Genomic DNA, 230,686 nt, shown 5'->3' with positions numbered 1-230,686 from the left:
TCGTAACAAGCTGATGCCTTTCTTTTGGAATACCATTTCAAAACACGGGCAGCTTTACGGGAACCGCGACCTGGGTAACCTGATGAATGTTCGCAACAAATACTGGTTTTCCTATCCCGGCCGGAGCGAGACGCTTTGCGGGTATTACGACGAGAAGGTCAACAGCAACGATTACCCGAACAATCCGAACGAGAATGTGCTGGAATTTTTCAACCAGCAAAAAGGGATGGAGGGTAAAGTGGTCACATTTGCTTCGTGGGATGCGCTTTCCCGTATTCTCAACCGTGACCGCAATGGCATGCTCGTCAACATTCCCGGTGAAAAAGTGAAGGGGAATAACCTCACCGAAGCCCAGAAACTGGCCAACGAACTCCAAAATTACCTGCCGGAATATTTCGGCAAATCAGTTCGCTTCGACGCGCATACCTATGCCCTCACCCGCTCATACATCGAGGCGAACCACCCGCGCGTAGTGCATATCGATTTCGCGGATATGGACGAGTTTGGGCACCACGGTCAATATGATTCGTTCCTCGACGGCGCGCATTATGTCGATGGCATGGTAGCGAGCCTCTGGAACTACATGCAGGCCGATCCGTTCTATAAGGACAAAACCACCATGATCATTTATCCCGACCACGGCCGCGGCCTCGGCGACCGCTGGACGAGCCACGGTACCTCTGCGCCGGGCTCCAATGAAACCTGGATGGCAATCATAGGCCCGGATACCCCGGCGAGCGGCGAAATGAAAAGCCAGTCGCAGGTTTATCAAGACCAATTCGCCCAGACTGTTGCGCAACTGATGGGTTTGAAGTTTACGGCTAACCATCCGGTGGGGGACGTGGTGAGGAGCGTTTTTAAATAATATTAGCAGCTTGGGGCCGAACGGAATTAATACAAATTTCACAGCCCCAAGCGCTGTTTTTTTATTAGCTTGCCATCAGTTGATACCAAAAGGCTGATAAATGGCAGCCATCCGTAATGAAATCAGATTTTTCCAAGAAATTCTCCAAACCCGTTTTCAAAAGGGACGTTCCCGACGATACATTCAAGTACCAGCCTGCCCCGAAACCGTCCGGGAAATATCCTTATCATTTAAATCTTGAATCCATTGACCCGGTGCCCGACCAGAACAAGCTGGCCTTTCATATGGTGGGTGATACGGGCAGTATCCGTACCCCGGACTTTCAGAAACTGGTAGTAGGGGAGATGGTGAAGCAATTTGAGGCGACGGAGAAAACAGGGTATGAGCCGCAATTTCTGTTTCATCTGGGCGATGTGGTGTATAACTTCGGCGAGGCCGGCCAGTACCAGCGCCAGTTTTTTGAGCCATACCAGAAATATCCGGGACCCATTTTCGCGATACCCGGTAACCACGACAGCGATATCAATCCCGACAGCCGCGTGCGCTACAACAGCCTGGATGCATTCACGGCGGTTTTTTGCGATACGGAGCGACGGACGGTCCCATTCAGCGGTGATGCCGAACGCAAGAGCATGGTGCAGCCCAATGTGTACTGGACGCTGCTCACGCCATTGGCGAATATCATCGGGATGTATAGCAACGTGCCGAAATTCGGGGTGGTCACCAACGAGCAACGCGAATGGTTGGTTCAGGAACTCAAAAGGGCAGACAACGAGCGGCCCGATAAAGCGGTAATCCTTTGCCTGCACCACTCGCCTTACTCGGCGGATATCAACCACGGGTCGAGCATGCCGATGATCGAACTGCTGGAAGGAGTTTTTGAAGAAACAGGTATTTATCCGGATATCGTTTTCAGCGGCCACGTGCATAATTACCAGCGATTCAGCCGACATTATCGTAGCGGTCGTGTGTTGCCATTTATAGTCGCCGGCAGCGGTGGCTACGACGAGCTGCACCCTGTGGCTTACACCAGCGACTATCGTTTCACCAGCGACCTGCCGGAGTTTGAAGGCATTAACCTCGAAAACAGCTGCGACACCAAACACGGCTTCCTGAAAGTACTTCTGGAAAGAACTGCAGACGGCATCACGCTCACCGTCGAATTCTACACGCTCCCGCACGAGCGGCGCGCGGAGCCGGGCGTGAACGCGGCGCTCGAAGACCGGTTGGTGCTGAAAATTTAAATGCTTACTATCTGTTGTAGATATATTCCTGTTCGAGAAACTTTTGGTTGTTGGCCAAAACCTGGTACTTCTTCACCGGCCAGGGCCCGGTGTAATCGTACGCATACCGGATTTCGGAATTGACGGACTCTCCATTCCGCACAAGCGTTTTGATGAGGGTTACATTGCGTTGTGAACGAAACGCGGGTAGACCATCCCTGCCCGTCAAAGTATAATAGGGATTCGGATGTTCGTCGTACTCGAACTGCGTCTCTTCTTTTACCTGGTCGGTAACAGGATCTAGTACTTTGGTCCTGACAATGTTGCCTTGTTGAAGATAAAGGTAGGTGTGCTGGACCGCTTTTGTGAGCATATTCTGCTCGACAATCCGTACAATATTCTTTTCGGGATATGAATAAGTCCTTGTAAAATGCTGTGGCTTGGGGCTCGCGGCGGATTCTTTGTACTCCGCCGCAATCAGCGTGTCACCTTTATATTGATAGGTAAAACCGGCAATGTTGGGGTTGATGCCGATCTGTTGTTCAGCCAGCTGATAATTGAGGTATTTATATTTGCTCACTAATAGCGTGTCCCCGTTTTCCTTGTACTGAATCTCTTGTTCCATCAGGTTGTTGCTATTGCGGCGGTACTCGACTTTATAATGCGACTGATCGGTCAGGTAAAAGCGGGCAGCGATAATCACCGGTTCAGCGGGCGGGTCGATGATGATGAGCGGTTCTTCAGGTTGTTCCATACAGGCCGCACAGAACAGGGAGAGGAATAAGAATAGTCGAGTTTTTTTCATCTTTTTGACTGTTTTATTCTCCTGATGTCCTACGCGGCGTAAAGGTTGTAACCGTTTGTTTTATTTTCTAAAAAAGCATTGGACCGTTCGGCTATTTTCCCATCCACACCTTGAAATCTCCTACCTTTTCCCTGCTTACGAGCACCTCCTTGTTATGAGCGGGACGCAACGTGAGTGCGAGCCGGTTGCCAAAATAGGGGTCTATTTTGTCGACTGAGCGGTGGGTGACCATCATGCCGCGGTTGATACGGAAAAAACGGGCGGGATCGAGCGATTCGGCGAGTTCGTCGAGCGTGTAGTCGACGAGCATTTTCTGGTTGGAATCGGTCATGAAGAAACTGTAACGGTCGTCGGTAAAGAAATAGGCAATTTCTCCGACTTCAATGGAAAGCATTTTTTGTCCCTGCTTCACAAGGAAACGCTGCCGGTATTCAACAGCCGATGCCTTTTTGAAATCTTCCAGCAGCTTCCGGATGCCTGCCAGCGAATGGTCCGCGACGGGCTGGCTTTTCATTTTTTCATACTTCTGTAACGCCCGCTGCAAATCGTCGCGATGCACGGGTTTGAGGAGGTAATCGATGCTGTTGTGTTTGAACGCCTGCAATGCATATTCGTCGTACGATGTCGTGAAAATGATCGCACTCGTAACTTCGATCCGGTTGAAAATCTCGAAGCTCTGGCCGTCGGATAATTCGATATCGAGGAAGATCAGGTCGGGATCAGCCTTGCCTGCAGCGCGGTTTTCATGTACCCATTCAACGGTTTGCTCGATGCTGTCGGTAACACCCACCACGTCCAGCGTCGGCGCTACTTCTCCGATCATCTTTTTCAGGCGACGGACCGACAAATCTTCATCTTCAACGATAAGCGCATTCATACTTTCAGGAAATCAGTGGTAAAGTTACTGTAAAAAACTCGTGGTTACTTTCGATCACAGGCTGGGGCAGGCCCGGCCGGTATTCGCTTAGCAACTGGTATTTGGTTACGATATTGGTTAGCCCGACGTGCGTGGATTCGATGTTTTCGGCACCGGCCGTCAGGTTTTTTTTCTGCAAATTGTTCCGCACCATCAATTGCCCGTCCACGGTACTTAATATAAAGATCGTGAGTGGCCGGCTGGCGCGGATCACGTTATGCTTCACGGCATTTTCGACGAGCAGCTGTAAGGTCAGCGGCGGAATGCGGCTATCCATGAAGCACTCTTCCACGTGGATGTACAGCTTCATACCGTCGCCATACCGGGTTTTGAGCAAGTGGCCGTACGATTCAATAAACGATAGTTCTTTTTTTAACGTCGTTAATTGCCCGAAATCACCCTGGTCGACGGACGAATGATTGGTTTGCAGGAGGTACCGGTAAACGCGGGCCATTTCGTCCACAAATTCCTCGGCCTTGCCTGCGTCTTCACCGATCAATGCGGAAAGGGAATTTAATGTATTGAAAAGAAAGTGCGGGCTGATCTGTGCTTTCAGACTTTCGAGCTGCCCGTTGACATTCTCCTTCATCATCCGCTCGGTATTGATCTCATGCTGGCGCCAGCGTGCGAGGGCATTGAATGTCTCCCATAAGCCGGTGACCAGCACGATGGCGACCAGGTTCAGGATATAAATGATCACAAGTGTGTGGACGGTTAGCGTCGAGGCGAATAGCCGCTTGTCGATGTAAAGCCAGGCCGTCAGCAGCACGAAGCCGCCTGAAACCAATGCGTAGGAGGCAATGGATAATGCTACGCGAATGAGCGTTTTTTGCAAATCGCTGTAATGGGCGGTAATGTAGCCTGCCACGCGCGACTGCGCGATGTACGCGGCCGCCAGAATGCCCGCATTCAGCAAAGTTGCTTTCAGGAACAGGCCCGGATCGCCGAATACATGCGCACCGACGACGATGTAATCGAAAAGCAGCAGGAATACCAACGCAGCCGCGATGTAAGCTGTTACGCTTCCCGAGGGGATTTTGTCCGGAAGTTTTTCAAACAATGCTCTTTTCTTCATGGTTAGGCAACCGAGTGGCCCGTTATGGGCTTCCTGAATCTCACTGCGGCAGTTCCACTGCGGCAATCTCAAAAATAGCGTAATGCGTGTAACCGCAAGCACAGAAGTTGCATCAACTGTATTTTTATCGGCATGAATTGTCATCTCGCCGGAACCTGCACCGGCGACTCGGGCAGGAGCGGGATCGTCACGGAAAATGTGCCGCTGGTTTCGTCAACCGTTAGTCTTCGGGGTGTAAAGGTCAGCAGTTTTGCCGACAGCCCCCGCAATCCGGTACCGGTGGCGCTGAGGGTACGGTGGCGCATCTGCACATTGTTGGTAACCCGGATGGCACGATCGTCGGTCAGCATGATCGTGACCGTCAGCGGACGACTGGGCGATAGCACATTATATTGAATCGCGTTGTCAAGCAGTATTTGCAGCATCAGCGGCAGGATCATCAGGTCGGGCGGGCAGCGTTCGGGAAGGTGTACGACGAGCGCATCATGGTACCGCACTTTCAGCAATCTGACATACACTTCCAGAAAGCTGAGTTCGGATTGCAACGGTACGAGTTCGGTCCGGCCACCTTGCAACATGTAGCGGTAAATGCGCGCGAGGTCTTCTACAAAATCCTCGGCTTGCGCAGGATCGGCGCTGATGAGCGAAGAAAGCGTATTCAGGCTGTTGAACAGGAAATGCGGGTTAACCTGCCCTTTCAATGCATCAAATTCGACTTCCGCCGACTGCCGGGCCAGCTTCTCATCGTCGGCCTGGTCATTTTTCCATTGTTGTAATGCATAAAACAAGCCGAGGAGCGCGCAGATGAACGCATCGCACAGTAAGCCGACGAGTACCATGGGCCAGATTTTCGACCAGCTGAATTCGACGTCAAGGCCGGGTACCAGACTGTAAATCCAGATATCGAAAACCATGAGCAGTACCGTCGCTGCTGCGAGTTTCCAGAGCATTTCCAGCATTTGTTGGAGGATTTGACCTACCGCTGCGCAACCGGCCGTTTTCCGGATGACGGTCGTCAGGATCGCCACCGACGACCAGTAGACGACGAATGCCAGTGAAGAGGCTGCCAGGAAGCTGGGCCAATGTATAAAGTACCGTTCGCCAATCAGATAATAGTTGCCCAGTGCGAAGCAGACGGGCATCATCGCGAGATGGTACCACCATTCGTACTTCGAAAAAAAAGCTGGCTTCATATTTGGGGCGTCAGATAATTCGCTGAACAGCCGGCAAAATTAAAACAATTCCCGAAGCCGGTAGCCATCATGTTATGGCCGGCTACTATCCGGTACGCATTTGCTTTCCTATTTTTATTTTGAATGAAAATAATCAGGGTTGTCGGGTTTAATAATTTGTAATTAAACTAAATAGGGTATTTCTTTGCTGGAAAAGCGTTCAGGTACGTTTTTGTGCAATCAAAGCGCCTTTTCAGGTAGCTATCAACCCAAACTGCATTCATGTCTCAAAAAAAGACAGCCCTTGGCAAGCTTATCGGAACCTTACACCTCTGGTTGGGCCTGGCGTCCGGGATTGTGATTATCGTGCTTGGTCTTACAGGCGCTGTGTATGTTTTCACGGACGAGATCAAACCGCTGGTATACCGGGACCGCCTTTTTATCCAACCAGAAAACAGACCCAAGCTGCCACTGAGCCAGTTACAGGCCGCGGCGCAAAAAGCGGTGGGAGCAAAGCGACCGGTGACGCGCGTCGAAATATCCTCCCAGCCGAACAGAACCTATATTTTCAGGGCATTAAAGGTCGATAAAGAGGGCTTTTCGCATTGGGATTATTACAAATATTACGTGCGGGCGTACGTCAACCCGTACAATGGCCAGGTCGTAAAGCTGGAAGATTCGAAAAACGAATTTTTTACCCTCGTGCTCGGGTTGCATATGCGCATGTTGTTTGGTGAAAAGATCGGACATACCGTGGTAAGCTATTCGGTGCTCGCCTTTGTATTCATCCTGATTTCCGGACTCGTGCTTTGGTGGCCCGCAAAATGGAATAAATCGGGTAGGGATAAAAGCTTCAAAATCAAATGGAACGCCAAATGGAAGCGGGTTAATTACGATCTGCATAATGTACTGGGTTTCTATGCTTGCGTGATCCTTTTCGTGTGTGCCGTGACCGGGCTGGTCTGGGCTTTTGAGTGGTTCGAAAAAGGCGTGAAAACGCTCGCCGACGGCGGAAAGCTGGCGGAGGTTCCCGCGGTGTTCTCCGATACCACGCAAATTAAAGACGCAAAGGTTGTCGACCGCGTATTTGCGGCATTGCAAGCCGACCAACCCAAAGCGTACGGTTACCTGATCAATTTTCCCGCCAAGGGCAAGCTGCCCATCAATGCAGCCACCTACCTGACAGCAAGCAACCGTTACGACCGCATTCAGGGGCAATACGATCAGTTCACCGGAGCGAAACTACGTTCTTGTTCTTTTGATGAGCTGACCAACGGCGAGAAGGCATACGCTATGAATTTCGATCTCCATGTAGGTGCATGGGCGGGCTTGCCGAGCAAAATCCTTACTTTTTTTGCAGGATTAATCTGCGCCAGTTTGCCGGTTACCGGCTTCGTGATCTGGTGGGGCCGCCGTAAAAAGGAGGGAAAGGGAAGAAAGGGAATAAGGCGGGGGCAGGAAATGCGCTCACGTCGTCAATCGAGCACCCGGACCTTTCCAAAGCCAGCTTACGTATCGATGTCATCCCGCCTGTCCGAGGAAGAAAAATAGACCGATTACCGCGGAGCAGAATATCAGCCAACCCCAAAACAACCGGGCCGGCGGCATACTTCCGTGTGCCAGTACGCGCACGCCCAGGGGCACAAGCGCAATGCACAGGCAGGTCGTTGCGATCACCGACATGACGGTCCCGCCCTTCAACACCCCGATCATCAGCGCCGACATCATCGCCAATGCTACCACACCTACGGGCCGCAACGTTCCCGAAAGCCATGCACCGACGGCGAGTACCGCCCAGCCGAAAAGAATAGCCCCGGAAAGCGTCGATACAATGTGAAATGCGCCGTAGGATTGTGCTACTACTTCGGTGGCTTTGGGCAAACTCAGGATATTCACAAGCTGGAAGGCCAGGTGGTTGATCCCGGAATGGAAAGTTCGTGCAAAGAGCCCGAACAATACCAGGCTGCCGCCCCATACCGCCCACACCGGTTTCGTGCGCCCGATCAGGTTAGCGAGGGTAACAATGGCTGGCCATAGGAGGATATTTCCGGCGAGAAAGAAGCTGTAAGCCGTAAACATCAACATCGGGTGGCTCTGGTAGGCCCTGAGTTGTTCCGGAAAAAAGAAATCGAACCGGAATTTCAACAACTCGCCCGCGAGCAGCAATACGGGCGCGAACACGAGCGAAATACCGCCCAGCCAGCGCCCGGGAAATGGCAGGTGACCGAAGTCTTCTTCAAAAGTTTTCATGGCTAATAGTTTTCACAAAGCTATGTAATGTTAGGTACTATGTATTACATACTACATGATTGGTTTAATAAAAGTTTGTACGGCGGGTGGCGGTACCCCTACAAACAAAGCAACCGGTTCGGGCCGGTTTTACAAAATATTGTAGATCAGTAGCTCAAATAGTAGATGACTGCCTACTGCCGTCGTAGTCGGGCCATAAATCCGCCTCCGGGCGCCAGTTTAAGTTTCAGCGTGCTTCTGGAAGTTAGCACGGCCTTGGAAAGGTGATAATCGGCCGGGTAACGGTCGGCATTGACGCCGTCCTCGCAAATGGTAGCCTGATAGCTGCCCGCCGGAAGGAAATTCAGGGGAATATCGAGCTCCCGCTCCGTTGAATTGTTCAATGCGCCGATGTACCAGTCGGCGCCCTTTTTTCTGGCGGTAACGACGTACTCACCGAGCCGGGCATCGAGCATTCGGGTGGTATCCCAAACAGTGGGAATGCTGCCGAGCAGCTCCATGAATGCGGGTTCATTGAGCCCCTGCGACGGGTTGCCGGCGAAAAACTGGATCGGGCTTTCATAAACCACGAACATAGCGAGTTGCTGCGTCCGGGTAGTGAGCGACATTACGTTTTCCGGCATCGCGTGGAAACCTTTGGGCGTCGCATTGTTCAGCATTCCCGGCTCATAGTCCAGCGGGCCGGCAAGCATACGGATGAATGCCAGCAGTACATTGTGTTCCGGCGTCGCTTTGGCGCTCCACATATTGTATTCAGAGCCTAATACCGCCTCGCGGGCGACCGCATGCGGGAATGTCCGGTTGAAACCGGCAGGTTTGAATGCACCGTGAAACATCAGCATGATCTTGTGTCTAGCGCAGGCCTCTGCTATCTTGTAATAAAACTGCACGGCTTTCTGGTCGTCGCGGTTGATGAAATCGGTCATGATAAAATCCACGCCCCATTTGCTGAACTGTTCCAGGGCCGGCTCGAGCTGTTTATCAAGCGTGAGCGCGAGGGTCCACATGCTCACGCCAATGCCCTTGCTTTTGGCATAGGCCATGATTTCCTCCATGTTAATATCCGGATTGATCTTGAACAGGTCGTTATTGTCGCTCCAACCGGCGTCCATCATGATGCGTTCGAATCCAAACCGTTTCGCAAAATCGATATAGAATTTATAAGTCGCGGTATTAATGCCGCTTTTAAAGGGCACATTGAAAATATTGGAAGTAATAATCCATTCATCCGTGGCCTTGCCGGGCTTTACCCACGAAACATCCGTTACACGCGAAGGGCTTGCAAGTCTGTACACGAGGTCATTGCCCGGTAAATCCTTGTCTTCCGGCGCGATAATCAGCACCCGCCAGGGGAAAGCGCGTGTGCCCTTGGTTAGGGCAAGGAAATCGGCCCGTTTGGAAACATAGCGCGTCGAATACAGCTCCCTGGTTTCCGTTTCCTCGGCGGGGTAGGGGGCAAAGCGGCCGAACAGGGCCTTTTCCGCATTGCCGCTCAGGAACATGCCTGGGTAGTCTTCCAGGTCCGACTCGGTGATGCCGATTTTGGGCAAATCCTTCGGCGCGATCAAAATCGGTGAGAAAAACAGGGCCTTGGAATGGATCTGTTCCAGGGGTTTGGTTGTGTAGGGCTCTTCGAAGCTCGTATGATAAATGTCGACATTCGAAGACGCCGCTACTTCCGGAAAATACACCGGATGATTTTCCGGGAAACGGAAGGCAGCCGTTTCGGAGCGAACGGTGATGCTGCCGGGGAACGATGTGGCGATGCGGTAGGCGACCCCGTCATCATACACCCTGAAAATGACGGCGAAGGCATTGGAAAGGTTGATTTTTAGCTCCTTATAGCGATCGGGAATGCGGATACGCTTTTCGGGCACCGGTGAAATAATGGTTTCGCTGATGTTCCTTTCCGTAAACTGCGGCTTGGAAAGGCCGTCCGAAAGTTTTCTGCCGTCAGAAAGGACCATGTCTATTTCGGAAGGTGATACGATCAGCTGGTTTTTGAAATAGACGCTGTACCGCAGCAGGTTGTTAGCCTGGGCGACCAGCCGGATGTTGCCATTCGGGGATGAGATCTCCCGCGTGGCCTGTGCGCGTACACAAGAGAATGAGAGCAACAGGAAATTCAGGAAAAGCAGTTTTCGCATAGCAGCCGTGATTGAGGGTGGGGTAATTGCAATGTACGGGATTAATATGCTATGACGAAAGTTTAGAAAGGCTAAAAATCGCTGGCACGACATTTTTGCTTTGTAATAATAATTGTTACAAGTAACTGTTTAAGTACTTATTGTGACTGATCAAGCAAATTAAAAGGGGATTAAAATCGACTTTAATTATTTCCGTATTAGTCATTGAAGGAGAGTTAGTTTTCCAATTTAGCGACAATACAGTGCGGATTTTCAGCGACTGACTTTCTCTTATAACTTAAATCTTAGGTGAAAAAAATAGCGGCAAACTAGTTCTACGCTCTCCAATTGCACGAGTCGCTTAGGATGTAGTGGCGGCATTCAATTCGAAAAGAATATGTTTGGTGTTCTGCCTCAAAGAGGCCTGTCCAATCACCTGCGCCGCATATATCGGCTTGCCAAACGCAAATAAAGTTTTGTAACCGTATGAGACAAATTTGTTTGCAAACCGCGTTGTTAATACGATAGACAGATAGCCGATAAGCACGGGGTATAAAACTCGTCCTGACGTGTAGTCTATTCGGGGAGAACTATCGCATATTGGAAACGGATGGAAATTGATCCGATAGCATTAATGGTGTTAGTAAGGCTTCCAATTAAAATCAATTTTGAAATGGAAAGTAAAAAACGCTAAATAAAAATGGCACCGGAGGCACTGGCATAGCGATTTTTTTTCGGCAGTTTTGAGCAATTAATTATTACAAAAAGTATTTTAATAAAATGTTAACTTCATTACTTTTGCGAAAGTAATAATCCACCAGCAACCCGTAATTTATTTATGAAAGCAAGAGCAATTAAATTTTTTTCTCCCGAGGATAATGTTTCGGTAACGAAAAAACCTCAGGAGAAGCCAAAGCCTACCGGCTATGTTTCATCCTCGGGCAAGCTTGTTCTTCCTCCAAAAACTTTGGAAGAATTAGGTATCGAACCTGAAACAGCTCGCTTTAAAATCGGAGCGCAACAAGGTAAGAGAACCTTGAAGCATCTTTATCTGATCCCGAGCTCGGATGAAAACGGCACATTCGTCCTTAGCAGAAGCGGCCGCGGATATTCTATCCCGCTGGAACTGATTCTCCGTAAAGGCGGTGTGGATTTTGAAAATACAAAGTACATTTTTGAGGTAACCCTTTTTAATTATGAAGAAGGCGTTGTCGGTTTTGAACTCACTTTGGGAACGGAAGAACCCAAGCCGGCTTACACTGGCAAACCCAGGGGGCGCAAACCGAAGAATGCAGTGGTTGCTTAATGATATCTACAAAAAAGGGTCCGTTTTCCGGACCCTTTTTTGTTCAGTACTGATAAACAATGATCGTTTCAGCTGGTCAATGTATTCCGGACTGGCTCCGGGATTCCAAACAGATTCTTCCGGCTGTCGGCCGCGAAACGCCGCTCGGCAAACCCTGCGGTTACCAGCCAGTTAAGTGATTCATAAACAGTTGCGGGACTGATTTTAATCCCTCTACTGCGCATGTCGCGCCATAATGTATCACCATCAGTAAATTCGTCGGCGACCAGCAATTGATCGGCCACAATGACCCGCTTTTCGGCCAGCCTTATTTTGTGGCGGATGCAATAGGCACTGATTTGTTCGTACAGGGACATGCGAATGAATAAAGCTTTAAAAACTATTTCCCAACTTCCACCAGCAAAGTGGCGCTCCGCCAAAATGCTTTGTATTCCTTTCCATTCAAATTGCCGGTTTCTTTCCAGCTTTTGGATGCTTCGATGTAATAGGTGCCCGGCCAGAGCGGAACAAATTCGGCCAGCCCTTTTTCATCGGTGCTGATTTGCTTGCTCCATCCGGATGGCGATGCCACAGTGACGTAAAGCTTTTCATTTCCGTTATGTTTGAAAAGTCCGCGCAAATTGAGCGGGCTATTTACTTTATAGGTTTTCGCAGGGTCGGCAAAAACATTCAGTTCATTCGTATTTGCGGCCGGATTATTACCGGCGTCGGCCTTGCCGACGGTTACTAATGCGCTGGCATTGAACTGATAAACCGTTGTTCCACCCAAATCCTTTGATGTGTGACCTACCGATAAAGTGTATACGCCCTGCTGGTCGGGTGTGAATTCTGCCGTGAAATGATCGTCGGCGGCAACGGTGGCCAGTTTGGTGCGTTTTTGGTCCGGCGCGATGAGCCAGAGCTCGAAATCCTTCACATCCGAATACCATTCACCCAGCTTTTCGGGTTGATCGCCGGGCTCGGCATAGATAATTTTAACCGACTGTTTCTGACCGGCTTTTCCTTTCGGGGCTGTCTGGATCCATAATGCGTGGGCGAAGAGCTGTGCCGAGCAGCACAGCAGGAAGGCGGCGATTAGAAGTTGTTTTTTAAGCATGATTTGAGAAAAATGAGTAGTAAAAAGCGAAGGCTGAGCCCAGGGCACGCCTCACATGTGGACTTGCAAATATAGTTTATTTGTAATAAGTCCAAATAATATTTGAATTTAAATTGCCACAAAAAAAGCGCTGTATAAATGGCAGCGCTTTCGGATTGATTTAGTAGACGATTCCTAATCGCAAGGCCCGCAGGCCACTCAGCCCTTGTAAATCTTCCAGTTCGAGCTCCTCGGTAGCGGGTTCCAGTGCGTTTGTTTCCTGCAAATAATGAATGAAGGGCAGGTAATCTTCGATATCGCGTTGGTGCAGGTAAATAAGGGCGATTTTGTCGGGCTGGGTAAGCCGTTCCAATGAATTTTTGATCCGTACCTTGTCGATACGCTTCTTGATCATCTGGTAACGGATATTGTAAGCTCCCTCCACATCGAATTTCCGCTCGTCGCTGCGAAAACTGATGTCGATCATGTGGTTATGGACAAAAATCAGCTGCGTAGTGTGCAGCTCTTTCGGCATTTCGCCGAGCAATGCGCGGGTTAGCTTCGCCACTTCGATCATCGACGACAGCTGCCATAACCGCAGGTTTTTAAGGTGGAAATGGTTGAATGGCTTCTCCGGGGCAATCGATTGCCCGATGTAAATGTCGTACTCGATGCCGTCGGTCCTGAATTTCTCGAAATAGCATGGATAGGACTCCTGTAATATTTCTTTCTGGTCCTCGAAATACCCGTTTACGGCTACATTGATCAGTTCCATGGAGCGGTCGAGTTCCTGGCGGTGTCGGTGCACTTCGCCCTGGACAGGGTGGGTGATCCCGATGTACCCGTCGATGAGCGGTGCCGTGCGTGGGTCCTGCTGGGACAAGTGAACGAGGTAGTTTCTGGCTTCTTCATTCAGAAACGTGTTCAGGTTATTCTCCGAAGTACTATTCAGTTCGCCCTGGTCAACCGCCTTTTGCCATTTGGTACAATGAAAGCGCAACTCCTGCATGAGTGAAGACCGGTCGAAGGCCGCGAGCGCGTTCAGGAGGTCGTTCAACAAATCGAGATAATGGCCAAGATCAGCCCGGATGGAAGTATTACGTTCGTTAGTAGAATTGCGGATGTCGATCGCACCATACAACGGGTACACGTCGTAGAACGCGATGTTTTCATTCACTTCTGGAAGGCCCTTCTTTCTGCGATGCAGGTAATGCCAGGCGGCTTCATTGAATTTCCATTGCACCGCGGGCTGTATCGAGGTGAATTTTTCCTTGATAATGCTTTCCAATTCCAGATTGAACTCCTCAATATAAATGTCCAGCAGTTGCGCAACGGGCGCGAATGCCATTTCGAGCGAAGCGAGTTTTTTCTCGTCGAAGCGCTCATCCTCCCAGGTATGCATACAAAGGACGCCCACGAGTTTCTGATCCACGAAAAGAGGGACCAGTGCCAGTGAGCGCACATTCAGGTCGCGAAAGGGGGCTAACCAGCCGATTTGGCGCTCGTCCTCGCCCTGGATGTCGGGCGAAAAGAAGGAATTCGGTTTGGCGGCATAACCTTCCGCCTGGCGCCGGAACTCTTCGGGCGTCAGGCGGTTTTCGCCCCAGATTTGAAAAAGTACGCCCGTGCCTACCTGCCCGTACCCGTACACAGCCTGCCCGTTCACGCGTACGAAAGGAAAAAGGTCGAATTCAATGCGATTGTTCTGAACCAGCGTTTTCAACGACTGGATAATGCGCTGGTAGCGGTTCGGGCTGTCGCCCGGCACCCGGTTGAATTGTACCTTCCTGATATTTTCAACGGCCATTTTAGCCGTCACGTCCGACACGGTGATAACTGCGAAGCCCCGGAACCGGAACATATCCAGCGGCAGGACTTTCTGCAATTGCAAATGCCCGTCCTTTTCGCTGAAATGCGCATAGATTTCCACGAAGTTGAGGTCTGGCAGATCCCGCGTGGCACTCACTTCAACAAATTCGGGGCTTACCAGTACTTCGTAGAACCGGTACAGGCCGGTTTGGGTGTCCGTCCAGGCGTGGTACTGCTGTATTTTCACCGGGACCTGAAAATTGTAAAGTCTTTGCAGGATCAGGGTGTAGATCAAATGCAGACGCTCTCGCTGGTAATCTTCGGGATTCTTTTGCAGTTCGTATTGCGAATCGGCCGGCTTCATATTCAGCATTTCGAAAAGCAGGTCGGTACCGTAGAAAATGTGCGGGTACAACGGTTGGCACATGCCCCAGGCCAGCTTATGTTCCGACGCGAGCGGCGCCGAGAGGCTGCTGTAAACGTATTCGAAGAAATCGCCGTACCGGTGCGCTTCGTCGAGCGGAACGTCTCCCTCGGGGAGCTGGTGCTCGCGGAAGTACGTCAGTATGTTTTTATAAAACGTGGATTTGAGCGTTTTCTCTTCCGTAACCCGCTGTTCGAGGAAACGGATATACGGCATAAAGGAAATGGCGGAGTCGAGGTCGAGCGGGAGTGCCCTCATTCCGGAAACGTCGAGTACTTCGTTTTTCATGGTGCTATGGCTGGCAATGCGAGCCTAAATATACGACACGCCGTCCGAAAAAAGCGCGTCCGGGCATTACAGCCCAAACGCGCCCGTTGGTCCTGGCCGAAAGCCAGCACAGCAGCTAGGCGAGGTCTTCGCGGAAAAGCCCCGGTTCCATCCTTATGTTTAGCTTTTGCAGCATTTCGGCGCGGTTGAATCCGGTTCTGAGATTTTCGGCCTGCACCAGTTCCCTCGCATTATGTACGGCTTCCTCGTTGACCCACGTAGCGAGGGTGATATATTCGGTATCTCCGGTTTCCGTGACGCGCTCGTAGGCGTGGTCGCGTATGAAGCCCGGGAGCGTGTGGATGTACGCACGGGCAATATGCTGGCGTTCGAGGAATGTTTCTTTGGAGGCCGCGGGAATGAGGTATTTACTGATGAATGCGACCTGGTCGTGGTTTGGTTGTTGTTCCATGATTTTGAATTGAATGTAAACAGCATTTGGTTTTTTGCTGATACAAAATTCCCGCGCAGCAGCCTGCCATTCTTGTAAAAAATCATTGATTTACCAAAACACCGGAGATTTGAAAAACTCGGTAGGGGTGAGGCCCGTGAAGAGTTTGAAGTCCTTGTTGAAATGCGGCTGATCGAAGTAGCCTGCATCGAGCGCTATCTGCGCCAGCGTCTGGCCGGAGCGGCCCTTCTCCACGACGGATTTCATCCTCACAATATACGCGAATTGTTTTGCGGAAAGCCCGGCTACTCGTCGGAAACGCTTCTCGAACACATCCTGGCTCACGTGCAGCGAGGCTGCCAGCTCCCTGATGCGTAACTGGCCGCACGCGTTATGGATCTTTTGAATGGCAATCAATACCATGTTATCCGGCGTTCTGCCGCTCACGCGGCTGATCAGAAAGCGTTCGATCAACGCAATGCGCGCCGTGTGCGACGGCTGTTCCGCCAGTTGCTCTTCGAGCAGGCCGGTGTCCCTGAAACCGTCGAGGGCGTCCATCGGAATGCTGGTATCGCTCAATTCGTGCAGCGGCTCGCGGATGAACGGCGCAATGCCGCCTTCCCGAAAAACGACCAGGATGTTGATCGTACCCGAACCATATTGCATAGCCCGCCCGGATTTTCGCAAGCCCGAAACGACGATCGGTTCGAGCACATCGGTGCTGCCGTTGTGATTGACAGAAACCTGCCCGCTTAACCTGAACACCATCACCGGCGATGTTTCGGGCAGCACGTGGTTGACCACCTCCGACGGTGTTTCGATCACCTTGTAGGATTTGATAAACGGGCTGAGCTCCGGCGTCGGGAAATAGGTCTCGATAGTCATTATTCCCGGAACCTGAATGAGGCTTCAACGGTTCCCGCTGCCCGGGAAATCGTGTGAACGGTGCTTCGTAAAAGTGTATCGCATTTCCGGATTTTTGTATAAGTCGCCGGCGGAAGCGGCCCGGTAAATTTGTAGCATCAAAACACCAAAACAATTGTCAATCATGTCAAAAACAATTTTTATCACCGGCGCTTCCAAAGGATTCGGCCGTATATGGGCAGAGGCTTTTTTGAAAAGAGGGGACAAAGTGGCGGCTACCGCCCGCAATACTGAAACGCTGAAAGACCTTGCAGCGCAGTATCCCGACAGCCTGTTGACCATTCAACTGGATGTAAACGACCGCGCAGCCAGTTTCGCGGCTATCGAGCAAACCAACGCGCATTTCGGCAGCGTAGACGTCGTGATCAACAACGCAGGTTACGGTTTGTTCGGAGCGATCGAGGAAACCAGCGAAAAAGAAGCCCGCGACCAGATTGAAACCAATGTTTTCGGCTTGCTATGGGTTACCCAGGCTGCCATTCCGGTGATGCGTGCACAGGGCGGCGGTCACATTATCCAGGTTTCCAGCGTGCTGGGCGTGGCTACATTGCCGGTACTGGGCATTTACAATGCTTCGAAATGGGCGGTTGAAGGATTGAGCGAAACGCTCGCTTCGGAAGTGAAAGACTTTGGTATTAAAGTGACGATCGTAGAGCCAAACGGCTTCTCGACCGACTGGGGTGGAGCTTCGGCTTCCCATAGCGAGCCTATCGCATTGTACGACGGCATCAAGGAAGCACTTTACGCCGGGTTGACGCCCGATACCATCGGAGATCCACAGGCTACACCGGATGCGATCCTGAAAGTAGTAGATGAAGAAAATCCGCCATTGCGAATTTTCCTGGGCAAAGTAGGGTTCCCTTGGTTGAGCCAGGTGTACGCCGATCGCCTTGCCACATGGGAAGAATGGAAAGAGGTTGCGGACGCGGCTCATGGCGGTGCCGCTATCGGCCAGGTTACCGCCTGATTTTTAGATAAATTTGATTAAAACTTGTTGTCAGCCTGAGCGCACGGGGCCGCCCGGCGGTCGGTACAGCACCGACGTTTCGACCGCCGGGCGGCCCCGTGCGCTCAATGTGACAACATCATTGCGTTTGCTGCAATTTTTTAACCGTTTCAAATACCATGGACCATTACAAAAGTATCAGCGAGCTGCATCGCGCCAGTAATATGTCGGCGCCGCAGCACCCCATGATCAGCATGTTCACCTGCGATGAGCTGAAAAGTTGTACGCTGGGTCGCCGGGAGTTTACGACGGATTTTTACATGATCGCCTTCAAAAAGATCAAGGCCGGGCATATCCTTTACGGACGTACGAAATACGATCATGAAAACGGTTCGATGCTTTTCTCGAAGCCCCGCCAGGTAATCGAAATGAATAATATCGAGCTGGAAGAAAAGGGTTTTATACTTTATGTGCATGAAGATTTCCTGAACGGGCACCCCCTGCATTCGGAGATCCGTAAATACGGCTTTTTCGACTACGAAGCCAATGAAGCATTGCATTTGTCGGAGCGGGAGGAGCAGATTATCTGGGACCTTTTCAGCCGCATTCAAAGTGAGTATTTCAATAATACCGACGAATACAGCCGCGACATTATGCTGACCCACCTGGATTCGATGCTGAAATATTCACAGCGCTTTTACAAACGTCAGTTCATCAACCGCACGCAACTTTCGGGAACGACCGTTTCGCGCTTCAACGCGAGCCTGGCAACGTATTTTGAAGGTGGTAACTTCCAGGAAAAAGGCTTGCCGTCCGTCAAACTGATGGCCGATATGCTCAATACCTCGCCGCGTTACCTAAGCGATCTGCTGAAACAGGAAACCGGCAAAACCGCTATCGAGCTGATCCATATTTTTCTCGTTTCCGAAGCCAAGAATATGCTGCTCAGCACCGACAAAACCGTAGCGGAAACCGCTTATCTTCTGGGTTTTGAAAACCCGCCTTATTTTTCGAGGCTCTTCAAAAAGGAGACAGGGTTTAGTCCGAATGAATATAAAAAGCGGGTTGAATTTTCGGGGCAGGCTGGGGTGGCGTGACTATTCGAATGGTTTTGTTTTTGTTGTTGCATGCCTACGGCATTACCGATAGTCATTGAGGTGACGACATGCTACCAACGTTACATCGCTAACGCGATTGAACCAAGATCCCCACCTGGTTCGAGAAGAGTGCCGTTAGGCAGGTAATAATGGTAGCAAACGGTTCTTTTTTTCTTAGAGTCCCGTAGGGACGCAACATCGAAGCTCTGAATATTTTGACAAAAAAAATAGCAAATACCGCCCCAGCAACGTTCTAATAGCTGATTTGTGGATCAAATTCATTTATTTGGTCGGTTTATTAGACGTTACTCTGGAAAATACATGATTCAATTGAAACCCGGGAAATACCGGCGTCGCATTCTTTTCTTATGGCGTGGCTTCGGCATCGGGCTTGCCTTGCTGATACTCTACATCGCTGCCGTTAACCACAATTTTTTCTGGCTTTTTGGCGGAATGCCCGATCTGAAGGCGCTCGAAAATCCTAAAAGCGAGATCGCTTCGGAGCTGATTTCGCAGGACGGGAAGTCGCTTGGTAAGTACCTGATCGAGAACCGGTCGCCGGTGGAAATATCCGAAATTTCGCCCAACCTGATCAATGCGCTGCTGGCGACGGAGGATACCCGCTTCATCAGCCATTCGGGTATCGATCCGCGCAGCCTTTTGCGCGTTGCGAAGGGTATTCTGACCGGCAATTCCAGTTCGGGAGGGGGTAGCACGCTCACGCAGCAAGTGGCGAAAAACCTGTTCAATACGCGTTCGGAAGAGTTTGAGGGTACATTAAGTAAAATCCCCGGCGTGCGGATCGTGATTGCCAAAACGAAAGAATGGATCCTTTCGATCATCCTCGAACGCAAGTATACCAAGCAGGAGATCATGCAGATGTACCTGAACACCGTCTCGTTCGGGAACAATGCCTTTGGTGTCAAAGTGGCTGCCAAAACCTATTTCAACAAAGACGTTTCCGAGCTCGATATTCCCCAGTCGGCGTTGCTGGTGGGGATGCTTCAAAATCCTACGATTTATAATCCGGTGCGGTTTCCGCAGAATGCCCTCAACCGCCGTAATACTGTGCTCGCGCAAATGCGGAAGTACGACGATATTACCGACGACGATTTCAATGTGCTCAGCGCGAAGCCGCTCGGGCTGGAATTCGCGATGGAAACACATGCTAATGGCCCGGCACCCTATTTCTGGGAGTCGATGCGCGGCTATCTGAAAGCCTGGGTGAAAATGTATAACGAGGAAAACGGCACCGATCTGAACCTGTACACGAGCGGCTTGCGGATTTACACGACCATCGACTCGCGTATGCAGGAGTACATGGAAGATGCGCTTACGCATCATATGCAGGAGCAGCAAAAGATATTCAACGACCACTGGAAGGGCCGTAATCCCTGGATCGACGAGGACGGAAAGGAAATATCCGGTTTTATCAATACCGCCGTTCGTCGCCTGCCGTATTTCAATGTGCTGAAAAACAAGCTGGGTGAAGAGGAGGCGTGGAAAGTGATGAACAAGCCTTACAAGATGAAAGTATTTTCCTGGGATGGGGAAAAGGAAATGACCATGAGCCCGATCGACTCCATTAAATACTACAAACGCTTCCTGCGGGCGGGCATGATGGCCATGGACCCGCGCAACGGGCACGTGAAGGCGTGGGTAGGAGGGATCAATTTCAAGTATTTCCAGTACGACCATGTGAAGCAGGGTAAACGTCAGCCAGGATCTACTTTCAAGCCGTTTGTATACACCGCAGGTCTGGATAAAAACTTCATTACCCCTTGCGAAAAGATCATGGATTCGCCCGTCACATTCCAGGCGGGGATCGATGATGTAAACGAAGATTATACACCGAAAAACTCGAATGGTGTGTATTCCGAGCAGCCGCTTTCCCTGCGTCAGGCTTTGGGAAAATCGGTGAATTCGGTGACGGCCAACATTATGAAGATGGTGAAAGCGAACACCGTCGTCGACTACGCGCACAAGCTGGGTATTACCAGCGAATTGCCGGCCACTCCGGCGCTTTGCCTGGGAACCGGCGATGTGTCGGTCTATGAAATGGTATCGGCCTATTCGTCGTTCGCCAACGGAGGCTACAAAGTGCTGCCGATGACGATCCTGCGTATCGAGGACCGCCACGGCAAACTGCTGGCCGAGTTCCATGAGCAGCAAAGCCAGGAACTGAATGAAAATATGGCCTACAATATGCTGTACCTGATGCGCGGCGCGGTGGAAGACCCGGGCGGCACGGCAGGTCGGCTGCGGCAATATGGCGTGACCGAAGGCAATGAGATAGCCGCCAAAACAGGTACGTCGCAGAACCACTCCGACGGCTGGTTTATGGGTATGACGCATAACCTCGTGGCCGGCGTATGGGTGGGAGGCGAGGACCGCAGCATTCACTACCGCAGCCTCGCACTGGGGCAAGGTGGGCGCGTGGCGATGCCTGCATGGGGGGCGTTCATGCAAAAGGTTTACAACGACCAGACGCTCATTCAATACCGCAAAGGCCCGTTCCCGAGGCCCGAAGGTTACACCGGCGAATGCGCAACCGACTCGACGCAGAATTCCGAGGACGTTTACACGCCTCCCGCCAAATCGGATGATGAAGGGGTGTTGTTCTAAAAAACAGGCAGGTCCGCAAGGGCCTGCCTGTTTTTTTACGCCGGTTTGATATTCTGATTTACCCGGAACAGGTTACCCGGGTCATATTTGGCTTTGACCTGCCTGAGTTTCTCATAATTGCTTCCATAGGTCGCCTGCACGCGATCGGCGCCTTCGTCCATCATAAAATTGACATAGGCACCGCCGGCGCCGTGTGGGTGCAGTTCCTGCCAATAGTCGCGGGCAAAACTGGTTACCAGGTCCTTCTCGGAATGATCGGGGGAAATGCCTACGATCACCATTGACCACGTAGCGTCGCGGTAGTTCCATGCGGTGTCATCATTCTTCACCCGGCCGGCAGCTCCGTTGACCGGGTAGAGGTGCATGCCGGAGAAGAAATTCGGGATCCTGTGCGCATGTTTGATATGCACATCCATGACTTCCGGACTGAGATGTTTCACGAAATCGCCTTTCCAGTACCAGTATAATCCGGGGGCGAACAGGTCGTCGAACATGGTTTGGAGTGTCGGAACGGGCATTGGCCCCACGGCGTCGATCAGCGGCTTGCGGAATTTGCGTACCATTTCGAAAACTTCCGCTGCCTCTTCCTCATCGACGCAGCACCATACGATGCCGCACATCAATTGCAAGTGGAATTGTTCCGGAAATATAGGGGCAGGGGGAATCTTGTGAAAGTTGAAGAAGCCACTTACGCTGTCGGGCGCCTTCTTGATAAAGTCCTGATACCATGCCATCATGGCTTTGGCGTCGTTGATATCCCAGAACATGGGCCCGCCGTACACGGTGTGCACCTCGTGCGCGCGGAAAAGAAAAGAGGTTACCACGCCGAAATTTCCTCCACCGCCACGAATGGCCCAGAACAGGTCCGGGTTGTCGGTCGGAGAGGCCTTTACCCTTGTCCCGTTGGCCAACACTACTTCCGCTTCTAGCAGGTTGTCGATGGTCAGGCCGCCGAAGCGTGTCAAATGTCCCAACCCTCCTCCGAGCGTAAGCCCTCCGATGCCCGTTGTGGCATTGATACCAGTGGGCACGGCTAGTCCGTAAGGGTGGCCGGCCTTGTCCAGATCGCCCAGCAGGCAGCCTCCTTGCGCCCGGATGGTACGGGCCACCGGATCGACGGTCACATTCCGCATAGCCGACAAGTCAATGACTAACCCTTGGTCACATACGCCGAGGCCGGCGCCGTTATGGCCGCCGCCGCGTACGGCGACCAGCAGATCGTTTTTACGTGCAAACTGAACGGCTTTGACGACGTCCGTCTCGTCCGCGCAACGTACAATAAGCTCGGGGCATTTGTCCACCATGCCATTATGGACTTTCCTGGCAGTTTCGTAATCGGCGTCACCGGGGGTAATAACCCTGCCCCTGAAATGGGGGATTGTTTTAGAGGAACTGTTTGTTTCCATCTGAGAAGGGGTTTAAATAGAAAACAAAAAAACCTGCCGGTCCGGTCGGACCGAATTTCAGATGATTGTGGTGTAGCAAAGCGTTGGAATGCGTAAAAGGCCGTGGCTTCCGTGATGGGCAGCAAAGTACCGGCGGTTATAAATATACTAATTTTTGATTTGAGGCTCAAAAAGTTAGGCTTTTATAACAGGCAAAATGTGTAGGGAAGTGTTTGATAAATCGATCCCGCAAGCTTAGTTTTATATTTGGGAATGTAAATCGCGTTCCAAGCCCTAATCTGCCGGTATCAAGTTGAAAAATCCTTCGCAATGGAAATGGTTCCGTCCGCTCGTAATCCTCGTCTGGACATTGCTGCTGAACCTTTTTCTTGTTCAGAAATTTATCGGAAGCAACTGGAAAAGCCTCACGATCACGCTCGCGTGGTTGGGATGTACGCTCATTACCTGGCAACTCATGGCGCAATGGAGCGAGAAATGGCGGGCACGGTACCCTGACGTTACCCAAACCCGGCAGCGGATCCTCGGGACTTTTTCGGGCTATCTGGTCATCGAGGTGGTCAGTCAGGTTTTCTTTTTCCTGCTCATGTATTTCGCGCGGTGGGATTGGGAGGTTTTTACCTTAAAAGAATACAGCATTTACATTACCCTCTGCGTGGTGACGCTCTTCGCGGTAGGCGCCATTTATGAGCTGATCTACTCATTGAACCAATATGGGATCGCATTGCAGGAAGAGGAGGCGATCAAGAAAAAGGCCCTGCAAAACCAGTTTGACAACCTTAAAAATCAGGTTAATCCGCATTTTTTATTCAACAGCCTCAATTCCCTTTCGGCGCTGGTCGAGGAGGACCGCGTGCAGGCAGGTGCGTTTCTTGACGAACTTTCGAGTGTGTACCGTTACCTGCTCCATACCAGCGAAAATGGGCTGGCGTCGCTCAAAAGCGAGAGCGAGTTCATCCAGTCGTACCTCTTCCTGACCAGCACCCGCTACGGCTCGGCGATCGAGGTGGAAGTCAATATCGATGAAAGCTGCGCACATTGCATGGTGCCGATGCTCACCTTGCAAACGCTCGTCGACAATGCGATCCGGAATAATGTCGTGATGAAGCAAAAACCGCTGAAATTGTCGATCGCGACGCAGGGCAGACAGCTCGAGGTGCGGAATTCGATCCAGCCGAAGCACGTCAAAGCGGCCCGCGAAGGACTTGAAACGCTCATTTCCCGGTTTCGGGACCTGAACCTCGATGAGCCGATGCTCTTCGATGACGGGGAGACATTTACCGTAAGGATACCCGTCGGGGCGATCCGTAATCAATTCGAAACGACGTGAAGCTACTGGTAACATACACCAAACAGGACATATGGATCGCCCTTGCGTTGCTGCCGGCGTACATCTTACTGATGAATTACTTGTTGGTAGGCAGTGTTTATTTTTCGGACATTTGGGTATTTGCGAGGGCGACAACCGTATCCACCGTCGTTTTCGGGCTTGCCTATCAGCTGGTTCACGCCCGGATCGGTTTCTGGTTTCGCAAGCAGTTTTCGCATTTCAAGCAAACACCCAAACGGATGCTGCTCATGATCCCGGCGCATATCGTTTGCAATCTGGCCATTATCAGCGGCCTGTTCTTCCTCTATAAAGCGGCCGGTTTTAAGGGTTATGTTTACGACCTTACCAGTTTCGAATGGGCGCTTGCGTTGGGTGCGCTTATGAATATCGTCGTCACGTGCATACATGAGGGGGTGTACGCATTTGAGCTTTGGCAACAGAAACTACTCGAAACCGAGAAACTGCGCAAAGCCAACCTGCAAAGCCAGTTCGAAAGCTTGAAACAGCAGATTAACCCGCATTTCCTTTTCAATTGCCTCAATTCGCTTTCGTCGCTGATCGAGGAAGATGCCGAGCTCGCCACGCAGTTTATTGATGAGATGAGTAACGTATACCGCTACCTGCTGCGCAGTAATGAGTCGGAACTCACAACCCTGGAATCGGAGCTGAATTTTGCGACTTCCTACTTCCACCTGCTCAGCACGCGTTACGGCAGTAATTTGCGGTTGGAAGAGGAAATTGATCCGGCGTACCGGCGCTATATGCTGCCGCCGCTCACATTGCAGCTGCTGATGGAAAACGTGGTGAAGCATAATGTGATCATGCCCCAGCAACCGCTCTATATTCGCCTTAATACTACGGTCGATGGCAGGCTGGTGGTGTCCAATAACCTGCAAAGGCGTCCCATAAAAGTACCTTCGAGCCGCATCGGTCTTGCCAATATCGCCAGCAAGTACAGCTTACTGGGCCAGGGAGAGATCGACATCGACGAAAATCCACAGCGTTTCTCTGTAAGCCTGCCGTTGCTGGTTTCGGATTAGTGCTTACTGATCTGGCAGCTGCGCTAATTTTTCGCGTGCGCCAGCAGAGAGCCGCCCGGTATGCGCAAGCTCGTGCACGGCCGCCTGCACAGCCGCGGAAATAGCCGCCGGAGGAGTTTTGCCGTCATAATCCTCTGCATTGATCCGCTTGGTTTCCAAAAGACTTAACAGCTCCGGCATGCTGTAATGATTGGTCAGGATGGGCTGCGGGCCAAAAGTAGCGGCAGGAGCCTTGCGGTCCTGATTGATCGAGCAGGTCAGGAATTGCATTACCGGCGCGGCATGGGCCGGGATCCGGATGTTGATTTCTTTAACAATCAATCCATTAGGGGATTTTGTGTTTTCCGAAATGAAAACAGTCCCTGCCGGAATTGTCACAAATGCAGGTGTGCCCGTGTTGTTCGAAAGTTGCATGCAAAACCGAACTTCCCCGACTCCATGTCTGTCTGATTGACCGGCGCAGTTTCCGTCAGAATATGGTCGGTCAACGATTGTAATGCCGTTTGGCAAGCTTAGCAGCGGGCCTTCCGGGCTCCGGTCGGAGCTGCCGAAGCCGGGTGCCGATGATTTCACCTCGTCCGGCACCGGAGCAGAATGAATGCAGCCGCAAAGCGCGGCTGCCAGGATGGAAACATACAGGAATAACCTCGTCATATCTTTTTCAAGGTCATGACACTCTTGATTGCAGCTGATGTTCCGTCTTCGGGGAGCAGGTTAAACCGTACTTTTAAAGTGGTTTCAGTCAGCTCGAGCACTTCCCAATCGTCTTTTTCCAGGCCGCTGGGCACACTTTTCATTTTGATGATTTTTGCGGCTTCGTCGTAGGTCCAGTCGGCAGCGTAGCTTTCCTGTTCTTCGTTCGCATTGCATCGCTTACTGCCGGTATTGGTGATAAATTTACCATTCTTTTGAAATACAATAAAGTCGTCAAAGTCGCATTCGATGAGCAGCTGCATGAGGTCGGTTTCTTTATCGCCGTCCTCGTCGAGGTCGAGCGGCTTGACCAGGTCCCAGGTTTCGGTCTTCCATTTTTTGTCGGTAAAAGTGATTTTAACAGGCTCCGGCGCAATCTCTTTTTTGTCGTTGTCTTTACAGGCGGATGTCGCGATGGCGAGCAGGGAAAACAGGGTAACGTAAGTGTAAAGTTTCATTTTCATGGCTAACAGATTTGCATTTGATTGGGCCAAAATTAGAATGGTTTTGTAGCCCAGGCCGCGGGCATTGTGCACCAAATGGGACAAGGGGGGGATGAAGCGTACAAGGCGGTGTATGGAGTGTTCGATCGCCTTAAATGTCGGTTCAGGCTCGTATTTTGCTGCTACCAACCGATGTTATGACGCTTCATAGCCCATAAATACCGCTTCATAGGACGTTTGTGTGTTTCCGTTTCCCGCGGGTTTCGGGAATTGGTTATCTTGACCTAACTTTTGACCTTAAAACAGGAACAACAAAAACCAATTTATGAAGGTATTATTGATAGAAGACGAGGATCTGGCTGTGAGAAAACTCTCCAAACTACTGACTGAAATTGATAGTAAGATAGAAATCGTCGGAAAGGCGGCTAGCGTGCAGGAGTCGGTGGACTTCCTGAAAGAAAATGAAACCCCCGATCTTATTTTGATGGATATAGAGCTCGCCGATGGGCAGAGCTTTGAGATTTTCGATCAGGTGAAGGTGGAATCGCCTGTGATATTCACCACTTCCTATGATGAATACGCGCTCAGGGCGTTCAAAGTCAATAGTATCGATTACCTGCTTAAGCCGATCAAGCGCCAGGAACTGGAAGCAAGCCTGGCGAAATACAACCGCCTGACGCGAGGCCCGGAGAGCGACCCTGCCAAAAATGCCGCCAATCTGGACCGTGACGCGATCGATTCGCTCGTGAAGCAGCTCCGCCAGCAAATGCAACCTTCGGAATACCGGAAGCGGTTTCTGGTGAAGCACTTGCAGCAATGGGTGCCCGTGGAGGTGAGCGACATCGCCTATTTTTATTCGGAAGAGGGGACTAGCCTTTTCAAATCCAAGAATAATCAGAAATATCCGGTCGATTACACCCTCGACGAACTCGAAAAAATGCTCGACCCGGACTGCTTTTTCCGTGCTAACCGCCAATTTATCATCAGCGTGCATTGCGTGCAGCAGATTAACCCGTATTTCAATAACAAAATCAAGCTGGCGCTTACGCCCGCACCCGAGAGCGAGGTGATTATCAGCCGTGAAAAAGCGATGGATTTCAAAAAATGGCTTGGTAAATAGCATTACGCAATTCATGCAGCGATAATGACGCTTCAAGGGATTTGACAATGGGAATCGCCGGTGGGCGGGGCATTTTTGCAACGTCGGCCCTGCCGGCAGTTTTTCCAAACTGTTATTTCCAAAGCCATGTTAAAAAAAATCCTGAAATGGACCGGCCGCGTGCTGCTGGTCGTCGTATTGCTCGCGCTGGGTTATTACACCAAGGCGTACATCACCATTGATAACCGGAAAAGTAAAGTCTATCCGGTGAAACCCGTCAAACTCGACATCCCGACCGATTCAGCCACCATTGCCATGGGCCAGCGCCTTGTGACCACCAAGGGCTGCAACGACTGCCATGGCAAGGACCTGGGGGGCCGGGTTCTCTTCGAACAAAATGGGGTTGGGCGACTGGTAGCCCGGAACCTCACCAAAGGAAAAGGCGGCATATCCAAAGATTACGACACCGAAGATTGGGTACGTGCAATCCGTCACGGCGTGCAGCAAGATGGTACGCCGCTTATTTACATGCCGTCGGCCGGCTTTAACAAGCTCAGTGAAACTGACTTGAAAGCGGTGATCGCCTATTGTGCGCAGGTACCGCCCGTCGACCGCGTGAACCCACCCAGCGAGATCGGCGTCGGTGCGACGATTCTGGCTGACCTCGGAGAACTGGAACTGTTCGAAGCGGAGAAAATCGATCACAATGCAGCACCTCCGTTGGCGATCCGCGAAGGCATCACGGCCGACTTTGGTAAATATGTGTCGCAAATTTGCACCGGTTGCCATAAACCAGATATGAAAGGCACACCGGGAGAAGGCGGTACGCCGGACATTTCATCCACCGGAAAAAGCGCCCGCTGGACTGACGAACAGTTCTTTCAGACCCTTCGCACAGGTAAGCGCCCGGATGGCACCGAACTGAAAGCGCCCATGCCCTGGCAGATGACCGCCGCGTTTTCGGATACTGAAATGCGGGCACTGCGGGTGTATTTGAAAAGCATTTAATTCCATCTATTTGCAACAACGCCGGGATGGCGTTGGAGTTTTCCCGAATTATTTGGAAATTGGACGCCATCCTGCTCAACTCGTTTCTTCTCATTACTCAACCGGCCAATCTGTCGGATCTGCCTTTGGTTAGGCTTATGCCGCCCCTATGGGTTAGTTTCCATAATACAGTTATTTCACCGGATTATTTCTATGAGTAGAATCAAATGTTTGATCATCGATGAGCCGTACGTCGCGAGTGTTCTCGAATCCTACATCTCCGAGTTGGACACCCTGGAACACGTAGGGACATTTTACCACGCGATCGACGGGTTGATGTATCTCCAACGGAACAAAATCGACCTTCTTTTCCTGGACATTATGCTTCCCAAAGTAACGGGAGAAGCATTTTTGCGGCTGTTGCCTTGCCGGCCCAGGGTTGTTTTCCTGTCGGACAAGAAAAAGCGATGGACGCGTGGGGACGACGAGTACATACTCGATTGCCTGGTAAAGCCCGTCACGTTCGAAAGTTTCCTGGCGAGTATTGAACGTTACTATGCTACCGCACCGCCGGTAGTCGTGAAGCGGAGTTTCCCGACGCGGCGCAAGCGAACTGCGCCGGATAGGGGACCGTTCATTTACCTCTTTTCGGGTAAGTCGGTGGTGAAGATATTTTTGGACGAGGTGCTTTACATTGAGGGGTTCAAGAACTATGCGAAGATTACCACGAATGAGAAAGAGATCGTTGTGTATCAGGGCCTGGCGGCGATAGAAACACGTTTTGCGGGCAGGGGATTTATGAGGATACACCGCTCGCTGATCGTCGCGACCAGCAAAGTAACGGCATTCACTGAGCAGGCTATCGAGATCGGTACGCACATCCTCCCTGTGAGCGCTCCCTACCGCAAGCAGGTCGCGCGGCTGATATGCGCAGGCCTGAGAGACGTATAGCGTAATTTTCGGTGACGTATAATATTGCTTTAAGAAAAGATAATCGTACTTTGAAAGCCTAATCCAATCTTTTCAAATATGGGAAAATTCGTAATTACAAAAAGGGCTAACGGAGAATTTCAATTTAACCTGAAAGCCGGAAACGGTCAGGTGATCCTGGCAAGCGAGGGTTATACCACCAAAGCGGCTTGCGAGAATGGGATCGAGTCGGTGAAAAAGAATTCGCAGGACGATGCACGTTTCGACCGTCTTACTTCGAAGAACGACAAATTCTATTTCCTTTTGAAGGCCACGAACGGGCAGGCAATCGGAAGCAGTGAAATGTACGAGAGCGTAGCGAGCCGCGAGAACGGGATCGAATCCGTGAAAAAAAATGCACCAGAGGCTGAGGTTGATGATCAATCGGCGGCGTAGGCCGTTCAGATATATGGAAAAAGCGCAGGATGTTATTTGTCCTGCGCTTTTCTTTTGGTCTCCCCAGCGATATTGGCATAGTAATTGCATCGCGTATATTGATCCAAAACGGTATTTCATGGTTTCCGACTTCAACAACCGCATTCGTCAAATTGCCTTTCTGCTGATTGTCACCGCGTTGGCGGTAATCGTTTTCAAGCAGCTTTACATTTTCTTCCCCGGCTTTCTCGGTGCACTTACCATTTACATTCTTTGCCGGAGGTACTATTTCCATCTTACCGAGCAACGAAAGTGGAAGAAGGGCCTCACCGCCGTGTTGTTTATGTTTCTTTTTATGGCATGCATTGTGGCACCGGTGTATTTCGCAGGTCAGATGATATTTCAAAAAATCACCTTGATCCTGGAAAACCCTGACCAGATAAACCACGCCATCGACGCGATTTCCGCGCAGCTCCGCGAATGGACCGGCCAGGATTTGCTTACCAGAGAGGCGACAGCGGATATCCGTAAAAGAGCAGCGGGTTTTATTCCGGGAATACTGAATAGCTCGGCCACCATGCTGGGAAACCTGCTGATGATCCTTTTCCTGGCCTATTTTATGTTCAAAAACGGCAGGTTTATGGAGGAAAGGCTGGAACATTTCATCCCGCTCAAACATAAGAATATACAATCCCTGGCCGACGAAACCTGTGGCATGGTGCGTGCCAATGCATTGGGCATCCCGCTCATTTCGCTCATCCAGGGGCTGGTAGCGTTGCTGGGTTACTGGATATTCGGGATCGAAGATTTCGTGCTGCTCGGATTGATCACCGGCCTGTTTGCCTTCTTTCCCGTAATCGGCACGGCTATGATATGGTTGCCGCTGGTGATATTCCTGTTTTCCAAAGGCGAAACTGGAAAAGCGATCGGTCTGGCGGCGTACAGCGCGATCATCATCGGGAATATCGATTATGTAGCCCGCATTACTTTCTTACAAAAAGTCGGCAATGTGCACCCGGTCATCACGATCCTCGGATTGATCGCCGGTTTGAAACTGTTCGGTTTCTGGGGCTTCATTTTTGGCCCGTTGCTGATCAGCTATTTGTTGCTGCTGATCAGGATTTACCGCAGCGAGTTTGGCGGAGATGTCAAATCGCCGCATCCGCCTTCGACCTGATCTCGTAATTGTGGTAGCCATCGGGCGCGTCCGACCATTTATAGACGACTTTCTTAAACCGCAGGTCGTTCACGATCCCGTAAATATTCTTCATAAAATCCTCCTGCACCCGCTCAGGCTTGAATATCCGGCCTTCGAATGTGAGTATTTCCTGATGCTTGCCCGCCAGGCCAATGTGCACCTGTTGTTCGTTCAGTGCCTCTTTCTTGGATTCGACGTAGGCGCTGCGTAATTCCGGGAAGTCGCGTTGCTGTACTTGTACCATTTTCTTCTTAAGGGTTTCGCGTTGCGCTGCTATCTTCTCATCGGAGCTGGCCCGGGCTTCATTGTACAAGGCTGCATTCGACTTGTGCCACGAAAGCCGTGTTGCCAGGTCGGTGCTACTATCTCCGTTTTTGAGTTTCAGGTCAATATCGCTGACCGCGTTTTGCAGAAAGAGCAGGATATTTTCGTTGGCGGCTTTGTTGACCGGTTTCGGTGCATAGAAATAAATGGCTATGCCTGTGGCCACTGCTGCCAGCAGGAAGTACACGATGTATCTGCCAAGCGCGGCCCGTACCCTTGGGGCCGCATGTAATTCTGTTTGTTGATGATGATGGATTTCCATGTCTGTTGGTTTTTTTCCTTAACTAATGGGAGCATGGGGATCAAAAAACATGCCAAGGGGCTTTGGAATAGATTTTTCTCGCGAGCGGGGTATTTCAATCAATGCACTCTGATCATGAAAATTCAGCAATTTTATAACAAGGCTTACGGATGGATATTGGAAACGGGGCCTTCTGTTCTTATAGGTATAGCGGTGCTGGTGGCGGGCTTCTGGCTTATCCGCGTGTTGTCGCGCTGGCTCAATGCGCACATGTACAAGCGCAACATTGATCCTTCCCTCACACCATTTCTCCTCAGCCTTGCCGTTACCGCGCTGCGGGTATTACTTATTATATCGGTCATGCAGATCATCGGCATCCAAATGACCGTTTTTGCGGCCCTGATCGGCGCAATCGGCGTTGCGGCAGGTCTTGCGCTATCGGGCACCCTGCAGAATTTTACGAGTGGGGTCCTCATTCTGGTCCTCAAACCTTTCCACGTCGGCGACAACATTGTCGCGCAGGGGCAGGAGGGGACCGTGCAGGCTATCAAGATCTTTTATACGGTGGTGAAAACTTACGACAACCGCACGGTGGTCATACCAAACAGTAAATTGTCGAACGAAGTGATCATCAACATCAGCAGCTCGGGCAACAGGCGGCTCGATGTGGAAATGAAATTCACCAATGCAATAGATTTCACGGAGATTAAAAACATTGTCAACAATGTCCTCGATCATGCCCAAAGTGCCCTTAAAGTACCCGAAAGACGCATTGGAATATCGTCCATTGAGCCTGATGGCTACAAAGTGATGGTGAATGTGTGGCTCGATGCACATGGTTTTGTGGACACCAAAATGGAGATCCAGGAGAAACTAATGGAGGCTTTGAAGGGGGCCGGTCTCAAATTACCCGGATTGAGTTAAGTTTTTTTCAGCTCCGTGCAGCGCTTTTTGAGACAGGCGTGTCTTCTTGCATGTTCCGCCGGAAGGGGGATAATCAGAAAGGCATTTTCAATCAGACTATTAGCCATGAAAAAGATAGTCGGACAGGTTGGAAAAAACCGGATTTCAAAATAGCTTGGCTGACGGTATTCATAAAATGAATTTGAGATGGTAAAGAAGCATGGAAAAGCCGGTCGCGAACGGTGGACCAGGATATGCCTGATGAACAGCCTCCTGTTTGTGACGCTTTCGCTGTTGTGCTGCGGAACGGATAATGAGGTGAAACCGGAGTCGACCCCGGGACTTACGAAGGCCGAATTTCTCGGCAGGCTGATCGTGCAGGAAAGGTATTGGCGGATCGAGGAGATATCCCGCCAGGAGGAAGATCAGATTGCGACGTTGAACGTCAGGGAGAAAACCAATATGCTGAGCAATTATTATCTGAACGATGTGATTCCGCTCGTGGCCGTACAATTTGGCCGGGGTTACTATGGGAAAGGGGTAGTGACCGAATCCCAAATGACCGGGGCATACGGTAAAGTCCCTTTTGGTGAATTTCAATGCACGCTGATGCTCAAATCGACGAAGGAAAGCGGAGAATGGAGCTGGGACAATGAACGCAAAATGATGAAACTTCCCTTGCCGGAGAGCATACGGTCGCTCGCAGAGGCGCTGTCGGGTACTGATTGGCGACCCGATAGCGGATATGTAGCCAACGAACCGGCACCGCTGTTCAGGGGGGTGGAGGAAGCCCGCAGGGCGGCAAATCCGGAGCGGATCAGGATTCTGGTAGAGGAGGAAACGATGCAGGGAAAAATTACTTATGCATTTATCATGCGGGCAGCCTGGATGACGGATGTCGAAAAGCGGGATGCCGAGCACAAATTTGGAGTATCCTTATATTAATTACATAACTGGCACCCCGGCGATCAAAATCATTTGATGCTATGAATGAAAGAATGTTTACTGACAAATTACTTCTTCTGATTGTTTCGATCCTCTTTCTGAACGGATGCAGCAATTACAAAGATCAACAGGTGATCCCGCCGGAAATATTGCCGGAAGCCATTATCAGGGTAATGTCTAATGCGTATCCCGATGCTACGGACGCCACATTTCAGGCGATAGAAAAGGACAAGCTTTATGAAGTCTATTACAAATTGAAGGGGAATTCTTTTTATGCCGCGTTAAATACTAAAAAGATATTAAGTGTGTACCGGATGCATGGCGCGCTTCCCGATTCGATGAAGCATGCACTTCCTTCGAGGAACATGACCGGAGGAGTAGCCGAGGCTTACAAAGAACCTGAAATTCAGGGGAGTCCGGATAAAAAATATAGCGCCAGATATACCTGGAATAACCAGGCCTATTTGCTGACCTGGCTCCAATATGACCTTATTAATCCCAAAAAAATGTCGGTTACGTTGGAGCCCTACATCAAGTTTTCGTACGCGATCGGCAAAGATGAGCTGGTAGCCTTACCCGGGCCTGCGATTAGTTTTTTGGAAAGGGAAAAGCTGAGGTTTTCGGCTGCAACGGTTTATATTAATGATAAGAATGAAAAAATATATGAAGTAAATGCCTATACCGCGTCAAGTACCAATTATGACTTTACTTTCAATGCGGCGGGAAAGCTCACCAATACGGTTTATCGGGCCGAGGCATTTTATTACAATATTGATGAATACCCTGAAAAAATACAGAACTTTGTAAAGAACTCGTGGGTATTTTCTTCCATGAAAATACTGGAAGGCTATAAATTTTCAGACCCGATTGGGACAGGTTATGGGATGATTATGCAGGGAACGGATGAAAATTGCCGGTTCACTTTCGACCAGGATGGTAACTTCGTGAATATGGTGTACCAGACCGTAGTCGATCGGTGAGCGAGAAATAATTGTTTCAACGATACACTTCATAACCCTTCTGAATGACCTTTTTTCGCAGCAAGAAATACAGTTCGCTGGCCGATCTGGTTCGGGCTTGTCAAGCCGGGGACGCCAGGGCGCAGACTGCATTCTATGAACGGTATAAATCCAGATTGCTGGGGCTTTGCCTGCGTTATGCGAAAACAAAGGCGGAGGCTGAGGATATATTTCAGGATGGTTTTATCAAAGTTTTCAAAAATATCAACGAGTTGAGGAATGTGGAGGTGATTGACGCCTGGGTGAAATCGGTGGTGATCAGGACAGCGATTAATTACTATCACCGGACGACGAAGGAGCAGCAGCTGCATTCGAACCTCGATGACTTTCAGCGCGAGATCGATTCGGGAGATTATGGAAAGATTATCACTCAGATTGACATGAATGTACTGCTGAATGTAATCAACACACTACCGGACGGATACCGGATGATCATCAACCTGCATTTGATAGATGGTTATACCCACAGCGAAATCGGAGAGATGTTGTCCATTTCCGACAGCACGTCCCGGTCGCAATTTTTAAGAGGAAGAAATTTATTAATGAAGAAGTTACAGGAAAAAGGAATTACGCAATATGAAATCTTCTGACGAGCGTATCGACGAGGAGTTGCGTAAAGCTCTCCGTGAACGATTCGATAATTTTGAACGGCTGCCTGATCCGACTCTCAGGGAAAAGATATTCCAGGGGCTTGGTGGTGGAACCAGCATGGTGCAAACGAGCCTTGTTGCCTCCTTGCTGCTGTTGATTGCACTGACGGCCACTGTATATCTCGTGTCTTATTCGGTGGAGAAGAAAAATGAAATGGTCGCTGGCGCGAAGCACGTTACGCAGGAATTTTCCAATGCGCTGACTGCCAAGTCCGAAGCGCCGGTACGGCGAGAAGATCGGGAGGTGGCGGAAAGAGCTTCCGCCAAGCAGGAAATTGATGTGGTGAATACGGAGTTCGCGCCTTCCAGGTCGGAACTGGTCGAATCCAACGCTGTGCGCAAAGAAGGAGAAGTGGTAGCGGCCAGGACCTCACGTGCGAATCGCGTGGTCACACAATCCGATAGGTACAAACGCGCGGATATGCCTGGACGAACTGAGCTTACCCCGTCGAAAGACGCATTTGATCATTCAATTCGGGGCACCGGCAAAGACATTTCGTTGTCATACAGAGCTTCCCGGGAGTCGGAAGTGAAGAAAATTGATTTTGAAAACCTGTTGCCGGAGCGTGTGGTAACCGGAGAAAGCGATATCAAGGAACTGGAAGGGCCCTCTTTGGCCGATCAAGACATCGGGGTGCTGGATCACAGGCCAGTGGCCCTTCCAAAATATAACTGGCAGCCCGATAGCCTCGTAACACCCGGTAAGCCGCAAAAACGTTACGAATTCCTTTTCAAGGAGCATTGGAGTTTCATCGCAGGATTGACGCCTTTACGGACATTCCAGATCCTGACCGTGAGGCCGGGGAACGGGGTCGTTTATCAGAACTTTGTTTTACCCGCCAAAATCTCGGCGCAAACTGTCGGCTACAAGTTCTCGGCCGGCGTCGAGCGTAAAGGATTTCAATTTTTGCTGAATTACGGGCAATTCAAGCAGTCGTACCGGTATGAGATCGCTACCAGCGAGTTTGCCGTAGGGCCGGATCTCACCGGTAACTACGAAGTGATACGAAAAGGCATTCCGCAGGAAGAGAACAGCACGGTTCGCCTCGTAGGAATGGCCGTTAGAAAGCACACGGTACGCCGCTCGCATTTCCTGCGTAACTATTTCGGGGATTTCGGTACGGAATTCAGCCGCGACTTGTCTTCGAGAAAGAATATGGTTTGGGTTAATGCCGGTTTTGGAAAGGAGCTGTTTGCGGGCAATAATGCGGTCATGACTGTCGGGCCCTATTTTGAATATAGCCTTTCAAAACTGCGTAATCCTGATAATCCATTCAAAATACAGCCTTACCAGATCGGACTTTCCGTGGGTTTGCGGTATGCCAAAAAATAAGCCGGCGCACACTGCGCCGGCCTACATTTCCTGCACCATATTACGTTTTTACACTTCCGATTTCGGATATCCCCAGCAACGCCGCGATTTCGTTTCCGAGCCCGGGCGGTTTTCAGCGCCCCAGTCAGTCAGCACGTTGATCACCGGTTCGAGACTCTTGCCGAGGTCGGTGAGCTGATATTCCACGCGCGGCGGTACTTCGGGGTACACTTTCCGGCTAATGAGCCCATGGCCTTCCATTTCGCGTAGTTGGAGGATCAGGATGCGCTCCGATACGGCCGGAAGGCTGCGGCGAAGGTCGCTGTAACGCATCGTACCATTGGCCAGGCGCCACAGGATAGAGGGCTTCCAGCGGCCACCGATCAGGTCCAGGGTGTAGGCCATATCACAATTTCCATTGATCAACATTTCGTTTTCAAGGTTCGTGGAGCTCTGTTTTCGCATAACTTACATTTGTGTTAGTACTTGATAAGTATGTTAGTACCTGTAAAATTACGAGTGACGCGGTAGTTTTGCAATGAAATCAAAACCAATTCATCATCATGCAAAATTTGAAAGACAAAGTCGCATTCGTAACAGGCGGAAGCCGGGGCATCGGGGCAGCCATTGTGAAAAGGCTGGCGGCCGAAGGGGCGAAGGTGACTTTTACGTACGTCAACAGTAAAGATCAGGCGGATGCACTCGTGAGCGAGCTCGCACAGGAAGGCCTCAGTGCAGTAGCCGTTCAATCCGACAATAGCAAAGAAGGCGCCGTTTCAGCAGCCATAGACCAGACGATCGAACATTATGGAAAGCTCGATATCCTCGTGAACAGCGCAGGCGTGTACGTGGGCAAAGCATTTGAAGAGCACACCACGGCGGAATATGATTATGTAATGAATGTGAATGTAAAATCCGTTTTCGAGGCGTGCCTGACGGCCTCACGTAAAATGGAGAACGGCGGACGTATCGTTACGATCGGCAGTTGTATGGCCGATCGTGCGGCGGTGCCGCAGGCGACCTTGTATGCCGCCAGCAAATCGGCATTGTCGGGCTTTACGAGAGGGCTTTCGCGTGACCTTGGGCCCAAAGGCATTACGGTGAACCTCATCCAGCCCGGACCGGTAGATACTGATATGAACCCGGCAGATTCACAATTTTCCGATTTTCAGCGCGGCATGATGGCGATCCCGAAATACGGCCGTCCGGAGCACATTGCGGACGCGGTAGCGTTCCTTGCCAGCCCGACCAACAGCTATACGACGGGCTCGGTGATTACCATCGACGGGGGCACGTTGAGCTGATTTCGGACCGTGCCGGTAGGATCGCACCGATTAGTTTCCAATATTTGCCGCCGACACCAGGCCGTGAAAACCATTGGAAAAAGACCCCGCATTGCAAAGGATGATAATCGACCATGTTCTGCGCCGTATTGAACTCTCGGAGGCTGAACAGGCGCATTTTGTTTCGCTTCTGAAAATCCGCAAGCTGCTTCCCAGGCAATATCTCGTCCAGCAGGGCGACGTATGCCGCCACGAGAGCTATGTTTGCAAAGGTTTCCTCCGTTCCTTTTGTATGGACGAAAGGGGCAACGACCATACCCTGCATTTTGCGATGGAAGACTGGTGGATCTCCGATTCCACCAGTTTCCATTTACAGGTGCCTGCCACCCGGAACATCGTCGCGCTCGAAGCCTCGGTTTTACTGCAAATAGAAAAGGACGACCTGGAACAGCTATACAAAGACATTCCGGCGTTCGAACGCTTCTGGCGTATTCTCGAACAAAAAGGTGCCATCGCGCAGGACCAGCGCATTCTGAATGCGATTTCGATGACGGGTGCCGAGCGGTACGAGGCGCTCATTGCCAAATATCCCACCCTCGAACAGCGCATGCCCCAGCGGTACATTGCCTCGTACCTGGGCATTACGCCCGTATTTTTGAGCCAGATCCGCAAGCAGTTATCGAAGCGGTCTTAAAGAAGTTGAAGGGTTTTTATTAAAATAGTTATACGCCCTGCCGCTGACCGGCCCGGTACTTTTGTAGTCAAAAAACAAAGTATGGAAACGATCAGTAAAACGATATTCGACCCCCTTGAAATACGCGGCAGAAAACTGGCTAACCGCCTTGTGGTCGCGCCTATGACCCGCGTGAGTGCTACACATGCGGGCGTACCTACGCAGGAAATGGCAGATTACTATGAAGCATTTGCCGAAGGCGGCTTTGGCATGATCATCACCGAAGGTACTTATACCGACGAATTGTTCAGTAAAGCCAATCGCGACCAGCCGGGAATCGTGAATGCGGAGCATATGCATGGTTGGAAGCGTGTCGTGACGGCCGTGCACCGGCACAATGCGCTTATTATTAGTCAATTGATGCACGGTGGGGCATTGTCGGAAGTAACGGGGGCGACGATTGCACCTTCGGCTGTACAACCGGCCGGTTTGCGGTCCACTGATAACTCGGTATCGCCCAGCCCGTTCCCGATGCCACGCGCCATGCAAACGGAAGATTTGAATGCGGTGAAAGAGGGTTACGTTCGTGCCGCATTACTTGCACGGGAGGCGGGTTTCGACGGGGTAGAACTGCACGCGGCGAATGGTTACCTGTTCGACCAGTTTATCACGCCGCATACCAACCTCCGCACCGACGAATATGGCGGTAATGAGCGAAACCGCTTGCGTTTTTTGATGGAAGTGTACCAGGCCGTGAAGGCCGCATCACCCGGCGACTTTATTGTAGGCATTCGAATTTCCGAAAGCAAAGTCAACGATCTTACATACCGCTGGCCGGGCGGTTCCGAAACGGCACGGCGTATTTTTGAAGTGCTCGCCGAAATAGACCCTGACTATGTGCATATCGCAGCCGAAGGGGGCCGATGGGAGCGTGAATGCAAGTATCCCGATGGAAGCTCTTCGAATAGCATTGCCAAAAGCCTGCTCCGATCCCCTGTGATCGCGAATGGCGGAATGCATGATGTTGCACTGGCCGAAACATTGCTGAATAACCATGCGGCCGACCTCGTATCGATCGGCCGCGCAGCCATTGCATCGCCTGACTGGCCTAAGCGGGTAGCGGCGGGAGGGCCGGTGGTGCCTTTCTATAAAGAGCTGATCAAACCCAGCCTTACGCTCGCGCATACGCAACGCGTGAAGGAGCAATGCCATGAGTCGACCTTATGCTGAGCGGGCCGGGGTTTATCTGGAAGCGAAATCCGGCCGTTCGAAAACTTCGTTGACCGGTCGGGTTTCAATCCACCAGATTTCATTCAATGATGAATCGTAGTATTTTGCGAGTGGCCCTTTGAGTAGCATTACCCGCTTAATGTCCTGTTTTTCGGGCATCAGGTTGCTGCTTGCGCCGTAAACCTGGCGAAAGCCGTCGAGCAGATAGGGCTCGTCTTTGAGTCTGGCAGGCTCGAAGGATTGAGCGTCTTTAACTTCAACATTACCTTTTACCAGCGTGGCTGGTGGCGCATCGCGGTGAAGCGGGAAGGTGAGATAGACAATCTCCGTGCAGACATTAGGCCCGTAGTTTCGTCTTTCCTGGTCTCCGGTCAGCATATAGGGATAGTTCTTAAATGCCTCATTAATTTCGCGTGGTGTGGCTTCTTTCCCATTCAGGAACAGTTTTGTATCGCCGTCATAGCCTAACAGATTTTTTTTGCGATCGAAATAGCCGCCTTTGTAGAGCGTAATCACGTCTTTTGACCATCGGTGGGTTTGGATATAGTCCGTCCGCAGTTTCATTTCTTCTTTTAGCGGTTCTGCATTTTCAAGAAGGAAAGCTTTGAGCTCCGGGCGTATATCACGTAGATTGTATCGATCGTAGAATGGTTTTGAGGAAACGCCATACCATTTAGGCTGCAGTTCCGGCATAGTGCTTTTTTTTAGAAAGTGGTAGGGGAACGTTTCCCCGAAGGTGAATCCTCCATGGTAAACCTCGCCAGAGATGAATCCAAGGTACCCACCTTCACCGTTTAAAAGCTCATAATTGTACTCGTGGCTGACGCCTGCTTCGGGTTTGACGGGCAATTCTATGAAGTAAAAACCGTCTTTATCTGTTTTGATCGTTTCTATGTACACACCATCGTGTGTAATTTTTAAAGGTAAATTGGAAACTGGTTTGCGGGTCTCCGCATCGAGGAGCAAGCCGGATAAATGCAGGAGGTTTTGAGGCTTTCTTTTACTAACCTCGGTAGACGATCGATAGAAGTTTTTCACTTTCTTTCCTCGGGGTACGTCCCACCGGAATGCCGCCAACATCACCGCCAGCAACGGCAGAATAAACAGAAAACACGCCAGCAACGCCTTTGGGCTGGCATTTTTGTTCATCATTACAATCCGCTGTTTCAAGGAGTGGTAACCAAACTGGTTCACCAGCGAGAACTCCGGGCCGATGGCCGCTTTCAGAAGCAGGTATTGATACGCTTTTGTATCGGGGTGGTTTTCCAATACCTTCTGGTCGGCAATGTATTCCAGATTCTGACGGATGGCGCTGCGGATTAGCCACGCAAAAGGGTTGAACCAGTTGATAATGCACAGGATTTCCGACCAGATCACGTCCAGCGAATGCCACTGCTGCACATGGATGTATTCATGCAGGATCATGTCCTGCAACTCGTCGGGCTTATGCAGATGGGGGTTGTAGAAAATGGCTTTCCCGAACGAGAACGGGCTCATGTCGAGGTCGAAATGAAAGATTTTTACGCCGTCGTTTGAAGTGAGCCGGGACTGTGAGCGGATACGGAGATAGGAGCGGATGTGTGCTAATAGGCGTAAGGTCATGACGGCCACACCGGCAAGCCATATGTGCAGCATCCAGTCGGTAGCGCTCAGCGGCCACGAATCCGCAGCAGCCACCGGCTCGCCGGGAAGATCCATTGGGAAGGCTGCTGTTTCAGGTGCGGCTCTGTGCGTGAGGGCGGGTACGCTTTGCACAAACACCCGCGCAGGACTGGGCTCGGGCGAAACGAATTGGTTGATATTAATGAAGGGGATCGAGAGGCAAAGCATCGAGTACCAGCGGAGATAATATCGGTTGGCATCGTAAAACGTAAGCTTGCGCAGTATCCAATGGTAAAAAAGGGCGATCACTGCGAGACCGACCGACAGTTTGAGCAGGTAATCCGGAAATGCCGACATAGCTGAGAAATTTTGGATGAATTACTTCTTTCCTTCGATCAAGCCGATGATCTCCCTCAGTTCGTCGGCCGAAATTTTGTTCTTCTGCGCGAAAAAGCTCACGAGTTCCTTGTAGGAGTTCTCGAAGTAGTCTTTGACCACGCTTCCCATAAACTTTTGCTTGTAAGCCTCCTCGCTGATCGCCGGTGCATACAAATAGGCATTGCCAACCAGCCGGCTATGGAGGTACCCCTTCTTTTCGAGGTTTTTGATGGTCGATGCGACCGTCGTATAGGGTGGGACGGGAGGTGTCATAGCCTCCATGAATGACTTTACGTTTCCTTCGCCGGTTTTCCACACCGCGAGCATGGCGTCCTGCTCCTGAATTGTCAGTTTTTCCATAACTACGATCTTTTCGTAATTCTACGAATGTTTCGTAGTTATGTCAAATATTTCAACTAAAAAATTAATCGAAGGCGTGTAGCGGATTAGATACCAGGGTTCTGGCTTTTGTAAAACTGGACTTTCTTGAACATTTCTATCAATGTCGAAACTTTCAGCTTTTCGAAAATGCGTGCTTTGTAGGTGCTGACTGAACTTTCGGTAAGGTTGAGCTTGATGGCGATTTCTTTGGTCCAGTAACCTTCGATCAGCATGTCCATTACTTCCAGCTCCCGTTGCGAGAGGTGTTCGAGCGGGTTTTCCCCATTAGGTTTGTTTTCGAGGGTGTTGCGCAGCAGTTGCTGCTGAACGGCCGTGCTGATGTAGTTCCCGATTTCCAGCATGGACAATATCGCCTTTTTGATTTCTTCCTGAGAGGCATTTTTGGAAAGAAACCCATTGGCGCCCGCTTTGATATAATGCAAGGCATAGATCTCTTCTTCCAGGCTCGAAAAGATCATAATCAAAACTTTGGGCTGCACTTCCCGGATTTTCGGGATCATGTTGAAACCTTCGCCGTCGGGAATATTAATGTCGAGAATAACCAGGTCGATCTGATTACCGGCGAGTTGGGCGAGTGTCTCACTGAAAGAGCCAGCTTCATGAACGACCACCGGGTTCAGTAAATCGAGAATTAAGAACCGGGTAGCGAGCCTGACAATAGCATGGTCTTCAACCAGTAAGATTTTTTTCATTTTTTTAAGGAGGACTTGTATTCAGTTTCGGACCGGTTATAACTTTTTGGCATTCAATGGCTATCAAATAAATGCAGTAAATATTAAGTAAAACTCCTATTATTTAATGTAAAACTTATTCAGCGGTCTGTACAAGTTTACAGTTATTTAACCGGTTCGGCAAAAAAAGTTTTACTATGTATGCCAAAATTTCCGGGTTCAGAAGCGTTCAGGCTATGTTTAAACTGCATTTCCGGCTTATTTTAAGGCCTTGCTATTCATCGTGCTTCCCGCGGTCGTAAGTTTTGGTTAGAGTTTGTTTGAGTTATGTTAGAGAAATTTCTACATTTACGTGTAGCGACAGATGTGTAATATTTATTCTTAAATTCGCATCTTTGAATTGCGAACTAGTTCCAAATCTGGAATAAGTAGAATTATGACAGTTGCGACGGAGGCTAAATGCCCGGGTTCTGTCTGCCAATCAGCCAATTTATGAATATACTCATTATCGAGGACGAGCCGCTAACCGTGCTGGGATTAAAGCAGAAGATCGGTGAGATCAATCCCGCAACGACGGTCGACAATACATCGTCCGTCGAAACAGCCTATGACCTTGCAAGCCGTAACATTTACGAGCTGATCATTCTCGACATCGATATCAAGGGTAAAGCCGGCGCAGGCGTGGTGGAGCGGATGAAGGCACTGTATCCCGGTACCGCCATCCTGGTTATTACCGACCTGGAAGAAAGTATTTACGGCCTGCCGTATATGAAGGCAGGTGCGGACGGTTTCCTGTCGAAACTGGCGTCGTCGGCACAGTTCGATGAGGCGATCAGGGCAATGATGGTAATGGGCAAATATGCGAGTACACCTTTGCAGCAACAGATTATCCAGGAAAGCCAGATAAGCCGTTCGGTACGGTATGTGAACCCGTTGATGAGTATTTCGGACAGGGAGCGGCAGGTAATGAACCACCTCATTGCCGGGAAATCGACCGGAGAAATAGCGGCTATTCTGAATATCAACAAGACCACTGTCGGGACGCATAAAATGCGGATACTTAAAAAGATGCAAGTCAACAGCCTGATCAAGCTGATCGAGAAGGTGACCATGCTGAGTTGATCAATACATAAAGTGCTGTCGTTGAAACCTCGATATATTTCTACAAAATAACAAGAATCTCTTTTCTGATAATATTTCTAATATTGTACGAAATAATATTAAAACCCTGTCTGTATCGGTTAGCACTTCTATGAAATTTTTATGTATTGAAGATCACCCGCTCATTTTGCTGGGGCTCAAAATGGTATTTGCCGAATTCTACCCGCGAGCCGTTGTCAGCCATGCCGAGACTTTCCAGGGGGCACTCGCGACCGTCGAACAAGAGCGCTTCGATTTGGTCGTTCTGGACATCGACATCCCGGGCGGCGAGAACGTCAGGATGATGAAAATGCTGCGGGAGAAGCAAGCGGGCCTGCCGATCCTGATCCATTCCGCATTTGACGAAAAAGTATATGCATTGCCGTACCTGCAAGCCGGTGCCGATGGGTTTATATCCAAGCAGGCGCCGCAGGAGGAGTTTCTTAACGCCGTGCAAGCCATCCTCGATCACGGCCGTTACGTGAGCTACGACGTCCAGCAGATTTTCCTTTCGAGTTTTACCGACGTAAGCGGCCGCACCACGGGCGGTAATCCGATCGTCTCGCTCTCGCCCCGCGAGCGGCGCGTGATGCAGCTGATGACGGAAGGCAAATGGACCAAAGAGATCGCCGCGATCATGAATCTTAAAGAAAACACGATCAGCACCTACAAACGGCGTATCTACGACAAAATGGAGGTAAAGGACCCGATCGAATTGTCAAAAAAAATAGCGTTGTTCAGGTGAGCAACGCTATTGGGTAGGGGGCCGTTATGTGTTTTGACCGCCGAACGCGGTCAAGAATCCTATTTCGCCGGCTTCTTGAATATCGCCGGATCCACTGGTGTATTTACTGTTATTTTGTTGGTAATGAACGACATGGTGCCCATTTGCGGGTTGCTGATCTCCATCGTATTCTCAAATTTCACACCGTCTACCTCTTTGTAATCCGAAAGGTCGATTTCACCTTCATTGCCATTCATCGATACTTTTACTTTGGTCACCAGATAGGTGCCCGCATCCACAAATTCATCGATTACCTGGCCGTCGCTCGTGGTGAGTTTCAGGTGGAAAACGTCTTTCTTGTCAACGGATTCCTTGCCTACGAGTTCTACCTTATTGCCTTTTTCCTTATAATTGACGAGGCCGCCGAATGGATCGAGTGAGCTCAATTGTTGTTTCAATTGGTCGGCCGGCATGTCTTCCGGTTCCCCGGTACCGCCCATCATGGTCGGGCGGATCATCCATCCCTGGCCGTTATCCACTACCTGGACCATCGTATTGCCCATTACGGTAGATTCGTTGCGAACGGATTTGCCTACTACCAGCGTCGTTTTGTTCGGTATTTCCATGCCTTGTACGGCCAGCGAACGATCGGTGACCACCGTATTGACGGCCTTGATTTTGTCGAGCCCGCCGAGGGCGGCGACGTGTTTGTCCACGATTTCATCCACAGTCTGCGCGTAAGAGGCAGCGGAGACGAGTGTCACCGCCATTGTCCAAATTAGTTTGTTTGTTTTCATACCGAAGTTTGTATTTGAGTTTAAACAGGCTTGTGTAAGTTTCATTGAATCTGGCATGCGCCTGGCGGGGCGCGCCTAGCGGGGCGCGCCTAGCGGGGTGCGCCTAGCGGGGTGCGCCTAGCGGGGTGCGCCTAGCGGGGTGCGCCTAGCGGGGTGCATTTCCGCCACCTCCTTGTTGTCCTCCGCCTCCTTGTTGTCCGCCGCCATCGCTTTTCACGTCGTCGTTGTTGACAGACTTGGCCTTTCTTTTCGGCTGATCCATGGTCATTTTACCGATTTTATAGGTAAATGTCAGACGGAACCCACGGTTGTAAAGATATACATCATTGACCTGGTTGAACTGCAAGGAAGTCAATTCGGTATGCATTTTAAATCTTTTGCTCAGGAAGTTTTCAGCAGCAAGTCCGAGGCTGGCCTTTTTGTTGGCGAATTCCTTCTTCACCCCGATTGTGTAAAAGCCAAAGCCGCCCTGCTTTCCTTGCAACTGGATCTGCTGGCCCTGCATGAATCCGAATGCCTGCGCGCCCCAGCCGTTTCCGAAAGTGGCCTGTGAGAAGATACCACCGCTGACGTTCACACCGTCGTTGTCGATTTCCTGCGAAATACCATTTTGTCCGAGTGTCTGGCCGGTCAGTTTGGTATAGAACACGTTCGCGAAAACGCCGAAGTTGATCTTGGAAGTAGCGGCGATATTGGCGAAAATGTTGGCTCCGTATGCGTGCTGTTTACCAATGTTCTCGTACGTGGTCACAATCGCACCCGCGAGTGAATCCGAAGGCTGGCGCACCTGCGAGATCGCATTGTTGGTAAAACGGCCGAAGAACGTCGCATTCACGTAGGTTTTCTTGATATTCTTGCTCAGGCCGAGCTCGTAGTTGTTGGTCAGTTCTGGACGGAGTTCCGGGTTACCGACTGTGATATTCTGCGGGTTGGCCGAGTTGAAGTTCGGGTTCAATTGTTGAAGGCCCGGGCGCTGGATGCGTCGGTTGTAGCCCAGTTTCACGGTTGTTCCCTTAAATGTCTTTGAAGCATTCACGCTCGGTACAAGCACGCCGTAGTTACCCACACCCACGACACCCTCGTTGGTGCTCGCATCGATAAACGTGTGTTCGTACCGCAAACCACCTTTCAGTGTATAGCGCTTTTTAGTGGTATAGGTATAGGACGAGTACGCTGCGGCGATGTTCTGGTGGTAAGTCAAATCTCCGGCAGGCTGATCGGTTTCGGGGCGGTAATCGCCTGTCGGCTCGGCTGTCAGGAAGCTGTATTTGCTTTTTACTTCCCGGAAAATGCCTTTTCCGCCGAATTCGAGCATCTGGTTTTTCTTGATAGGCGTCTGGTAATCCGATTGAAGCGTAAATTCCTGGTTAACGCTCTTGTTGAGGTTGCGCTGCCGTGAAGTCAGTTCCTTTTCTTTAAAAATGTCCGCGTCGAAATCGTTGGTAAGGTCGTTGCGGCTGTACAGCGTCGAAACGCTCCATTCCTGCTGCGGTTTGAAGGTATGCAGGTAGTCGACATTCACATCCACTGTTCCCGAAAGGTTATCTGCCGCCACGTTACGCGCGGAAAGCGCGTCCGGGTTGCCGGTTTTCGTGAGTAGGGTAACAAGGTCCTGCTGGTTCGAGAAGTTCCGTACACCGTATTTCACGCCGGCCGTCAGGCTCTGGTTTTTGGCAATATCGTAGTCGAAGCCCAGGTTATAGTTTCCAAAAAGCCCGTGGCTTGAACCGTCGCCGGTCTGGCGTGTGGTGGTCGTGACGTTTTCTACGGTGCTGGTTTGTTCGAGCGATGTTTTGGTAACCGTGTTATACATGCCCCGTCCGAAGCCACCGATCGTGAAACCGGCCTTTCCTTTGCGGTAACCACCATTCAATGCGAGCATCGAGCCGCGATTTCCTACGCCGGCGTCGATATTCAGGTTGAGGCCTTGCAGCGAGTTCTTTTTGGTGATAATATTGATGATCCCGCCGGAACCTTCCGCGTCATATTTCGCGGACGGGCTCGTGATTACTTCCACGGATTTAATCTGGTCGGCCGGGATTTGCTTCAATGCGTCGGCCACGCTGTTGGCGATAATGGTACTGGGTTTGTTGTTGACCAGGACGCGGATGTTCTGGCTGCCACGAAGCGAAACGTTTCCGTCGAGGTCCACGGTAAGGAGCGGAACCTTGCGCAAAATGTCTGTCGCATCGCCACCTTTCGCCGTAATGTCTTTTTCTGCATTGTAAACGAGCCTGTCCACCTTTTCTTCGATCAGCGCGGCCTGGCCCGTAACGGTTACCTCGTTCAGGGTTTTGGTGTTGGAGCCCAGGCTGATCGTCCCGAGGTCTACATCCTGGCCTTTCGAAAGCTTGACATTGTCGATCGTCTTGTTGGCATAGCCAATGAACGAGATGAGCACTTTATAATCGCCGGCAGCGAGCTTATGGAGCGCAAACTTTCCTTTTTCGTCGGCTACTGTTCCGTCGACCGCCTTGTTGTTGGCTTTATCGTACAACGCAACACTCACAAATTCAATTGGTTTGGATGAAGCTGAATCTACAACGGAACCGGAAATCTTGGCCGATCCCTTTGGGCTTTGGTCGCCGGCGGTTCCCGGCAGGGCTTTGGGCTGGCTGCTTCCTGCGCCGGGGAACTGTGCAAATGCCGGTGATAGGAGTGAGCTGGCAAGGATGGAAACAACGAGGAGAATTCTTAGCATTTTCATGGTTTTGGTAAATGACGCAACAAAAATGGTTGCACGTACGCAAGCCTGAAAGGAAAATATGACAAAGGCCGGATTATGGGGGATGGACGAATGGATCGGCGCGATGGGTGAAAGGGTTTATTTACTATTTCTAGTGTTTGTGTAGAAATTGTGTTAAAAATATTAACCCTTTGTACCAATATTTACTACAAAAGCGATTTCTTTGTATAACAATTATAGCACCCCTCACGATACTAAGTTCACTGAAAATCCCAAATCTAACCCGGTGGTGAATTATGATCTTGCAATGGATCTGTGTCATGGTTCTGACAGTAGTGTCGCTGCTGGCTTTTTTTCTGTGGGTGCGGGACCGTTACTTCCGGCTCGATCTGGCTAAAAAGGAACTGGAACAACAGGTGGAGGACCTGTCGCGACGGCTTGAATACAGCAATGGACTCAAACAGAAGATTACGATGATGATCGCCCATGATCTTCAATCGCCCCTGCATTTTCTGAATGTCCTTTCCGAACATGTGTCGCGTTTTGCGGCCAATAACCAGCTTCCCGAAGTGAAGGCGGGTACGGAGGAAATCAAGAAGGCAACCGGTAATATCCATGCATTTGTGAAGGAGGTCAACCTCTGGGCCCGATCGCAGCACGAAAACTTTCATCCTGCGCAGCACTCGTTTTCGTTCAACGAGCTGGCGGGGGAATTGGAGCAGTTTTTTGAAGATATGGTGCTGCTCAACAAGAATGTGCTGGTGGTGGAGAGCGAGGAAGATGTTTTCGTTTATACCAACCGTGATATTCTGAAAGCTATCCTGCGAAACCTGATCGATAACGCCAACAAGCACACACGCGGCGGGGAAGTAAGGCTGGCTTTTACCCAAACTGAAAACGGCCCCGTGCTGTCTGTTTCCGACAATGGAAGCGGGATGCTGCCCAGCGAGCTGCAAAAAATCCGGCGGCGGCTGTCCAATCCGGTGGTCAATGCGCCGGTGGAACCCAATAGCCGGCTAGGCTATCAGCTAATCGCAGATTTCGCGCACACGCTCGGCTTCACGATGTCTGTCAAAAGCAGCCAGGGAGCGGGTACATCCGTACGTATAGAAGGGCTGGTATTGCACAGCCCATTTACCGCCCGGCTGCATTCAACCGAGGTTATAGGCATCTGCCAGCCTGACTAGCGCACTCTTGTTTTCAATATTGAGCTTCTTGAATATTCTTCGCTTGAATGTATTCACCGACGTATATTGAACTTGTAGAAGTTCGCTGATCTGCGTCACGGAGTAATCCTTGGCGAGATAAATCGCTACCTGAAACTCCCGGGTAGTAAGCCGGTCGAAAGGATTGCCCGATTTGCCTGTTAGCGTGTCGTTGATCAGGATGGTGGCGAGGTTAGGGCTCGCATAGCGTTTTCCGTTCATGATGGTCGTCACCGCTTTCAGAAGTTCCTCCGGCGAAGAATCCTTTTCCAGGTAACCATGTGCGCCCTGTTGCAGCGAACGTTTCCCGAAAATGCTTTCATCATTCATGGAGACCACGAGTACTTTGGTATTCACATGAAATTCCAGGATCCATTGCAGCAGGAGGGTAGAGTCCGTTTCCGGCATATTCAGGTCCAGCAGGAGCAGGTCGTAGGCATGCACGGCAAACTGCGCCTTGACCGACGCTCCGTCCCAGCTTTCGTCGATCTGGCTGTCTTTGAAATGGTTGTGAAGTGCTAATTTAAGCCCGTAACGTACCAGTGAATGGTCGTCGGCTATTAATATTTTCATCATTTATCGAACGTCGAGAATATAATCAACGGCAATATCGCAACATTTCCCGCGGTTCTGCAAATAAACCTCGGGGCTAAAATGGCCACACATCACGCATGCAGCATGATTTTTCGCCCGCTTCGGTAGTTCGGGCAGCTTCTCCGTTGTCCGGCAGGTTTCAGGAATGTCCGCAAACGGACAACTAAAATTGTGTTGAATCTTGGTTAAGTATTTGATTTTTAGGCTTTTGTATTGTTTTTGCTCAACTGGCGCGACATTTGTACGATAAAATGTAAACAAATAAACCCGTTTCCATTTTATGAGAAGGACTTATCTGGGAGAATTTGAAGAAATCGTGCTGCTCATGGTCGCCGTACTCGATGGAGAGGCCTATGGCGTGACGATCAGCCAGGAAATTGAGCAGACAATGGGCAGATTGGTGGCTTTCGGCACCGTTCATAACACGCTCATTCGTCTGGAAGAGAAAGGCTTTGTGCGCTCAGAGCTGGGTGGGGCCACCACGCAGCGTGGCGGCAGGCGGAAGCGGCTCTTCCGGATAACCGCATTGGGTAGCCGGGCAATCCAGGAAGTTCAGCAGGTCCGTGCCGAGCTCTGGAAGCAAATACCACCGCATACCCTGGCATTGGGAAAACCATGAAAAATCCCCCTGTTCCGCCCCGTTGGGCACGGCGGCTGTTCGAATGGCTGCATCCCGAAGAAACCCGCGAGGAAGTCGGTGGTGACCTCGACGAGCTCTACGACTACTGGTATGCCCGAAACGGGCGTTTCCAGGCCACGCTGCGCTATATACTTAATGTATTTTCCGTGCTGCCGCCGTTTGTTCGCCGTCGCAGCAGGACCAGACAATATTCCGGATCTTCCCAATTCAGTATGACCATGATCAGCAACTATTTCAAAGTCGCCCGGCGGAATCTTGCCAAAAACAAAATGTACTCGTTTATCAACATCACAGGGCTCGCAAGCGGCATGGCCGTGGCGATGTTGATCGGCCTTTGGCTTTATGACGAGCTTTCCTTCAACCGGTCATTCCCGCATCACACGCGCATTGCGCAGGTAATGCAAACCCAGAACCTGGGAGGCATTATTTCGACGCAGCAGTCGGTGCCCGCGCCGATGGGGAAGGAACTGAGGTTATCGTATGGCGGGTATTTCCGGCATATTGTGAGCAGCACGATGGAGGAAAGCCACATTCTTTCCTTCAAAGACCTGAAATTTAACAAGCGCGGCCGGTTTATGGAGCCGGGTGTAGCGGAAATGTTGTCGCTCGAAATGGTCGGCGGCAGCAGGGCCGGGCTATCGGACCCGGCATCGGTACTATTATCCGAATCGACAGCTCGCGCGTTATTCGGCGAAGGCGATGCGCTCAACAAGGTGTTGAAGATCGATAACGAGCTGGCGGTCAAGGTTACCGGCGTGTACCGCGACCTGCCGCACAACACGACGTTCGCCGGCATGTCGTTCGTCGCACCCTGGGAACTGTACATTACGCGTGTCGCCTATGGGAGTAGAAACAAGGATCAATGGAACAATAACTTCACCGAGGTTTTTGTACAGCTCGCCGACCGTGCGGAGCTCAAACCGGTTTCGTCTGCCATTGCACCGGCGAGGCTCAATAAGCTCACCGGGACCGATCGCGACACCCAGGCGCTGGTATTCCTTCATCCCATGGACCGGTGGCATTTGTATTCCAATTGGGAAAATGGGTTCAACACCGGGGGGCGCATCCAGTACGTCTGGCTATTCGGGATTGTAGGCGCATTCGTGCTGTTGCTGGCATGCATTAATTTTATGAATCTCAGCACCGCGCGTTCGGAGAAGCGTGCGCGTGAGGTGGGCGTGCGGAAGGCGGTAGGATCATTGCGGGGCCAGTTGGTCGGGCAGTTTTTCAGCGAGTCGTTTCTGGTGGTGTTTATCGCTTTCGTCATCGCCGTTGCACTTGCACAGCTTGCGATGCCGTATTTCAATGATATGGCAGATAAAAGAATGGCCATTCTCTGGGACAACCCGGTATTTTGGGCATTGACGCTGGCATTTTGTGTCTTCACAGGGCTCTTGGCTGGCAGTTATCCGGCATTCTACCTGTCGTCGTTCAAGGCGGTGAACGTGCTTAAAGGTACCTTTCGCGCGGGACGGTTGGCATACATTCCCCGGCAGGTGCTGGTGGTTGTGCAGTTTACCGTCTCTGTGACGCTGATCATCGGTACCGTAATGGTTTTCAGGCAAATACATTATACCAAAGATCGCCCGGTGGGTTACGATCGGACGGGCCTGGTGATGATCGATATGCCTACACTGGATATCCATAACCACTTCGAACCGTTCCGGAACGAGCTGCTGGAAACCGGCGCGATTGTGGAAGTCACCAAAACCACCACACCGCTTACCGAGAAACGACAGAACGAAACCGGTTTCACCTGGCGCGGAAAGGACATGAACCGCGACAGACCTTTCGTGACATTTGGCGTCACGGAAGAGTTCGGGAAGACGGTAGGCTGGAAAATCAAGCAAGGGAGAGATTTCTCGCGCGAATATGCTACCGATAAACTTGCGGTAATTCTGAATGAGGAGGCGGTTCGATTCATGGGCTTGAAAAATCCCGTCGGCGAGACGGTTATCTGGGGCAAGCAGCCATTGCATGTCGTCGGGGTGGTGGAAGGTATGGTGATGGAGTCACCCTACGAGCCGGTGCAGCATGCTATATACTACATCGCGCCATGGCCGGCGTACGTGGTCACAATGCGCTTACGCCCGGGTATGAGCGTATCAGGCGCACTCGCGAAGGTCGAAAAGGTATTTCGGAAATATGCCCCGGCCGTGCCGTTCGACTACCGTTTCCTGGACCAGGTGTACGAAACGAAATTCCGCGCAGAGGAGCGTATTGGCCAGTTGGCCGGTTTCTTTACGGTATTGGCAGCGTTCATCTCCTGCCTGGGGTTGTTCGGGCTGGCGTCGTTCGTAGCCGCACAGCGGACGAGGGAAATTGGTGTCAGGAAGGTACTCGGCGCTTCGGTATGGAGCGTTTGGACATTGCTCTCGCGTGATTTTGCTGTGCTGGTAGTCGTGGCGATGGTCATCGCGTCGCCGGTAGCCTATTACATCCTGACATCCTGGCTGCAAAAATACGAATACCATACCCGGCTTCCCTGGTCGGTATTCGTATGGACAGGCCTGGGCGCGTTGGCGATCACATTGCTGACAGTCAGTTTTCAGAGCCTTAAAGCCGCTCTGATGAACCCCGTAAAAAGCCTTCGTACCGATTGATCCGGCACTAAAACAATGTCCCTGAGTAGCTCGAAAACTTCGCGGGCAAGTCGGTTTCGTCGAGCATTTCTTTCAGGTCTATTTCAATATTGCGGATAATCGTGCTGATAGGCGTATCGTTCAGCAAGCCTTCGAAAGGGTTTTCGCTGATATCGCCTACATATTCCATAAACATGAAAACCCAGGAGACGATCATGTTGAAGGGGATGAGTAAAAACATGTATTTCTCGCCCAGGTCCACGAACTGCGGCAGCAGTCCGAACGGCAGCAGCGTCATGAAAATGAATATAAAAAGCATGGACGTGGTGGCGTACTGGCGTGGGAAAGGTGTGTTTTTGATCCTTTCGCTCTTGCCTTGCTCGTCATATAGCTTTGAAATAAGGTCTTGCAGCGCCACGTGCTGATAGGTATCGAGCGAGCCGGCGCGGCGGAGGTCGCGGATGTGCTGAGATTGCAGGTCTAATATCTGTGTCGCCTGGTTCTTTTTGTCCTTAATCGAGGCGAGCTCTGCTTCGGGCAGGTGTTTCGCAATTTCTACGTCGCAAGGCACCTGCGAATGCCTGAACGCCTTTCGCTGGCGTTCGCTCGCACGGTCGGTGTGTTCCCAGTTGGTCCGTTGGACCATCGTATTTTTCAATGCGTACAGCCATGCAATGTGTCTGTAAATGATGATGCGGTTCTCATGGGCAGCAGAAATGTTGTCGGAGTCGGGCGAACAGGTTGTAAAAGAACGTACCGCTGCGCTGAACGACCGGCTGTGGTTCGTAATGGCGCCCCACACTTTGCGGGCCTCCCAGCTGCGATCGTACGATTGATTGTTTTTGAAACCGACAAAAAACGCGGTAGCCGTACCTACGAGCGACACCGGAAGCCAGGGGATTGCCACCCATTTCCAGTTGAGATAATCATACACAAAAATGGCGATGGAACCCGTAGCGATCGAAAACAGGACCATTCGCCAGGAATAGTAGTAGACGATAACAGGTGAGAGGTAGCGGTTGATGTACATAAGGGAGCTATTGAGTGATGGGAGTGAGTAATTTCAGGCTCCTAAAATGCAAACAAATCGCTTCCGAGACAATCCTTATCGCGATTCGGCTACTTGTTTAAGCATATGCAGTGCCGTTTTCCAGTAAAATTCCATGTGTTTGAAGATTTCGAATGTCGGCAGGTTATGGATCGTGAGTGTTAAATGTGTTTGATGGCCGGCTTCTTGCAGGTCGAAGCGGATAATGGAATAGTTTTCCGGCAAGTCGGCAATGAGCGAAAGCGTACTCCAATGCGTGTATTCCAATACATGGGGCGGGTCTAGCCGGACGATTTTTCCCCTGTTTTCGAATGCCATCCCGTGCAAGTCGCCTCGTTCGAGCAGTGTTCCTCCTTCACGCCATTCGGTAAGGATTTCGACCGGCGTATCGAGCATCCATTGCCCGATCAGTTCAGGTTCGGTAAGTGCCGCCCATACTTTCGTGATGGAGGAGGTTATTGTTGTGTCGAGCCGGATCGTTTTGTTGTAGTCTACGTTCATTGTATTGCCTGGCCGCATTAGCCGAGGTTTTTCATTCCACTGGTCACTTTTTATTGGGCCTTCCAAAATACAACAAATACCCATCCGCATCCTTCACCTCGAACCCACGCAAATTATCGTCGTTGTCACAGATAGGCAGAAAGAACTCAACATTCCTGGATGCGAACTCGGCCGCGAGTGCGTCGGGATCGGGCACGTACATGTAGGCGTCCCAGCGCATAATGCCCTGTTTGACATCCCGTGTATGGTTTGGTACCGGTTCCACACCGACGGCTTTGAACATAATCATGGCCGCGCCGCGTTCGACGATCCCGAAGAAAATGTCGTCTTCGCTCGGCCCCTGGAATGTAATCTCAAAACCCAGGAAATCGCGGTAAAATGCCAGAGCGGCGAGGACGTCTCTGACGATGAAGCACGGGGCGATGCAGTGGATTGCCGGGTTGGTCATGGCGTAAGGGGAGATTAATGAAGGAATTTTTGCAACCAGATCAAGTCAAAATACCGGCCGTTTTTGTAGCCGGCCTGCTTGAAATTTCCACATTCCTGGTATCCCAATGCTCTATGGAAGTTCAGGCTGGCTATGTTTTCGGATGAAATGTTGACCAAGATACTTGATATTTTCAACATTCGGAGTTCACTTTCGAGCATATTGTAAAGGTTGCTTCCTATTCCTTTTCCGGTGAAACCTGCTTTTAGCCAATAGGTTAGTTTAACTGTCTGTGAAAAAGTGCTTTCGGGCCGGAAATGGTAAGCGTATCCAAATCCAATCAGCTCGCTGTCGTTCAATACCACATAACCCGGAAGTACGTGCCGCGCATTTAGCATATCAGAAATGCTGCTTTTTTCTAATGGAGCCTCGGAGAAGTAGAAAGTAGAATGGGCAATGTAATAGTTGATAATAGCTAAAATATCATCCGCATCGGTCGGGACGATGGTCCGAAATGTGATATTTCCAGGAGTCAAGATGGTAGTATTTAATTGGTAATAAATAGTTTAATTCAAATCAGAGATTAACAGGATTGAGCGTATAACCTTTATTTCTAAGTAATTGGATTAGAACCGTTTTGTATTGTAAATGTTTAAACCCTACGGCGATAAAACAATTTCCTTCCGACATCTTTTCTTCAATTTTAGGAATCCAGTGAACATTTCGGTCAATGGTTACTTTTCCGAGATTCACATGGACATCCTCGTTAAGTCTGAGCGGTCGGCGAAGCGTTTTGGAATATAATGCGAGGTCTTTTGCTTCCTCCGGAGCTTGCTTTTGCAAGGCTGTTTTATCATTAATTATATCCACCAGCATTTTGGCTATATTCCGGTAGCCCATACCATTTACAACATTGTCTACTTCATTCGGGTTATCCAATTGAAAAATGGTTTTATTTAATGCATTCAATCGATTCATTAAAAGTGCGTCAAATGGCTCATCCTGTTTGTTCTGCTGGCTCAGTTGGATTGTAAGAGCTACTTGCAGCATTGAAAAAAGATCAGCATCATGGGTGTGTGGCCGGATGCTCCCGTATGGCGACGCGGTGAAAAAGCTGTCCACGATGGCATATTCTGCCGGCGTGAAGATCGAGTCGAGTGGCGGCTGGGCAGTTTGAACCGGGGGAGGAGCCTCACCGATATGCGAGCCGCCGTTTTCAAAAAGTGCGAAATCACAGCTGGTAGCTATGCGCATTACTTGTGGAAAACTGTCCAGCACTGAAATGGAGGCTACATGATAAGTCCCAAACAAATAGGAAGGCTTTGCCAGCCCCTTCCCGCTGATCTCCCACAATACCGACTGACTCTCTTGTCCAAACACAGCCAGGGCGCTGTTCAGGATCGCAAACAGGGTGAGGAGTAATGCTTTTTTCATACTATCGATTTTCTGGTTGAAATGCAGCGTAGTAAACTACTATATTGGTGAATCAGAAACGTATTTCATGTCCGATCAACTGTTCAATCGCCGCGATCTTTTTGCCTATTTTATCGTTGCCGCTACCGGTGCGCTTTCCAACTTGCTGGTGGCCACAATTTTACAGGAATGGTTTACTATTTCCTATAAGACGGCGTTATTTGCCGGTTACTGGTTTTCGTTTGTAGTGGGTTATTTTCTGACAAGGTTATTTGCCTTTAATGCAAAGAATACGACGCAAAGCAGGCGGCAGATTGCCAAATTTATATTGGTTTCCATTCTTTCCTGCCTCATTACCGTTTATGGATCTGCGACGCTCTATGAGCTTTCAGAATCGTGGCCTGGTACGTTCACTTTTTTGATTCCTTTTTCTGTGAAGGAAGTGAATCTGAACAAGCTATTTTCACAGGTCGCGGCAATGGGTGCGAGCTTTTTGAGTAATTATATTTTACATAAACAATTTACTTTCCGGGACACGGGCTTCTATGACCGGCTGAAAAGGCTGCTACGAATCTGAACGGCATTTAGGCAGTACGTGACGGTAAATGTTACTCCGATTCCCCTTTTAACTGCAACGGGCAGCGGCAGATCCGATAACTTCCTTGCAGGAATGGTTGTGCAACGCCTATATTTATCCCTTCGAACGAACCTTTGAATGGAAAAAGAGAACGAATTGTTCGGCGTGAAGGAAATCGCCAGGCGCGCCAATGTCTCCACTGCTACCGTCGACCGCGTGTTGCACAACCGGACGGGCGTTTCAGAAAAAACCAAGGCGAAGATCAATGCGATCATCAAGGAGATGGACTACCAACCCAATATCCTTGCCAGCCGGCTGGCTTCCAGGAAGATCATTAGCCTGGCCGCATTGATACCCGACGTGTCGGAAGAAACGGATTTCTGGTCGGCCCCGCTGAATGGAATACGCCGCGCGGAGGCGGAGATGAAGCAGTATGGGGTGCAGGTGCAGGTGTTTTTGTTTGACCTGAATAGCAAGGATTCGTTTGCCGATCAGATCCGGCGCGTGCTGGATGCCGGTTTCCACGGAATCCTGATTTCCCCTTCCTTTATAGAAGAAACCCGGAAGTTTGCAGCTGAATGCGTACGACGGAAGATCCCGTACGTTTTCATCGATTCGGATATCCCGGACCTGCATAGCCTCTCGTACATAGGCCCGCACCTGCGCAAAAGCGGGTACGTGGGCGCGAAGTTGCTTACGTACCGCCTGGAACAGGAGAGAAAGGTGCTGATCATCAATATCTCCAAGGAGATCGATAATTACAATTACCTCGAAATCGAAGATGGTTTCAGGGCGTATTTCAATGACAATAACCAGCCGAACGAGATTGTGCGCATCGATATCCGCGAAACGGACTATCAATCGGTAGCGCGACACCTTACTTATGTCTTCCATCTGAATAAGGATATCGGCGCGGCGTTCGTCACCAACTCGCGGGTGCATACGGTGGCATCTTTCCTGAAAAACAGCCGCCGTACCCACGTATCGCTGATCGGCTACGATTTTGTGCGGGAAAACGTGGATTACCTGGAAGCCAATGTGATCGACTTCCTGATCTGCCACCGTCCCGACGACCAGGGGTACCGCGGCATGATGGCGCTTTACCAGACGCTCGTGGTCAATGCGCCCGTCACGAGGCAGAACTACATGCCTATCGATATTGTGACAAAGGAGAATTACGAGTTTTATCAGAATTAATTTTCTTGAAAATGGAAATTACAAATTCTTTTCTACCTTTACGGGCACGTGCCCGTAATCCATCAATCATTCATATTCCTCTCACAGCCAAACCCTTTTACCTTGGAAAACTTCAAAGAGAAATTTCTTAAATGGCTCAGGTCGCTGGGGCCTGGTATGATCACCGCCGCGCTGGTGTTCGGGCCCAGCAAACTCACTATTACTTCCAAACTCGGCGCGGTTTATGGCTATTCTCTGCTCTGGATCGTGGTTGTCGCGATTTTCTTTATGGGGGTGTTCACCGCCATGTCGACGCGCATCGGGGTAGCCACGAACCAATCGCTGCTGGCTTCGGTGAAGCAGAAATGGGGCAAACCCGCGTCGGTTGCAATGGGCATCGGGGTATTTCTGGTCACTACCTCTTTTCAGGCGGGTAATTCTGTCGGGGTAGGCATTGCGGTCGGGGAGTTATTCCATACCTCGCCCGTTCCATGGATTATCGCGCTCAATGCATTCGGCATTAGTCTGTTGTTTTTCAGGAGTTTTTATAAAGTGCTGGAAAGCGTGATGGTGTTGCTGATTTTCGTGAAGCTGTTTTCCTTTGCCACGACGTTCTTCTGGGCTAATCCCGATCCGGTCAAGATAGCGAAAGGTTTCACCACCCCGACGATTCCAGAGGGTTCGACAGGGCTCATTATCGCTTTCATCGCTTCGTGTTTCTCGATCGTGGGCGCGTCGTACCAATCGTATCTCATTCAGGAGCGGATCCGTATCAAGCCGGAGCTGCGTGGTGCCAAAAATGACAGTACCACGGGCATTATCCTGCTCGGGGGCATGTGCAGCATCGTGATCATCTGTGCGGCGGCGGTCCTTAACCCGAAAGGTATTGCGGTTAACTCGGCCACCGACATGGCTAAGGCGCTGGAACCGATTTTTGGAAGCAATGCATCCACATTGTTCCTGATCGGGTTGTTCGGCGCGGCGTTTTCGTCGCTGATCGGCAATGCGTCGGTAGGAGGGACCTTGCTGGGGGATGCGCTGGGCCTGGGTAGTAATTTCAGTTCAAAATCAGTGCGTTACCTGGTAGCGCTGGTGATGGTAATCGGCGCAACAATTGCCATACGCTTCGGCAAATTGCCGCTTGAATTGATCGTGTTCGCGCAGAGCGTGACGATTTTCGTGGTTCCTTTTATCGGAACTGCCTTGTATATGGTGGGCAACGACCGTAAGATCATGGGCGATAAAGTGAACAGCCCGCTGGTGAAAGTTGTGGCGGGTATCGGCCTGATCATCGTGTTCAGTCTGGCGGTCATCAATAGCAAAGAATTATTTTTCAACAATCCGCTTTTTAAATAAAATGAACGGAATCGAATCTTTTGAGGAACAATGGCTTAGCCCTTCCGATGCGCTGATCGAGGACATGAAGCGTATCGACGGCGACATAATGATCCTGGGAGCAGGAGGGAAAATTGGTCCCAGCATTGCGAGGCTGACCATGCAGGCCATCGAACGGGCCGGGCTCAGCAAGCGGGTGATCGCCGTGTCGCGTTTCAGTGAAGCGGGGCTGGTGCAAGAACTGAATGCCGAGGGGATCGAGACGATTGTTGCCAACATTTTGGACGATGAGCAGTTACAGGGGCTCCCCGAAGTTGAGAATGTGCTTTACCTGGCCGGACAGAAATTTGGAACCTCCAATAACGAGCCCTACACCTGGGCAATGAACACTTACCTGCCGGGGCGCGTGGCCGAGAAGTTCCGTAAATCGCGCATTGTGGTGTATTCTACAGGTAATGTGTACCCGTTCACACCGGTTGGCTCGGGAGGTGCAACGGAGGAAACGCGGACAGACCCGGTAGGGGAATATGGGCAGTCGTGCCTCGGGCGCGAGCGGATGTTCCAGTACTTTTCGTCGGTCTACGGCACACCGATCCTGCTTTACCGCCTGAACTACGCGATCGATTTCAAATATGGCGTGTTGCTGGAAGTGGCGAAATCGGTGCTGAACGGCAAGCCGCTGGATGTGACGATGGGGCATGTGAACGTGATCTGGCAGGGCGATGCGAATGAAATGGCGATCCGTTCGCTGCTGCATTGCGACGCACCTTCGAAAATCCTCAACATTACCGGTCCCGAGACGGTTTCGCTACGGTGGCTGGCCCGGGAGTTTGGACGTATATTCAATATCGAACCGCAGTTTATCGGCGAGGAGCAGCCTACGGCGCTTTTGAGCAATGCGGCGGAGTCGTTCCGCTTGTTCGGCTATCCGCGCACGACACTGAAGCAAATGATCGGCATTACAGCGCAATGGTTGCTCGAAGGAGGCAAAACCATTAATAAACCCACCCATTTCCAGGAGCGGAAGGGGCAGTTTTGAAGAGGTCAGGTGTTGTCAGGTTTGGTCACGTGTTGTCATTTGTAGTCAGGTATTGTCAGGTTGGTTAGGTGTTGTCATTTGTAGTCAGGCATTGTCAGGTTTGGTCACGTGTTGTCATTTGTAGTCAGGTATTGTCAGGTTGGTTAGGTGTTGTCATTTGTAGTCAGGTGTTGTTGGGGTGAAGTTCTTGATGGTTCATAGCAACCCATGACGACTACTTGACCCAATAACTAGACATGACTATACATAACTATAAATGACTATAAATGACTATACATGACCACAAATGACCACAAATGACTACAAATGACTTAATAACATGCCTACAAATGACTTAATAACCACGCAAGACCACAACTGGCGTTGTTTCCGATAATGATTTGATATATAGAAATTTAAGTTGGTTATGTTAAAGGAGAATATCAAAAAGCTGCTGTTTGACGGGACGGTGATTCCGGCGCATCCGCTGGCGCTCACGCAAAGGTTGCAGCTCGACGAACAGAAACAGCGCGGGTTGACGCGCTACTATATGGCCAGCGGGGCCGGTGGAGTGGCGGTAGGCGTGCATACCACGCAGTTTGAAATCCGTGAACCGGGAGTTAATCTGTTTGAAAAAGTGCTGGCGATAGCGGCCGAAGAAGTCGACCAGGCAGCATTGAAGCGTCCGTTTATCAAGGTCGCAGGCATTTGCGGATTGACGGAACAGGCTTTGAAAGAAGCCGAAATTGCTGTGAAGCACGGTTATGACCTTGGGCTCGTTAGTATGGCCGCATTCAAAACGCAGGATGAACACGAGATCATCGCCCATGTCAGGAAGGTCGCCGAGGTGATCCCGGTATTTGGTTTTTACTTGCAGGCGGCCATCGGGGGGCGAGTTTACAGCTACGATTTCTGGCAGCAATTTGCCGCGATCCCCAATGTGTATGCCATCAAAGTCGCAGCATTCAACCGGTACCAAACTTTGGATGTGGTACGCGCCGTGGCGCATTCGGACCGTTGCGACGAGATCGCGCTTTACACGGGCAACGACGACAATATCGTCGCCGATCTGTTGACGCCCTATTGCTTTGAAATTGACGGAAGGACCGTCGAGAAGCGTTTTGTGGGCGGTTTGCTCGGGCATTGGGCGGTGTGGACGGAAAAAGCCGTGGCGCTTCTTGCAGCTGTGAAGCACACGCTCGCGACCGGTTATGCCGATGCCGCGTCGATGCTCAGTACCAATATCGCCGTCACCGACATGAATGCCGCGATTTTCGATCCCGCGCACGCATTTCACGGCTGCATTACCGGCGTGCACGAAGTACTCCGCCGTCAGGGACTGCTGGACGGCATCTGGACGTTGAACCCGGACGAAACGCTATCGCCCGGTCAGTCCGAAGAGATTACGCGGGTGATAGCCGCTTACCCGCATCTGGTGGACGATGCTTTTGTAGCCCGTTTTCTGGAAAACGAGGTAAGTGTGCATTGACGGGATTATGGAGAATAAAATTCGGATACTGGGTCAGGGTAGCAGCCTGTTAAAGAGTCTGATCATTTGAAACATATTCCCAAACCATGATTTCCGGAAAACCTGAACATTTCTCCCGACGCGAATTCGCCCGCCGAGCGGGTATCCTGGCTGCGGCCGGTATGTTTGCGCCTGAAAACCATTTGCCTAACCCATTTCCCACGCCGGCCGTGAAGAAAATCAATATCAAAAACGTCAGTTCCAATTTTGAGCGGGAGCCATTGAACCCTTATCGTTTCAAAGGCAGCGCCATTACCGACAGCTGGCAGGCCGTCGCGATGCTGGAATCCGATTCGGGTATCCGCAAGGTCGGGCTCGGTACGCAGGGCGTGTTGTGGTCGGACTCGAAGGTTTTTGCCGCTCATTCCGAAAGCGCTGGTAATGCATTGATGTACGCCATGAGCGAGCACGCTTTGCAGATGATCAAAGGAACGTCGTTCAGCGACCCGGTACAATTGCTCGACGATATTTTGCCTGAGGTACTCGCCTATGGCAAAAAAATCACCGGCAACCCGGACCTCCGGAAGACTTTTGCGTTAAATGCCCTCGTGTGCGTGGACAATGCTGCGTGGCTGCTTTACGCACAGGAAAACGGTATGAAGCAGTTTGATGAAATGGTGCCTGCCGCTTACCGGCCCGGACTTTCCTACCGGCACGAGAAAGTGGCCAGTATCCCTTCGTTCGCGGTTGGTACTTCGCCCGAGCGAATCAAGCAGGCGGCGGATGAGGGTTATTTTATATTAAAACTCAAAACAGGAGCAGCCGGGACGCAGCAGGAGATGATCGAGAAGGATATTGCCTTTCTGACAGCCGTGCACAAGGCGATCGGTCATTACGAAACGCCCTATACCCAAAACGGGAAGATTCCTTACTATTTCGACGCGAATGGCCGTTACGAGAAGAAGGAAACGCTGCTCCGCTTTCTCGATCATGCCAAAAAGATTGGTGCATTCGATCAGATCGCAGTGATCGAGGAGCCGTTCGAGGAAAGTAACGAAGCCTTCGTGGGCGACCTGGGCGTACGCGTGGCCGCGGACGAAAGCGCGCACACGGTGGAGGATGCCGCACACCGCATTGAGCTCGGGTATTCGGCGATTGCCGTGAAAGCCATTGCCAAAACGCTGAGTATGACGATGAAAATTACCCAACTGGCTTACGAAAAAAAGGTGCCCTGTTTCTGCGCCGATCTCACGGTGAACCCTATCCTCGTAGATTGGAACAAAAATGTGGCCGCCCGTTTGCAGCCATTTCCCGGAATGTCGGTAGGCTTGCAGGAAACGAACGGCCATCAATACTATAAAAACTGGGACAAACTCGTGACTTTCCACCCGATGCCGAATGGAAGCTGGACGAAAACGCAGAAAGGTGTGTATCTCACCGACAAATCATTTTACGCCGAAAGCGGTGGCATCCTTGCGCCTTCGGCGCATTATGAAGCGATGTTTGCTGGTTGATGGGCATGGTAAAGTTCGGCGAGGAAATCGAGTAGGTGCTTTTTATGCGCGAAAGCGGTTTGGTAAACCAGTAAATTGCAATGACTAAACGCTCCGAACATTGTTTGAATGGCCTCTTCATCGTAGGTTTCATCGAGGAAATAGGCGCCGTTGCTTTCCAGATATTTATCGAAATCCTGTTTCATTTCGCTGGTCATGTTGGGCGAATACAGGGGATTTTTTTGCAACTCGGTAAGTTGTTTTTTGAATCTGGTTTCCGTTTCCGATAGTTCCGCAACGTTAATTTCAATTTGTTCTGCCGGATTTACCAAGGTAAAAAAATGGGTTCGTTCCTCCATCTCTTGATAAATGAGATGGAGCTCTTCGTTGGTTTTCCTTACTTTCCCAATGTTCGATATTAAAGGTTTTAGCTCCGTATATTTTTGTTGCTGACGGGCTGTTTGTGTAAAAAACTGATCAATACGGGTGTCGTTCTTTGCAACAATTGCGTGCACGGCAGCAAGCTCCTTACGAAGGTTTGGCAAGAGGAAAGCGGCATCTTCGGCGGTATATTTAATGCCATCGTAATCAAATGATTTAACCGGATATCGGCCTTCGTTGATGGCTTCGATGGTTTGAATATCTGATTCAATCGTTATTTCAAGATAGGCATTGTCCACCATTTCGTCATTGAACAATTGCGCCGGATTTATTACTACACCAGCATTATTTTCTGTCTCCGGAAATACCGGATTCTTGATATCGTAATACCCGTTAAATATTTCGCTGTACGAGTTCTGCTCGTAGCTTGATAGAAACGCTTCTTGAAATTCTTGATCCGTTTGAAAAACCATGTCCGATGCAAGGCCGGATCCGAAGAACATTTCATGGGTGAATGCCTGCTGAATGTCACCTATCTTCCGGAACAACTCATAAGCGCGCCGCGAGTCTTCATTGCGTGTAGCCTGATTGAGTGCCATCAGTTTTTCCACGCGATCTTCCACACTCGGGTGCGACGCCCATTGATCGGTAATAACCAATTTCGATTTGTTGTAACGGCTCAGGGATGATTCTATCTGCGGCAGTCCGTGTTGGAAAGTGAGGTGGTCTTTTTCAGCAAGGAATGTAAGGGCAAATGCATGCTGGACATAGAAATTCCGTGGTCCTGGTGCCTGGCGATGATAGCAGCCGGAAACCATGTTGTAGGCATAATCAGCGAGTTCGAAACGTTTGAGCGCGCTCGCGAGCGGTGCAGAACCCGCCACGTGGGCGGCCACTTCGTCGGCATGGAATTCCATTTCCCGCGACAAGGCAAAATAGTTGATATTGATGATGTTATAAGCCTTCCTTAATATCCATTGAATGCCTTTCACAACCCATTTTGCGAGAGAGGAAGAAATGGTAATGTAGAAGTTCGAACTTCCCCATTTTTCGAGCATGCCGTCGAACGATCCATTATCGTACAGCATGTTGTAAATAATATAATTGACATGATAAACATAGCTGCCCACTTTCATGCTGCGTTGCGAAAAGTGACCGAATTCATGGGCTAACACGGCTTTAAACTCGCTGACGGTAACGGAGTTGACTAGCCCCAATCCAATTTGCAGGTTCTTTCTGGTAGGAAGGAACATGCTCCAAAAACCGGAATCATAAAAAACGGAAGCATTAACTTCCGGGGACAGATAAACTTTTTTGGGAAAATCTGTTTGCACTTCCTGCACCACTTCGCGAAGCAATGCAAACAATTCGGGCTGGTCTTTCTCAGTGATTTCTGTAAGCGCCGACTTGTCGACAATATGCTTTTTGAAAATAAATTTGATCAGAAAGAATAAGACAAAGAACCCGACACAAAGCAATCCGATAGCCAAACCAAATGTGAGCCCATTAAATTTAATGTAGACTAGCGTGTAACCGCCCAATGCACACAAGCCTGTGAGTAGCACGGCCCCGCAAATCAGCAAAAAATAAAGGATCACAAATTGCGCAATAGCGAATGAAGCGCGAAGGGTGTACTTCCGGAAATTCACGGAAGTTTTGATGTGTTCAACTGGCATTTTAATCAGATAGGAAGGGTAAATAAAAAACCAATGCCATTGCGCGTCTAGTGCATTGGCATTGGTTTACAACTTAAATAAAATGCGGGAAATTATCGCCGTCAGATTTGTTTCAAAGCCTTAAAAATTTCGGCATGTGGCTGTTCTCCTTCGAATGTCCTCACCAGGTTTCCTTTTTTGTCGTAAATGGCAATGTAAGGAAACGAGCGGATCTGGTAATAACGCTGAACCAGGTAGGAGGTGCCTTCGGTGCCCACTTTGAAATTCGGATAAGTACCCAGGCTGTACTGGCTTACAAAAGGTTTCAGCATGTCCATGGCCTGGAACGTGACCATAACCACCTGCTTGTTGGCCACTACGCTGGAATTTTTCAGCAGATCCTTGGTAAAGCTCTGGCAATGTTCGCAATCCGGCGAGAAATAGATGAGTACCACCGGCCCAGCCGCCAGCTGCGACGAGGTGTATTGCTGGCCATTGACCAGCCTGATCTGAAACGGGGCTATTTTTTTACTGGTGGCCGCAACCTGGGCATAACCGCCAGACATGCCGACCATCAATAACAACAAGAATGATAACTTACGGAACATAGTACTTGGATCGTAAAAATGAGTCCGCAAGTTATTAATCTTTGAGGTATCAGAGGTCGGCGGAGCCGCTAACTTTTTCCGAAATATTACGCAACTGGCGGGTATGCCTTTTCGAATGGCAGACTACAAATTGCAGCCATTCCCAGCGGGTGAGGTTGGCGATCTGCGGGAATTCGAAATCCGTGCAGGTAAGTGTGAGGTCCTCGTTGGCCGCGATCTCGCGAATGGCCGCACGTTCGGCCTTGAATGCTTCAAGTAATTGCTGCTGATCATGTGGCGCTGCCGACGGGATAATGGACTCGGGGGCCTGATATTTAGCCGTAAAATCGAGGAATATCGATTCGATAACGGGTACATATTGCGCCACCGGGCGGTCGGTTTCCTCGGTCGAGCCGAGTACCGTCTCCGGAATGCCCGATTCCGACAGCAGGATGTGTTCTGTGACCTGGCCGGCCGTCCAGCTGCCTTCGAACGGCACGGTGTTTACCTGCCGGGGAGTCAACGCGGCGAGGATCGAGTAAAAATCCTGCTCGGTTTGATCAAGGTCGTGCAATAATTGTTTCCGGTCCACTGCTTCGTTTGTTTTGGCTTCGACGGATGATGATATGATTGACATAGCTTTAACGGATTAATTGATTGATGAATCTACTAGCTGCTTACTTTTCTAAAATGCCTTTCAACGTTTGAAGGCTCTCTTGCAGGTCTGCGCCGAGCATGCTGTCCATGATGGTGTTTGTCAGGTTCATCGGATAGGCGCTTTGTCCGCTCATTCCCCATGAAACTTTCGTTTGCGTCGGTGAAATAGCCTCGGTGGTCATTTCGGTCACGGCAACTCCTTCAAAAGGTTTGATAAAACGGACTTCGAGGTCGATCTTTTTACCCTCTTCGAGCACTTTGATTTCTTCTTCCCCTTTTCCTACATCGTCCTTCTGGCTGTCCCAGGCATACACAAAACCCACTGTGCCGTCGGTACCCTTGTAGTCCTTTTTCATATTCGGGTCCATCATGACCCACTTGTTATAATGTTCCTGGTTTTTAATGAATTTGACATAGTCAAAAACTTCCTGGCTGGGTTTGTTGATGGTGATCTCCCGCCTGACGCTGTACTCTTTGCTCACAAAAAGTGCTGCCACCAGTGCGAGTACAATGATGCCTGCAATGACAAACAGGATTTTCTTAATGATCTTCATTTCTGAAATGTTTTAGGTTATGGAATGAGTAATAAGTTGTTTATGAAATAATTGGGGCAAGGGCGGATGCGATCAGGCAGTAGCGAAAGCCTGCCGCTGCAATTTGTGGTAGTAGATATAGGAGACGGCGATCAAAACAAAACCGATGATAAAGCCTGCCCACATGTCGGGACCGTCGCCGAATGCGATGTGTGAGTAAAAAGCCCCGAACAAATCGTAAAAAATGCCTGCATAAGCCCATTCCTTGATTCTCGGATAGCCTGGAACGAGGATCGCAATGACGCCCAGGATTTTGGCAACACCCAGAAAAGGCACCAGGTAAGCCGGATAGCCAATACGTGTCACGTGTTCGACCGCCTCCGGTGCCGATATGGCATCGTACACGGCGCCAACGCCGACCATGACGGCCAGTAACCCCGTGACGACCCAGAAGATGATTCTTGTCTTTTTCATAGTTGATGTAGTTTATATGGTTATAGAATGGACAGGATTTAGAACGCTACCGGAGTACCCGGTTTCAGCATGACCGTCTTCCAGAATGGCCGCAGCATATCCGAAGTTTTCCAGCAGCCCGATGATACTGGTGCGGCACACTTCTGAACCTTCGCAACTGACCCGCAATACCTTATCGCAATCTTCGAGGTCGAAGCTGGCCTGGTAGCCGGTAAATGCAAGGCAAATCAGGTCGATTAGCAGTCTTGCCTGGCTTTGCTTTTCTACGCTTGTTTTGAATACCTCTACCATTTATTCCGATCAGTTTTGAAGGTGTTTTTGAACCACTCCGTCTGGCATTATTCCGATGTTACAAACTAAGCGGGTTCGGTCAAGAAAAAGGGATGTGATTTGCGACATTGTCAGGGGGTGATTGTGACAAAGGGAGTTAACCCCGCGTTGCACCGATTGATAACCCATAGCTTTCGCATGCTCAATCACGCGGGCTTGGAGCCGTTACTTCTGATACCTTGGCATTCTCTGAGCTTTTTGCGGGTATTTATTAACGGAAACAACGTGTCATGACAGACGACAGCGGAATGATCGGGCAGGTATTGGAAGCCACCCACTACCATGTATTGGCCGAAAGCACGGCGATGACGTACCGGGAAATATTGAAGGCCGTCCATCCCGACAAATGCAAACATCCGCGCGCACAGGAAGCCACGAACCATTTGATCGAAATCTTCCGGCATTTTACGAGCGGGTCCGGCTTCACCGACGATTCGGGCAGGTTCCTGACCAACGATCATTGGGTGCGCTTTCAGGGCGATATGCAGGTGGTCGCGCAGGCAAAGCGTAACCAGCAGGAAGTCGCGTCCGGAGCATCGGAGCATTTGCGGCGTTACATGCCTTACAGCTGGGATTCGGATTCCAGTTTTTGGTTTTCCCAAAGAGCGATACCGCTGTTGAACCTGACGTTGCCGCAGGACCATGTCAATTGGGTTGTTTCCCGGTTGCTGGAATTCTGTATGCTGCTGCACAGGCACACAGGGCGCGCACACCTGGGCCTCACGCCCGCGCAGGTCATGCTGGTACCCGAAACGCACGGGATCGCCGTAGCGGGTTTTTACCACCTTTCAACAATAAACGGACGGGTACAGACTATATCGGGAGCATACCGGCATTGGTACCCGGCGCAGATGCAGAGGGATAAAACAGCCACCGAAAATGCCGATCTGGAAATGGTGAAAAGGATAGGGGCTTACCTCCTCGGCGACCGATCGGGGCTGGGTACTTCTTTGCGGAAAACACACCACCGGGAGTTTGTGGATTTTCTCCTGAGCTCCGACGACGATTCGCTGGCTTGTTACGAAAGGTACCGCGAAATGCTCGACCGAAATTTTCCATCTCAATTCATACACTTAAATATTTGAAACAATGGGCTATTCCTCATGGAGTAATGACGCTTACGACAGCGTAAGCCGGGTACGCAGGACCCAATCGATTGACGACAACTTCACGCAAAACAAGCTGGGCGTGATCCATCCCGATCTTTCCCCGGACGGTGTCGATGTCCGTGAGTCGCGGGATTCGCAGTTGCATCCCGATTCGGTGCCGATCATCGTGGCGCTGGACGTCACAGGTTCGATGGGCTCGATTCCTGAAAACCTGATTAAAAACAAGCTCGGTGCCTTAATGAACACACTGATAGACAACGGTATTCTTGATCCGCAAATCATGTTCATGGCGGTCGGAGACCATATTTCCGACGATTATCCCTTGCAGGTAGGTCAGTTTGAATCCGGTACAATCGAGCTGGATGCCTGTCTTTCCCGGATTTTCATCGAGCGGGGCGGAGGCGGGCAGAACCGCGAAAGCTACCCGCTCGCATGGTATTTCGCGGCGAGACACACTTCCATTGATTCTTTTGAGAAGAGGCAAGAAAAAGGCTTCCTTTTCACGATTGGCGACGAAGGTTTCCATGATGTAATGGCTGCCGATCTGTTGCAGGCCAAATGCGGGTACCATGGAAGAGAAAATCTCCATGCGGCGTCGCTGTTGAACGAAGCGTGCCGTTCATACTTTGTTTTTCATATCCATGCCAATGAAGCCAGCTATCATAACGACCATTTTGTGTTTTCGCAATGGAAGGCCTTACTCGGCGAGCGTTTCCTCGTGCTCGAAGATCAGAACAATATTGCTGAGCTCATAGCCACCACGGTGGCACTGGTCAAAGGGGTGAATGCTGATGCCGCGATGCGTAGTTTCGATAGCAAAACACGGCAATCGGTTTCCAATGCGCTGGTGGCCGTCAAAGACTCACTCGTTCGCCGCGATCACGGCATTTCCGGCATTATCGCATTATAATGGGGAACGTTCAGATTGTCCTGGGAATGGGCTATGGCGATGAAGGAAAGGGTGTTTTTACGGATTACCTTTCCTTCAAGCTGGATCATCCGGTCGTGATCAGGTTTAATGGCGGCCACCAATGCGGGCATACCGTTATGCATGCAGACGGTCAGTTGCATGTTTTTTCAAACTTCGGTTCCGGTTCCTTCCGGGAAGTGCCCGTATTTTTTTCGCGGTTCTGTACCGTCGATCCCAAGGGCATTGTGAGGGAATCCGTGGCATTGCAACGATGGAGTGTCACCCCGGTATTGTTCGTGGACCCGCTGGCAATGGTTACCACGCCTTTTGACAAATTCTATAATGTAAGCGACCGCGCCAACCTCGCTCACGGTACCGTGGGTGTGGGGTTTGGTGCGACCGTCGAGCGGAACCAGGGGCCATATAAACTCTATGCACAGGACCTGTTTTTCCCCGCAGTTCTGGAACGTAAGCTCGAAGCCGTACGCGATTACTATCGGATCAGGTTCAGGGCCCGCGGGCTGGAAAGTTGTCTCGAAGCGCTGGAACTCGAAATCATGCGGTTGGACCAGTTTTTTGCGGATGTGGAAGCCGCCCGGGACACAGTCCGCCTGCTGACCGAACGCCGGCTGTTCGAAATGGGTTTTGAAAACTATATTTTCGAAGGCGGGCAGGGGATTTTACTGGATATGGATTTTGGTATCTTCCCGAACGTCACACGGTCGAATACGACGAGCCAAAACGCCTTTGAAATACTTCGCCGCAATGGCCTGCACGCGACTCCGACGGTTTATTACCTCACCAGAGCCTACCAGACGCGGCACGGCAATGGCTGGATGTCGGCTGAAAACTTTCCGGTTTCCCTGATTAACAACCTGCACGAAACAAACAGGCCGGAAGGGTACCAGGGGGCATTTCGGACAGGAATCCTCGATACCGACATGCTCAGGTACGCGTTGCAATGCGACGCCAGTTTTGCAGGCGACGCAGAAAAGCAAATGGTTATATCCTGCATGGACCAACTGACGGGTTATCAATACCTCTCGGGAGGGAATGTTCTGACCGCGCCAACCCGGGATTCATTTTTGAAACAGATTGCGCTTTGCGACAAGGTCTGGACGAACGACGGGCCAGGTTCCGAAACAATAAGGCAGTGGCGCTGAGGATTTTGCCCTTTGTCAATTATTGTTGCCTGAACATACTGGAAGGTATCGCAAATGGGTCGTACTTGTAATATGGTTAATACTTTTAATACTATTATAATGGCCAGGATAGCATCATTTCCGGCAATCCAGACGTGTTTCCACTCCGGCCGGACGCTGCTCAAATCCCCCACGCAGTGACCATGACGTTCCTCGGCCCGCCGTAGTCGCGGTGCTCGCAAAGGTAAATCCCCTGCCAGGTACCCAGTGCAAGCCGGCCGTTCCGCACGGGGATCATCACCGAACTTCCCAGCAGCGACGCCTTCAAGTGCGCCGGCATGTCGTCGGAACCCTCGTAGTCGTGGCGGTAATCGGGATCGTTTTCGGGAACGGATTTATTGAAATACATTTCAAAGTCCATGCGTACAGTCGGGTCCGCATTTTCGTTGATCGTCAGCGAAGCCGAGGTGTGCTGGATGAATACCTGGCACATCCCGGCTTTGATTTCGCTGATCGAGGGTAATGCATGAAGGATTTCCCCCGTAATAAGATGGAACCCGCGGCTTCTTGCTTTGAGCTGAATGCCTTGCTGAAACATTTTCATAGAATGCATGATCGCTGTTTAGCCCGCAAGAAAGTACAATTCCACCTATTTTTACATGTAGCGCATGCCCGGATACCCGAGTAATCTCCGCCAGAGGGCGATTTGCCCGATGATGTTCGCCTCCCGGTAAATCGAGAACGTGATCAGTTCATACAGCGACAATGAGAACTCCGGACCCATATCGATGCGCCGTTCCAGCTCTTCTTCGCTTACATTGCTCAACAGTTCTTTCAGGATGGGGGTGATTTTGTTCCAGTCGTCCTGATATGATGCGATCGACGGATATTCCACGCCGTCCTGAATACCCTTGAATTCCTTGAACAGTTCGTCGGCCTGCTGGTGCCCGTCGTAGCCGAGGTGCCGGGCGAGGTCGAAACGTTGCTCCACGAGCGCGCCTGCGAGCCAGCCAATATGGTTAGCCTTGGTATCCAGTCGCTTTTGGGTGTCCTCGCGGGAGATGTTTTCTGTTACAAAAACAAAAAAAGGCGTTTGCAAGTTGTACAGGCTCACAATGCCCTGCATGCGGGTGCTCTTTACATTTTCCATGTTTTCAGTTGAAGGTTAAGAGTGATTATTTTTCAGTTTCAATGACCGACAGGATGTTTCCGGCCGGATCTGTAAACCAGGCGATGGTAGGGCCGTTGCCCCGCATGATGTTGTCGGCGTCTGTTTTGAACCCCGGCCAGTCGTAACTTTCGAACTTTACACCTTTGGATTTGAGTGTTTTAACCACCTCTTCGATGTTCCTGACAGGGAAATTGAGGACGGTAAAAGTCGCTGGTTCGTGGTTCGGTTTTTCATACAGGATCACTTCGTAACCTCCGTGAATGTGCAAATGGAGAACCGGCATTTCCTGTTGCTGCGATACCTCTATTCCGAGTACTTCGCCATAAAACTGTCGCGCTTTGCTCAGGTCGTCTACCGAGTACCCGCTGAAAGCTTTCGTTTGTCCAAACATAGTTGTGTAGATTAGTTGTTGATTGAAATAAAAAGAATCTCAGGCCTCTTCGCTGACTGGTACGTTGTTGGTGTCATATTCGGGCGCTGGTTGGCGATAAACGAGCGACAACTTCCGGTACGCAGCCGATTGCATGGCGATCAGCGTTACAATGAGGCCGACAATACCCGTCACGATAAATAAAAGTGCCAGGCCGCGAGCCGTGCCGGTCCCGAACCAGGAGCCGATCAGCCGTACGCCGGCACCGGTAGTCATGAAGGGAATGAAAACAAACTTGGCAATAGGACCGATCATGAATGCGGTGATCGGCGAAGCGGCCTGTTCAATGCTTTGCGCAAACCCGAATACGCGCCCTTGCCTCTCGTGCGGGATCACCTTTTGAAGGATCGTCTGTTCGGTCGCTTCCACGACTGGGATCAGGCAGAGGTAAACGAACATGCCAATACCCAGCAGCACGATCGACGACTGAATGGGGAACACCATGCAAATCAGCCACATCACGATGTTGGCCCTGAACAGGGTTTTCAAAGGCATTTTTCCCAGGCCCCGCTTGGCTACCACCAGTCCGCCGACGATGAAACCGAGGCTCAGCACGCCCCACAGGGTTCCCCAGGCCTGCACCGATACGAGGGAGAGGCCGTAAGCGTCCATCAGGGACATGAAAACGCCCCCGAGAAAGTTGTTGAACGTGTTGAAGAAAATCAGTCCGAAAAGCCCCGGGACCATACCTACGGCGGCAATGGTACCACGGATATCGATGTGCTGCATGTGTGAATTGGTATGAACGACTTCTTTTTCAGGAATCGAAATGGTGAGTAAATGCAGGATCACCAGGACGCTCAGGCCCACAGCGAGCACCATCATCCACAACACACCCAGGTAACCGATTACGAGACCACTGAAAATCGACGCCACCAGGAACGATACCCCGTTCGCCGTACCGACCATTCCGTTGGCCTTGTCGCGGTTATCTTCGTCGATCAGGATGGTTACCACAGTGGATAATGCAATGGAGCGGATGTTTCCGGTAATCGCCCCGAAAAGGCAGAGCGTTATAAAAAGCCATAGGTTCACGCTCGAATCGTCTTTGAAAACAGCTTCGGGCGTGGAAACATAAACGATCAGGGCGAGGATGTAGAGCACCAGGGTGAGCGTGGCCGAGAGCATCATCGAGGTCTTTTTCCGGTACCTGTCGACGATTGACCCCAGGAAAAAGCCCGAAACAGCCACCGTTGCGAGGTAAACTCCGGCCATGACCGACGTGGCGAGTACCGACCGGGTTTCGAGATAGACCCAGAACGTGACGGCAAACCAGACAAACGTATTCGTAAGCGCGGCCGCCAGTGAGTTGGCTAAAACCGCATAAAACGTTTTCATAACGATATGGATTAATCACCGGATTGTCACCGGCTTGCGAAGTGTTGATACAAAAATACGGCCAGCCCGGTTTGTTTCCGGGGTGAGTATAGGACAATTTACGGGTGAAATGAGACAGGATTCGGGAAATGTGCCTATGGGAGCTTCTGAGGGCTATTTTTGAGAGCTTGTTGATATGACTCACAATGAGACTCACAATGAAATTTTCGAGTTATAATATCTACAACAAAGAAGCCCGACGGGTGCCGGGCTAAATGTTCAAGAATTTTTAAGCTACTTGGCTGGTTTATTCCAGAAAGTCTGGCTGGTCCAAAACCCGAAACCGAAGGCAGCTAGGACGACGCCTACAATGGTCATCCAAAATGTTATGTGCTCAAACTCAGTTGTTTGATTCTTTAACGTGTTAATTCGCTCGTTCAAGTTGTCGATAGCTGCGCTCTTGATTTTTAGCTGTTGCTTGTTATGGTCGATTGAATCGAGCTCGGCAGAATACACCGCGAACTTCCTCCTAATTGCGTCTTTCTCGCTCTTGGTTTTGCTTTTCTGCTTGATGAATCCTCTTTTCGAGTAACTCGATATCTAACGAGACAAATGCTACCTGTTCACGATATTTTACTCGTTCGAGTTCTAGATCATGACGTTTATTCATTGGATACACTATCGAAAACGCAACCATGACAATACCCAAAGTGAATGAGTATTTAAACAAGTTATCCCCGGAAATTAGGTTGGCTAAGGGCTCCATTACTATTTTTCGGAAAATGTCTCGGCGAGCTTTCCTTTGTTAGTTTGCAAGATATCCATTGATCCGTCAAAATCTTTTATCTTTGGTGCAATTTTTTATGTAATGTATCTACTTCTATATCAGTGACATTCAGTTGTCTTGCTGTTTCTTTGTCATAACTTCCGCAAGACTCAAGCGCCCACACTAGCCCGAGTATTCCCAGGCTCCGTACTCCTCTTGATACGACAGCTAAAAGGCCCTTTGATTGCAGATTCAATTTGACAACGTTTCGGTCGATGTTCTCGTTCAACCGTTTGGCACTCATCATAGAATTTCGAATTATTGTCCTTTAAGAAGGTGGCGAATCCGCGACCGACCGAAATGTCCGGCATCATTTGTTTGCCAGCCATGCCCTTGTCGGGTATTTGATAGCCAACTTTTTCAAGTGCCAAATATAGCCGTGCATACATTTCCGATATGACAGAGAAGTGGTCTGGCGGTAGCTTATGATAGTTGTCTTTATACCGTTCAATGAAATTGGGCAGAGCGGTTCTGTCGATTTTTCCATGGAAGCCCTTTTTGCGAATAGAAGGCAGCACCTCGCTAAAAAGCCATTCTTCAAATCGTTCTGCACTTTCTAATTGTGACTTGATTATTAGCCGATAAACATTCGGCTCATTGATCAAGGACATGTTTTGCATAGGCGTAAATTTGTTCGTAGTAGCGACCTCGCGTTTCACGATGCCGCTTGATTTACAGTGCCTTGCATTAGCGTCGTTAGTATTTGAATACCCGAGTACCTTCGCGACGTCAATTCCTACAAACCAGATTTTCCCGTCTATCTCAACGGTTCTTATCTCATTCAACAGGTGCTGTTCCTTTTGTTCAAACTTAAAAATCTGTACTTGCATATATTTAGGGTTTTGTTTCCTAATATATACTTGTATACATCGCGACCTTATCAGTTAATCTCAATATTATTTAACGGTCAAAAACAGCACCCGACGCATGAGAGGTTCGAACTCTCGTCTCCCCGGTCTGGCCGGGGCTCTTACCTATTCCGTGGGCCTACCCATCCATTACGAATGCGCCGGTGTGCTATTGCAAAAGTAATGGAACTTTGTAGCTTTGCCGAACATCGGTTTTATCTCTGATGTGGAGGTTACGTGTAGCAATCAACTTGTTGCACGCAGAAAGCCAGGTTTCTATGATTCCTGGCTTTCTGCGTGCTTGCCCAGTCCGATGTCTGCAAAATTAGTACGAGCAGCTGTTTACAGGCATAGTTCTCCTGGTTCGCACGTCAGCGACGGGTTGATAGCTATTCTTGCTTCATGAACATCCCTTAACCTGTCATAGTTATACGGGGCGTTTATCAACTTAATAGTTGTTGTATTGTTGACCACACTTACAATGTTGGGTCCATATGACAGGGTAACTGGCGGAAATTCTGTGTTGAATTGCATTGTCACCATTTTCTCGACGGTTCTCGTCTCCCCGATCGCCATGTCAAATGCAACAGGATTTGCCGCAGGAGAACCAGGAGGAGGCCATCCACCAGGGCCAATGAGATCATCATGAAGTGGTGGGTAGGGCGGGTAAGCCGGCGTAAGACTATAGTCCATAACCTCGTATCCTCCCACAGGCAGAAATGATGGATTAGCGACCCTCTTCACGTGAACTCTAATATTGTATTGCATAAATATGTAAGAGCGGCCCGATCCCCAACCATAAAATTTGGCGGCGTTAATTGGCAATTCAACATTTGGATCTGATGGGAAAACTGTCCTGACTACCTGTGAGGTATTGTTTCGCAAGAACTCCACCTTGACAATCTCAAATTCACAAGGAAATGCACGTGGTGTCCCATCGATGCGTTTGCAGTTAACCACTGGATCCGGATTGGGCAAATTGTGATCCTGGCAGGAAAACGCCATGGCTGTTACAAATACGGCAGACATAGCTGCAATCTTGATAAGGGAATAGTTTTTCATTTTGCAGAGCGGCAAGGTTGATAGAAGTTACAAAATAGAAGTAGCCGGCAACCAAATGTTAAAATGCCCAATCAGGGGCTTGCCACGTTCCTTGATTAAGTATCTGGCAATTGGCGTTGCTTTCGCAAGTTGATTCAGGTACAAACGACAGTTTTGCCTCTTGAATGTCTCTTCCGCGATTGTAGTTGTAGGGAGTGCCAGAAAGTTTGAGAGCCGTTGTGTTGTTCACGACTCCGATCATCATTTCCGCGTCATACACACCACCCAGAATCTCGTAATCGAAACCGAGGGTAACCAGCAACTCGGCTGTCCGTGTTTCACCCACTGGCATATCGAAGTTAACGGGCCTTTTGGCGGGAGAAAGTGGCAGGGTATTTCCCGCCGACTCCACGACACCGGGCTCGGCAATGATGTCGTTATAAACAGGCGGGTATCCGGGCACGATCGGAGCCATGCGGTAATACACCAATTCGTAACCACCCACCGGCTGAAATGAAGCGGGTGCAATCCGTTTCACATGTACGCGCACGCGGTACTGCATATACACACTCGAATGCATCGAGAGCCAAAAGTACGCCTGCGACGCATTGATAGGCAATGCAACCTTGGCGTTACCAGGTAGAAAGGTGCTTACTACCTGGTTGGTAGTACCGCGAAGGAACTCAAGTTTTACAATTTCAAATTCACAGGGGAACGCGCGGGCACCACCCTCTACGCGCTCGCAATTAGTAACAGGATCAGGGTCTGGATTGTGGTGATCCTGGCAGGAAAAAGCCATAACCGTTGTAAGGACGGCGGACAAGGCTGCGATTTTGATAAGGGGATAGCTTTTCATTTTGCTGAGTAGTAAGGTTGACAGAAGTTACGAAATATAAGTAACTGTAAGTCAAATACTACTCGTGCCAATCAGCTGTATACGTCCGGCAACAGAAGGAGACGGGTCTGCAGAAAATTTGTTGTAGTACTGGCTGGTAAAGAAGTGGAAAATAAGTAGGTTATGGCTCAGGAAAGGCTAATTCGATTTAGTTTACCGGTATTCATTAAAAAAGGGCTTTATAGGCCTCTGATTTATTAGCAATTCTTTTCCACCCACTCATATAGGTAATCTATTGACATATCCATGCTTTGTAGGTTTGTCCGAAGGTGCAGCGCAGGAATTTCCTTCTCCTGGTGTCGGAATACAATAGTTCGGAAGCAACCTGGGCACTTCCACTTTTCGTGAGAACCATCCTGATGGCGGTTCTTTTTGCATCCGTGCGCTTCAAGAAATCGAATCCAATCCTTTACTTTTATTGGCCTGTTATTCCCCAAATCTACGCAGCAGTTAAAATTGAAGTTTTTACCTGCTCTGGGTTGTCGAAGTCTTGCAGCACACCATTTTGGTCGATAAATGCCTTTGAGAACTTTTTCTTAAACATTGGCTCGGCTTCCCATCCAAGTTTATTAAGTTCCCTGTGTCGTTGTACCTCCGGAAGTTCAAACAAGTCGATGAAGAATGTCCCAAGGGTCTCTCTCAATGATTCCATGGCTTCCGCTTCGGTATGGCCATATCCAGAGACGTTAAGGCTAGGCACGATACTAACTACAAAATCTCCTTGCTGCCCAGTGAAAACCTTTAATCTCCCTGCCAGGCCATCTTTCGACACTCTCAGATTTTCGGGGGATGTCTGCTCGGAATCTTTTCCAAAATTCATCTCAATGGAAGTTTTTGGATTATCCTGTCCTTTTTTACTTATCATTTTGGGTTCTGGCGATAACGCATTTTAACACTCGCAATAATAACACAAAACGAACGAAAAGGGTTAATTTATTTGCAAATAAAATGTTAAAAATCAGCCTGTTAGGTGATTAATCGTTACTCAAAAAAGTTATTATAAATAACTAATAATGTGGGAGTTGTGTGAAGTGTTGCGTATATCCCGTTGTTGGGGGGACAATACGCGCGAATTTTATCAAAAGGTAGCTGTTCACTGATATCTGGTGTTCGTTCATTAATCAAGTAGCACTCGACGCATGAGAGATTCGAGCTTTCGTCTCCTCGGTCATGGCTCAGGCATCTTAAAAAGACAAAAATCACCCATTTTATTCAGCATGATCTTTGTCTTTTTATTTAATACTAAACCCCAGATGCAATAACTTTGGGCACGAATTTTAGCCTTGCTTCTGCTTGATCCCGGAAAAGCGTGTAGCTATATGGCACGTTTCTGAGCTTCTTGGATGTTTCAACGTTCTGAACAATAACCCAGGTGGGATTTACTGGGTAGACAAATAAGCCAGTCGTTTTGTCGGTAGTGTATTGGCCTTGAAAGCCTGCCATAATGTCGTTGTACGTAAATGTCCCTCCGACCGGCACGTCTATTGCAACCTGATCATATCGATCATCATCAAGAAGGAAGCCGAATCTGCTATCTCTCTCCGCCTCTGGAAAACGGGGGTCCTTGAAGGATTGGATCGTCGACCGAAATATATATATGTTGGATCCTGCCGGGGCGGGTGCTATGCGCTTGACCGTAATCTTTGCAATAAGTCCAATCGAAAAGAGCGAACTGGCAGAGCCGGCAACAAATTCATACTTGAATCGCTCCTTTATTACGAGATTAGAGTCATTTGGTGTAACTTTTCCATACAGGTTCTCATCTGAAACTGAGCCCCTATAAAATGCGACTTCTACAATTTCAAATTCACAATCCACTGCTCGCGGAGTATCGTCAATGCGGGTGCAATTTGAGACGGGATCAGGATCTGGAATATTATGATCTTGACACGACAAAGCCGTAGAAGTAAGAACAATAGTTGCCATTGAGGCCAAACGAAGCAAGGAAAAGAAACTCATGTGTAAAGTGTTTGTTTTTCCGAAGTTAGTAAGTAACTAAGTATAAACAAGATTCACGCTATATCGTGATCCTCTGGCCTTTTAGAAATTACTCTGTCAGTTACCTGTCGCATTTGGAAGTACTTCTTAATTTTGTAAATTGGGATTCTTCTACTTGGTTTTCCTAATGTAGAGGGGGGGACGGCACATCCCGGTGTGCCCTATGACAATGGCCCGGAATCTATGACTCCTGGCTATCTTGTTTTTTAGGGATTAGAGCGCTGAGGAACTGCTGTGTTTGTTCGTACTCAAACGACCCGAGATACCTCTCGGTAGTTGCGAGGCTGGAAAGGCCTAGCCCCTGTGAAATAAAGGCCAGAGGGACTTGCGCCCGCGCCAAGGTGGTGGCATAGCTATGCCTAGCCTCATAAGTTCTAATTTTTGCTTGGATCCCGAGTTCTTTAAGAATCACCACGAGCATCCGGTTAACGCGGCGCGTTAGACTGTAGATTGCTAAATGAATTTGCTTTTCATTCATGCCAAGACTTAGTTCAGGAAAGATAAAGTCGTTTCGACCTCCGTTAGGCCGCCCCCATTTCCTGATGATTTCCAACGCTTCCGGCATTAAAGATATAACCGTTTCTTGCCCAGCATTTTCCTTGGTGGTTCGAGTCTTTCGCCTGATGAAGGAGATCTGATTATTTATTAAGTCTACGTTCCTCCATTTAAGTCGAGCTAAATCAGTCATATTCATTCCCCCGCAGAAGTACGAGAATTTCCATACGTCCATAGCGTAGTTCCTTCTGGTAAACTTGCTTGAATACCCCAGTACCGCCGAAATGACGTCGCTTGGTAGAGCCTTCTTTGTATTTTTGCCTTTAGGGATGCGATATCCTTCTCCTCCAAATGGATAATCTTCTTTTGGGAGGATTTTGGCCTTTACAGCTTCGTTGACAACTTTCTTGATTCCACTCATGTAAAACGAAACGGTTGTTTGTCCTACGGGTCTCCTCGTTTTTGTCAATGGTCGAAACCCGCCATTGTCAAGTAGGTATTTCTCGTACCGTTTCAAAAAATCCTTATTCACTAAGACGAAGGGTACTTTGGGATTCGATTTATTAGTTATACCGGTGTCGATGACGAACCTTTCGATGCTGTTCGCGGCAGATCGAAATATAGTGGCGCGAGTATAGTTTTCTTGATCAGAAAGCAATTTTTCTTGATCTCGTAACGCAACTATCAAATCATTTGGAAATACGGCAGGATCGTGCCTCTCCGTCAGCAGCAGCGCCTGGAATTCTTCGAAAGAAAATCTATGCTCGATTTTCGAGATTGCGATCTGAGCTTTCCGAAGCCAAGAATCCTTTTTATCTCCTGTCAGTTCATCAAGATATTCACGACCGTAGATTTTGTTCCAAAGATTTCGAAGGCTCTCATCGCGCACCTTACCCGTCAGACCTGATTTGTGCTTGTTTAAAAACTCGATCTGTTCGTCAGTGAGAATGAGTCCGGTGGAAAACTGCTTCTGTTTCGCATTGTAATAGACAGATAACTTTACTGACGCGTGTCCTTCTTTGATCCGGCGCTTGTCGAAAAATATGGCTACAGTAGGTAATTTCATACGTTTGGAGGTGTTGTGATAGCAAATCTATCACAAAAAACTCACAATGAAAGGTTGATAATTGTGCATATACCCATTATAACTGAGCATATACTAAAATTATCAAATGATTGATTTTAAGGTGTTTATTTAATTTTTGATACGTGATAATACCTGATATTATCATATGGCAAAGTTGCGGGTATGATTGTGCCAAAGAAAGCCCCCGACAAACAGAAGCAAATGCCAAAGAAATGAAAAACCCCGGCAAAACTGCACTGCCCCCAAAAAGTTAGACACTTTTTGGGGGCAGTGCAGTTTTGCCGGGGTTTAAACTATTTCGGATCCACGCGCTGATGCGCGGCTTTTGGAGCACTATATTGAGTGGGCGTTGCCGACTGGGTAGTGGCTGGCCCCTGTTGCGGTACTGCCTGGCCAGTGGTAGGTTGTGTAGTATTTGGTACAGGCGAGGTTTGCGTCCCAGGCGCATATGTACCAGGGGCGGGCGCTCCCACGCCGGGCGTCCCGCTTGAAGGAATCTGCTGCATTTGTACCTGCTGAACTTGCCCCGGGGCAGCCGCGGATTGTTGCTGTATCAGTTGCTGTTGGTAGCGCTCCGGCATGGTCCGCGGGTCTTGCGAGGTATTTACTTTGGGGACCGATCCCTGCTGGGTAACGGGGCGCGAGTTCACTTCAAACCCCAGATCCTGCACTTCGGACATTTTCTGGACGGGGGCTACGGCCGGTGCGGGTTGCACGATGGTTCCGAGCTGCCCAGGTGCCTCGGGCGCTATCTGGCCGGTCGGCCTGGGTTTGAATGTAGCGACAGGGGCTGACTGCGCGCCGGAGTAGGCCCTCGGGACTTGTCCCGTTGGCGCGGGTTGTCTTACCTGTGCTTTGACATTGTCGATGGTAAACAGCAGGCCCGCAGCGGCGGCTACTGTCAATAATCTGGATTTCATGTGCGGCATAGTTCTCAAATTCAAGAGTTTCAATGACGCTAAGGTAGGTACTAAAACCATTCCATGAAAATCAAAGCCCCATTTCCCTTCCTTCGATGCACTGTTGCATTGGCGGCAGGCTAATCCGGAAGAAAGTGAAATGGGGCTTAATTCATCGACTGTTAGGCACGATCCCAGAAGAATGGGGGCTCTACGCCCAGCGCACGCAGGTACACATAGCCTTGCGCACGGTGGTGAACTTCGTTGTCGATCAGGTAAAGGATCGTGTTGTAGATCGTGTTTTCGTACATTCCGAATGCAGCTTCCACTTCGTTGAAGCGCTGCGCAGGAATCTGTGGCCACAGCGTATTAATGTAGTCTGTTACCAGGTCCCAAAGGTTGAGCACTTCCGCTTTGGTGGCCGGAGCAGGAGTCGAGTGATCGAGGACCGGCTCGCTGAAAGTCCAGTCGCCAAAAGCAATACCGCGGATACCGGGAGCGGCCAAGCCTATCATCTCCATGGTGAGCTGGGCGTAAGTACGCATGCCGCCGATCGAAAAAGTATAAAACTGATCCTCAGGAAATGCCTCGATAACCTTCCGGCTGACCCGGCGGTGGCCCTGCCAATGTTCCAGAAGTGCCTCAGCAGTAATAACGGTTGTGGGAGCTGCCAGTTCTTGTGCGGTGTTGTTAGTTTCCATGTCAAAGGTTTTTAAAGTTTATTGTTTGATTACATTACAAACTAAACATCACCGAGTGACAGCAGTATGTCAGCAGCATTTTAGCGCTGCTGAAAAAAAATGGTTTTATTTCAAAACCTTCAAATCCGGCCCGAAACGATAGGTTTTTCCCTTGGTTGTATTAACCGACACTACCTGGTTACCGTAACGCAGCCTGCATTTGTTTCCGGCTTTCGAGCGGACGGTCAGGGCTTCGAGCCTTCCATTTTTCCAATCCATATCCATTTCAAAGCCGCCGCGTGTGCAAAGCCCGGTAATGCGTCCGGTGGGCAATGCTTTCGGTAATGCAGGCAACAGGTTGATTTCGTCGAGATGGCTTTGCACCAGCGTTTCGAGGATACCGGCCGCGCCACCGAAGTTACCGTCGATCTGGAATGGCGGGTGGGCGTCAAACAGGTTGGGGTAGGAGCCCCCGCCGCTCATTTTCTGACCCGCGTCGTACACCGGGTTAAAAAGCTTGCGGATCATGGTATAGGCATGTTCGCCGTCCAGGAACCGCGCCCAATAGTTGATTTTCCATGCCAGGCTCCATCCGGTGCCGTCGTCGCCACGGTAATGGAGCGATTTCATCGCCGCTTTAAGGAGCTCGGGCGTACCGGCCGGGGTGATTTCCTGGCCCGGGTACACGCCCCATAAATGCGAAACATGGCGGTGGTGGCTGGTCGTGTCGTCGATGTCGGTCATCCATTCCTGCAACTGCCCGTAACGGCCAATCTGGTTCGGCGCGATTTGCTTGCTCGTTTCAGCCAGTTTCTGGGCAAATGCGGCATCCGTTTTTAAAATATCAGCTGTTTCAATACAAGCCTTGAATAGCGCACGGATAATCTGATGGTCCATGGTAGGGCCAGCGACGAGCCCGCCATTCTCGGGCGAGTTGGAGGGTGAACTGATCAGGAAGCCTGTTCCAGGATCTTTGACCAGAAAATCGAGGAAAAATTCGGCCGCTCCCTTCATTAACGGATAGGCTGTGTTTTGCAGGAATGCCTTATCCTGCGTGAAGCGATAGTGTTCCCACAAGTGCAGACTGAGCCACGCACCGCCCGTCACCCAAATGCCGTGGTTGGACGCATTGATAGGCGCCGCCCCACGCCAGACATCCGTATTATGGTGCAAAACCCAGCCCTTTGCATTGTAATGCTCTTTCGCTACTTCCGCCCCTGTTTGAGAAACATCTTTTACCATTTGAAACAAAGGCGCATGGCATTCACTGAGGTTGGTCATTTCCGCAGGCCAATAGTTCATCTCGGTGTTGATATTTACCGTGTACTTGCTATCCCATGATGGATTGAGCTTGTGGTTCCATTTTCCTTGCAAATTGGCCGGATGTGTTCCCGGACGGCTGCTGGAAATAAGCAGGTACCGTGCGAACTGGACATACAATGCCAGTAACGCCGGGTCGTCGGGTTTACTTTTGAACTGGCTCAGGCGCTCGTCGGTAGGGAGTGGGGAGGCGTCGCTGGCTGGAAGATCCAATGCGAATCGGTTGAAAAGTTTTTGGTAATCGGCGGAATGGACGGCGAATGCCTTTTCGAAAACGGGTGCATTTCGGAGGATTTCGGCTGTTTTTGCAGCGGGGTCGCCACTTATATTTTTGTAGTCAATGTAGTTGGTGGCAGCGGCAAGTACCAGCGTCGCGTGGCTGGCCTTTGCAATCGACAACTTTCCGTCGGCTTGTTTTACCTCTCCATCGGTAATAACTTTCAATCGGGCAATGCCATGTAGCGTGCCTTTATCGACGTAAACCTCCAATTCAATCTCTTTTTCAGAAACATTGACTTCCTTTTTCGCGTGAATGGCATCCATACGCACGGTGAAATTCAGTTTGCCTTTCTGTGAGCTGGTCACCCGATAGTAAATGGCTTTTGCCGGATAGCTTGCAAACGCCTCGCGGGTATAGCGGACGCCGCCGGACTGGTAACTGCTTTTGACAATGGCTGAGTGGAGGTCAAGTTCGCGTGCGTATGTGCTATGTTGCGCGTGGCCCGGAAAGTCGACATACACATCTCCAAATGCCTGATATGCCATTTGTCGCATGGGCTGGCTCATAAATTGCTCATTGGCCAGTTGCTCTGCTTCTTTTTGTTTGCCCTCATGGAGCATGCGGCGAATCTCGCCCAGGTATGCGGATGCACCCTTGTGTGCGTAACTTCTTGGCTCGCCAGTCCATAGGGTCTCTTCATTAAACTGGATCTGGTCGGTTTCGACACCCCCGAAAATCATGGCGGCCAGCGCGCCGTTTCCAATGGGTAATGCTTCTTCCCACTGTTTTGCAGGTTGTTTATACCAAAGTTTTGACTGGACGCTGTTTTGGGCGCGGCATTGAAAGATAATGAGCGTAAGAAAGGTAACGGTCTGAATTAGAGGCTTCATGCCGGTGATGGATTGAGTGAACAAAGACGCAGTTTTTACAAAATAGACTGCTGTTGCCTTGCTGACGTGTTTTTGGCCGCAACGCCCGTACAAAAAAGCCCGGTAATGCATGGTATTTCATGCAACGCAACTAGTTTTTTTCATACCATTATACTACCTTATTAGCCGTTTACCTTACACTGTGCGTGCCACACTATGCGAGTTTGTGTTTCTAAAATCGGGCTGGATGGCATCAGGGATTTGCGCACGATGTTCCTGCATGAAAACCATTTTCAGTTCGTCTGCAATAAGTGCCACGACTATGGCTGGGCGGATACCTGGCTGTTCAGGATCGATAACGTCCGTGTCGGCTATGGTTCCGTCTGGGGGACCGACCGCCGGCAGGACCGTGATACGATCTTCGAGTTTTACCTGCTGCCCCAATACCGCAAGCATGCCAGCATTGTTTTCGAGGAATTTCAAGCGCATTGCAAGGCAATCTGGATCGAAAGCCAGAGTAATGACATTTTCCTGACCACCATGCTGTACCGTTTCTGCGAAACTTCCTTCGCGGAGGCGATCCTTTTCGAAGACAATTTTCAAACATCCTTTGAAGTCCCGGGCGCGATTTTCCGCAAGCGCTCCGAGTACGACCCCATGGATGGCGACGAAAGCGACTACGTGATTGACGTGAACGGAGAGATCGTGGCCAGCGGGGGGGTGATGCTCAACTACAATATTCCCTATGCCGATATTTATATGCAGACCCGGGAGTCGTATCGAGAGAAAGGTTACGCGACCTATATTGTGCAGGAGCTGAAACGAATGGCGTACAAAATGGGACGCGTGCCCGCGGCCCGGTGCAATATCGGCAATCGTGTTTCGCAAGCAACCTTGGAGAAAGCCGGTTTCAGGGTTTGTGGTTTCAGGTTAAAGGGGTTGATCCGCGTTTTGGAAGAATAGCGCTCGGGCGTTGCATGCCGCGCAGTTCCACTGCGGCATTCCATGCCGGGCACGCTTTTTGAAGCTATTGGGGTTCAAATCAAACAACTGAAACCATGGCTACTACAACAAAGGGCAATACCAAAGAAGCCTCTTCTAAAATGAAGCCGCATACTGAAAAAGGTACGTCTGCCCAAAGCGCTACTAAAACGACAGCTTCAAAAGCAGCTCCGCGGAAAGCTACTACTTCGAAAACGACCACGAGCAAAGCGACCGGAATCCGTAAAACTGCTGCCGACACGACTGCCGCGGCGCGTACCGCAGGTAAAAAGGCGTCGACGGGTTCAAATACTGCCACACGCGACCACGATACGATCCGCGCCTGGGTGGAGAAGCGTGGCGGTGTGCCTTCGGTCGTGAAGGGCACCGCGAAGAAAAAAGATGGAGACGGCATCCTGCGCATCGATTTTCCCGGTTATAGCGGTGAAGATTCATTGCAGGAAATCAGCTGGGAGGAGTTTTTCCGGAAATTTGATGAAAGCCAACTCGAATTCCTCTACCAGGAAAAAACAGCGGACGGCAAAGAAAGCCGGTTCAATAAATTCGTTTCGAGTAATTGATGCGAGGTCAGCTAATGCATTTGTCAGCGCAGTCGAAGGCCGTCGCTATGAAGGCCTTCGACCGCCGGGCGGCCCCGTCCGCTCAGGCTGACAATTATAACGTCCAGAGGCTATCCGTAAAATAGCCCTTACAATCCTGGAAATGCTCCACCACGCGGAAACCGTTGGTTGCGGCCACTTCCTCGATCTCGGTCAGGGTGTATTTCTTTGAAAGCTCGGTCCATATCAGCTCGTTGCGGTCGAAATCGTAGCATTTATCGGTGTGCCGCACGTGTACTTTTTGGGGTACCAGGCTCACCAGGTAACTCCTTACTTCGCCATTGACCGGATTGTAATGCGAGTAAAAATCAAACTGGTTTGTTTTGAAACTCCCGCCCAGCTCGCGGTTGATCCGATGTAGTAAATTGATATTAAATGCCTTGGTAATGCCTTTTGGATCGTCGTAAGCACAGCGGACAGTCGCCGGGTTCTTTTGCAAATCGAAGCCGGTGAGCAGGTAGTCGCCGGGGTTCATGCATTTGCGGAAATCTGCGAGCAGGCTGTTGACCTCGTGGGCTTCGTAATTCCCGATGTTGCCGCCCAGGAAAAGCAGAAGACTCGGGACGCCCGATGCGGCCAGTTCCTCCATCATGGAAAAGTAGTTGCCGATCATCGGACTGATCTTCAAACCGGGCAAATGCGCGTGCATATTGGCCGTCAGCTCTTCAATGGCTTTGGCGGAAATATCAATAGGCACATAGGTAAAATCGACCTGCCGCTCGACGAGTTTTTTGAGCAATTGCCGCGTTTTAATGCCATCGCCCGCCCCGAATTCCACGATCTGGAACGGGCCGTTGAAGTCCAGCTTGCGGATGATATTTTCCCCTTGCAACGATAAGATTTCGAACTCGCACGCTGTAGGGTAATATTCCGGCATTTTCATGATGTCCTGGAAAATGCCGCTGCCAATATCGTCGTAAAAGTATTTACTCGAAATGTGCTTCTGTGGTGCGGACAGCCCCTTATGGATGTCTCTGGCAAAAGTTTGAATGTCTGTCATAACGATTGATTTATCGCGCGAGCCGGATACCCGTGTATTGCCAGCGCTCGTGTGTGTGAAAGAAATTACGATAAGTTTTGCGGGCATGTCCAGGCGAGGTCGCTACCGACGAGCCGCGAAGCACCATTTGATTCACCATGAATTTGCCATTGTACTCGCCTACTGCCCCTGGTGCTTTGGAAAAGCCCGGGTAGGGCAGATACGCGCTGTTGGTCCATTCCCAGCGCTGACCCCAGTCGAGGTTGGCGGAAGCGATTTCCCATTCAAATTCAGTAGGTAACCGCATACCTTTCCACTGGGCAAATGCAGCGGCTTCGAAAAAGCTGACGTGGCTCAGAATAGCAGCGGTGTCCACTTTTTGCAGGCCGTCCATGGTAAAGTAATGCCATTCGCCGTCGATGCGGTGCCAGTACATTGGTGAAGAAATCTGATTTTGATTTACCCACGACCAGCCTTCATCCAGCCAGAGGTTGAAATCCTGGTAACCGCCTGCTCCCATGAATTCGATGTACTCACCATTGGTAACGAGTCCTTTGGCGATTTCAAACTCGTGCAGGTAAACCTTATGCCTGCCCAGCTCATTGTCGAAACAAAACCCTTCACCGTAGTGGCCGATGTCGTAAATGCCCTCGGGAATGGTCAGGAAACCTGTTCTGGCATTGCGACCGTTTACCATGTTCTGTCCTGCGCGGTAAACGGGAAAGAGCGGGTTATGGCCCAGAATGTATTTGATATCGGTGATCAGAAGTTCCTGATGCTGCTGCTCGTGATGAAGACCGAGTTCTGTCAGCGCCAGGATATCCGGATCGGTGAGGTCTTCGAGGAAAACGTCCATTTGCTCGTCCACATACCGGCGGTAGGCGTACACCGCTTTGGTCGTCGGACGTGTCACATTTCCGCGATCGGTGCGGAGGGTGCGTTCGCCCACATTATTGTAATAGCTGTTGAACAGATAGTTGAAATCGGGATCGTAAACGCGGTAATCCGGCACGTGGGGTTTGAGGATGAATGTTTCAAAAAACCAGGTCGAATGCGCCAGGTGCCATTTGGGCGGGCTTACGAACGCGACGGGCTGCGGTACATAATCTTCTGTTTCGAGCGGCGCACAAATGTGTTCGGTATGCTTTCTGACATGGTGAAATGCTTCCCTAATGCCGGTGGTTTCCATTAGTTGCATAGTTTTTCAGATCGGTGATGGAATGGATATTCAAGGATTGTGCCTGCGCGCGACGCATCATCAGCGCGTAGGCATTATTGAAGCCGATTGGCCGGAGCCATTGCAGCTTATACTGTTTTAGAAATTCACTTTTAACATAATCATAAACCTTTTCGCGGTCGCCGCCGAGGCCGCTCAGCAACCGACGGCCGGGTTTGAGAATGGCCAGCAGGCCCGTGCCCGTGTATTCGGGATACATGTCGATCTCGGCGTTATTCAATGCATCGAAGCAGATTTTTGTACCGCCCAGGCCCGTTTTGGTAACCGCTTTGAGATCGGTATTGCCCTCGATCAGCTCCTTGTACATCTGGATAAGAATGTACTGCTCGGCAAAGATCTTCGAACCCAGGCGTATGGTGCCTTTGTTGCCGTTACCCGCCGGTCGGTAGAGGTTTTTGGAAACCAGAAAATCATGCGCGACGCGATCGGGCGACTGTTTGAGGTAATCGACGCGATAGTTCAGCTCCGTCATGACCGAGTCGTTGATAAAACCCGATAGTTTTTCCAAAACAGGCTGTAATTCAGGATTTTTCTGCAAAACTTCCGTTCGGACAACCGGTGCCGCGTAATAAGGCGGGAAAATATGCTGGTCGTCATCCAGCGTCACGAGGTCGAATGCTTTCAGCCGGCCGTCGGTACTGTACCCGCTGATGACGTCCAGCTTTTGCTCATATGCGGCTTTGTACATCACCGCATCGCTGATCACGACCGTCGGGATATCCAGCCCGTATTTCGATTTCAGTCCCAGATAGCCATCTTCGCGGCCCATAAATTCGGGCGTGAAACCGGCGAGCAAGGCGCCTTTGGTATAAGGTATAAGGTAAAATGAGGAAAGAAAAAGCAGCAGAACCGGCAGCATGACCGAGATTTTGCGCATTCTTTTCAAACCTGTCTTTTGAAGTAATGACAGCAGGAAGTCGAACAAAATGGCGAGCAATGCAGCCGGAATGGCCCCTGCCAGGATCATTTGCGTGTTGTTCAGTGCAATGCCCCCGAAAATAAATTCGCCTAAACCGCCTGCCGCAATGTAAGCGGCCAGCGTCGCAACGCCCACATTAATCACCGTGGCCGTACGGATTCCCGCGAGAATGACCGGCATCGCCAGCGGAAGCTCGACGCTCGTCAAGATCTGCCACGAGTTCATACCCATGCCCCTCGCGGATTCGGTAATGGCCGGATCTACGCCCGTAATGCCAGTGTAAGTATTGCGGATAATGGGTAGTAACGCATAGAGAAACAACGCGGTAATGGCAGGTAGGGCGCCAATGCCCAGCAACGGGATCATAAAACCAAGCAATGCGATGCTCGGAATCGTTTGCAGCACGCCCGCGATGCCAAGCACGAGCCAGGCAGCTTTTTTCCGTCGTGCGATCCAGATACCCAGGGGCAATCCGACGGCAATCGCGATGAGCAGCGAAATGCAGGTGAGGCCGATATGCGCCACGGTCTGGCTCCACAGCTTGCCGGACTGCTGCACCATAAATACCCATAAGCTTTGCTGGTCCTCCATTATTCCTGTGCGCTGAGGCGTTCGTAAATGCGTGAAATATCGTCGAGTTGCCGGCCAATGAAGGCATGGACGAACTCATTTACCGGCCTGTAAAGCAAATCGCCGGGTTTGCCTTGCTGAACAATGCTACCGTTATCCATCAGACAAATATGGTTGCCCATTTCGAGGGCTTCCTGCACGTCGTGCGTGACGAGGACGATCGTTTTTTTGCGCAATGCGGGTAGTTCCCGGAAGTCCTTGCGCACGCTCGCGCGTGTAATGGGATCGAGCGCGCCGAAAGGCTCGTCGAGCAACAGTACCGGCGGGTCGGCGATTAATGCTCGGGCAATGGCGACGCGCTGTTGCTGCCCGCCGCTGAGCTCGCCAGGGTACTGATTTTTGAAATGCGACGGGAGTTTGAGCTGTTCGAGCAGGCGGTCGGTGTGAGTGCCAATGTCGTTTGCCGGCCAGTTGAGCAACTTCGGAACCACCGCAATGTTCTCGGCAACGGTGTAATGCGGGAAGAGCCCATTGCTTTGGGAAACATAACCGATTGATCGCCGGAGCACTTCCGGGTTTTCTTCGGAGATGTTTTTACCGCGGATTTCGATCCGGCCGGAAGTGGGTTCTATCAGCCGGTTGAGCATTTTCAGCGTGGTGGTCTTTCCGCAACCGCTTGTGCCCAGCAACACCATTGTTTCGCCTTCCCCGACCCGAAAGGAAACATCTTTGACAGCCTCAATACCGTTGAAATGTTTGCAGATGTGGTCGGCAATGATCATGATGTTTGCTAATGGGTACGTGGTTCAGGTTTGCAAAGAATTTGCATATTCCTTTTGTACATAATTAAGAAGGAAAACGATCCATTTTCATGGAAAAAAGCAATGCATGCTATGATTCGAGTGTCATGAACAGGTTGTTCAGCGACTCGGCATAGGTCGGATGCGCAAATACGCCGTTCAGGATCTGGTCGTAGGTGACGCCGCCGATCATGGCCATTTGCAGGATCGTGACGATCTCCCCGCCTTGCTCCGCCAGTATCGCCGCCCCGAGAATCCTGCCTGTTTTAGCGTCTACAACTGCTTTCATCATTCCCCGTTCATCGCCCGTCTCGATGGAACGTGCCACGCTATCGTTTTTCAGAACTGCTACTCTGACGTCGAGCCCTTTCTCCCGCGCTTCCCGTTCGGTAATGCCCACCCGGCCGAGCTGCGGGTCGATGAACATGCAATATGGAATGAGCCGGTCGGCGATACTGATTTGTTTTTTCTTAACAACTTGCTGAATGATCAGCCGGTAATCGTCATAGGAGACGTGTGTAAAAGCAGGCCCGCCCTTGACGTCACCCAAAGCGTAAATGCCTTCCGCCGAGGTTTCCAGTTGTGCATTCACCTTTATATATCCCTTCTCATCAACTTCAATACCGGCCACTTCAAGGCCAGATTCACCGAGCTGCGGCTTGCGCCCGGCTGCTACGAGTACGTGCGTACACGAGCGCCGGCTCCTGATCCCGCCGGTCTGGAGCGTTGCGGCGATAACATTCCGGCTTTGCGAGAATTGTATGGCCCTGGTGTTCGTGAGTATTTCAATGTTTTCCTGCGCAAGGATTTTCACGACTTCTTCGGCAATATCCGCATCTTCTTTCTTCAAAATCCGCTCCGATGGCTCAACGAGTGTCACTTTGCTGCCAAACCGTGCGAACATTTGCCCGAACTCCAAGGCAATATATCCGCTACCGAGAATAAGCAGATGCTCGGGGATTTCGGATAGCTCCATGATGGTGGTGGAAGTGAGGTAGGGGATGTCGTGAATGCCTTCGATATCGGGAATAACGGGTTGCAGGCCGGTATTAAGGAAGAACTTGTCAGCCGTGAAAGTTTCCGTACCGCCCTCCTCCAACGAAACCGTAATCTCCTTTCGACCACTGAATCGGGCCGTACCATAAATCAGATCGAGGCCGGCGGTGTTGAGGATACGCTTTTCGGAGTTGCCGCGCATGGTGTGGACAATGCTATTCTTGCGGTCGAGGATTTCGTCAAAATCCACGGTAATGCCACCAACATGCACGCCGAGGCTTTCGTTGTGCCGTACCGACCAGACGGCTTTTGCCGATGCCATCATGGCTTTGGTAGGGGAGCAACCGTCATTGACACAGGTCCCGCCGACCCATCTTTTTTCAATCAAAGCTGTTTTCAGGCCTGATTCGGCCAGTTTGCGGCAAAGCGGTGTGCCTGCCTGGCCTGCACCGATCACAATCGCGTCGTAGTGTTTCATAAAAGAAAAGATTGGCTGTCGGCAACCATCATAGAAAGCCGTTTCGCCCCGGATTTTACGTATAGGCATAATAAAAGCGTGCCGGATAGGGCACGCTTTTCGCAAAAGCAAACTGTATGAGTAGGAAAAAAGAGTTCGGGGAGATCAGGCGAAATAGGCGAGGGTATTCTCCTTGTCTATTTCGATCTGTTTGACGAGCATATCGAGCCCGTTGAATTTCTGTTCCGGGCGAAGATAATGAAGCAATTCCAATTTAAGGTCTTCGCCGTAAATTTCTTTGTCAAAGTCAAATAGGTTCGCTTCAATCGTCCGGATCGTGCCGTCGACGGTGGGCCTTACGCCGATATTAAGCATTCCTTTGTATACCTGATCCTGGTAAATCGCATGGATCACGTACACGCCGTTCATCGGGATCAGCTTGTATGGCTCGTGCACGTACAGGTTTGCAGTCGGGAAGCCGATCGTGCGGCCGAGTTGTTTCCCTTTTACCACAGTTCCCGAAAGCGAATACGCGCGACCCAGTAACTCGTTGGCTTCGTGGACATGCCCGGTAATCAGTGCTTTACGAATGCGTGATGAGCTGATCGCCGTGTGTTCGATATCTTCCCTGGGAATTTCCTCCACTTCGAAACCGTATTCCGAGCAGTTTTTTTGCAGGAATTCGAAACTGCCTTCCCGGTTACGGCCAAAACGGTGGTCGTAGCCGATTACCAGCTTTTTCGTCCCGATTTTCTCAACCAATATCTGTTTGATAAACGCATCGGAAGTGAGTTCGGAAAAAGAACGCGTGAAAGGGATGATCGCAAGATGCTGGATGCCGAGTTTTGAAAACAGCTCTATTTTTTCCTCGATCGTGGAAAGCAACTGCAGATCCTGGCTGTCTTCCGACACCACCGTGCGGGGATGCGGCCAGAAGGTTAATACCACCGATTCGCCACCCGATTGCCCTGAAATTTCTTTCAGACGGGCCAGTATTTTTTGATGTCCCAGATGCACCCCGTCAAAAGTGCCACTGGTTACGACGCCATATTCCAGTTTTTGAAAGGAATCCAGGCTATGATAAATGTTCATTCGTCAACTTCCAAATTCAACGCTACTCGTTTCTGATGAATGAAAGCCGTCAGCTCCCACGCATCTTTCAGTTCGAAATCACCGATCCGGGTCCTGCACAGCTTGCTCATATAAGCGCCGCTGCCAGCCAGCTCACCGAAATCGCGAACCATACTGCGAATATAAGTACCTTTTGAACAAATGATCCTAAAATCAATGGAAGGAAAGTGGGTAGCGTCTATTTCGAACAGTTTGATCTCCACCGGGCGCTTCTTGATTTCGGCCTCCTCGCCGCGTCGCGCGAGCTTGTAAGCACGCACGCCATCGATTTTAATGGCCGAAAAAAGCGGGGGAACCTGTTCTATATGACCGGTAAGCTGCTGCCTGGCATTTTCAAGTACTTCCGGCGTGATGTGGTCGACAGGGTACTCGGCATCAAAATCGCTTTCCAGGTCAATGGAAGGAGTCGTCTTACCCAGTACCAATGTACCGGTATATTCTTTTTCCTGCGCCTGGAAGTTATCGATCTGCTTGGTTTTTTTACCGGTACAAAGGATCAGCAAGCCGGTAGCAAGCGGATCCAGTGTGCCGGCATGGCCTATCTTCTTGAATTTGCAAGCTCTTTTAAGCTTGTTGGCCACGTCAAATGAAGTCCACGTCAAAGGTTTGTCGATCAGAATGACCTCGCCTTCATCGGGTATGTTTTCTTCTTGTTTCAAAATAGGGGAAATTAATGGCCTTCGGCCGACCATGGACGATGGACCATCGACCATGAAGCTGTTATTGATCTATGATCTATATCCCAAGATCTATGGTCCATCGTCTATGGTCTATCGTCTATGGTCGGCCAAAGGCCAATAGTCAGGCCGAAGGCCCATTGTCAGCCGAAGGCTTCTAAACAACATCCAGCTGGTAACCTGATGCCAGCAAACCCAGCAGGATCAGGCCGAGGATAATACGGTAATAGCCGAAAACTTTGAAGCCGTATTTCGTCAGGAAGCTGATGAAAAATTTGATAGCGAGCATCGCTACTACGAATGCAACCGCATTTCCGATCAGCAACGTCTGAATGTCTTCTTTCTGAATGGTATCGTAAGTTTTCAGCAACTTGTAACCTCCGGCAGCGGCCATGGTAGGCACGGCCAGGAAGAACGAAAACTCTGCCGCCTGCTTTCTGGATAGACCATTAAGCATACCGCCTATGATGGTGGAAGCTGAACGCGAAACGCCCGGGATCATCGCGATGCACTGGAAAAAGCCGATTTTCAATGCGGTCGGGAAAGTGATTACCTTCTCGCGCGTATCGTTCGCAATGCGGTCGATGAAAATCAGTACAAAACCTCCCAAAAGCAGCGAGATGGATACTACCCACACATTTTCCAGCAATGCGTCGATAAAATCGTTCAGCAGGAAGCCAATTACGGCTGCCGGCAGAAATGCCACGAACAGTTTGAAATAGAAATCGGTAGTCTGGAAGAAACGCTTCCAGTAAAGCACGAGTACGGAAAGTATAGCCCCGAACTGGATGTTGACCGTGAACATTTTGGTAAATTCCAGATGGCTGATCCCCATGAAAGAGGAGGCTATGATCATATGCCCGGTGGAAGAGATGGGCAAAAACTCGGTAATTCCTTCAACAATTGCTAGAATGATCGCCTGCCAGATACTCATGAATTAGCAGGTTTACGGAGGATCGCCCAGAACTCGATGATGAAGCCCGCCACGGTAATGAGGGGGCCGAGGGTCAGGCCAAGAAAGCCGAAACCAAACTCTTCGCTATCGAAAGTCATAATCAGAAAGCCCGCGAGGATCACCGCGATGCCGACCAGCATCATCACATAGTTGGATGATGAAAATGGAAGCTCATTTTTTGAAGTACTCATAACGTTTATTTATCGGTTACTGTTCTTGAATGTCTGAAAGAGGAATGCGTAGGGGACCGGGGTAGGGCTGATCAATAAAGATCGTCGAGCGCCATGCGCAGGTAACGGGCCAGCGACTGGTAGGTACTGGCTATGCCGATGGCTACACCCAGGCCCAGCACGGAAGCAATAAGGATCACGATTTTGTCATACTCCTGCAATAGTGCAAGCCCTTCTACATTGCGGATCGCCAGTTGTTGCAGGCCGATCAGCAAAATGGCTGCAATAAGGCCACCAATCAGTCCCTGAATGGCTCCGCGCATCACATAAGGCCTCTGGATAAAGCCATTGGTGGCCCCCACAAGTTGCATACTGCGAATGAGGAAACGCTGCGAATAAATCGCAAGTTTGATGGTGTTATTTACCAGCAATACGATGATTATTAGCATAATCAGCGCGAAACTGGCGAGTACGATGTAGATTTTGGTGACGTTGCGGTTGATATTGTCGGCGAGATCTTCCTGGTATACGACCTCATAAACGCCTTTTACCTGATCCAACTCCTTCTTAATTTGTTGCAGCTTCGCTTCTTCGAAATAGTCCTCCTGGATTTTCACCCGGTAGCTGTCGCGCAATGGGTTTTCACCGAGAAAAGACCCGAAATCTTCCTTGGTGCCTTCGATGAATTCCTTGGCGGCTTCTTCTTTTGAAACGAACGTAATAGCCTTTGTTTCGGTAGATTTCAGGACAAAGGGTTTTGCCTGGATAATATGGAGGATCGAGTCCTGTCCGGCTTTGGAAACTTGTTTATCAATGAATACCCGCACTTCGATGTTCTGGCGGATAATGGAAACCAGCTTTTTGGATTGGATCACCAGGAGTCCGCAAAAACCGATCAGAAACAATGCAGCCGTAAGGCTCATGACGATCATTGCGTTGGGGTAGCTCCCGATCTTCTTTTTTTTAGGCATAACAGCGTAGGATTTCGCTCGTCGTTGGTTCTGTTTTCTGGAATACGACCCGGGCAAAAATAAGGATTAAAATTTCAAAACAGCCCTTTTGGGGACAATCCTTAACTATTTTTAACTATAATGACGGTTTTAGTTCCTTCTGCCCATTTCGTCGCGGATCTTCGCGGCTTTCTCGTAGTCTTCTTTCGAAAGGGCATCGTCGAGCATGCGCTGCAACTCGTCGTAGGTAAGGTCGCGTAGCGAGTCCTTTGAGCCGGAAGGGCGAATGGTTTCACGAACGGCGTCCTCATCCTCATCTTCTTCTTCGGTTGCGGAGCTGGAAACGATACCTGCTTCCGACAGAATGGTTTCGTAGGTATAAATAGGAATGTCAAAACGAAGGCCGATGGCGATCGCGTCCGACGGGCGTGCGTCGATTTCCACTTCACGAAGATTATCGGTACACACGATTTTGGCGTAGAAAATGCCCTCTTTGAGGTCGGAAATGACGATTTCCTTCAATGTATAATTCATGCCGTCGGCGAACGATTTGAAGAGATCGTGCGTCATAGGGCGGTTGGGTACTATGTTTTCAATCTGGACGGCAATGGCTTGTGCTTCGAATACGCCAATGATAATGGGCAGCCTGCGGTTGCCGAGTTCTTCTCCAAGTACCAATGCAAACGAACCGGCTTGGGATTGGCTTGGTGAAAGCCCCAGAATTTCTAACTTGATTTTTTTCACGTTTAAATTAAATGCGCAAATGGTTAACAGTCGTGGTGAATGGTCTTTGGGCGGTTCTTGATTTTCAACGAATTAACAAGTAAACCCTTTAAAGTGTTCCTGTTTGAAAAGCGCCATTGGCGGGATCAAAGGTGCAAAAATAAATAACCCTTACTGCATAAAAAAATGCTGTAAGGGTTAAGATTCGACGCCTGTTGGCGGGGTAAAAACCAAAACGGGTTAATCAACTGATTTTAAGCTTCTTTTTTGCATCCTGCTATTTTGAGGAATTTGAAAAAAAGAGCCTTGGAACCACTATTTGAGGCTTTTTGCCGCTTCCGTCAATTTAGGCAGTACGTCAAAAACGTCGCCTACGATGCCATAGTCGGCCGCTTTGAAGAAGGGCGCTTCCGGATCTTTGTTGATTACCACAATGCATTTGGAGCCGTTTACACCGGCCAGGTGCTGGATCGCACCCGATATGCCGCAGGCAATGTAGAGGTTCGGGGCCACTTTGATACCGGTCTGTCCGATATGCTCGTGGTGCGGGCGCCAGTCGAGGTCGGAAACAGGCTTGGAACAGCCGGTGGCTGCGCCCAAAGCCTTGGCCAGGTCGATCAGCGGTTGCCAGTGCTCGGGACCTTTCATCCCGCGCCCACCCGAAACGATGATCTCCGCTTCCGTAAGCGAGAGTTCCGAATCCGCTTTCTCCACGCTGACCACGCTGGCGGTGAAATCGCTGTCGCGCAAGGCAGGCTGGAACGCTTCCACGGCCGCATTGCCGCCTGTCAGGCCCGCTTCGTCGATCTCCACTGCATTCTTGCGAACGACCAGCACTTTGACATCGGATTTGATCTCCGTCGTAGCGAATGCCTTACCGGTAAAAATACTCCTTGTTACTTTGAAACCACCGTCGGTCTCAGGCAATGCTGTCACCCCGGAAACGATGCCTGCTTTCAATTTCGCGGCGGCGCGCGCTGCCATGGCGTCGCCGAGGCCCGATTTGGGGAGTATTATGATTTTGCTGCCTTCCTGCGCAGCCGCTTGTACGAGCGCATCTGCGTATGCGAGGCTGTTTTCGTGTTCCAGTTTGGCGTCGGCAGCATGGAGCACTTTGGCGGCACCATACCGGCCGGCTTTTTCCAACTCTGTATTTTCGGCTTTTCCCAGCGCCAGCGCTACGGCCTGGCCACTGGTCTTTTCGGCCACTTTGGCGCCGTAAGCCACGGCTTCCAGTGAAGTTTTTTTGATGGAACCGTTATCGAGTTCTACATATATAAGGACTGACATGATCGTTTTCGTTTGAATGTGAATAATAAGCCGCGTATTACAGCACTTTTGCTTCGGTTTGCAGCAGTTTGATAAGCGTTTCCGCTTCGCTGGCGGGAATCATCTTGCAGGCGCCTTTCGGAGCGGGCAGCTGATAAGTTTGCGGTACCGTCATATCGTCCACGGACACAGGTTCCACCACATTCAATGGTTTGGTACGGGCTGTCATAATGCCCCGCATATTCGGGATTTTCCATTCGGCAATGGGCTCCTGGCAGCCTAAAACCAGGGGCAGGGGCGCTTTCAGTATTTCCTTGCCACCGTCGATTTCGCGGGTGATAGTCGCATTGCTACCATCCAGATCGAGCTTCATTACCGGTGAGTAGGAGGGGATGCCAAGCATTTCACCTACCAGTCCATGCACCACTCCGCTGTTGTAGTCGATCGATTCGCGGCCCATCAGAATGAGGTCATAATTATTCTGACTGGCGATATGGGCGATCTGCGCCGCGACGAAATAGGAGTCCTGCGGATCGGCATTCACGCGGATGGCATCGTCGGCGCCAATGGCGAGCGCTTTGCGGATCTGAGGCTCGGCATCGGCTTCGCCTACGTGCAGGACGGTGAGGCTGCCGCCGTTTTGTTCTTTCAGCTCCACGCCGCGGGCGAGGGCATAGTCGTCGTATGGGCCGATGATGAACTGGACACCGTTTTTATTCAGTTTGGTGTCGTTGTCGGTGAAGCTTATCTTGGCTGTTGTATCGGGGACATTAGTTATACAAACGAGTATTTTCATGATGGTATGGTTACTTATCTTTACGTTTGATGAGAATAACTTTACCCGGGCAAATTAAGGGAAAAGTAAATAGTATGCAAGCATAATAATATCGATGAATAACTCCTTACTCGCCAATTTACTCGCTTTTTACGAGGAAGATCCGGCCGATCCGTTTAATGCCTACGCGCTTGCGATCGAATATTCCAAGTCCGATCCGCGAGAAGCGGAACGCTTTTTTGACCTTCTTCTTGAAAAACATCCGGATTATCTACCGACCTATTATCACGCTGGCGCATTTTTTGCTGCATTGGAAAAATTGGAAAAGGCTGAGGAAATTTACCAGAAGGGCGTGGAACTGGCACTAATTCAGAAGAATACCAAAGCACACCGTGAGTTGCTTTCGGCCTACAATAATTTCAAGGATGAAATGGATGAGTGACCCAGCCGGCAGGATACTTGCGGTTTCGCGGAAATTTGGCTATCTTTCATAAAGATCCTGCTCCACCGGGAATATCACGCCTGTCATATCCCCTCTGCTCAGTCAAGATTTGTTATTATAGAAACTGCTGGTTTTAGAGCAGAAAAACTTTCATGGTCATTATGGAAAAAGAAGCATTCATCCCGCTTGTGGTAAAGTGGGCAAAATCGCACGGGTTCAAGGAAATCCAGGCTAATATGGAGGGGTATGAAACGCCCAAATCCTACGAAAGGGCGGCCGATAATACCCGCTTTACGCCCGACGTAACGGGCGTGAACATGTTCAACAGGCATTATCTGGAAGTGTGCATTAAAACCGACCAGATGCGCGGCCATATTTCCAAATGGAAGCTGCTGAGTGAATTAGCAGGTATGAAAGGAGCGAAATTGTACCTGATGGCCCCGCGCGGGCATGTGCGCTTTGCGCGTGAAGCGGTGGATCAGTATAATATCCCTGCGGAAGTCGTCAAGATTGATTGATGAACGTAGTCAGGTGTTGTCGGGAACGGTCAGGTGTAGTCAAGTATTGTCACGAATGGTCAGGTGTTGTCAAGTATTGTCAGGAATGGTCAGGTGTTGTCATTCTTTGAATCTCCCTGACAACAAATGACAATACCTGACTACACTTGACGGCAAATGACCACACCTGACAACAAATGACAATACCTGACTACACTTGACAGCAAATAACCAGACCTGACACCATTTTACGCCTGCGGATATTTCCACTCTCCCCGGTAGTTCCGGCTCAATAATTTGTTCGCTTCTTCGTCTCCGGGAATGATTTCTTTCTCTCCGTCCCAGACAATGCTCCTTCCCAGTTTGTAGGAAAGCATCCCCAACAATGCCACATTCGTAGAGCGCTGTCCCACTTCGATCTCGCAAACAGGCGGTTTGTTGCTTTTAATAGATTCCAGGAAGTTGGCCCAAAGCTGCTGGATATTCTGATCGTCGGGCTTGTTGAGCTGAGCATCCTGGTGGATCACCGGTTTGTTCGGGTTGGTCGGGTAGAACGTCCAGCCATCTAGCCATCCCATGTGAAATGTCCCCTCGGTTCCATAGAAATACACGCCTACGGCCTGGTTAGGGTGCGTTTTCTCGGCATTGTTGGCCGCGAAATTGCGGTGCTCCCACTCCAGCGTGAACCCGTCGAAATCATAGACGGCTACCTGATGATCCGGCGCGTCGGTATTGTCCTGGCGGATCGCCCGGCCACCGGTGGAGTAAACCTTCTTCGGGTACTTTTGCTCCGACCACCACAATACCTGATCGAGCCAATGGATGCCCCAATCGCCGAGCGTGCCGTTGGCGAAGTTGAGGTAGTTCCGGAAACCTTTCGGATGGATGGTCTTATTATAAGGAAGGAGCGGGGCGGGACCACAGTAGAAGTCCCAGTCGAGCCCTTGTGGCGGCTCTGCATCAGGTGTTTTCTGGCCAGCGCCGCCTCCGTAATGCACGAATGCCCGTGCCATTCCAATCTTACCGGCCTTACCCGATTTCAGAAACTCCATACCCGATACATTATGCGGGGACACGCGCCTGTGCGTGCCTACCTGCACAATACGCCCATGTTTGCGCGTAGCGTTCACCATCGCGCGCCCTTCTTTAATGGTGTGTGAAATCGGCTTTTCCACATACACATGCGCGCCGGATTCGATCGCCGCAATGCAGCACAATGCGTGCCAGTGATCGGGCGTCGCCACGATCACGATCTCAGGCTTTTCTTTGGCGAGCATTTCGCGGTAGTCTTTGTAGAGCTTCGGCTTATCCGGGGTGAGTTTGGAGAAAACATCGGAGCAGATTTTCAACTGGTTCTGATCTACGTCGCACAGGGCAACCAGCTTCGATTCGCCTGCCTGGATGGCACAGCGGAGGATGTTGGTACCCCACCAGCCTGCGCCGATAAGCGCCGTACGGTAAGGCGACGCGCGCCTCAATGCCGACAGTAGCGGGAGAGAAGAAAACGCCGCACCCGCCAGCGCCGACTTTTCAATAAATGTTCTGCGATCCATAAATGTATGTTCCGGTTTTGTTGAAATTACTTGCCTTTGAGTTTGTCGACCAGCCAGTTGTTCATCGCGTCGCGTTCGTCAGAATACGTCCAGTGACCAGTATCCAGGTATAATTTCAGCTCTTTCGGAGCCGTGGTCACATTGTAGGCTGCATACATGGAAGTAGGCGGGCACGTTTCGTCATTGAAACCCCACATATAAAGTCCTGGCGCTTTTACGCGTCGCGCGAAGTTCACCACATCATAGTAGGAAACTGTGTTCAGTTTTTCCTTCGTGTTATTGGTTTTGACCCCGTTTTTATCAAAATAATGTGGCCATCCGCCTGCGCGACCGTGCAGGTAGCCTGTTACGTCGCTCAATGCGGGATAGAATGCCCCGAGCCATTTCACGCGAGGATCGAGGCCTGCGGTGATGATCGACAATGCACCGCCCTGGCTACCGCCGGTGACGGCCAGGTTTTGACCATCGTATTGCGGCAGACTGGTCAGAAAATCATTTGCGCGTACGCATCCGAGGTATACGCGTTTGTAATAGAATTTATCTTTATCATCCAGATTATAAGCGGGATAGCCATTGAGTACCCCCTGGCCCATATCGAGGTAAACCGACGGGTCCATGATCACCGGAATGCCATGGATACCAATTTCCAGGGTGATAATATCCTTGTCGGCGGTGACAACGTCGCCATAATAGGCACGAACACCGGCACCTGGCACGCGTAACAGCGCAGGATATTTGCCTTCCTTTTTAGGTACGCTTAGAATACCGTACACGCGCACGCCCTGACGGTTATTTTGTAAACTCAGGTGATAGACATTCGTTTTTTCGGTGCAGCGATCGGGTAGCAAAGTCATTTTGGCATCCATAGGAACGGTAGCCAGCTCTTTCTTGGCATTGTCCCAGAATGTGTCAAAATCCTCCGGGTTCGCAACGGTGGGTTGAATTTTCAAGGGATCGAAACCGGCGGTTGCCAGGCCGCGGAACTCTACACCATCCATGGTCGCCCAGGCGATGCAGCGGAGGAAGCCGGGTGTTTTGAGTGTACCGCCGTCTACTGTCAGTGTGCCATTGGCAGCGGTTTTAGTTTCCTTAACCGTCGGATCGAGTTTTTCGAGACCGATCTCGTACCGTACCTGCGCATTTTTGACCGGATTTCCGTTGCGCAGCACGCTGATCATAAATTGTACTTTATCCCCCGGTTTGTAGGTCCAGTCATCGCGGTCGGCGGTGACGATTACCTCCACCGGCCTGCGCGCGGGCTGCGCGTGGAGGGCAAGAATGGTTATCCAAAAGAAGATTTGAGTTAATAAAAGACGATTTTTCATAGACCGGCAATTTGTTCTATTTTGTGATCGGATATAATGAGCATTGAAGAGGTAAAGGGCAAAAACGCCCGAATCTTTATATGTAACCACATTTTTTTTGTGATTTGAATTAATTTGCCGTTTGATACGCCGGTAACGGCATTGGAAAAGCATCGAAAGCATTGGAGCCAGTCAGGATCAATAAGTTTATCAGTGAAACCGGGTTTTGTTCGCGGCGTGAGGCCGACAAACTCGTGGAGCAGGGCCGCGTGACACTCAACGGCCGGAAGGCGGTTTTGGGTGATAAAGCAACGGAAGGCGATGACGTGCGCGTTGACGGGAAACCGCTCAAAGCGAAAAAAGCAGGTGTATACATCGCATTCAACAAACCGGTGGGCATTACCTGCACCACCGAGCGCCACATTAAGGGCAATATCATCGATTATATTCGCCATAAGGAGCGTATTTTTCCCATCGGGCGGCTCGACAAGCCTTCGGAAGGGCTGATATTCCTCACCAGCGATGGGGATATTGTAAACAAAATCCTTCGCGCCGGGAATAACCACGAAAAGGAATATGTGGTAACCGTGAACAAACCCATTACCCCCGATTTTATCCAGAAAATGTCATCGGGCGTACCTATTTTGGGGATTGTTACCAAAAAGTGCTTTGTCCGGAAGGAAAGTAGTTTTGTGTTCACCATTATTCTGACGCAGGGGCTCAATCGCCAGATACGCCGCATGTGCGAGTACCTGGGCTATAATGTAACGAAACTGAAACGCGTCCGGATCATGAATGTGGCATTGAACGATTTACCGGTTGGCAAATGGCGGAACCTCACCGCCGAGGAGATGAAGGAAATCAATGAAGCCGTGGAGCATTCGACTAAAACGGAGGAGGGATCTTATGTGGATGATTGGGATGAATGAGGAAGGGATATTTAAGTAGTTTATAAATACGTTGTGTATGCCTAGACTTTTGCTTTTGATGATTTTGGTAAGTCAGGCTGCTTTTGGCCAGCGCCCTGACACGGTTTTGGTTGAAAAACTGCTTAGAAGCCGGCCGGAGCTGTTTGGCAAAATTCTGAATCATCCGCAAAAGAATCAGGTCCAGATACTATACACCCAGATTGACCGGGACGTGAACAATGTCCCGCACTTTAAAAGTTACAGCTATAATCTTGACGATCTGCACTATTTTTTTCCTGCAAGCACGGTGAAGCTACCGACGGTGATTTTTGCATTGGAGAAATTGAATGAGCTGAAAATACCCGGCCTGAGCCGCGCCAGCACGATGATCACCGGCGCTGATTTTCATAAACAAACCAGCGTCGAGCGCGATAGTTCTGCGGCAACCGGACTTCCTTCCATTGGGCATTATATTAAAAAGATATTGCTCGTAAGCGACAACGATGCTTACAACCGGCTCTATGAATGGATCGGGCGGGCGGAAATTAACGAGCGGCTTCGGAGAAACGGACTCACTACCAGCCGCATTCTCAACCGGTATGCGGTGAAAGACACGGAGGAAACTTCAAGGCATACCAATCCGGTAAGTTTTTATGACGGCGCGAAGCTGCTTTACAGCCAGCCCGGACAGTTTGATCCAAAGGATTACCCATTGAACTTAACGAATACTTCCATGGGCAGGGCTTATATGGACAGCTCGGACCGGCTCGTGGAAAGGCCGTTCAATATGGCCAACAAAAATGCTTTCAGTTTGACCGACCAGCAGAAGGTCATGAAGAAGCTGCTCTTTCCGGAAGCTTTTCCTGAAAATGAGCGCTTTCACCTTGCACAGGACGATTACAAGCTGATTTACACCTACATGAGCAAGCTGCCGAACGAAAGCGATTTTCCACGTTACAACCCGGCAGAATATTGGTCGCTTTATGCAAAGTTCCTGTTCTACGGCGCAGACAAAGAGACCGTTCCGCAAAGAGGAATGAGGATCTTCAACAAATATGGCGACTCATATGGATTTATTATCGACAATGCCTATATCGTTGATTTTGAGAACCATATTGAGTTTATGCTGAGCGCCGTCGTGCAATCCAACGAGGATGGTGTTTACAACGATGATCGGTACGAATACAAGGAGGTTTGCTATCCGTTCATGAAAAACCTGGGGCATTTAATTTATGAATATGAAATGGGCAGGCAGAAGAAATACAAGGCGGACCTGTCTAAATTTCAGATGAATTATCAGCCTTGAACGACCCACAAACGGCGATCAGAGTTTGATATCATTTTTACCTGCCCATGCGGCAATATCCTGCTTACTCAATGCGGCAGCCATCAGGTCGGGGAACTGGTCGGGCGTGCAGGCGAAGACTGGTATTCCGAGACCGGCAAAGAATTCGGCATTTTTGTGATCGTAAAAAGGCGCTCCTTCGTCGTTGAGCGCCAACAAAGTGACTATCTGGACACCCGTATCAACCAACTGCGCCACTTTTTTACGCATTTCAATTTCATTGCCACCTTCGTACAAGTCACTAATGAGCACCAGCACCGTATCGAGCGGACGGGTAACCAGTTGCTGACAGTAGCTAAGCGCCTTGTGAATATCTGTACCGCCTCCCAGTTGCACGCCAAACAGCAGATCGACCGGATCGTTAAGCTCTTCTGTCAGGTCGGCTACGGACGTATCAAATACAACCATTTTGGTGTTTACTGCCGGCATAGACGCCATGACGGAGCCAAAAATACCTGAGTAGATCACCGATGTTCCCATCGAGCCGCTCTGGTCGATGCATAAAACTACGTCCTTCAATGCCTTTCTCTTCCTACCATAACCTATTTTTACTTCGGGTATAATTGTCTGATAATCTGGTTGATAGTGTTTCAGGTTTTTGCGTATCGTTTCATTCCAGTTGATCTCGTTATGACGTGGCCGGATGTTTCGCACCGCGCGGTTGAGGCTTCCGGTTATGGCCTGCTGTGTGGGACCGGCGAGTTTCTGCATCAGCTGGTCGACAACCTTCCGGATCACCTCGCGAGCCGTCGCTTTGGTTTTTTCAGGAATGAGTTTGCCCAATGTCATAAGATTGGCAACGAGCTGGATATCCGGCACAATGGTTTCGAGCATTTCGGGCTCGGTGAGCATGGAAGTTAATTTCAGCCGTTTCAATGCGTCCTGCTGCATGATCTTCACAATCGATGTCGGGAAGTACTCGCGGATATCGCCGAGCCACCGGGACACATTGGGTGACGAAGCACCCAACCCTCCCTTCCTGTCCGAATTGTAAAGCGCTTCCAACGTCCGGTCAATCCCGGACTCTTCTCTGGTGAACGTGTATTCCAATTCGTCCTGAGTTTCTTTGCCTAGTACAAGCCGCCACCTTTTTACAGCATTTTCATTCATCTCATTTCTATTTAATAGCCATAAGCAACTCAAGTATCGGAAACACCTGCGCAGCTCTTTGAGGATCGATGTCGATTATTTGGGGGATTAATTTTCCGGATTGGCCCTGCTTTGCGCGCCCAGCGATTTTTCGTTTTTCCACATTGCTGAAATTGGCGAAGGTGCGCCGTAGTAATGGTACCACTTGTAGAAATGTCTCGTCGTTCAGCGACAGCAGCCAGTCATTTACTACGCCCCAGATCACGTCGTCCAGGATCAACACGGTGGCGGCGTCGTTCAAAAAGCCTTCCAGCCAGTTGGCAGAAGCCGATGGCTCATTGTTAAGTGATAATGCTTTTGAAAATGCATTGAAAGTGCTGTCCATGTCGAGCAGGCGGTTGTCATACAATGCCTTGCAACAATACCCCTGGATAAATGGCGCCGAGCGGTCGGAATGAAATATCGTTTCGAGTGTTGTTGTCCAGCCTTCCGTCAGATCCTGTTTTTCAAGCATTAAAATTGCCTGGTTAACATCCTTGATCTTGTCGGTCATCACTGCAGCCTGTTCATCGTCGATGCCGGTGCAACCAGCCGGCAAGCCTGCAATAATCCGATAGAAGATGGTTGTCACGATCAGGTCGATGCTTTCACGATCGGTCTTGCGCACATTACCGTACCGACTCACCTGCGCGAGCGGCGCGAATGCGTCCATCAGCATGGAAATATCAGAGGTCGTTGCTGCCAGCTCATCCATTTTTTGCATGACGGCGCCGAGCGCCACCGGTAAGTCGGCTGGAATCGCATTTTGCACCAGCGGCGTGATCTCATCCAGTCGCGCACATTTCCCAGCGGTACTTTTGAGGTATTTTGTGGCGGCTTCTTCAATGGTATTGCCCCATGGAGCTTTTTCCAGGAGTTTGATCGTCAGTTCGGGGTACCAGCGGAGCGTCCATTCTTCTTTGAATGTGCCTTTTCCGCTGACGGTTTCCATGGTACCCCAGTTAATATCGAGGAGTTGCAAACGGTGCAGCAAAATGCTCTTTTGCAGATCATTTTCTTCCCGCAAATCCAGCTTCAATGTTTTTTGTTCCGGCACTACCTTGATCCTGAATCGCTTGGCAAGCATTTCCAGGTCGCGTTGGAGCGGTACCTGCGGGGTTCCTTCGGGTATTTGCCCGAAGGCCTTACCGACAATCAGTTCCCGGTAAATGACTTTCATCAGTACGGGCTCACCCATGCACATCACTGCTACTGTGGCCTCGTTGAGCTCTTTCAGGCCGGGGCGCGACAGATTTCGCAAGCCCGCCAATGCACCGGCCAATCTTACCGCCTCAATGATGTGCGCTGAGGAGATATCGACATGGTTCTCGCGAAATACATGCGCGGTATGTGAAAGCCACAAAGTACCGTGGTCGTCGGGATGCTTCCAATGGTGCATATACCAACCCGGCGATTCCACGCCGGCTCCATAACCGCTTTCAAACGCCATCCGGTCGTTTGTCCAGGGAATCCAGGTGCTTTCTACTTTGGTTTTAGGAAGATTTTTCAACAGCGCGTCATCTTCCCGTTGTTTTGGCAAATGTGCCAGCGCCGGTACATGCCAGGCGCCACAGATCACTGCTATTCTTTCAAAACCTTCTTTCTGCGCAATGCGAATCGATTTTCGCATAAATGCTTCCCGAATTTCCTCCCGGCGGTCGTCGGCTGGTAAGGTTTGCCGGAGGGCTGTCATACTTTCCGCGATCGCCTCGAAAACTTCGTAGGGCTGCTGTACGATCTCGAAACGATGTTCCCACCATTCTTCCGGATCATCGAAACCCGCTATTTCGGCCAGGTAAGAGATAGGGTTTTTCCGTACATGCTCCGTGAGTTCGGACTTTTTGCTGTTTAGCGAGGTTTCCTGCCATTCCATCGCAAAACCGTGTGCCAGCGGCATGTCGATGAAACGCACGGGAATTTGGTTCCGTAGCGCGTACAGGATGGAATTCCATTCCGGGCTGTGAACGGTAAAAGGATAGAATACGGCCTGTTGGGGATTGTCGGGGACGTAGGCCAACAGCGCTACCGGCGGCTGCATATCCGCGTGCGTCGCCCACGACAGCATGGCTTCGCCTTCGGGCGGGCCTTCGATCAGGACGATATCCGGCTGAATTTCCGCCAATGCATTCAGCACATGCCGTGACGAGCCGGGGCCGTGGTGCCTGACCCCTAAAAGATGAACGGACATAGAATTCTGGTCAGATTATTTCCCTGCAAGCCCTGTAAATATCTTTCCAACCATCGCGTTGTTTGAGCACGGTTTCCATATATTCCTGGAATACGATCTTGTCCTGTATCGGATCTTTGATGATCGCGCCGATAAGTCCGCTTGCCAGATCATCGGCTTTCAGGCTTGCGTCGCCGAAATGGTAAGCCAGCGATAACCCGCTGTTCATCACCGATATAGCCTCCGCTGTGCTCAATGTGCCGGAAGGGGATTTGAGCTTTGTCTTGCCGTCAGCGGAAACTCCGCTGCGCAACTCGCGGAAGACTGTGACGACGCGGCTGATCTCTTCCAAAATTGGTTTTTCAATAGCCAGATCGATCGATTTGCTGAAACTCGCAACTCGCTGCTGCACGATTTCCACTTCTTCTTCGACTGTCTCCGGTACTGGTAAAATTACTGTATTGAACCTGCGCTTCAATGCACTCGACAAGTCATTGACACCCTTGTCGCGGTTGTTGGCGGTAGCAATGATATTGAAACCGCGAACTGCCATCACCTTGGTATTCAGCTCCGGAATCGGGAGCATCTTTTCGGAAAGAATGGTGATGAGGCTATCCTGCACATCCGAGCCGATGCGCGTAAGCTCTTCCACACGCACAATTTTGCCTTCTTTCATTCCCCGCATCACAGGCGTTTCGACAATGGCCTCGGGTACGGGCCCGGCGGAAAGCAGTTGTGCATAGTTCCAGCCATACCGCACGGATTCTTCACTGGTACCGGCAGTTCCCTGGATCACAAGACCGGAGTCTTCCGAAATGGCTGCACTTATGTGCTCGGAAACCCAGGATTTGGCTGTTCCCGGCAAACCGTACAGCAACAGCGCACGATCCGTAGTGAGGGTTGCCACGGCGATTTCCATGAGCCTGCGGTTGCCGATGTATTTGGGCGATACATGAAATCCATTAGCTAGCTTTCCGCCCATGAGGTATGTTACCACCGCATGTGGCGATAGTAACCAGTTTTCGGGCCGTGCGTGTTTGTCTTGTTTTTTTATCTCCTCGATTTCCTGCGCGAACTGCGCTTCGGCGGTCTGTCGTAAAATATTTTGTGACATGTTTTTAAGCAATTTTTTTTCTTAGTTCGACCAAGCGCATCATTTCTAATACCTGGTTTTTAAAATATCTAAATGGGTAGTCCTGCCGGGGATCGTCGGCATATTTTTTCAGAATGGGCATTGTGCTGTCAGGTAGCTGCAATCCAAGGCGTTGGTAGGTTCCCTGGTTGATGTGGTAAGGGAACTTTGAGAGGTGGTCGAGCAATTGTTCGGCCAGCCGCGCGGGTAGGAGCGAATAGGCGTCGTTCAGCAGATATGCAAACAGGTTAGCGGCATTACCGTTTAAAAATTGCAGGTAAAACGGCAATCGCTCTGACTCTTCCAGCGCATCCAGTAACCCGATGTCGCGTGCATCCCCGCGGTGCAGCAGCGCCAGCGCCCAGGATTTACATTTGAACCGAATGGCCGAAGAGGTGAGGAACGGTAGCAGCACCTTAGCCGCGGGGTGGTCTAGGAATAATGTAATTAAGCTTTGTTCGCTTATATTCAGCATATTAGATAGTTCTACCGGATCCGCCAACGAAAGCAGCTGCCCTGCGATGAATACATGGTCCTGAACGCCTTTTTCAGCACTTACCTTTTCAATACCTGTTTTAAAGATGTTTTCTTCGAACGTCACGTCCTCAGCAATAACAAGCTTCTTTTTCTTTGTAACCAGCAAATGCCTTTCTTCACGAACCTCTATCATCCGGCGCAGACATTCGAGATGATAGCGATTGATGGCCGAGCCCTGAATCTGCCGAAGCAATCCAATAGCGACTTCCCGTACTTTCTGACTTTTGTCAGTGATCAGTTTTTGAAGAAAAGGTTCGTCCGAGAGCGACAGCCCGTCGTGCAGTAATTGCAAAAATGCCAGCCGGTTGTTGGCATTTTCCTGGGTGAATGTACTTTCCAGCAGTATAATGGCTGCACCGGGGTCTTTTTTGCGCAACGCGGAAAGGAACCCTTTTCTGCTTTCTATCGACCCGATGTCCCAAACATTCTCATCTTCGGTCGTACCGTCCCGCAAAACTTTCCAACGCGGATTCAGGCCGCAAAGCCATTCGCCGGTCTTCCCACAAATACGGATTAGCTTTTGTTTGTCATACTTTTTTTCAAGTGCCTTGTCGAGAATGCCGGGAACAAGTTGTGCCTGAATCACTTCGTTCCGTTGCGCAATCCTGAACACCAGAAATGCGAATAAGACCTCATTCTGATCTGCGATGGCTGATTGCACCAAGGCAGCGAGCTGACTGGTGACGATCGCCTGCGGTTCGGGCGGGCATTCCGGTAATTGCGAATCTATGACAAGTGGTTTGGCACCAGCCTCTTCGTAAAGTAACGACACAAATGCCATCTTCAGAAAGCGGTCTTCCTTGCTTGTCGGCAATGCATCTATCTTGGTATAAATCTCCGGCGCTCCTTTCGGTATTTCGGGGATGTACCTGTCGGTGCCCAGCAATGCCGCCTTCAATATTTCTGTATTCATGATTTAAGGAAAATGCCCTGCCGGGCCGCGGAGATGAAATGTAAATCGAATTGGCCCTGATCACAAACACCGAAGGTTGAAAACCGGCGCCCACCGGAAAATGCAAGCATATTCCAGCATTCGTCTTCGGGATTCGATATCGGAACGCTTAACCCTTCCAGGTCGGTCACGAACCAACGGTCGCTCGTGAGCGTGGCTTTCACATCTTCGATCATAAATGGTATCTGCTCTATAAACGGGTTACGGCTTAATGTATCCGAGATGTTATTGTATATGATTGAAAATGAGTTGGGTATATTTGCATGCATCGAGCGATCGGTCACAGGACGTTGCTCGCGAATGAGCGCACGCATGGGGACGGAGGCGGGGTAATACACGATATCGGCATCTATTTGCAAACCCGGAACGAGTATTGTCTGATACGGCTGGTTTCCGGCGTAAAAATTCAATAACAGGGCAAACTGTTTAGTTCTCAGGCCGTACAGCCATATTCGCTCCGTAGTTACATTGCTTTCCTCGGTCATGGTTACCGACAAGACAATCCAGTTATCGGTAACGGGCTCTGTTTGTGAAACTTCTTCCTTGGAAATCGTCCAGCCGATCAGCGTGGATATGTCCCGGGCAGTCCCGGCTGGCAGCGTATCACGATTAAGATATCCCTCCGATATCATATAAATACCTGATAGTTTTTTCAACAGCTGTTTTTGCCAGCCATCGTTGAAAAAGTTGATTTCGTTGATTTGACGCAGCTGGCTAGCGAGCCCACCCGCTTGTGCATCTACCATCCGGGCGGTAATGTTGCTGTGAAATTGGTAGGCCTGCTGAGGTATGTGCGCAATGCCCGCGCGTATAACATCACCCAGCCAGGCACGTATTTCTTCAATACCACCATTCACCTTCTTTTCCCGCGACTCCGCGCGTTTGATACGGGCGGTTTCGTCCACAGGTTTTTCTTGTGTCGTTTCGCGGGCTGTCTCCCGTGCCTGTCGTTTCGAAAGCCATTCCGTAACATAAGCCGGTAATTCTTCACCAGTGGTAAATGCGGTACGATCTTCGGAAAAAAGTAAAAACAATCCCAAACCGTGTTTACAGGGAAACTTCCGGCTGGGACAGTTGCATTTGAACGCAATGTTAGTCAGGTCGATGGCGGTCTGATAGGGATTTTTACCACTGCCGTGGCATTCGCCCCAGATTGCCACGTCGTTACAAGCCCTGGTAACCCATTTGTGATGAGTGGCTAATTGCAGGCCTGCCTTCGCAGAAGCACTGTCGGGTGCGAGTTGAAGAATCTGTTCGCGGGTATATTGCATTAAAATGATCTCTTTAATCGGAAAGTCAAAAATAGAAATTGCGGGGAATAAAATTCAGGTAAATGAGCAAATGCTCCTCATATGCTATCCGGAGGCGAAAATCGATTATATTAGGTCTTCCTAAACCAAACCTTCTGATGAACAAAATTTCCTCCCCCTCGCTCCGCCTGGATTCGATCGACGTATTCAGGGCGGTCACCATGTTTTTAATGATTTTCGTCAATGACCTTTGGACGCTGGAAGACGTTCCCGATTGGTTGAAACACAGTAAAGCGGCCGAAGATGCAATGGGTCTTTCGGACGTCGTATTCCCCGGATTCTTGTTTATTGTCGGCCTTTCGATTCCCTTCGCTATCGCTAATCGCAAGAAGAAGGGGGATTCTGATGCATTGATTATCAGGCATATTACGGAGCGTACATTTGCGTTGCTGCTCATGGGCGTATTCATCGTGAACTACGAAAATATTGCGGGCGACGCGATGGTGGTCAATAAGTACATCTGGGAAATCGGCATGGTGATTGCTTTTTTTCTCATATGGAATGTTTACCCTCAGTCCCCGGAGAAGAAAGGATTTTATAATGCATTGAAGATAGCGGGCTACCTGCTATTGGTGGCGTTGGCAGTAATTTACAAAGGTGGCGACGCCGGGAATCCATCCTGGATGGGAACGCACTGGTACGGGATATTGGGCCTCATCGGCTGGTCGTACCTGCTCGGTTCGCTCGCGTATCTGCCTACGCGTGACCGACTCTCGTGGGCGATCGGTGGATGGTTGTTTTTTGTCCTGTTCAATCTGGCCGACTATGCGGGTGCACTGGACTTTCTCGATCCGGTCAGAAAGTTTGTCTGGATTGTAGGCAGCGGGTCGATGCCGGCTTTTGTGATGGGGGGTGTTGTTGCTTCGGTGATTTACCGGAATAGTGTCAGCCGAAATGCAGTGGGTAGCACGTATCTCGTGATGCTCGTTGTTTTGGGATTGATATGTTTGGCATATGGCGTCGGCACCCGGCCATTTTGGGGTATTTCAAAAATCAGGGCTACGCCGGCTTGGGTGGGCATTTGTTCGGGTATCAGCTTTTTGGCGTTTGCATTCCTGTTCTGGCTGGTTGATCTGAAAAAGATTAAAAAATGGGCGAACATCATCAGCCCTGCCGGAACGGCTACACTCACCTGCTACCTGATTCCTTATATATGGTACGCCGTTATCACCCTGGCCGGCATCAGCCTCCCCATGTTTCTGCGCACCGGATTGATCGGCCTTGTGAAATCCGCCTGTTTTTCATTGCTGGTCATTTTGCTTACCGGGGCGATCAACAGGGTTGGTGTAAAACTTAAGATTTGAGTCGATAGGTGGTAAATCGGCGAGTCTTCGTCTTTTATCTATACAGCAATTACTTTTAATTTAAATAGAATGAATTCGAGAAGAACATTTGTCAAAAAAGGTATCGCGGGGCTAATCGCCGGCAGTATCATTTCACTTCCGGAGAAAAGCAATGCTGCTCCGGCTAAAAAAGAGGATACTTTCAAGCTCGGTATGGCCGGTTACAGCTTTGTTCATTTCAAACTCGACGAGGCGCTCGAAATGATGAAGAAGACAGATGTTCATTATTTGTGTATCAAGGATTTCCATTTGCCTTACAATAGCACGGCCGAGCAGATTACGGCGTTTCACCAGAAGTTGAAAGACGCCGATGTGACCGGTTACGCGGTGGGGCCGATTTATACCAAGACCCATCAGGAAATCGACGATGCATTCGATTATGCCAAAAGGGTGGGTGTGGATTTGATCGTCGGTATTCCTAATCACGACGATCTGAAATATGTAGAGCAGAAAGTGAAGGAGTACAATATCCGCTACGCCATCCACAACCATGGGCCGGAAGACAAGCTGTATCCAAATGCGACTTCGGTGTACAACCATGTGAAGGATCTCGATCCACGGGTAGGGCTTTGTTTTGATATGGGGCACAACCGCCGCGACAACCAGGACTCGGTCGCTGATCTGGGCAAATACAGCAAACGCATTTTCGACATTCACCTCAAAAATGTCACGGCTGCTACCAAGGATGGTAAAACCTGCGAATTGGGAAGAGGAATTATTGATATTCCTGCATTTGTAAAAATGCTGCGCAAAGTGAAATATACAGGGTCGTGCAGCCTTGAATATGAGAAAGATATGAAAGAACCGCTGGCCGGTATCGCCGAGTCGGTCGGCTATTTCCGGGGAGTTTGCCAGGCGAGTTAATGAGGAAAACGCGCATTAAGTGCCGTAAAACCCTATTTTTGCATGACCAAGGTTTGATTTTTTACCATAACGCCAAAACTAATGCTATCAAACGTCCCCTTTGATCAGTTGGCGGCTTATAAAAAGCTGAAAACGCATCACAAAACCATTTCGCAAAAGCATTTAAAAACACTTTTCGAGGAAGACACCGACCGTCATAAAAAGTTCTCCATCCGTTTCGGGGACATATTGCTGGATTATTCCAAAAACCGCATTACCTCGCGTACGCGCTCTTACCTGGTTCAGTTGGCCGAAGAGGCGGGCCTGGCCGAGGCGATCGAGGCGATGTTCACCGGCGCGAAAATCAATGCGACCGAAGGACGTGCCGTTTTGCACACCGCATTGCGCAACCGGTCCAACGAGCCCGTGCTCGTGGATGGCAAGGATGTGATGCCGGATGTGAATGAGGTACTTGCGAAAATGAAGGATTTCTCGACGCGGGTGCGTTCGGGCGCGTGGAAGGGTTACACCGGAAAGGAAATCACCGACATCGTGAACATCGGTATCGGCGGCAGCGACCTGGGCCCCGTAATGGTGACCGAGGCGCTGAAAGCTTATGCGAAAAATGGACTGAATGTGCATTTCGTGTCCAACGTAGACGGAACGCACATTGCCGAAACCGTGAAGTCGCTTAACCCCGAGACGACTTTGTTCATGATCGCGTCCAAGACTTTTACCACGCAGGAAACGATGGCGAATGCGCACAGCGCACGTAGCTGGTTCCTGGAAAAGGCTTCGGATGAAGAACATGTGAAAAAGCATTTCGTCGCGATTTCTACCAACCGCGTGGAAGTGGAGAAATTCGGAATTGATCCGGAAAACATGTTCGGTTTCTGGGATTGGGTAGGAGGTCGCTACTCGCTCTGGTCGGCCATTGGTTTGTCGATCGCTTGTTACGTGGGTTTCCAGAATTTCGAGCAGTTGCTCGCAGGCGCGCACGAGATGGACAAACATTTCCGCACGACTAAACTGGAACGTAACATTCCGGTGATTCTTGCATTGATCGGAATCTGGTACAACGATTTCTTCGACGCGCAAACGCAGGCGATCCTTCCTTACGATCAGTACATGCACCGTTTCGCGGCTTACTTCCAGCAGGGCGATATGGAAAGTAATGGAAAGAGCACCGGTCGTGATGGTAAGCCTGTGGGTTACCAAACTGGTCCGGTGATTTGGGGTGAGCCGGGTACCAATGGTCAGCACGCATTTTACCAGCTGATCCACCAGGGTACCAAACTGATCCCTTGCGATTTCATCGCACCGGCCATCAGTCACAATCCGCTGGGCGAGCACCACAAAATGTTGCTGTCCAACTTCTTCGCTCAGACTGAAGCATTGATGAACGGCAAGACGGACGAGGAAGTCCGCGCCGAACTGAAAGCTGCCGGAAAGAGCGATGCGGAGATCGAGCAGATCGCTCCGTTCAAAGTTTTCTCAGGTAACCGCCCAACCAACTCGATCCTCGTGAAGAAGATCACCCCGAAAGTACTGGGAAGCCTGATCGCGATGTACGAGCACAAGATTTTCGTTCAAGGTATCATTTGGAACATTTACAGCTTTGACCAATGGGGTGTCGAGCTGGGCAAACAATTGGCCAACAAAATTTACCCCGAGTTGCAAAACGACTGGCCTGTTACCAACCACGATAGTTCTACAAACGGTTTGATCAACCAATACAAACGCTGGCGCTAGTTTTTCAGCACCAGTTTTGTGAAAAGATAACCGATTAATACACCAGCAGCATCTGCCACGGCGTCCCACCAGTCAAAAGTGCGGTCGAATGGCAGAAGCTGCTGGTAAAATTCCAGCCCCAGCCCGTAAGCCATTCCCAACCCCACCACCAAACGGCTTTTTTCAGGGTAAATAATCAGCGCGAGAATCGCCCACACCGTAAAGAGTCCCGAGTGGACAATTTTATCAAAACCTACGACGGGAGCAGCGGGTATGTCTTTGCCCGGCCAAGTGCACGCAACCAAGATTAGAAAACTCCAAAACCAGATAAGCCATTGACGCTGAGCAATAAATTGAATCGTCGATTGTGAAAATTTTGAGGTCATAGTTGTGAAATTGTACACCGAAAGTTACGTCTCATTTTTTGAATTATGGCAACGCGACAACTAAAAAAGGGTCATTTGAGCCAGTTTTGAGGGCATTTTACTGAATTATGAGTTAATTAAAAATTGGGAGTACTATTCTTAATATTTTTTATTAAGTTTAATTCTCTCTGATCACTAAACCTCTTTCCATGAAAAGGATTTTTGCGACACTCTCACTACTATTTATTTTTTCCCAAAACCAGGCACAATCGGTTTACCATTTTGAGGAAGGACTGGCTGTTGGCCCATGCCATCAATACGGGCGGGAAGCATTGTATACCGACCAACTGGCTTATCAACTTTACAAAGGTACACTCAAACCACAAGAAGGAAGTATTTTATTGACAGATCCCAAAGGAGGAGAGATTAAGTGGAAAAAAGTGCAGACCGACTCGACACACCGTTTCCGTGGTGATTCATTTTCCAACGGATATGTTTATCTGACTTACGAATCTAAAAAAGAACAAACGGCAATTCTGACGATTACCGGTCAGGATATGATTTTCCTGAATGGCGTTCCGCGTGGAGGTGACATGTACCGTTACGGTTGGATGCATTTACCAATTGTCCTTAAAAAAGGGAAGAATGAAATCTACGCACGGGTGGCGCGCTTCGGACGTTTTGGCGGCATAACGGCCAATCTCACTTTTCCTGAAAAGGCAGTTTCCATTAATACAGAGGATCTTACGATTTCCGATGTGGTTCCCGGTTTCAAAAATGATTCACTATGGACAGGCGTAGTGATCTCGAACATGACCAGAAAGCCATTGGCCGGTCTGGAAATGAAAACGGCCGTAGCTGGAAAGGACATTGTAACAAAACTTCCATCGGTACCGGCTATGACATTGCGGAAAGTGGGAGTGCTTATAGACGGCAGCAAGGTTACAGGTATCGGCAAGAATGAGGTTTCGCTCAACTTGCTGCAAAGTGATAAAGTTATCGATCAGTCGAAAATTGCAATCCAGTCGGTAGAGACGGGGAAGCAATTCAGCCGCACATTTGTGAGCGAGCTGGATGGCAGCGTGCAATACTATGCTGTTTCCCCGCAGATCAAAAATGATTCGAATGGGCAACCGGCATTGTTTTTCTCAGTGCATGGCGCTGAGGTGCAGGCGATTAGCCAGGCCCGTGCATACAAACCCAAAGATTGGGGAGTACTCGTGGCGCCCACAAACCGACGTCCGCGCGGATTCAACTGGGAAGACTGGGGACGGATGGATGCATTGGAAGTACTGGGTATTGCGAAGAAGCAATTCAACCCGGACCCATCTCGTATATACCTGACCGGTCATTCTATGGGTGGGCATGGCACCTGGTTCCTGGGCGCAACCTATCCGGAAAAATGGGCAGCGATTGCTCCATCCGCAGGCTATCCTACGTTGGCCGCTTATGGTTCGCACGATGGTGTGATCCCCGATAGCGCCGGGTCGCCGATTGAAGCTATGTTGCTGAGAGCGAGTAATCCAAGCAATGTTTTGGCATTGACTTCCAACTACAAAAGTCTGGGCGTGTACATCGCGCACGGGGACGCGGACAGGACCGTACCCGTTACGTACGCGCGCCAGATGCGCGACATTCTCGGAAAATTCCACCGCGATTTTAGCTACTATGAGCACATTGGTGGCGAGCATTGGTATGGAGACATTAGTGTGGACTGGCCACCAATCTTCAACTTTTTCAGCTGGCATTCAATCCCCAAGGATACAACAGTAACCTCGATCGATTTCAAAACGGCTAACCCCGGTGTCTCTTCGCGTATGCGCTGGGCAGGGATACATCAGCAAATCAATGCATTGAAATACAGTCAGATAAAGTTGACTAGCAGTAAAAAAGATTCGAGAATTGAAGGGACTACCGAGAACGTATCTTTGCTTTCATTGGACCTTGGCGCATTCGCACCCGGTTCAAAATTAAATATTGTGCTGGACGGAAAAGCGCCGGTCGAATATATGGTGAAGGGAAATGAAACCATTTACCTGAAAAACGACGGCGACTGGAAGGAGGCGGTTGCGCCTGCGTCAATGGAGAAAAACCCGGAGCGTAGTGGCACATTGAAAGATGCATTCAGAAACCGCATGGTATACGTGTACGCGACGGGTGGAAATGCTGAGGAGAAGGCCTGGGCATTCGAGAAGGCGACATTCGATGCGGAGTCATGGTACTACCGTGGCAACGGTGCGGTGGATATCATTTCGGACAAAGACTTTGATCCACAGCAGTTTAAGGATAGAGGTGTGATACTTTATGGCAACAAAAGTACCAACCTCGCATGGGATAAGGTCCTGAAAAATTGTCCGGTAACCGTAACAAGCGGCAAGATCGATGTCGGTGGGAAACAATTTACAGGTAACGATCTGGCTGCCTACTTCATTTATCCGAGGTCGGATAGTAAGAGCGCTTCGGTAACGGTCATTTCCGGAACTGGCAAGGCAGGCTTTCAGGCAGCGAATGCCAACCAGTATTTCAGCGGCGGTAGCGGGTTCCCGGATCTGATGATATTCTCGGCTGATATGTTGAAGAACGGAATCAAGGGCGTGAAAATGTCCGGATTTTTCGGAAACGACTGGTCGGTGGAGCGTGGGGAGTTTGTGGAGCAATAGATAGGGCTGTAAGCTTTAAGCGGTAGGTTTTAAGCTAAAAGGCTATATGTGAATCGGTTATGATGCCCGACTTCACATATAGCCTTTAACTATTTTGCTTATAGCTTACAGCCTATCGCTTATAGCTCCTAACCATTATCGGCGAATTCGGGATATAATGTCATCCCACCATCAATGTACAATGTTTCGCCATTGACATAATCCGAGTCATCCGATGCCAGCCAGGCAACTGCTTTGGCAACATCTTGTGCGGTACCGATCCTTTTGTAGGGAATCAGGTGAAGCAAACTTTGATACTTTTCGGGATCTGACCATACCTCCTGGTTGATGGGCGTTTTGATTGCGCCAGGGCTTACCGAGTTCACACGAATTTTGTATGGCGCAAGCTCCTGCGATATGGATTTCATGAACATCATCACGCCACCCTTCGAAGCAGCGTAGTTGACATGCCCCGCCCAGGGGATCACGTCATGTACGGAGCTCATCAATACAATTTTTCCGATCGCCAATTCGCTGTGATTGGTTTCAGTAACTGCCTGTTGCTGAGCGATAAACTGCCTGGCAGCTTCGCGGCAGGTAAGGAATTGGCCCGTCAGGTTGACGTCGATTACTTTTTGCCATTGTTCCAAAGTCATTTCCAGGAATGAGGCATCTTTCTGCAAACCGGCATTGCTGACGAGCACATCGACGCGGCCAAACTGGTTGACTGTTTCGGCAAATAGTGCTTTTACATCTTCCTCCTTACTCACATCGGCTTTCACCAGAACTGCACTTCCGCCATTGGCTTTGATTTCATCGACAACTTCCTGGCCGGCAGCTGCATTGGAACTGTAATTCACAACCACGTGCGCCCCGTTGTTGCCGAAATGCAATGCACAAGCCCGACCGATTCCGGAACTGGATCCCGTGACGATGACGACCTGATCTTTGAATTTCAGTTCGATCATATCATTTCTTTTTCGACAGCTTTCAATTTTTTCCAAACGCGGCGGTTCACATTTTTTACCGCCCAATTTTTCGCAATCAGAATTGCTTTGGAAACGGCCTCGCGAGGGGAGATGTTGGTAGATCGTAAAAGTTCCTGGGCGACGGCCACCGCTTTTTCGCGGGTAGTAGGAGAAAGGTACATCAATTCTGGCAATGCGATTCTTGCGTCCATAGGAGTCTGAATTTTTTTAGTGGTTTGATTAGATTGATGAAGATTTGCTTTGGATTGAAAAAATCAGTGCCACTGACTTTGGAGCTGATTTTCTGTTATTATATACGCTTTGTCACCCCAAAATGTAACACTGCGTGTAAAAAAAATCCCCATCTGTTTAACGGACGGGGATTTTTTCTAATCTCATTCTTATTTTACTTCTTCGAAATTGACGTCCGTCACATCGTCAGTCGAACCGTTGTTGCTGGCACCTGCGCCAGGGTTTCCGGTCGGGCCGCCTGCGCCTGGTTGGCCTTCACCACCTTGTGCGTACATTTCCTGAGCGGAAGCTTGCCATGCCGCATTCAGTTTTTCGGATGCAGCGTCGATAGCCGCGAGGTCCTGAGACTGGTGAGCGGTTTTCAATTCTGCCAGCGCAGCTTCGATGCTCGATTTGTTGCTGTCAGAAAGTTTGTCACCATATTCTTTTAACTGTTTTTCAGTTGAGAAGATCAGGCTGTCAGCTCCGTTGATTTTTTCGATTTTCTCACGTTCCGCTTTGTCAGCAACTTCGTTGGCTTTTGCCTCTTCACGCATTCTGTTGATTTCGGCGTCGGTCAAACCGCTGGAAGCTTCGATACGGATCTTTTGCTCTTTGCCGGTTCCTTTATCTTTCGCTGAAACGTGCAGGATACCGTTCGCATCCACGTCGAATGTTACTTCGATCTGAGGTACACCGCGTTGTGCTGGTGGAATGTCGGACAAATGGAAACGACCGAGTGTACGGTTGTTTGAAGCTTGCGGACGCTCACCTTGCAATACGTGGATTTCCACAGATGGCTGATTATCAGCGGCAGTCGAGAAAGTTTCTGTTTTCTTCGAAGGAATAGTTGTGTTCGCTTCGATCAGCTTGGTGAACACGCCTCCCAATGTTTCGATACCGAGTGACAAAGGAATAACGTCCAAAAGGAGTACGTCTTTCACTTCACCAGTCAATACACCACCCTGGATTGCAGCACCTACGGCCACCGCTTCGTCAGGGTTAACATTTTTCGAAGGTTTTTTACCAAAGAATTTCTCCACTTCTTCCTGTACGCGAGGGATACGGGTCGAACCACCTACGAGGATTACTTCGTCGATGTCGTTGTTTGAATATCCGGCATTTTTCATCGCTCTCTTGCAAGGTTCCATCATGCGTTGGAACAGAGAATCAGCGAGTTGCTCGAATTTCGCGCGGGTCAAAGTACGAACCAAGTGTTTTGGAATACCATCAACCGGGAAGATGTATGGCAAGTTGATTTCAGTCTGAGTAGAGCTCGACAATTCAACTTTTGCTTTTTCAGCAGCTTCTTTCAAACGCTGCAGCGCCATTGGATCTTTTCTCAGGTCAACGCCTTCGTCTTTCTGGAATTCGTCAGCCAACCAGTTGATAATCACCTGGTCGAAGTCGTCACCACCCAGGTGGGTATCACCGTCGGTAGATTTTACTTCGAATACGCCATCGCCCAGTTCAAGGATGGATACGTCGAAAGTACCACCACCCAAGTCGAACACGGCAATTTTCATATCCTTGTGCTGTTTGTCAAGGCCGTAAGCCAGGGCAGCAGCAGTAGGTTCGTTAATGATACGTTTTACATCCAGACCAGCGATCTGACCCGCTTCTTTCGTAGCCTGACGTTCCGCATCGTTAAAGTATGCAGGAACGGTGATCACCGCTTCGGTAACTTCCTGACCCAGATAGTCTTCCGCAGTTTGTCTCATTTTTTGAAGAATGAATGCAGAAACTTCCTGCGGTGTATAAAGGCGGTCACCGATAGGAATGCGTGGGGTATTGTTAGGGCCTTTTTCTACGCTGTACGCAACCGTCTTCATTTCAGAGGTTGTGTCATCGTATTTTTTACCCATAAATCTTTTGATGGAGCTAATAGTATGCTTGGGATTGGTAATCGCCTGACGTTTGGCCGGTGCTCCGATTTTGCGTTCACCATTATCCATGAATGCAACTACGGAAGGGGTAGTGCGGGCACCTTCGCTGTTGGCTATTACAACCGGCTCGTTACCCTCCATGACAGCCACGCAGGAGTTCGTTGTTCCTAAGTCTATGCCAATAATTTTTCCCATTGTTCTATTTTATAAGTTAAGTATGATTTGATTCTGGACTTATGACCGCCGGGCGCCGGAGCGTCGGGGCACCGGGGTGCCTTTTTTGACGGTCACTGGGAGTTTTATTAAAAACCCCGTACCAGCAACTTTCCTATAAAACCGGAATGACAAAGTGTCAGGCCAAAAAATGGCCTGACGATGGGATAGTTTCAGCTGATCATTTGACCCATATAAGGGTCGCTCTGGCTGGCAGCACCGGTTTCGACATGCCCTGCGAACCGTGAGAATGCATTTTCCACGCCTTCCACAGCGACGGTGAAATCATACCAGTTGAAGCTTTTCGCAAGGTTCAGTACGATACTTTTGTGTGATTTTGCGCCCGCCGGAGCTTTTTCAAGCGCAATGGTTTGAGCAGCAGAACCATAAGCATTATCGGTAACCTTCAATACAGCCTTCTGGCCCGGATGCAGGTTGCTGATTTTCAGTTCGATATGGCCGGTCGGTTTTTTGCTGCGGTCGAGCTGGTAAGTGCATTCTATCTTTAAAAAGCTGTTTTCTTTGTTGCCGCGGTATTCGCGGAAGAAGCCGTTCGGGCCGTACACCTTTAAATGGTAATGCTGATTTTCGAAATCGGCGGGATTCCAGGAGCCGGTCAGGGCGTCGCCGGCTTTCACCGCGTAATTCCAGACTTTGACATTTTCATTTTTGTATTTTCCCGGGGCATACACGATAAATGGCGAGCCGGCAGATTTGTCGTGAAATATGCCATTTCTGGCTTCCAGCTTAATTTCAAATGTATTTTTGGCAGAGTTGTATGTGCCGTCGGCATATAATTCATACGGGATGGCACAGGCAGGGCGCGTTCCTTTTTCCTGATTTGGCAAAATAGGAGAGGTGAGCGGGTTGCTATTCACCTCGTCGATCTCGTTTTTGGACAAGGCCTTATAACCATTCGGCAGTTTTTTGAACTTGGCGTTGAAAATGCTTTCCATAAACTCGGCCCTTTCCACGAAGGTGGGAAGCTTTATTTCCTGGCCGTCATAAGGCGTGAAAGTCGAAGTGAGGTCGCCGCAAATGGTACGTCGCCATTCCGTGATATTCGTTTCCTTCACCTGTTTGCCAGATTTCAGGCTCACAAATTTTTCGAGGAATTGCAAAATAGAGGTATGGTCGAACACCTCTGAACATACATTGCCTCCCCTGTTCCAGGGCGAAGCGACGATGAGCGGTACCCGGTAACCCAGGCCGATCGGGCTTTCCCGGCATTCTTCTTTCTTTTTTTTCTGCATGTCCTGCTCCATGGTCACAAACTCCGTCTTGCAATCGATGCCTGCCGAGACGGCGCCGGTGTCTTCTTTATATGGATTAGGCACGACATACGGCGGCACGTGGTCGAAATAACCGTCGTTCTCGTCGTAGCAGAGAATGAAAATCGTCTTTTTCCAAACCTCGGGATCAGCCGTCAGGATATCGATGACTTCCGAAACGTACCAGGCACCATACCAGGGCGCGCCCGGGTGATCCGAAAAGTTTTCAGGTGCGACAAGCCAGGAAACGGTCGGTAATGAACCAGTTTTTACATCGGAGCGGAATTGATGCAAAACGTCGCCCATAGGCGCTTTGGCTTCATGCTCAATATCGCCGTCCTGGTATTTTACCGTGGTAACCTTCCGGTAGTCAGGATCATTTTTATTGATGGTGAACGCCTTGTTGTGAATGTTTTTCTGGCGCTGCGATAGTTTCTCGAACTTTTCAGGGCTCCAACGGATCAGTTCCTCATTAGCCAGTTTCAGTAATGCGCGTTTTTCTTTTAATACTTTTTCAAGATCGGCAGCCTCTTTGCCGGAGACCGATTTGAGCTTGGTCTGCGTCTCTTCGATCTCGCCGGGCAGCATTTGCTGGCGCTCTTTCAGGTACCGCTGGTATCCGGTATGGTAACGGATATTGTATTGCGTAAACCATTCAATCGGATTATCGGTGAAATTGGCGAGCCACGCATCTTCTTCACCGGTGAAACCTGTATTGATACTCAGTTCGTTTTGATATATTCTCCACGAGATACCGTTGTCTTCGAGACGCTCAGGGAATGTAGTCCAGGTAGCTTCGCGGTCGTCGGTCACATTCTCGTTGCGAATGTTCGCGTAATGTTTGTCGGGATCGGTGTTCTCGCGTACGGTACCTGTCCATAGGTAAAGCCGGTTGGGTGTGGTACCGGTCAGCGACGAGCAATAATTCTGATCGCAGACGGTAAATGCATCCGCCATGGCATAATAGAAAGGAATATCCTCCCGATTATAGTAACCTTGCGTCAGGGGCATTTTGGCATAATCCTTATTGCCGGGTTGCTTGGCGATCAGCCATTGATCATATTTTCCACCATTGCGCGCATCTATCTGGTTGGGCCACGAGTGCGGGAGCGAGCCCATCCAGGTTGCTTTGGACTCTTTGATATTCAGGCGGAAAGGTACGTATGTTTCGCCGAACGCGTTGGTTTGCAGCCAAACGAGATTATTGTTCGGCAGCGTAATGGCCCGCGGGTCATTAAAACCCCGAACACCGCGGAGTGTTCCATAGGAATGGTCGAACGAGCGGTTTTCCTGCATCAATATGACCACGTGCTCCGCGTCCTTCCAGGTTGTACCCTTGGGCGGGTTAATGGCCAGTGCTTTCTGAATCGAAGCGGGTAGGGTGCTGAACAATCCGGCTGCTCCTGTGAGCATGGTGGCTTTCCGGATAAATTCTCTTCTTGAGTCCATGGTTAAGGTGAGTTATAAAAAAGAAAAAGGGCTTTTACGATAGTACATCATTTTGTGCAAATGTACTATCGTTTTAAAGCCCTTGTTTTATCAGGCAATTAATCTTTGCAATTACTTTCCGCCGAAGAGGCCACCCAGCATTCCGCCCAGGTCGATACCGCCGGAAGCCGGTTTGCCCTGCTGGTCGTTGGCGCCGCCGAAAAGACTGCCGCCCATTTGAATGAGCGATCCGAGGTCGAAACCGCCTCCCTGAGCGCCCCCACCTCCTTGAACGCCGCCACCTTGTCCACTAAATTGGCCGATTACTGCGCCTAGTACGCCTGGCAGCACCGAGTTTACGATGTTGCCCGCCACCTGACTGTTCAAGCCGAACTTCTGAACGATCGCGCCGACAGCGTTGGTTGCGATGGATGCCACGATTGGATTATTGAGAAGTGAGGCTGCGGAAGTACCGCTTTCGCCCCCGAAAAGTCCCAGCAGCCCGCTGATGTTGCCGCTCTGGACTTGTTCTTGTAAGCCGCCTGTGATAGAGCTGGTCAGCGTATTAATTACCTCCTGATTGTGTTCGTTGGGAACATCAGGATTGTCAACAACCGATTGTTGCGAATTTTGTTGTACGAGGTCGAAGAGTTGTTCCAGCATTTTTATTTGGTTTTGAGGTACGATAGTAAATTATCACCTGCAATATCCAAATTTTATGCAAAAAAAATCCCGCCGGAGAGGCGGGATGCTGTTTTATTTTACTTGATCAACGATCGCTTTGAATGCGTCAGGGTGGTTCATCGCGAGATCCGCCAGAACTTTCCTGTTCAGCTCGATGCCTTTTGCATTAAGTTTGCCGATGAAAGCAGAATAAGACAATCCGTGTTGACGGGTTCCTGCGTTGATACGCTGGATCCACAATGCGCGGAAATTACGTTTCTTCTGCTTACGGCCTTCGTATGCGTAAGCCAAACCGCGCTCAACGGCGTTCTTGGCAACGGTCCATACATTTTTACGACGGCCAAAATAGCCTTTCGCAAGTTTTAAAACTTTTTTACGTCTTGCACGTGACGCTACGTGATTTACTGAACGTGGCATAATTTAACTGTTTTTGATAATCGGCGCCCTGCTGGGACTTTAATGCCTTTTATCGGGTTGAACAAAAAACCAGAATTTAATTTCTGAATTGGCTTTTACGGATTATTTCCGAAGCATTGCCAATACTTGCTTCTCGTTAGACTCATCGATCAGACCAGTCTTCACCAAACCACGCTTGCGCTTGTTTGATTTTTTGGTCAGGATGTGGCTGTGGAAAGCGTGCTTACGTTTGATTTTTCCGGTGCCAGTCAGCGCGAAACGCTTTTTAGCCCCAGAGTTGGTTTTCATTTTAGGCATGATTCAAAAAACTAATAGTTGATAAAATATAAAACAGCGCGCAAAATTAGCGAAATTTTACACAAAAATAAAATCGTGTTCCCGACATGGAGCCGAAAACACGATTTTCTATATAATATGCTTTACGAATCAGCTTATCACTTGCCTTTCGCGGGCGCAGGAGCGAGGATGATCGTCATCCGTTTTCCTTCCAGCTTAGGTTCCATTTCAAGCTTGCCGTAGTCGGCCAATGCTTCGGAAAATTTCTTCAAAAGGTTCACACCGCGCTCTTTGAAAACGATCGTACGTCCTACGAAATGCACGTATGCTTTTACTTTTGAACCCTCTTTAAGGAAGTTGGTCGCATGTTTCAATTTGAAATCGAAGTCGTGGTCATCCGTGTTCGGGCCGAAACGGATTTCCTTGATAACCACTTTCTGCGCTTTCGCCTTAATCTCCTTTTGTTTCTTTTTCTGCTCGTACTTGAACTTCGAATAGTCAACTACTTTGCAGACCGGAGGAACTGCCGTTGGCGCAATCTCAACGAGATCAAGCCCTTGTGCCTTCGCCATTGCTCGGGCTGTATTGATATCCACGATGCCCGGCTCAATGTTTTCGCCGACCAATCGTACTTCTTTTGCTGTAATTCGTTCGTTAATTTTGTAAGGTTCTTCGGGAATCCTCATCCGTCCACTAGGGGGTCGTAATGCCATATAATTTGTATTGGTGTTTTTTTTGTTTTTGGTGGAAATCGAAAAAATTAACACTAGCTCCACAAAAATAGTGCCTTATTGCTGGAATAATACTAAAATCTTACAAAAACATCAAGCAATAGCGGCTTCCTTTTTGAAAAACGCGGTAAACTCTTCGACCGTCATACTTCCCAGGTCGCCCTCACCTTTGCGGCGTACCGAAAGCTTTCCTTCCGCTGCTTCCTTTTCACCGACGATGAGCATGAAAGGTACTTTGGTAACTTCCGCATCACGGATCTTGCGGCCGATTTTTTCATCGCGGTGATCCACAAAGCCCCGGATATCGTGATCCTGCAACTGGAAGAAAACATCTTCCGCGTAGTCAGCGAACTTCTCCGAGATTGGCAGAATGGCAATCTGATCCGGGGACAGCCACAGCGGGAATTGGCCCGCGGTGTTTTCGATCAGGATCGCGGTGAAGCGTTCCATGGAACCAAATGGCGCGCGGTGGATCATAACGGGGCGGTGTTTTTGGTTATCCGAACCGGTATATTCCAGTTGGAAACGCTGCGGAAGCTGGTAATCCACCTGGATGGTACCCAACTGCCATTTACGTCCCAATGCGTCGCGCACCATGAAGTCGAGCTTCGGACCGTAGAATGCAGCCTCGCCCAACTCGGTTACAGTGCTCAGGCCGCGTTCAGCCGCCGCTTCGATGATCGCGCTTTCCGCTTTTTCCCAATCCTCGTCCTTACCAATGTATTTCTCTTTGTTATTAGGATCGCGAAGGGAGATCTGCGCGCTGTAATCGTTAAATCCAAGTGATTTGAACACATACAATACGAGGTCGATCACACGGATGAATTCTTCCTTCACCTGGTCGGGGCGGCAAAAAATGTGCGCATCATCCTGCGTGAACCCGCGTACGCGTGTAAGCCCGTGCAACTCGCCGCTTTGCTCGTAACGGTAAACTGTTCCGAACTCCGAGAACCGCAAAGGCAGGTCTTTGTAGGAGCGGGGAGAGGTTTTGTAGATCTCGCAGTGGTGCGGACAGTTCATCGGTTTGAGCATATACTCTTCTCCGGGGTTAGGGGTTTTAATGGGCTGGAACGAATCCTTACCATATTTATCCCAGTGGCCCGAAGTCACGTACAAGTCCTTACTACCGATATGCGGGGTGATCACAGGCGTGTAACCCGCGCGCGACTGCGCCTTGCTCAGGAACGCCTGCAAGCGCTCGCGCAGCATGGCACCTTTCGGCAACCACAATGGCAAACCTTGTCCTACCTTTTCCGAGAATGCGAAAAGCTCCAACTCCTTACCGAGGCGGCGGTGGTCACGTTTTTTGGCCTCTTCCATCAAGGTTACGTACTCTTCCAATTCTTTTTGTTTTGGAAAAGTAATGCCGTAAATGCGGGTCAACATTTTGTTTTCCTGCTTGTTACGCCAGTATGCGCCCGCGATGTTGGTCAGTTTGGCGGCTTTGATGAAACCTGTATTCGGGATATGCGGCCCGCGGCATAGATCGGTGAACCCGCCTTGCTCGTACAATGTAATAGAGCCGTCTTCCAGCCCGTCGATCAGTTCCAGCTTGTATTCATCACCCTTTTTGGTAAAATAGTCGATGGCTTCCGCCTTGCTGATCGGCTTGCGGATATATTCGTTCTTCTGGCGCGCCAGTTCCAGCATTTTCGCTTCGATTTTGGGGAAATCTTCCTGAGAGATGCTCTGTCCGCCCAAGTCTACATCATAGTAAAAGCCCTTTTCGATCGAAGGCCCCGTACCGAACTTGATTCCCGGGTACAGCGCTTCCAATGCCTCGGCCAGCAAGTGGGCCGAAGAGTGCCAGAATGTAGCTTTACCATCCTCGTCGTTCCACGTCAGCAGTTTTACCAGGGAGTCCTCCGTGATCTGGCGCGTAGGGTCCCAGACTTCATTGTTGACTTTGGCGGCTATCACGTTCCGTGCAAGCCCTTCACTGATACTGAGCGCGATTTCGAGAGCGGTTACCCCTTTTGGGTAAAAACGTTCGCTACCATCGGGCAGGGTAATTTTTACTTGAGACTCGTCTTTCATTCAAAAAAATAATTCTGTGGTATGGTTCAATGGCAATGCGGCAGGCCGCAAAACACAAAGCTATTCAATTTTAGCTTTGCGCGAAGAGTCCACGCGGATATTTGTAGTACCACGCGGTTGGATAATATTAATTTTAACCCGCGCTGTATCCAGTAATTTGTAGCCCGGGTTGGTATTTTCCTCAGGATAGTAGGAGGGGTACAACCCTTCCGACTCGATTTTCCGGATGCGGTACATCCCGTAACGCGCGTCCTGGTCACCGGGGGCGATGGTCAGGGCCGTTTCATAATAGGTTTTGGCAATATCGAGCTCGCCGCTTTTTTCGTAAGCGTAACCCAGCATATTGTTGATTTCTTTCGACTGCGGCTTTTTTCTCAAAAGCGTCTTCAATGCGGGGATCGCCTGCGGATAGGCGCGCAGCTGCATGGCCACCGTCGCCAGCTGGTTGAGTGCCTCGTCGTAGTCGGGCTGGATCGCCACCGCCTTTTGATAGTAGATCAGGGCGGTATCCGGTTGCGCCAGCGCATTCAGGATTTCGCCCCTTCCGAAAAACAGGCTTGCGCGCTCGGGAAAACGTTTCAGCGCTTTTTCATTGATAGCGAGTGCTTCGGCCGTATTTTTCAATTTGAGGTTGATCATCGTGCCCTGCTCGTATGCGCGCAGCAACCGCGGATTGACATTCATCGCGTAGTTAAGGCTTGCGAGGCTTGCCAGCGAATCGCCCTGTCTTGCCTGCAACATACCTTTGACATAATAGGCAGAACCATCGTAAGGGGCCATTTTCAATGCCTGGTTCAGATATCCGGCAGCCTCGCCGAAGCGGTTTTTGGCTTGCAGAATGTCGGCCAGCAACACATACAGCTCAGGACTGCTTTGCTGCAATGCCTCCGCGCGTTGCGCGTCTTCCAACGCATTGTCGATCTTGCCGAGCTCGCGGTTGATTTTCCCGCGCAGGAGAAAGTATTCGCTTACATTATCCTGCTCGTAAATCGATTCGTTGATATCGTCGAGCGCCTCCGAATACTGCTCCCGTTCAAAGTAAATGCGCGCCCTTTTGAAATAATTCACGTCGGAATCGATCCCGCGGTTGATCAGGTCGGTCAGCGACAGCAGCGCGTCGTTCTGCCACTGTGCTTTGCCGTTTTTGATCACCGGCGGGATGCGCGTGGATGTGCGCGCGTCGCTCTGGCACGACTGTTCGAGCCCACCCAGTGCGATGAGTACTGCAAATGGTAAATATTTCAGCTTGTCAGACTTCATTCGCCACTAAACATTCTGGTCTGAAAAACGTGAAAACACACCCAACGGCAGCTTCTTGCCAAACGAATCGGGAATGAACAATTCACCGAACTCGTGTTTGATCTCCGTTCCGAAATGCGTTTTGATCAGGTTTTCCACGATCAATGCAGAGAAACCCAGCGAGTACAGGTTAATGATAAAAAAGAAGTTCTTTTCCTTTAATAACTGTGCACAGAGCCTCAGTAGTTCATTCAAACTTTCTTCCAAAAGCCATTTCTCGCCATCTGGCCCGCGTCCGTATGCAGGAGGGTCGAGGATCAGGCCATTGTATTGGTTACCGCGGCGCACTTCACGCTGCACGAATTTCAATGCATCCTCCACTATCCAGCGGATATTGTTCAGGCCGGAGAGCTCCATATTCTCGCGCGACCAGCTGATCACCTGCTTCACCGAATCGACGTGCGTCACATCCGCGCCGGAGGCCTTTGCGGCCAGCGAGGCAATACCGGTGTAAGCAAACAGGTTCAGCACCGATGGTTTTTCCTCCGGCATCTGTTTCAGAGTCCGCGCAATAAAATCCCAGTTGGTAGCCTGTTCGGGAAATACACCTACGTGTTTGAAAGACGACAATGCGAGTTTCGTGCGCAAATGCAGTTCTTTCGTGCGGTATTGAAACACCCATTTATCGGGCATATCGCCTTTGGTGATCCATTGCCCTTTTTCCTGGGAATTCTTATCCTTTTTGAAAACGGCATTCGAACGCTTGTCCCATTCGGCTTCTGAAAGTGACTTGTCCCATATTGCCTGTGGCTCAGGGCGCGAAAGAATGTACGGCCCGAATTTTTCGAGCTTTTCGAATCCGCCGCTGTCGATTAATTGGTAGTCGGTATGTTGGTCTGGTGAAAGTAGTATCAAGGTGTACTTCGGCTTTCGGCTTGCGGCCGTCGGCACTTTTTAGGGTTGAAAATAGCTCCGGCAGGAGCAACCAGTTTATAGATTAAATGATTTCATTATGATTCCGGGCTCCGGTAGGAGCCTCCTGCTGCGGCAAAGGTAACTCCTACGGAGTTTTCATTCAAACCTCGACATCCCGGTTGCTATAAACAGGGTGCCCCTCCGGGGCGGATAGGCTTGTCGCGTTATTAACAGTTCGCGCCGCCGGGTCGATCGATGTAACTATTCTTTTGAGCTACGAACAAAGCCGGCAGCTGATGGCCGACAGCCGAAGTCCTAATAAGCAATCTTGTTCAAATAAAACACATTCCGTCTCCCCCGCGTCTGCGGATCTCCGGCTGCATTCACAATGCGCTGCTCGCCCCAGGCGAGGTAAAAGTTGTCGTACCAGTAATCGATATCGTCGGTGCTGGTTTTCCGCACTTTGTCGCCTTCCACGTAGGTTTCGTTGGGGATTACGCGGTCGCTGTCAATTACCTGGTTGCCTTTGATGATCTTGCTGCGAATGGCACCGTTATGACTGTAAATCAGTTTCGAGTTGCCGTTAGTAAAGGACTGGACTTTGATCTTTTCCTTCAACTCCATGCTTTTTACATTGTCGAAACTAATGCTGTTGTCCCAAAGCAGGTTACCGTTCTGGTCCACATCCGCTACGACCGCATGCGTATAGGTGAAGCCGTCGAATACCTGCTGGTTATACCCCCGGCCGCCATACATCGGGTTCCAGAGGTAAGGGTTGTAAAGCCCCATTCCGAAAGGATAGCCATAGCCGCCATAGCCATAATTGAAACCGCCCATCATGCTGGGGTTCTGGTAGCGGTATTCAGGATAGAATACCTCGGCCACCAGCAGGAAGTTGTTGGTTTTCGGCACAATATCATGCACGAGAAGCCGGTAGTTCAGTTTCAGGTCGTCGCCGCTTTCCTTCTTCTTACGGATACGTTTTTCCATCTTTTCCTGCTGTCGTTCGCTCAGGAAGTTGAAGAAGTTCTTAAAATCGGTAAAACTGTGGTATTTGGTGAAAACGGTTTCATCGCCGACAATCTTGCTGATATACAATCCCTGCGATGCTGCTACGGTGCTGCTCTGCATATTGCGGTAACCATAAGTACCGATTACAATGCGGACAGAGTCGTTCAAGACCTGTAAACGGCCGCTAAGCAGCGAGAAATCGTCCTCAGGTTCGACGCTAACTTGTGTGTAAAGCTCGCCGGTTTCTTCATAAGAACGTGCCACGATTTTGGTCTGGCGGCCTTTTTTCACTGCAAAACAAACATTCACCAAATGCTGAGCGGTGTCCACTTCGACGGTCTGAATGGCGTTAGAACCTTTAATGGCCGAAGGTAACACCCTGGTTTGCTGTGTAGTAAGCTGGGTGTAGATCAAAACCGGCTCATTACGCACCATACCGGCCATAAAAACAGAGTAGCCGAGCGTCTTGAAATCGGTGATCTCGAAGCGGTCGACCGTATTAATTGTAAAAGTCTCTACGAAACCTGGGCCGACATTTACCTTCACAATTTGATACAAAGAGCTCCGGTATTTGCTGAAAAGCAGGAACACGGCCTGTCCGTCGTAGGAGGAAGCGATGTAATCGAGGTTCGATTCGATCGGGCCGTCGATGGACCACACCCGTTCGAGGTTTGTATCGAATTTCTGGACATTGAACGTGCCTTTGTCGGGCTTGGAAATGAGCAGTACACCCTGTTTACCTAGCGGAACAGCCTGATAGGCCGTATTGCCGGGTAAAGGAAGTTCAATCCGCTTCACTCCCTGGGCGAAAGCCGGCGTGCCGAGGACGCCCAGGAAGAGTAACGGTAAGACCAGCCGAAAAACGGATCGCTTATTTTTTGTCATGTGCCAGGGCAACGATATGGTCGAATTCTTCGCGTTTGACCGGTACGACCGACAGTCGAGACAAACGCACGAGGTCCATTTGTTTCAGGAGCTCGTCCTTCTTGATCTGCGCAAGCGTAACGGTGTTCGGGAACTTCTCAACGGGAACGAGGTTTACCACCACCCATCCCGCCTCTTCGGTAGTAGGGTCGGGGTAATGTTCCTTTGAAACCTTGGCAAGCCCAACGACCTCCTTGCCCTCATTGCTGTGGTAGAACAGCACGAGATCGCCCACTTTCATCGCCATCAGGTTGTTGCGTGCGGCGTAGTTGCGGACGCCGTCCCACATGCCTTCACCTTCGGCAACAAGGTGGTCCCAGGAGTATTTAAATGGTTCTGATTTTACAAGCCAATGGTTCATTCAGTGAGTATTTGTAATGATATGAGTTAAAATGTTAATCTTTCCCGACTAAATCAAGGGAATTTCGGGAATTTGCTGAAATCCGGCTTTCTTTTTTCCAAAAACGAACGCTGGCCTTCTTTGGCTTCCTCGCTGAGATAATAAAGCAATGTCGCATTACCCGCGAGTTCCTGGATACCGGCTTGTCCGTCAAGCTCCGCATTGAATGCGCTTTTGAGCATACGGATCGACAGCGGACTTTTTTCCTGGATTTTCTTAGCCCATTCCAGGGTTACCGTTTCCAATTGTTCCAAAGGAACTACCTTGTTCACAAGGCCCATTTGCAATGCTTCGTCGGCATCATACTGGTCGCAGAGGAACCATATTTCGCGTGCTTTTTTCTGGCCTACCACGCGGGCAAGGTAAGAGGCGCCGAAACCGCCATCGAAGCTGCCGACTTTCGGGCCGGTTTGTCCGAAACGTGCATTATCGGCAGCGATAGAGAGGTCGCAGATCACGTGCAGCACATGCCCGCCACCGATTGCCCAACCTGCCACCATGGCGATAACCGCCTTTGGAATAGAGCGGATCATTTTTTGGAGGTCGAGCACGTTCAGACGCGGTACATGGTCGTCGCCGATGTAGCCGCCATGGCCGCGCACCGACTGGTCGCCGCCGGAACAGAATGCCTTACCGCCTTCGCCGGTGAGGATAATGACGTCGATCCGGGGATCCTCGCGGCAAATGTGCATCGCGTCGATCATTTCGGTTACCGTGAGCGGGGTAAATGCGTTGTGCTTGTGCGGGCGGTTGATGCTGATTTTGGCAATTCCTTCGTGAAGTGTAAAGAGAATTTCTTCGTATTCTTTAATGGTTTCCCATTGAACTGTACTGGACATAAATCAGATTGGTAAGATTGGAATAAATGGCAATGTCCGGCGGGAAATGTCACCGTTAAGTATTGCCCGAATGCGCGAAATTACTCATTGTTTGGGTTAGGTTCAAAAACAAATGAATAACTTTCCACCGCATTAAAAACGGGCTATTCGTAACCCGGAACAATGAATCCGCAGAAATTACAGGTATGATCTGGACAACCGGCAAAACGCATTGGCAAACGCAGAAAAGGCCGCGAAATCCCTATTTCGCACAGGCTTACGACTTTATGGGAAAGTGGCTCGAAGGCGACCGGGAATTTGTGCTCCATACCTCCGGCTCGACGGGCATGCCCAAGCCCATTACCGTCACGCGCAGGCAGCTTGAAGCGAGCGCGGCTATGACGGGCGAGGCGCTGGCGCTTGGAAGCGGCACCCGCGCGCTCGTATGCCTGAATGTGGGCTACATTGCCGGGCTGATGATGCTCGTTCGCGGGCTGGAACTAGGGTGGGAGCTGACCGTCACGGAGCCGACATCCAACCCGCTGAATGGCCTGGACAGTGTAGATTTCGATTTTGTGGCCATGGTACCGATGCAATTGCAGGCGATCCTGGAAAATACAGCCACGGTTGATCAGGTCAGCAGGTTGGGCAAAATACTGCTTGGCGGTGCGCCGGTGAACCTGGCATTGGCAGAGGCGATCAAGGGGCTGAACGTTCCGGTTTTCCAAAGCTATGGCATGACGGAAACCGTTTCTCATGTCGCATTGAAGGCGTTGAATGGAGCGGAGGCGAGTGATTCCTATGTGTTTCTGCCCGGTATTTCGTTCGGTACGGACGAGCGCGGATGCCTGTTTGTTTCCGGGGCTGTTACCAATGGGCAAAAGGTGCAGACCAATGATCTGGTGCAGATAACAGGGAACACATTTCAATGGATCGGGCGGGCGGATAATGTGATCAATTCCGGCGGGGTGAAAATTGTGCTGGATCAAACCGACCAGCGGATTGCACAGGTTTTTCATGATCTGGGTATTTCAAATGCATTTTTTTGCTGGTGGGAGCCGGATGAAAAGCTGGGGCAAAAGCTCGTGCTGATAGTCGAAAGTTCGCTGCGCCCAGAGCAGGCTGTGCAGCTTCCCGCTGAAATTAGAAGCCGCGTTTCGACCTATGAAAACCCGAAACATATTTACTTTGCAAAAGCGTTTGCCAAAACTGCTACCGACAAGATCGACAAACGCGCCACATTTCAACAGTTTTTAAAATCTTCGAATGGATAAGAATCTTCAAATACCAGGTCAGTACATTATTCGCTTTCAGACCGCTCCGGTTGTGCCGGCGCCGTTTGCCCATTTTTATACTTTGAAAATGGACATTCAATCGGCTCAGGATTTGCGGGTGGATTTTGATATTGTTTACAACGACCGCGAAGAGCTGACGGAGGATGAAATCTTTGACGAAGGTTTTTCTACGGATGATGATTACAAATGGAAGGGTAGTTTGCCTGCGGTTTGGATCAATGAGTTTCAGGATATTCTGGCATCTTCTAAAATCATTCGCAAGCGCGAAGAGAGCGAGTTTGAAGATTTCATTGAAATAGAACTCGATGAGAATGACAAACGCGTGACGATTTACCCGGTCGACAAGGAGCGTTGGTCGTACTTTTTGCAGGAGATGATGCAGGCTATTTTCGAAACCGGCGGTCGTGAAAAGCCGTTCGAACTGACCTACATCGACATCGATAACGACAGTAAAACGACCATCGACCTGAAAGCATCTTTTGGTAAAAAGGAATTTACATTAAGCAAGAACGCAGGAGCGGCCCGTAAACTGGATTGGGGCCAATTGCAAAAAATAATGGATACGATTTACAAAGCTGAATTCGTACCCGACAATGCATTGGAAAGCAAACCTTCAAAAAAGGGCAAGTACATTACCGCCGGTGATGGTCTATGGTATCAGATAGGAGTGGCGGTGCTCGAAACTACTTCCAAAAGCAAGGATCTCGCCAAAATCGAGGCATTGTTCAATACGCTTTCAAAGTAATCTACTGACGGTACTGGCTCAGCTCCATCTGCAATTCGTCGACGAGCTGGGCCACTCTTTCGAGTGAAGGTTGTGGCGCAGGCATTTGCGCGCTTACGAAGGCCTTCACTTCCCATACTTCCAGCACATCCTGCAAAGGAATTTCCAGTTCAGCAATTTCTGCATTGTCAGAGGTAAGCAGTAAAACTCCCGCTGTTTTTACCTGATTAAATACATTTCTGTAAATCAGACCGTGTTTTCTCAGGAGGAACACGTATTGCATGCCATCCTTGATATCGTACCAATTGCGAATGAATGTGCCCACGAGAATTGAGCCGGGGTAGGTAAAGTCCTCACCGCTTTCAAATGCACGATAATAGCCCGACGGCAGATTGGGCAATTGGAAAAGCGGCAGCGAGTTTAAATAGCCCGGATTCTGAAAGTTGGCTATGTATTCGGCCTGCTTGTTGCGTGCTACCCATTGAATAGTAGGGAATTGCTGCACCGGCTGCTCCACCGCTGCATTGAATTGCGGTGTTTGATATTGGTTATTGAATGTAGGCAAACCTGCGTCAGGCTGCGTTAGCGGTTGCTGTTGCATTGCGGCAGCTTTATGGATAGCAGGCTGCTGATAGGCAGGTTGCTGAAATACGTCTTGTTGAGGCGCTGCCGGCCGAGTTGCTGTCGCCGGAGGAGCTTCGCCACTAACCGGTTTCAAATTGATCTGCCGCGAAACTTGCCTTAACGGCTGTTCGGGCTGCTGGTACGTTTCAATGATTTTAGACAATGGCTGAGGCTCCGTGTACCCGGGCGTGCGCGTAGGCGTGGGCTGGGGCATCGTGCCCGAATGCGAAACGGTCATTTGCCGCGAGGTTGTCAGCGGGAGCGACATTTCAGGCGTTTCCCTTAGCTTTCGCAGATCGGTTTTTAGCAAATTGTCAACGCTAACCCCGAATGCGGTGGCCATATTTTTGAGATTAGTAAGGTTGGGATTGGCCCTTGCTTCTTCGTAAGCTCCCAGTAACGATCTCTTGATCGCGATCTTACGGGCAAACTGTTCCTGCGTGAGGCCGTTGAGCCTTCTGAGATACTTGATGTTGTTGCTGACGATGCTCATAGTACAACCGATCCGTTCAAACTGCCTACTAATTGACAAATCTTTTAGTAAAAAAAGAAATTTTTAACACAAAAAAACCGGAACACCAGGTTTTACTTAATTCCTGGTGTTCCGGTTTTTTTACTTCGGCCGTCGGCTGTCGGCTTTTGTAAATCTGCATTTCGTCAACGCCGAAAGCTAGTGTCTGGTCATTAAAACCTCCTAATCAAAAGCCGACAGCCGATTGCCGACAGCCGAAGTATTATTTATAAATTTCCTTCTTAGCAGCTTTGAAAGTGTTGGTCAGCAACCCGCAGATGGTCATCAAACCCACACCTCCCGGAACCGGTGTAATGTAGCTTGATTTGGGTGCCACATCGTTGAAATCGACATCGCCTTTGATCGAGAAGCCGCTCTTTTTGGTAGCATCCGCCACGCGGGTAATACCCACGTCCACCACAACCGCCCCTTCTTTCACGTAATCGGCCTTCACGAACTCGGGACGGCCCAATGCAACGATCAGGATGTCGGCCGACTGGCAGATCTCTTTCAGGTTTTGTGTTTTGCTGTGCGTGATCGTTACAGTACAGTTACCGGGGTAGGTATTGCGCTGCATCAGAATGCTCATCGGCAGGCCCACGATCTGGCTGCGGCCGATTACCACGCAATGCTTTCCGCTTGTTTCGATGCCGGCACGAATCAGCATTTCGAGGATACCGAACGGTGTGGCAGAAATGTAAGCAGGCAGTCCTTTGCACATTCTGCCCACGTTGATCGGGTGGAAACCGTCCACGTCTTTCGCGGGGTTTACTGCTTCCATCACCGTGTTTTCAGAAATATGTTTTGGCAATGGCAGCTGTACGATAAAGCCATCCACGTCAGGATCGTTGTTCAGCGATTCTACTGCTTCGAGGAGTTGCGCTTCGGTAATGTCTGCTTCGAATCGCAGCAGGGTGGAGGTGAACCCGATTTCTTCACAGCTCCGGATTTTGGAAGCTACGTATGTTTCGCTGGCGCCGTCCTGGCCTACGAGTATCGCGGCCAAATGCGGCTTTTTACCACCACCGGCGACCCATTGTTCCACCTCGGCCTTGATTTCAGATTTTATTTGGGAAGAAATAGCTTTCCCGTCGAGTAGTTGCATTATTATTCAGGTAGTAAATATTTCTTGATCAATGTTTGCATTCCGGTCGTGGCTTTTTCCTGGATGAACACCATGTTGGATTTCAAGGTAATGTCCGGTTTGTTCGGATCTACAATGTAAATACGCTTGCCGATGGGTACATAATGCACCAATCCGGCGGCAGGGTACACTGCGAGGGACGTGCCGATCACCAGGAACATATCCGCCTGTTCGGTCACATCCACAGCCACTTCCATCATCGGCACCTCTTCGCCAAACCAAACGATATGCGGCCGCAGCTGGCTGCCCAATTCGCACAGATCGCCCGTTTTCAGCTCCCAGCCCGTCATGTCATAAACGAGCTTCGGATCTTTTGTGCTCCGCGATTTAAAAAGCTCTCCATGTAAGTGAATCACTTTCGTAGAGCCGGCGATTTCATGCAGGTTATCTACATTCTGGGTCACGATCGTCACATCGAAATGCTTTTCCAGCTCCGCCAACGCGTAATGTGCCGCATTAGGCTTTACATCCGCAGCCTGTTTCCGGCGCTGGTTGTAAAAATCCAGCACCAGCTCCTGGTTGCGGACCCAGGCTTCGGGCGTAGCGACATCCTCGATGCGGTAATTATCCCAAAGCCCATTATTATCTCTAAAAGTACTGATCCCGCTCTCAGCGCTGATCCCCGCTCCGGAAAGTACAACCAGTTTTTTCATGGGCTTCTTCGTTTTATGTGTGTTAACCTTTTTTTGTCGCTTTCTTAGCAGCAGGCTTCTTGGCTGCGGGTGCTTTCGCGGTTGTGGCTTTCGCTGCGGCAGGTTTTTTGGCCCCGCGTCCCGCAGGTTTGTCCGGCGTTTCGGCCGCCAGTTTCAATACCTGGTCGTATGTGAGCGATGCCGGCTCCGTGCCTTTCGGGATTTTTACATTCTTCTTTCCAAAAGCAATGTAAGGCCCGTATCGTCCATTCAGAACCTTAGCCTCCGGATCTTCCGCAAATTCCTTGATCGTGCGGTTGGAGTCCTGCAAACGCTTTTCCTCGATAATCTCGATCAGGCGTTCTTCCGTCACCGCCATCGGATCGTCCGTTTTAGCCAGCGAGTAATACTTGCCGTCGTGTTTCACGTACGGACCGAATTTGCCGACGTTCACGACCATGTCTTTGTCCTCGAAGAACCCAACCTGGCGGGGCAGTTTGAACAGCTCAAACGCCTCTTCCAGCGTAATGGTCTCCATGAGTTGGCCTTTCTGCAAGCTCGCAAAACGCGGCTTCTCTTCATCTTCCACATCGCCGATCTGTACATAAGGGCCGTATTTTCCGATCCGTACCGACACTTTTTTACCGGTTGCCGGATCTTCACCCAAGTCGCGGGAAGTAAGGCTCTTGTCAATCGCCTCCTCGCGTGCTTCGGCGACTTTCTTCTGGAATGGCGTGTAAAAGTCCTTGATCATCTGCTGCCAGCCGAGTTGGCCTTCGGCAATGTGGTCAAAATCCTTTTCTACGCTCGCCGTGAACGAATAATCGACAATATCCTGGAAATGGCTCACCAGGAAGTCGTTCACGACCATTCCGGTGCTGGTAGGGAAGAGTTTGGCCTTTTCCGAACCATAAACTTCTTTATTCACCTTGCTTTTGATCTGATCGTTGGCAAGGGTCATTTCCTTGAATTCCCTTTCAAAACCCTGACGGTCCTCTTTGACAATATACTCCCGTTTCAGGATCGTCGAGATCGTCGGCGCGTAGGTTGACGGGCGTCCGATCCCCATTTCTTCGAGTTTTTTTACCAGACTCGCCTCGGTGTAGCGCGGTGGGTTACGGGTAAATCTTTCTGTCGCCTTCATGTCCGCCAGTTTCAGGATCTGACCGATATTCAGCGGCGGAAGCATTCCTTTTTGTTCTTCGTCCCCTTCATCATCGCTGGATTCCAGGTATACTTTCAGGAACCCTTCGAATTTGATCACTTCACCTTGCGCTACCAGCTCTTCCGAGGTGGTAGAAATGCCGATCGTGGCTGTGGTACGCTCCAATTGGGCGTCCGACATCTGTGATGCGATGGCACGTTTCCAGATCAGCTCGTACAAACGCTGCTCGTTGCGGTCGCTGCTGCCTACCAGCGTAGAGAAATCGGTAGGACGGATCGCTTCGTGCGCCTCCTGCGCCGATTCCGACTTGGTTTTGAATATACGGCGGTTATAATACTCGTCCCCATATTCTTTCGTGATCTGCTGCTTTGACTTATCAAGCGCTTCTTCCGACAGGTTGGTAGAGTCGGTACGCATGTAGGAAATCTTACCGGCTTCGTACAGGCGCTGTGCGACGGTCATTGTCTGCGCTACCGAAAAGCTCAGCTTGCGGGAAGCTTCCTGTTGTAGTGTAGAAGTTGTAAATGGCGGTGCAGGTGTTTTTTTAGCAGGTTTTACTTCAAGATTACGGATCGAGAACTCAGCCCCAATGCATTTTTCCAAAAATTGATAGGCTTCCTGTTCGGTCGGGAAATTTTTGGCCAGCTCCGCATTCAGTACCTTTCCGTTGCCGAGGTCGAAATGCGCCGTTACCTTGAAGCTGCTTTTGCTTTTAAAAGCGTCGATTTCCCTTTCTCGTTCTACTATTATACGTACAGCTACCGATTGTACGCGGCCGGCCGAGAGGTTCGATTTTCCGATGCGGATCTTTTTCCAAAGTACCGGTGAAAGTTCATAACCCACGAGGCGGTCGAGGATACGGCGTGCCTGTTGGGCGTCTACCAGGGCTGTGTCGATGGTCCGCGGCTTTTCGATGGCATTCCGCAGAGCGGTTTTGGTAATCTCACGAAATACGATCCGCTTGGTATTGTCGGGAAGCCCCAGGGCCTCTTTCAAATGCCAGGAAATAGCTTCTCCCTCGCGGTCATCATCGGTCGCGAGCCATACCTCTGCATCTTTCGCCAGTTTTTTGAGCTCTGAAATGACTTTGACTTTATCGGAGGAGATTTCGTAAGAGGGTTGGAAACCATGCTCAACATCAACACCCATATCGTGTTCCGGGAGGTCACGGACATGTCCGAAACTGGACTTGACAGTGAAATCCTGCCCAAGGTAACTTTCAATGGTTTTGGCCTTCGCCGGTGACTCTACGATCACCAGATTTTTTGACATAACTTTCGATTTAAGGGACCTGGTAGCACTTTGAATGTCCAAATATAGGGCACAATCCGAGAAAAAATCAAAGCGCAAATAAAAGCTGATTGAAAAACAGAACGCGTTACAGCACCTCCCGAAGGGGGGATTTTAAATTATTCCTTCAATATACAGGTTGTCAGAACAAAAAAAATTGGACGGCGGTTATTTGAGTGTACGGCTAGAATATACTGGTTTTAAATAGTAGTGAAAATCGGGTGGGATGCCTCCGTATATTCTGTAATTTCGTACTTTCGCCCGTTTTATTGACAACAGATATTGCCTTTAACATTGAAAAGATTTCATCATGAATATCTATCAGGACTACATTAACGAGATTGAAGAAAGAAAGACCCAGGGGCTTCACCCGAAGCCGATTGATGGTGCCGAATTGCTGGGAGAAATCATCGCACAAATCAAAGATACAGCAAACGCGCATCGGGAAGACTCTCTTAAATTTTTCATTTACAACACCTTACCAGGAACTACTAGTGCAGCTGGTGTGAAAGCCAGGTTTTTGAAAGAAATCATCCTGGGGGAATCCGTAGTAGCAGAAATATCACCGGCCTTCGCATTTGAGCTGTTGTCTCACATGAAAGGCGGTCCTTCCATTGAAGTATTGCTTGACCTCGCCCTGGGCGATGACGCTGCTATTGCGAAATCAGCTGCCGAGGTACTCAAAACGCAAGTGTTCCTTTACGATGCCGACACCGACCGCCTGAAAGAGGCATTCAAAAACGGCAGCGAAATCGCCAAAGATATTCTGGAAAGCTACGCCAAGGCCGAGTTCTTTACGAAGCTGCCCGAAGTTCCCGAAGAAATTCAGATAGTAACGTTTATCGCCGGCGAAGGCGATATTTCTACCGACTTGCTTTCTCCCGGTAACCAGGCCCACTCGCGTTCCGACCGCGAACTTCATGGCCAATGCATGATCACTCCGAAGGCACAGCAGGAAATCAGGGCTTTGCAGGCGGAACACCCCGGAAAGAGCGTGATGCTGATCGCCGAGAAGGGTACGATGGGTGTAGGGTCATCGAGGATGTCGGGTGTGAACAACGTGGCACTCTGGACTGGCAGACAAGCCAGCCCCTACGTTCCGTTTGTGAATATTGCGCCAATCGTGGGTGGTACAAATGGTATCTCACCGATTTTCCTTACCACAGTAGACGTTACCGGTGGTATCGGTATCGACCTGAAAAACTGGGTGAAAAAGGTAGACGCGGACGGCAATGTGGTCCGTAATGAAAATGGTGACCCTGTTTTGGAGGAAGTTTACTCCGTAGCGACAGGTACTGTTTTGACCATTAATACGCAGACAAAGAAGCTTTATAATGGAGAAAAGGAGCTGATCGACATTTCGAAAGCCCTTACGCCTCAGAAAAAAGAATTTATCAGAGCCGGCGGATCATACGCCATCGTATTTGGTAAAAAAATCCAGACTGTCGCGGCGAAAATCCTGGGCATTGAACCAACGCCTGTGTTTGCTCCTTCCAAAGAGATTTCCAATGAAGGACAAGGCCTCACCGCGGTTGAAAAAATCTTCAACAGAAATGCGGTAGGTACGACGCCGGGCAAGGTTTTGCACGCAGGTTCGGACGTTCGCGTGGAGGTAAATATCGTCGGTTCACAGGATACTACCGGTTTGATGACCGCGCAGGAACTCGAATCGATGGCTGCCACGGTGATTTCTCCGATCGTCGACGGGGCATACCAGTCGGGCTGCCACACGGCGTCAGTTTGGGATAAAAAGGCACAGGCTAACATCCCGAAACTGATGAAGTTCATGAACGACTTCGGTTTGATCACTGCCCGTGACCCGAAAGGAGAGTACCACTCCATGACCGACGTAATCCACAAGGTATTGAACGATATTACCGTGGACGAGTGGGCGATTATCATCGGTGGCGACTCTCACACCAGGATGTCTAAAGGGGTTGCTTTCGGTGCCGACTCAGGAACCGTTGCGCTCGCACTCGCGACAGGCGAGGCATCCATGCCGATCCCTGAATCCGTGAAAGTAACTTTTAAGGGTGACATGAAGGATCACATGGATTTCCGTGATGTGGTTCACGCTACCCAGGCGCAGATGCTCCAACAGTTTGGCGGAGAGAACGTGTTCCAGGGACGAATCATCGAAGTCCATATCGGAACATTGCCGGCTGACCAGGCATTTACGTTCACCGACTGGACTGCCGAAATGAAGGCAAAAGCATCTATCTGTATTTCAGAAGACGATACGCTGATCGAATCACTGGAAATTGCGAAAAACAGAATCCAGATCATGATCGATAAAGGCATGGATAACCACAAGCAGGTTCTTCAGGGCTTGATCAATAAGGCAGACAAACGTATTGCGGAGATTAAGTCAGGTGAAAAACCAGCACTTACGCCGGATGCGAATGCAAAATATTATGCAGAAGTGGTGATTGACCTTGACGCGATCGTAGAACCAATGATTGCGGACCCGGATGTCAATAACAAAGACGTTTCTAAAAGATATACCCACGACACGATCCGTCCGATCTCTTTCTACGGCGACGATAAAAAGGTAGATCTTGGCTTTGTAGGTTCCTGCATGGTTCACAAAGGCGATTTGAAGATCGTATCTCAAATGCTGAAAAACCTGGAAGAGCAACAAGGCAAGGTGGAGTTCCATGCACCGTTGGTGGTAGCTGCGCCTACCTATAATATCATCGAAGAGCTGAAAACCGAAGGTGACTGGGATGTATTGCAGAAATACTCCGGTTTCGAATTCGACGATAATGCGCCGAAAGTGGCTGCGCGTACCGAATACGAAAACATGATGTATCTGGAACGTCCGGGCTGTAACCTTTGCATGGGTAACCAGGAAAAAGCAGCGAAAGGGGATACCGTCATGGCAACCTCGACGCGTTTGTTCCAGGGAAGGGTTGTTGAGGATTCGGAACGTAAAAAGGGTGAGTCCCTGCTGGCATCCACACCGGTTGTGGTATTGTCAGCCATTTTGGGCCGCATTCCCAATATGGACGAATACAAAGCAGCTGTGGTGGGCATCGACCTGACCAAGTTCGCACCTCCTGTCAAGGCACTAAGCAGATAGTAATTAGTGTTTCAATTGTTGAAACCGTGAAAGTGTAATCATTAATTTAAGAGCTATGGCATTTGACTTAGATATGATTAAGGGCGTTTACGCCCGGATGGAAGAGAGAGTTAATGCTGCCCGCAAAGTAGTGGGGCGGCCTTTGACCTTGTCAGAGAAAATTTTATACTCCCACTTGTGGGCAGGAACGGCCACTCAAAGCCACGAACGTGGCAAATCGTATGTGGACTTTGCTCCCGACCGTGTGGCAATGCAGGATGCTACCGCGCAAATGGCGCTGCTGCAATTCATGCAGGCAGGTCGTCCGAAAGTGGCGGTTCCCTCTACGGTACACTGCGATCACCTGATTCAGGCCGAAGTAGGTGCCGCACAGGATTTGAAGAATGCCGTAGATAAGAACAAAGAGGTATACGATTTCCTTTCGTCCGTTTCCAACAAATACGGAATCGGTTTCTGGCGCGCAGGTGCGGGTATCATTCACCAGGTGGTACTTGAAAACTACGCTTTCCCAGGCGGTATGATGATCGGTACCGATTCCCACACGCCTAATGCGGGTGGTTTGGGTATGATCGCGATCGGTGTGGGTGGCGCGGATGCGAGCGACGTAATGTCCGGTCTGGCCTGGGAATTGAAAATGCCCAAGCTGATCGGCGTAAAACTGACCGGCAGACTGAGCGGATGGACAGCGGCGAAAGACGTGATCCTTTGGGTGGCTGGCCAGCTGACCGTAAAAGGAGGGACCGGCTACGTGGTAGAATATTTCGGCGAAGGTGCTGAAAGCCTTTCTGCTACCGGTAAGGGCACGATCTGTAACATGGGTGCGGAAATCGGTGCAACCACTTCGATCTTTGCATACGACGAGAAAAGCGCCGCTTACCTGAGAGCCACGGAACGCGCGGATGTAGCCGATGCGGCGGATAAGATCAAAGAATACCTTCGTTCCGACGATGAGGTGTATGCAGATCCCGCAGCTTACTACGACCAGCTCCTGGAACTGGACCTTTCCACTTTGGAACCACATATCAATGGCCCATTCACACCGGACCTGGCCTGGCCGCTTTCCAAATTCGCTACGGCAGTAAAGGAAAACGGATGGCCGGAAGTGCTTTCGGTAGGTCTGATCGGCTCTTGTACCAACTCTTCCTATGAAGACGTAAGCCGCGCAGCTTCACTGGCCCGGCAGGCGGTTGAGAAGAAATTGCAGGTAACCTCGGAATATACCATTACGCCCGGCTCGGAGCAGGTGCGGTACACGGTAGAACGCGACGGGTTCCTGGATACATTCGAAAAAATCGGTGGGGTAGTGCTGGCGAATGCCTGCGGACCTTGTATCGGCCAATGGGCGCGCCATGGTGCGGAAAAAGGAGAGAAAAACTCGATTATCACCTCATTCAACCGCAACTTCTCGAAACGTGCCGATGGTAACCCTAATACGCACTCGTTTGTTGCCTCGCCCGAGATCGTAACCGCCATGGCCATTGCAGGACGCCTTACGTTCGATCCGCGTGTTGATAAATTGGTGAATACCGACGGTGAAGAGGTTTTGCTCGACGAACCGACGGGTCTGGAACTGCCTACCAAAGGTTTCGCCGTAGAAGACGCCGGTTACCAGGCTCCTGCGGAAGACGGCAGCAAAGTCCAGGTGTTGGTTAGTCCTGCTTCGGACCGCTTGCAGTTGCTCGAACCATTCCCGGCCTGGGAAGGAACGGACCTTACCGGTTTGAAGCTCCTGATCAAGGCAAAAGGCAAGTGTACCACCGACCATATTTCAATGGCCGGCCCGTGGTTGAAATACCGAGGACACCTCGATAATATCTCGAACAATATGCTGATCGGTGCGGTTAACTACTACAACGAGAAAACCAACACCATCAAAAACCAGCTTACCAACCAATACTCGGAAGTACCGGCAGTGCAGCGTGACTACAAAGCACACGGCATCGGTACGATCGTAGTGGGTGATGAAAACTACGGGGAAGGTTCCTCACGCGAGCACGCGGCGATGGAGCCTCGTTTCCTGGGCGTACGCGCGATTTTGACCAAATCTTTCGCACGTATCCACGAAACCAACCTGAAAAAGCAAGGTATGTTGGCGCTGACGTTCGTGAATACAGCAGATTACGACAAGATTCAGGAGGACGATACGATCGATATCCTGGGTTTGGAAACATTTGCAGAAGGACAACCTCTGACAATCGTGTTGCACCACAACGACGGTACCACCGAGGAATTCCCTGTAAACCATACCTACAATGCCCAGCAAATCGAATGGTTCAAAGCAGGTTCTGCATTGAATATCATCCGCAAATCGGTTGGCGCTTAGTAGCACGTATTATTCCAAAATGTAAAAATGGCTCCTGATCATCGGGAGCCATTTTTGTTTTTAGTTTGAAATGCAGTCGTCCAGGTTTGAAATATCGGATAGAAATACCCCGGGGCAACCTGCTTGCAGCAATACAGATTCCCGCAATTTAAAGGCTCGGGAGGCGCCTCCTGTTTATAGGATTTTCATAATTCCAACGATTTTACATCCCTGCCGGGGCTTTCTTTTGCATGACCGCTACATGCCTGGCGGCATTTAATCCGTGATGAATGCGGCGGATTGCTACCAATGTTCCGTGCCTAACGGCACTTGCGATGCATACGCGAACAAAACGTGATCGCATTACGACATTCTCAATGCACCAATTCTGTTCTACAAATCTTACGCGCCGCTGGCGCTTGTCGGTGTATTGTTTGGTCAGCTGTTTGCTACCAATGCTATGTAGTTGGCGGTACTATAAATCTTTGCGCCAAGCGCCAGCGGCGCGTAAGATTTGTAACAAAATGGTTAGCCACAATCGGAAATGCCGTCGGGCATGTAACAACAAAAACGGCGCCACGCATTAATGTTGATGAACTGCAATGTGGACGAACTGCGCCGCCGCATTGCAAATGTTACCTCAAATCCCGGGAAACTTCGACTTTTGTCTGCTATATGACTGGTAGAGAAAAATGAACATCCCTGTCATAATCGAAACGTCGGCCATATTGAATATGCCGGTTTGAAACAGCCCGAAATTGATATGCATGAAATCGGTGACCGAGCCGTGAACGAGGCGGTCGTAGATATTCCCGATACCGCCGCCAATGGCGAAACTTAATGCAAGGGCACTTAGCCAGGTCAGGTTCTTTTTGGTCAATAAATAAATGATGCCGAACAGCAGCGCGATCAGCGGGATGACGGATAACACAAATACCTTGATCGAATCAGGCAAGGAGCTTCCAATGCTGAGGAATGCGCCTGTATTTTCGACATAGGTAATGGTTACGTAATCCTTGATAACGTGAATCGTTTGGTAGAAGCCCACGTTTTCCCTAACCACGCTTTTCGAGATCTGATCGCAGCCGATATTGGCGATCAAGACCACGACAATAGAGATATTCCTGATCAGACGGTTTGATTGAAGGTTCATTATTTGGAAAGCGCTTTAATCGGCGTCAGTTTAATATCCTTGAACTCAACTTCCGAGCCCTCCGACTGTAATGCGATCTGGCCTTTTGAAGCCGTCGCGTCATAGCCGTAGTTGACCAACACGCCATTGAGCCATACTTTTATCGAATTCTTAACACATTCTATCACCATCGAATTCCATTCGCCCAATGGCTTTTCGGTGCCATCGGTAAGGTTAGGAATGCGGCGGAGCTTATCGCCGTTCACGCCCCATTTTTCCTTCGGCCCGCGGCGTTTCTCCATATCGGGAACAGTAATGTCTTCCTGAATACACCAGAAATCACCCGCATTCTGGTGCATCATTTGTATTTCGATGGATTTGGGAAACATCTCATACAAATCACGCGGTTTGGAAACGAATACCAGCGCGCCGCAATTGCCGGGCTTGCCTGCGAAGCGGTATTGATAGGTAAACCGGAAGTTCTCGTACTGCGCGTCCGTGATCAGGTGCCCGCCGGGTGTTCCCAGGCTCACGAGCAGGCCATTGCGCACGAGGAACGGGTTGACAGCCTTCGGGTCTTTGTCCATTTCGGGCACATCGACGTGCCATCCTTTCAGGTCTTTTCCATTGAAAAGCGCTTTCGTTTGGCTGTAAGCGTGTTGCGAGGTGATAGCGAGGGTCAGGGCGAGTGGAAGGAACAATTTCTTCATGAAAGGTCGATACTATTTAAAGTTTTAATGGGATTTGAGCCGGAAAAATTAAGCAATAATCGGGTTAGTAGCTGTATGAGCGCTTCAAATGTTCGGTTATTGGATTAAATTGGTGCCTTGTCACTTCAAAATCACTTGATCAGTCCATGAAAAAACTGGCCCTATTGTTTGCCACTCCCGCGTTATGCTCATACGCATTCGCGCAGTCGATCCGCTATGATGTGTCCTTTCCCAATATCGTTCATCACGAAGCCCGCATTGGGCTGAGCGTGTCGGATGCGCCACAAAAAGAACTCCATTTCAGGATGTCGCGCTCTTCTCCGGGCAGGTATGCGACGCACGAATATGGGAAGAATGTCTATGACGTGGTGGCATTCGATAAATCGGGCAAACCGGTTCCGGTACAACGTGTGGATGGCGATGTGTATAAAATTGCGGCGGTCAATGGTTTTGTGAAGGTCGAATACACTTTGTATGCCAACCACCCCGACGGTACCTATGCCGGAATCGACGCCAGCAGCGTGCATTTGAATATGCCGGCTACATTCATGTGGGTGAAGGAGTTGGAAAAGGCGCCGATTACCGTTGCATTCAACCTGCCGAAACCCAACTCATGGACGATCGCTACCCAGCTCAAAACAACCGGCGACGCAAACGTTTTCACCGCGCCCGATTTGCAGTACTTCATGGATTCGCCCACCAAAATCGGTCAGCTGACGATCAAGGAATGGACAGTACCTAATGCCGGCAACAAGCCGTCACAGTTCAGGCTGGCGTTGGAGGCGAAAGGTAGTGATTCGCTCGCTACCGCATTCGCCGGGAAAATAAAGCGCATTACCGAAGAGGCGCGTATGGTTTTTGGTGAATTTCCGGCGTTTGATAATGGCAGCTATACTTTTCTGGCCAGTATTAATCCCTATGTAAAAGGCGATGGTATGGAGCACCGCAACAGTACGATGATCACCCTGCCGGTGGCCTTCGACGGTTCCGACAATCTGCTGGGCGTGTTCTCGCACGAGTTCTTCCATACCTGGAACGTCGAGCGTATCCGCCCGAAAACGCTGGAACCTTTCAATTTTGAAAAAAGCAATATGAGTTTCGAACTCTGGTTCGCCGAAGGTTTCACCCAATATTATGGTGAATTACTACTCGAAAGGGCCGGGTTCGATTCGCTGGAAGAGTATTGCCGTACCCTGACATCCCTGGTGAATACAAAAGAAAACACCGTCGGGGCGACGCGCATTTCGCCCGTACAGGCGAGCAGCAATGCCGTTTTTGTAGATGCGGGCGTGGCGATCGATAAGACGAATTATCCCAATATTTATACTTCTTATTATCCCTACGGAGCATCGGTGGCGCTCGCATTGGACCTTCAATTAAGAGGGAAGGGGCTGAATCTCGATGATTTTATGAAGGCCGTTTGGGTAAAGCATGGGAAACCCGAGATCGCTTACAATGTCGCCGACCTGGAAACGGTTTTAGCAGCGTACACCGGGGATAAAGGATTTGCGCAGCAGTTTTTTGCAAAATATGTCAATGGGCACGAGTCGCTGGATTACGCACCGTTGCTCGCCAAGGCCGGTTTATTGTTGAAAAGGCGGTTTGAGGGCCAGGCCTGGATCGGCGATTTCGTTCGATACAAGGAAGGCACCGGGTTGACGATCACCAGCAACACAACCATTGGATCACCGCTTTATAAAGCCGGGCTTGATATCGATGACGAGATACTGAAAGTGGACGGAAAGGCGATCTCTAAAAATGACGAACTCCTTTCAATGCTCAACAGTCACAAACCCGGCGACCAGATTACCGTTGAATACATGCATCGCGACGAAAAGAAAACAGCCGTGCTGGATATGATCCAAAATCCGCGATGGGAGGTTGTGACGTACGAACAAGCACGAAAAACAGTCACGCCGGAAATGGAAACGTTTCGAAAGGCCTGGCTGGGAAGCAAATGGAAGTAAAGTGAAAGCGGTTGCCTGGGAATGGGCAACCGCTTTTGCATTTAACGTGTGAGTAAAATTTTCTTCGTTTCGACCGAATCCGGTTTCTTCACCTGGAGAATGTAGATACCAGCCGGCGCATTGTCGAGCTTGATGCGTTCTTCGTGTGCGCCCTTGCCTTTCACACCCTGCGTATGCCAGATCTTACCCTGAACGTCGGTTACCCGTATCGTTGCAGCCTCACCTGTTTTCAGATTGAATAAGGCTTTAAATTCGCCAGTGGCGGGGTTAGGGTAGGCTTGTAGCGCCGGTGTATCGCTCTGTCCCTGAACCAGCTCCGGTACCGCCATACGTGCATTGTTCTGGACGTTCCGAACGCAAAGCTTATCCTGGCGGGTAGCAGCGCCCGGCAATCCCTGAATGCGGATCTTGCTGTTGCCGACGGGCAGATTGACGTAGAATGTCTCTTCGCGCCACACGATGTTCCAGCTGTAAGTGGGAGGTAACTGCAAGGCAGGAATCGCCACGTTTCCGTTCACTGACACGCTTACTTGTGCATTCGGCTCGGCGTAGTAACGCAATGTAACGGGATACAGCCCCGACACGGGCACATCCGGTACGTAATATTCCACGTAGTAATCATAATTGTTTTGGGCACCTTTTGTTTGTCCGTTCGATGCGTTCGGATCACTGGTGGTAGGGCCGTTACTGGCCGACCATTCGGCTTCCGTGCATACGTTGAATGGTCCGGAGGGGCCACAATTGCTGACGGTTATATCAAGCGTTTTGACAACCGGTGCGCAGGCATTCTTCGTAGCAATTAAAGTGTAGGTAAATGTGCCATTGGTGTAAGGTGGCAAAATAGTAGCGGAAGCAAATGTTGAATTCATGCCCTGGCCAAGCCATTGGTAGGATACCGACGGGCAATCGGCACCGGTACAACCAGCACCCACGAATACGGTCGTCGAACATGCTGGCGTTAGCGTCGAGGCGCCCACCTCGATACTAAAATCGCACGTCGGCGGGTTTCCGGTTCCACCGCTTCCGGTAACGCAAATTCTGTCCTGACGGATCACGGGGTAACCAAATCCACTCCATATGCGGATCTTATTACTGCCTTCCTTCAAGGTGAAATTGTAGGTTTTTTCAGCCCACACGACATTCCATGAGCCGGATGCGGCCAGACCGGTCAGCGGCGCAGTCTCCTCACCGTTGACGCTGATCGCAATGCCGGTAGGCTGCGTCGAATAATAACGCAGCGTTACCTGGTGTGGTCCTGTTACTTTTACACCATCGATTTGATATTCAACAAAATAGCTCGGGCCGTTCTGAGTGCCGCGGGTCTTGCCGTTCGACGCATTGGGGTCGTCGGTGACTTCGCCGTCGCTGTTCGAATTTTCCGCTTCCACGCAAGTGCTGAATGGCCCGGTAGGGGTTGGATCGCAGCTGACCGTAACCAAAACCTTCGAAGTCATCGGCCCGCAACCTTCTTTGCTGGCGGTAAGAAAATAATTATATGCCGCGCCCACATTAGGTGCAGGCACAGAGACAGACTGGCCCGAAAAATTAAGTCCGCCACCCGACCAGTCGTACGTTACGCCATCGCATGGCCCTGAGCAATTTGCGGTAAACGTAATGCTTTCGGAGCATTGCGGCGTAGGGTCGGATACCGACGCGGTTACGTCAAAGTCGCAGTTCGGATCGCTTGGGCCATTTTCCGTCCAGCAGGTCTTATCCTGTCTGACGTTGTATCCCGGCAGCTCCGAAATGCGGATCCAGTTATTCCCGGCGTGCAGGTCTACCTCAAACGTATGTTCGCGCCATACAATGTTCCAGGAATTTGAAGCGGGAAGATTCACCTGCGTCGCTGTGCCGTTATTGACTGCCACATTCACGGGCGAATCTTGCTCGGCATAATATCGAAGGGTGATCAGGTACTTGCCGGTAATCGGAACGTCGGTTTGGTAGGTCACCCAATAAGCCGACGAATCGCGGGCGCCGCGGGTCAGGCCATTGGAAGCATTGGGATCCGGTGAGATGGGCCCGTTGCCATCGGCATTTTCGGCTTCAAGGCAAATGGTAAACGGTTCGGCGGTCGTGCGCCCGGCAGCATAGGAGGCAATTGCTGAAAGCAGAAAGCAAATAACGAGCGTAAAAGTTTTCATCGCATGCAGGGAAATGTGGTTGAATGGACATTCCAACGGAATCGTCGGAAAAGCCAATCCGAACTTGGATTGGCTACATTTTCCGAGACACGGCCCGCTATGTTAACCGTGGCGACAAGCACAAAAAATTATTGATTATCAGCGAAATCTATCCCTGCTTCTCCGAAAGGTACTTCCAATAGCGTCGTGGCACGTGCCTTACGTGCAGGCGCGTGTTTTTTCGCGCCTGAATATTGGTGCTTTTGAAGTAATCCTGCCACAGTAAAGTATACAGTTCTTCTTTCTCGTCCAGCAAACCCGAGGGAAGGGTGTTCACGATCGACATTTGCGGCGCTGTGTCGAGCTCGATCTCTTCCGTTTTTTCGAGATCGTAATAGAGCCCGTATTTTCTTTTCAGATCATAAATAATCCAGCGCTGATCCGCATAGCGGTTCTGGAAATGCTCGGGAAGGAGAGGGAGTACATCAAAATCCGGCTCAATATGGGCGTAGTAGATGCCGTCGCCGGTTTTCTGGAACCGTATAAAGGCTTCCATCCGGTGTTTTTCGCGATGGACTTTCTGCGCTGTTTGGGAAACGGCCAGTACATCGGGATGTGCGAAGTTCTCACACGCGCCCGACGGATGATCTATAACATACCTGGCTAAATTGAGCAGATGCTGATAAGTCTCCGGCTGTTCGGAGAGGAAAGCATTGTAGAACCGGAATTGCCATTCTTTTCCCAATTTCTTACAAAGCCCTTTCCAAACCCGCTTACCCTTTGCGCGGTCGGAGATGACCCGGTAGCCCGGATCGAAAACATCAGGAACGTGAAAAGCTTCGGTTACCAGCTTTATTGCCGGCGATTTTCGCCGGTAGCATTCGAAAACGGTCGTGAGTAACCCTTCCAGCGAACCATCGAAAATATAGAGCTCCATCAGAAAAGCGACAATTGGTTAAGCGGGTTCTTCTTGTATTTGCTCTTGCTTTCGGAAAGGATCAGCCCTTTAATGTGTCCCGCTTCATATTCTCTCAATTGAACAGGGCTGTCGGCATACCGGATAAAATGCCGCGCCTTGCCGAACGCAATACCGAGTTGGCGCAAGTGGTACTGATACAAACGCCCGAATTTCCGTGCCTGGACAATTTTTAGCGCCGAACTTACACCAATGCCCGGCACGCGCAGGATCATGTAGTAGTCGGCCGTATTGATGTCTACCGGAAACTGGTCAAGGTTGCGCAACGCCCAGCTTAGTTTCGGATCGACGTCCGCTTCGAGGTTCGGATGAAAGTCATTCAGGATTTCCTGTACCTTAAAACCGTAGAAACGCATCAGCCAATCGGCCTGGTACAGCCTGTTTTCGCGGATCAAAGGCGGTTGAGAGCCGATTGCCGGGAGCCGCGCATCGTAGCTGATCGGAATATAGCCCGAGTAATAAACCCGTTTTAGCGAAAAATTCTGATAAAATGAATGGGCTGTATATAGTATCTCCTTGTCTGATTCCGGCGTGGCGCCCACGACGATTTGGGTACTCTGCCCGGCCGGCACGAATTTCGGGACGCTTTTGATCAGCGCTTTTTCACTTTCAAACCGGATAATATTGTTTTGAATGTATTTCAAAGGTTTTTTCACCTCCGCGTGTGACTTTTCGGGGGCGAGCAGTTTCAGGCCGGTTTCCGTCGGCATTTCCAGATTAATGCTCATCCGATCCGCATACATACCTGCTTCGTGAAGTAGCTCGTCGCTTGCACCGGGGATCGTTTTCAAATGGATATACCCATTGAAACGCTCTTCATGCCTGAGATTTTTCACGATACGAACGAGCCTTTCCATTGTATAATCGGCATCTTTGAAAATGCCGGAGCTCAGGAACAGCCCTTCGATGTAATTGCGCCGATAGAAATTCATCGTCAGCTCCACTACTTCCTCCACGGTGAAAGCGGCCCGCTTGATATCGTTACTGCGCCGCGAAACGCAGAACGCGCAGTCGTAAATACAGTGGTTGGTAAGCAGTATCTTCAACAACGATACACACCGGCCATCTTCGGTATAGGTGTGACAGATCCCCGTTCCTTCTGCATTTCCAATTCCCTTGTTCTCATTTTTCCGGTTGCTGCCGCTCGATGAGCAGGACACATCGTATTTTGCAGCATCGGCCAGAATCCCCAACTTCTCCCGGATCCGCTCGTACATACCAAAATTTGCAATTTGTTAAATAGGCCTAAAATATCGAATGGCAATTACCAGTTATTAGGAGGTCATGCCTGGTGATTATTTGTGCATGAAAATATCAATTTTGTGATACTAATACAATCTTTTGTGGCAGAATGTTTGTGAGCCGTTTGCGTAAATTTTCCATTTGTTTGCTGGTAGTTGTCGGATCTGCCAGGTTTTCAGCGTTTTGTCAATCCGATGAACCCAAGGTAACCCGCTACAACGGCAAAGTGAGTCAGCAGTTTGTAATGAACCGCGATTCGCCCATCATCGATCACGCTACCGGCAAGCGGATCAGCTACGAGACCTACGATAATATGCTCAAACGTAGTCCGGGACAGTACAAAACCCAGCCGATATTCGATAAATATGGGAAGGCATCATCCTTCGAAATCATCAAAAAGAGCCAGTTGTACGTTCAGCAGGACGGTTCGGTAATGAATAATCCCGATCTGATGCCGGAGGTCGGCGAGCCGATCGCCCCTTTTGTCATGCGCGGGCTGGATGGCAGAGAATATGATTCGGACAAATTGCGGGGAAAGTATATTCTGCTCGGCTTTTGGGTGCGCTATGAAAAGCCCCTCTACACGCTCGCCAGTACGAAGGTGATTTCCAATTTTGTGGATGAGAATAAAAGAAAAGGAATAGAGATAGTTTCCCTCGGCACCACGCTCAATACCGAGGAGGAATGCCTGGAAGCGATCCCGAAACGGAACTGTGGTTTCATTCCCGTTCCGGAATCGTATGGTTTCAACCACCGCTACAAGATCAGCGAGACGCCCTATTTCATATTGGTGGACCGTAAGGGGATTGTCAGGGCCATGGCGCCGCATACCGAATTTTCTAAAATCAGCGAGTTGACCCTGCGCTGATCAACCCAAAGCACCGCTGATGCGGTTGTAAAGGTGCTCGGGGTGCCAGACTCTCTTCGGACCAAGTATCATCCGGCGGGAAGTCTTGCGCACATGGAAATCATGCTCTTGCAGAAATTTCAGTCCGGCCGTATTGCCCATCGGCAGAATCGCAAATGGCCTGGATGCTGCGCGCAGTTGCATGAGGGCAAAACCAGCGGCATCGTTGGTAGCTACAATCGGCCCGTCGCTCCAAGTGGGCAGATAAACGCCTTGCAGCACCTCATTTGAATCCACATATATAAAGGAGTCGGCCAGAAACTCGGCCATAACGCCGCGTCTGTCTTCACCGGACGCCATGCGGTCGATGGCGTACGCCGCCTCGCGAAAATTTTCCATAAACGGGCGGATCAGCGGAGAGGATTGCCGTTCCGGCGCATCGTCCTCCCGCCGCATATGCGCATACTGGCCTTCGACTTCAAAACCCTGTTTCAAATATACCGGATAGCCAAACTCCGTGGCGTCGAGATAAATAGTAGGGTAGCGGTTCCGGTCGACGCTCGCTATCAGCCCGCGGGTAATGGCGCTTCCGAGACCCTTGTTCCGGTATTCCCCATGTGTGATGATACACGCCAACCAGGCCGTGTCGCCGTGAAAAATGGAGGTACCTACCGCAACGGGCCGGCCGTCTTCGACGATCTTGATCGGCTTGCAGCATTCCGATTTTAAAAAGAACTGAAACCGGGGGCGGATATCGCCCCAGCCCTCTGGTTCGAGGGCGGGGAGGAAACTAATGTCGTCTTCTGTGAATTCCTGACAAATCATGGCATGGATTGTTAATCCTGCTAAAATGTCAAAAATCTGCTTCCAACTGCCTGAAATGCGCGATTTTTCTTTGCCAGCTGATCCATGAATAGTAAAACAACAGAAGAAATGTGACGATTAATGCGCTCAAAATGATGTATTTGCGCTGGTCGAAAGCCGTTTGATAAGTCAGAAAGAATAATAGCGCAGCCGCGTACACGACCGACGATGATAACGACAGTACAGCCAACATCTTCAATGAGCGCGCCTGTCTGGCCACCGCTTCCCGGATATTCCCGCTTACCAATGGGTTTTGGATGTGAAAGTAACTCAATGCATTATTAACGATATAGAGAACAATGCTGGCAATCAGCAGGATATTGACTGCCAAAGGCTTCTGCGCCCCATCGAAGCCATCATAAAAGAGGAACAGTAAAGCAGTAAGGGCTACTATTTCCGTCATGAGTTTGATCCTCAGTTTGCGAAGCGAGGGGTGATTGCGGACGCGGGTCATCATGGCGAGCTCCTTTTCCGAAAAAGGTCCGTGTCCGGTATTTTGCCAGCCCGATTTAAGATCATCGATATTCATATGCTTTTTGAAGTTAAAAGTGTTTTGAGTTTTTCTTTAATGCGATTGAGCTTTACACCTACATAGTTTTCGGAAATGCCTGTGACCGAAGCTATTTCAGCGTAGGAGTAATCTTCGAGGTAGAGGGAAATGAGCGCCCGCTCCGATTCGCTCAGCGTTCGCAATGCGCGGAAGAGCCATTCTTCCCGGCCGGAAATGGTATCCGGTGTGTCGGCAAGGTCGGGCGGATGTTCGGAGAGCGAAATGGGCGGTCGCTGCTTCCGGTAGGAGGCCATGGCCGTATTCAGCGCGATCCGGTACATCCAGGTCGTGATTTTCGATTCGTTCCGGAACCCCGGGAAAGCGCGCCAGAGCTGGTACACGATTTCCTGGAAAAGGTCCTGCTGGTCCTCCGGCGTGTTGCGGTACATCCTGCTTACCTTCAAAATGATCCGCTGGTGCGCCCCGATCGTTTCAAGAAAAATTTTCTCCATAAAAAATCAAATCTTTCCCAATAGGTTGCGGAGATTGGGAAAAACTTATCAAAAGTGACTTTATTTACCAAAGTTTTTTCAAATGACCCGGACATGAATATCATTACAACAGACCAGCTCAAAACCATTCTGGAAAATGAAGACCCCATCGTGATCGACGCACGGGGAGGGACCGATGCTCTGGAACGGTACAACCATGCGCACCTCGAAAATGCGCAGTTTGTAGACCTCGAAACCGACTTATCGGAGAAGACGGGCGACCCGTCCAATGGCGGCCGGCACCCGCTTCCTGAGCCGAATGATTTCGGGCGCTTTTTGGGGATTCTAGGTATCAGCCCTTCTTCAACGGTGGTTGTATATGACGATAAAAAAGGCGCCAATGCGGCGGCACGTTTCTGGTGGATGCTCAAAGCGGCCGGCCATGAAAAGGTGTTCGTCGTAAGTGGCGGGCTTGACGCGATCTCGGAGGCGGGAATCGATTTGACCGAAAAAGCAGCTTCTCTGCATGCATTGGAAGAATATCCGATCAAAGGATGGCAAATGCCGTTGGTGGATGCCGACGACGTGGCGCTTGCCGCGGCCGATCCCGAGGCGATGGTGATCGATGTCCGGGAACATTACCGCTATCTGGGCGAAAGCGAACCGATCGACCTGGTTGCCGGCCATATCCCGGGTGCCGTCAATATACCTTATACCTCCAATCTGGATGGTAATGGCGAATTCATGTCGCCCGCCGACCTCGCTGCGAAATACAAGGAAGCATTTGCCGATAAGGACCCGCGCAAGGTGATTGTGCATTGCGGCTCGGGCGTGACCGCGTGCCATACGCTGCTGGCGCTCGCGGAGGCGGGTTTGCACGGGGCGAGCCTGTACGTAGGCTCGTGGAGTGAATGGTCGAGGACAGACAGACCCATTGCGACAGGAGAGGAATAATACAAACAACGGGGCCGGACATCAAATCCGGCCCCGTTGCTTATTGAATGGATTGCAGGAAGTCGTAAAGCGAAGAAAGTTCGCTACGCGTATACTGCGCTGTCATTTTCCAGGGCATATCTTCATTTTTGAGAACATGGCCTTCGGGCGTTTTCCCGGAGGTAAGCGTTGCGATAAACTGCGCCTTTGTCCATTTACCTACGTGCCCTGCCCGCGTAATGTCGGGCACCGGCGGAAAGCCCGGCGCGAGCGGTTCACCTCCTTTGAAATTATCGCGATGGCATCCCGAACATGATACGGCAAGATATTTCCCTTGTGCTGCTCCCTCGGTCGAATCCGCCCGGGCGATCATTGATTTGTTGTGATCGATTTTTTCAACGGACAGGAGGGGCATTTTGCCCAGATAGCTCATGATAACGGCAACCGGGCCCAGGTCATTTGCGGGAAGCGTATTGTCCACCTTCGGTATCTGGCGGCAATAGGCGATGAGTGCGGCCATGTCCTGCCGGGAGAGCAGTGTTGTTTCGTGGGAAGGCATAAAAAGAAGCGGTTTGCCGTCCTGGTGAACGCCGTGCCGTAGCGCTGTAAGCCAGTCCGAAACGTCGTAGTTGTCCGGCAATCCTCCTTTTCCCTGTGTGAGATTACCCGCTACGAGCCGACCGATAGCCCCGTCATCGTTCATGACTTTGCCTTCGAGACTATTCCCATGGCAATCCTGACAGCCTTTAATCGCTACCAGGTGTTTCCCACGGGCAACGGTAGCGCTGTCGGTCGGGATTTCAATGGTTTCTTTTTCAAATACGTAGGCCTTGTTCATGCGGCTTTTCATCGAGACCGACATGTAAGTGTAACTGGTAACCGCTGCGAGCAAGATTCCGGCCAGGAAAATCCCGGTCCATTTTAAGATTTTTCTGATCATGGCTTTGAAGTTTTTGGCAAAAATGCGGAAGGTAATACGGCAAAGACCTACGCAAAACGGATTAAAACCTACGACAAACGGATTTCGTCGATTAATTGGGCCGTTCACTCATTAAGAAGCAGGCGGGAGGCAGTCGCGCATGTATTTTCGTGTTGTGTTAAAACCGTCCCGTCCTATGGCTACACTCATTCATTCCGCCGACATCCTTGATTTCAACCCGGTACCTAACCCGCAATCGGTCATACCGGGTGCGCGGGTAGATAACCAGGGCGAGGTGCTGACGCGCTATCATCCGAAGGTCGGTGAGATGAAGTTCAGGAGCCTGCTTTTCCCGCATATGCACGTGATGAACCTGCACTGGACGTCGCAGGAGGATGTGATCCTGTATGATAGCACACCGGTTGACACGATTAATATCAATTTCCATATGGCGGGAAGGCTGGATACCACTTTTGAGGGCCTGTCGCACGAGCTGAATATGAGGCCGGGCAGGCATAACCTGGTTTTTTCACCCGAGGGTGGGGATATTAATCGGGTTGCGGCAAACGATTCCCTCGAAATGTTCCATATCAGCCTGGATAAGGCGTTTTTTGCGGACATTATCGGGTGCGACGATCATTGGAGCGAGCGAGTTCAGCAGAACTTACTTTACAACAGGCCATTTTCAGGTATTACCGGCACCGCAAATACCACGCCGCTTATGCAAAGCTTGATCCGGGATGTGAAACAATGCCGGCAGACCGGGGCCATTCGTAACCTGATGACCCAATCCAAAATGCTGGAATTGCTGGCTTTACAGATTGAGCAGTTCCGCGGGCCCCAGCAAATGGGCACTATTTCGGCCGCCGACAAGGACAAATTGTTTCAGCTTAAATATTTTCTGGATACGCATTTCCTGGAAGAATTCTCCCTTGCGGAGCTGTCGCGCATCTGCCTGTTGAATGAGTTCAAAGTAAAAAAGGGATTCAAGGAATTGTTCGGCACCACAGTTTTTGGTTACCTGCGTAACCTACGCATGGATTATGCCGAGCAGCTGTTGCTCGATGCATCGCGGTCTGTCGAGGAGGTTTCAGACATGCTGGGATATGAGCACGCACACCATTTTTCGGTCGCATTTAAAAAATACCGCGGAGTGAACCCATCCGCGATCAAAAGTAAGCGCATACCAGCCCGGTGAGGTTAAAATTGACAATGAGAAAGTATTTAACAGTGATCAATTTATTGATAATGAGTGGGTACGCATTTGCCATGATTGCGGGATGGCGAATCACCGAAGGTTATCAGATCAGGTTCGACGGCAGATATGCACATGGTTCTTTCCGGAAAATGGAGGGGGATATTCGTTTTGATCCTATGCATCCCGAGGATTCCCGGTTTGAAGTATCTGTGGATGTAGCATCGATCGACACCGGAATCGAGCTGAAAAACAAGCATGCGAGAAGCGAGAAGTGGTTCGACGCCGAGAGGTACCCGCGCATTTATTTCGCGTCAAAGTCTGTAAGCCGGACCGATACCGGTTTCGTTGTCCGTGGCGAACTCGAACTGAGAGGAACGAAAAAGGACATAGCGATCCCGTTCGCATTCACGCGTGCGGGTGATCAGCACTTGTTTTATGGGAAGTTTAAAGTCAATCGCGGCGATTTCGGGATTGGGAAAGTAAGCGGTAAAGAATCAGATTCTACGACTGTAGAAGTATCAGTACCAGTAAGCTCGCTGGAATGAGTGCTTATTTATCCCTCAGCGCCTCCAGTTGACGCAGCAGTTCTTCCAACTCCTGTTCAGCGGCCCTCAGCGCCTTCATTTCCGCGCCCTCAGCCACGTTTTGTGCCGGGTCGTCAAAATTCTTCGCCTCCTCCATCACATCGGGATTCTCGCGGTTTTCTGTCGAGAACGCGATCATTTCTTCCAGGCTGGCTCGCTCAAAATCGATTTGCTGCCTCTTTGCCAGGATTTTATCTTCGAGTTGTTGGCGTTCATGCATTGTCATCGTTATTATTGTTTTTAAATTTACCTTACAATAACTGATCCAGGCACTTAACACATTTGAGAAGCGTGATTTTCAATTGTGACTTACTTTGCAAGTCTTTGAATGAATTCGGTATTCAAAAATCGACAACTCGCACATAACTATGGATTATGTAAATGCTTCATCTGATTATCTGAGCGCCAACCCCAGCTGGCACATTGAAGATTCCCCCTGGAAGGCCAGCCAAGTCATCAAAATGCTGAGAAAGAACAACCTGCATCCCAAATCGATTGTAGAGATCGGTTGCGGTGCGGGGGAGATTCTCAACCAACTCCATGACCGTTGGGAAGATAAGGACGTGAAGCTCTATGGTTACGATATTTCGCCGGATGCCTATGAGTTTTGCAAGTCACGGGAAAAAGATCGTTTGAAATTCTTTAACAATGATTTATTGGAAACAAACGAAAAGTTCGACCTCCTGCTCATGATCGACGTTTTTGAGCATGTCGAAAACTATTTCGATTTCATTCGGAAAAGCGCCCGCCATGCGGAATACAAGATTTTTCACATCCCGCTGGATTTCTCGGCCCTGGCTGCTTTCACTGGTCACCTGATGAAATTGCGGCATTCCGTAGGGCATATTCATCACTTTACCCGCGAAATGGCTATCAACACCCTGAAAGATTGCGGTCTGGAAGTAGTCGACTGGTTCTACACGCTTTCGGAGCTTGAATTGAACTATGGCCGGCACAATTTCAATGGAAAGATGGTCAACTCGTTTAGAAAGGTCTTGTACACCGTCAATCCGGAACTAGCTGTGAAAGCAGTCGGCGGGTTTTCACTGCTGGTTTTGGCAAAATAAGAAATTACACACCTGATTTTTTCGCAGGCGCGGTCCGCTCGTTCGGACTGCGCTTTTTTTGTCTCCGTTTGGTCATTGCACACTTGCCGTTTGAACATCGTATTTGACAGAGGTGGGGGGTATTTTCAAATTGCGGGGATTATTCACACGCACTGGTTCAAACGTGCCAGATACCCACTTGCACCCAAACATGAAAAGAACAGAAGATTTGAAGCGAGAGGTCACTATTTCTCCTAATCCGGCCGTGGATGAAGTGCGAATTGCCGGTATGTCGAGGATGGAGGTTGCAACAATTGTAGCCTGGACGCGCTCGGGGCAGGCAATTTCATTAAAGGAAAAACAAAATGGTACGGTCGACGTGTCGCATTTGAAACGAGGACTTTATTCCCTGGTGATCACATGCTGGGATGGGTCCATGATTTCGAAAAGAATCTCAATTCGCAGATGATGCGCAGGAACGGCAATCGGGTACAGGCTGCCGTTCTTATTTCATATTCAGTGCCCGCTTTAAAAAACCTCCCAGGAAACTGGCGGCAAAAGTCAGTATCATGGAGCCATAGAGGCTGAAATTTTCCAGCTCCTGCCGGCCCTGATCGTCGGGGCGGGAAGTAAGCAAAAAGTAGCCCGCAGCCAGGAGAATGCATTGCATGATGGCCAGCAGCCAGCCTTTGTGAGGTTCGACAAAACCGATTGAAATCGCCGCAAAAACAGCGACGAGGTATGGCAGGTGAATGCTTTCCGCATTTTTGATAACGTACACGAGCAACGCGCTTGTCAGAAGGATCATCACCATATTGATAACCAGCCGCTTGTCGAAGAACGGAGCGGCAGAAGCGGCAGCCGATTTGGGATTAACCATTAAAATTTCTTTCAATTCGGCTTCACGCGCGGCGTCGCGCATGGCGTCGGTTTCACGGCCGAGCTGCGTTAATGCATTTGCCCGCCAATGATATACGTCGGTACTGGTTTCTTCGGCCAGTGCAACGGCCTTGTTAAGGGCTATCAGCGCCTGGTCGGGTTGCTGTTGATCGAGATATAATTTTCCAAGTTCGAGGTGGAGCAGGAAAACCTGGTCGTCATAGCTCAGCCCCGCCTGTATGTCGGCCAACGCCGCGTCAGGATCCCGAAGCTTTTTCTGACATAAACCCCGGTACAGATATGCAATGCACGATTTAGGCTTTTGCCGGATCCTGGAATCGAAATACGCGAAGGCTTCGTCGGTTTGTCCGTTTTCGTAAAGCTTTATCCCTTCGGAGAGCGTTGCAGCTTCCTTTTCACTGGGTGTGCGGAGGTCGGCGTAATTGCGTAGATAGTAGATATAGCCGAAAAAGGCGATGACGACGAGAAATTCCATATTATTTGCAAGTTCAATCAGGCATTCGTAGACACCAAAATTCGGTACGGATGCCCGCAAATCAAAGGAAATCGCGGCGATTGAGGCAGGAATTTTTGTGTGTAGGGGGTGTTCAGACGAGGATTACCATATTCGGCTCGCCTCCGCTTTCGGTGTGCAACGCAGAATAAGCCAGTGCGATACGTTTGCCGGTATTTTCGGCCAATTCAAGCAGTTGGAAAACCTTTTCTTCCCCCTCGATGCGCAATGCCTGGTACAAAATGTTCCCGTAATTGAACTCGTGAGAACCCAGTCCGTTCTTTAAAGCCGCCAGTTGATACCGGTCGAATATTTCCTTTCCTGACATGAAGTGCAACATTTGGGTGTGATATTGCAGGTGAATTTGCCCGAAAGATGCTCAAACCGGTATCAAAGTTGCATGCGGCTAACTTAAATGTTGAGGAAGTGGAATATTTTGGCTCGATTCGTCGGCAACCGGTTTGCCGCGTAAGGTTTGCAGCGGAATCAGTCCCGACCAAATAGGCAGTTCCTGATCCTCCGGCTCGTCTTTCGGCATTCCTTCACGCATTTTGGCCGAAGCTTCGTCGAAGGAAAATGCCAGTGCAGTGGTCTTTTTCACTTCGCTGTCGGTCATTGGTCGAAGGTAATCCCAGCTCTCGGGCACTATTTTATTGGTAAGCCATTCAAATGCCGCCCGTTTTGTTTCAATGTCTTCGACCTTCTCCGCTTTGGAAAAAATAACCACTGACCGGTAGTTGACCGAATGGCTGAATGCAGATTTCGCGACAACAAGCGAGTCGGTAAGCATGACTGAAATGCAGACCGGGATTCCCGTTTCGATTGTTCTGATGAAATGACTGCCAACGGAACCGTGGATATAGATTTTGTCTTCATAGCGGACAAAAGCCGTTGGAATGGAGAACGGCTTATTGTCCACTGCATAGCTAATAGTGCAAAATAGTGCTTCGTCGAGGATAGCGGAGATCGTTTCGTGCTCGTAATGCGTGCGCTTGGCTGCCCGGCTGGGTACGAGGTAGGGTGGTGGTGTGCTCATAGGCGTTGTTTTTCTTCAAAATTATGGCTTAATTGGCCTACCTCTTTAATCCAATATTTTAAATAGTGGTGGTCCAATTATGATGAATGTGCTTTCCACGCTGATCACTCCCGAAAAAGGCGGGAAGCAGCCTGTATATCTTCAGATTGCCAATCAGTTGATGTCGCTGATCAAGAACGGGACATTGCAATCTGGTTACCGTCTTTTGAGTACCAGGCAGTTGGCTTCTATTTTGAAAGTGCATAGACGGACTGTCGTGCAGGCATATGACGAATTGCTGGCGCAGGGCTGGCTGGAAAGTCAGACCGGAAATGGGACATTTGTAGCCAGAAACCTGCCCGATTTGCGCCCGCTTCCGTTCATGGTGGAAAGAACTGCGGACAGAGATCCACTCAAAAAAGCAGGGTTCCAATTCGAAAAACCTGCTCACCTCGAACGCGCCGTGCTGAAAGCAGGTGCGCGGCTCCATCTCGACGACGGGTTTCCAGATCCGCGGCTCGCCCCCCTGGAAGACTTGTCGCGGGCCCACCGGAGCCAGTTATTACATGGTAACTCCTACGCCCGGCTCGGTTATGGCGAGACGACCGGGACAAACTGGTTGCGGCAGGAGTTGTCGGCTCATTTGAATGAAACCCGCGGTCTTAAAACTTCCCCGGCGAATATATTGATCGTGCGGGGAATGATTATGGGAATGTACCTGTCCGTAACAAGCCTGGTGAAGCCCGGCGATTGCGTTGTCACAGATTCTCCCGGGTGGTTCGGAGCAACCATGAACTTTATTCAGGCCGGCGCCCATATTTGTCATGTTCCCGTGGACGAGCATGGTATGGATATCGATGCGGTGGAAGATCTATGTTTGAAACAGCCTGTGAGAATGGTGTACGTTACTTCCCATCATCAGTATCCTACCACCGTCGCATTGCGGCCCGATCGCCGCATTAAACTCCTAAAACTCGCTGAAAAGTATGGTTTTGTGATTTTTGAGGATGATTACGACTATGATTTCCACTATCTCAGCAAGCCGCTATTGCCGCTTTTCGGAGCGGATCAGGCCGGAATGGTACTCTACTGCGGGTCATTCACGAAAACGATTTCGCCCGCATTTCGCATTGGTTACCTCGTTGGACCGGAGGATGTCATTGCGCACCTGGCGTCGCTCCGGCGTATTATCGACCGGCAGGGCGACACGATGCTCGAAAACGCGATCGCCGAGCTCCTTCAAACCGGCGTCATTCAGCGGCATTTGCGGAAATCGGTGCGGGTGTACAAGCAGCGCCGGGATTTGTTTTGCGAACTTTTGAGGCACGAACTGCCCGATCATATCAGTTTTGAGATCCCCGACGGTGGAATGGCGGTATGGGCGCGCTTTGACCCGAAAATCGATATTCCGAGGCTCGCGGAAAAGGCTGCGCAAAGGGATTTGTATTTTGCCAATGGAAAAGTTGCGGGATACCCCGCACAGTTCAGGAACTATATACGCCTGGGATTCGCTTCTTCTAATCCGGACGAATTAGAAGAAAGCGTAAAGATTATCAAGGATTTGCTATGATCAGGAGAGTTATTGAGGCTTACAGGGTATCGTTTACCGGGCTCAGCAGGGAAACCTGGTTGCTGAGCCTCGTAATATTGGTCAACCGTTGCGGGTATATGGCCGTGCCCTTTATGAGTATGTATATTACCCAAAGCCTGCATCGAAGCATTGAGGATGCCGGGCTAATCATTACGCTGTTCGGTGTAGGCTCGGTTTTGGGCGCAATGGCGGGCGGCTACCTCACCGACAAGCTCGGCTTTCAACCCGTACAGATCGGGAGTCTGATATTGAGCGGTATATTCTTTGCCCTTTTTAGCCTCGTAAGCGATTTTGAACTGCTTTGTGTGTTGATCATTGTCCTCAGTTTTTTTGTAGAAGCATTCAAACCGGCGAATCAAACAGCCATTGCGGCCTATTCCACACCGGAAAACCTTATCCGCTCGTACGCGCTTAACAGGCTTGCCACAAATATTGGTTTCGGATTTGGTACCGGTGTGGGAGGGGTACTGGCCGCCATTAACTACCACCTGCTATTCTGGGTTGACGGTGTAGTATATGTGTTGGCGGGTTTGCTCATTGTTATACTATTGCCAAAAAGAAAGCACGTTACGAAAAATGACCTGCCTGCCGAGGCCGATGTCAGTACCGCTTCTCCCTGGAAGGATGCGTTTTTTGTAAGGTTCCTGGTAATGGTCACTCTTTATATGCTGTGCTTTGTGGTGCTATTCAGGCTTGTGCCGGTGTACTGGAAGGAGGAAATGGGCATTGGCGAATCGACCATAGGGATTATGCTGGGCATGAATGGGCTGATCATCGCCTTGTTTGAAATGGTACTGGTGCAAAATCTAGCCAACCGGAAACCCGATTACTTTTACATGGTTTCGGGCCCGCTTTTCAGTGCGATGGCATTCCTGGCGCTGATTGTACCGCATGTTTTACCGGTAATCCTGGCCGTCGCGACGGTTGTGCTGTTTACGACGGGCGAAATGCTGGCGTTTCCTTACCTGAGCACTTTCGTTATGAACCGGGCCAGCGATCTGAACAGGGGCAAATATTCGGCGGCCTATTCGGTGTCTCAGGCTGTGGCGCAGATCATCGGACCCGTAGTTGGAGCGTATGTGGCCGGGCATTGGGGATACAGCGCTTTGTGGATTTTGCTGATCGTTACCAGTTGTGCCTGCGCCTTGGGTTTCAGATCGTTGTTTCAGCGGAACCTGGCTTTATGATGCAGGTTCCTCGTCAGTATCAGTACCTTTTTGGGCCTGTTCCAATTGTTCCTTCAGGGTACTGATGCGGTCGGCTTCGAGTTCGAGCGCCTTGCGCTGAAGATCGATCAGGTCGTCCTTCTTGATCATGATATACTGTTCCCGGGGTTCTTCGAACATCGGCACTTCGCCTACGAGTTGCGCAACGGTCGTATCGAAGAGTTCGGCCATCATCCGGAGCTCGGCCAGGGAGGGATCGTTCCTGCCGTTTTCCCAGTTTGATATCACAGCCTTGCCCGATTTTTTCAGAGCCTTGGCGAGTTTGTGTTGATTCCAACCCGCCAATTCGCGGCATTTTCTTATTCTTTCGCCAACAATTGACATTAGTTATAAGTTTAATATAAAATTACTTGACGTTTGTTTAATAATTCTGTACTTTTGAATAGGGCGTGCTTTACACCATCCGTAAAGCGCAAATTACAATTTTTCTTCACACCCTATTACTAACATGACAGAGCTTCAAGCCCGAGTCTCCGAATATGGTGGTCTATCCATTAAGGAGCGCCTGCTGGTCAGGTTCATCAAATCCAGAAACATTGTCGGTAAGAGCTGGCGGGGAGCGCTCGCAGAAGCGGACCCGTTTTTCAACACCAAGCTAGGTGGGGATTATTTAACCTCAGTAGCACAGGCAGTTTCGGACAGTAGTCGCGGCAACGTCGACCGCATCGAAAGGGTTACCATCGCCCTTGAAAAGGTGGCAGGCATTACTCCCGTTCCAGTCGTTTGAAGAATTATTTTTCGGTAGGTTTCACTAATTTATCGGTGGCTTTGAGAAGCCTCTGAAAGGGTATACTGTCGAAAAAAACGGATTGGTTTTTCGCATTCGATGCTTCGTTTGCGCAAGGAAAACTGTGTGGAAACGCGCAGCAGGTTTAGTACCGATGTACCTGCTGCGTGCTTATTGCCCTGCATCTGATGGTGCGGAGGCAAAGATACCTGTGTCGAAACCATCGATGCTGGCCATGTTTTTCCTTGCCCAATACTCGTGAATGCCGTCCGGACCCTGTTTTCTGGCCCACGCGTTTAGCTCTTCCCGTTCACGGTTGTAGTCCATGAACGGCACAGCCATGCCGCAGGAGGTCTGGACAAGGTCCACTTGTATGTCTACCAGCTGCCGTGCACCTTCGAGCGGAGTAAAAAGCGGGTAGTATTCGTGCCATTCGGCGTCGGCGGGATGGTAAGCCTTACCGTGTCCGTAAAGTCTCAGGATCAGCGGCTTGCCCTCGAATGCACAAAACATGATGGTAATGCGGTCATTCAGCAGTAAATGGGCCGCTGTTTCGTTGCCGCTGCCGGTGACGTTCAACCACATGACGCGATTGGGGCCCAAAATGCGGAACGAGTCCATTCCCTTGGGCGAGAGATTGACCGTACCCGTTTCCGCCGCCGTAGCAACGAAGTAGATCTTCTGCTTGTCGATGAACGATTCCAATTCCGGAGTGATCCGGTCGAGTTGCTTTCCCATATATTTGGATAATGGAGGGGAATTAAATTTTCTTCCCCTGAATACGATAGGCATTCAAAATGGCGAGTAGAGCTACACCCACGTCCGCGAAAACGGCCTCCCAGAGTGTGGCAACGCCACCCGCGCCAAGCGCCATCACTGCTATTTTAACCCCCATGGCGAGGGAAATGTTCTGGTAAACAACAGATTTTGTGATTTTGCCGATCTTTACGGCAGCGGCGATGCGCGATGGCTGGTCGTTCTGGATCACAATATCGGCGGTTTCGATGGTGGCATCGGAACCAAGCGCCCCCATGGCTATGCCGGCATCGGCGAGCGCGATCACCGGCGCGTCATTGACGCCATCGCCTGCAAATGCAATGCGTTTGCCCTGATTTTTTAGTTCCTGAACGATTCTGACCTTGTCTTCCGGCAGCAACCCTCCATAACTTTGGGCTATACCAAGCTCCCCTGCAACCTTATCGACCACCGCTTCCTTATCGCCCGACAGCATAATGGTTGAAATGCCGAGGGTTTTCAATTCCGCAACAGCGGTGGCAGCGTCCTCTTTGATTTCATCGGCAATGAGGAAATAACCCGCGTAGGTATTGTCGATCGCTACGACTACGACTGTTTCTACCAGAGAAGCGAGCCCTTCGGGATAGTTAACAGAGTACTTATCGAGGAGTTTGGTATTCCCCGCGAGTACAGCCTTGCCGTCGACCATCCCTTTCAAACCGTGCCCTGAGATTTCTTCTACATTAACCGGTTTGGTCAATGCAGTTGCACCGGCGGCGGCAACGACTGCTTTGGCGACAGGGTGCGTCGAGTAGCTTTCCAGTGACGCCGCTGTTCGCACAAAATCATCCTTATCCATACTTGTTTCCACTTTCTGGACTTTAAAAACGCCTTTGGTAAGCGTGCCTGTCTTGTCCGAAACAACCGTGTCGATTTTCGTGATAATATCCAGGAAATTAGCGCCTTTGACCAAAATCCCGTTGCGGGATGCCAGCCCAATGCCGCCAAAATAGCCGAGGGGAATGGAGATCGTCAACGCGCATGGGCAGGCGATCACCAGGAAAACCATACCACGGTAGAGCCATTGGTTGAAGTCGTATTCGGCAACGAAGAATGCGGGAACGACGATAATAAGCAATGCGAGCAGGAAGACCGCGGGCGTATATATGCGTGCGAGGCGACTGATCAGCAGTTGGGTAGGGGCTTTGCGGGCACTCGCTTCCTGCACCATTTCCAGGATGCGGGAAAGTTTCGAATCCTTGAAAAGCGCTCTCACTTCTATTTCGACCGACTTTTCGATCGCGATCATACCGGCGAGTGCTTTCTCGCCTTTTTCGATGATCTGCGGTTTCGGTTCGCCCGTGAGGGCCGCGGTATTGAATACGCCTGATTCGGAGACCATTACACCATCCAGCGCCACTTTTTCTCCTGCTTTGACCAGTATTTTTTCACCGATTCGAACCTCGTCCGGCGTAACTTGTATCGGTTTGTCGTCGCGTAATACAGTAACCGAGTCGGGACGGATGTCCAGCAATGCCCTAATGGAGCGTTTGGAACGGCTGACGGCGATATCCTGAAAGAGCTCACCGATTTCGTAAAAAATCATGACAGCAACGCCTTCACTAAACTCACCGATATAAAATGCGCCGAAAGTGGCGATGGTCATGAGTGTGAATTCATTGAAAAAATCGCCCCGGCCCGCTTTCCGGAACGCCATGGCCACGGTTTTGTTTCCGGCTAGCACATAGGCGATCACCATCATCCCGATTTCGATGGTACGCGGGAGTTCTATTTTTATAATGTATGTCAAAATGAGAAATACTGCCAGGATCGCCAGACTGAGCCATAGCATCCAGCGGCTTTTGAGAATGCCGGAGTCTCCGCCTGTCCCGTGGCTATGGTCGCCGTGGTCATGATCATGGTCGTGGTCATGACTGTGATCGTGATTGTGGTCATGCTTATGGCCATTATGTTGGGCATGTTGATCCGGCTGCGTCGAGCAGCAGTCGTCGTGTGTATGGGCGGAGGTATTTTCGTCAAGTTTCATAATGCAATTATTCAAATACAAAGACCTGCCTCGTATGCAGCCCGGGCCGCCGCAGGATCATTACAAAGGTAGGTTAGAAAGCCGTGCAACAGGGTTACAGGTACTGAAAATCAGTTAATTGCAATATTGTTGCGATTGTTTTTAAACTATCCGTCAGCCACTTGCACATCGGAACGGGCTGGGATTTTGAATTGTTATAACAAGTTATAACTTTGTGCTATGCTGACCAAAATTCGACGGATCGGAAATTCCCAGGGAATTTTGCTTTCCAAAGCCATGCTGGACCAGGTTGATATTGAGGAATACGTCAATGTCGAGATTAAAGGGAACGCTATCATGATTTTTCCTGCTTCTACAAATCCGCGTGATGGATGGGTAGAACAGTTTCGTCTTGCCACCGGGAACGCACCGGCGGATGAAGACGAAGACCTGATGGGCAATGTCCCCAATTCGTTTGATGATTCTGAATGGACATGGTAATGCAAAGATTTGAAATCTACTTTGCATCGCCGGATCCAAGCCTGGGAAGCGAAATCAAGAAAACCAGGCCTTGTCTTATCGTTTCGCCAGATGAAATGAACAGTCATCTCAAAACGGTCATCATCGCTCCCCTGACGTCCACCATCCGAAAGTACCCGACGCGCATCGATTGTCATGTCGATGGAAGGGACGGGCAAATTGTGCTGGATCAACTGAGAGCCATTGACAAGGTAAGATTGACGAAGAAAATAGGACAACTCGACCCGGCTACGGCGCAGCAAGTTTTAAGTTTGTTGAGAAAAATGTTTGCCTGATTGGGCCTCAAACGCTCTGCGCCCTGATCAGATCTCCCAATTTCCTTAAACTGGCGTCGATGGCTGCATTATACGGTGCGCCGAAGCTGATGCGGATGTAGTTACTGAATCGGGCGTCGGTGCTGAAAATCTGACCGGGGGCGATGCTGATGCTCTCCTGAATGGCGCTTTCGAAGAGTTCGAACGCATTGACCCGCTTGTTGAGCTCGATCCATAAAACGTAACCACCCTGCGGCCTGACAAGCCGGGTGTCCGACGGGAAATAGTCGCTGATCGCCTGCATGTAGCGCAGGCATTGCGTGTGAAGGGCTTTGCGCAAATGCCTCATATGCAAATCGTAACGGCCGGTTTCGAAGAAATTGGCCACAGCTGCCTGGGTGGGAGCGGCCGAGGATACGGTATGCGTAATCTTGCTGCTCAATACTTTGTCCCTGAATTTGCCCGGAAGGCACCAGCCCACGCGATAACCGGGTGCCAGCGTCTTGGAGACCGACCCACAAAGCATAACCAGCCCGTTTTTATCGTAACTTTTGCAAGTCCCCGGCCTGGTTTTGCCAAAATACATTTCTCCGTAAATATCATCCTCGATCAGTGGGATTTGCCGCGCCGCCAGCATTTCGACCAGCTGTTTCTTCCGGTAATCGGGCATCAGCGCTCCGGTGGGGTTGGAAAAATTGGGCACGAACAGCACCGCTTTGACCGGCGTGGTTTCCAACGCATTTTCCAGGTATTCCAGATCCGCACCCTCATCGGGATGGCAGGGGATTTCGAGGATTTTTAAGCCGAGGCTTTTCATAATATTGAAAATGCCGAAGTAAATCGGATTCTCGATCGCGACCGTGTCACCCGGTTCCGTGACGGCTTTCAGGCAGAAAATCAGCGCCTCCATGCAGCCCTGGGTGGTAATGACTTCCTCCTCACTGATATTTCCCTTCCAGTTGAATGCATATTTGGCGATCTGTTTCCGTAATGCGAGATTTCCCTGCACTTCATCATATTGTGTGCAGCTGTTCGGACTTTTCCGGAGTGCTTCGATCATCGCCTTGTTCAGCTTTGCTTCCGGGATCAGCTCTGCGGAAGGCGCGGCGACCGACAAGCGGACGATCCGCTCGTACGTCATGGTTTTATACACTGTCCGGATCATTTCGTCCACATTCGCCTTTTCGATCAGTGGGCGGGGAGGTGTGGTGCGGAGCCTTTCAGGGGCATTCAGTGGCGAAAAACGCACAAAATAACCCGATTTCGGCCTTGCTTCGATAATGCCTTTGTTTTCGAGTTCCACATAAGCCTTGTAGGCGGTACTGAGGCTTATGCCTTGTTCTTTGCTCAGTGCCCTTAGGGAAATCAGCTTGTCGCCGGCTTTCAGAATGCCTTTTTCGATTTGCGCCGCAAACCGGTCGGCGATTTGTGCGTAGAGAAAATCTTCCCGGATAGGCTCCTCGACCATGTATGATGCTGTTTTGATCTGTTATGCTTCAAAATAACAAAAGTGAATCTGTTTTATTAAATTTTGGAGCGGGAATTTTGTGGCGTTAGCATTAGTACGCGCTCGCTTATGCTTCGTATCTGTTGGTCCTGTCCAGGTTACCCGCGGGATTGATGTCGATTTATGCGTACATTAATCCGCTGGTAAACCAGGGTTACCAATCCAAAATTGAAAGAGTACCTTAACATTGATAATCAGTCATGAACAGCGACGTATTCATCACATTATTCAGCCGCGACCTGAAAAAACTTCGGAAGGAAATGGAACAGTACCATTCGGAAGCTGCTTTGTGGGTGAAATTGCCGGGGACTATCAACCCGGGAGGGAACCTCTGCCAGCATTTGATCGGGAATTTACGTACGTATGTAGGCCTTGCACTGGGCGAGCATGCCTACGTGCGCGACCGCGACGCCGAATTCAATCAAAAGACATTTACACGAATGCAAATGCTGGCCGAGATCGACCAGCTGCACGAAATCGTGGTCGATACACTGAGTAAGCTCGATGAGCAAAAGATGGAGGAGGAATATCCGCACGATGTAGTGAATTTGTTTCCGGAACAAACCGTTCGTTTGGTCCTTACGCATCTGCTTGCCCACCTTTCATGGCATTTGGGACACATTAACTACCATCGCCGCTGGATCACGCAGGTGCAGGCGGCACAACAATAAACAATATATGCATTTGACAGAACAAGCAGCGCAATCCTTTGCCACGCAATGGATTGATGCCTGGAACCGCCATGACCTTACCGCGATTATGAAGCTGTATTCCAGCGACATCCGGTTCTATTCTCCCTACATTATCAAGCTCGGAATGAATGACGAGGGAGTGATTACCCAAAAGGATGAGTTGGAAAAGTACTTCGGGAAGGCCCTGAGCATTTACACGGATCTGCATTTTGAGCTGCGTGAGGTGCTTACCGGCGCGGACTCGGTGATTTTATATTACAAAAGCGTCAGCAACAGGATGGCAGCCGAGATGATGGAACTTGACGAGTCCGGCAAAATCAGTTTGGTGAAGGCGCATTATCATGGATAGTTTATGTTTGAATTGTTTGAAAATGAATTGAATAACCTGAAACCAATCCTGGATCAGGTCAAAAATGCAAGTCTTGATTTTCTTGAAAACCTCACTGAGAAGCCCACCTATATTGCGGACCACTCAGTGATTCCTGCCGATCTCTCAGATGCGGGCATAGGGGCCGAGGGCAGCCTGGAAGTTTTCAGAAAGCATTATGAAAAGCTGATGGTGGCCAGCCCGGGGCCTCGTTATTGGGGCTTTGTAACGGGCGGGGCAACACCCGCCGCCATTGCTGGCGACTGGCTTACAGCTGTTTACGATCAGAACACGCAAAGTACGCAGGGTGCAGGCGATGTTTCCGCAATCCTGGAAAAAGAGACAATCAGGTTGTTGTGCCAGCTGCTGCATTTGCCGGGTGACTTCAACGGAGGCTTTGTGACGGGCGCTACCATGTCTAATTTCACCGGATTGGCCGTGGCCAGGCAGTGGGCTGGCGAGCGATCGGGCCGTGACGTTTCACGAGAGGGAGTGTCCGGCGATCTGGTGGTAATGGCGGCTACTCCGCATTCTTCGGTCATCAAATCGCTGGGTATGCTGGGCATAGGCAGCAATAATGTGGTACGCATTCAGGTGTTGGATGGCCGGGAGGCAATGGACCTGGCCGACTTCGAGCAAAGACTGATCGATAACCGGCACCGCCCGATTATCGTCAATTGCAGTGCAGGGACTGTCAATACCGTTGATTTCGACGACATTAAGGCTATTGCAGCATTGAAGCAAAAGTACCCATTCTGGCTGCATATTGATGCGGCATTCGGGGGATTTGCGGCCTGTTTGCCATCTCAGCGTCATTTATTGGCCGGTTGGGAACAGGCCGACAGTATTACGATCGATTGCCATAAATGGATGAACGTGCCTTACGACAGTGCGGTGTCACTGGTGAGAAAGGAGCATAGTCGATTGCAGGTCAGCACCTTTCAAAATTCCAATGCGCCCTACCTGGGCGATCCGTCGGAAAATTTTTCCTATCTCAATTTCCTCCCTGAAAATTCGCGGCGATTCAGGGCTTTGCCGGCCTGGTTTGGCCTCACGGCATATGGCCGGAACGGTTTTGAGTGGATTGTGCAGAATAGTATTGTCCGCGCACAGGAGTTAGGGGCTTACATTCAATCGAGCGAATTTTTTGAACTACTGGCGCCTGTCCGACTGAATGTGGTCTGCTTTCGTCTGAAAACTGCCCGGGAGAGCATGCCTGCATTTCTGGATCAATTGAATCGCCGGGGGAAAGTTTTTATGACACCTACTTTGCTATCGGGCGAACCGGCAATACGAGCCGCGTTTGTGAATTACCGAACGGGGAAAGAAGACATTTTAATAGCCATTCGTGAAATGGAGGAAGTGATGCGCGCACTGTGAAATTCGTGAATAAAGCTGTACATTGACTTACGTACAGCTTTATTCAAATCACACATGCTACGTTTACGCTATGCGGTCGCCATCGCACTCGCCGGCAGCCTGTTACTGGGTTGCAGGTCGGGGCGATCCGTGCTGACAATCCGTGAAATCCCCAACTACGACACCAGATCACCCGACCATATTCTGTTCCTTCATTTTCGCGTCGCAGGCAAGCCGGGCGGCAATGAGTCGGTCGCGCTCGTGAGCGCCCGGGCGGCCAACGGGCGTATGAAAGAACTTTATCGGCCCGTCGAATTTCCTGTTCAGATCAAGGCAATGCCCAGATACGCTACCCGCGAAGGGGAACGCGAAATGTTTTTCGAACATCCGCTGTACCACGCAGCCGAGGTAAGCGATCCTTCGGGCCACATCCGGCGGGAGGAAGTGCGCACCAGTGAAGGTAACTTGCTGATCCGCATGCCGCTGCACGCGGGACTCAACGAGTTGGAGCTTTTTAGTGTCACACCTGAAAAGGGTCCCGTGAGAATCTATACGCTCAGTTTCAATTAGCCATGAAAAGGATTTTTACCACATTTTACGCCATTTGCATTGCAACAGTTGCTTTCAGTCAGCAATATCAGGTGGACACACTTTATAAAAACGGTCCGCTGGATAATCGCATCAACGTCGTGATCCTGGGGGACGGTTTTACGCAGCAGGAATTTCCGAAATTCGCGACAGAGGCCAAGAAGTTCGCGGATTTTTTTCTTGGGTATGATCCCTACGTGCGGTATAGCAACTATTTCAACTTTTTTGCCATTCGCACGCCTTCTGTGGAAAGTGGGGTGAGCAATCCGGGGACCGCGCCGGATGCTTACAAGGATCAGCCGGTCGGGACGAAGAATACCTTTTTTGGATCGTCTTTCGGAAGTTCCATTCATAGGCTGGTGACGATTTCCAAATACGACGTGCTGTACGCGCTGCTGGCTAACCAGTTTCCAATGTATGATTTAGTGGTGGTGCTTGTCAATACGCCTTTTTATGGAGGCTCGGGTGGGAGTATAGCCGTACATACACTTCATACGCAGGCAAATGCGATAGGCGTGCATGAAATCGGTCATACTTTTTCGCATCTCAACGACGAGTATTGGGCAGGTCCCGGTTACGGATGGGAGGCTCCAAATATGACGAAGGAAAGCAATCCCGCGCTCGTGCGGTGGAAGAACTGGCTGAATCAGTCAGGGATCGGTATTTACAAGCATGGTGACACCGGGGATGCGGCACTTTGGCATAAACCCGCGAATGGGACTTGCCTGATGGAGTATTTGAACCAGGAATTTTGTGCCGTTTGCAGGGAAACCACCGTTGAGGTACTGCTCAAACAGGTCAATCCGATCGAAAATGCCGAACCGGTGCCGGGGAGTGTAGTGACAGTCGAAAATCCGCAAACCTTTAAAATCGGGTTGCTTGCACCCAAGCCTAATACATTACAGGTGCAATGGACTGTGAACGGAGAACTACTTTCTGCGACGGGAGCACAACTCACGCTTACACCCGATCAGGCACCCGACGGCGCTGTTCTGGCAGCATCTGTTTTCGACAGCACGGGCGTCAGCCGCTATGATGCCGCGAAGGCTGACCGGACCCGAAAAGTGGAGTGGACGCTCAAATCCGATACACCCAACGTTTTCCGTGCAACGGCCTCCAAGGATACCATATGCGTGGGCGAAGAAGTAACGCTCACGGCCTATGGTTGCCGGGGCACATTAAGCTGGACAGGCGGATCGGCAGGACCTTCATTAAAAGTAAAGCCTGAAAAGACAACCACCTATTCTGCTTTTTGTAAAGTGGAAGGAGCGCCTACCCAAACGATCGAGCTGCCGGTAAGTGTAATGCCGCTGCCGAATGCAACGGCGGTAAATGGCGGACCCTATCTGGTAGGCGGTACGATAGAGCTTACGGCAACAGGCGGCGTCAGTTATCTTTGGAATGGGCCGAAATCGTTCGCGTCTCCATTGTCACATGTTTTTCTGCATGATGCAGCGCCGGATCAGGCCGGCATTTATGAAGTGACGGTTACAGATGTGAACGGATGTTCCGAAACCGCGCAGACGGAGGTGAAGATCGACCCGGTGCTTTCGGTACCCGGTGGCCCGGAGGCCGTCCTGACCGTTTCACCGAATCCTGCCTGGGATTTTCTTTCTGTTGAAACGAAGCTCGGCGGGAAATCGAATATCAAACTATACGACCAGGCCGGGCGGGAAGTGCTGACAAAATCTTTCGAGAAGAAAACGGATATTAAACTGAATGTGGCGGCCGGGATATATGTGTACCGGTTTACAAATGGAAGCAGGGAGGTTTCGGGGAAGGTGGCAGTGCGATGAACGATACTGGGTGGGTCGAACAGATACGAATTTTAATACCGTTATAAATGAGGGCACTAATCTTCATGTTTTGTGCGACATTCGCTGTCACCAATGCATTCGGGCAACGCTATCAGGTTGATACACTTCAAAAGACTGGCTCACTCGATAACCGGATCAATGTTGTTATTCTGGGTGACGGGTTTACGAATAGCGAGATGCCGAAATTTGCCGGAGAAGCCCGAAAATTCGCGGATCTTTTTCTGACGTTTGAGCCATACAGCCGCTATCGCGATTATTTTAACTTCTTTGCCATCCGTACGCCTTCCAGGCAAAGTGGTGTCACCAACCCAGGTAACGCCCCTGATGCATATCCTAATCAGCCCGTTGAAACAAAAGACACGTTTTTTGGCGCGACTTTCGGCTCCTTCGTTCACCGGTCGGTTCAATTAACCAAGCAAGACGTCCTCAATGATCTCTTATCCACGCACCTTCCTGCTTATGACGTAGTAGTGGCAATAGTAAACACGCCGTATTATGGGGGATCCGGGGGATTGGTGGCCGTTTTTACATTGAATGAGGCCGCGAGCAGTATTGGGATGCATGAAATTGGGCATACTCTCGGACATCTCGGTGACGAGTATTGGGGAAGTGGCGTTAGCGCCCGGGAAGTGGCAAACATGACAGCCAATTCCGACCCAACAACAATCAAATGGAAAAACTGGCTTGATACCTCGCCCATCGCGATTTACCCGTATGGCTTGAATGGCGAGGCTGCATTGTGGAATAAACCGGCAAACGGAACTTGTCAGATGGAATTCCTTGACAGGCAGCTATGTGCAGTGTGTCGGGAGGAAATGGTGGAGCGCCTGCTACAATATGTTAATCCGATTGAAAAAATAGAACCGGATACGATTGGCAAAATCGATGTGGATGTAATTCATAATTTTAAACTCAAACTTTTAAATCCTGTTCCGAACACACTACGGACCGAATGGCGATTGAATGGCCGGCTGATATCAGCCTCGGGTGATGAGCTCAATTTGAAAAGCAGGCAAGTATCCGATATGTCCATACTGACCGCCGCAGTTTTTGATTCTGTCGGTTTAAGTCGCAGGGATGGTGCAAGAGCCCTGCGCACACATTCGGTCGAATGGCAGTTAAAATCCTCCATTCCTGCTGTATTCCATATAGCGGCTTCCGCTGACTCACTGTGCGCTGGTGAAGAATTGACGCTCACTGCTTATGGTTGCGCCGGCGCTCTGGAATGGTCGACGTTCGAAAACACAAAGACCATACACATTAGGCCATCGACCTCGGGCATCTATGAAGCTAGGTGCAGAGTTTCGGGCAAAACCACCACGTCAGCAGAGGCTTCGGTTAAAGTGTTGCCTTTACCCAAAGGAACCATTAAGGGAGGTGGAATCTACTATGAGGGACAGATCATTCAGCTCAACGCTGCGGGAGGAAAGGATTACAAATGGACTGGCCCTGGCCATTTTTTCGCTGATACGCCGGATATTTCCATTCAAAATGCCAGAACAACAGATTCCGGAATTTATCAGGTCGAGATCCTGAATGCGCATGGTTGTTCGGTTACGGCCAAAGCCGAGGTAAAAGTTGATCCGCTGCTTTCTGTATCCAATGATCCGCAAATATCGGTCGTAGTTTCTCCAAATCCTGCCCGGGATTACCTTTTCGTAGAGACAAAGCTGCAAGGTAAATCCATTATTCAGCTGTATGACCAGGCCGGGCGGGAAGTGCTCACAAAATCTTTCGAGAAGAAAACGGATATTAAACTGAATGTGGCCGCCGGGATATATATGTACCGGTTTACAAATGGAAGCAGGGAAGTGTCAGGAAAAATTGCCGTTCAGTAGCGGTGTTTCCAAATGTATAGCAACAAAAAAAGTCTCCTTTCGGGAGACTTTCGTTTTTTATACCAATGCCGACTTCGGCTTGCGGCCTACCTTGGTCCGGTTACGTATCTTATCGGGGCGGGGACGGATTTCTTTGTCCTGGAAATACAGCTTTAAGGATTCGATGATAATGTCCTTTTGCGTGAGACCTTCCCAGTAGCCGTAATCCTTCATATTCTCCATCAGCACAAAATCACAATCGAAGGTCACTTTGGTGGGAGCGCCGTCAATGACTTCGGCAGTGGGTGCCGCGGCGATTGCTACGGTGGGCTCTTCCTGTACTTCGGGTAGCGGTAGTGGCGCAAAATCAAACTTCCTTTCCTTTGCCATACGTGTCAGTTATTTATTCGTTCCAGTATTTCTTTGGTTAACTTATAGTAGTCTTCTGCTCCGTTGCTGGTGGGTGCGTAATCAAAGATCGTCGTTCCGTTGGCCTGCGCTTCCGACAATGCGATGTTATCGCGGATGTACGCTTCCATGAAAACCTCGCCCAACTGCTCCCGTGTCGCCATGATCAGTTCGTGGCTGATCTTCTTCCGGATCTTCGGGTTGTAGCGCGTTGCGAACACCCCGCCGAGGTTGGTGCTCGGACTGATCTTCTTGATCTCCGCCGAGTACACCAGGAAATTCCGTAAACCCTCGTAGCTCAAAAACTCTGCCTGCAACGGTACATAATACTGGTGGCATGAAACCAGTGCCAGCCTCGTATTTCCGTAGAGGGCAGGAGGGCAGTCGATAATCACGAAGTCGTAACGGTCCTTCACTTTTTCCAATGCAATTTTCAGGTTGAAAGGAAAAACGGGCGCCGACTTGATCGTGTCCTCCCGGTGGATCATTTCGGCTGATCCGGGTAATACATCAATGTCTCCAACTCGCTTGACGATCTCATCAAATTCGTATTCGCCGGTGATGAACGAGCCGCTGTCTTTTTTCAGTCCGGCATGATGAATGCCGAAACTTTTGGTAAGACTGGCCTGCGCATCCAGGTCAATTACCAGCACTCGCGCATTGGCAAATTTGCTGAGACCGGCAGCAATACTCTGGGCAGATGTAGTCTTTCCCACACCACCTTTGTTGTTGACAATACTGATGATTTTCATTTAAAAGTATTATAAGTATAAAAAGTTAGTAGTTTATTTCACGTCAGATACGTAAATAAACGTAAAATATTTTTAACCCTAATCCTTATAAATAGAAAGTCGTAAAAGTTTTTGTCGTGGTAAATGTATCAATCATTTTAAATGAATAAAAAGTATTAAAAGAATTTTTTTGTAATTATTTTATAATGATTTGATAATAAGACAGGTATAAAATGTCGTCACCCTGAGCGGAGTCGAAGGGTAAATGCGATAACGTTATCGCATTTACCCTTCGACTCCGCTCAGGGTGACAGTGAAATCTACAAAAAACTTTTAAACCGCCGGGTTAGGCGCGTTCGCAGGTGCTACTGCCGCTATTTTCGCTGCTACATATTTATGAATGCGGTACATCAGCAGCGCTGTAACGATCACCGCGAACACTACGACGTCGCCCAGCAGCGGATAGTTTTCGATGAAGCCTGTGCTCGTTTCCGACACAATAAATCCGGCAAGCAGTGAAGCCAGGCCACCCGCGATTTGCTGGATCGATGAGTTGATTCCCATGTACGCGCCCCGGTCGGCAGGGTCGGGAACGGCGGTCATCAGCGCCGAGGCGGAGATCATCCGGCCGGTAATGCCAATGAAGAGCAGCACATTCAAACCAATGATAATCCAGAGCGGCGTCACGTTGAGGTTGCAATAAATGAGGGTCATAATGCAGGTCACGGTCGAGCCCATCAGGAACACTTTATACTTCCCGGTTTTGTCGCTCAGCTTGCCGATCATCGGGCTAAACACGAGCATGGAAATGCCGGTTACCATATATAATGTAGGGAGCGATGCTTCGGCGATGCCCAGGTTGTGGACGCCGAAAGCGGTACCGAATGGCATGAGCATAAACCCGCCGGTGGCAAGCAATGCAGTGGCCGCAAAGCCCTGAAGGTAATCGGGGCGGGCGAGGGTCTTGGCCAGATGCTGGAATGCATTGCCCTTCCGCTCGATCTGCAAGTGTGCATTGATCGGTTTCATTTGTGTTACAATCAGCACACCGACGATCAGGCCCAGCCCGACGATCATCAGGAATGGTGCATGCCAACTGAACTTGTTCGCCAGATACAGGCCAATGGGGATACCCAAAACCTGGCTGCTCGCGAAGGCCATTTGCACAAACCCCATCACCCGACCGCGAACGTTGATCGCGAACAAGTCGGTAATAATGGCGAAGCTGATCGAGCCAATTACACCCCCGAAAATACCTGTGAATACACGGGCTGCGAGCAGGAAATGGTAGGTGGGCGCGATCCCGCAGAACAAGGTCCCGATGAGGAAGCCGACGTAAAAGAACAGTAATAGTTTTTTACGGTCGAACTTGTCGGCGAAACCGGCGGTAAGCAGGCCGGAAGCGCCCGCACTGAATGCGTATGCGGAGACGACCAACCCGAATTGACTCGTGGTAATGGATAACTTGTCGAGCAGGATGTAGCCCAATGGTGATAGTACCATGAAATCGAGCACAACTGTAAACTGCAAAGTGGCTAAAAGGGCTATGATAAACTTTTCATAGCCGGTAAATGTGGGTTTGGTTTCGGACATAGAGTTTGAATTTGTAAATTTTTAGTCTGTTAATTCTTCGCATGCGTAACCTGCGCGGGTCACCAGTTCGATCACGGGCCCGCATTGCTCGTGTGTGGCTTCAATGCGCAACACTTTGTCGATATCGGCCAGGTCGACATTCCATTTCAGGATGTCGGGGCAGCTATCCAGCGTGTTGGCGATCGATTTGACTTGTCTTGGGTTGTTGATGTTGGTCTTAAAAACCAGCACAAACGCCTCGGTGATTCTATGGTCGTTCATGGCAAACAAAATAGGATGCGGACCGGTTTCAGCTTTTAGCTAAGGTTTTAAGGCTTTTAGTACCAATCCGAGTGTCAGGTTGATTTTCTCTTCATCAAAAGCAAAAGGAGGGCGGCCGGGCATGCTTTTACCCGCAATGTGGAACTTCACGAGCTGGTAAAGCGGGGCAAAGGCAATAGACCAGTATATTTCCACCGGCAATGGCATAATTTCCTTCCGGTCGATCGCATTATGTACAAATCGCTGCATTGCCTGCAAAAACCGCGTATCCACCGTCGAACGTTCTACCAGCGGCGAATGCTTCACCTGCTCCATGAATGTCATGCTATACGGGTTTTCGAGGCAATAGGTCATACGATTAATCCATTGCCGCTTCAAACCCTCGTCGAAATGTGCGTCCGGATCGAAGTTTACTAACGTAGCTTCCGTCATTTTACGCGATTCATCGGTGTAAACCTGCTGGATCAGGTCTTCCCGGTCCTTGAAATAAATGTAAATCGTGGCAACGGACACCCCCGCGGCTTTCGCCAGCTTATGCATACTCAACCCGTCGAAACCGTGGTTTACGATAAGTTCGATTGCTTTTTCCCGGATCAGGGCTTCCTTCGTTGCGTCGCGTAATCTCAATTTATCAGGTCATTTTTACGTAAATATAAATGAACGTTCGTTTATTTATTCGCTTTTATAAATTATAAATTTGTGAAATACATGGGTTAATAGGTTACAATTTGTCTCAAATGATGCTCCATATGGTCGACATAATCGTCGAAATACCATTTTAGCGAATGCGGCTGGCCGTCCCGGCCCACACCATTTCGGGTGAGGTTTTCAGGCACGATCGCTTTTGCGACAGCCACCAAATGAAGATTGTAATGCGTCCAGGTCGCGATTAGCTGCCCAATTTCCATGTCGTTATACCGGCTCAGCCCAACCCAGTCATTCTGGTTGTAGAAAATCACCGGTTCGTGCTCGGATTGGATCCTGATAAACCGCTGGTGGTTATTGGCTGCACTATCGATCAAGTGACCCAGTATTTCCTTTTTGCTCCATTTTTCGGGCGCAGGCTTGCTTTCCAGTTCTGCAATTGGTACAGCCGCAAGAAGCGCGGGAATATGCTGGCAGAGCCAGGTCAAACGGTCGATAGCAGCTGTGATGTCCATCGTATCAGGAGTGATTAGTGATGATAAAATTCTCGATTACCTTTTTATTATAGCCTTTGTAGCCTCCCTGGAAATCTCGACCTGCAATGGCCACAAAATCGGCCATTCGCTGCGAATTGAGTTGTTCCAGCAACGTCTGATAATCACCGTCATATTTAATAAAATAACCGGAATAAACAGTTACGTCCGGATTTTCATACAAAATAAAATTCGGCTCTCGGTTGATCGGCGAGAAAATGATCTTCTTGCCAAACGCATTATCCAGCCCCTGCGCCCGCCCGAACGCGTACCACGCCACGGCGTTGGGCTTCCCGTTATCACGACGATCCAGTTCGGATTTTACTTTAAGCAGGTACGAATATGTTTGGGGAAATTCATTTTTTAGCGTGTCTTCGGGGATAATACGCTGTTTATCAGACTCGTCTTTTTGGTAAGGAAACAGAATATATTCCGTCACCGCATCGTCGGCGCCTTTCAGTTTGGAACCTTTAATAATGGGTTTCAAAAGTTCTTTTTCAAGGTGCGTGAAGAAGCCGTTCTTGTTTTTGGCATACACCAGGCCATTCTTTTCGCTGATGATGTTGAAGAGATAATAGCCGTCGGCCAGGGTCGTCAATCCGACTGAGATTTTACAAATATCACCCAGCCGCCGCCCTTCCAATGCGGTTTGTGCATTAACCGAGAGTTGCCACGGGATATCGTTCTGCAACTCGACATGGGGAATATCGCGTCCCGTATATTCGAAGCGGTTGTTGACACATTGTTCAAACCGGAAAACATCCGCCCGCCGCCCGCCGAAGATAGTAATCGCAGGGTAGGTCGAAGCAGCACCAAAGACCGGTACATCACGGTAGTTGGTGATATGCTTTAAGTTCTGATTTTTATGAAAATATCTCCGCAAAGGCCCGCCTGACTCCGAAACGAGGTAAGAGTTGGGCGTGATCATGCCACACAGGCCATCGGGCGCGAGGAGTTTGGTTGCGAGTTGAAAAAATGCAATAAATGCATCGGTAGAACCCGTACTGCAAAATGAGTAGTGTTTCTGAATGTATTTTCGCTGTGTTTCAGGCAAATGCTGAATGCGGATATAAGGCGGGTTCCCGACGATCAGGTCAAATTTTTCGCGGGATCGCCATTGTTTCAACGCGTCACACTTCCGCAGGTTCCAGTTTACTTCAATACCTAGCGGAGCTACCAGCGCGTCCAGGTTTTCGCGGCATTGCTGCAAAGCCTTTTTGTCAATATCCCATCCGTGCAGCTGTTGTAGTTGTCCTGCTACCTGGTCGGCCGGGGTATTGCGAATGATAAATTCCGCCATGGGAACCAGGAAACGTCCGTCGCCACAAGCCGGGTCAAGAATGCGTTTTTCGGTTAAATCGGCGTCATAAAAGTCGCAATGTCCCAATATCTTATCGACAATATGAAGCGGCGTATAAACCTGGCCCAGCAATTTTTTGCGCGCGTACGTGCGTGTTTGTGAAGCCATTTGTCAGAAGTCGATGCCTTTTTGCTTTTTGAGGACAGTGATCAGAAAATTAAGAGGTGAAGTTACGGTAATGTTCGCATTGTCCGCACAACGAAAATCGGTGAGATTGGTTGTCAGCAAGAAATCGCAGTTGGATCTTAGAGCAGAAAAATACTGAAATGAATCTTCGACATCCGTGAAATCGGATTGCAGGCCGTCTGCAAAGCATTGGCTATCAACATGCGAAATGTTTAAAACTTCAAGATAGAAAGACAGTTGTTGTTTTAACGCTTCCTCCTTGATCCCATGCTTTTGCAAAAGATAAACAAATGTATAAATGCAACCTGGCGAGACAAACATTGGAATTTCGTGATAGGCTGCCCAGTCCAATATGAATTCAGCTTCATAGGGCCGACCTGTTTTTCTTATCAAAGCATGATCTACGAGCACATTGGTATCGAGAAATAATCTCATAAACCATATTTGTCTTTCATCATCATGTCCTTGATTTCCCGATCGGTCATATTGCTCATCGGACTGTCTTTAAGAAGGCCGAAAAGGCTGTTAATGATTTCCGCCTTACGTTTGCCATCGGATGTTGTTTCCTGAAACTGATCAAGGTATTCGTCAACCATTGTTGACAATGAAGTGTGGTGTTTATCAGCGTACTCCTGTGCCTTCTCGACGGCCGATTTTCTCAAACTCAGTGTCAACTTTACTTTTGGGGCTTTGATGGCTTTCATAGTCTTTAGCGAGTGATGTAGTGTTAAACCAAATTTACGCACAAAACATACTCATTTCAATCGACACACTCTAAATCCCTTTATCCTGCGGAGGGAATTAGTTACCACGGGCGGCGCAATGTCAGAAAACGACACCTCATACGTCGATTCATTAAAGGTAAAGGCACTGCCGTCGGCTCGGACACGCTTTGTCCCGGCAGGGAATAGCGCACCAGTTTCACCACTTTCCAGTGCCTGTTTATCGATAAACCCCAGCAATGAAGCGATGGTACCGTCGGTTTCGGATTGGTGGAATGAAATGCAGAAGTAATGCGAGGTTTTGGAACCGGGTTTATGAAGCTGGGAGGAAGGGATATTCAGAACGTAGTCGCCGGCCAGGATGCCGGAGCGGCGTTTCATGGATTTGATGTCAACGGCAAAATCTTCGGTGTCGGAGCAGATGAGGAAATCCTGGCCCCAGTCCTGGCCGTCGGTAGCGCCGAACGAGCGGGTAGGACGGGGGAGGTGGTAGCAGTCGGCGAACACGATTTCGCCAAGTGTGCCCGTGAAGCGCATCATGCGCGTCTGCGCGAGGCGGTCTTGGTTTTTATCCCAAATGTTTGAAGTGTGATGATGAATTATCGAGTGGTTCACGAGCTGACGGGCAAAAAGCTTCTGCTCGTCGCTGACGGAGATTTGGATATACGTGCCGTTGTTCAGAACAACTTGCTCCATGCAAACCTGATGGCTAGCAAAGTGAGTACAAAACCAATTAAAATGATCGAAAATGGAACGTAAGTGAATGCTACTAAGTGGATTCTGTCGAAAAACCACATCACACCGATGAGCGCGGCGATCAAGGTAAGAAATCCTGAAATTTTCCCAAAACCTGGAATTAGTGCGAATGGGATCTTGCTTTTAATCAACATCAGGGTAATTGCCATCGAAATGACGGGCAAATACTGTAAAACGATGTTGGCGTTCCAGATGCTCTGGCGTTCGAAGAGAAAAAGGTAAATGTTGAGGGTAACCGCGAAGATCCCCGGAATGCAAACTGCGTAAACGAGGATCGCGTAAATAATACTCCAGAACTTAACATCCCGGCTTCCATCCGCAGCCATGCCCACCGCCCAAGCCGTAAATGGCAATATCAAAAAGTAAACTACCGCGGGCCACGGGTTAGCGGAAATGGAGGCGAAGAATTGTTGTAGCGTCATGTTTTGAAGCGGAGAAAGGAGGAAAGGGACGAAAGGGAGCATTGCCATGCTGAACGGAGTCGAAGCATTTGCGACGAAGTTGCCAAACATCTCGCCGTATAGACTGTCTTCGACTTCGCTCAGCATGACAATTTTCAAGGCATCCTACATTACAAGCCCAACAAAAAACCGATCGTAAAGTTAGCGTCCCAGTCAAAGACGAATTGCTGGCAGCCTGTGGCGTCGGTTACTGCTTTATAAATGTTAACTCCCGCTTTGGATTTGGCGTTGGTCAGTTTGGAATAGGCCAGGGGAGCGCTCAATGTAGTGTAGCGCTCTTTGCCTTTGCGTACTTCCTTAGCCATTTCAAAAGGTACCCCGCCGATAATGAAGCAGGTATTGCGTAGGTTAGCAGGTACTTGTTTCGCTTTGGCGCTCACTTCCTGATACACTTTTGAGTCGTCGGTCCCGTCCTGGAAATATTTTGCACCGTAAGATTCCAATGCGGAGATTTTACCGCCGCTGATCCACGAGATCTTGGTATTACCCGAGCCAATATCCACCACAAATGCCTTGTCCGCATATTCAGCAGGCAGTACGGATTTCAACGCCAGCTGGCCTTCCTGTTCAGGAGTAACCTGGTTCACAACATAACCCAGCGACTTCAAAACGCGGGTAATTTTGGTCGTTACCTCCGCTTTCGCGGCGCCGGAGCTTACCACGAAATGGATGTCTTTGCTGCCTACACCGTAGTCGAGCATGGTGCCGATATACTTTTTCAAGCCAATGCGCACGTCTTCGTCGGTGGCCATATTCTCGGTCACAAGGCTGTTTCCGAATTCTGATTTTTCAAGTTTCCAGCGCTTTTCTTTGTCGACGGTGATGATAAATGAGTTGAAACCGCTCGCACCAAGTTCGACCACACCGCGCAGCTTCCCATCCACTGGCGCAGGCGACGTGTAGGTGAAAGCAGCACCCTCGCCGGCAGCCGTGGCCTGGCTGTTCGATGAAGTGCCCGGATCCGACGCGGTGCTTTCGGTGGTGTCGATGGTGGCTTCTGTCTGAGGGCTTTTCGCCTGATCTTCGGCCATTTGGTTCAGGGCTTTTTGTCCGCCCAGGTATTTGTACCCGACGAAAATGGCCCCCAAAATGAGCGCGGTGATGATCAACCGGCCGGCAACTGTTAGTCTTTTCATGTAGCTATGATGTGTAAAATGAGAAATATGAAGCGAATAAATGAAGAATTATCAATCCAGTAAGCCCTTGTAGCTCGAATCTTTCGGCGTATCTATCGAACGGGTGGCCGGTTGCGGTGTGTCCAGCTGGATCAGTTTGAACTGTCCTGAGTTGTAAGCTTCCAGCATAGCCTGACCCTTGTCGGACAATAGCCCATTCTGCACGTCCACGCCATTAATGAAGTCCATCGACAAATCCATCGCACGCTTCATTTCCCCCAGTTTTTGGCTCATATCGTCCTGGATGTACTCCATCGACTCATCGAAATAGAACTTCTTGTCAGGATTACCCTTGAAAATGCTGATAGCTGTACGTAATGCATTGGAGCTTTCCTTTACAATTCTATATTCTGCCTCTTTGAGTTTAACCTTTATTTCTGTTTCTTTAATAATGTAATCTGCGCTCTTGTTTACTTTTTCCATAAATTCCAGCACAGTCTTCATGTTGCGCTGCAAGGGGAGCAGTTTCTCGTTCATTTCCTGCAAGCCGGCGCCCTCGATGGTCGCAAGCGATGCGGTTTCCTTCATGCCCGGGCGGTCGAGCATGGTGCTTGCCTTATTCGCTTCCGCAAACTTCTGCTTGATACGCTCGTTGTTTTCATTGATATTCTTGTTGAGCTTCACCAACTGGCCGGCCAGCGTATTGATCTGCCCCTGCATTTTCTCCCGCTTCTCTTTCAGGTCGTCGACGTAAATCTTCATGATTGCGATCGGGTCCAGCTTGATAATGAGGCCGGTAATGCTTCGCATCAGCGATTTGAAAAGGAAGAATGCCGCCGTACGCACGTCCTTGCTCGTCAGCAGAAAAATAACGAGCGCCAGTATGGCCATCAGGAAGCCGAGGTAGAGCGTATTTTGGGTTACTTCGATCAGGAAAGCCGCGATTTTGTTCCAGAAATAGAGTGCCACAGCCCCTAAACCTCCCAGAAAAAGGAGGGAAGTAATGCCTTCCGGTCGGCTCCAATAGGACTTCTTGGAGTTGTCCTCCTGCGAGCCGCCGATCTGGGTGAAATCTGGTGTTACCATTGTGATTTAGTTGTCAGGTTTTATTGAAGATATTGGTTGATTTTCGCAAGATCGGACTGGATCTGGTCTACAAAACTTACATAGGTGACTTCAAAGCTGTCCTTATTGGTATTGATTTTGGCAGTCTGCTCGGAAACTTCGCCGGAAATCTGACCTAATCGGTTTTTATTGTCGTCTATTTTCTTTTGTAAATCAATGATTTGTTGCGCATATGCTGCATTTGTCTCTTCCAGTTTCTTGTATTCGTCCTGCAAAGCGCCCACCCGCTCCTTGATTGCCTTCTCGACATCTTTGAGGAATGAATCCCGGTCTTTGCTGAGAATCCCGAGGTACTGATCGGCGGAAGATTTCAGAATGGTGGTATCTTTTGCACCACCCATGGCCTTGAAGCTCGCCCAGGCCGCCTGAAACTGTTTTTCTTCGCCCAAACCTAGCCCCTCCATACTTTGAAGTGCTTGTTTGTATTCGAAATAATCGGGGCCGGGCAGGTTGGCTTTTTCGAGGAGATTGACGAAATGTTCCGTAAACTTCTTGTCGATTTGCCCGGTTCCTGCTGCGTTTGTGACGGTTGCTGGCGCTGGTTTCGGCGTTTCGGGAGCGGGAGCTGCGACAGCTGGCTTCGGAATTTGCTGTCCTGAGGCGGTTTCGTCGGCGTCTTTGATGAAAAAGCTGAGTATCTTTTTACCAATACCCGGTTCAGAATCTGCCATAAGTGATAAAGTGTTAAGGTTCATTGTTTTTGTCGGATCAATATTACTAAAATTCGCAGGATTTCATAGGGGGCGATATTTACCGGCGGTGCCCTGTGTTGATGAAGCCTCGGAAATTTTGGATGGGATTTTCCGGTATTCCTTGAAACCCGCTCGTTTTTTGCGGATGTTTGCCAAAAAACTAGATCCTTATGCTCAAATTAGGTTTTAATAGTGCAATTCTGGCCGATTTCGGCTTCGAACACGTCGTTCAATTTGCTGGAAATAATGGCTTTTCATGTGTAGAAGTAATGTGCTGGCCAGCCGATAATGCCGACAGCCGCCGCTATGCAGGCGTTACCCACATCGATGTCAACAACCTTACCGACCAGAAAGTATCGTCCATCAAACACAACCTGAAAGAGGCTGGGGTCTTTATTTCGGCGCTCGGTTATTATCCCAACCCGCTTGATCCCGATCCAAACCGTTCGGAATATTATATAGAACACATCAAGCAGGTAATCCGTGGGGCAGCAAAGCTCGATATTCCGGTTGTTACCACGTTTATCGGCCGCGATCCTTCCAAAAGCATTAAAGATAACCTGGCCCGTTTTGCCGATGTATGGCCTGCGATTGTGAAAGTCGCCGAGGAAAACAATGTGAAAATAGGCATCGAAAATTGCCCCATGTTCTTTACCGACGACGAATGGCCGGGAGGGAAGAACCTCGCGATCAGCCCCGCTGTATGGGACCGGATGTTCGAAATCATCCCCGACCCGTTGTTCGGCCTGAATTACGATCCCTCCCATATGATCTGGCAGATGATGGATGAATTGTTGCCAATTTATAATTATAAATCACGCTTACATCATGTCCATTTGAAGGATGCGAAAGTTTATAAAAATAAATTAAATAATGTAGGTATTCTAGCTAACCCATTGGAATACCATTCTCCCAAGCTTCCCGGATTAGGAGATGTAAACTGGCGTGGTTTCTTCGCCGCATTGACAGACGTGCGTTATCGCGGACCGGTTGTGATCGAGGTGGAGGATAAGGCTTATGAGGGTAATATTACCGACGTTAAAAGCGCTATTCTCACCAGCAGGAATTATGTGAGTCAGTTTTTGGGCTGACCAGACAGGTTATCGCCGTGATTACCTCTGACATTTATGCCGATAGGAGACCTCCGGAGTCGAAATATCGTTGATGACTCGTCGGTTTCTATAAACGCGTAACCCCGCTGGGGCAATGAAGCGTCTTACGACCTCAGCCAAGAGAAGGTCGCCGGCGATGGTCTGCTGGTACAATAATGAGGCAACTTGAAGTGCTCCGGAGGAACGATCTGTTTATAGCAATTAGATGCTCAGATTCAATCAGGCTGCGGAGGAGCCGCCTTGTTGGAAAAAATAAAAATGCCGCACGGTTCGTAATCTGTGCGGCATTTTATTTCGAATAGTTTATATTTATAAATTATTCAATATTTAAAAATGTAAATCATCTATTATTGCTTTTCCAAAAACCGCAACAACGGCGTAATAAACCTGCCAAAATCCTCGATATGCGGTAAATGCCCGATGTTATCCAGTTCCACTAATTCGCTACGGGTAATCTTCGCCTTGGTTTGCTTACCCAGCTCCGGATAATTTCCGAGCGTTTTTCGCAGATTCTCAGGCGCCATATTCTTCCCGACGGCACTTCGGTCGCGCTGGCCGATGATGAGGAGCGTAGGAGCCTTAATCTGCCCGAATTCGTAGCATACGGGCTGCGTGTAAATCATATCATAGGTTAATGCGCTGTTCCAGGCCACGCGCGGGTAGTCCTTTCCGAGCGTCCAGCCTGCCAACAGATTTGCCCATTTGGTGTAAGCGTCCTTCCATTTGCCGTCATAATAGCTGTTCAGCTGATAGGTTTTAATGGAATTAAAATCGCTTTTCAATTCACTCATATACCATTTATCCACGGGCTGGAACGGCACTTTCAGCTTGTAGTCTTCGAGGCCGATGGGGTTTTCAAGAATGAGTTTCTCGACGAGCCGGGGGTACATCAGGGTGAAACGGGTAGCCAGCATACCGCCCATCGAATGCCCCAGAACAGCTACTTTGGTAATGCCCAGCTTGTCCAGGACTTTTTTGGTATTGGCTGCCAGCTCATGAAACGAGTACTGGAAATGCAAGGGTTTAGTCGATTTCCCAAAGCCGATCTGATCCGGCATGATCACGCGAAAACCCTTATCGGCAAGCGCTCTGGCGGTTTCCTCCCAATATGCCCCGTTGAAATTCTTCCCGTGCAGGAGCATGACCGCCCGCCCGTTCGCCCGCGTGGGACGCACATCCATGTACGCCATTCGAAGCTTTTCACCCTGCGATTCCCATTCCAGGTAATCGACGGGAAAAGGGTAGGTATATGTTTCCAGGTTCATATCCAGCGGCCGTAACGAGTCGTTTTGCGCGTTTACGGCTGTGAGGGACAGGAATAGCAGGCCAATGCCCAGACTGAGTTTTTTCATGGATCTTATGCTTTAAAAAGCGAAAAGAGGATAACGCTGCCGCTATCCTCTTTTCTATGAAAAATATGTACCAGTGTGTCTTAGTCGATCAGGCGGGCCTTGGTCGACAGATAGGCCGTCAGTGTCGCCAACACGCCCACGATGGCGAATGACCAGCGGAGATTGGCAAACTGTGCCACGATACCGATCAACGGCGGGCCGATCAGGAAGCCGATGAAGCTGATGGAAGAAACCGCCGCCAGCGCCATTCCAGCCGACATGGTTTTAGAGCGCCCGGTAGCACTGTAAACCAGCGGAACCACCGATGATACACCGAAACCAACCAGCAGAAAACCCAATGTGGCGGTGACCAGGGTAGGGAATGTTACGGCAATGGCCAGGCCGGTACCCATTAACGTGCCGCTCAATTGCAACATTTTACGACGTCCGAGGCGGTTGGCAAGCCAGTCACCGGCGAAACGGCCGCCCGTCATGGTACCCATAAAAGCCACATAGCCAAGCGTAGTCATTGAAGCCGGTACGTGAACTGCTTCCTGGAAGTAAACGCCGCTCCAATCAAACATCGCGCCTTCACAGACCATCGCACAGAAGCCGATCAAACCTAGGATCAGAAGATCGCGGTCGGGCTTTACGAACATCGGTTGTTCTTCGCCCGCCTCTTTTTCGGTATCAGGCATTGTGTGCTTGTACGCAGTGAAAATGACAGCGAAGGCGATCAGGGCGATGACAATAAAGTGGATATGAGGAGGGATACTTACCGAAATGAACAGCGAGCCGATCATCGCGCTTACAAAGCCTGCAAGGCTCCACAAGCCGTGAAAAGATGCCATAATGGACTTGCCGTAAACCTGTTCTACCGCCACCGCCTGCGTATTCACGGCGATGTTGGTGAGGTTACCCCACAAACCGAATGCGAACAATGCGATCACGAGCTGCTCGGTACGCGTAACGAAACCGATGAATGTCAATGTGATTGCGTAGAGAATTGCGCCGATCAGCACCATTTTCTTGCTGCCGTAGTGGGTTACCATCCAGCCGGAGATCGGAAGACTGGCCATCAAGCCCAGCGGGAGGGCGAGAAGCACGGTACCGAGACCGCCTTCTGTCAGATGGAGCATGTTTTTAATGTCCGGGATCCGGCTTGCCCAGGCGGCGAAGCTGAGTCCTTGCACGAAGAAGAAGGCCGCTACGGCCCATCTTAAATATCGTCGGGAATCGGAAGGAGCGAAAATTGAATAATTCATAACGTGTGATTAGTAATATCCTTATATAATTTTTTTAATTTTTTCGATTCACGGGTTAGATGCTTAAAAATTGCATTATGTGCAGTTCTAAACTTCCACTAATGCAAAATTAACGTATCTGGCAATCATTTGATTCATAGGAATTGGATTTTTTAAATTAAATTAAAAAGTATGTATTGTACAAAACCAAGAATCGTTGCATTTTAGTGATTTAACGGCACCAGGTGGAGGGGTTGTAGGTAAAATAGTAGGCAAAACGGTGACCGTTTTTTATCTTCACCCAATCACCTAACCAACCTGTTCACTGCCTGATGCGCGTCATTCTCACTTCACTCCTTAGTTTGGTTGCATTACAAACCTGGTCGCAAACCGCCTCGCGGGAGCGGCTCGATAAAATCAGGGCGACACTCCCCGTTATTGAAAAGCTCTATCATGATTACGCGGAGAAGAACCATTTCCCCGGGCTGGCATTCGGACTGGTAGTAGATGGTCAGCTGCTGGTATCAGGCGGGCAGGGCTTTTCGGAGGTCGCTACTTCGACGAAAGCGACGCCGCAATCGCTTTTCCGCATTGCTTCGATGTCGAAAAGCGTGACGGCCATGGGCATTCTGGCGCTTCGGAAAGAAGGGAAATTGAGACTCGACGACCCCGCATACCTTTACATTCCGGAATTGAAAAATATGCCGTCGCTGACAAAAGATGCGCCAGCGATTACCATCCGGCATTTGCTTACCCACATGGCGGGCTTTCCCGAAGATAATCCGTGGGGGGACCGCCAGCTCGATACCCAGGATAAAGACCTGATTGCCCTGATAGCCAAGGGTATTTCCTTCTCCAATGTGCCGGGTGTTACTTATGAATACAGCAACCTGGGCTTTGCGATGCTGGGCAAGATCATCTCGAACGTGTCGGGCAAGCCCTATCAGCAGTACATTAACGAGGTCATTTTTAAGCCGCTGGGCATGAAGAACACGATTTGGGAATACACGCTGGCGCCGAAAAACTTGCTCGCGCATGGTTATCGTTATGAGGACGATGTCTGGAAGGAAGAAGAACTGGAACATGACGGTACTTACGGTGCCATGGGCGGGCTGATCACATCGATCGATGATTTCAGCAAGTATGTCGCATTCCATTTATCAGCCTGGCCGCCTTCTTCCGCTGCCGAGGCGGGTCCCGTGCTCCGAAGCGATGTGCGGGAAATGCAAATGCCCTGGAACTTCAATAGCCTGAATGCGTCGTACAAATACCCAAGCGGTCGGGCGTGTGCGATGGTTTCGGCTTATGGTTATGGATTGCGTTGGAGTAAAGACTGCGAAGGGAGAACGGGAATCGGCCACACCGGTGGCTTGCCGGGGTTTGGGAGCCAATGGCAGATATTGCCGGAATACGGCATCGGCATCATCGCACACGCGAACCGCACGTATGCGGGTATGGCGACGATCAATACGGCCGTGTTGGATACGGTGATCGCACTAGCGGGCCTGAAACCATTGCCTGTTGCCGTCTCGAACGTTTTGAAACAACGGAAAGACCAACTTGTCAAACTCCTTCCGGCGTGGCAGAATGCCGAACAGAGCGGCATTTTCGCGGAAAACTTCTTCCCCGATCGTTCTGTATCGCATCGCCGCAAGGAGCTGGATGCGTTGCTTGCCAAAACAGGGGCGATCACGGGTTCGACGGAAATGACGGCCGAGAATCAGCTCCGGGGCACGTTTATATTGAACGGCACCTCGGGCAATATTAAAGTATATTTTACGCTCTCACCCGAAAATCCCGCATTGATTCAGCAGCTCGATTTTTCACTGGTTAAATAAGGGTTTTTGAAAAAATTGAAGAGGGCATAGGGGGATCGAGGGAGCCGGTTGTCTCGAAAGAAACAACTTAGCGATCATGAAAAGGACTCTTTTATCATTCATCTTCATTTTTGTGCTGGGCGCTACTGCAAGCACCTTTGCGCAGAATAACCAAACGCTCTTTCAAAGCCGGGGAATTTACCGTTCGGGAGGCTATGCGGCGATTTCCAATAAATTCACGAAAATTAACGGCGATTATGCCAACATGGCCGAACTGTACGGCGGCTGGTTTATCAACCAGCGGTTTTTGCTTGGAATAGGCGCCTCCGCGACCACAAACTACATTCCGGTGCCGGCATTGGAACAGAATTTCCCCGCCCGTAAAATGACTTACCAATATGGTCAGTTCGGCCTGATGACCGAGTACGTGTTCGCGTCGACGCGCAAGGTGCATTTTACGGCGAATTTGCTGACGGGTGCCGGCTTCACAATGCAATACGACCGTAACGACCTCGATAACTGGGAGTGGGACGACTGGGATGACCGCCATGACAATGATGACGCGAAATGTTTCTTTGTTATGGAGCCGGGCGTGCAGGTGGAATTCAATTTGTTGAAATGGATGCGTTTCAGTCCCGGAATTTCTTATCGTAAAGCATTTAATGCAGAAGGTAACGGACTAACCGACAGTGATTTGAGCAATATTTCCTACAATCTGACCCTGAAATTCGGGCGGTTTTAAGTATCGGGGGGATGAGGTGCCGTTCACTAACTGGTGGGGCATTTAATCCCCCTTTTTCCTGAACGGTCGCCACACTTCCCTCGCATTCAGTTAAGTTAATAGCTTGATAATCTTTGTTCAAGGGCAATAGGAACAGAAATAATGGAGTTATTAGGAGATTGCACACGATTGGGAAACAAAACAAGAGGGAAGATGCGCGTATTGGGATTTGTATGGATCGGGTGTTTAATGCTCGCTTTTTCAGTTGCGAGGGGGCAGAATGTCTATGATGTGATGGTGGCAGGCCGGACCATCGGGTCGTTGAAAGTATTCGATGAAAAAGGGGCCGACAATGCAGAAACGCACCGCATCGAGTCCGATTTCAAAATCATGTTTTACAAAGGGTCGTACTCAACCCAAACCAATTATGTGCAGGGGAAGCTCGTTTCCGCCACCTGCGCCCACCACGTGAATGGCGATCTTAAAGAGAAGACGCTCACCAAAACCAGTTCCAAGTCACTTTATGAGGTACTGTTCTCCGGGGAAGATATCGGGGACAAACCCAGCGTGGTGGTAAACAAACCGATCATCAGCACCATTACCGGCCTGTATTACAAGGAACCTGTTAATATTACGGAGGTCTATTCTGAACGGTATGGCAAAATGTGCAACATCCGGAAGCTGTCTGAGGGTAGGTACGGCGTAACGCTGCCGGATGGGAAGGAGGGGGTTTATTCCTACAAAAACGGCCTTTGCCGTGAGGTAAAGACCGATCTTGCAGGTTTTAAACTAAGAATTGTATTGAATGAGGGCAAAACTGCCCTGCGCTGACAGGCCTAAATGGCTTCCTGCTTCACATTTTTCAGATCCGAATTATCCCGGATTTCTTCATTGGCCACTTTCACGAGTACATCGCCTTCTTTCACATCACCGAAAATCTCGGTTTTTTCGGTACTGCTGCTGCCTGTTTTCACGGGTACCCAAACCGCCCGCTTGTCCACGACCTTAATCACATAGGTGCCTTGCGTCGAATTCAGCACGGCAGTTCTCGGAACGGCAAAAGTGTTCGCATCGCCTGATAATGGGATGGAAACTTCGGCAATCATACCGGGCAAAAGTTTTCTATCAGTGTTAACCACATCCATTTCCGTGCGCTGCGAGCGTAAACGTGTGTCCAGCGCGCCCGCGAGGCGGCTTACTTTGGCAGGGAAATCCTGGTTAGGAAGCGATTTCACTTTGAAGCTAACCTGGCTCTGATTTTTGAGGTAACTGGTATATTGCTCCGGCACGCTCACCACGAGGCGGAGCTTGCGTTGCTCTACCAGCGTGAAAAGCGGGAATTCGGAGCCTTTGCCTGACGGACCCACATAGGCGCCTGCACTCACGTTACGCGCGGAGATAATGCCGCTGAATGGCGCCCGTATTTCAAGGTAGTTGCGGGTATCGGTGATTTCGCGGCTGGCAGAACGTGCGGCGTCCAGCTGGGCGAGGTCAGAGCGCTGTTTCGCAAGCGCCACGTCCAGGTCGTTTTGGGAAACGGTACCGGGCGTTTTGCTGGTTTCGAGCAGACGTTCGTAATTGGCTTTGCTGGCCTGGTAAATGGCTTCAAATGATTTCAGCCGCGATTCGCTGGTAATGAGTTGGGAAGTGAGTTCAGGTGCTTCCATCGTGGCCAACAACTGGCCTTCGCGTACCTCCGTACCCACGTCCACGTGGAGTTTTTTGACAAAACTGCTCACCTTGGCGTAGATGTCTACCTGCTGGAACGCGACCAGCTCACCGGGAATCTGGATGCTGGATACCAGTTGTTCTTTTTTAAGCGGAAATGCGTCCACCACGGCAGCGCTCGAACTCGCTTCGGCCGCCGCTTTTTTGCCCTCTTCTTCTTCGGCCCGTGATGAACCGCAGCTTTGCAGGACCGTCGCTGCACCTGCAACGAGTACGGTCATGGCGATTTGATGAATATGTCTCATAGTCGGATAGGTTCGATGTTGTGATTAACGGGTCATTGGAACATAATACTTGCTTTCTTCATCCTCGGGGTCGAGGGAAACGCTTTGCGTCGATGCCTTGCCCTGTCCCCATGCGAATACAAGCGGGAGAATGAACAATGCAGCGAATGTCGAGGCGATCAGCCCGCCGATTACCGCCCGGCCCAGCGGTGAAGACTGGTCACCCGCTTCACCAAGCCCGCTAGCCATCGGGATCATACCCACCACCATTGCCACGGCCGTCATAACGATAGGACGGAGGCGGAGGCCGGCCGATTCTTTCGCAGCTTCAATGGCATTGCCGCTGTGCTTGCGCAGCTGCTCGGCATTGGTAATCAATAGCACGGCATTCGAAATCGATACCCCCACCGACATGATAATGCCCATGTAGCTTTGAAGGTTCAATGTGGAGCCTGTTACCATCAGCAATGCAAGTGAGCCCAGGATTACGGCCGGTACCGTCGCCAGTACGATCGCCGATACTTTAAACGATTGGAAGTTAGCCGCCAGCATGAGGAATATCACGACAATGGCTACGATCAGACCGTTTTGGAGGCTGTCCAGGGTGTCCGTCAATGTCTGGCTCAGACCCACCAGTTCGACGGTCAGTCCGCGTGGCAGCTCACCGAGGGAGGCCAATGCTTTTCTGACATCGGCTTGCGCTACACCGAGGTCGGTATTATTCAGGTTCGCAGTTACCGAAAGTACCGGCATTGCGCCGAGGTTGTCATTTTCACCATAAGTCGTGTCGGGCGTAATGGTCGCGATATCGCCCAGTACCGGACGGTTTGCGTTTCGGAGCAGCGGGATTTCAGTCATTTCCTGGACACTGTTCATTTTACTTTCCGGAATCTGTACCTGTACCGCGTAACTGAAACCGCCTTTTTCGTCCACCCAGATATTCTTGTCGGTATAGCGCGACGAAGACGTCGAAGCGATGAGTGATCTCGAAACATCGTTCATGTCCACACCCAATTGCGCCGCTCGCATGCGGTCGACTTCAATTTTAATGGCCGGGTATTTGTTCGATTGGCCTAATTGAATATCACGCAAATAGCTGATTTCCTTCAATTTCGCAATTACTTTCTGTGCATATTGTTCGTTCTGCTTCTTATCGCGTCCCGACATCCGCACCTCGATCGGCGTAGGAGAGCCCTGGCTGAGGATCTTGTCAGTCAGTTCAATGGGTTCGAAAGACATAGTCAGGTCCGGGATCACCTGCTTTACTTCTTTGCGGATCTTCTCTTTCAGTTCATCCAGGTTTGTATGAAACTCTTCATGCAAACCCACCTGCAAAACCGCTTCCTGTGGCCCTGCCATAAACAGGTAAATTGGGTTTACCGAGAACAATGAAGGGTGTTGACCGACATAGGCCGAGGTTACCGACACATTCTGCGGCCCCACGATTTTCTTGATAATATCGATCGTTTTCAACGTCTTCTCCTCCGTACGCTCCATACGCGTACCCTCGGGGGCCCGCAGGCGCACCTGGAACTGGCTGCCGTTTACTTTGGGCAAAACATCCTTTCCAATATGGCTTAACAAAAATGCGGCCAAAGCCGTGGTGATGATCAGGTATGCGGCCACTATGGGTTTGCGGAAAGGCATCACCCGGTTGATGAAGCGCATAAAACGTGCCCGGATACGCTCAAACGGGCTGATTTTGCCGTTCTGATCCGCATCCGCGCGGTGGATCAATGCTTCCTTCTGCGAATCGGGATCTTTGCTGAGGCCCGATGCGGCAAACTCTTCGGCATCGGTCATTTCCGAGCCGTCGGCTTTTTTATGGTGCTTCACCTTCATGATCCAGTTGGCCATTACCGGCACGAATGTCTGGGCCAGGAAGTACGAAACGATCATGCTGAAACCGATAGCCAATGCCAGCGGAAGGAACAACGACCCCGGAATACCGCCCATGGTAAATGCCGGCGCGAACACCGCCAGGATACAGAACAGGATCAGCAACTTGGGGAATGCGATTTCCTTACAGGCATCCCAGATCGCGAGCGCCTTGGGTTTGCCCATATCAAAATGCTGGTGGATATTCTCGATCGTCACCGTACTTTCATCGACAAGGATACCGATCGCAAGCGCTAACCCGCTCAACGTCATAATGTTGATCGTCTGCCCGAACAAGTTCAGGAACAAAACGCCGGAGATAATGGACGTCGGGATCGTCAGGATCACGATTAACGCCCCGCGCGGGTCGCCGAGGAAGAGGAGTACCATAAGCCCGGTCAGGATCGCCCCAATGGCGCCTTCCGTCAGCAAGCTCATCACGGAGTTCATCACGTAAGTCGACTGGTCGAACTCGTAGCTCACCTTCACATCTTCCGGCAATGTATTCTGAATACGCGGAATTGCCTTTTTCAGGTTTTGTACCACTTCCCATGTCGAGGCGTCGGCGCTTTTGGCAATACTCAAATACACCGAACGCTTGCCGTTCACGAGCCCGTAGCCGGAGGTAATATCGGCGCCGTCTTCCACCGTCGCCACATCGCGGAGGTAGAGGTTCTGTACACCGCCTTTAAAGAGCGGGATATTTTCAAATTCTTTAACCGTGTGAATGGTCGTGTTGGTAGGGGTAATATAGTTCTTATCGCCAATGCGCACGTTACCGGAAGGGGCGGTCTGGTTATTCACGCGCAATGCTTCCACCAGCTGGTCGGGCGTGAGGTTATGGGCACGCAGCAGCTCGGGATCGGCCTTGATCACGACCGTACGAATGTTACCACCGAACGGAGGTGCGGAAACCAGACCGGGAATCGAGGTAAAGGTCGAGCGTACGTACACGTTCGCGAGATCGAGCAGTTCATTGTTACTGCGTTTTTCGGAACTCAGTACGAGCTGGCCCACCGGCAATGTCGACGCGTCGAAGCGGATGATGAATGGCGGGTTGGAGCCCGGCGGGAAGATGGCCTGTGCACGGTTGGTGAATGCACTGAGCTCTGCCGAGGCTTGCGCCATGTTGGTACCCGGGTAGAAGTTCACCTTCATCAGGGTAAGGCCCTGGATGTTCTTGGTTTCAATACTCTTGATACCATTGACATACAGGAGGATATTGATGTATTGTTTGGCGAAGAAGGTCTCCATCTGGTCGGGTGTGTACCCACCGAACGGGTGCGCGATGTACATCACCGGCAAGTCCAGTTTCGGGAAAATATCGACCTTAATCTTCCGCACCGCATCGATACCGAAAAAGAATAAACCGGCTACTATCACCATGATGGTGATCGGTTTACGTAATGCAAAACGTATTAAATCCATGTTACTTAAATGTAAGTTGTAACGGTAATACTTTATTGATGAGCGATATTGTCAGGTGTGGTCAGGTGTTGTCATTTGTGGTCAGGTATAGTCAGGTGTTGTCATTTATTGTCAGGAGTGGTTATGGTAAGCGTAATATTGAGAGAAAAAAAATCGTTCATACACAATGCATTGTCGCTGACTACTCCTGACAAAACCTGACTACTCTTGACAACTCCTGACTACGTCTGACAATCCCTGACTATAAATGACCAACTCTGACCATTTTCAACCTCATTAAGGTTACTGGTTCAGAAATACGCCGATGTCGCCATTCGCCGCGGCTTTGAGCAATACTGCCTGCCAGATATTGGTTGCGGCGATGTCACGGCTGGTTTCGGCGCGGTTGAGTACATATAGCGCCTGCGTCATGTCCACGATATTGCTGAGGCCGTTTTTATACAGAACACTTTTCTGCAAATAGGCGTCGGATGCCGATTGTACCTGCACGGGCGCCTCGCGGTAGTTCGCAATCGCATTGCTGATCTTCGTTTCCGAGAGAATGAGCTGGTTTTTCAATTGCTGATCGGCCAGGTCATATTCCTCTTTCAATGCGTTGGAAACAAACTTTTGAGACATTACCTGCTGGCGTATGCGCAATATGCTTGTCATATTCCAGGTCGCACCGATACCAAGCAGGTAATTGGCCCTGACAGGCTTGATACCTTCGAAGTAATTGTGGGTATAGGCCGTCTGGTCGCTCGCATAGCTCGATGAGAACCCCGCGCCGCGCCCCTGAAACACGCCGAATAGCGAAAAGGTCGGCATTCCGAGTGTATGGAAGTATTTGGCCTGCTGCTCGCTGACGGCAATACGGTTGGCATAAAATTTCAACAGCGGGTGGTTTTCGGTCTTTCCCGCCGAATCGGCGATCGTACGCGGCATGCGGGTGAGAATCATCGTATCCAGCTGAAACCGCTGGTCGGTAATGCCCATCAGCCTGGCCAGGGTGTTGGCTTGTTCCTGCTCAAAATCCCTTGCCTGTGTAATGCTGATCTTCGCGTTGGACACTTCGGCATTGGCTAATGACGAGTCGACGCCCGGGATCAGCCCGTTTTTGGCGCGGGTTACCACCACGGTTTTCAACGCATTGGCGCGTTCGAGGTTGTTTTCCCAGGAACGGATCAGGCGCTGGGCGGCAAGGAGGTTCAGGTAGGCGGCCGCTACGCGTACGCTATGCTGGAATTGCTCCTGTTCCAGGTCGGCCTGGTCGCGGTTCACGGCCGACTGCGCCACATTGATACGCTCCCGGGCACGGCCGAACGCGAAGAAATCCCAGTTGACGTTAGTCAGGTACAGCGCCCCGAATGCGGAATTCCAGTTCTGATGCGGCAGGGGCAGACCCGAGGAAGCTACCGTAAGCCCGAGGCCGTAGAGCGGACCGTTCTGGCCGTTTATGGTACCGTAGTCCTGCTGTGCCTGAAGGTTGAGGTTGGGAAGATATTCCTTTTTGCTTTGAAGGACCGTCGCCTTGGAGGCGCTGAGGTAGCTGTTTTTCGCTTTAATGCTTCCGTAGTTGGAGACCGCCGTCTCTACGGCTTGTTGCATTGTAAGCGTTTGGGCACTCAGTTTTTCACCGGCTCCGACCAGCGAGAGGGTCAGAAACAGGGAGGGGAAATACTTCTTCGATGTCATTTGCATTCAGAATTATATGGCAACTGAACCGGGGCGAGTGTGTGGGGTCAAAGGATTTGCTGCCACAGCGGTGGTCCGCCACTGCGGTGGTCCGCCACAGCGGTGGTCCGCCACAGCGGTGGTCAGCGGTGATCCGCCAGGCCCGTCGGATTGCTTCGCAAAGGTAATCCGACGCCCTGTGGCAATGTTTATTACTTTCAAACAATATCTTATAAAATTCAAACATCCCTAGCGTTCGTGAACGCGGTAGGATTTGGGGGTAGTACCTATTTGTTTCTTGAAAAGGTTATTGAAGTAGGCAGGATACTCAAAACCGAGGCAGAACGCAATCTCGGCGACGCTCCAGTTCGAATGCCTGAGCATGACCTTGGATTGCGCCAGTACGCGGTCGATAATATGTTCGGTGGTAGTTTTTCCGGTGATTTCTTTCAATGCCCGGTTGAGGTGGTTCACATGTACGCCGAGCCTGGTGGCGTAGTCTTTGGCCGTTTTCAGTTTGAGCTTATGCTCAGGGGATTCGATCGGGAACTGGCGTTCGAGCAGTTCGTGGAATTGCGACGACAGCTTTGCCGAGCCATTCACGTGCACATCGCTGAGCTCCGAAGGTTGCATTTTCATGGCCTCGTGCGCGAGCACATTCACGTAGTTGCGCATGAGGTCGTACTTATGCACGTAATTCGACTCGATATCCGCCTGCATTTTACCGAAGATGCTGAGCAGGTATTCCTGCTGCTCTTCGTTGATGAAATACACCGGAATGGAGTCGGTGCGATGGATAGGGCAGTTGGAAACGGTCGGGGAGCGGCTGATCGTACTCAGAAATTGGTCGGTAAACAAGCAGAAATATCCCGATTGTTCTTCCGATTGAGCCTGCCAGGAGTAAGGCACGTTGCGGTTGAAGAAAACCAGCGCATTACGGTTGATCTCGATCTCCTGGTTGCCGTAGGTAATTTTCCCTTTCCCGAGTATGAGTGAGATCTTGTAGAAGTCCCTTCTCGCATAGGAAGTGTATTTATTGCAGAACACGCGGGAGAAGACGTTGAAATGACCTTCATCCCCGGTCGCTTTGTCCGGACCTTTTAGCCCTTTCGCAGCAGGGTGCGTCTGGTAGAAATGCGCTACGGTCTCATTCGGTATCATGAGCTGAAATTATGAAATTCAAATATCGGCTACAAAGCCAGTGGGTTAAAAATTAATTAAATAGGCGTGACGCCAGGTATCGTCCTAAAATTTCGTGGTTAAACCACTTTTCGGCCCTTCGACGGGAAAAGCCGGTGCATGGGCACCGGCCTGGTAATGGGCAGCAATTTGTTATAATTAAATCGTACCGCAGATCCATTCGGGTTCCTGAATGGGCTTGATCGCATGTACACCATTACCGGTTTTATAGTTGTGGGTCGAAACGAGCGGGTTGATCACATTCCGCTGTTTGCGCTGGCGCGTGAACACGACGAACCGTACCTCGCGCGTCGCATATTTGGGCGTCGCGTCGCTTACCGGGCGGCCGACATTGAACGCGGCGAAGCGCGCTGCGAGCGCCGGATCAGAGGATTCGACAACCAGCCTGGCCTTCGGCGCCGCCGCCGCTTTGTGGGGATGTTTGTAATTGTGGGTTGAAATGCCGGGATCGGAAATGCTTTGTGCCCGTGTTGCATGGCCGAGGCTCGCGGAGCATGCAAGAAATGCAGCAAAAATGAGTGGTTTAGGATTCATCACTTGGTTAATTAAGAAACAGGTTATAAGGATTTGTTTCAAAATTACCCGCAAGCTTTTTTAGAATTCATATCGATTTCAAACATTGAATTATAAAATTCAATCATGTATGAAATTATTTTTCAGCGAGTTAGCATTCTTATCGGAAAGAATTTAGTTTTTTAAAGGAGAAAAAACGGGTCGTTCAAAACAGACAAAAAAAGCCAAAAAAATTCCTAATTGCCTTAATTTGAACTTTTTAATAATTATTTGGATCGATTTTGGAATAAAAAAACGCCAGCCTCATCGAAGCCAGCGTTTTCCGCAATTATACAATGGTTAATCTTGCGTCGGATAAACCTTATCCGGACTATTATAATATTCAGCCATTTGCGCCGTGTCTTTGCTCACACTGATAGCGGGGGTTTTGTAGTTTCTCGGCGAGGTGAGCGGGTTGATTTCCACTCCTTCGGGCTTGTACTCGCGCGTAATAACGAGCGCGGCAGGCCGTGGCGCATATTTGGGCGTAGTGCTTGCATACTTGGTCTGATACTTGCCGAAGCGCTCGATGGTCCTCATATTGGCAACACGTATCGTTTTCTGGTCGTTGCCGGCAGCCTTGGCCTGCGCCGCTTTGTTGGGATGTTTGTAGTTATAAACCGAAATGCCCGGGTCTACGATCGACTGCGCGTTGGTCGCGACGGCGAATAGTCCGACAAATAATATGGCGATTAAAAATGTGTTTTTTTTCATGTTGGTAATCGTTTATTCTCACTAATCAGCCCCTTTCATGGTGAAGGGGTTGAATTGAAATTACCAACAGAACGAGGCATTCCCAAATGCTCTAATAACTCGAAAAATTGCGTTTTTTTCGGAAACAGGATGTTATTACGCGCCAATGTTAAGTGAAAATGAAGAGAGTGTAAAAATCAGGATATGCGGGAAGCCGATTTTTGTAAAAAAATGGGTGAAGGTGGAAATCTCTTTAAAATAAGAACCTGTGAAAATCCCGGAAAAATTTTAGATTTTAATCAGTTTCTAATTAGTTTCTAATGATTCCGGGATTTCAGGGCTATTTGAGCAATGCGCGCGTCGTTGTGTGAATGCCTTTGCAGATGCGCTCCATGGGCAGGTCGTTGCTATCGTCGCCAAACGGGTCCTCGATTTCCTCGGCGATTACTTCAAGGCTGGCGAGGATGTAAAACACGAACATCACAAACGGAATGACGAGGAAATGCAGGCTGAACACGTACCCGATCGGCAGCGTAAGGCAGTAGATAAAGATGAATTTTTTGATAAACGAACTGTAAGACAGTGGAATAGGGGTGTTCTTGATCCGCTCACAAGCACCGCAGATATTCGTAAAGCCTTCCAGCTCATGGTTCAGGATAATGGTATGCTCGGGCAGTAATGCGCCTTTTCTTTGCAGCTCGATCACTTTGGCAAACAATGCGGCGGCGATCTGGTTGGGCACGTGATCCGTCGCGATCAATGCCGATTTCTTATACAGCGCCGAATCATCGAACTCCTCCGAAATGTAGGTGTTCCGCAAATGGTTTTTCAATGCGAATGCGTAGTTCGGGATCATCTTGGTAAAAAATTCGCGCTCGGCCGCATGTTCCGGGCCGATCAGCGCCGCCAGTTTTAATGCCAGGTTACGGCTGCCGTTCACAAGCGAGCCCCATTGCTTGCGGCCTTCCCACCAGCGATCATAAGCGGTATTGGTCCGGAACACGAGTAGCATCGAAATCACAAAACCCAGCAGCGAGTGCATGAGCGAGATGTTTTTGAGGTCGTTGTTCTCGGTGATCTTAAAGTGTATAATAATAATGTATGCGACAATGCTGGAATAGGCCGCCATCGTGAGGATCATCGGCGCGAGTTTGCGCACGGTGTCGGCCTTCTGGAAATAGAAAATGTAACGGAACCACTCTTTGGGGTTGTAATCGATCATATGAGCTTGACGTGGTCGATGAGCTTGAAAAATTCTTTAAAGCACTTGGCGGTAAGGCGGGCGTCTTCCAATGCATTGTGCGTTTCTTCCTCCCGCTCGAACCCAAAATAGCTTGCCACGGAACCGAGGCTCAGCGAACGGGGCACTTGCTTGCCGTTTTTTTCGAGGATTTGGAAAAACAAATAGGAAACAGTGTGGAGGTCGAGCTGCTTGTTGGAGAAGCCCCACTTCATTTTCTCGTTGCGGTAGGCGAAACGCAGGAAGTTGATATCGTTGATCACGCTCTGGCCGCAAATCACCACATTAGCGAGGCTGGGTTTGCCGACGTTGAGTTTTTTAATCCATTTTTCGAATTCGGGGAGCACGTCGTAAATCATCGGTGCGTCTTCGAGGTCGTCGAGCGAGAGGCCGTGTACCTCTTCCGATTTGACCGAAAATGCCTCTTCGTTTTCCGGATATACATTTTGCAGGTAGGTTCCGAGCGACCGCCAGTTGTCGTCAAAAAACTCGGCACCGATCTGGATAATCTCGTTCCAGCCAGGCTCCGGCCCGGTCATTTCGATATCTAAAACAAGGAAGGACATAGGCGGGCTATCGGGGCTGTGTGAAAAATGGTCATGATTTGGAAACTCAAACTTATAGTTTTGTGTACAAAATTATGCAATCATTGCATGCAAGAAGATTCTACAAACACTCATTTATAGCAAATGGCTATCGATTTTAAAGAAATTCCGTCCCCTTGTTTCATATTGGAAGAGGAGCTGCTTCGCAAAAACCTCGAACTGATCGACTCGGTCCAGAAGGCGGCGGGATGCCAGATTATCCTCGCGCTCAAAGGCTTTTCCATGTACAGTGCATTCCCCATCGTGAAGGAATACCTCTCGGGCGCTACGGCCAGTTCGCTCAACGAGGTGAAGCTGATCAATGATTTTATGGGCTACCAGTCGCACACGTACATGCCCGCGTACCTCGACGGCGAGTTTGGCGAGATTATGCAGCGCAGCAGCCATATTACTTTCAATTCGCTGAGCCAATGGGAGCGGTTCCAGGGAAGGGTAGAGGCCTACAAGGCCGCCAACCCGGACAAGACCCTTTCGTGCGGTATACGTGTGAACCCGCAGTACTCGGAGGTAGCCACAGACATGTATAATCCGTGCGTGCCGGGCTCACGCCTGGGCGTTACGCGCGACAAGCTACCCGACGAGCTTCCCGCAGGGATCGACGGCATTCACTTTCATACGCTCTGCGAAAATGGCAGTGACACTCTGGAGCGTACACTCGCCGCATTAGAGGAAAAGTTCGGCGATTTGCTGCACCAGGCCAAATGGCTGAACATGGGCGGCGGTCACCTGATGACGAGAGAGGGATATGATATTGGTAAGCTAATAAAGTTAGTTAGTACTATCAAGGAAAAGTACAATCTGGAAGTCATCCTGGAACCAGGCTCAGCGATCGCCTGGCGCACCGGAATATTGTACACGACTGTGCTCGATGTGCTCGACAGCCAGGGTATCGACGTGGCCATCCTGGATACCTCGTTCGCGGCCCATATGCCCGACACATTAGAGATGCCCTACAAGCCCGTCATTCGTGGCGCGCACCAGGAGCCGGTGGCTGGTAAGCCGACTTACAGGTTAGGTGGAATGACCTGCCTCGCAGGTGACTACATGGGCGACTATTCGTTCGATAAGCCGCTTGAAATTGGCGATAAAATCATATTTGAGGATATGATCCATTACACCATGGTAAAGACTACAACATTTAACGGTGTTAATTTACCTTCCATCGGGATATGGAAAGCTGACCAAAAATTTCAACTCGTACGGTCTTACGGGTATGAAAGCTTCAAAGACAGGTTATCGTAGTAAGAGTAAACTGATTTGTGGATATTGGTTACTTGTGGCTTTGAGGGGTTCCCGGAAATATCCTAATGATTGAATGACTGAATGACTGAATGATTGAATAAAAACTATTCAGTCATTCAATCATTCGGTCATTCGAAATTATTACCGCGGCAGCATCGGAAACAGCCTCCTTACCTCTTCCGGAGATGGTTGTTTTCCGTACTCCGTGATCTCGAAAACTTCCACATATTTCACCTTCTCGGCCTTCTCTGTGCCGTACCATTTTTCCAGTGAAGCTTTGATTTCAGGGTTCACGGAAGAGCGTTTTTCCATTGATGTGAGCAGCCATTTTTTACGTTCCACTACATCCTTGGGAACATTAGCAAGATCGCCATTTGTCCAAGGGAGCCACTCATAAAATTGGGAAACGTGTGCGTCGAGTCCATCCACTTTTTTAGCAAGATTTTCGGTGATATCGATCGCGATATCGGGACGGAACGGGTTAGGCCTTTGAAAACGGTCGCGGAAATAAAGGAAAACCGGGTTCTTGGTGAGCGGTGGGACGCTGCTTAAAATATTGGGTACAATTACCAGGTACGCCGCATCCTGCACCACCACGCCCGTATTGCGGTGATCGGGGTGGTAATCGTTTGTACGTGGGGCAATGACCACGTCCGCGTTCCATTCGCGGATTTTGCGAATCACCGCGAGCCGGTTTTCGAGGGTTGGGAAGAGCTCACCGTCATGGTTGTCGAGAATGTCGTATTGGATTCCCCAGCGGCGTGCAGCTTCCTGTGCTTCCTTGTAGCGGCGATTAGCCAATTCTCCGCCACCAATATCCTGGTGGCCTTTGTCGCCGTTGGTCATCGAAACGAATTTGACTTTGTGGCCCATCGACGAGTAAATGGAAGCCACACCGCCCGCTCCCAGGTCGCAGTCGTCGGGGTGGGCACCGAATACGATAATGTTGAGCGGTTTCTTCGGATCGGACGATGTTTGCGCCCAAACTGTGGCGCCGCAAAATAGCAATGCAGGAAGGAACAGTAACTTTCTGATCATTTGTATGGAGATGATAAAGGTTTGGAATAAATGCAAAATAGAAATTTAAATTCTGGAAAGGCCCGCCGCAACCTTATTTTATATGTTATAGAAGAGAATTGACGGGAAACGTGCGGGAGGAGTGCGGCGTTCGGGAATATAAATTTTTCAATACACTTTTTTTAAATGGAATTTTGCCCATTTTATGAAGGTGTTAAGTCACTTACTTATGGGGAAAAAGTGCGATTACAGCGTTTGAGGCAGGAAAAAATTACATTTGGTAACCCGTCAGACTTCCAGGGTATTACTGTTTTTCAACCAAATATTTAAACAGGCCCCGCTTAGATTCTTCTAATAATCCTGTATCTTTGTATCCCGTAATCATAGAAAAACAGCAAAGTCTTATGGCTTCCAAAGCACGAAAGACCGCTAAGTACATTTTCGTTACGGGCGGTGTTACATCTTCACTTGGCAAGGGAATCATTGCCTCATCACTAGCTAAATTACTACAAGCGAGAGGTCTCTCAGTCACAATCCAAAAATTCGACCCGTATCTGAACATCGATCCGGGCACGATGAACCCTTACGAACACGGTGAATGCTACGTAACGGACGATGGGGCCGAAACGGATCTCGACCTGGGGCATTATGAACGTTTCCTGAACGTTCGCACTTCACAGGCAAACAACGTCACAACAGGGCGTATCTACCACAACGTTATTACCGCCGAACGTCGCGGCGACTTTTTGGGAAAAACCGTACAGGTGGTTCCGCACATTACCGACGAGCTGAAAAGAAACATGCTGTTGCTGGGCCAGTCCGGCGATTACGATATTGTGATTACGGAAATTGGTGGTTGCGTAGGTGATATCGAGTCCCTGCCGTTCCTGGAAGCGGTTCGTCAGGTGAAATTCGAAATGGATGAGCAGGACACGCTCGTGATCCACCTTACGTTGATCCCTTACCTGAACTCCGCCGGTGAGCTGAAAACCAAGCCGACGCAGCACTCTGTAAGAATGTTGCAGGAATCGGGTATTCAGCCGGATATCCTCGTGTGCCGCACCGAGCATCCGCTGCCTTACGACATCCGTAAGAAAATCGCGCTGTTCTGTAACGTACAGGTGAACTCGGTGATCGAAGCGATGGATGCCGATACAATCTACGCGGTGCCTTTGCTGATGCTGAAAGAGCGTCTCGACCAGCGTGCATTATATATGCTCGACATTTATAATGATAAGGATGTGGACCTGGAATCATGGAAGACATTCCTTTCGAGATTGAAAAACCCGATCGATTCGGTACGCATCGGATTGGTTGGTAAATATGTGGAGTTGCACGATGCTTATAAGTCGATCGTGGAGTCGTTTATCCATGCGGGTGCGGCCAACGAATGCAAAGTGAATATCGAATGGATCCACTCCGAAAGCCTTACCGCCGAAAATGCGGTTGAAAAACTGGAAAACCTGGACGGCGTACTGGTAGCTCCGGGCTTCGGCGAGCGGGGTATCGAAGGCAAGATCGCCGCGATCCAGTATGTTCGCGAGAACAACATTCCTTTCTTCGGGATCTGTCTGGGTATGCAAATGGCCGTGATCGAGTACGCACGCAACGTGATCGGCTGGGAGAATGCGCATTCGGTTGAAATGGATGCGACCACTTCCCACCCGGTGATCCACCTGATGAAAGATCAGAAAGACGTTTCAAATAAGGGAGGTACGATGCGTTTGGGTGCTTATCCGTGCCGGATTAAAAAGGACACATTAGCCCACAAAATCTACGGCAAGACCAATATCAGCGAACGCCACCGTCACCGCTACGAGTTTAACAACAAGTATCTCAAAGAATTCGATGAAAAAGGCCTGGTGGCTACCGGTATCAATCCTGACAATAATTTGGTTGAAATGGTGGAGATGCCTTCGCACCCGTTCTATATTGGCGTACAGTTCCACCCTGAGCTGAAAAGCACGGTGATGAACCCGCACCCGATCTTTGTGAATTTTGTGGCTGCCGCGTTGGCCTATTCAACGCAGAAAAGATCGGTAGGAGTGCTGACTCCGGTTTCCCACTGATCACATTTTAAGGCCTGTTAAGCGAAAAAACTTGTTACCTTTGCCGCCTTACAAGCGGTATGTTATTTCAACAATTTAAAGTAAATAATGGATAAAAATTTTGTAATCGGCCTGGTCTTGATCATGCTGATGCTGATAGGCTACCAGGTACTGGTTCCGAAACCTGTGGAACCCACGCCGGTAGCGGAGGTGAAGAAGGCAGCTGCCAAGCCCGCGTCTGTCACTTCGGATACTACCAAAAACTCCTCACAATCAGTTGATTCTACTGTTGTTCCTCAAAAGGACCTGGTAATCGAAACAAAGGACGCCCGCGTGGTTTTCACCAACAAGGGTGGGGTAATGAAAGAGGTAATGTTGAAAAACTACAAAACCTACGATCAGAAACCACTTTACCTGATTGCCGAAAATCACAACAATTTCCAGATCGATTTGCCGACGCAAACCGGGGATGTGAGACTGACAAACCAGACTTTCAGTACCGACGCGCAGGACCTTACATTGGCTGAGAAGGATTCCGCGGTAATTACTTATCGCACAACGCTGAAAAACAACCAGACGGTAGAACAGACTTACGTCGTACGCGGCAGCGGTTATGTAATCGATTACGGTATCAAAGCGAATGGTGCGTTGCCAGCCAATAAGTCGGTGGAGTTCCATTGGGACAACGACCTGCTGCAACTGGAAAACGATATGAAGAAAAACCGTGAGGTGGTTACCGTTAACTACTACACGGATGAACTGAAAAGCCTTCCTACCAGCCCCACTGCGAATGAAGAGGAAAAAACGGCTGATCCGGTTAAATGGTTTACCATTAAACATAAGTACTTCCTGGCCGGTCTGATCGCCGAAAAACAGCCGCTCACGAACGTTACCATGCGTGCGAACGTCAACGTGGAAGACTCGGTGATCGTGAAAAACATGAATATCTTCGCGGGTATCCCGACGGCCGCTGTTCAGAAAGGGGAGGCGAACTTCCAGTTTTACCTCGGCCCCAACGAATACCACATTGTCGATAAAGTAAAAGCGGAGAACTTCGACCAGAACGTGTACCTCGGTTACGCATTCCTGAAACCGATCAACAAGTTTTTCCTCGTTCCGCTTTTCAACCTGATCGAAGGATTTGTAAGTAACTATGGCTTGCTGATTATTCTCCTCGTATTGTTTGTTAAAACATTGCTGACGCCGCTGACTTACAAATCATATATCAGCATGGCTAAAATGCGTATCCTGGCGCCTGAACTGGAACAGATCCGCGAGCAGAACAAAGACGACATGGCGAAGCAGCAGCAGGAGCAAATGAAGCTTTACCAGCAGGTAGGCGTGAGCCCGCTGAGCGGTTGCGTACCGGTACTGGCCACCATGCCGATCCTGTTCTCGCTCTTCTTCCTTTTCCCGAACCTGATCGAACTGCGCCAGCAATCGTTCTTGTGGGCAAGTGACCTTTCGACGTACGACTCGTTCTTCAAGCTGCCATTCAATGTGCCTTTCGGCATCGGCAACCACATCAGCTTGTTCACGATCCTGATGACGGCTTCCAGCATTGGTTATGCTTACTATAACAACCAGAATACGCCTACGCAACCTGGTCCTGTAAACATGAAGGCGCTGGGCTACGTGATGCCGCTGATGTTCATGTTCATCCTGAACTCTTTCCCGGCTGGTTTGACGTTCTATTACTTTGTTTCAAACATCGTGACGATCGCGCAACAGCTGCTCATCAAGCGCTTCGTAAATGAGGATAAAATCAAAAACATCCTCGAAGAGAACCGCAAGAAAAACGCAACGGGTGAGAAGAAGCAGAACAAATTCCAGAAGTATCTTGAAAAGTCGTTGCAGGCTGCGGAAGAGGCGAAAAAGAAGCAGGCTGAATTAGAGAAAAAGACCAAAAAGAAATAAAAGGTTTTTCAGATCGTAATAATAAAGGGCAATGTTCCAGTTGGGATATTGCCCGTTTTTTTCCATTTTGGGCTGATTTTTGCAGTCCGGAAATCAGCACAATCTTGACCCCGAAATCCTGATGAGAGTTATCTTTTTTTTGATTTTGACAGTTCATATCGGCTTCTATCAGCCGTCATTCGGGCAGGGCACTGCCCAGGCGGAAAGCAGGTACCGGTCGGCCCTGGCAGATTACAAACAAGGTAAATACGCCATGGCGATGGAGAAGTTCTATCCCATGACGAGCGTGAATGCGAAAACAGCTTATTCGCCCTATGCGCATTACTATTATGCATTGAGCGCCTACCAGCTGAAACGCTACAAGGACGCTAAACCGATGCTATTACAATTGCAAAGCCGGTATCCCGGTTGGAATAAGATCAATGATGTGTATTACCTGCTGGGTGCGGTAAGCCTTGCCAATGGACAGATCAACGACGGCCTCGATCAACTGGCCCGTATCAAGGAATCTTCCCTGAATAAGGATGTGCAGGCATTGAAGCAGTACCATTTGGGTGCTATCAAAGATTTCCTGAAACTGAAAGAACTGCAAAAGGCATATCCCAGCGACCGGGACATTGCATTGATGGTGTACCAATCTATCCAGTCGGCACGCATGCCTGCGCAAGGCGACCTGGCCTACGCCGAGCAGCTGGACAAGCAATTCAAATTCCGCAAAAATGAAAAGGTAGAGGAGGCACCGAAACGCAGCACGCCGAAGTCGGATACGCAATGGACGAAGGGCTACCTGGATGTGGCGGTATTGCTGCCGTTCCGGCTGGACGAGTTCCATACTTCCAAACGCCGTTCGAACCAGTTTGCTTACGACTATTACCTGGGCCTGACTGTCGCGAAAGAACAGCTTCAGATGGAAGGAATCACTGTTAACCTATGGGCTTACGACGTTAGCAACGATGCCAAAAGCATGGAGGCTATTGCGGATAACAAGAACTTCCAGCTTTCGGACATGGTGATCGGGCCGTTGTACGCCGGGACTTTCGATGTGGCGGCCGATTTCGTTTCGGGAAGCAATGCCATCATGCTGAACCCGCTTTCAACCGACGGCGCTTTGTTGAAAAATCGAAACATCTATCTCGGACACCCTTCCATTAGTTACCAGACCCAGAAAGCGGCACAGTGGATGCGTACGCTTTCACCGGGCCTTAATACCGTGATTTACTACGGGAACACCGCCAAAGACTCCGTCATGGCCGCTTCTTATGCCGCCGAATGGAAGGCCAGGGGAGGGAAGGTAATGTCCATCACCCACATTCAGCCAGACCGGGAGTCGCTCGAAAGCAAAATACCTTCATTTGAGACCAATAAACCGGCACATATTGCCTTGTTTTCTTCTGACGGGGAGTCGGGCGGGAACCTGATCGAAGTTCTGAACGGCCGGAAGTTGAATACGCTGCCGGTGATCGCCACTTCGACGAGCTTCAATGCCCAGCAGGCCAGATTATCGCGTTACGGTGCGCGGCTGACATTGATCGATGCCGATTACGTGGACCGTGAAAAGGAGACGATCCGCCAGTTCCAGAAGAATTATTATAACAAAACCAGCACATTCCCTTCGGTGTATTCCTACCAGGGCTACGACCAGCTGCTTTTCTTTGCCCGAATGCTTTCCAAATACAAGGATAAACTTCCTTCCGGGCTGCAATCGCGGAAATTCGGTAGTGAGGAATACCTGCTCTCCGGCTTTGATTATACCAAAGCGAATGAAAACCAGATTACACCTGTCTTGAAATACAGCGGTTCCAAATGGGTGCCGGTAGACAGATAATACCAACCTTTTTTAACAGAATGAATACTTCCACAAGTCAGCAACTTTTCGAAAAAGCACAAAACTATATTCCGGGTGGTGTGAACTCGCCCGTACGCGCATTCCGCGCGGTAGGCGGTAATCCGATATTTATCAAGTCGGCCAAAGGGCCATACATTTACGACGAAGACGGCAACGAATACATCGAGCTGATCAACTCCTGGGGGCCGATGATCCTCGGGCACGCGCATGAGCTGATCCAGAAGGCTGTTTCCGATGCTATCCAGCATTCGTTCTCTTTCGGTGCACCTACGCGCAGGGAAGTGGAGATTGCGGAGCTGATCGTTTCGATGGTACCTTCCATCGAAAAGGTCCGGATGGTAAACTCGGGTACGGAGGCGACGATGTCGGCCATACGCGTGGCGCGTGGGTATACGGGTCGCGACAAGATCATCAAGTTTGAAGGCTGCTATCACGGTCACGGCGACAGCTTCCTGATCGCCGCCGGCAGCGGTGCAGTAACATTCGGTACGCCCGACAGCCCGGGTGTGACCAAAGGTGTGGCCAATGACACGTTAACAGCCCCTTACAACGACCTCGAAGCCGTTCAGCAATTGGTCGATGCCAACAGAGGCCAGATCGCTGCGCTGATCCTCGAACCGGTTGTAGGTAATATGGGTTGTGTGTTGCCCAAAGAAGGCTTTTTACAGGGATTACGTCGCATTTGCGATGAAGAAGGCATTGTTTTGATCCTGGATGAAGTCATGACTGGCTTCCGGCTTTCGAAGGGCGGAGCGCAGGAAAGATTCGGAATTACACCGGATTTAACAACGTTAGGAAAAATAATAGGTGGAGGAATGCCTGTCGGGGCCTATGGCGGCAAAGCGGAGATCATGAATTACGTGTCTCCTGCCGGTCCGGTTTACCAGGCCGGAACGCTTTCCGGTAACCCGATTGCCATGGCGGCAGGTTATACCATGCTGACCTACTTAAACGAGCATCCGGAAGTTTATACACAGCTTGAAAATGCGGGTAGCAAGCTCGCAGCTGGTTTCAGAGGTTCGATGGAAAAGTTAGGTTTGAAATACACATTGAACCAGATTGGTTCGATGTATACGCTGTTTTTCACACCGAATGCAGTGACCGATTTTCCATCAGCGAAATCTTCGGATCTGCCGCTTTTTGGTAAATACTTCCACGCGATGCTGAACCGCGGGATTTACATGGGCCCAAGCCAGTTTGAAGCGATGTTCCTGTCGACTGCGTTGACAGATGTGCATTTGGATAGGATTATCGCGGCGAATGAAGAGGCATTGATAGAGATAACAGCCTAATCGCGTAGCGGTGTGACATTGGTAGCATTGAGAGGTTAAGTAGTTCCAAAATCCCGTTAGGGATGCAACAACAATTCCGTTGGACAACGCTTAGGTTTTGTTGTTGCATGCCCAAAGGGCATTTCCGAATGAGGTTTTGTGTTTGTTTGCTACCAATATTGAATGCCTAGCGGCATTCAATTGTCCGTTTATTCAATCATTCCCCGTTCCACGGCGGAACATTCAATCATTAGCAGATGCGTCGCTACTCGATCATCATTCCTGTCTACAACCGCCCTGATGAGCTGGAAGAGCTTCTGGCGTGTCTTGCACAGCAGACGTACAAAAATTTCGAGGTGGTAATCGTGGAAGATGGTTCGAAAATCAAAGCGGATGGCGTGGTGAAATCTTTCGCTGACAGGCTCGACATCCATTACCACTACAAAGAAAACGGCGGCCAGGGCTTCGCGCGCAACCATGGTTTCGAGCGCGCTGTGGGCGATTACTTCATATTGCTGGATTCGGACGCGCTTATTGAGCCAAATTACCTGTCCATTGTCGAAAACCGCCTGAATACGGATTATGTAGACCTTTACGGCGGGCCGGATACCGATCATCCTTCTTTTACGCCCATTCAGAAAGCCATTAGTTACTCGATGACCTCGGTATTTACCACTGGTGGTATTCGTGGCAAGAAGAACAATATGGGCGGCACATTTCATCCGAGGAGCTTCAACATGGGCCTCTCGCGTAAGGTGTGGGAGCGCACGGGAGGGTTTTTGACGAGCCGGATGGGAGAGGATATCCTGTTCAGTATTGCGGCGCTGCGGTTGGGATTCAAATCAGCATTAATTCCCGAGGCTTTTATTTACCATAAACGTCGTACGCAGTTCGGGGCGTTTTTCCGGCAGCTGAAATTCTTCGGCCGCGCGCGCATCAACATCGCCCGCTACTATCCCGACGAGCTGAAACTCGTGCATACGTTCCCGTTACTGTTTACGCTGGGCGTCTGCAGTATCCCGTTGTGGTATTTCCTATTCAAGCCGTTCTTTTACATCGGATTATGGTTTCTCGGCATTTACGTGGCATTGCTGTTCATTGATGCCTTACGTAAAACGAAGAGCGTAGAAGTGGCATTTCTGAGCATCGGCGCTGCATTTGTCCAGCTTTTCGGTTACGGGATCGGCTTTGTACAGGAAGGCTGGAAGCGGCTTTGGGAAAACAAATCACACCGCGAGACGGGAGCGGCGATCGAGTATCCTTCGTGAAAGAGTTTATGAGTTTAGAGTGACGAGTTTAAAGAGAGAGTTTACTAGTTAACCATAAGTAAAAGAGGCAGTTTCCGGGGTGGAAACTGCCTCTTTTAACTCTTAACTCATAAACTTTTAACTCATAAACTCTTAACTCATAAACTCTTAACTCATAAACTCATTTCTGACAGAAGTACACAATCTCTTCCCCCGGCAACGAATACCGCTGCACTTCTGCTTTCGTTAATTCGTCCATGACAAACCGGTCCTCGGTTACTTTGAAACCGCCTTTTTCCAGTTCGCGGCCGTAGTTGCGGCCGAAAAGGCGCAGGTGGTCGTTTTGGAGGAAATGCTTTTCGCGTTCCTTCGGATCGGTGATCGTCGGGTCTTCGTAGGTTACTTCGTATTTCATGTCCTGCGGGGATTGGATCAATGCCCAGCCGCCCGGTTTCAGGACACGGTGCAATTCGCTCATGGCGAGAATGTAATCGTCGACGTGCTCCATCACGTGGTTACAGATAGCCACGTCAAAGGTATTGTCCTCAAAAGGGATCTGGTGAATGTCCATCTTAACCTTTGCAAGGGGCGATTCGATGTCGGCAGTAATGTAATCCAGGTTCTTCATCTGCTCGAAACGGTCGATAAAACAGTATTCCGGCGCTACGTGCAGCACTTTGAGATTAGCCGTATAGAAATTGGTTTTGCGCTTCATATACAGCGCCATCAGGCGGTGGCGTTCGAGGGAGAGGCAGCTCGGGCAGAGCGCATTCTCACGGCTCGATGTATTGCGGCCATAGGGCAGGAACTTGCGGTATTGGCTGTTGCAGACCGGGCACTCCACGTTGTTGCCGATATAGAAGATGCTGAGTCCCCGCGCTGCCCAATGTCCGACAAGTTGGAGGTAGGGACGCGGAATGTAGCGCAGAACTAAACTAATGATGGATTTCATTAAACCAATTAACTAAAAATTAATAATTTTAGGATCATAACATCGAATAGCCTGAATAAATGATCCCCTCGATTGACCCGAAACCACCTGGTAAGCGACTGATAAAAAGAATGTCGACACGCACGAAATGGATGATTCTTGCTCCACTAGGCTTGTTGTTGTTCAGTTTTGGCCTTACCGTGCTCAGCGAAGCGGCGCATGAGCGGCGCATCGGCGAGCCTACGCAGGTTTGGGTCGTTTTAGGCCTTTATAGTCTTGCATTAATCAATGGAGGCCTGATCATGTTCGGGGAGGCCCTCCGTTTCCGTATCCTGCTCGATGTCCGCCGCGAAACGCGCCGTAGTATGCGCCAGCTGCTGCGGAAGGTCAATCTGAAAGCTGCTTCCGGAAAACATAAATCCGGTAAAAAAGCAAAAAGCCCTACCAAAACAGATTGACAGGACTAGTTGGATAACATTCCGAAGAGGCTCGATTATTTTTTATTTGCTTCGAATTGAGCCTTGATAGCCTCAACGTCAACATTGCGCACTTCTGGTTTGCGTAGAAGGTTTTTGATTTTGGCAGTGCGATTGTTTGCAACTGCTTTGTTTCTGCGACCTTTACGTTTTAATTCCGTAACTCCCATTGTAAAAGTTTGTTTTGTGAAAGAGCCGCAAAATTAAGCATTTTAACGCAAATAATGCACGCAATAGTCATAAATATTGCATAACCTGCCCTAACTTTACGGTCTCATAGGCCATTAACGGCCGAAATTGATAGCATTATTATAATGAGTAAACCATCTCTTGCCCGCGGAACCCGTGACTTTGGTCCGGAGCAAATGGCAAAGCGTACTTTCATTTTCGACACCATCCGACGCTCTTTCCAACGATACGGCTTCCTGCCCTTAGAAACTCCCGCTTTTGAAAACCTGTCGGTGCTGATGGGTAAATATGGAGAAGAGGGCGATCAGCTTTTGTTTAAAATATTAAATTCCGGGGATTTCAGCGGGAAACTGACCGATGCCGACTGGCAGGCGGGCTCTAAACCCCTGACGACCAAAATTTCTGAAAAGGGCTTGCGCTACGACCTCACCGTGCCGTTCGCACGCTACGTAGTGATGAACCGTGGTACTTTGGCAATGCCTTTCAAACGGTACCAGATCCAGCCCGTTTGGCGCGCCGATCGTCCGCAGAAAGGTCGCTACCGCGAGTTTTACCAATGCGACGCTGACGTGGTAGGGACAGATTCGCTGCTTTGCGAGGCGGAAATCGTGATGCTTTTGCATGATATCCTGCCTGCATTGGGTATTACCGACTTCACTGTCAAGATCAATAACCGCAAAATCCTGACCGGCATTGCCGACATGATCGGGGCACACGGGATGGAAGGGCCGCTTTGTGTGGCAATCGATAAATTGGATAAAATCGGGAAAGAGAAAGTCGTTGAGGAACTCCTTGAACGCGGTTTTGCTTCTGATAGTATCGATAAGCTCGAACCGATTTTCAGTCTCTCGGCCGACGAGGACCCGTTCACTGAACTGAAAAGCTGGCTGGGCGAATCGGAAGTGGCATTGAAGGGTATCCAGGAGCTGGAAGAGGTGTGGGCGATGGTGAAGATCCTGGGGCTGGAAAATGCGAAGATCGAATTCGACGTCACGCTTGCGCGCGGGCTTTCGTATTACACGGGCGCGATTTTCGAGGTAAAGGCCAATAATGTACAGATCGGCAGCATCTCGGGCGGTGGCCGCTACGATAACCTGACAGGCACATTCGGCGTGCCGGGTATTTCGGGTGTGGGCATTTCGCTCGGTGTGGACCGTATTTATGATGTAATGGAAGAATTAAACCTCTTCCCGGAAAGCCAGAAGACGAGTACCAAAGTAATGATCTCCAATTTCGATGAAGAGGCATTTACCTACGGCTTGTCTATCCTGCCGAAATTCCGGAAAGCGGGCATCAACTCGGAGATTTACCCGGATTCGGTGAAGCTGAAAAAGCAGCTGGATTACGCCGATCGTAAGAGTATCCCATTTGTGATTTTAATCGGTTCGGACGAAATCCAGTCGGGTTTGCTGACCTTGAAAAACATGAAAACCGGAGAGCAGCAGAAACTGAAAACGGAAGATATCATAACTTTGCTCAACCGGGAAGACCAATAACCCTATTAAATACCGACAAACGGCTGCGTGAGCAACCTATAACTTTATGAATGATAATATTTTAAGAATTGCCATCCAGAAATCGGGCAGACTTAGTGAAGATTCTTTAAAGCTGATCAAAGAATGCGGCATCCGTTTCGACAACGGTGCCGGTAAGCTTAAAACCGATGCTACGAACTTTCCAGCGGAAATTCTTTTCCTCCGCGATGACGATATTCCCGGTTATGTGGAAGACGGCGTGGCGCATCTGGGGATTGTAGGGGAGAACGTTTCGGAAGAATCCTGCAAGGATGTGGACACCGTTCACAAGCTGGGTTTCTCGAAATGCCGTTTGTCGATCGGTGTTTTGCGCGAGGCGGAGTACCATGGCGTGCAGGACCTCGAAGGCAAAAGCATCGCTACGACTTACCCTCGTTTGCTGGAACAATATCTTAAATCTCATAATGTAACTGCCGACATTCACGAAATCAGCGGGTCGGTGGAGATCGCGCCGAGCATTGGCCTGGCCGATGCGGTTTGCGATATCGTAAGCTCGGGCAGCACTTTGCTGAGCAATGGCTTGAAAGAAGTGGAGACGATTTTCCGCTCGGAGGCTGTGATGATTGCCAGCAAGCACCTCTCGCCTGTGCAGCAGGATTTGCTGGACCAACTTTTGTTCCGTATCAAATCGGTGCAGGTAGCGAAGAACAACAAATACATTTTGCTCAACTGCCCGGTGGAAGCGGTGGAGAATATCACCCAATTCCTGCCCGGCATGCGTTCCCCGACGATCCTGCCATTGGCGACGGAAGGCTGGTGCTCGCTGCATTCGGTGATCAATGAGAATGAGTTCTGGGAGAATATCGAAAAGATCCGCCAGGCTGGCGCAGAGGGGATTCTGGTTATCCCGATCGAGAAAATGATTGTTTAATTGCCCCGGAGAGCCGGGTTTGATGCTGACATTATGAATATCATTCCATTTCCGGAAAGGGAACAGTGGCCCGCATTGCTGGCGCGGCCCGTTCTGGAAGCCAAGGATATCGAGGCACGGGTGCAGCCTGTACTCGAACAAGTGAAGCAGGAAGGCGACGCGGGTATTAAAGCCCTCGCCCTGAAATTTGACAAAATTGAACTGACCGACCTCGCATTTTCGGAAAAAGACATAGCCGAAGCAGGCGATAAGTTGGACGATGCCTTGAAAGCGGCGATCGGTCAGGCTTATGAGAATATCTACAAATTCCACAAAGGGCAGCTGCAAGCACCTGAGAAGGTGGAAACCATGCCCGGCGTTACCTGCTGGCGCAAAAGCGTGGGGATCGAGAAAGTGGGGATTTACATTCCCGGTGGTTCGGCTCCATTGTTCAGCACGGTGCTGATGCTCGGCATTCCCGCTCAGATCGCCGGTTGTAAGGAGGTTGTGCTCTGCACGCCGTCCGACCACCCGGCTATTTTGTATGCTGCGAAATTAGTAGGCGTTACCAAAGCATTCCGCATTGGCGGCGCGCAGGCGATTGCTGCGATGGCCTATGGTACCGAGAGTGTTCCAAAGGTTTACAAGATATTTGGGCCTGGAAACCAATATGTTACTACTGCTAAAATGCTGGTCAGCAAGGAAGGTGTGGCGATCGATATGCCTGCGGGGCCGTCAGAGGTTGCCATTTTTGCGGACGATACCGCATTACCCTGTTTCGTAGCAGCCGACCTGCTTTCACAAGCCGAGCACGGCGCCGACAGCCAGGTTTTACTCGTTTCGACCAGCAAAAAACTGCTTGGTTCGGTCAATATCGCATTGGCAGAGCAGCTGGAAGTGCTCCCACGCAAAGAGCTGGCCGCACAAGCGATGACGAACAGCAAGGCGATTCTCGTCGAAACTGAGGAAGAAGCCATTGAAATACTGAATGAATATGCGGCGGAGCACCTCATCCTCAGTATTGCCAACGCGGAAGAGGTTGCGGAGAAGATCTATAATGCCGGTTCCATATTCCTGGGTAACTACACACCCGAATCATGCGGGGATTATGCATCGGGTACCAACCATACATTGCCTACCAATGGTTATGCAAGGGCTTACAGCGGGGTTTCCGTAGATAGTTTTGTGAAAAAAATCACGGTTCAGCATATTACCGAGGAAGGTATCCGCAACATCGGACCTACCGTGGAAGCCATGGCGGCAGCCGAATCACTCGATGCCCATAAGAATGCCGTGAGCATCCGATTGAAAAATCTTTTGTGAAAAATTCCAAGTCCGGGAAATTTGTCCTAAATTAGAGGACAAATTTCAACGGCCTTAAAATTACTGAAAGATGACAGCATACATGGTTAACGAACGTTTGGGAGGTTACGAAACCCTCAAACATGCTGTGAAAAATGACTTCGACCTGGCTTACCTGGCCGAAAACGGTGTTCCGAAAGCTTCTATTCAGCATCTGGCTGACTCTATCGGAATGGATATTAAAGATGTGATAGCGCTGTTGCCTGTTACTTCAAGGAATTTGCAGCGTTACAATGATATTGACCTGCTTAGCAATGTAGTTTCCGATCATCTGATCGCCCTGGCCGATCTGTTCTCCGTAGGGAACCGGGTTTTGGGTAAAGAATATTTCCTCGATTGGCTGAACAACGAGGTGCCTGCGCTGGGTAGTGAGAAACCGATCAGCTTTTTACGGACCCATGCGGGTATAGAGCTGGTCAAAACCGAATTAGGGCGCATGGAACACGGTATTTTCGCTTAATGGAGCTATTCAGGATAACAAGATCGGAATATCAGGATGATTTGAGTGGAATAGGGGCTTTCTACAACGGGGGACGATGGAACACCCCGAGAAATGCCATGCTTTATACTTCTTCCCACCGGTCGCTGGCCATGCTGGAAGTGCTCGTGCACTGGCATAAAACCGTGACACCCCCGAATTACGTGATTGTTTCCCTGGAAATCCCCGATGATATTGCGAGTGTAACGGAGCCGTCGCTCGTGCCCGAATGGCCCGAGGACGAGCAATGGAGCAAGGGAGTAGGCGATTCGTGGCTGAAAGCGGGCAACAGCCTTTTGCTGCGCGTTCCGTCGGTGGTGGTGAAGGCCGAACAAAACTACCTGGTCAATCCGATGCATCCCGACGTTGTTTCCCTCCGCATTACCGATATAGAGCCGCTGAATTTCGATAAAAGGCTTTTCAAAAAGATTTAGAAATCCACACACGGCAGCGCCGTAACTTTCCATAGTATGAACACCAGTTTCGATTTAAACAAAATCCTTCGCCCGCACATTATCACGCTGGCCCCGTATTCATCCGCAAGAGACGAATATACAGGCCATGTGGGTATATTTCTGGACGCGAACGAAAACCCTTACGGCTCGGTGACCGGTGAAAATTACAACCGCTATCCCGATCCTTATCAGGCCGAAATCAAGCAGAAACTGAGCCCGATCAAGCAGGTAAGCCCCGACCGTATCTTCCTCGGAAACGGCAGCGACGAGCCGATCGATCTGCTCACACGCGCTACTTGCACGCCGGGGCATGACCATGTGATCATCCTGCCGCCGACCTACGGCATGTACGAAGTAAGCGCTTCGATCCACGATGTGAAGATCGATAAGGTATCGCTTACCGATGATTATCATATCGATACCGAAGCCGTTTTAAATGCGGTTACGCCTTCGACGAAGATCATCTGGATCTGCTCGCCAAATAACCCGACGGGGAATGTAATGCAGTCGGACGCGATTCAAACCATTCTCGAAAATTTCAGCGGACTGGTGGTAGTGGATGAAGCTTATATCGACTTCACCGACGAGCCTTCGTGGATCCGGCATCTGGACAAATATCCTAATCTGGTGGTATTGCAGACATTCTCCAAAGCCTGGGGGCTCGCGGGTATCCGTGTAGGAATGTGTTTCGCGTCACCGGAGCTGATCCGTATTTTGAACAAGATCAAACCACCTTACAATATCAGCTTGCCTGCGCAACAGGCATTGCTGGAAGGCCTGAACGGCATCGAGAAGAAAGACAAGATGGTGGCTGATATTCTCGAACAGCGCGATGTGCTGACGGGTCAACTGCAAGCCCTGCCGATCGTGGTGAAGATACATCCTACGGACGCCAACTTCCTGCTCGTGCAGTTCGAAGATGCGAAAGCGGTGATGGACTATCTGATCCGTGAGACGATTATCGTGCGTGACCGTTCGCGGGTACATTTGTGCGAAGGATGCCTGCGGATTACGGTAGGAACAAAAGAAGAAAATGAAGTTTTGATCGAATCATTAAAGAAATTCCAGCCTCAGAACGTTATTGTGTAGCTGTTGTTTCAACGTTCCAGGAACATTTCCCCGATTTAATTAACTATGAAGAAATTAGCCTTAACTTTTATTTGCGCACTTTGCTTCGGAGTGGCACAGGCCCAATACGACAACTGGGCGGTAGGTTTCAAACTCGGTGAACCCACCGGTGTCAACATCCGGAAGTACTTCAACAACATCCATGCCATCGACGTGACCGTCGGTACTTTTGGTGGTATCCTGGGCAATGACCGTAAGTACCGCGGCGATAACGGAATTTACAAAAACACCGGTATCTCGCTCCAAATGCACTATTTGTGGCACACGCCATTATTCAACTCGGAGGCGGTGCATGTGTATTACGGTATTGGCGGGCAGATCAACAACCGTCGTTCGTACCCGAAACGGCTGAACGGCGATTACGAAAAAAACCTTACCCTGGGCGGTTCGGCGCTGGGTGGTTTTGAATACTATATCCCCGACAACCGGATCTCGGTGTTCCTTGAAGGAGGAACCTACGTGGAGCTGCTGAGAAAGCCATTCTTCCTGAGCCCCAACATCTCGGCCGGTATTCGCTTCAATCTTTAAGCGATACTTCTTTCAAAAGCATACGAAAAGCAGGCGCAAGCCTGCTTTTTTTGTTTAATTTGATCTGCGGTTCTCATTCGCTTCACCCATACATCAGCACAAAGTGTTTAAAGTTTACAGTTCATCAGCCGGCTCGGGGAAAACTTACACCCTCACCAAAGAATATCTCAAACTGGCCCTGCATTCCAATTCGGAGTTGTATTTCAGGCATATTCTGGCGGTGACGTTTACCAATGCGGCTGCCAATGAAATGAAGGACCGTATTCTGCTGATGCTGCGTACATTCTCGGCATATACCGGGAACGACGCCCGTCTGCACCCGATGATGCGTGACGTGGTGGTCGAAATGTACCCGGATACGGAGCATAATGCGGAACTGTTCGCGGGCGCCTGTCAGCTGATCGCCGCCCGCGCGCAAATGGTTTTCGGGCAAATCCTGCACCGTTACTCCGACTTTTCGGTGATGACGATCGATAAATTCACGCAGCGGCTGATCAGCAGTTTTACCGATGAATTAGGTATCCCGTTTGTATTTGAAACCCAACTCGACGCAGACCTGCTGGACGACGCCGTAGATCGCCTGCTGGCCCGCATTGGTCAGGAAGGTGAAGAAGTACTCACCGATATTGTCGAAAAATACTACCGTGAGAATGCCGAGGAGGGCAAAAACTGGGGCGCATTGCCGATGCAGATCCGCGACACCGCGGGAACATTACTGAGCGAACAGAGCTACATGCAAATGAAGCGCGTGGAGGACCTTAAAATGGAGGACTGGATCGCCGTGCGCAAACAAATGCGCGACTTCGTACGCGGGCGGGAGGAAATGATGACCAAAGACGCGAAAAATGCATTTGAATTGATCCAGTCTACCTACCTGAGCGAAAAAGACTTCCACCAGAGCGGAAGGGGCATTTACGGCTACTTCCGTGACCGTGCCGAGGGCAAGAAGCTCTGGATGGAACCCAATTCTTACGTTTACAAGACCATCGGCGAAGGTGTATGGTACGGTGCGAAAACACCCGCACCGATCCGCGACGAAATAGAACGTCTCCGTACCGATCTGGAAAATTATTTCCACCAGCTTGAAAACATACGGTCGGCAGAAACCGGAAAAATTACGTTGTACAATCAGCTCGAAAGGCATATTTACAACCTGTCGCTCCTGGGCGAGATCCGCAAGGAGTTCGATGCGTTATTGAAGCAGAATAACCAGGTCCATATCTCGGATTTCAACCGGAAGATCGTCGATATCGTGGCCCGCGAGCCGGTACCGTTCATTTTTGAAAGGCTGGGGGAAAAGTATAACCACATTCTGGTCGACGAGTTTCAGGATACGTCCAAATTGCAATTCGCGAACCTGCTGCCGCTGATCGAGAATGCATTATCCAGCGGATTCTTTAACCTGATCGTCGGCGACGCAAAGCAGTCGATTTACAGGTTCCGCGGTGGGGATATGGACTTGATATTACACCTGGCCCAAAACCAGGTGATGCGGCTGGGTAGTATTCTGGGCAACAGCCCATTCAATGACGAACGGCTGTTTGCATTGGATAACTACCTGCATATCAACCATCTCAAAACCAACCGGCGCAGCTTCCGGGAAGTTACCGAGTTCAATAACCAATTCTTCGGCTTCATCGCCGACTCGCTGGGCGACGAATACCCGCTGATCCGCGAGGTATACGACGAGCATTTCAGCCAGGAAATACCGGACGGCGTGAGCGAGGGAGGCCATGTGGAAATCGAGTTTCTGGAAATGAACGAGTCCGCGGAGGAAGGTACCGAGGAATCATCCTCCGACCCGATTTCCCGAAGGGCGCTGGAACTGGTGAATGCGCTCCGTGAAGAAGGCTACCACTGGCGCGATGTCGCCATTTTGTGCCGGAAGAAAAAAGAGGCCACCACCCTGGCCAACACCCTGAAAGAGGCCGGCTTTCCGCTCATTTCCGATGACGCGTTGTCGCTGGCTTACTCGCGTTCGGTGCATTTCATTATTTCGTTTATGAAGGTGCTGCACAGCTCGGATCACCGGCTGGCGCGGTATGAGGCGGCTTACCTGTTCCACCAGGTGATCCGCAGGCAAAACCCGGCACCGCACGAGTATGAAGAAATCAGGGTGCTTTGCGAAGAGCGCGGGCTCGACAGTTTCCTCGAATACTTCCGGAAATGGGACATTACCATTACCTCCTTCAAAATGCGGCAGGTCTCGGTGTTTGAGCTCACGGAATTGCTCATGCAGCAATTCGGGCTTTTCAAGCAGCAGCTGGAAAGTGAATACCTGTTCCGCTTCCTGGATGTGGTACTGGAATTTGGCAACCGGAGAAGCAACCATCTCGGCGATTTCCTGACTTATTGGGAGTCAGCGAAATACAAGTTCTCGATTACCGTGCCGGAGGGGACCGACGCTATTCGAATTACCACTATACACAAGTCGAAAGGCCTGGAATATCCGGTGGTGATCATTCCGTATGCGCAATGGAAAGTGACACCGAATGCGCGCCTCGACCGGCTTTGGGTGGATATGGATGAGGTCGATTATGAGGAAATACGGTTGGAGGACAAGCCCCATTATACAAATGCCAAACTGCGGAGCTCGATGGTTTCGGTTGTGAAAGAGCTCGAAAACACGGTAGTAGGCGAGCAATACCGCGAAGAGCGCATGCGAACGCTGATCGAGAACCTGAACTTGCTTTACGTAGCATTCACGCGACCCGTGCAGCGCTTGTATGTGCTTGCGAAACGGGAGCGCAGGTGGGAATCGGGGCAACAGATCAACCATTGGCTGCGCGATTATCTGAACCAGGAAGGTTTTATGCCTGCATGGGATGACACGATCTCCCGATATGTGATAGCAGAGGCGTCCGGTGCTCTGAGGCATGCACATGTAAGCGCGGGTACGAGCCCTTTTGTACTGAAAAACATATTAAGCAACGATCGCACCGAGTCATTGCGCCTCCGCCGTATGGCCGACCGCATTTTCGATGTGCAAACCTTCGAGCCGAGGCACGACCGTCTGCAAAAAATGCGGTATTTGCTCACCAGGCTAAAAACTGTTTCGGATCTTCCCGAAGCACTGGAGAAGCTCGTGGGCGAGGGGATATTTACCCGGAAAGAAACCCGGGAGATCGAGAACCTGACGATTTCACTTTTACAAGACCCCTCATTACAAATGCTTTACCAGGACGAAAA

At 50.0% G+C, this 230,686-nt stretch carries 217 protein-coding genes (2 of these 217 cut by a window edge); 87 read left to right on the top strand and 130 right to left on the bottom strand.

From position 1 onward, the window contains the following. Nucleotides 1–865, top strand: partial view of a sulfatase-like hydrolase/transferase gene (locus tag J7619_RS09785; RefSeq protein ID WP_291197424.1) — the 3' portion only. The gene continues 233 nt to the left of window position 1, outside the view; only the last 865 of its 1,098 coding nucleotides appear in the window; its start codon lies off the left edge, out of view; the stop codon is at nucleotides 863–865. A 116-nt stretch (nucleotides 866–981) separates the two neighbouring features. Continuing rightward, the gene (locus J7619_RS09780; protein WP_291197422.1) at nucleotides 982–2,109 is read left to right on the top strand and encodes a metallophosphoesterase; all 1,128 of its coding nucleotides are present in this window, start codon (nucleotides 982–984) and stop codon (nucleotides 2,107–2,109) included. Between the two features lie 7 nt (nucleotides 2,110–2,116). Here the strand turns inward: J7619_RS09780 and J7619_RS09775 are convergent, their stop codons facing one another. The 4 genes from J7619_RS09775 to J7619_RS09760 form a co-directional block, all read right to left on the bottom strand. Next, entirely contained in the window at nucleotides 2,117–2,893 is a 777-nt protein-coding gene (locus J7619_RS09775; RefSeq protein ID WP_291197420.1) for a hypothetical protein, read from the bottom strand. 91 nt (nucleotides 2,894–2,984) lie between these two features. Continuing rightward, nucleotides 2,985–3,770 (bottom strand): LytTR family DNA-binding domain-containing protein, encoded by a 786-nt coding sequence (locus J7619_RS09770; protein ID WP_291197418.1) that lies wholly within the window; start codon nucleotides 3,768–3,770, stop codon nucleotides 2,985–2,987. 4 nt (nucleotides 3,771–3,774) lie between these two features. Beyond that, a complete protein-coding gene (locus J7619_RS09765; protein WP_291197416.1) occupies nucleotides 3,775–4,884 on the bottom strand; it encodes a sensor histidine kinase in 1,110 nt (369 codons plus the stop codon). A gap of 140 nt (nucleotides 4,885–5,024) precedes the next feature. After that, nucleotides 5,025–6,077, bottom strand: a complete 1,053-nt coding sequence (locus tag J7619_RS09760) for a sensor histidine kinase (protein ID WP_291197414.1) — start codon at nucleotides 6,075–6,077, stop codon at nucleotides 5,025–5,027. A 261-nt stretch (nucleotides 6,078–6,338) separates the two neighbouring features. Between J7619_RS09760 and J7619_RS09755 the strand changes: the two genes are divergently transcribed. Next, nucleotides 6,339–7,607: a PepSY domain-containing protein gene (locus tag J7619_RS09755; protein ID WP_291197412.1), complete on the top strand. Its 1,269-nt coding sequence runs from the start codon at nucleotides 6,339–6,341 to the stop codon at nucleotides 7,605–7,607. On the opposite strand, the gene J7619_RS09750 is transcribed toward J7619_RS09755, so the two are convergent. Both J7619_RS09750 and J7619_RS09745 read right to left on the bottom strand, forming a co-directional pair. Beyond that, complete coding sequence (locus J7619_RS09750) at nucleotides 7,578–8,306, bottom strand: hypothetical protein (RefSeq protein WP_291197410.1); 729 nt, start codon at nucleotides 8,304–8,306, stop codon at nucleotides 7,578–7,580. The genes J7619_RS09755 and J7619_RS09750 overlap by 30 nt on opposite strands. Nucleotides 8,307–8,479: 173 nt before the next feature. Then, nucleotides 8,480–10,453, bottom strand: coding sequence for a glycoside hydrolase family 97 protein (locus J7619_RS09745; protein ID WP_291197408.1), 1,974 nt, complete (start codon nucleotides 10,451–10,453; stop codon nucleotides 8,480–8,482). Between the two features lie 817 nt (nucleotides 10,454–11,270). On the opposite strand from J7619_RS09745, the gene J7619_RS09740 reads away from it, so the two are divergent. Next, nucleotides 11,271–11,738: a hypothetical protein gene (locus J7619_RS09740; protein WP_291197406.1), complete on the top strand. Its 468-nt coding sequence runs from the start codon at nucleotides 11,271–11,273 to the stop codon at nucleotides 11,736–11,738. 68 nt (nucleotides 11,739–11,806) lie between these two features. Here the strand turns inward: J7619_RS09740 and J7619_RS09735 are convergent, their stop codons facing one another. From J7619_RS09735 to J7619_RS09715, 5 genes are all read right to left on the bottom strand, one after another. Beyond that, nucleotides 11,807–12,094, bottom strand: coding sequence for a Fur family transcriptional regulator (locus J7619_RS09735; protein ID WP_291197404.1), 288 nt, complete (start codon nucleotides 12,092–12,094; stop codon nucleotides 11,807–11,809). 23 nt (nucleotides 12,095–12,117) lie between these two features. Continuing rightward, complete coding sequence (locus J7619_RS09730; RefSeq protein ID WP_291197402.1) at nucleotides 12,118–12,834, bottom strand: DUF4198 domain-containing protein; 717 nt, start codon at nucleotides 12,832–12,834, stop codon at nucleotides 12,118–12,120. A 160-nt stretch (nucleotides 12,835–12,994) separates the two neighbouring features. Next, entirely contained in the window at nucleotides 12,995–15,334 is a 2,340-nt protein-coding gene (locus tag J7619_RS09725; RefSeq protein WP_291197400.1) for a GAF domain-containing protein, read from the bottom strand. A gap of 115 nt (nucleotides 15,335–15,449) precedes the next feature. Beyond that, a complete protein-coding gene (locus tag J7619_RS09720; protein ID WP_291197398.1) occupies nucleotides 15,450–15,785 on the bottom strand; it encodes an antibiotic biosynthesis monooxygenase in 336 nt (111 codons plus the stop codon). 90 nt (nucleotides 15,786–15,875) lie between these two features. Beyond that, the gene (locus J7619_RS09715) at nucleotides 15,876–16,649 is read right to left on the bottom strand and encodes a helix-turn-helix domain-containing protein (protein WP_291197396.1); all 774 of its coding nucleotides are present in this window, start codon (nucleotides 16,647–16,649) and stop codon (nucleotides 15,876–15,878) included. Between the two features lie 163 nt (nucleotides 16,650–16,812). Here J7619_RS09715 and J7619_RS09710 point away from each other — a divergent pair, with 163 nt between their 5' ends. The 3 genes from J7619_RS09710 to J7619_RS09700 all read left to right on the top strand — a co-directional run bounded on the left by J7619_RS09710 (nucleotide 16,813) and on the right by J7619_RS09700 (nucleotide 21,356). Then, nucleotides 16,813–17,655, top strand: coding sequence for an SDR family oxidoreductase (locus J7619_RS09710; RefSeq protein ID WP_291197394.1), 843 nt, complete (start codon nucleotides 16,813–16,815; stop codon nucleotides 17,653–17,655). A gap of 158 nt (nucleotides 17,656–17,813) precedes the next feature. Then, complete coding sequence (locus J7619_RS09705) at nucleotides 17,814–18,731, top strand: AraC family transcriptional regulator (protein WP_291197392.1); 918 nt, start codon at nucleotides 17,814–17,816, stop codon at nucleotides 18,729–18,731. 321 nt (nucleotides 18,732–19,052) lie between these two features. Further along, nucleotides 19,053–21,356 carry a penicillin-binding protein 1A gene (locus J7619_RS09700; protein WP_291197390.1) on the top strand — a complete coding sequence of 768 codons (2,304 nt, stop codon included), beginning with the start codon at nucleotides 19,053–19,055 and terminating at the stop codon, nucleotides 21,354–21,356. 35 nt (nucleotides 21,357–21,391) lie between these two features. On the opposite strand, the gene J7619_RS09695 is transcribed toward J7619_RS09700, so the two are convergent. After that, on the bottom strand, nucleotides 21,392–22,762 hold the full coding sequence (locus J7619_RS09695; RefSeq protein ID WP_291197388.1) for an FAD-binding oxidoreductase: 1,371 nt from the start codon (nucleotides 22,760–22,762) through the stop codon (nucleotides 21,392–21,394). Nucleotides 22,763–23,054: 292 nt separating this feature from the next. Between J7619_RS09695 and J7619_RS09690 the strand changes: the two genes are divergently transcribed. Next, nucleotides 23,055–24,089: a sensor histidine kinase gene (locus J7619_RS09690; RefSeq protein WP_291197386.1), complete on the top strand. Its 1,035-nt coding sequence runs from the start codon at nucleotides 23,055–23,057 to the stop codon at nucleotides 24,087–24,089. Further along, a complete protein-coding gene (locus J7619_RS09685) occupies nucleotides 24,086–25,129 on the top strand; it encodes a sensor histidine kinase (protein ID WP_291197384.1) in 1,044 nt (347 codons plus the stop codon). The genes J7619_RS09690 and J7619_RS09685 overlap by 4 nt, the downstream gene beginning before the upstream one ends. A 3-nt stretch (nucleotides 25,130–25,132) precedes the next feature. Here the strand turns inward: J7619_RS09685 and J7619_RS09680 are convergent, their stop codons facing one another. Beyond that, entirely contained in the window at nucleotides 25,133–25,783 is a 651-nt protein-coding gene (locus tag J7619_RS09680) for a hypothetical protein (protein WP_291197382.1), read from the bottom strand. Beyond that, on the bottom strand, nucleotides 25,780–26,286 hold the full coding sequence (locus J7619_RS09675; protein WP_291197380.1) for a hypothetical protein: 507 nt from the start codon (nucleotides 26,284–26,286) through the stop codon (nucleotides 25,780–25,782). Before J7619_RS09675 ends, J7619_RS09680 begins: the two co-directional genes overlap by 4 nt. 304 nt (nucleotides 26,287–26,590) lie before the next feature. Between J7619_RS09675 and J7619_RS09670 the strand changes: the two genes are divergently transcribed. From J7619_RS09670 to J7619_RS09650, 5 genes are all read left to right on the top strand, one after another. Beyond that, a complete protein-coding gene (locus J7619_RS09670; protein WP_291197378.1) occupies nucleotides 26,591–27,385 on the top strand; it encodes a LytTR family DNA-binding domain-containing protein in 795 nt (264 codons plus the stop codon). Between the two features lie 126 nt (nucleotides 27,386–27,511). Then, nucleotides 27,512–28,372, top strand: a complete 861-nt coding sequence (locus J7619_RS09665) for a c-type cytochrome (protein WP_291197377.1) — start codon at nucleotides 27,512–27,514, stop codon at nucleotides 28,370–28,372. Nucleotides 28,373–28,564: 192 nt separating this feature from the next. Further along, nucleotides 28,565–29,302: a LytTR family DNA-binding domain-containing protein gene (locus J7619_RS09660; protein ID WP_291197375.1), complete on the top strand. Its 738-nt coding sequence runs from the start codon at nucleotides 28,565–28,567 to the stop codon at nucleotides 29,300–29,302. A gap of 78 nt (nucleotides 29,303–29,380) precedes the next feature. Then, complete coding sequence (locus J7619_RS09655; protein WP_291197373.1) at nucleotides 29,381–29,716, top strand: YegP family protein; 336 nt, start codon at nucleotides 29,381–29,383, stop codon at nucleotides 29,714–29,716. Nucleotides 29,717–29,834: 118 nt separating this feature from the next. Then, complete coding sequence (locus J7619_RS09650) at nucleotides 29,835–30,872, top strand: AI-2E family transporter (RefSeq protein ID WP_291197371.1); 1,038 nt, start codon at nucleotides 29,835–29,837, stop codon at nucleotides 30,870–30,872. On the opposite strand, the gene J7619_RS09645 is transcribed toward J7619_RS09650, so the two are convergent. Continuing rightward, on the bottom strand, nucleotides 30,844–31,479 hold the full coding sequence (locus J7619_RS09645; protein ID WP_291197369.1) for a hypothetical protein: 636 nt from the start codon (nucleotides 31,477–31,479) through the stop codon (nucleotides 30,844–30,846). The two genes, J7619_RS09650 and J7619_RS09645, sit on opposite strands and share 29 nt — an antisense overlap. 114 nt (nucleotides 31,480–31,593) lie before the next feature. Here J7619_RS09645 and J7619_RS09640 point away from each other — a divergent pair, with 114 nt between their 5' ends. The 5 genes from J7619_RS09640 (at nucleotide 31,594) to J7619_RS09620 (ending at nucleotide 36,308) form a co-directional block, all read left to right on the top strand. Next, nucleotides 31,594–32,382 carry a mechanosensitive ion channel family protein gene (locus J7619_RS09640; RefSeq protein ID WP_291197367.1) on the top strand — a complete coding sequence of 263 codons (789 nt, stop codon included), beginning with the start codon at nucleotides 31,594–31,596 and terminating at the stop codon, nucleotides 32,380–32,382. A 186-nt stretch (nucleotides 32,383–32,568) separates the two neighbouring features. Then, a complete protein-coding gene (locus tag J7619_RS09635; protein ID WP_291197365.1) occupies nucleotides 32,569–33,306 on the top strand; it encodes a hypothetical protein in 738 nt (245 codons plus the stop codon). A 41-nt stretch (nucleotides 33,307–33,347) separates the two neighbouring features. Continuing rightward, complete coding sequence (locus tag J7619_RS09630; protein WP_291197363.1) at nucleotides 33,348–34,286, top strand: hypothetical protein; 939 nt, start codon at nucleotides 33,348–33,350, stop codon at nucleotides 34,284–34,286. 44 nt (nucleotides 34,287–34,330) lie between these two features. After that, entirely contained in the window at nucleotides 34,331–34,915 is a 585-nt protein-coding gene (locus J7619_RS09625; protein WP_291197361.1) for an RNA polymerase sigma factor, read from the top strand. Beyond that, entirely contained in the window at nucleotides 34,902–36,308 is a 1,407-nt protein-coding gene (locus J7619_RS09620) for a hypothetical protein (protein WP_291197359.1), read from the top strand. Before J7619_RS09625 ends, J7619_RS09620 begins: the two co-directional genes overlap by 14 nt. Nucleotides 36,309–36,356: 48 nt before the next feature. On the opposite strand, the gene J7619_RS09615 is transcribed toward J7619_RS09620, so the two are convergent. Then, nucleotides 36,357–36,752 (bottom strand): helix-turn-helix domain-containing protein, encoded by a 396-nt coding sequence (locus J7619_RS09615; RefSeq protein ID WP_291197357.1) that lies wholly within the window; start codon nucleotides 36,750–36,752, stop codon nucleotides 36,357–36,359. Between the two features lie 98 nt (nucleotides 36,753–36,850). Between J7619_RS09615 and J7619_RS09610 the strand changes: the two genes are divergently transcribed. The 3 genes from J7619_RS09610 to J7619_RS09600 all read left to right on the top strand — a co-directional run bounded on the left by J7619_RS09610 (nucleotide 36,851) and on the right by J7619_RS09600 (nucleotide 39,473). Next, nucleotides 36,851–37,591: an SDR family NAD(P)-dependent oxidoreductase gene (locus J7619_RS09610; RefSeq protein WP_291197355.1), complete on the top strand. Its 741-nt coding sequence runs from the start codon at nucleotides 36,851–36,853 to the stop codon at nucleotides 37,589–37,591. Nucleotides 37,592–37,664: 73 nt separating this feature from the next. Continuing rightward, nucleotides 37,665–38,264: a Crp/Fnr family transcriptional regulator gene (locus J7619_RS09605; RefSeq protein ID WP_291197353.1), complete on the top strand. Its 600-nt coding sequence runs from the start codon at nucleotides 37,665–37,667 to the stop codon at nucleotides 38,262–38,264. A gap of 81 nt (nucleotides 38,265–38,345) precedes the next feature. Further along, nucleotides 38,346–39,473, top strand: a complete 1,128-nt coding sequence (locus J7619_RS09600) for an NADH:flavin oxidoreductase (RefSeq protein WP_291197351.1) — start codon at nucleotides 38,346–38,348, stop codon at nucleotides 39,471–39,473. A gap of 12 nt (nucleotides 39,474–39,485) precedes the next feature. On the opposite strand, the gene J7619_RS09595 is transcribed toward J7619_RS09600, so the two are convergent. The 3 genes from J7619_RS09595 to J7619_RS09585 form a co-directional block, all read right to left on the bottom strand. Continuing rightward, the gene (locus J7619_RS09595) at nucleotides 39,486–41,432 is read right to left on the bottom strand and encodes a M56 family metallopeptidase (protein WP_291197349.1); all 1,947 of its coding nucleotides are present in this window, start codon (nucleotides 41,430–41,432) and stop codon (nucleotides 39,486–39,488) included. A gap of 21 nt (nucleotides 41,433–41,453) precedes the next feature. Then, nucleotides 41,454–41,813 carry a BlaI/MecI/CopY family transcriptional regulator gene (locus tag J7619_RS09590; RefSeq protein WP_291197347.1) on the bottom strand — a complete coding sequence of 120 codons (360 nt, stop codon included), beginning with the start codon at nucleotides 41,811–41,813 and terminating at the stop codon, nucleotides 41,454–41,456. Between the two features lie 86 nt (nucleotides 41,814–41,899). Further along, on the bottom strand, nucleotides 41,900–42,547 hold the full coding sequence (locus J7619_RS09585) for a response regulator transcription factor (protein WP_291197346.1): 648 nt from the start codon (nucleotides 42,545–42,547) through the stop codon (nucleotides 41,900–41,902). Nucleotides 42,548–43,018: 471 nt separating this feature from the next. On the opposite strand from J7619_RS09585, the gene J7619_RS09580 reads away from it, so the two are divergent. Then, the gene (locus J7619_RS09580) at nucleotides 43,019–43,648 is read left to right on the top strand and encodes a response regulator transcription factor (protein ID WP_291197344.1); all 630 of its coding nucleotides are present in this window, start codon (nucleotides 43,019–43,021) and stop codon (nucleotides 43,646–43,648) included. 130 nt (nucleotides 43,649–43,778) lie between these two features. Further along, nucleotides 43,779–44,411: a response regulator transcription factor gene (locus J7619_RS09575; RefSeq protein WP_291197342.1), complete on the top strand. Its 633-nt coding sequence runs from the start codon at nucleotides 43,779–43,781 to the stop codon at nucleotides 44,409–44,411. Between the two features lie 59 nt (nucleotides 44,412–44,470). Here J7619_RS09575 and J7619_RS09570 read toward each other — a convergent pair whose 3' ends face one another. Then, nucleotides 44,471–45,187, bottom strand: coding sequence for an outer membrane lipoprotein-sorting protein (locus tag J7619_RS09570; protein ID WP_291197340.1), 717 nt, complete (start codon nucleotides 45,185–45,187; stop codon nucleotides 44,471–44,473). Between the two features lie 145 nt (nucleotides 45,188–45,332). After that, complete coding sequence (locus tag J7619_RS09565; RefSeq protein ID WP_291197338.1) at nucleotides 45,333–47,894, bottom strand: TonB-dependent receptor domain-containing protein; 2,562 nt, start codon at nucleotides 47,892–47,894, stop codon at nucleotides 45,333–45,335. A 299-nt stretch (nucleotides 47,895–48,193) separates the two neighbouring features. On the opposite strand from J7619_RS09565, the gene J7619_RS09560 reads away from it, so the two are divergent. Beyond that, on the top strand, nucleotides 48,194–49,060 hold the full coding sequence (locus tag J7619_RS09560; protein ID WP_291197336.1) for a HAMP domain-containing sensor histidine kinase: 867 nt from the start codon (nucleotides 48,194–48,196) through the stop codon (nucleotides 49,058–49,060). Here J7619_RS09560 and J7619_RS09555 read toward each other — a convergent pair. Beyond that, a complete protein-coding gene (locus J7619_RS09555) occupies nucleotides 49,025–49,654 on the bottom strand; it encodes a response regulator transcription factor (protein ID WP_291197334.1) in 630 nt (209 codons plus the stop codon). The two genes, J7619_RS09560 and J7619_RS09555, sit on opposite strands and share 36 nt — an antisense overlap. A gap of 298 nt (nucleotides 49,655–49,952) precedes the next feature. Here J7619_RS09555 and J7619_RS09550 point away from each other — a divergent pair, with 298 nt between their 5' ends. Together J7619_RS09550 and J7619_RS09545 are read left to right on the top strand one after the other, a co-directional pair. Continuing rightward, the gene (locus tag J7619_RS09550) at nucleotides 49,953–50,291 is read left to right on the top strand and encodes a PadR family transcriptional regulator (protein WP_291197332.1); all 339 of its coding nucleotides are present in this window, start codon (nucleotides 49,953–49,955) and stop codon (nucleotides 50,289–50,291) included. Further along, nucleotides 50,288–52,915, top strand: a complete 2,628-nt coding sequence (locus J7619_RS09545) for an ABC transporter permease (protein ID WP_291197330.1) — start codon at nucleotides 50,288–50,290, stop codon at nucleotides 52,913–52,915. Before J7619_RS09550 ends, J7619_RS09545 begins: the two co-directional genes overlap by 4 nt. Nucleotides 52,916–52,922: 7 nt before the next feature. Here J7619_RS09545 and J7619_RS09540 read toward each other — a convergent pair whose 3' ends face one another. The 5 genes from J7619_RS09540 to J7619_RS09520 form a co-directional block, all read right to left on the bottom strand. Further along, nucleotides 52,923–53,924 (bottom strand): bestrophin family protein, encoded by a 1,002-nt coding sequence (locus tag J7619_RS09540; protein ID WP_291197328.1) that lies wholly within the window; start codon nucleotides 53,922–53,924, stop codon nucleotides 52,923–52,925. 75 nt (nucleotides 53,925–53,999) lie between these two features. After that, the gene (locus J7619_RS09535; RefSeq protein WP_291197326.1) at nucleotides 54,000–54,443 is read right to left on the bottom strand and encodes an SRPBCC domain-containing protein; all 444 of its coding nucleotides are present in this window, start codon (nucleotides 54,441–54,443) and stop codon (nucleotides 54,000–54,002) included. A 43-nt stretch (nucleotides 54,444–54,486) separates the two neighbouring features. Beyond that, nucleotides 54,487–54,891 carry a glyoxalase/bleomycin resistance/extradiol dioxygenase family protein gene (locus J7619_RS09530; protein ID WP_291197325.1) on the bottom strand — a complete coding sequence of 135 codons (405 nt, stop codon included), beginning with the start codon at nucleotides 54,889–54,891 and terminating at the stop codon, nucleotides 54,487–54,489. A gap of 14 nt (nucleotides 54,892–54,905) precedes the next feature. After that, the gene (locus J7619_RS09525; protein WP_291197323.1) at nucleotides 54,906–55,406 is read right to left on the bottom strand and encodes a GNAT family N-acetyltransferase; all 501 of its coding nucleotides are present in this window, start codon (nucleotides 55,404–55,406) and stop codon (nucleotides 54,906–54,908) included. 40 nt (nucleotides 55,407–55,446) lie between these two features. After that, nucleotides 55,447–56,304, bottom strand: coding sequence for a TraB/GumN family protein (locus J7619_RS09520; protein ID WP_291197321.1), 858 nt, complete (start codon nucleotides 56,302–56,304; stop codon nucleotides 55,447–55,449). A gap of 67 nt (nucleotides 56,305–56,371) precedes the next feature. Between J7619_RS09520 and J7619_RS09515 the strand changes: the two genes are divergently transcribed. From J7619_RS09515 to J7619_RS09490, 6 genes are all read left to right on the top strand, one after another. Beyond that, nucleotides 56,372–56,860, top strand: a complete 489-nt coding sequence (locus J7619_RS09515) for a GtrA family protein (protein WP_291197319.1) — start codon at nucleotides 56,372–56,374, stop codon at nucleotides 56,858–56,860. Between the two features lie 138 nt (nucleotides 56,861–56,998). Beyond that, nucleotides 56,999–58,057 carry a substrate-binding domain-containing protein gene (locus tag J7619_RS09510; RefSeq protein WP_291197317.1) on the top strand — a complete coding sequence of 353 codons (1,059 nt, stop codon included), beginning with the start codon at nucleotides 56,999–57,001 and terminating at the stop codon, nucleotides 58,055–58,057. A gap of 102 nt (nucleotides 58,058–58,159) precedes the next feature. Beyond that, on the top strand, nucleotides 58,160–59,392 hold the full coding sequence (locus tag J7619_RS09505; protein WP_291197314.1) for an Nramp family divalent metal transporter: 1,233 nt from the start codon (nucleotides 58,160–58,162) through the stop codon (nucleotides 59,390–59,392). A 1-nt stretch (nucleotide 59,393) separates the two neighbouring features. Further along, nucleotides 59,394–60,410 (top strand): NAD(P)-dependent oxidoreductase, encoded by a 1,017-nt coding sequence (locus J7619_RS09500; protein ID WP_291197312.1) that lies wholly within the window; start codon nucleotides 59,394–59,396, stop codon nucleotides 60,408–60,410. Between the two features lie 406 nt (nucleotides 60,411–60,816). Next, complete coding sequence (locus J7619_RS09495) at nucleotides 60,817–61,878, top strand: dihydrodipicolinate synthase family protein (RefSeq protein ID WP_291197310.1); 1,062 nt, start codon at nucleotides 60,817–60,819, stop codon at nucleotides 61,876–61,878. An 86-nt stretch (nucleotides 61,879–61,964) separates the two neighbouring features. Further along, the gene (locus J7619_RS09490; RefSeq protein WP_291197308.1) at nucleotides 61,965–63,371 is read left to right on the top strand and encodes a mandelate racemase/muconate lactonizing enzyme family protein; all 1,407 of its coding nucleotides are present in this window, start codon (nucleotides 61,965–61,967) and stop codon (nucleotides 63,369–63,371) included. Here J7619_RS09490 and J7619_RS09485 read toward each other — a convergent pair. The 6 genes from J7619_RS09485 to J7619_RS09460 all read right to left on the bottom strand — a co-directional run bounded on the left by J7619_RS09485 (nucleotide 63,347) and on the right by J7619_RS09460 (nucleotide 67,928). Further along, nucleotides 63,347–65,407 carry a M48 family metallopeptidase gene (locus tag J7619_RS09485; protein WP_291197306.1) on the bottom strand — a complete coding sequence of 687 codons (2,061 nt, stop codon included), beginning with the start codon at nucleotides 65,405–65,407 and terminating at the stop codon, nucleotides 63,347–63,349. The genes J7619_RS09490 and J7619_RS09485 overlap by 25 nt on opposite strands. Before the next feature lie 101 nt (nucleotides 65,408–65,508). Next, on the bottom strand, nucleotides 65,509–65,994 hold the full coding sequence (locus tag J7619_RS09480) for a thioredoxin family protein (RefSeq protein ID WP_291197303.1): 486 nt from the start codon (nucleotides 65,992–65,994) through the stop codon (nucleotides 65,509–65,511). A 49-nt stretch (nucleotides 65,995–66,043) separates the two neighbouring features. Beyond that, the gene (locus J7619_RS09475; protein WP_291197300.1) at nucleotides 66,044–66,610 is read right to left on the bottom strand and encodes a DinB family protein; all 567 of its coding nucleotides are present in this window, start codon (nucleotides 66,608–66,610) and stop codon (nucleotides 66,044–66,046) included. A 40-nt stretch (nucleotides 66,611–66,650) separates the two neighbouring features. After that, the gene (locus tag J7619_RS09470; RefSeq protein WP_291197298.1) at nucleotides 66,651–67,184 is read right to left on the bottom strand and encodes an SRPBCC family protein; all 534 of its coding nucleotides are present in this window, start codon (nucleotides 67,182–67,184) and stop codon (nucleotides 66,651–66,653) included. A 72-nt stretch (nucleotides 67,185–67,256) separates the two neighbouring features. After that, nucleotides 67,257–67,637 carry a DoxX family protein gene (locus tag J7619_RS09465; RefSeq protein WP_291197296.1) on the bottom strand — a complete coding sequence of 127 codons (381 nt, stop codon included), beginning with the start codon at nucleotides 67,635–67,637 and terminating at the stop codon, nucleotides 67,257–67,259. A 12-nt stretch (nucleotides 67,638–67,649) separates the two neighbouring features. Beyond that, a complete protein-coding gene (locus J7619_RS09460; protein WP_291197294.1) occupies nucleotides 67,650–67,928 on the bottom strand; it encodes a hypothetical protein in 279 nt (92 codons plus the stop codon). 269 nt (nucleotides 67,929–68,197) lie between these two features. On the opposite strand from J7619_RS09460, the gene J7619_RS09455 reads away from it, so the two are divergent. The 3 genes from J7619_RS09455 to J7619_RS09445 are packed head-to-tail and all read left to right on the top strand — an operon-like array spanning nucleotide 68,198 to nucleotide 71,149. After that, nucleotides 68,198–69,052 (top strand): hypothetical protein, encoded by an 855-nt coding sequence (locus J7619_RS09455; RefSeq protein ID WP_291197292.1) that lies wholly within the window; start codon nucleotides 68,198–68,200, stop codon nucleotides 69,050–69,052. Between the two features lie 4 nt (nucleotides 69,053–69,056). Continuing rightward, the gene (locus J7619_RS09450; RefSeq protein ID WP_291197290.1) at nucleotides 69,057–69,986 is read left to right on the top strand and encodes a hypothetical protein; all 930 of its coding nucleotides are present in this window, start codon (nucleotides 69,057–69,059) and stop codon (nucleotides 69,984–69,986) included. Beyond that, nucleotides 69,986–71,149, top strand: coding sequence for an adenylosuccinate synthetase (locus J7619_RS09445; RefSeq protein WP_291197288.1), 1,164 nt, complete (start codon nucleotides 69,986–69,988; stop codon nucleotides 71,147–71,149). The genes J7619_RS09450 and J7619_RS09445 overlap by 1 nt, the downstream gene beginning before the upstream one ends. Before the next feature lie 160 nt (nucleotides 71,150–71,309). Here the strand turns inward: J7619_RS09445 and J7619_RS09440 are convergent, their stop codons facing one another. The 14 genes from J7619_RS09440 to J7619_RS09380 all read right to left on the bottom strand — a co-directional run bounded on the left by J7619_RS09440 (nucleotide 71,310) and on the right by J7619_RS09380 (nucleotide 85,245). After that, entirely contained in the window at nucleotides 71,310–71,732 is a 423-nt protein-coding gene (locus tag J7619_RS09440; RefSeq protein ID WP_291198299.1) for a secondary thiamine-phosphate synthase enzyme YjbQ, read from the bottom strand. Between the two features lie 51 nt (nucleotides 71,733–71,783). Next, nucleotides 71,784–72,278, bottom strand: coding sequence for a DinB family protein (locus J7619_RS09435; protein WP_291197286.1), 495 nt, complete (start codon nucleotides 72,276–72,278; stop codon nucleotides 71,784–71,786). Nucleotides 72,279–72,303: 25 nt separating this feature from the next. Beyond that, nucleotides 72,304–72,690 (bottom strand): VOC family protein, encoded by a 387-nt coding sequence (locus J7619_RS09430; protein WP_291197284.1) that lies wholly within the window; start codon nucleotides 72,688–72,690, stop codon nucleotides 72,304–72,306. Between the two features lie 39 nt (nucleotides 72,691–72,729). Further along, nucleotides 72,730–74,067: an MFS transporter gene (locus tag J7619_RS09425; RefSeq protein WP_291197282.1), complete on the bottom strand. Its 1,338-nt coding sequence runs from the start codon at nucleotides 74,065–74,067 to the stop codon at nucleotides 72,730–72,732. 915 nt (nucleotides 74,068–74,982) lie between these two features. Then, nucleotides 74,983–75,702, bottom strand: a complete 720-nt coding sequence (locus J7619_RS09420; protein WP_291197280.1) for a BRO family protein — start codon at nucleotides 75,700–75,702, stop codon at nucleotides 74,983–74,985. 360 nt (nucleotides 75,703–76,062) lie between these two features. Further along, the gene (locus J7619_RS09415; protein ID WP_291197278.1) at nucleotides 76,063–76,782 is read right to left on the bottom strand and encodes a hypothetical protein; all 720 of its coding nucleotides are present in this window, start codon (nucleotides 76,780–76,782) and stop codon (nucleotides 76,063–76,065) included. A gap of 58 nt (nucleotides 76,783–76,840) precedes the next feature. Further along, nucleotides 76,841–77,617 (bottom strand): hypothetical protein, encoded by a 777-nt coding sequence (locus tag J7619_RS09410; protein WP_291197276.1) that lies wholly within the window; start codon nucleotides 77,615–77,617, stop codon nucleotides 76,841–76,843. A gap of 236 nt (nucleotides 77,618–77,853) precedes the next feature. Continuing rightward, the gene (locus J7619_RS32235) at nucleotides 77,854–78,093 is read right to left on the bottom strand and encodes a type II toxin-antitoxin system HicA family toxin (protein ID WP_409012716.1); all 240 of its coding nucleotides are present in this window, start codon (nucleotides 78,091–78,093) and stop codon (nucleotides 77,854–77,856) included. A 2-nt stretch (nucleotides 78,094–78,095) separates the two neighbouring features. After that, nucleotides 78,096–78,521 carry a hypothetical protein gene (locus tag J7619_RS09405; RefSeq protein ID WP_291197274.1) on the bottom strand — a complete coding sequence of 142 codons (426 nt, stop codon included), beginning with the start codon at nucleotides 78,519–78,521 and terminating at the stop codon, nucleotides 78,096–78,098. 377 nt (nucleotides 78,522–78,898) lie between these two features. Then, on the bottom strand, nucleotides 78,899–79,615 hold the full coding sequence (locus tag J7619_RS09400) for a hypothetical protein (protein ID WP_291197272.1): 717 nt from the start codon (nucleotides 79,613–79,615) through the stop codon (nucleotides 78,899–78,901). Nucleotides 79,616–79,835: 220 nt separating this feature from the next. Further along, a complete protein-coding gene (locus tag J7619_RS09395) occupies nucleotides 79,836–81,215 on the bottom strand; it encodes a site-specific integrase (RefSeq protein ID WP_291197270.1) in 1,380 nt (459 codons plus the stop codon). Nucleotides 81,216–81,529: 314 nt separating this feature from the next. Then, complete coding sequence (locus tag J7619_RS09390; RefSeq protein ID WP_291197268.1) at nucleotides 81,530–82,156, bottom strand: hypothetical protein; 627 nt, start codon at nucleotides 82,154–82,156, stop codon at nucleotides 81,530–81,532. 161 nt (nucleotides 82,157–82,317) lie between these two features. Beyond that, nucleotides 82,318–82,836 carry a DinB family protein gene (locus J7619_RS09385; RefSeq protein ID WP_291197266.1) on the bottom strand — a complete coding sequence of 173 codons (519 nt, stop codon included), beginning with the start codon at nucleotides 82,834–82,836 and terminating at the stop codon, nucleotides 82,318–82,320. 105 nt (nucleotides 82,837–82,941) lie between these two features. After that, nucleotides 82,942–85,245 (bottom strand): glycoside hydrolase family 95 protein, encoded by a 2,304-nt coding sequence (locus J7619_RS09380; protein WP_291197264.1) that lies wholly within the window; start codon nucleotides 85,243–85,245, stop codon nucleotides 82,942–82,944. A 195-nt stretch (nucleotides 85,246–85,440) separates the two neighbouring features. Between J7619_RS09380 and J7619_RS09375 the strand changes: the two genes are divergently transcribed. Both J7619_RS09375 and J7619_RS09370 read left to right on the top strand, forming a co-directional pair. Then, nucleotides 85,441–86,187 carry a GNAT family N-acetyltransferase gene (locus tag J7619_RS09375; RefSeq protein WP_291197262.1) on the top strand — a complete coding sequence of 249 codons (747 nt, stop codon included), beginning with the start codon at nucleotides 85,441–85,443 and terminating at the stop codon, nucleotides 86,185–86,187. Between the two features lie 95 nt (nucleotides 86,188–86,282). After that, entirely contained in the window at nucleotides 86,283–86,786 is a 504-nt protein-coding gene (locus J7619_RS09370; protein ID WP_291197260.1) for a hypothetical protein, read from the top strand. 94 nt (nucleotides 86,787–86,880) lie between these two features. Here J7619_RS09370 and J7619_RS09365 read toward each other — a convergent pair whose 3' ends face one another. The 13 genes from J7619_RS09365 to J7619_RS09305 all read right to left on the bottom strand — a co-directional run bounded on the left by J7619_RS09365 (nucleotide 86,881) and on the right by J7619_RS09305 (nucleotide 99,454). After that, complete coding sequence (locus tag J7619_RS09365; RefSeq protein WP_291197258.1) at nucleotides 86,881–87,825, bottom strand: L-histidine N(alpha)-methyltransferase; 945 nt, start codon at nucleotides 87,823–87,825, stop codon at nucleotides 86,881–86,883. Nucleotides 87,826–87,835: 10 nt separating this feature from the next. Beyond that, a complete protein-coding gene (egtB, locus tag J7619_RS09360; protein ID WP_291198297.1) occupies nucleotides 87,836–88,993 on the bottom strand; it encodes an ergothioneine biosynthesis protein EgtB in 1,158 nt (385 codons plus the stop codon). Further along, complete coding sequence (locus J7619_RS09355; RefSeq protein ID WP_291197255.1) at nucleotides 88,974–90,551, bottom strand: ABC transporter permease/substrate-binding protein; 1,578 nt, start codon at nucleotides 90,549–90,551, stop codon at nucleotides 88,974–88,976. Before J7619_RS09355 ends, egtB begins: the two co-directional genes overlap by 20 nt. Continuing rightward, on the bottom strand, nucleotides 90,551–91,312 hold the full coding sequence (locus tag J7619_RS09350) for an ABC transporter ATP-binding protein (protein WP_291197254.1): 762 nt from the start codon (nucleotides 91,310–91,312) through the stop codon (nucleotides 90,551–90,553). Before J7619_RS09350 ends, J7619_RS09355 begins: the two co-directional genes overlap by 1 nt. Before the next feature lie 109 nt (nucleotides 91,313–91,421). Continuing rightward, nucleotides 91,422–92,804, bottom strand: coding sequence for a mercuric reductase (locus J7619_RS09345; RefSeq protein WP_291197252.1), 1,383 nt, complete (start codon nucleotides 92,802–92,804; stop codon nucleotides 91,422–91,424). A 144-nt stretch (nucleotides 92,805–92,948) separates the two neighbouring features. Next, entirely contained in the window at nucleotides 92,949–93,875 is a 927-nt protein-coding gene (locus tag J7619_RS09340; protein WP_291197250.1) for a bifunctional riboflavin kinase/FAD synthetase, read from the bottom strand. After that, a complete protein-coding gene (truB, locus tag J7619_RS09335; RefSeq protein WP_291198295.1) occupies nucleotides 93,872–94,606 on the bottom strand; it encodes a tRNA pseudouridine(55) synthase TruB in 735 nt (244 codons plus the stop codon). Before truB ends, J7619_RS09340 begins: the two co-directional genes overlap by 4 nt. Nucleotides 94,607–94,748: 142 nt before the next feature. Beyond that, nucleotides 94,749–95,525, bottom strand: coding sequence for an undecaprenyl-diphosphate phosphatase (locus tag J7619_RS09330; protein ID WP_106598363.1), 777 nt, complete (start codon nucleotides 95,523–95,525; stop codon nucleotides 94,749–94,751). Further along, a complete protein-coding gene (locus J7619_RS09325; protein ID WP_291197248.1) occupies nucleotides 95,522–95,737 on the bottom strand; it encodes a DUF3098 domain-containing protein in 216 nt (71 codons plus the stop codon). The genes J7619_RS09330 and J7619_RS09325 overlap by 4 nt, the downstream gene beginning before the upstream one ends. A 71-nt stretch (nucleotides 95,738–95,808) precedes the next feature. Beyond that, nucleotides 95,809–96,687, bottom strand: a complete 879-nt coding sequence (locus J7619_RS09320) for an ABC transporter permease (RefSeq protein ID WP_291197246.1) — start codon at nucleotides 96,685–96,687, stop codon at nucleotides 95,809–95,811. Between the two features lie 129 nt (nucleotides 96,688–96,816). Next, complete coding sequence (locus tag J7619_RS09315; RefSeq protein ID WP_291197244.1) at nucleotides 96,817–97,410, bottom strand: bifunctional nuclease family protein; 594 nt, start codon at nucleotides 97,408–97,410, stop codon at nucleotides 96,817–96,819. Nucleotides 97,411–97,704: 294 nt separating this feature from the next. Beyond that, the gene (locus tag J7619_RS09310) at nucleotides 97,705–98,679 is read right to left on the bottom strand and encodes an electron transfer flavoprotein subunit alpha/FixB family protein (RefSeq protein WP_291197243.1); all 975 of its coding nucleotides are present in this window, start codon (nucleotides 98,677–98,679) and stop codon (nucleotides 97,705–97,707) included. A 37-nt stretch (nucleotides 98,680–98,716) separates the two neighbouring features. Beyond that, the gene (locus tag J7619_RS09305) at nucleotides 98,717–99,454 is read right to left on the bottom strand and encodes an electron transfer flavoprotein subunit beta/FixA family protein (RefSeq protein ID WP_291197241.1); all 738 of its coding nucleotides are present in this window, start codon (nucleotides 99,452–99,454) and stop codon (nucleotides 98,717–98,719) included. A gap of 94 nt (nucleotides 99,455–99,548) precedes the next feature. Here J7619_RS09305 and J7619_RS09300 point away from each other — a divergent pair, with 94 nt between their 5' ends. Together J7619_RS09300 and J7619_RS09295 are read left to right on the top strand one after the other, a co-directional pair. Beyond that, a complete protein-coding gene (locus tag J7619_RS09300; protein WP_291197239.1) occupies nucleotides 99,549–99,875 on the top strand; it encodes a tetratricopeptide repeat protein in 327 nt (108 codons plus the stop codon). 161 nt (nucleotides 99,876–100,036) lie between these two features. Beyond that, on the top strand, nucleotides 100,037–100,393 hold the full coding sequence (locus J7619_RS09295; RefSeq protein WP_106598356.1) for a hypothetical protein: 357 nt from the start codon (nucleotides 100,037–100,039) through the stop codon (nucleotides 100,391–100,393). 227 nt (nucleotides 100,394–100,620) lie between these two features. Here J7619_RS09295 and J7619_RS09290 read toward each other — a convergent pair whose 3' ends face one another. Together J7619_RS09290 and J7619_RS09285 are read right to left on the bottom strand one after the other, a co-directional pair. After that, on the bottom strand, nucleotides 100,621–101,925 hold the full coding sequence (locus J7619_RS09290) for a Gfo/Idh/MocA family protein (protein WP_291197236.1): 1,305 nt from the start codon (nucleotides 101,923–101,925) through the stop codon (nucleotides 100,621–100,623). A 26-nt stretch (nucleotides 101,926–101,951) separates the two neighbouring features. After that, a complete protein-coding gene (locus tag J7619_RS09285; RefSeq protein ID WP_291197234.1) occupies nucleotides 101,952–103,250 on the bottom strand; it encodes an acetylxylan esterase in 1,299 nt (432 codons plus the stop codon). Between the two features lie 161 nt (nucleotides 103,251–103,411). On the opposite strand from J7619_RS09285, the gene rluF reads away from it, so the two are divergent. Further along, the gene (rluF, locus tag J7619_RS09280; protein ID WP_291197232.1) at nucleotides 103,412–104,158 is read left to right on the top strand and encodes a 23S rRNA pseudouridine(2604) synthase RluF; all 747 of its coding nucleotides are present in this window, start codon (nucleotides 103,412–103,414) and stop codon (nucleotides 104,156–104,158) included. Between the two features lie 37 nt (nucleotides 104,159–104,195). Continuing rightward, nucleotides 104,196–105,443: a serine hydrolase gene (locus J7619_RS09275; RefSeq protein ID WP_291197229.1), complete on the top strand. Its 1,248-nt coding sequence runs from the start codon at nucleotides 104,196–104,198 to the stop codon at nucleotides 105,441–105,443. 18 nt (nucleotides 105,444–105,461) lie between these two features. On the opposite strand, the gene J7619_RS09270 is transcribed toward J7619_RS09275, so the two are convergent. The 5 genes from J7619_RS09270 to J7619_RS09250 are packed head-to-tail and all read right to left on the bottom strand — an operon-like array spanning nucleotide 105,462 to nucleotide 112,669. Further along, the gene (locus J7619_RS09270) at nucleotides 105,462–106,592 is read right to left on the bottom strand and encodes a VWA domain-containing protein (protein WP_291197227.1); all 1,131 of its coding nucleotides are present in this window, start codon (nucleotides 106,590–106,592) and stop codon (nucleotides 105,462–105,464) included. A gap of 7 nt (nucleotides 106,593–106,599) precedes the next feature. Further along, entirely contained in the window at nucleotides 106,600–108,798 is a 2,199-nt protein-coding gene (locus tag J7619_RS09265; protein ID WP_291197225.1) for a DUF5682 family protein, read from the bottom strand. A gap of 10 nt (nucleotides 108,799–108,808) precedes the next feature. Then, nucleotides 108,809–109,891 carry an AAA family ATPase gene (locus tag J7619_RS09260; RefSeq protein WP_291197223.1) on the bottom strand — a complete coding sequence of 361 codons (1,083 nt, stop codon included), beginning with the start codon at nucleotides 109,889–109,891 and terminating at the stop codon, nucleotides 108,809–108,811. 4 nt (nucleotides 109,892–109,895) lie between these two features. Continuing rightward, nucleotides 109,896–111,359 (bottom strand): DUF5691 domain-containing protein, encoded by a 1,464-nt coding sequence (locus tag J7619_RS09255; protein WP_291197221.1) that lies wholly within the window; start codon nucleotides 111,357–111,359, stop codon nucleotides 109,896–109,898. Beyond that, nucleotides 111,356–112,669: an SWIM zinc finger domain-containing protein gene (locus tag J7619_RS09250; protein WP_291197219.1), complete on the bottom strand. Its 1,314-nt coding sequence runs from the start codon at nucleotides 112,667–112,669 to the stop codon at nucleotides 111,356–111,358. The genes J7619_RS09255 and J7619_RS09250 overlap by 4 nt, the downstream gene beginning before the upstream one ends. Nucleotides 112,670–112,806: 137 nt before the next feature. Here J7619_RS09250 and J7619_RS09245 point away from each other — a divergent pair, with 137 nt between their 5' ends. The 3 genes from J7619_RS09245 to pgi all read left to right on the top strand — a co-directional run bounded on the left by J7619_RS09245 (nucleotide 112,807) and on the right by pgi (nucleotide 116,646). Beyond that, nucleotides 112,807–114,012 (top strand): heparan-alpha-glucosaminide N-acetyltransferase domain-containing protein, encoded by a 1,206-nt coding sequence (locus J7619_RS09245; RefSeq protein WP_291197217.1) that lies wholly within the window; start codon nucleotides 112,807–112,809, stop codon nucleotides 114,010–114,012. 69 nt (nucleotides 114,013–114,081) lie between these two features. Next, nucleotides 114,082–114,915, top strand: coding sequence for a sugar phosphate isomerase/epimerase (locus J7619_RS09240; protein WP_291197215.1), 834 nt, complete (start codon nucleotides 114,082–114,084; stop codon nucleotides 114,913–114,915). A gap of 81 nt (nucleotides 114,916–114,996) precedes the next feature. After that, a complete protein-coding gene (gene pgi, locus J7619_RS09235) occupies nucleotides 114,997–116,646 on the top strand; it encodes a glucose-6-phosphate isomerase (protein ID WP_291197213.1) in 1,650 nt (549 codons plus the stop codon). Here pgi and J7619_RS09230 read toward each other — a convergent pair. Beyond that, nucleotides 116,643–117,011: a VanZ family protein gene (locus J7619_RS09230; protein ID WP_291197211.1), complete on the bottom strand. Its 369-nt coding sequence runs from the start codon at nucleotides 117,009–117,011 to the stop codon at nucleotides 116,643–116,645. The two genes, pgi and J7619_RS09230, sit on opposite strands and share 4 nt — an antisense overlap. 188 nt (nucleotides 117,012–117,199) lie before the next feature. On the opposite strand from J7619_RS09230, the gene J7619_RS09225 reads away from it, so the two are divergent. After that, nucleotides 117,200–119,650, top strand: a complete 2,451-nt coding sequence (locus tag J7619_RS09225; protein ID WP_291197209.1) for an alpha/beta hydrolase-fold protein — start codon at nucleotides 117,200–117,202, stop codon at nucleotides 119,648–119,650. Between the two features lie 128 nt (nucleotides 119,651–119,778). Here the strand turns inward: J7619_RS09225 and J7619_RS09220 are convergent, their stop codons facing one another. The 14 genes from J7619_RS09220 to menB all read right to left on the bottom strand — a co-directional run bounded on the left by J7619_RS09220 (nucleotide 119,779) and on the right by menB (nucleotide 135,099). Then, nucleotides 119,779–120,597: an SDR family oxidoreductase gene (locus J7619_RS09220; protein WP_291197207.1), complete on the bottom strand. Its 819-nt coding sequence runs from the start codon at nucleotides 120,595–120,597 to the stop codon at nucleotides 119,779–119,781. After that, nucleotides 120,594–120,809, bottom strand: a complete 216-nt coding sequence (locus J7619_RS09215) for a hypothetical protein (RefSeq protein ID WP_106598341.1) — start codon at nucleotides 120,807–120,809, stop codon at nucleotides 120,594–120,596. The genes J7619_RS09220 and J7619_RS09215 overlap by 4 nt, the downstream gene beginning before the upstream one ends. A gap of 189 nt (nucleotides 120,810–120,998) precedes the next feature. Further along, nucleotides 120,999–122,909, bottom strand: coding sequence for a molecular chaperone DnaK (gene dnaK, locus J7619_RS09210; RefSeq protein WP_291197205.1), 1,911 nt, complete (start codon nucleotides 122,907–122,909; stop codon nucleotides 120,999–121,001). 191 nt (nucleotides 122,910–123,100) lie between these two features. Beyond that, nucleotides 123,101–125,647 (bottom strand): phosphocholine-specific phospholipase C, encoded by a 2,547-nt coding sequence (locus J7619_RS09205; protein WP_291197203.1) that lies wholly within the window; start codon nucleotides 125,645–125,647, stop codon nucleotides 123,101–123,103. Between the two features lie 111 nt (nucleotides 125,648–125,758). Then, nucleotides 125,759–126,289 carry a hypothetical protein gene (locus J7619_RS09200; RefSeq protein WP_291197201.1) on the bottom strand — a complete coding sequence of 177 codons (531 nt, stop codon included), beginning with the start codon at nucleotides 126,287–126,289 and terminating at the stop codon, nucleotides 125,759–125,761. A gap of 93 nt (nucleotides 126,290–126,382) precedes the next feature. Beyond that, entirely contained in the window at nucleotides 126,383–126,727 is a 345-nt protein-coding gene (rplT, locus tag J7619_RS09195; RefSeq protein ID WP_015810727.1) for a 50S ribosomal protein L20, read from the bottom strand. 102 nt (nucleotides 126,728–126,829) lie between these two features. Beyond that, on the bottom strand, nucleotides 126,830–127,024 hold the full coding sequence (gene rpmI / locus J7619_RS09190; RefSeq protein WP_015810726.1) for a 50S ribosomal protein L35: 195 nt from the start codon (nucleotides 127,022–127,024) through the stop codon (nucleotides 126,830–126,832). A gap of 137 nt (nucleotides 127,025–127,161) precedes the next feature. Beyond that, nucleotides 127,162–127,716, bottom strand: a complete 555-nt coding sequence (infC, locus tag J7619_RS09185; RefSeq protein WP_223410042.1) for a translation initiation factor IF-3 — start codon at nucleotides 127,714–127,716, stop codon at nucleotides 127,162–127,164. A 111-nt stretch (nucleotides 127,717–127,827) separates the two neighbouring features. After that, nucleotides 127,828–129,771, bottom strand: a complete 1,944-nt coding sequence (gene thrS / locus J7619_RS09180) for a threonine--tRNA ligase (protein WP_291197197.1) — start codon at nucleotides 129,769–129,771, stop codon at nucleotides 127,828–127,830. A gap of 60 nt (nucleotides 129,772–129,831) precedes the next feature. Further along, entirely contained in the window at nucleotides 129,832–131,031 is a 1,200-nt protein-coding gene (locus J7619_RS09175) for a lipopolysaccharide assembly protein LapB (protein WP_291197195.1), read from the bottom strand. A 6-nt stretch (nucleotides 131,032–131,037) separates the two neighbouring features. Next, the gene (locus tag J7619_RS09170) at nucleotides 131,038–131,925 is read right to left on the bottom strand and encodes a class I SAM-dependent methyltransferase (protein ID WP_291197193.1); all 888 of its coding nucleotides are present in this window, start codon (nucleotides 131,923–131,925) and stop codon (nucleotides 131,038–131,040) included. A gap of 315 nt (nucleotides 131,926–132,240) precedes the next feature. Beyond that, a complete protein-coding gene (locus J7619_RS09165) occupies nucleotides 132,241–133,821 on the bottom strand; it encodes a hypothetical protein (protein ID WP_291197191.1) in 1,581 nt (526 codons plus the stop codon). Beyond that, nucleotides 133,808–134,221, bottom strand: a complete 414-nt coding sequence (locus tag J7619_RS09160) for an EVE domain-containing protein (protein ID WP_291197189.1) — start codon at nucleotides 134,219–134,221, stop codon at nucleotides 133,808–133,810. The genes J7619_RS09165 and J7619_RS09160 overlap by 14 nt, the downstream gene beginning before the upstream one ends. Before the next feature lie 53 nt (nucleotides 134,222–134,274). Further along, nucleotides 134,275–135,099 (bottom strand): 1,4-dihydroxy-2-naphthoyl-CoA synthase, encoded by an 825-nt coding sequence (gene menB, locus J7619_RS09155; protein WP_291197187.1) that lies wholly within the window; start codon nucleotides 135,097–135,099, stop codon nucleotides 134,275–134,277. Nucleotides 135,100–135,284: 185 nt separating this feature from the next. Between menB and J7619_RS09150 the strand changes: the two genes are divergently transcribed. Together J7619_RS09150 and J7619_RS09145 are read left to right on the top strand one after the other, a co-directional pair. Next, entirely contained in the window at nucleotides 135,285–136,352 is a 1,068-nt protein-coding gene (locus tag J7619_RS09150; RefSeq protein ID WP_291197185.1) for an AMP-binding protein, read from the top strand. Continuing rightward, nucleotides 136,345–137,118: a hypothetical protein gene (locus J7619_RS09145; protein ID WP_291197183.1), complete on the top strand. Its 774-nt coding sequence runs from the start codon at nucleotides 136,345–136,347 to the stop codon at nucleotides 137,116–137,118. Before J7619_RS09150 ends, J7619_RS09145 begins: the two co-directional genes overlap by 8 nt. A 1-nt stretch (nucleotide 137,119) precedes the next feature. On the opposite strand, the gene J7619_RS09140 is transcribed toward J7619_RS09145, so the two are convergent. From J7619_RS09140 to topA, 4 genes are all read right to left on the bottom strand, one after another. Beyond that, nucleotides 137,120–138,214, bottom strand: coding sequence for a helix-turn-helix domain-containing protein (locus J7619_RS09140; protein WP_291197181.1), 1,095 nt, complete (start codon nucleotides 138,212–138,214; stop codon nucleotides 137,120–137,122). Between the two features lie 241 nt (nucleotides 138,215–138,455). Continuing rightward, nucleotides 138,456–139,337, bottom strand: a complete 882-nt coding sequence (locus tag J7619_RS09135) for a bifunctional 5,10-methylenetetrahydrofolate dehydrogenase/5,10-methenyltetrahydrofolate cyclohydrolase (RefSeq protein WP_291197179.1) — start codon at nucleotides 139,335–139,337, stop codon at nucleotides 138,456–138,458. 2 nt (nucleotides 139,338–139,339) lie between these two features. After that, the gene (locus J7619_RS09130) at nucleotides 139,340–140,029 is read right to left on the bottom strand and encodes an NAD-dependent deacylase (RefSeq protein ID WP_291197177.1); all 690 of its coding nucleotides are present in this window, start codon (nucleotides 140,027–140,029) and stop codon (nucleotides 139,340–139,342) included. 22 nt (nucleotides 140,030–140,051) lie between these two features. Beyond that, nucleotides 140,052–142,445 carry a type I DNA topoisomerase gene (gene topA / locus J7619_RS09125; RefSeq protein ID WP_291197175.1) on the bottom strand — a complete coding sequence of 798 codons (2,394 nt, stop codon included), beginning with the start codon at nucleotides 142,443–142,445 and terminating at the stop codon, nucleotides 140,052–140,054. Nucleotides 142,446–142,773: 328 nt separating this feature from the next. Here topA and J7619_RS09120 point away from each other — a divergent pair, with 328 nt between their 5' ends. Beyond that, on the top strand, nucleotides 142,774–145,545 hold the full coding sequence (locus J7619_RS09120; protein WP_291197173.1) for a bifunctional aconitate hydratase 2/2-methylisocitrate dehydratase: 2,772 nt from the start codon (nucleotides 142,774–142,776) through the stop codon (nucleotides 145,543–145,545). A gap of 55 nt (nucleotides 145,546–145,600) precedes the next feature. After that, entirely contained in the window at nucleotides 145,601–147,868 is a 2,268-nt protein-coding gene (locus J7619_RS09115; RefSeq protein WP_291197172.1) for an aconitate hydratase, read from the top strand. A 619-nt stretch (nucleotides 147,869–148,487) separates the two neighbouring features. Here J7619_RS09115 and lspA read toward each other — a convergent pair. Together lspA and J7619_RS09105 are read right to left on the bottom strand one after the other, a co-directional pair. Continuing rightward, nucleotides 148,488–149,000: a signal peptidase II gene (gene lspA / locus J7619_RS09110; protein ID WP_291197170.1), complete on the bottom strand. Its 513-nt coding sequence runs from the start codon at nucleotides 148,998–149,000 to the stop codon at nucleotides 148,488–148,490. Beyond that, nucleotides 149,000–149,689, bottom strand: a complete 690-nt coding sequence (locus J7619_RS09105; protein WP_291197168.1) for a DUF1080 domain-containing protein — start codon at nucleotides 149,687–149,689, stop codon at nucleotides 149,000–149,002. Before J7619_RS09105 ends, lspA begins: the two co-directional genes overlap by 1 nt. 146 nt (nucleotides 149,690–149,835) lie before the next feature. Between J7619_RS09105 and J7619_RS09100 the strand changes: the two genes are divergently transcribed. Further along, a complete protein-coding gene (locus J7619_RS09100) occupies nucleotides 149,836–151,656 on the top strand; it encodes a M61 family metallopeptidase (RefSeq protein ID WP_291197166.1) in 1,821 nt (606 codons plus the stop codon). Nucleotides 151,657–151,697: 41 nt separating this feature from the next. Here J7619_RS09100 and J7619_RS09095 read toward each other — a convergent pair whose 3' ends face one another. From J7619_RS09095 to J7619_RS09085, 3 genes are all read right to left on the bottom strand, one after another. After that, a complete protein-coding gene (locus J7619_RS09095) occupies nucleotides 151,698–153,857 on the bottom strand; it encodes a T9SS type A sorting domain-containing protein (RefSeq protein WP_291197164.1) in 2,160 nt (719 codons plus the stop codon). A 91-nt stretch (nucleotides 153,858–153,948) separates the two neighbouring features. Beyond that, on the bottom strand, nucleotides 153,949–154,716 hold the full coding sequence (locus J7619_RS09090) for a TIGR03915 family putative DNA repair protein (protein WP_291197162.1): 768 nt from the start codon (nucleotides 154,714–154,716) through the stop codon (nucleotides 153,949–153,951). After that, nucleotides 154,716–155,972, bottom strand: a complete 1,257-nt coding sequence (locus J7619_RS09085) for a putative DNA modification/repair radical SAM protein (protein WP_291197160.1) — start codon at nucleotides 155,970–155,972, stop codon at nucleotides 154,716–154,718. The genes J7619_RS09090 and J7619_RS09085 overlap by 1 nt, the downstream gene beginning before the upstream one ends. A gap of 170 nt (nucleotides 155,973–156,142) precedes the next feature. Between J7619_RS09085 and J7619_RS09080 the strand changes: the two genes are divergently transcribed. Further along, the gene (locus J7619_RS09080; protein ID WP_291197158.1) at nucleotides 156,143–156,865 is read left to right on the top strand and encodes a thioredoxin family protein; all 723 of its coding nucleotides are present in this window, start codon (nucleotides 156,143–156,145) and stop codon (nucleotides 156,863–156,865) included. On the opposite strand, the gene J7619_RS09075 is transcribed toward J7619_RS09080, so the two are convergent. From J7619_RS09075 to J7619_RS09065, 3 genes are read right to left on the bottom strand one after another with little or no spacing between them, the layout of a single operon-like run. Then, nucleotides 156,866–157,669, bottom strand: coding sequence for a GNAT family N-acetyltransferase (locus J7619_RS09075; RefSeq protein WP_291197156.1), 804 nt, complete (start codon nucleotides 157,667–157,669; stop codon nucleotides 156,866–156,868). Between the two features lie 28 nt (nucleotides 157,670–157,697). Further along, complete coding sequence (locus tag J7619_RS09070; protein WP_291197154.1) at nucleotides 157,698–158,237, bottom strand: hypothetical protein; 540 nt, start codon at nucleotides 158,235–158,237, stop codon at nucleotides 157,698–157,700. After that, nucleotides 158,234–158,710 carry an RNA polymerase sigma factor gene (locus tag J7619_RS09065; RefSeq protein ID WP_291197152.1) on the bottom strand — a complete coding sequence of 159 codons (477 nt, stop codon included), beginning with the start codon at nucleotides 158,708–158,710 and terminating at the stop codon, nucleotides 158,234–158,236. The genes J7619_RS09070 and J7619_RS09065 overlap by 4 nt, the downstream gene beginning before the upstream one ends. A gap of 93 nt (nucleotides 158,711–158,803) precedes the next feature. Between J7619_RS09065 and J7619_RS09060 the strand changes: the two genes are divergently transcribed. Then, on the top strand, nucleotides 158,804–159,643 hold the full coding sequence (locus J7619_RS09060) for a sulfurtransferase (protein WP_291197150.1): 840 nt from the start codon (nucleotides 158,804–158,806) through the stop codon (nucleotides 159,641–159,643). Between the two features lie 40 nt (nucleotides 159,644–159,683). Here J7619_RS09060 and J7619_RS09055 read toward each other — a convergent pair whose 3' ends face one another. Further along, entirely contained in the window at nucleotides 159,684–160,562 is an 879-nt protein-coding gene (locus J7619_RS09055; protein WP_291197148.1) for a c-type cytochrome, read from the bottom strand. A 175-nt stretch (nucleotides 160,563–160,737) separates the two neighbouring features. Between J7619_RS09055 and J7619_RS09050 the strand changes: the two genes are divergently transcribed. Further along, on the top strand, nucleotides 160,738–161,739 hold the full coding sequence (locus J7619_RS09050; protein WP_291197146.1) for an AraC family transcriptional regulator: 1,002 nt from the start codon (nucleotides 160,738–160,740) through the stop codon (nucleotides 161,737–161,739). Nucleotides 161,740–161,789: 50 nt separating this feature from the next. Then, nucleotides 161,790–162,284 (top strand): YceI family protein, encoded by a 495-nt coding sequence (locus J7619_RS09045; protein ID WP_291197144.1) that lies wholly within the window; start codon nucleotides 161,790–161,792, stop codon nucleotides 162,282–162,284. A 4-nt stretch (nucleotides 162,285–162,288) separates the two neighbouring features. On the opposite strand, the gene J7619_RS09040 is transcribed toward J7619_RS09045, so the two are convergent. Next, nucleotides 162,289–162,543 (bottom strand): hypothetical protein, encoded by a 255-nt coding sequence (locus J7619_RS09040; protein WP_291197142.1) that lies wholly within the window; start codon nucleotides 162,541–162,543, stop codon nucleotides 162,289–162,291. A 148-nt stretch (nucleotides 162,544–162,691) separates the two neighbouring features. Between J7619_RS09040 and J7619_RS09035 the strand changes: the two genes are divergently transcribed. After that, nucleotides 162,692–163,390 carry a bifunctional 2-polyprenyl-6-hydroxyphenol methylase/3-demethylubiquinol 3-O-methyltransferase UbiG gene (locus J7619_RS09035; protein ID WP_291197140.1) on the top strand — a complete coding sequence of 233 codons (699 nt, stop codon included), beginning with the start codon at nucleotides 162,692–162,694 and terminating at the stop codon, nucleotides 163,388–163,390. Between the two features lie 190 nt (nucleotides 163,391–163,580). Further along, nucleotides 163,581–163,838, top strand: a complete 258-nt coding sequence (locus J7619_RS09030) for a T9SS type A sorting domain-containing protein (protein ID WP_291197138.1) — start codon at nucleotides 163,581–163,583, stop codon at nucleotides 163,836–163,838. 36 nt (nucleotides 163,839–163,874) lie between these two features. Here the strand turns inward: J7619_RS09030 and J7619_RS09025 are convergent, their stop codons facing one another. The 3 genes from J7619_RS09025 to J7619_RS09015 all read right to left on the bottom strand — a co-directional run bounded on the left by J7619_RS09025 (nucleotide 163,875) and on the right by J7619_RS09015 (nucleotide 165,798). Further along, nucleotides 163,875–164,744 carry a tetratricopeptide repeat protein gene (locus J7619_RS09025; protein ID WP_291197136.1) on the bottom strand — a complete coding sequence of 290 codons (870 nt, stop codon included), beginning with the start codon at nucleotides 164,742–164,744 and terminating at the stop codon, nucleotides 163,875–163,877. A gap of 112 nt (nucleotides 164,745–164,856) precedes the next feature. Then, entirely contained in the window at nucleotides 164,857–165,090 is a 234-nt protein-coding gene (locus tag J7619_RS09020) for a hypothetical protein (protein ID WP_291197134.1), read from the bottom strand. Between the two features lie 78 nt (nucleotides 165,091–165,168). Beyond that, nucleotides 165,169–165,798, bottom strand: a complete 630-nt coding sequence (locus tag J7619_RS09015; protein ID WP_291197132.1) for a pyridoxamine 5'-phosphate oxidase family protein — start codon at nucleotides 165,796–165,798, stop codon at nucleotides 165,169–165,171. Nucleotides 165,799–165,877: 79 nt separating this feature from the next. Between J7619_RS09015 and J7619_RS09010 the strand changes: the two genes are divergently transcribed. Beyond that, nucleotides 165,878–167,347 (top strand): PLP-dependent aminotransferase family protein, encoded by a 1,470-nt coding sequence (locus J7619_RS09010; protein ID WP_291197130.1) that lies wholly within the window; start codon nucleotides 165,878–165,880, stop codon nucleotides 167,345–167,347. Then, the gene (locus J7619_RS09005; RefSeq protein WP_291197128.1) at nucleotides 167,344–168,555 is read left to right on the top strand and encodes an MFS transporter; all 1,212 of its coding nucleotides are present in this window, start codon (nucleotides 167,344–167,346) and stop codon (nucleotides 168,553–168,555) included. The genes J7619_RS09010 and J7619_RS09005 overlap by 4 nt, the downstream gene beginning before the upstream one ends. On the opposite strand, the gene J7619_RS09000 is transcribed toward J7619_RS09005, so the two are convergent. Next, nucleotides 168,550–168,918 (bottom strand): helix-turn-helix domain-containing protein, encoded by a 369-nt coding sequence (locus J7619_RS09000; protein ID WP_291197126.1) that lies wholly within the window; start codon nucleotides 168,916–168,918, stop codon nucleotides 168,550–168,552. The two genes, J7619_RS09005 and J7619_RS09000, sit on opposite strands and share 6 nt — an antisense overlap. A 124-nt stretch (nucleotides 168,919–169,042) precedes the next feature. On the opposite strand from J7619_RS09000, the gene J7619_RS08995 reads away from it, so the two are divergent. Beyond that, nucleotides 169,043–169,321 (top strand): hypothetical protein, encoded by a 279-nt coding sequence (locus J7619_RS08995; protein WP_291197124.1) that lies wholly within the window; start codon nucleotides 169,043–169,045, stop codon nucleotides 169,319–169,321. A 171-nt stretch (nucleotides 169,322–169,492) separates the two neighbouring features. Here the strand turns inward: J7619_RS08995 and J7619_RS08990 are convergent, their stop codons facing one another. Both J7619_RS08990 and J7619_RS08985 read right to left on the bottom strand, forming a co-directional pair. Further along, nucleotides 169,493–170,059, bottom strand: coding sequence for a pyridoxamine 5'-phosphate oxidase family protein (locus J7619_RS08990; RefSeq protein ID WP_291197122.1), 567 nt, complete (start codon nucleotides 170,057–170,059; stop codon nucleotides 169,493–169,495). A 22-nt stretch (nucleotides 170,060–170,081) separates the two neighbouring features. Beyond that, entirely contained in the window at nucleotides 170,082–172,103 is a 2,022-nt protein-coding gene (locus J7619_RS08985; protein ID WP_291197120.1) for a heavy metal translocating P-type ATPase, read from the bottom strand. Between the two features lie 219 nt (nucleotides 172,104–172,322). Here J7619_RS08985 and J7619_RS08980 point away from each other — a divergent pair, with 219 nt between their 5' ends. Then, nucleotides 172,323–172,583, top strand: coding sequence for a hypothetical protein (locus J7619_RS08980; protein ID WP_291197118.1), 261 nt, complete (start codon nucleotides 172,323–172,325; stop codon nucleotides 172,581–172,583). After that, entirely contained in the window at nucleotides 172,583–172,897 is a 315-nt protein-coding gene (locus J7619_RS08975) for a type II toxin-antitoxin system PemK/MazF family toxin (protein ID WP_291197116.1), read from the top strand. The genes J7619_RS08980 and J7619_RS08975 overlap by 1 nt, the downstream gene beginning before the upstream one ends. A gap of 7 nt (nucleotides 172,898–172,904) precedes the next feature. Here the strand turns inward: J7619_RS08975 and J7619_RS08970 are convergent, their stop codons facing one another. After that, the gene (locus tag J7619_RS08970) at nucleotides 172,905–174,344 is read right to left on the bottom strand and encodes a PLP-dependent aminotransferase family protein (RefSeq protein ID WP_291197114.1); all 1,440 of its coding nucleotides are present in this window, start codon (nucleotides 174,342–174,344) and stop codon (nucleotides 172,905–172,907) included. Between the two features lie 239 nt (nucleotides 174,345–174,583). Between J7619_RS08970 and J7619_RS08965 the strand changes: the two genes are divergently transcribed. From J7619_RS08965 to J7619_RS08940, 6 genes are read left to right on the top strand one after another with little or no spacing between them, the layout of a single operon-like run. Next, complete coding sequence (locus tag J7619_RS08965) at nucleotides 174,584–175,054, top strand: DUF1572 family protein (RefSeq protein ID WP_291197112.1); 471 nt, start codon at nucleotides 174,584–174,586, stop codon at nucleotides 175,052–175,054. Between the two features lie 7 nt (nucleotides 175,055–175,061). Further along, nucleotides 175,062–175,424, top strand: a complete 363-nt coding sequence (locus J7619_RS08960) for a nuclear transport factor 2 family protein (RefSeq protein ID WP_291197110.1) — start codon at nucleotides 175,062–175,064, stop codon at nucleotides 175,422–175,424. A 3-nt stretch (nucleotides 175,425–175,427) separates the two neighbouring features. Next, nucleotides 175,428–176,822 carry a pyridoxal-dependent decarboxylase gene (locus J7619_RS08955; RefSeq protein WP_291197108.1) on the top strand — a complete coding sequence of 465 codons (1,395 nt, stop codon included), beginning with the start codon at nucleotides 175,428–175,430 and terminating at the stop codon, nucleotides 176,820–176,822. A 54-nt stretch (nucleotides 176,823–176,876) separates the two neighbouring features. Next, the gene (locus tag J7619_RS08950) at nucleotides 176,877–177,371 is read left to right on the top strand and encodes a hypothetical protein (protein ID WP_291197106.1); all 495 of its coding nucleotides are present in this window, start codon (nucleotides 176,877–176,879) and stop codon (nucleotides 177,369–177,371) included. Nucleotides 177,372–177,373: 2 nt separating this feature from the next. After that, a complete protein-coding gene (locus J7619_RS08945) occupies nucleotides 177,374–179,185 on the top strand; it encodes a M64 family metallopeptidase (protein WP_291197104.1) in 1,812 nt (603 codons plus the stop codon). 47 nt (nucleotides 179,186–179,232) lie between these two features. Continuing rightward, a complete protein-coding gene (locus tag J7619_RS08940; protein WP_291197102.1) occupies nucleotides 179,233–181,044 on the top strand; it encodes a M64 family metallopeptidase in 1,812 nt (603 codons plus the stop codon). 57 nt (nucleotides 181,045–181,101) lie between these two features. Here J7619_RS08940 and J7619_RS08935 read toward each other — a convergent pair whose 3' ends face one another. The 14 genes from J7619_RS08935 to J7619_RS08870 all read right to left on the bottom strand — a co-directional run bounded on the left by J7619_RS08935 (nucleotide 181,102) and on the right by J7619_RS08870 (nucleotide 191,530). Next, nucleotides 181,102–181,413, bottom strand: coding sequence for a hypothetical protein (locus tag J7619_RS08935; RefSeq protein WP_291197100.1), 312 nt, complete (start codon nucleotides 181,411–181,413; stop codon nucleotides 181,102–181,104). Between the two features lie 5 nt (nucleotides 181,414–181,418). Beyond that, nucleotides 181,419–182,183, bottom strand: a complete 765-nt coding sequence (locus tag J7619_RS08930; RefSeq protein WP_106598284.1) for a ParA family protein — start codon at nucleotides 182,181–182,183, stop codon at nucleotides 181,419–181,421. A gap of 312 nt (nucleotides 182,184–182,495) precedes the next feature. Further along, nucleotides 182,496–183,755: an MFS transporter gene (locus J7619_RS08925; RefSeq protein WP_291197097.1), complete on the bottom strand. Its 1,260-nt coding sequence runs from the start codon at nucleotides 183,753–183,755 to the stop codon at nucleotides 182,496–182,498. 21 nt (nucleotides 183,756–183,776) lie between these two features. Further along, a complete protein-coding gene (locus J7619_RS08920; RefSeq protein WP_291197095.1) occupies nucleotides 183,777–184,016 on the bottom strand; it encodes a hypothetical protein in 240 nt (79 codons plus the stop codon). Between the two features lie 39 nt (nucleotides 184,017–184,055). Further along, nucleotides 184,056–184,643 (bottom strand): TetR/AcrR family transcriptional regulator, encoded by a 588-nt coding sequence (locus tag J7619_RS08915; RefSeq protein ID WP_291197093.1) that lies wholly within the window; start codon nucleotides 184,641–184,643, stop codon nucleotides 184,056–184,058. 86 nt (nucleotides 184,644–184,729) lie between these two features. Continuing rightward, a complete protein-coding gene (locus J7619_RS08910; protein WP_291197091.1) occupies nucleotides 184,730–185,176 on the bottom strand; it encodes a DinB family protein in 447 nt (148 codons plus the stop codon). 4 nt (nucleotides 185,177–185,180) lie between these two features. Continuing rightward, nucleotides 185,181–186,662 carry an Eco57I restriction-modification methylase domain-containing protein gene (locus J7619_RS08905; protein ID WP_291197089.1) on the bottom strand — a complete coding sequence of 494 codons (1,482 nt, stop codon included), beginning with the start codon at nucleotides 186,660–186,662 and terminating at the stop codon, nucleotides 185,181–185,183. A 3-nt stretch (nucleotides 186,663–186,665) separates the two neighbouring features. Then, a complete protein-coding gene (locus J7619_RS08900; protein ID WP_291197087.1) occupies nucleotides 186,666–187,115 on the bottom strand; it encodes a PIN domain-containing protein in 450 nt (149 codons plus the stop codon). Further along, a complete protein-coding gene (locus J7619_RS08895) occupies nucleotides 187,112–187,384 on the bottom strand; it encodes a DUF6364 family protein (protein ID WP_291197085.1) in 273 nt (90 codons plus the stop codon). Before J7619_RS08895 ends, J7619_RS08900 begins: the two co-directional genes overlap by 4 nt. A gap of 51 nt (nucleotides 187,385–187,435) precedes the next feature. Next, nucleotides 187,436–188,098, bottom strand: coding sequence for a hypothetical protein (locus tag J7619_RS08890; RefSeq protein ID WP_291197083.1), 663 nt, complete (start codon nucleotides 188,096–188,098; stop codon nucleotides 187,436–187,438). Beyond that, complete coding sequence (locus J7619_RS08885; RefSeq protein ID WP_291197081.1) at nucleotides 188,080–188,706, bottom strand: hypothetical protein; 627 nt, start codon at nucleotides 188,704–188,706, stop codon at nucleotides 188,080–188,082. The genes J7619_RS08890 and J7619_RS08885 overlap by 19 nt, the downstream gene beginning before the upstream one ends. 23 nt (nucleotides 188,707–188,729) lie before the next feature. After that, nucleotides 188,730–189,755, bottom strand: coding sequence for a hypothetical protein (locus J7619_RS08880; protein ID WP_291197079.1), 1,026 nt, complete (start codon nucleotides 189,753–189,755; stop codon nucleotides 188,730–188,732). Between the two features lie 51 nt (nucleotides 189,756–189,806). Next, nucleotides 189,807–190,820, bottom strand: a complete 1,014-nt coding sequence (locus J7619_RS08875) for a hypothetical protein (RefSeq protein WP_291197077.1) — start codon at nucleotides 190,818–190,820, stop codon at nucleotides 189,807–189,809. A gap of 20 nt (nucleotides 190,821–190,840) precedes the next feature. Continuing rightward, nucleotides 190,841–191,530: a hypothetical protein gene (locus tag J7619_RS08870; protein ID WP_291197074.1), complete on the bottom strand. Its 690-nt coding sequence runs from the start codon at nucleotides 191,528–191,530 to the stop codon at nucleotides 190,841–190,843. Nucleotides 191,531–191,721: 191 nt separating this feature from the next. Here J7619_RS08870 and J7619_RS08865 point away from each other — a divergent pair, with 191 nt between their 5' ends. Then, nucleotides 191,722–192,642 (top strand): sugar phosphate isomerase/epimerase, encoded by a 921-nt coding sequence (locus J7619_RS08865; protein ID WP_291197072.1) that lies wholly within the window; start codon nucleotides 191,722–191,724, stop codon nucleotides 192,640–192,642. Nucleotides 192,643–193,010: 368 nt separating this feature from the next. On the opposite strand, the gene J7619_RS08860 is transcribed toward J7619_RS08865, so the two are convergent. Beyond that, a complete protein-coding gene (locus tag J7619_RS08860; RefSeq protein ID WP_291197070.1) occupies nucleotides 193,011–194,015 on the bottom strand; it encodes an alpha/beta fold hydrolase in 1,005 nt (334 codons plus the stop codon). Between the two features lie 80 nt (nucleotides 194,016–194,095). Further along, nucleotides 194,096–195,259 carry an MFS transporter gene (locus tag J7619_RS08855; protein WP_291197068.1) on the bottom strand — a complete coding sequence of 388 codons (1,164 nt, stop codon included), beginning with the start codon at nucleotides 195,257–195,259 and terminating at the stop codon, nucleotides 194,096–194,098. Between the two features lie 311 nt (nucleotides 195,260–195,570). Here J7619_RS08855 and J7619_RS08850 point away from each other — a divergent pair, with 311 nt between their 5' ends. The 3 genes from J7619_RS08850 to J7619_RS08840 all read left to right on the top strand — a co-directional run bounded on the left by J7619_RS08850 (nucleotide 195,571) and on the right by J7619_RS08840 (nucleotide 198,607). After that, entirely contained in the window at nucleotides 195,571–197,076 is a 1,506-nt protein-coding gene (locus J7619_RS08850; RefSeq protein WP_291197066.1) for a serine hydrolase, read from the top strand. Between the two features lie 76 nt (nucleotides 197,077–197,152). Beyond that, nucleotides 197,153–197,797 carry a hypothetical protein gene (locus J7619_RS08845; RefSeq protein WP_291197064.1) on the top strand — a complete coding sequence of 215 codons (645 nt, stop codon included), beginning with the start codon at nucleotides 197,153–197,155 and terminating at the stop codon, nucleotides 197,795–197,797. A 192-nt stretch (nucleotides 197,798–197,989) separates the two neighbouring features. Next, nucleotides 197,990–198,607: a DUF6134 family protein gene (locus tag J7619_RS08840; protein ID WP_291197062.1), complete on the top strand. Its 618-nt coding sequence runs from the start codon at nucleotides 197,990–197,992 to the stop codon at nucleotides 198,605–198,607. Nucleotides 198,608–198,612: 5 nt separating this feature from the next. Here J7619_RS08840 and J7619_RS08835 read toward each other — a convergent pair whose 3' ends face one another. The 8 genes from J7619_RS08835 to J7619_RS08800 all read right to left on the bottom strand — a co-directional run bounded on the left by J7619_RS08835 (nucleotide 198,613) and on the right by J7619_RS08800 (nucleotide 208,938). Beyond that, on the bottom strand, nucleotides 198,613–199,749 hold the full coding sequence (locus J7619_RS08835) for an efflux RND transporter periplasmic adaptor subunit (protein WP_291197060.1): 1,137 nt from the start codon (nucleotides 199,747–199,749) through the stop codon (nucleotides 198,613–198,615). A 24-nt stretch (nucleotides 199,750–199,773) separates the two neighbouring features. Further along, a complete protein-coding gene (locus J7619_RS08830) occupies nucleotides 199,774–203,034 on the bottom strand; it encodes an efflux RND transporter permease subunit (RefSeq protein ID WP_291197058.1) in 3,261 nt (1,086 codons plus the stop codon). A gap of 282 nt (nucleotides 203,035–203,316) precedes the next feature. Then, nucleotides 203,317–204,708, bottom strand: coding sequence for a TolC family protein (locus J7619_RS08825; RefSeq protein ID WP_291197056.1), 1,392 nt, complete (start codon nucleotides 204,706–204,708; stop codon nucleotides 203,317–203,319). Nucleotides 204,709–204,936: 228 nt separating this feature from the next. After that, nucleotides 204,937–205,848: an AraC family transcriptional regulator gene (locus tag J7619_RS08820; RefSeq protein ID WP_291197054.1), complete on the bottom strand. Its 912-nt coding sequence runs from the start codon at nucleotides 205,846–205,848 to the stop codon at nucleotides 204,937–204,939. A 177-nt stretch (nucleotides 205,849–206,025) separates the two neighbouring features. Then, a complete protein-coding gene (locus J7619_RS08815; RefSeq protein WP_291197053.1) occupies nucleotides 206,026–206,421 on the bottom strand; it encodes a hypothetical protein in 396 nt (131 codons plus the stop codon). Between the two features lie 318 nt (nucleotides 206,422–206,739). Then, nucleotides 206,740–207,153, bottom strand: coding sequence for a hypothetical protein (locus J7619_RS08810; protein WP_291197051.1), 414 nt, complete (start codon nucleotides 207,151–207,153; stop codon nucleotides 206,740–206,742). A 319-nt stretch (nucleotides 207,154–207,472) separates the two neighbouring features. After that, nucleotides 207,473–208,354, bottom strand: coding sequence for a bestrophin family protein (locus J7619_RS08805; protein ID WP_291197049.1), 882 nt, complete (start codon nucleotides 208,352–208,354; stop codon nucleotides 207,473–207,475). After that, nucleotides 208,351–208,938 (bottom strand): 3'-5' exonuclease, encoded by a 588-nt coding sequence (locus tag J7619_RS08800; protein WP_223408939.1) that lies wholly within the window; start codon nucleotides 208,936–208,938, stop codon nucleotides 208,351–208,353. The genes J7619_RS08805 and J7619_RS08800 overlap by 4 nt, the downstream gene beginning before the upstream one ends. A gap of 123 nt (nucleotides 208,939–209,061) precedes the next feature. Here J7619_RS08800 and nspC point away from each other — a divergent pair, with 123 nt between their 5' ends. After that, nucleotides 209,062–210,219 carry a carboxynorspermidine decarboxylase gene (nspC, locus tag J7619_RS08795; protein WP_291197046.1) on the top strand — a complete coding sequence of 386 codons (1,158 nt, stop codon included), beginning with the start codon at nucleotides 209,062–209,064 and terminating at the stop codon, nucleotides 210,217–210,219. A 141-nt stretch (nucleotides 210,220–210,360) separates the two neighbouring features. Here nspC and J7619_RS08790 read toward each other — a convergent pair whose 3' ends face one another. Next, a complete protein-coding gene (locus J7619_RS08790) occupies nucleotides 210,361–211,257 on the bottom strand; it encodes a PIG-L deacetylase family protein (protein ID WP_291197044.1) in 897 nt (298 codons plus the stop codon). A 383-nt stretch (nucleotides 211,258–211,640) separates the two neighbouring features. Here J7619_RS08790 and J7619_RS08785 point away from each other — a divergent pair, with 383 nt between their 5' ends. The 5 genes from J7619_RS08785 to J7619_RS08765 all read left to right on the top strand — a co-directional run bounded on the left by J7619_RS08785 (nucleotide 211,641) and on the right by J7619_RS08765 (nucleotide 219,586). Next, complete coding sequence (locus J7619_RS08785) at nucleotides 211,641–213,305, top strand: CTP synthase (protein ID WP_291197043.1); 1,665 nt, start codon at nucleotides 211,641–211,643, stop codon at nucleotides 213,303–213,305. A gap of 87 nt (nucleotides 213,306–213,392) precedes the next feature. Next, nucleotides 213,393–215,201 (top strand): membrane protein insertase YidC, encoded by a 1,809-nt coding sequence (gene yidC, locus J7619_RS08780; protein WP_291197042.1) that lies wholly within the window; start codon nucleotides 213,393–213,395, stop codon nucleotides 215,199–215,201. A gap of 121 nt (nucleotides 215,202–215,322) precedes the next feature. Continuing rightward, entirely contained in the window at nucleotides 215,323–217,026 is a 1,704-nt protein-coding gene (locus J7619_RS08775) for an ABC transporter substrate-binding protein (protein ID WP_291197041.1), read from the top strand. 20 nt (nucleotides 217,027–217,046) lie between these two features. Continuing rightward, complete coding sequence (gene hemL, locus J7619_RS08770) at nucleotides 217,047–218,339, top strand: glutamate-1-semialdehyde 2,1-aminomutase (protein ID WP_291197040.1); 1,293 nt, start codon at nucleotides 217,047–217,049, stop codon at nucleotides 218,337–218,339. A gap of 236 nt (nucleotides 218,340–218,575) precedes the next feature. Then, nucleotides 218,576–219,586 carry a glycosyltransferase family 2 protein gene (locus tag J7619_RS08765; protein WP_291197038.1) on the top strand — a complete coding sequence of 337 codons (1,011 nt, stop codon included), beginning with the start codon at nucleotides 218,576–218,578 and terminating at the stop codon, nucleotides 219,584–219,586. Nucleotides 219,587–219,746: 160 nt separating this feature from the next. Here J7619_RS08765 and J7619_RS08760 read toward each other — a convergent pair whose 3' ends face one another. Beyond that, on the bottom strand, nucleotides 219,747–220,517 hold the full coding sequence (locus J7619_RS08760) for a class I SAM-dependent methyltransferase (protein ID WP_291197036.1): 771 nt from the start codon (nucleotides 220,515–220,517) through the stop codon (nucleotides 219,747–219,749). A gap of 110 nt (nucleotides 220,518–220,627) precedes the next feature. Here J7619_RS08760 and J7619_RS08755 point away from each other — a divergent pair, with 110 nt between their 5' ends. Beyond that, nucleotides 220,628–220,954 (top strand): hypothetical protein, encoded by a 327-nt coding sequence (locus J7619_RS08755; protein WP_291197035.1) that lies wholly within the window; start codon nucleotides 220,628–220,630, stop codon nucleotides 220,952–220,954. A gap of 35 nt (nucleotides 220,955–220,989) precedes the next feature. Here J7619_RS08755 and J7619_RS08750 read toward each other — a convergent pair whose 3' ends face one another. Continuing rightward, nucleotides 220,990–221,142, bottom strand: coding sequence for a hypothetical protein (locus J7619_RS08750; protein WP_015810647.1), 153 nt, complete (start codon nucleotides 221,140–221,142; stop codon nucleotides 220,990–220,992). A gap of 144 nt (nucleotides 221,143–221,286) precedes the next feature. Here J7619_RS08750 and hisS point away from each other — a divergent pair, with 144 nt between their 5' ends. From hisS to J7619_RS08710, 8 genes are all read left to right on the top strand, one after another. Beyond that, entirely contained in the window at nucleotides 221,287–222,657 is a 1,371-nt protein-coding gene (gene hisS, locus J7619_RS08745) for a histidine--tRNA ligase (RefSeq protein WP_291197033.1), read from the top strand. A gap of 46 nt (nucleotides 222,658–222,703) precedes the next feature. After that, nucleotides 222,704–223,567: an ATP phosphoribosyltransferase gene (gene hisG / locus J7619_RS08740; RefSeq protein WP_291197031.1), complete on the top strand. Its 864-nt coding sequence runs from the start codon at nucleotides 222,704–222,706 to the stop codon at nucleotides 223,565–223,567. A gap of 33 nt (nucleotides 223,568–223,600) precedes the next feature. Continuing rightward, on the top strand, nucleotides 223,601–224,869 hold the full coding sequence (gene hisD, locus J7619_RS08735; RefSeq protein ID WP_291197029.1) for a histidinol dehydrogenase: 1,269 nt from the start codon (nucleotides 223,601–223,603) through the stop codon (nucleotides 224,867–224,869). Between the two features lie 70 nt (nucleotides 224,870–224,939). Further along, entirely contained in the window at nucleotides 224,940–225,368 is a 429-nt protein-coding gene (locus tag J7619_RS08730) for an antitoxin Xre/MbcA/ParS toxin-binding domain-containing protein (RefSeq protein WP_223401441.1), read from the top strand. Continuing rightward, nucleotides 225,368–225,820 carry an RES family NAD+ phosphorylase gene (locus J7619_RS08725; RefSeq protein ID WP_291197025.1) on the top strand — a complete coding sequence of 151 codons (453 nt, stop codon included), beginning with the start codon at nucleotides 225,368–225,370 and terminating at the stop codon, nucleotides 225,818–225,820. Before J7619_RS08730 ends, J7619_RS08725 begins: the two co-directional genes overlap by 1 nt. Before the next feature lie 36 nt (nucleotides 225,821–225,856). Then, on the top strand, nucleotides 225,857–226,930 hold the full coding sequence (gene hisC / locus J7619_RS08720; protein ID WP_291197023.1) for a histidinol-phosphate transaminase: 1,074 nt from the start codon (nucleotides 225,857–225,859) through the stop codon (nucleotides 226,928–226,930). Between the two features lie 45 nt (nucleotides 226,931–226,975). Next, nucleotides 226,976–227,497, top strand: a complete 522-nt coding sequence (locus J7619_RS08715) for a hypothetical protein (protein WP_291197021.1) — start codon at nucleotides 226,976–226,978, stop codon at nucleotides 227,495–227,497. A gap of 103 nt (nucleotides 227,498–227,600) precedes the next feature. Next, nucleotides 227,601–230,686 carry the 5' portion of a UvrD-helicase domain-containing protein gene (locus J7619_RS08710; protein WP_291197020.1) on the top strand. It continues 238 nt past the right edge of the window, so only the first 3,086 of its 3,324 coding nucleotides appear in the window; it begins with the start codon at nucleotides 227,601–227,603; its stop codon lies beyond the right edge, outside the window.

Source organism: Dyadobacter sp. (genome assembly GCF_017744695.1).
Lineage (GTDB): Bacteria > Bacteroidota > Bacteroidia > Cytophagales > Spirosomataceae > Dyadobacter.
The sequence above is the reverse complement of the archived record's forward strand: the minus strand, read 5'-3'. Positions and strand labels throughout refer to the sequence as shown.

Coding starts and splice junctions, on each gene's coding strand:
- J7619_RS08970 (WP_291197114.1), bottom strand. CDS start 174,344: ATGGTCGAGGAGCCTATCCGGGAAGATTTTCTCTACGCACAAATCGCC.
- J7619_RS09585 (WP_291197346.1), bottom strand. CDS start 42,547: ATGAAAAAAATCTTACTGGTTGAAGACCATGCTATTGTCAGGCTCGCT.
- J7619_RS09555 (WP_291197334.1), bottom strand. CDS start 49,654: ATGATGAAAATATTAATAGCCGACGACCATTCACTGGTACGTTACGGG.
- J7619_RS09420 (WP_291197280.1), bottom strand. CDS start 75,702: ATGCAAGTACAGATTTTTAAGTTTGAACAAAAGGAACAGCACCTGTTG.
- J7619_RS09240 (WP_291197215.1), top strand. CDS start 114,082: ATGAATTCGAGAAGAACATTTGTCAAAAAAGGTATCGCGGGGCTAATC.
- J7619_RS09600 (WP_291197351.1), top strand. CDS start 38,346: ATGGAAACGATCAGTAAAACGATATTCGACCCCCTTGAAATACGCGGC.
- J7619_RS09160 (WP_291197189.1), bottom strand. CDS start 134,221: ATGAACCATTGGCTTGTAAAATCAGAACCATTTAAATACTCCTGGGAC.
- J7619_RS09625 (WP_291197361.1), top strand. CDS start 34,331: ATGACCTTTTTTCGCAGCAAGAAATACAGTTCGCTGGCCGATCTGGTT.
- J7619_RS09635 (WP_291197365.1), top strand. CDS start 32,569: ATGGTAAAGAAGCATGGAAAAGCCGGTCGCGAACGGTGGACCAGGATA.
- J7619_RS08765 (WP_291197038.1), top strand. CDS start 218,576: ATGCGTCGCTACTCGATCATCATTCCTGTCTACAACCGCCCTGATGAG.
- J7619_RS08980 (WP_291197118.1), top strand. CDS start 172,323: ATGCTGACCAAAATTCGACGGATCGGAAATTCCCAGGGAATTTTGCTT.
- J7619_RS09200 (WP_291197201.1), bottom strand. CDS start 126,289: ATGCTGGAACAACTCTTCGACCTCGTACAACAAAATTCGCAACAATCG.
- truB (WP_291198295.1), bottom strand. CDS start 94,606: ATGGTCGGCCGAAGGCCATTAATTTCCCCTATTTTGAAACAAGAAGAA.
- J7619_RS08985 (WP_291197120.1), bottom strand. CDS start 172,103: ATGAAACTTGACGAAAATACCTCCGCCCATACACACGACGACTGCTGC.
- J7619_RS08935 (WP_291197100.1), bottom strand. CDS start 181,413: ATGGCAAAGGAAAGGAAGTTTGATTTTGCGCCACTACCGCTACCCGAA.
- J7619_RS08715 (WP_291197021.1), top strand. CDS start 226,976: ATGAAGAAATTAGCCTTAACTTTTATTTGCGCACTTTGCTTCGGAGTG.
- J7619_RS09760 (WP_291197414.1), bottom strand. CDS start 6,077: ATGAAGCCAGCTTTTTTTTCGAAGTACGAATGGTGGTACCATCTCGCG.
- J7619_RS09245 (WP_291197217.1), top strand. CDS start 112,807: ATGAACAAAATTTCCTCCCCCTCGCTCCGCCTGGATTCGATCGACGTA.
- J7619_RS08785 (WP_291197043.1), top strand. CDS start 211,641: ATGGCTTCCAAAGCACGAAAGACCGCTAAGTACATTTTCGTTACGGGC.
- J7619_RS08880 (WP_291197079.1), bottom strand. CDS start 189,755: ATGAAAAGACTAACAGTTGCCGGCCGGTTGATCATCACCGCGCTCATT.
- J7619_RS09215 (WP_106598341.1), bottom strand. CDS start 120,809: ATGGACGCAAGAATCGCATTGCCAGAATTGATGTACCTTTCTCCTACT.
- J7619_RS09520 (WP_291197321.1), bottom strand. CDS start 56,304: ATGAAAAAAGCATTACTCCTCACCCTGTTTGCGATCCTGAACAGCGCC.
- J7619_RS09430 (WP_291197284.1), bottom strand. CDS start 72,690: ATGTTTGGACAAACGAAAGCTTTCAGCGGGTACTCGGTAGACGACCTG.
- J7619_RS09065 (WP_291197152.1), bottom strand. CDS start 158,710: ATGGAGAAAATTTTTCTTGAAACGATCGGGGCGCACCAGCGGATCATT.
- J7619_RS09255 (WP_291197221.1), bottom strand. CDS start 111,359: ATGAATACAGAAATATTGAAGGCGGCATTGCTGGGCACCGACAGGTAC.
- J7619_RS08830 (WP_291197058.1), bottom strand. CDS start 203,034: ATGGATTTAATACGTTTTGCATTACGTAAACCGATCACCATCATGGTG.
- J7619_RS08850 (WP_291197066.1), top strand. CDS start 195,571: ATGCGCGTCATTCTCACTTCACTCCTTAGTTTGGTTGCATTACAAACC.
- J7619_RS09260 (WP_291197223.1), bottom strand. CDS start 109,891: ATGTCACAAAATATTTTACGACAGACCGCCGAAGCGCAGTTCGCGCAG.
- J7619_RS09455 (WP_291197292.1), top strand. CDS start 68,198: ATGACAGACGACAGCGGAATGATCGGGCAGGTATTGGAAGCCACCCAC.
- J7619_RS09380 (WP_291197264.1), bottom strand. CDS start 85,245: ATGAAGCCTCTAATTCAGACCGTTACCTTTCTTACGCTCATTATCTTT.
- J7619_RS08995 (WP_291197124.1), top strand. CDS start 169,043: ATGACAGAGCTTCAAGCCCGAGTCTCCGAATATGGTGGTCTATCCATT.
- J7619_RS09165 (WP_291197191.1), bottom strand. CDS start 133,821: ATGACAAAAAATAAGCGATCCGTTTTTCGGCTGGTCTTACCGTTACTC.
- J7619_RS09385 (WP_291197266.1), bottom strand. CDS start 82,836: ATGGAAACTAACAACACCGCACAAGAACTGGCAGCTCCCACAACCGTT.
- topA (WP_291197175.1), bottom strand. CDS start 142,445: ATGTCAAAAAATCTGGTGATCGTAGAGTCACCGGCGAAGGCCAAAACC.
- J7619_RS09495 (WP_291197310.1), top strand. CDS start 60,817: ATGTTAAAGGAGAATATCAAAAAGCTGCTGTTTGACGGGACGGTGATT.
- J7619_RS09695 (WP_291197388.1), bottom strand. CDS start 22,762: ATGGAAACAAACAGTTCCTCTAAAACAATCCCCCATTTCAGGGGCAGG.
- J7619_RS09670 (WP_291197378.1), top strand. CDS start 26,591: ATGAAGGTATTATTGATAGAAGACGAGGATCTGGCTGTGAGAAAACTC.
- J7619_RS09075 (WP_291197156.1), bottom strand. CDS start 157,669: ATGATTTGTCAGGAATTCACAGAAGACGACATTAGTTTCCTCCCCGCC.
- J7619_RS09560 (WP_291197336.1), top strand. CDS start 48,194: ATGGTTCTGACAGTAGTGTCGCTGCTGGCTTTTTTTCTGTGGGTGCGG.
- J7619_RS08870 (WP_291197074.1), bottom strand. CDS start 191,530: ATGGCAGATTCTGAACCGGGTATTGGTAAAAAGATACTCAGCTTTTTC.
- J7619_RS09305 (WP_291197241.1), bottom strand. CDS start 99,454: ATGAAAATACTCGTTTGTATAACTAATGTCCCCGATACAACAGCCAAG.
- J7619_RS09775 (WP_291197420.1), bottom strand. CDS start 2,893: ATGAAAAAAACTCGACTATTCTTATTCCTCTCCCTGTTCTGTGCGGCC.
- J7619_RS09020 (WP_291197134.1), bottom strand. CDS start 165,090: ATGTCAGGAAAGGAAATATTCGACCGGTATCAACTGGCGGCTTTAAAG.
- J7619_RS09220 (WP_291197207.1), bottom strand. CDS start 120,597: ATGATCGAACTGAAATTCAAAGATCAGGTCGTCATCGTCACGGGATCC.
- J7619_RS09365 (WP_291197258.1), bottom strand. CDS start 87,825: ATGACAGACATTCAAACTTTTGCCAGAGACATCCATAAGGGGCTGTCC.
- J7619_RS08930 (WP_106598284.1), bottom strand. CDS start 182,183: ATGAAAATCATCAGTATTGTCAACAACAAAGGTGGTGTGGGAAAGACT.
- J7619_RS09630 (WP_291197363.1), top strand. CDS start 33,348: ATGAATGAAAGAATGTTTACTGACAAATTACTTCTTCTGATTGTTTCG.
- J7619_RS09035 (WP_291197140.1), top strand. CDS start 162,692: ATGGATTATGTAAATGCTTCATCTGATTATCTGAGCGCCAACCCCAGC.
- J7619_RS09295 (WP_106598356.1), top strand. CDS start 100,037: ATGGAAAAAGAAGCATTCATCCCGCTTGTGGTAAAGTGGGCAAAATCG.
- J7619_RS09490 (WP_291197308.1), top strand. CDS start 61,965: ATGATTTCCGGAAAACCTGAACATTTCTCCCGACGCGAATTCGCCCGC.
- J7619_RS09120 (WP_291197173.1), top strand. CDS start 142,774: ATGAATATCTATCAGGACTACATTAACGAGATTGAAGAAAGAAAGACC.
- J7619_RS09735 (WP_291197404.1), bottom strand. CDS start 12,094: ATGTCCCTGTACGAACAAATCAGTGCCTATTGCATCCGCCACAAAATA.
- J7619_RS09040 (WP_291197142.1), bottom strand. CDS start 162,543: ATGCATGAACGCCAACAACTCGAAGATAAAATCCTGGCAAAGAGGCAG.
- J7619_RS09115 (WP_291197172.1), top strand. CDS start 145,601: ATGGCATTTGACTTAGATATGATTAAGGGCGTTTACGCCCGGATGGAA.
- J7619_RS09665 (WP_291197377.1), top strand. CDS start 27,512: ATGTTAAAAAAAATCCTGAAATGGACCGGCCGCGTGCTGCTGGTCGTC.
- J7619_RS08890 (WP_291197083.1), bottom strand. CDS start 188,098: ATGGAGCAAGTTGTTCTGAACAACGGCACGTATATCCAAATCTCCGTC.
- J7619_RS09030 (WP_291197138.1), top strand. CDS start 163,581: ATGAAAAGAACAGAAGATTTGAAGCGAGAGGTCACTATTTCTCCTAAT.
- J7619_RS09225 (WP_291197209.1), top strand. CDS start 117,200: ATGAAAAGGATTTTTGCGACACTCTCACTACTATTTATTTTTTCCCAA.
- J7619_RS09580 (WP_291197344.1), top strand. CDS start 43,019: ATGAATATACTCATTATCGAGGACGAGCCGCTAACCGTGCTGGGATTA.
- J7619_RS09050 (WP_291197146.1), top strand. CDS start 160,738: ATGGCTACACTCATTCATTCCGCCGACATCCTTGATTTCAACCCGGTA.
- J7619_RS08810 (WP_291197051.1), bottom strand. CDS start 207,153: ATGAAAAAAAACACATTTTTAATCGCCATATTATTTGTCGGACTATTC.
- J7619_RS09450 (WP_291197290.1), top strand. CDS start 69,057: ATGGGCTATTCCTCATGGAGTAATGACGCTTACGACAGCGTAAGCCGG.
- rplT (WP_015810727.1), bottom strand. CDS start 126,727: ATGCCACGTTCAGTAAATCACGTAGCGTCACGTGCAAGACGTAAAAAA.
- J7619_RS08750 (WP_015810647.1), bottom strand. CDS start 221,142: ATGGGAGTTACGGAATTAAAACGTAAAGGTCGCAGAAACAAAGCAGTT.
- J7619_RS09460 (WP_291197294.1), bottom strand. CDS start 67,928: ATGGTAGAGGTATTCAAAACAAGCGTAGAAAAGCAAAGCCAGGCAAGA.
- J7619_RS09005 (WP_291197128.1), top strand. CDS start 167,344: ATGATCAGGAGAGTTATTGAGGCTTACAGGGTATCGTTTACCGGGCTC.
- hemL (WP_291197040.1), top strand. CDS start 217,047: ATGAATACTTCCACAAGTCAGCAACTTTTCGAAAAAGCACAAAACTAT.
- J7619_RS09645 (WP_291197369.1), bottom strand. CDS start 31,479: ATGGAAATCCATCATCATCAACAAACAGAATTACATGCGGCCCCAAGG.
- J7619_RS08755 (WP_291197035.1), top strand. CDS start 220,628: ATGTCGACACGCACGAAATGGATGATTCTTGCTCCACTAGGCTTGTTG.
- J7619_RS09025 (WP_291197136.1), bottom strand. CDS start 164,744: ATGGAATTTCTCGTCGTCATCGCCTTTTTCGGCTATATCTACTATCTA.
- J7619_RS08955 (WP_291197108.1), top strand. CDS start 175,428: ATGTTTGAATTGTTTGAAAATGAATTGAATAACCTGAAACCAATCCTG.
- J7619_RS09445 (WP_291197288.1), top strand. CDS start 69,986: ATGGGGAACGTTCAGATTGTCCTGGGAATGGGCTATGGCGATGAAGGA.
- J7619_RS09755 (WP_291197412.1), top strand. CDS start 6,339: ATGTCTCAAAAAAAGACAGCCCTTGGCAAGCTTATCGGAACCTTACAC.
- J7619_RS09070 (WP_291197154.1), bottom strand. CDS start 158,237: ATGAATATCGATGATCTTAAATCGGGCTGGCAAAATACCGGACACGGA.
- J7619_RS09710 (WP_291197394.1), top strand. CDS start 16,813: ATGTCAAAAACAATTTTTATCACCGGCGCTTCCAAAGGATTCGGCCGT.
- J7619_RS09770 (WP_291197418.1), bottom strand. CDS start 3,770: ATGAATGCGCTTATCGTTGAAGATGAAGATTTGTCGGTCCGTCGCCTG.
- J7619_RS08900 (WP_291197087.1), bottom strand. CDS start 187,115: ATGAGATTATTTCTCGATACCAATGTGCTCGTAGATCATGCTTTGATA.
- hisG (WP_291197031.1), top strand. CDS start 222,704: ATGAATGATAATATTTTAAGAATTGCCATCCAGAAATCGGGCAGACTT.
- J7619_RS09500 (WP_291197312.1), top strand. CDS start 59,394: ATGAACGGAATCGAATCTTTTGAGGAACAATGGCTTAGCCCTTCCGAT.
- J7619_RS09015 (WP_291197132.1), bottom strand. CDS start 165,798: ATGAGCACACCACCACCCTACCTCGTACCCAGCCGGGCAGCCAAGCGC.
- J7619_RS09060 (WP_291197150.1), top strand. CDS start 158,804: ATGAATATCATTACAACAGACCAGCTCAAAACCATTCTGGAAAATGAA.
- J7619_RS09270 (WP_291197227.1), bottom strand. CDS start 106,592: ATGAATGAAAATGCTGTAAAAAGGTGGCGGCTTGTACTAGGCAAAGAA.
- J7619_RS09250 (WP_291197219.1), bottom strand. CDS start 112,669: ATGCAATATACCCGCGAACAGATTCTTCAACTCGCACCCGACAGTGCT.
- J7619_RS09145 (WP_291197183.1), top strand. CDS start 136,345: ATGGATAAGAATCTTCAAATACCAGGTCAGTACATTATTCGCTTTCAG.
- J7619_RS09595 (WP_291197349.1), bottom strand. CDS start 41,432: ATGTCGGCATTTCCGGATTACCTGCTCAAACTGTCGGTCGGTCTCGCA.
- J7619_RS09435 (WP_291197286.1), bottom strand. CDS start 72,278: ATGGAAAATGTAAAGAGCACCCGCATGCAGGGCATTGTGAGCCTGTAC.
- J7619_RS09745 (WP_291197408.1), bottom strand. CDS start 10,453: ATGCGAAAACTGCTTTTCCTGAATTTCCTGTTGCTCTCATTCTCTTGT.
- J7619_RS09390 (WP_291197268.1), bottom strand. CDS start 82,156: ATGAAATCCAGATTATTGACAGTAGCCGCCGCTGCGGGCCTGCTGTTT.
- J7619_RS09615 (WP_291197357.1), bottom strand. CDS start 36,752: ATGCGAAAACAGAGCTCCACGAACCTTGAAAACGAAATGTTGATCAAT.
- J7619_RS09515 (WP_291197319.1), top strand. CDS start 56,372: ATGTCCGATCAACTGTTCAATCGCCGCGATCTTTTTGCCTATTTTATC.
- J7619_RS08820 (WP_291197054.1), bottom strand. CDS start 205,848: ATGATACCGAATGAGACCGTAGCGCATTTCTACCAGACGCACCCTGCT.
- J7619_RS09350 (WP_291197254.1), bottom strand. CDS start 91,312: ATGATCATTGCCGACCACATCTGCAAACATTTCAACGGTATTGAGGCT.
- J7619_RS08940 (WP_291197102.1), top strand. CDS start 179,233: ATGAGGGCACTAATCTTCATGTTTTGTGCGACATTCGCTGTCACCAAT.
- J7619_RS08790 (WP_291197044.1), bottom strand. CDS start 211,257: ATGATCAGAAAGTTACTGTTCCTTCCTGCATTGCTATTTTGCGGCGCC.
- J7619_RS09620 (WP_291197359.1), top strand. CDS start 34,902: ATGAAATCTTCTGACGAGCGTATCGACGAGGAGTTGCGTAAAGCTCTC.
- J7619_RS09550 (WP_291197332.1), top strand. CDS start 49,953: ATGAGAAGGACTTATCTGGGAGAATTTGAAGAAATCGTGCTGCTCATG.
- hisC (WP_291197023.1), top strand. CDS start 225,857: ATGAACACCAGTTTCGATTTAAACAAAATCCTTCGCCCGCACATTATC.
- J7619_RS08825 (WP_291197056.1), bottom strand. CDS start 204,708: ATGACATCGAAGAAGTATTTCCCCTCCCTGTTTCTGACCCTCTCGCTG.
- J7619_RS08815 (WP_291197053.1), bottom strand. CDS start 206,421: ATGAATCCTAAACCACTCATTTTTGCTGCATTTCTTGCATGCTCCGCG.
- J7619_RS09150 (WP_291197185.1), top strand. CDS start 135,285: ATGATCTGGACAACCGGCAAAACGCATTGGCAAACGCAGAAAAGGCCG.
- menB (WP_291197187.1), bottom strand. CDS start 135,099: ATGTCCAGTACAGTTCAATGGGAAACCATTAAAGAATACGAAGAAATT.
- J7619_RS09725 (WP_291197400.1), bottom strand. CDS start 15,334: ATGAAAAACGAAGTACTCGACGTTTCCGGAATGAGGGCACTCCCGCTC.
- dnaK (WP_291197205.1), bottom strand. CDS start 122,909: ATGGGAAAAATTATTGGCATAGACTTAGGAACAACGAACTCCTGCGTG.
- J7619_RS08945 (WP_291197104.1), top strand. CDS start 177,374: ATGAAAAGGATTTTTACCACATTTTACGCCATTTGCATTGCAACAGTT.
- J7619_RS09640 (WP_291197367.1), top strand. CDS start 31,594: ATGAAAATTCAGCAATTTTATAACAAGGCTTACGGATGGATATTGGAA.
- J7619_RS09465 (WP_291197296.1), bottom strand. CDS start 67,637: ATGAAAAAGACAAGAATCATCTTCTGGGTCGTCACGGGGTTACTGGCC.
- J7619_RS09675 (WP_291197380.1), bottom strand. CDS start 26,286: ATGAAAATGAAACTTTACACTTACGTTACCCTGTTTTCCCTGCTCGCC.
- J7619_RS09475 (WP_291197300.1), bottom strand. CDS start 66,610: ATGTCAATCATATCATCATCCGTCGAAGCCAAAACAAACGAAGCAGTG.
- J7619_RS09230 (WP_291197211.1), bottom strand. CDS start 117,011: ATGACCTCAAAATTTTCACAATCGACGATTCAATTTATTGCTCAGCGT.
- J7619_RS08845 (WP_291197064.1), top strand. CDS start 197,153: ATGAAAAGGACTCTTTTATCATTCATCTTCATTTTTGTGCTGGGCGCT.
- J7619_RS09135 (WP_291197179.1), bottom strand. CDS start 139,337: ATGCAACTACTCGACGGGAAAGCTATTTCTTCCCAAATAAAATCTGAA.
- J7619_RS09045 (WP_291197144.1), top strand. CDS start 161,790: ATGAGTGGGTACGCATTTGCCATGATTGCGGGATGGCGAATCACCGAA.
- J7619_RS09650 (WP_291197371.1), top strand. CDS start 29,835: ATGGTTTCCGACTTCAACAACCGCATTCGTCAAATTGCCTTTCTGCTG.
- J7619_RS09325 (WP_291197248.1), bottom strand. CDS start 95,737: ATGAGTACTTCAAAAAATGAGCTTCCATTTTCATCATCCAACTATGTG.
- rpmI (WP_015810726.1), bottom strand. CDS start 127,024: ATGCCTAAAATGAAAACCAACTCTGGGGCTAAAAAGCGTTTCGCGCTG.
- J7619_RS08910 (WP_291197091.1), bottom strand. CDS start 185,176: ATGGACATCACAGCTGCTATCGACCGTTTGACCTGGCTCTGCCAGCAT.
- J7619_RS08835 (WP_291197060.1), bottom strand. CDS start 199,749: ATGAGACATATTCATCAAATCGCCATGACCGTACTCGTTGCAGGTGCA.
- J7619_RS09740 (WP_291197406.1), top strand. CDS start 11,271: ATGAAAGCAAGAGCAATTAAATTTTTTTCTCCCGAGGATAATGTTTCG.
- J7619_RS09540 (WP_291197328.1), bottom strand. CDS start 53,924: ATGTACATCAACCGCTACCTCTCACCTGTTATCGTCTACTACTATTCC.
- J7619_RS09715 (WP_291197396.1), bottom strand. CDS start 16,649: ATGACTATCGAGACCTATTTCCCGACGCCGGAGCTCAGCCCGTTTATC.
- J7619_RS09485 (WP_291197306.1), bottom strand. CDS start 65,407: ATGCCAGTTGAACACATCAAAACTTCCGTGAATTTCCGGAAGTACACC.
- infC (WP_223410042.1), bottom strand. CDS start 127,716: ATGGCATTACGACCCCCTAGTGGACGGATGAGGATTCCCGAAGAACCT.
- J7619_RS09345 (WP_291197252.1), bottom strand. CDS start 92,804: ATGAAACACTACGACGCGATTGTGATCGGTGCAGGCCAGGCAGGCACA.
- J7619_RS09370 (WP_291197260.1), top strand. CDS start 86,283: ATGGCTACTACAACAAAGGGCAATACCAAAGAAGCCTCTTCTAAAATG.
- J7619_RS09300 (WP_291197239.1), top strand. CDS start 99,549: ATGAATAACTCCTTACTCGCCAATTTACTCGCTTTTTACGAGGAAGAT.
- J7619_RS09720 (WP_291197398.1), bottom strand. CDS start 15,785: ATGGAACAACAACCAAACCACGACCAGGTCGCATTCATCAGTAAATAC.
- J7619_RS09730 (WP_291197402.1), bottom strand. CDS start 12,834: ATGCTTAAAAAACAACTTCTAATCGCCGCCTTCCTGCTGTGCTGCTCG.
- J7619_RS09400 (WP_291197272.1), bottom strand. CDS start 79,615: ATGAGTTTCTTTTCCTTGCTTCGTTTGGCCTCAATGGCAACTATTGTT.
- J7619_RS08920 (WP_291197095.1), bottom strand. CDS start 184,016: ATGAACGACCATAGAATCACCGAGGCGTTTGTGCTGGTTTTTAAGACC.
- J7619_RS08840 (WP_291197062.1), top strand. CDS start 197,990: ATGCGCGTATTGGGATTTGTATGGATCGGGTGTTTAATGCTCGCTTTT.
- lspA (WP_291197170.1), bottom strand. CDS start 149,000: ATGAACCTTCAATCAAACCGTCTGATCAGGAATATCTCTATTGTCGTG.
- J7619_RS09780 (WP_291197422.1), top strand. CDS start 982: ATGAAATCAGATTTTTCCAAGAAATTCTCCAAACCCGTTTTCAAAAGG.
- J7619_RS09680 (WP_291197382.1), bottom strand. CDS start 25,783: ATGACGAGGTTATTCCTGTATGTTTCCATCCTGGCAGCCGCGCTTTGC.
- J7619_RS09610 (WP_291197355.1), top strand. CDS start 36,851: ATGCAAAATTTGAAAGACAAAGTCGCATTCGTAACAGGCGGAAGCCGG.
- J7619_RS09320 (WP_291197246.1), bottom strand. CDS start 96,687: ATGCCTAAAAAAAAGAAGATCGGGAGCTACCCCAACGCAATGATCGTC.
- J7619_RS08775 (WP_291197041.1), top strand. CDS start 215,323: ATGAGAGTTATCTTTTTTTTGATTTTGACAGTTCATATCGGCTTCTAT.
- J7619_RS08865 (WP_291197072.1), top strand. CDS start 191,722: ATGCTCAAATTAGGTTTTAATAGTGCAATTCTGGCCGATTTCGGCTTC.
- J7619_RS09750 (WP_291197410.1), bottom strand. CDS start 8,306: ATGAAAACTTTTGAAGAAGACTTCGGTCACCTGCCATTTCCCGGGCGC.
- J7619_RS09010 (WP_291197130.1), top strand. CDS start 165,878: ATGATGAATGTGCTTTCCACGCTGATCACTCCCGAAAAAGGCGGGAAG.
- J7619_RS09425 (WP_291197282.1), bottom strand. CDS start 74,067: ATGAAAACGTTTTATGCGGTTTTAGCCAACTCACTGGCGGCCGCGCTT.
- J7619_RS09570 (WP_291197340.1), bottom strand. CDS start 45,187: ATGAAAACAAACAAACTAATTTGGACAATGGCGGTGACACTCGTCTCC.
- J7619_RS09545 (WP_291197330.1), top strand. CDS start 50,288: ATGAAAAATCCCCCTGTTCCGCCCCGTTGGGCACGGCGGCTGTTCGAA.
- J7619_RS09590 (WP_291197347.1), bottom strand. CDS start 41,813: ATGGAAAAACTGACAATTCAGGAGCAGGACGCCATGCTCGCGGTGTGG.
- J7619_RS08725 (WP_291197025.1), top strand. CDS start 225,368: ATGGAGCTATTCAGGATAACAAGATCGGAATATCAGGATGATTTGAGT.
- J7619_RS09705 (WP_291197392.1), top strand. CDS start 17,814: ATGGACCATTACAAAAGTATCAGCGAGCTGCATCGCGCCAGTAATATG.
- J7619_RS09090 (WP_291197162.1), bottom strand. CDS start 154,716: ATGGAGCTCTATATTTTCGATGGTTCGCTGGAAGGGTTACTCACGACC.
- J7619_RS09405 (WP_291197274.1), bottom strand. CDS start 78,521: ATGATAAGTAAAAAAGGACAGGATAATCCAAAAACTTCCATTGAGATG.
- J7619_RS09285 (WP_291197234.1), bottom strand. CDS start 103,250: ATGAAAAATCGTCTTTTATTAACTCAAATCTTCTTTTGGATAACCATT.
- hisD (WP_291197029.1), top strand. CDS start 223,601: ATGAATATCATTCCATTTCCGGAAAGGGAACAGTGGCCCGCATTGCTG.
- J7619_RS09410 (WP_291197276.1), bottom strand. CDS start 77,617: ATGAAAAGCTATCCCCTTATCAAAATCGCAGCCTTGTCCGCCGTCCTT.
- J7619_RS09700 (WP_291197390.1), top strand. CDS start 19,053: ATGATTCAATTGAAACCCGGGAAATACCGGCGTCGCATTCTTTTCTTA.
- J7619_RS09765 (WP_291197416.1), bottom strand. CDS start 4,884: ATGAAGAAAAGAGCATTGTTTGAAAAACTTCCGGACAAAATCCCCTCG.
- J7619_RS09415 (WP_291197278.1), bottom strand. CDS start 76,782: ATGAAAAACTATTCCCTTATCAAGATTGCAGCTATGTCTGCCGTATTT.
- J7619_RS09000 (WP_291197126.1), bottom strand. CDS start 168,918: ATGTCAATTGTTGGCGAAAGAATAAGAAAATGCCGCGAATTGGCGGGT.
- hisS (WP_291197033.1), top strand. CDS start 221,287: ATGAGTAAACCATCTCTTGCCCGCGGAACCCGTGACTTTGGTCCGGAG.
- thrS (WP_291197197.1), bottom strand. CDS start 129,771: ATGAAAGACGAGTCTCAAGTAAAAATTACCCTGCCCGATGGTAGCGAA.
- J7619_RS09085 (WP_291197160.1), bottom strand. CDS start 155,972: ATGTACGAGCGGATCCGGGAGAAGTTGGGGATTCTGGCCGATGCTGCA.
- J7619_RS09660 (WP_291197375.1), top strand. CDS start 28,565: ATGAGTAGAATCAAATGTTTGATCATCGATGAGCCGTACGTCGCGAGT.
- J7619_RS09355 (WP_291197255.1), bottom strand. CDS start 90,551: ATGGAGGACCAGCAAAGCTTATGGGTATTTATGGTGCAGCAGTCCGGC.
- J7619_RS09470 (WP_291197298.1), bottom strand. CDS start 67,184: ATGAAGATCATTAAGAAAATCCTGTTTGTCATTGCAGGCATCATTGTA.
- J7619_RS09440 (WP_291198299.1), bottom strand. CDS start 71,732: ATGAAAATGTTTCAGCAAGGCATTCAGCTCAAAGCAAGAAGCCGCGGG.
- J7619_RS08990 (WP_291197122.1), bottom strand. CDS start 170,059: ATGGGAAAGCAACTCGACCGGATCACTCCGGAATTGGAATCGTTCATC.
- J7619_RS09140 (WP_291197181.1), bottom strand. CDS start 138,214: ATGAGCATCGTCAGCAACAACATCAAGTATCTCAGAAGGCTCAACGGC.
- J7619_RS08805 (WP_291197049.1), bottom strand. CDS start 208,354: ATGATCGATTACAACCCCAAAGAGTGGTTCCGTTACATTTTCTATTTC.
- egtB (WP_291198297.1), bottom strand. CDS start 88,993: ATGGAAACCACCGGCATTAGGGAAGCATTTCACCATGTCAGAAAGCAT.
- J7619_RS08760 (WP_291197036.1), bottom strand. CDS start 220,517: ATGAAATCCATCATTAGTTTAGTTCTGCGCTACATTCCGCGTCCCTAC.
- J7619_RS09265 (WP_291197225.1), bottom strand. CDS start 108,798: ATGTCCGTTCATCTTTTAGGGGTCAGGCACCACGGCCCCGGCTCGTCA.
- J7619_RS08905 (WP_291197089.1), bottom strand. CDS start 186,662: ATGGCTTCACAAACACGCACGTACGCGCGCAAAAAATTGCTGGGCCAG.
- J7619_RS08730 (WP_223401441.1), top strand. CDS start 224,940: ATGACAGCATACATGGTTAACGAACGTTTGGGAGGTTACGAAACCCTC.
- nspC (WP_291197046.1), top strand. CDS start 209,062: ATGGCTATCGATTTTAAAGAAATTCCGTCCCCTTGTTTCATATTGGAA.
- J7619_RS08925 (WP_291197097.1), bottom strand. CDS start 183,755: ATGTCCGAAACCAAACCCACATTTACCGGCTATGAAAAGTTTATCATA.
- J7619_RS09105 (WP_291197168.1), bottom strand. CDS start 149,689: ATGAAGAAATTGTTCCTTCCACTCGCCCTGACCCTCGCTATCACCTCG.
- J7619_RS08800 (WP_223408939.1), bottom strand. CDS start 208,938: ATGTCCTTCCTTGTTTTAGATATCGAAATGACCGGGCCGGAGCCTGGC.
- J7619_RS09535 (WP_291197326.1), bottom strand. CDS start 54,443: ATGAACGTAGACTACAACAAAACGATCCGGCTCGACACAACAATAACC.
- J7619_RS09330 (WP_106598363.1), bottom strand. CDS start 95,525: ATGAGTATCTGGCAGGCGATCATTCTAGCAATTGTTGAAGGAATTACC.
- J7619_RS08960 (WP_291197110.1), top strand. CDS start 175,062: ATGCATTTGACAGAACAAGCAGCGCAATCCTTTGCCACGCAATGGATT.
- J7619_RS09130 (WP_291197177.1), bottom strand. CDS start 140,029: ATGAAAAAACTGGTTGTACTTTCCGGAGCGGGGATCAGCGCTGAGAGC.
- J7619_RS09565 (WP_291197338.1), bottom strand. CDS start 47,894: ATGAAAATGCTAAGAATTCTCCTCGTTGTTTCCATCCTTGCCAGCTCA.
- J7619_RS09510 (WP_291197317.1), top strand. CDS start 56,999: ATGGAAAAAGAGAACGAATTGTTCGGCGTGAAGGAAATCGCCAGGCGC.
- J7619_RS09205 (WP_291197203.1), bottom strand. CDS start 125,647: ATGGACTCAAGAAGAGAATTTATCCGGAAAGCCACCATGCTCACAGGA.
- J7619_RS08965 (WP_291197112.1), top strand. CDS start 174,584: ATGAACAGCGACGTATTCATCACATTATTCAGCCGCGACCTGAAAAAA.
- J7619_RS09310 (WP_291197243.1), bottom strand. CDS start 98,679: ATGTCAGTCCTTATATATGTAGAACTCGATAACGGTTCCATCAAAAAA.
- yidC (WP_291197042.1), top strand. CDS start 213,393: ATGGATAAAAATTTTGTAATCGGCCTGGTCTTGATCATGCTGATGCTG.
- J7619_RS09655 (WP_291197373.1), top strand. CDS start 29,381: ATGGGAAAATTCGTAATTACAAAAAGGGCTAACGGAGAATTTCAATTT.
- pgi (WP_291197213.1), top strand. CDS start 114,997: ATGCTATCAAACGTCCCCTTTGATCAGTTGGCGGCTTATAAAAAGCTG.
- J7619_RS08860 (WP_291197070.1), bottom strand. CDS start 194,015: ATGAAAAAACTCAGTCTGGGCATTGGCCTGCTATTCCTGTCCCTCACA.
- J7619_RS09480 (WP_291197303.1), bottom strand. CDS start 65,994: ATGTTCCGTAAGTTATCATTCTTGTTGTTATTGATGGTCGGCATGTCT.
- J7619_RS09175 (WP_291197195.1), bottom strand. CDS start 131,031: ATGAAGTCTGACAAGCTGAAATATTTACCATTTGCAGTACTCATCGCA.
- J7619_RS09375 (WP_291197262.1), top strand. CDS start 85,441: ATGCGAGTTTGTGTTTCTAAAATCGGGCTGGATGGCATCAGGGATTTG.
- J7619_RS09530 (WP_291197325.1), bottom strand. CDS start 54,891: ATGACCAACCCGGCAATCCACTGCATCGCCCCGTGCTTCATCGTCAGA.
- J7619_RS09275 (WP_291197229.1), top strand. CDS start 104,196: ATGCCTAGACTTTTGCTTTTGATGATTTTGGTAAGTCAGGCTGCTTTT.
- J7619_RS09575 (WP_291197342.1), top strand. CDS start 43,779: ATGAAATTTTTATGTATTGAAGATCACCCGCTCATTTTGCTGGGGCTC.
- J7619_RS09395 (WP_291197270.1), bottom strand. CDS start 81,215: ATGAAATTACCTACTGTAGCCATATTTTTCGACAAGCGCCGGATCAAA.
- J7619_RS09100 (WP_291197166.1), top strand. CDS start 149,836: ATGAAAAAACTGGCCCTATTGTTTGCCACTCCCGCGTTATGCTCATAC.
- J7619_RS08885 (WP_291197081.1), bottom strand. CDS start 188,706: ATGCTGAGCGAAGTCGAAGACAGTCTATACGGCGAGATGTTTGGCAAC.
- J7619_RS08855 (WP_291197068.1), bottom strand. CDS start 195,259: ATGAATTATTCAATTTTCGCTCCTTCCGATTCCCGACGATATTTAAGA.
- J7619_RS09055 (WP_291197148.1), bottom strand. CDS start 160,562: ATGATCAGAAAAATCTTAAAATGGACCGGGATTTTCCTGGCCGGAATC.
- J7619_RS08895 (WP_291197085.1), bottom strand. CDS start 187,384: ATGAAAGCCATCAAAGCCCCAAAAGTAAAGTTGACACTGAGTTTGAGA.
- J7619_RS09340 (WP_291197250.1), bottom strand. CDS start 93,875: ATGAACATTTATCATAGCCTGGATTCCTTTCAAAAACTGGAATATGGC.
- J7619_RS09290 (WP_291197236.1), bottom strand. CDS start 101,925: ATGGATCGCAGAACATTTATTGAAAAGTCGGCGCTGGCGGGTGCGGCG.
- J7619_RS08950 (WP_291197106.1), top strand. CDS start 176,877: ATGCTACGTTTACGCTATGCGGTCGCCATCGCACTCGCCGGCAGCCTG.
- J7619_RS08975 (WP_291197116.1), top strand. CDS start 172,583: ATGCAAAGATTTGAAATCTACTTTGCATCGCCGGATCCAAGCCTGGGA.
- J7619_RS08875 (WP_291197077.1), bottom strand. CDS start 190,820: ATGGTAACACCAGATTTCACCCAGATCGGCGGCTCGCAGGAGGACAAC.